Source organism: Vibrio sp. CB1-5, from assembly GCF_059412285.1.
The window spans coordinates 1-210,253 of the sequence record NZ_JBJHPB010000006.1 but is presented as its reverse complement, the minus strand read 5'-3'; the positions used below and the strand labels follow the sequence as shown (position 1 = coordinate 210,253).

184 protein-coding genes, 1 tRNA gene and 5 pseudogenes are annotated in these 210,253 nt (G+C 45.6%); 109 read left to right on the top strand and 81 right to left on the bottom strand.

Annotation, left to right across the window (positions count from 1 at the left end; all coding sequences use genetic code 11):
• Positions 1-1,008, top strand: a 1,008-nt coding sequence (locus tag ACJB0T_RS06985; RefSeq protein WP_495292916.1) for an MFS transporter, incomplete at its 5' end; no start/stop codon positions are given.
• 94 nt (positions 1,009-1,102) lie between these two features.
• On the opposite strand, the gene ACJB0T_RS06980 is transcribed toward ACJB0T_RS06985, so the two are convergent.
• The 3 genes from ACJB0T_RS06980 to ACJB0T_RS06970 all read right to left on the bottom strand — a co-directional run bounded on the left by ACJB0T_RS06980 (position 1,103) and on the right by ACJB0T_RS06970 (position 3,247).
• Positions 1,103-1,828 (bottom strand): sulfite exporter TauE/SafE family protein, encoded by a 726-nt coding sequence (locus tag ACJB0T_RS06980; protein ID WP_479294282.1) that lies wholly within the window; start codon positions 1,826-1,828, stop codon positions 1,103-1,105.
• Positions 1,829-2,078: 250 nt separating this feature from the next.
• Positions 2,079-2,219, bottom strand: coding sequence for a hypothetical protein (locus ACJB0T_RS06975; RefSeq protein ID WP_479294280.1), 141 nt, complete (start codon positions 2,217-2,219; stop codon positions 2,079-2,081).
• Between the two features lie 308 nt (positions 2,220-2,527).
• Entirely contained in the window at positions 2,528-3,247 is a 720-nt protein-coding gene (locus ACJB0T_RS06970; protein ID WP_112459942.1) for an SDR family oxidoreductase, read from the bottom strand.
• Positions 3,248-3,550: 303 nt separating this feature from the next.
• Between ACJB0T_RS06970 and ACJB0T_RS06965 the strand changes: the two genes are divergently transcribed.
• Complete coding sequence (locus tag ACJB0T_RS06965) at positions 3,551-4,027, top strand: L,D-transpeptidase family protein (protein ID WP_479294589.1); 477 nt, start codon at positions 3,551-3,553, stop codon at positions 4,025-4,027.
• Positions 4,028-4,091: 64 nt separating this feature from the next.
• Here the strand turns inward: ACJB0T_RS06965 and ACJB0T_RS06960 are convergent, their stop codons facing one another.
• Together ACJB0T_RS06960 and ACJB0T_RS06955 are read right to left on the bottom strand one after the other, a co-directional pair.
• Positions 4,092-4,742 (bottom strand): hypothetical protein, encoded by a 651-nt coding sequence (locus tag ACJB0T_RS06960; protein ID WP_479294277.1) that lies wholly within the window; start codon positions 4,740-4,742, stop codon positions 4,092-4,094.
• Between the two features lie 115 nt (positions 4,743-4,857).
• A complete protein-coding gene (locus ACJB0T_RS06955; protein ID WP_479294275.1) occupies positions 4,858-5,757 on the bottom strand; it encodes a DMT family transporter in 900 nt (299 codons plus the stop codon).
• A 131-nt stretch (positions 5,758-5,888) separates the two neighbouring features.
• Here ACJB0T_RS06955 and ACJB0T_RS06950 point away from each other — a divergent pair, with 131 nt between their 5' ends.
• Complete coding sequence (locus ACJB0T_RS06950) at positions 5,889-6,371, top strand: GNAT family N-acetyltransferase (protein WP_479294274.1); 483 nt, start codon at positions 5,889-5,891, stop codon at positions 6,369-6,371.
• Between the two features lie 29 nt (positions 6,372-6,400).
• Here ACJB0T_RS06950 and ACJB0T_RS06945 read toward each other — a convergent pair whose 3' ends face one another.
• Positions 6,401-6,523: a hypothetical protein gene (locus ACJB0T_RS06945; RefSeq protein WP_479294272.1), complete on the bottom strand. Its 123-nt coding sequence runs from the start codon at positions 6,521-6,523 to the stop codon at positions 6,401-6,403.
• A gap of 175 nt (positions 6,524-6,698) precedes the next feature.
• Between ACJB0T_RS06945 and ACJB0T_RS06940 the strand changes: the two genes are divergently transcribed.
• Entirely contained in the window at positions 6,699-6,899 is a 201-nt protein-coding gene (locus tag ACJB0T_RS06940) for a hypothetical protein (RefSeq protein ID WP_479294271.1), read from the top strand.
• A 43-nt stretch (positions 6,900-6,942) separates the two neighbouring features.
• Here ACJB0T_RS06940 and ACJB0T_RS06935 read toward each other — a convergent pair whose 3' ends face one another.
• Positions 6,943-8,388: a sucrose-specific PTS transporter subunit IIBC gene (locus ACJB0T_RS06935; RefSeq protein WP_479294269.1), complete on the bottom strand. Its 1,446-nt coding sequence runs from the start codon at positions 8,386-8,388 to the stop codon at positions 6,943-6,945.
• Positions 8,389-8,697: 309 nt separating this feature from the next.
• On the opposite strand from ACJB0T_RS06935, the gene ACJB0T_RS06930 reads away from it, so the two are divergent.
• The 4 genes from ACJB0T_RS06930 (at position 8,698) to glmS (ending at position 14,440) form a co-directional block, all read left to right on the top strand.
• Positions 8,698-9,687, top strand: a complete 990-nt coding sequence (locus tag ACJB0T_RS06930) for a LacI family DNA-binding transcriptional regulator (protein WP_479294267.1) — start codon at positions 8,698-8,700, stop codon at positions 9,685-9,687.
• A 193-nt stretch (positions 9,688-9,880) separates the two neighbouring features.
• Positions 9,881-11,518: a glycoside hydrolase family 32 protein gene (locus ACJB0T_RS06925; RefSeq protein ID WP_479294265.1), complete on the top strand. Its 1,638-nt coding sequence runs from the start codon at positions 9,881-9,883 to the stop codon at positions 11,516-11,518.
• 249 nt (positions 11,519-11,767) lie between these two features.
• Entirely contained in the window at positions 11,768-12,535 is a 768-nt protein-coding gene (locus ACJB0T_RS06920) for a DeoR/GlpR family DNA-binding transcription regulator (RefSeq protein ID WP_479294263.1), read from the top strand.
• 72 nt (positions 12,536-12,607) lie between these two features.
• The gene (glmS, locus tag ACJB0T_RS06915) at positions 12,608-14,440 is read left to right on the top strand and encodes a glutamine--fructose-6-phosphate transaminase (isomerizing) (protein ID WP_479294261.1); all 1,833 of its coding nucleotides are present in this window, start codon (positions 12,608-12,610) and stop codon (positions 14,438-14,440) included.
• Between the two features lie 101 nt (positions 14,441-14,541).
• Here the strand turns inward: glmS and ACJB0T_RS06910 are convergent, their stop codons facing one another.
• Positions 14,542-15,081: a DUF3299 domain-containing protein gene (locus tag ACJB0T_RS06910; protein WP_495292915.1), complete on the bottom strand. Its 540-nt coding sequence runs from the start codon at positions 15,079-15,081 to the stop codon at positions 14,542-14,544.
• 242 nt (positions 15,082-15,323) lie between these two features.
• Between ACJB0T_RS06910 and ACJB0T_RS06905 the strand changes: the two genes are divergently transcribed.
• The 9 genes from ACJB0T_RS06905 (at position 15,324) to ACJB0T_RS06865 (ending at position 26,481) form a co-directional block, all read left to right on the top strand.
• A complete protein-coding gene (locus ACJB0T_RS06905) occupies positions 15,324-16,064 on the top strand; it encodes a hypothetical protein (RefSeq protein WP_479294257.1) in 741 nt (246 codons plus the stop codon).
• 237 nt (positions 16,065-16,301) lie between these two features.
• Positions 16,302-17,867 carry an amidohydrolase family protein gene (locus ACJB0T_RS06900; RefSeq protein WP_479294255.1) on the top strand — a complete coding sequence of 522 codons (1,566 nt, stop codon included), beginning with the start codon at positions 16,302-16,304 and terminating at the stop codon, positions 17,865-17,867.
• A 181-nt stretch (positions 17,868-18,048) separates the two neighbouring features.
• Positions 18,049-18,696 carry a trimeric intracellular cation channel family protein gene (locus ACJB0T_RS06895; protein WP_479294253.1) on the top strand — a complete coding sequence of 216 codons (648 nt, stop codon included), beginning with the start codon at positions 18,049-18,051 and terminating at the stop codon, positions 18,694-18,696.
• 81 nt (positions 18,697-18,777) lie between these two features.
• Positions 18,778-19,968, top strand: a complete 1,191-nt coding sequence (locus ACJB0T_RS06890) for a BamA/TamA family outer membrane protein (RefSeq protein ID WP_479294251.1) — start codon at positions 18,778-18,780, stop codon at positions 19,966-19,968.
• Between the two features lie 174 nt (positions 19,969-20,142).
• Positions 20,143-22,131, top strand: coding sequence for a carboxylesterase family protein (locus ACJB0T_RS06885; protein ID WP_479294249.1), 1,989 nt, complete (start codon positions 20,143-20,145; stop codon positions 22,129-22,131).
• A 266-nt stretch (positions 22,132-22,397) separates the two neighbouring features.
• Positions 22,398-22,601 (top strand): DUF1656 domain-containing protein, encoded by a 204-nt coding sequence (locus ACJB0T_RS06880; RefSeq protein ID WP_479294247.1) that lies wholly within the window; start codon positions 22,398-22,400, stop codon positions 22,599-22,601.
• A 9-nt stretch (positions 22,602-22,610) separates the two neighbouring features.
• Positions 22,611-23,471 (top strand): HlyD family secretion protein, encoded by an 861-nt coding sequence (locus tag ACJB0T_RS06875; RefSeq protein ID WP_479294587.1) that lies wholly within the window; start codon positions 22,611-22,613, stop codon positions 23,469-23,471.
• A gap of 25 nt (positions 23,472-23,496) precedes the next feature.
• Positions 23,497-24,831 carry an FUSC family protein gene (locus ACJB0T_RS06870; protein ID WP_479294244.1) on the top strand — a complete coding sequence of 445 codons (1,335 nt, stop codon included), beginning with the start codon at positions 23,497-23,499 and terminating at the stop codon, positions 24,829-24,831.
• Between the two features lie 204 nt (positions 24,832-25,035).
• Positions 25,036-26,481, top strand: coding sequence for an amidohydrolase (locus tag ACJB0T_RS06865; protein ID WP_353499871.1), 1,446 nt, complete (start codon positions 25,036-25,038; stop codon positions 26,479-26,481).
• Between the two features lie 105 nt (positions 26,482-26,586).
• Here ACJB0T_RS06865 and ACJB0T_RS06860 read toward each other — a convergent pair whose 3' ends face one another.
• Positions 26,587-27,501, bottom strand: coding sequence for a LysR family transcriptional regulator (locus tag ACJB0T_RS06860; RefSeq protein ID WP_353499870.1), 915 nt, complete (start codon positions 27,499-27,501; stop codon positions 26,587-26,589).
• 397 nt (positions 27,502-27,898) lie between these two features.
• On the opposite strand from ACJB0T_RS06860, the gene ACJB0T_RS06855 reads away from it, so the two are divergent.
• Together ACJB0T_RS06855 and ACJB0T_RS06850 are read left to right on the top strand one after the other, a co-directional pair.
• Positions 27,899-28,855 carry a linear amide C-N hydrolase gene (locus tag ACJB0T_RS06855; RefSeq protein WP_479294242.1) on the top strand — a complete coding sequence of 319 codons (957 nt, stop codon included), beginning with the start codon at positions 27,899-27,901 and terminating at the stop codon, positions 28,853-28,855.
• A 140-nt stretch (positions 28,856-28,995) separates the two neighbouring features.
• On the top strand, positions 28,996-29,448 hold the full coding sequence (locus ACJB0T_RS06850; protein ID WP_479294240.1) for a nucleoside/nucleotide kinase family protein: 453 nt from the start codon (positions 28,996-28,998) through the stop codon (positions 29,446-29,448).
• 280 nt (positions 29,449-29,728) lie between these two features.
• Here the strand turns inward: ACJB0T_RS06850 and ACJB0T_RS06845 are convergent, their stop codons facing one another.
• Complete coding sequence (locus ACJB0T_RS06845) at positions 29,729-30,016, bottom strand: hypothetical protein (RefSeq protein WP_479294238.1); 288 nt, start codon at positions 30,014-30,016, stop codon at positions 29,729-29,731.
• Positions 30,017-30,382: 366 nt separating this feature from the next.
• Between ACJB0T_RS06845 and ACJB0T_RS06840 the strand changes: the two genes are divergently transcribed.
• The 6 genes from ACJB0T_RS06840 (at position 30,383) to ACJB0T_RS06815 (ending at position 38,814) form a co-directional block, all read left to right on the top strand.
• Complete coding sequence (locus ACJB0T_RS06840; RefSeq protein WP_479294237.1) at positions 30,383-32,023, top strand: hypothetical protein; 1,641 nt, start codon at positions 30,383-30,385, stop codon at positions 32,021-32,023.
• Positions 32,024-32,076: 53 nt separating this feature from the next.
• Entirely contained in the window at positions 32,077-33,246 is a 1,170-nt protein-coding gene (locus tag ACJB0T_RS06835; RefSeq protein WP_479294235.1) for a patatin-like phospholipase family protein, read from the top strand.
• Positions 33,247-33,741: 495 nt separating this feature from the next.
• Positions 33,742-34,923, top strand: coding sequence for a C45 family autoproteolytic acyltransferase/hydrolase (locus ACJB0T_RS06830; RefSeq protein WP_479294233.1), 1,182 nt, complete (start codon positions 33,742-33,744; stop codon positions 34,921-34,923).
• Positions 34,924-35,061: 138 nt separating this feature from the next.
• Positions 35,062-36,519, top strand: a complete 1,458-nt coding sequence (locus ACJB0T_RS06825; RefSeq protein WP_479294231.1) for a phospholipase D family protein — start codon at positions 35,062-35,064, stop codon at positions 36,517-36,519.
• A gap of 26 nt (positions 36,520-36,545) precedes the next feature.
• A complete protein-coding gene (locus ACJB0T_RS06820; protein ID WP_479294229.1) occupies positions 36,546-36,686 on the top strand; it encodes a hypothetical protein in 141 nt (46 codons plus the stop codon).
• A gap of 238 nt (positions 36,687-36,924) precedes the next feature.
• Positions 36,925-38,814 carry a beta-N-acetylhexosaminidase gene (locus ACJB0T_RS06815; RefSeq protein ID WP_479294228.1) on the top strand — a complete coding sequence of 630 codons (1,890 nt, stop codon included), beginning with the start codon at positions 36,925-36,927 and terminating at the stop codon, positions 38,812-38,814.
• 66 nt (positions 38,815-38,880) lie between these two features.
• Here ACJB0T_RS06815 and ACJB0T_RS06810 read toward each other — a convergent pair whose 3' ends face one another.
• The 3 genes from ACJB0T_RS06810 to ACJB0T_RS06800 form a co-directional block, all read right to left on the bottom strand.
• Complete coding sequence (locus tag ACJB0T_RS06810) at positions 38,881-39,033, bottom strand: hypothetical protein (RefSeq protein WP_479294227.1); 153 nt, start codon at positions 39,031-39,033, stop codon at positions 38,881-38,883.
• Between the two features lie 94 nt (positions 39,034-39,127).
• Positions 39,128-39,271 carry a type B 50S ribosomal protein L36 gene (gene ykgO / locus ACJB0T_RS06805; RefSeq protein ID WP_479294225.1) on the bottom strand — a complete coding sequence of 48 codons (144 nt, stop codon included), beginning with the start codon at positions 39,269-39,271 and terminating at the stop codon, positions 39,128-39,130.
• An 11-nt stretch (positions 39,272-39,282) separates the two neighbouring features.
• The gene (locus ACJB0T_RS06800) at positions 39,283-39,540 is read right to left on the bottom strand and encodes a type B 50S ribosomal protein L31 (protein ID WP_479294223.1); all 258 of its coding nucleotides are present in this window, start codon (positions 39,538-39,540) and stop codon (positions 39,283-39,285) included.
• A 175-nt stretch (positions 39,541-39,715) separates the two neighbouring features.
• On the opposite strand from ACJB0T_RS06800, the gene ACJB0T_RS06795 reads away from it, so the two are divergent.
• The 3 genes and pseudogenes from ACJB0T_RS06795 (at position 39,716) to ACJB0T_RS06785 (ending at position 41,449) form a co-directional block, all read left to right on the top strand.
• Positions 39,716-40,162 (top strand): DUF2753 family protein, encoded by a 447-nt coding sequence (locus ACJB0T_RS06795; protein ID WP_479294221.1) that lies wholly within the window; start codon positions 39,716-39,718, stop codon positions 40,160-40,162.
• A 28-nt stretch (positions 40,163-40,190) separates the two neighbouring features.
• Positions 40,191-40,295: pseudogene (locus ACJB0T_RS06790) on the top strand (VOC family protein); the annotation flags it as partial.
• Positions 40,296-40,729: 434 nt separating this feature from the next.
• Complete coding sequence (locus tag ACJB0T_RS06785; RefSeq protein WP_479294219.1) at positions 40,730-41,449, top strand: FadR/GntR family transcriptional regulator; 720 nt, start codon at positions 40,730-40,732, stop codon at positions 41,447-41,449.
• Positions 41,450-41,491: 42 nt separating this feature from the next.
• Here ACJB0T_RS06785 and ACJB0T_RS06780 read toward each other — a convergent pair whose 3' ends face one another.
• Together ACJB0T_RS06780 and ACJB0T_RS06775 are read right to left on the bottom strand one after the other, a co-directional pair.
• Complete coding sequence (locus ACJB0T_RS06780; RefSeq protein WP_479294216.1) at positions 41,492-42,061, bottom strand: hypothetical protein; 570 nt, start codon at positions 42,059-42,061, stop codon at positions 41,492-41,494.
• Between the two features lie 94 nt (positions 42,062-42,155).
• Positions 42,156-43,754 carry an isocitrate lyase gene (locus ACJB0T_RS06775; RefSeq protein ID WP_479294215.1) on the bottom strand — a complete coding sequence of 533 codons (1,599 nt, stop codon included), beginning with the start codon at positions 43,752-43,754 and terminating at the stop codon, positions 42,156-42,158.
• A 133-nt stretch (positions 43,755-43,887) separates the two neighbouring features.
• Here ACJB0T_RS06775 and ACJB0T_RS06770 point away from each other — a divergent pair, with 133 nt between their 5' ends.
• From ACJB0T_RS06770 to ACJB0T_RS06740, 7 genes and pseudogenes are all read left to right on the top strand, one after another.
• Positions 43,888-44,841, top strand: coding sequence for a LysR family transcriptional regulator (locus ACJB0T_RS06770; protein WP_479294213.1), 954 nt, complete (start codon positions 43,888-43,890; stop codon positions 44,839-44,841).
• 127 nt (positions 44,842-44,968) lie between these two features.
• Positions 44,969-47,155 (top strand): malate synthase G, encoded by a 2,187-nt coding sequence (locus ACJB0T_RS06765; protein WP_479294211.1) that lies wholly within the window; start codon positions 44,969-44,971, stop codon positions 47,153-47,155.
• A gap of 489 nt (positions 47,156-47,644) precedes the next feature.
• Positions 47,645-47,751: pseudogene (locus ACJB0T_RS06760) on the top strand (IS5/IS1182 family transposase); the annotation flags it as partial.
• Between the two features lie 163 nt (positions 47,752-47,914).
• Entirely contained in the window at positions 47,915-49,300 is a 1,386-nt protein-coding gene (locus tag ACJB0T_RS06755) for a putative bifunctional diguanylate cyclase/phosphodiesterase (RefSeq protein WP_479294209.1), read from the top strand.
• Positions 49,301-49,308: 8 nt separating this feature from the next.
• A complete protein-coding gene (locus ACJB0T_RS06750; RefSeq protein WP_479294207.1) occupies positions 49,309-49,752 on the top strand; it encodes a BLUF domain-containing protein in 444 nt (147 codons plus the stop codon).
• A 414-nt stretch (positions 49,753-50,166) separates the two neighbouring features.
• Positions 50,167-51,090, top strand: a complete 924-nt coding sequence (locus ACJB0T_RS06745; RefSeq protein WP_479294205.1) for a DMT family transporter — start codon at positions 50,167-50,169, stop codon at positions 51,088-51,090.
• 11 nt (positions 51,091-51,101) lie between these two features.
• Positions 51,102-51,626 (top strand): MerR family transcriptional regulator, encoded by a 525-nt coding sequence (locus ACJB0T_RS06740; RefSeq protein ID WP_479294585.1) that lies wholly within the window; start codon positions 51,102-51,104, stop codon positions 51,624-51,626.
• Between the two features lie 408 nt (positions 51,627-52,034).
• On the opposite strand, the gene recQ is transcribed toward ACJB0T_RS06740, so the two are convergent.
• The 3 genes from recQ to ohr all read right to left on the bottom strand — a co-directional run bounded on the left by recQ (position 52,035) and on the right by ohr (position 56,077).
• Positions 52,035-54,185: a DNA helicase RecQ gene (gene recQ / locus ACJB0T_RS06735; RefSeq protein ID WP_479294204.1), complete on the bottom strand. Its 2,151-nt coding sequence runs from the start codon at positions 54,183-54,185 to the stop codon at positions 52,035-52,037.
• Between the two features lie 380 nt (positions 54,186-54,565).
• Positions 54,566-55,366 carry a glucosamine-6-phosphate deaminase gene (nagB, locus tag ACJB0T_RS06730; protein ID WP_479294201.1) on the bottom strand — a complete coding sequence of 267 codons (801 nt, stop codon included), beginning with the start codon at positions 55,364-55,366 and terminating at the stop codon, positions 54,566-54,568.
• A gap of 288 nt (positions 55,367-55,654) precedes the next feature.
• The gene (ohr, locus tag ACJB0T_RS06725) at positions 55,655-56,077 is read right to left on the bottom strand and encodes an organic hydroperoxide reductase Ohr (RefSeq protein WP_479294200.1); all 423 of its coding nucleotides are present in this window, start codon (positions 56,075-56,077) and stop codon (positions 55,655-55,657) included.
• 117 nt (positions 56,078-56,194) lie between these two features.
• Between ohr and ohrR the strand changes: the two genes are divergently transcribed.
• The 3 genes from ohrR to ACJB0T_RS06710 all read left to right on the top strand — a co-directional run bounded on the left by ohrR (position 56,195) and on the right by ACJB0T_RS06710 (position 58,729).
• Positions 56,195-56,635 (top strand): transcriptional regulator OhrR, encoded by a 441-nt coding sequence (gene ohrR, locus ACJB0T_RS06720; RefSeq protein WP_479294199.1) that lies wholly within the window; start codon positions 56,195-56,197, stop codon positions 56,633-56,635.
• A 5-nt stretch (positions 56,636-56,640) separates the two neighbouring features.
• The gene (locus tag ACJB0T_RS06715; protein WP_479294198.1) at positions 56,641-57,558 is read left to right on the top strand and encodes a LysR family transcriptional regulator; all 918 of its coding nucleotides are present in this window, start codon (positions 56,641-56,643) and stop codon (positions 57,556-57,558) included.
• 253 nt (positions 57,559-57,811) lie between these two features.
• Positions 57,812-58,729 (top strand): DMT family transporter, encoded by a 918-nt coding sequence (locus tag ACJB0T_RS06710; protein WP_479294196.1) that lies wholly within the window; start codon positions 57,812-57,814, stop codon positions 58,727-58,729.
• A 57-nt stretch (positions 58,730-58,786) separates the two neighbouring features.
• Here ACJB0T_RS06710 and ACJB0T_RS06705 read toward each other — a convergent pair whose 3' ends face one another.
• Positions 58,787-59,845: a BamA/TamA family outer membrane protein gene (locus ACJB0T_RS06705; protein ID WP_479294195.1), complete on the bottom strand. Its 1,059-nt coding sequence runs from the start codon at positions 59,843-59,845 to the stop codon at positions 58,787-58,789.
• Between the two features lie 407 nt (positions 59,846-60,252).
• On the opposite strand from ACJB0T_RS06705, the gene rarD reads away from it, so the two are divergent.
• A complete protein-coding gene (gene rarD / locus ACJB0T_RS06700; protein WP_479294193.1) occupies positions 60,253-61,176 on the top strand; it encodes an EamA family transporter RarD in 924 nt (307 codons plus the stop codon).
• Positions 61,177-61,197: 21 nt separating this feature from the next.
• On the opposite strand, the gene ACJB0T_RS06695 is transcribed toward rarD, so the two are convergent.
• The 4 genes from ACJB0T_RS06695 to ACJB0T_RS06680 form a co-directional block, all read right to left on the bottom strand.
• Entirely contained in the window at positions 61,198-61,506 is a 309-nt protein-coding gene (locus ACJB0T_RS06695; RefSeq protein ID WP_479294191.1) for a DUF6482 family protein, read from the bottom strand.
• A 192-nt stretch (positions 61,507-61,698) separates the two neighbouring features.
• Positions 61,699-62,847 (bottom strand): iron-containing alcohol dehydrogenase, encoded by a 1,149-nt coding sequence (locus tag ACJB0T_RS06690; RefSeq protein WP_479294190.1) that lies wholly within the window; start codon positions 62,845-62,847, stop codon positions 61,699-61,701.
• A 218-nt stretch (positions 62,848-63,065) separates the two neighbouring features.
• Positions 63,066-63,404 (bottom strand): hypothetical protein, encoded by a 339-nt coding sequence (locus ACJB0T_RS06685; RefSeq protein ID WP_479294188.1) that lies wholly within the window; start codon positions 63,402-63,404, stop codon positions 63,066-63,068.
• Between the two features lie 152 nt (positions 63,405-63,556).
• Positions 63,557-64,093 carry an NUDIX domain-containing protein gene (locus tag ACJB0T_RS06680; protein WP_479294186.1) on the bottom strand — a complete coding sequence of 179 codons (537 nt, stop codon included), beginning with the start codon at positions 64,091-64,093 and terminating at the stop codon, positions 63,557-63,559.
• A 258-nt stretch (positions 64,094-64,351) separates the two neighbouring features.
• Here ACJB0T_RS06680 and ACJB0T_RS06675 point away from each other — a divergent pair, with 258 nt between their 5' ends.
• A complete protein-coding gene (locus tag ACJB0T_RS06675; RefSeq protein WP_479294184.1) occupies positions 64,352-65,209 on the top strand; it encodes an SMP-30/gluconolactonase/LRE family protein in 858 nt (285 codons plus the stop codon).
• A 46-nt stretch (positions 65,210-65,255) separates the two neighbouring features.
• On the opposite strand, the gene ACJB0T_RS06670 is transcribed toward ACJB0T_RS06675, so the two are convergent.
• The gene (locus tag ACJB0T_RS06670; RefSeq protein WP_042494984.1) at positions 65,256-65,501 is read right to left on the bottom strand and encodes a hypothetical protein; all 246 of its coding nucleotides are present in this window, start codon (positions 65,499-65,501) and stop codon (positions 65,256-65,258) included.
• A 700-nt stretch (positions 65,502-66,201) separates the two neighbouring features.
• Here ACJB0T_RS06670 and ACJB0T_RS06665 point away from each other — a divergent pair.
• From ACJB0T_RS06665 to fhuB, 3 genes and pseudogenes are all read left to right on the top strand, one after another.
• Positions 66,202-66,570 (top strand): annotated as a pseudogene (locus ACJB0T_RS06665) (ATP-binding cassette domain-containing protein); the annotation flags it as partial.
• Positions 66,566-66,874, top strand: coding sequence for a TroA family protein (locus ACJB0T_RS06660; protein WP_479294181.1), 309 nt, complete (start codon positions 66,566-66,568; stop codon positions 66,872-66,874). The pseudogene ACJB0T_RS06665 and the gene ACJB0T_RS06660, both read left to right, overlap by 5 nt.
• A 7-nt stretch (positions 66,875-66,881) precedes the next feature.
• Positions 66,882-68,883 (top strand): annotated as a pseudogene (fhuB, locus tag ACJB0T_RS06655) (Fe(3+)-hydroxamate ABC transporter permease FhuB).
• 144 nt (positions 68,884-69,027) lie between these two features.
• Here fhuB and ACJB0T_RS06650 read toward each other — a convergent pair.
• Complete coding sequence (locus ACJB0T_RS06650) at positions 69,028-69,273, bottom strand: hypothetical protein (RefSeq protein ID WP_042494996.1); 246 nt, start codon at positions 69,271-69,273, stop codon at positions 69,028-69,030.
• 83 nt (positions 69,274-69,356) lie between these two features.
• Between ACJB0T_RS06650 and pcp the strand changes: the two genes are divergently transcribed.
• A complete protein-coding gene (gene pcp, locus ACJB0T_RS06645) occupies positions 69,357-69,995 on the top strand; it encodes a pyroglutamyl-peptidase I (RefSeq protein WP_479294180.1) in 639 nt (212 codons plus the stop codon).
• Positions 69,996-70,349: 354 nt separating this feature from the next.
• Here the strand turns inward: pcp and ACJB0T_RS06640 are convergent, their stop codons facing one another.
• On the bottom strand, positions 70,350-70,847 hold the full coding sequence (locus tag ACJB0T_RS06640) for a GNAT family N-acetyltransferase (protein ID WP_479294178.1): 498 nt from the start codon (positions 70,845-70,847) through the stop codon (positions 70,350-70,352).
• Positions 70,848-70,965: 118 nt separating this feature from the next.
• On the bottom strand, positions 70,966-71,871 hold the full coding sequence (locus tag ACJB0T_RS06635; protein ID WP_479294176.1) for an endonuclease/exonuclease/phosphatase family protein: 906 nt from the start codon (positions 71,869-71,871) through the stop codon (positions 70,966-70,968).
• A 166-nt stretch (positions 71,872-72,037) separates the two neighbouring features.
• Here ACJB0T_RS06635 and ACJB0T_RS06630 point away from each other — a divergent pair, with 166 nt between their 5' ends.
• Complete coding sequence (locus ACJB0T_RS06630) at positions 72,038-73,225, top strand: MFS transporter (RefSeq protein ID WP_479294174.1); 1,188 nt, start codon at positions 72,038-72,040, stop codon at positions 73,223-73,225.
• Positions 73,226-73,419: 194 nt separating this feature from the next.
• Here the strand turns inward: ACJB0T_RS06630 and ACJB0T_RS06625 are convergent.
• From ACJB0T_RS06625 to ACJB0T_RS06615, 3 genes and pseudogenes are all read right to left on the bottom strand, one after another.
• A pseudogene (locus ACJB0T_RS06625) lies at positions 73,420-73,773 on the bottom strand (hypothetical protein); the annotation flags it as partial.
• 431 nt (positions 73,774-74,204) lie between these two features.
• Entirely contained in the window at positions 74,205-75,680 is a 1,476-nt protein-coding gene (locus tag ACJB0T_RS06620; RefSeq protein ID WP_479294172.1) for a Na+/H+ antiporter NhaC family protein, read from the bottom strand.
• A 16-nt stretch (positions 75,681-75,696) separates the two neighbouring features.
• Positions 75,697-77,043: a glutamine synthetase family protein gene (locus ACJB0T_RS06615; RefSeq protein WP_479294171.1), complete on the bottom strand. Its 1,347-nt coding sequence runs from the start codon at positions 77,041-77,043 to the stop codon at positions 75,697-75,699.
• A 346-nt stretch (positions 77,044-77,389) separates the two neighbouring features.
• On the opposite strand from ACJB0T_RS06615, the gene ACJB0T_RS06610 reads away from it, so the two are divergent.
• From ACJB0T_RS06610 to ACJB0T_RS06565, 10 genes are all read left to right on the top strand, one after another.
• Positions 77,390-78,136, top strand: coding sequence for a gamma-glutamyl-gamma-aminobutyrate hydrolase family protein (locus ACJB0T_RS06610; protein ID WP_479294169.1), 747 nt, complete (start codon positions 77,390-77,392; stop codon positions 78,134-78,136).
• 16 nt (positions 78,137-78,152) lie between these two features.
• Complete coding sequence (gene puuR / locus ACJB0T_RS06605) at positions 78,153-78,710, top strand: HTH-type transcriptional regulator PuuR (protein WP_479294167.1); 558 nt, start codon at positions 78,153-78,155, stop codon at positions 78,708-78,710.
• A 26-nt stretch (positions 78,711-78,736) separates the two neighbouring features.
• Positions 78,737-80,221 (top strand): aldehyde dehydrogenase, encoded by a 1,485-nt coding sequence (locus ACJB0T_RS06600; protein WP_479294166.1) that lies wholly within the window; start codon positions 78,737-78,739, stop codon positions 80,219-80,221.
• Positions 80,222-80,252: 31 nt separating this feature from the next.
• Positions 80,253-81,530, top strand: coding sequence for an NAD(P)/FAD-dependent oxidoreductase (locus ACJB0T_RS06595; protein WP_479294584.1), 1,278 nt, complete (start codon positions 80,253-80,255; stop codon positions 81,528-81,530).
• Positions 81,531-81,627: 97 nt separating this feature from the next.
• On the top strand, positions 81,628-82,494 hold the full coding sequence (aguB, locus tag ACJB0T_RS06590) for an N-carbamoylputrescine amidase (RefSeq protein WP_479294164.1): 867 nt from the start codon (positions 81,628-81,630) through the stop codon (positions 82,492-82,494).
• A gap of 11 nt (positions 82,495-82,505) precedes the next feature.
• A complete protein-coding gene (aguA, locus tag ACJB0T_RS06585) occupies positions 82,506-83,588 on the top strand; it encodes an agmatine deiminase (protein ID WP_479294163.1) in 1,083 nt (360 codons plus the stop codon).
• 73 nt (positions 83,589-83,661) lie between these two features.
• On the top strand, positions 83,662-85,089 hold the full coding sequence (locus ACJB0T_RS06580) for an NAD-dependent succinate-semialdehyde dehydrogenase (RefSeq protein ID WP_479294161.1): 1,428 nt from the start codon (positions 83,662-83,664) through the stop codon (positions 85,087-85,089).
• A gap of 28 nt (positions 85,090-85,117) precedes the next feature.
• The gene (gene gabT / locus ACJB0T_RS06575) at positions 85,118-86,392 is read left to right on the top strand and encodes a 4-aminobutyrate--2-oxoglutarate transaminase (RefSeq protein ID WP_479294160.1); all 1,275 of its coding nucleotides are present in this window, start codon (positions 85,118-85,120) and stop codon (positions 86,390-86,392) included.
• 284 nt (positions 86,393-86,676) lie between these two features.
• Entirely contained in the window at positions 86,677-87,867 is a 1,191-nt protein-coding gene (gene manA, locus ACJB0T_RS06570; protein WP_479294158.1) for a mannose-6-phosphate isomerase, class I, read from the top strand.
• Between the two features lie 173 nt (positions 87,868-88,040).
• Positions 88,041-88,580: a GNAT family N-acetyltransferase gene (locus tag ACJB0T_RS06565; protein WP_479294156.1), complete on the top strand. Its 540-nt coding sequence runs from the start codon at positions 88,041-88,043 to the stop codon at positions 88,578-88,580.
• A 55-nt stretch (positions 88,581-88,635) separates the two neighbouring features.
• Here the strand turns inward: ACJB0T_RS06565 and ACJB0T_RS06560 are convergent, their stop codons facing one another.
• Complete coding sequence (locus ACJB0T_RS06560) at positions 88,636-90,432, bottom strand: choice-of-anchor I family protein (protein ID WP_479294154.1); 1,797 nt, start codon at positions 90,430-90,432, stop codon at positions 88,636-88,638.
• A 150-nt stretch (positions 90,433-90,582) separates the two neighbouring features.
• Entirely contained in the window at positions 90,583-92,394 is a 1,812-nt protein-coding gene (locus ACJB0T_RS06555) for a PLP-dependent transferase (protein WP_479294152.1), read from the bottom strand.
• Between the two features lie 132 nt (positions 92,395-92,526).
• Here ACJB0T_RS06555 and ACJB0T_RS06550 point away from each other — a divergent pair, with 132 nt between their 5' ends.
• The gene (locus ACJB0T_RS06550; RefSeq protein ID WP_479294150.1) at positions 92,527-92,982 is read left to right on the top strand and encodes an Lrp/AsnC family transcriptional regulator; all 456 of its coding nucleotides are present in this window, start codon (positions 92,527-92,529) and stop codon (positions 92,980-92,982) included.
• A 466-nt stretch (positions 92,983-93,448) separates the two neighbouring features.
• Positions 93,449-94,354, top strand: a complete 906-nt coding sequence (locus ACJB0T_RS06545) for a sensor domain-containing diguanylate cyclase (RefSeq protein ID WP_479294148.1) — start codon at positions 93,449-93,451, stop codon at positions 94,352-94,354.
• A 202-nt stretch (positions 94,355-94,556) separates the two neighbouring features.
• Here ACJB0T_RS06545 and manA (ACJB0T_RS06540) read toward each other — a convergent pair whose 3' ends face one another.
• The 3 genes from manA (ACJB0T_RS06540) to mngA form a co-directional block, all read right to left on the bottom strand.
• Complete coding sequence (gene manA, locus ACJB0T_RS06540) at positions 94,557-95,744, bottom strand: mannose-6-phosphate isomerase, class I (RefSeq protein WP_479294147.1); 1,188 nt, start codon at positions 95,742-95,744, stop codon at positions 94,557-94,559.
• A 57-nt stretch (positions 95,745-95,801) separates the two neighbouring features.
• Positions 95,802-98,441 carry a mannosylglycerate hydrolase gene (gene mngB, locus ACJB0T_RS06535; RefSeq protein ID WP_479294145.1) on the bottom strand — a complete coding sequence of 880 codons (2,640 nt, stop codon included), beginning with the start codon at positions 98,439-98,441 and terminating at the stop codon, positions 95,802-95,804.
• A 127-nt stretch (positions 98,442-98,568) separates the two neighbouring features.
• Positions 98,569-100,503: a PTS 2-O-a-mannosyl-D-glycerate transporter subunit IIABC gene (gene mngA / locus ACJB0T_RS06530; protein ID WP_479294143.1), complete on the bottom strand. Its 1,935-nt coding sequence runs from the start codon at positions 100,501-100,503 to the stop codon at positions 98,569-98,571.
• Positions 100,504-100,756: 253 nt separating this feature from the next.
• On the opposite strand from mngA, the gene ACJB0T_RS06525 reads away from it, so the two are divergent.
• Both ACJB0T_RS06525 and ACJB0T_RS06520 read left to right on the top strand, forming a co-directional pair.
• Entirely contained in the window at positions 100,757-101,470 is a 714-nt protein-coding gene (locus tag ACJB0T_RS06525; protein ID WP_042495029.1) for a GntR family transcriptional regulator, read from the top strand.
• Between the two features lie 205 nt (positions 101,471-101,675).
• Positions 101,676-102,245 (top strand): DUF2959 domain-containing protein, encoded by a 570-nt coding sequence (locus ACJB0T_RS06520; protein WP_418643028.1) that lies wholly within the window; start codon positions 101,676-101,678, stop codon positions 102,243-102,245.
• A 43-nt stretch (positions 102,246-102,288) separates the two neighbouring features.
• Here ACJB0T_RS06520 and ACJB0T_RS06515 read toward each other — a convergent pair whose 3' ends face one another.
• Both ACJB0T_RS06515 and ACJB0T_RS06510 read right to left on the bottom strand, forming a co-directional pair.
• The gene (locus ACJB0T_RS06515; protein ID WP_479294141.1) at positions 102,289-102,717 is read right to left on the bottom strand and encodes a MarR family winged helix-turn-helix transcriptional regulator; all 429 of its coding nucleotides are present in this window, start codon (positions 102,715-102,717) and stop codon (positions 102,289-102,291) included.
• A 45-nt stretch (positions 102,718-102,762) separates the two neighbouring features.
• Positions 102,763-103,392 (bottom strand): cytochrome b/b6 domain-containing protein, encoded by a 630-nt coding sequence (locus ACJB0T_RS06510; RefSeq protein ID WP_479294581.1) that lies wholly within the window; start codon positions 103,390-103,392, stop codon positions 102,763-102,765.
• A gap of 125 nt (positions 103,393-103,517) precedes the next feature.
• Between ACJB0T_RS06510 and ACJB0T_RS06505 the strand changes: the two genes are divergently transcribed.
• From ACJB0T_RS06505 to ACJB0T_RS06490, 4 genes are all read left to right on the top strand, one after another.
• Positions 103,518-103,982 (top strand): c-type cytochrome, encoded by a 465-nt coding sequence (locus ACJB0T_RS06505; RefSeq protein WP_479294139.1) that lies wholly within the window; start codon positions 103,518-103,520, stop codon positions 103,980-103,982.
• A 119-nt stretch (positions 103,983-104,101) separates the two neighbouring features.
• The gene (locus ACJB0T_RS06500; protein WP_479294137.1) at positions 104,102-105,436 is read left to right on the top strand and encodes an aspartate aminotransferase family protein; all 1,335 of its coding nucleotides are present in this window, start codon (positions 104,102-104,104) and stop codon (positions 105,434-105,436) included.
• Position 105,437: 1 nt separating this feature from the next.
• Entirely contained in the window at positions 105,438-106,280 is an 843-nt protein-coding gene (locus ACJB0T_RS06495) for a beta-keto acid cleavage family enzyme (protein WP_479294135.1), read from the top strand.
• A gap of 62 nt (positions 106,281-106,342) precedes the next feature.
• A complete protein-coding gene (locus ACJB0T_RS06490; RefSeq protein ID WP_479294579.1) occupies positions 106,343-107,299 on the top strand; it encodes a TAXI family TRAP transporter solute-binding subunit in 957 nt (318 codons plus the stop codon).
• 242 nt (positions 107,300-107,541) lie between these two features.
• Here the strand turns inward: ACJB0T_RS06490 and ACJB0T_RS06485 are convergent, their stop codons facing one another.
• Entirely contained in the window at positions 107,542-108,009 is a 468-nt protein-coding gene (locus ACJB0T_RS06485; protein ID WP_479294133.1) for a DM13 domain-containing protein, read from the bottom strand.
• A 175-nt stretch (positions 108,010-108,184) separates the two neighbouring features.
• Between ACJB0T_RS06485 and ACJB0T_RS06480 the strand changes: the two genes are divergently transcribed.
• A complete protein-coding gene (locus ACJB0T_RS06480) occupies positions 108,185-110,239 on the top strand; it encodes a hypothetical protein (RefSeq protein ID WP_479294131.1) in 2,055 nt (684 codons plus the stop codon).
• Positions 110,240-110,522: 283 nt separating this feature from the next.
• Here the strand turns inward: ACJB0T_RS06480 and ACJB0T_RS06475 are convergent, their stop codons facing one another.
• Entirely contained in the window at positions 110,523-111,368 is an 846-nt protein-coding gene (locus tag ACJB0T_RS06475; RefSeq protein WP_479294129.1) for a LysR family transcriptional regulator, read from the bottom strand.
• A gap of 160 nt (positions 111,369-111,528) precedes the next feature.
• On the opposite strand from ACJB0T_RS06475, the gene ACJB0T_RS06470 reads away from it, so the two are divergent.
• Positions 111,529-112,413 (top strand): DMT family transporter, encoded by an 885-nt coding sequence (locus ACJB0T_RS06470; protein WP_479294127.1) that lies wholly within the window; start codon positions 111,529-111,531, stop codon positions 112,411-112,413.
• A gap of 57 nt (positions 112,414-112,470) precedes the next feature.
• Here ACJB0T_RS06470 and ACJB0T_RS06465 read toward each other — a convergent pair whose 3' ends face one another.
• Positions 112,471-115,530 (bottom strand): efflux RND transporter permease subunit, encoded by a 3,060-nt coding sequence (locus ACJB0T_RS06465; protein ID WP_479294125.1) that lies wholly within the window; start codon positions 115,528-115,530, stop codon positions 112,471-112,473.
• Positions 115,531-115,782: 252 nt separating this feature from the next.
• Between ACJB0T_RS06465 and ACJB0T_RS06460 the strand changes: the two genes are divergently transcribed.
• Positions 115,783-116,100, top strand: a complete 318-nt coding sequence (locus ACJB0T_RS06460) for a YMGG-like glycine zipper-containing protein (protein WP_479294123.1) — start codon at positions 115,783-115,785, stop codon at positions 116,098-116,100.
• 184 nt (positions 116,101-116,284) lie between these two features.
• A complete protein-coding gene (locus ACJB0T_RS06455) occupies positions 116,285-117,103 on the top strand; it encodes a hypothetical protein (RefSeq protein WP_479294121.1) in 819 nt (272 codons plus the stop codon).
• A gap of 103 nt (positions 117,104-117,206) precedes the next feature.
• Here ACJB0T_RS06455 and ACJB0T_RS06450 read toward each other — a convergent pair whose 3' ends face one another.
• From ACJB0T_RS06450 to ACJB0T_RS06440, 3 genes are all read right to left on the bottom strand, one after another.
• Positions 117,207-117,887: a hypothetical protein gene (locus ACJB0T_RS06450; RefSeq protein WP_479294119.1), complete on the bottom strand. Its 681-nt coding sequence runs from the start codon at positions 117,885-117,887 to the stop codon at positions 117,207-117,209.
• Positions 117,888-118,108: 221 nt separating this feature from the next.
• On the bottom strand, positions 118,109-119,140 hold the full coding sequence (locus ACJB0T_RS06445; RefSeq protein ID WP_479294117.1) for an HlyD family secretion protein: 1,032 nt from the start codon (positions 119,138-119,140) through the stop codon (positions 118,109-118,111).
• Positions 119,140-119,598 carry a magnesium transporter gene (locus ACJB0T_RS06440; RefSeq protein WP_479294115.1) on the bottom strand — a complete coding sequence of 153 codons (459 nt, stop codon included), beginning with the start codon at positions 119,596-119,598 and terminating at the stop codon, positions 119,140-119,142. Before ACJB0T_RS06440 ends, ACJB0T_RS06445 begins: the two co-directional genes overlap by 1 nt.
• A gap of 405 nt (positions 119,599-120,003) precedes the next feature.
• Here ACJB0T_RS06440 and ACJB0T_RS06435 point away from each other — a divergent pair.
• Positions 120,004-120,087 (top strand) — tRNA-Leu (locus tag ACJB0T_RS06435).
• A 63-nt stretch (positions 120,088-120,150) separates the two neighbouring features.
• On the top strand, positions 120,151-120,750 hold the full coding sequence (locus ACJB0T_RS06430) for a DUF2913 family protein (protein WP_479294113.1): 600 nt from the start codon (positions 120,151-120,153) through the stop codon (positions 120,748-120,750).
• Positions 120,751-120,805: 55 nt separating this feature from the next.
• On the opposite strand, the gene ACJB0T_RS06425 is transcribed toward ACJB0T_RS06430, so the two are convergent.
• Positions 120,806-121,231 (bottom strand): universal stress protein, encoded by a 426-nt coding sequence (locus tag ACJB0T_RS06425; protein ID WP_479294112.1) that lies wholly within the window; start codon positions 121,229-121,231, stop codon positions 120,806-120,808.
• Between the two features lie 311 nt (positions 121,232-121,542).
• Here ACJB0T_RS06425 and ACJB0T_RS06420 point away from each other — a divergent pair, with 311 nt between their 5' ends.
• Positions 121,543-122,202, top strand: coding sequence for a nitroreductase family protein (locus ACJB0T_RS06420; RefSeq protein ID WP_479294110.1), 660 nt, complete (start codon positions 121,543-121,545; stop codon positions 122,200-122,202).
• A gap of 45 nt (positions 122,203-122,247) precedes the next feature.
• Here ACJB0T_RS06420 and ACJB0T_RS06415 read toward each other — a convergent pair whose 3' ends face one another.
• Both ACJB0T_RS06415 and yghU read right to left on the bottom strand, forming a co-directional pair.
• The gene (locus tag ACJB0T_RS06415) at positions 122,248-122,838 is read right to left on the bottom strand and encodes a LysE family translocator (RefSeq protein ID WP_479294108.1); all 591 of its coding nucleotides are present in this window, start codon (positions 122,836-122,838) and stop codon (positions 122,248-122,250) included.
• Positions 122,839-122,975: 137 nt separating this feature from the next.
• Positions 122,976-123,836, bottom strand: a complete 861-nt coding sequence (gene yghU, locus ACJB0T_RS06410; RefSeq protein WP_479294105.1) for a glutathione-dependent disulfide-bond oxidoreductase — start codon at positions 123,834-123,836, stop codon at positions 122,976-122,978.
• A gap of 514 nt (positions 123,837-124,350) precedes the next feature.
• Between yghU and ACJB0T_RS06405 the strand changes: the two genes are divergently transcribed.
• The gene (locus ACJB0T_RS06405; RefSeq protein WP_479294103.1) at positions 124,351-124,818 is read left to right on the top strand and encodes a winged helix DNA-binding protein; all 468 of its coding nucleotides are present in this window, start codon (positions 124,351-124,353) and stop codon (positions 124,816-124,818) included.
• Between the two features lie 111 nt (positions 124,819-124,929).
• On the opposite strand, the gene glgC is transcribed toward ACJB0T_RS06405, so the two are convergent.
• Complete coding sequence (gene glgC, locus ACJB0T_RS06400) at positions 124,930-126,237, bottom strand: glucose-1-phosphate adenylyltransferase (protein WP_479294101.1); 1,308 nt, start codon at positions 126,235-126,237, stop codon at positions 124,930-124,932.
• 587 nt (positions 126,238-126,824) lie between these two features.
• Here glgC and ACJB0T_RS06395 point away from each other — a divergent pair.
• Positions 126,825-127,745, top strand: coding sequence for a DnaJ C-terminal domain-containing protein (locus ACJB0T_RS06395; RefSeq protein ID WP_479294099.1), 921 nt, complete (start codon positions 126,825-126,827; stop codon positions 127,743-127,745).
• A 406-nt stretch (positions 127,746-128,151) separates the two neighbouring features.
• Here the strand turns inward: ACJB0T_RS06395 and ACJB0T_RS06390 are convergent, their stop codons facing one another.
• Positions 128,152-129,282 (bottom strand): HlyD family secretion protein, encoded by a 1,131-nt coding sequence (locus ACJB0T_RS06390; RefSeq protein WP_479294096.1) that lies wholly within the window; start codon positions 129,280-129,282, stop codon positions 128,152-128,154.
• Between the two features lie 3 nt (positions 129,283-129,285).
• Complete coding sequence (locus ACJB0T_RS06385; RefSeq protein ID WP_479294094.1) at positions 129,286-129,669, bottom strand: DUF3302 domain-containing protein; 384 nt, start codon at positions 129,667-129,669, stop codon at positions 129,286-129,288.
• 110 nt (positions 129,670-129,779) lie between these two features.
• Between ACJB0T_RS06385 and ACJB0T_RS06380 the strand changes: the two genes are divergently transcribed.
• Positions 129,780-130,670, top strand: coding sequence for a DMT family transporter (locus ACJB0T_RS06380; RefSeq protein WP_479294091.1), 891 nt, complete (start codon positions 129,780-129,782; stop codon positions 130,668-130,670).
• Positions 130,671-130,691: 21 nt separating this feature from the next.
• Here the strand turns inward: ACJB0T_RS06380 and ACJB0T_RS06375 are convergent, their stop codons facing one another.
• On the bottom strand, positions 130,692-132,179 hold the full coding sequence (locus ACJB0T_RS06375; protein WP_479294088.1) for a transposase: 1,488 nt from the start codon (positions 132,177-132,179) through the stop codon (positions 130,692-130,694).
• 150 nt (positions 132,180-132,329) lie between these two features.
• The gene (gene deoD, locus ACJB0T_RS06370; protein ID WP_042495091.1) at positions 132,330-133,040 is read right to left on the bottom strand and encodes a purine-nucleoside phosphorylase; all 711 of its coding nucleotides are present in this window, start codon (positions 133,038-133,040) and stop codon (positions 132,330-132,332) included.
• Positions 133,041-133,388: 348 nt separating this feature from the next.
• Between deoD and ACJB0T_RS06365 the strand changes: the two genes are divergently transcribed.
• From ACJB0T_RS06365 to ACJB0T_RS06350, 4 genes are read left to right on the top strand one after another with little or no spacing between them, the layout of a single operon-like run.
• Positions 133,389-134,339 (top strand): YbgA family protein, encoded by a 951-nt coding sequence (locus ACJB0T_RS06365; protein WP_479294084.1) that lies wholly within the window; start codon positions 133,389-133,391, stop codon positions 134,337-134,339.
• Positions 134,329-135,135 carry a MerR family transcriptional regulator gene (locus ACJB0T_RS06360; protein WP_479294081.1) on the top strand — a complete coding sequence of 269 codons (807 nt, stop codon included), beginning with the start codon at positions 134,329-134,331 and terminating at the stop codon, positions 135,133-135,135. The genes ACJB0T_RS06365 and ACJB0T_RS06360 overlap by 11 nt, the downstream gene beginning before the upstream one ends.
• On the top strand, positions 135,132-136,538 hold the full coding sequence (gene phrB, locus ACJB0T_RS06355) for a deoxyribodipyrimidine photo-lyase (protein ID WP_479294079.1): 1,407 nt from the start codon (positions 135,132-135,134) through the stop codon (positions 136,536-136,538). Before ACJB0T_RS06360 ends, phrB begins: the two co-directional genes overlap by 4 nt.
• Positions 136,538-137,449, top strand: a complete 912-nt coding sequence (locus ACJB0T_RS06350) for a L,D-transpeptidase family protein (RefSeq protein ID WP_479294077.1) — start codon at positions 136,538-136,540, stop codon at positions 137,447-137,449. The genes phrB and ACJB0T_RS06350 overlap by 1 nt, the downstream gene beginning before the upstream one ends.
• Before the next feature lie 98 nt (positions 137,450-137,547).
• Here the strand turns inward: ACJB0T_RS06350 and ACJB0T_RS06345 are convergent, their stop codons facing one another.
• Positions 137,548-137,796 carry an Lpp/OprI family alanine-zipper lipoprotein gene (locus ACJB0T_RS06345; protein ID WP_042495096.1) on the bottom strand — a complete coding sequence of 83 codons (249 nt, stop codon included), beginning with the start codon at positions 137,794-137,796 and terminating at the stop codon, positions 137,548-137,550.
• Positions 137,797-138,207: 411 nt separating this feature from the next.
• On the opposite strand from ACJB0T_RS06345, the gene ACJB0T_RS06340 reads away from it, so the two are divergent.
• The 5 genes from ACJB0T_RS06340 to pstB all read left to right on the top strand — a co-directional run bounded on the left by ACJB0T_RS06340 (position 138,208) and on the right by pstB (position 143,401).
• Positions 138,208-139,536, top strand: a complete 1,329-nt coding sequence (locus tag ACJB0T_RS06340; RefSeq protein ID WP_479294075.1) for a DEAD/DEAH box helicase — start codon at positions 138,208-138,210, stop codon at positions 139,534-139,536.
• A gap of 298 nt (positions 139,537-139,834) precedes the next feature.
• Positions 139,835-140,656, top strand: coding sequence for a phosphate ABC transporter substrate-binding protein (locus tag ACJB0T_RS06335; RefSeq protein ID WP_446646404.1), 822 nt, complete (start codon positions 139,835-139,837; stop codon positions 140,654-140,656).
• Between the two features lie 94 nt (positions 140,657-140,750).
• On the top strand, positions 140,751-141,683 hold the full coding sequence (gene pstC, locus ACJB0T_RS06330) for a phosphate ABC transporter permease subunit PstC (protein WP_479294074.1): 933 nt from the start codon (positions 140,751-140,753) through the stop codon (positions 141,681-141,683).
• 5 nt (positions 141,684-141,688) lie between these two features.
• Complete coding sequence (pstA, locus tag ACJB0T_RS06325) at positions 141,689-142,552, top strand: phosphate ABC transporter permease PstA (protein WP_479294072.1); 864 nt, start codon at positions 141,689-141,691, stop codon at positions 142,550-142,552.
• Positions 142,553-142,651: 99 nt separating this feature from the next.
• Positions 142,652-143,401, top strand: a complete 750-nt coding sequence (pstB, locus tag ACJB0T_RS06320; RefSeq protein ID WP_479294070.1) for a phosphate ABC transporter ATP-binding protein PstB — start codon at positions 142,652-142,654, stop codon at positions 143,399-143,401.
• Between the two features lie 263 nt (positions 143,402-143,664).
• Here the strand turns inward: pstB and ACJB0T_RS06315 are convergent, their stop codons facing one another.
• The 3 genes from ACJB0T_RS06315 to ACJB0T_RS06305 form a co-directional block, all read right to left on the bottom strand.
• Positions 143,665-143,961 (bottom strand): hypothetical protein, encoded by a 297-nt coding sequence (locus tag ACJB0T_RS06315; RefSeq protein WP_479294068.1) that lies wholly within the window; start codon positions 143,959-143,961, stop codon positions 143,665-143,667.
• Between the two features lie 171 nt (positions 143,962-144,132).
• The gene (locus ACJB0T_RS06310; RefSeq protein WP_479294066.1) at positions 144,133-145,359 is read right to left on the bottom strand and encodes an MFS transporter; all 1,227 of its coding nucleotides are present in this window, start codon (positions 145,357-145,359) and stop codon (positions 144,133-144,135) included.
• Between the two features lie 12 nt (positions 145,360-145,371).
• A complete protein-coding gene (locus tag ACJB0T_RS06305) occupies positions 145,372-145,554 on the bottom strand; it encodes a hypothetical protein (protein ID WP_353499724.1) in 183 nt (60 codons plus the stop codon).
• 201 nt (positions 145,555-145,755) lie between these two features.
• Between ACJB0T_RS06305 and yjjG the strand changes: the two genes are divergently transcribed.
• From yjjG to ACJB0T_RS06275, 6 genes are all read left to right on the top strand, one after another.
• Positions 145,756-146,430 carry a pyrimidine 5'-nucleotidase gene (yjjG, locus tag ACJB0T_RS06300; protein WP_479294064.1) on the top strand — a complete coding sequence of 225 codons (675 nt, stop codon included), beginning with the start codon at positions 145,756-145,758 and terminating at the stop codon, positions 146,428-146,430.
• 216 nt (positions 146,431-146,646) lie between these two features.
• A complete protein-coding gene (locus tag ACJB0T_RS06295) occupies positions 146,647-148,686 on the top strand; it encodes a sensor domain-containing protein (RefSeq protein ID WP_479294062.1) in 2,040 nt (679 codons plus the stop codon).
• Between the two features lie 303 nt (positions 148,687-148,989).
• Positions 148,990-149,334 carry a c-type cytochrome gene (locus ACJB0T_RS06290; RefSeq protein ID WP_112460112.1) on the top strand — a complete coding sequence of 115 codons (345 nt, stop codon included), beginning with the start codon at positions 148,990-148,992 and terminating at the stop codon, positions 149,332-149,334.
• Positions 149,335-149,344: 10 nt separating this feature from the next.
• Complete coding sequence (gene ccoN, locus ACJB0T_RS06285; RefSeq protein ID WP_479294060.1) at positions 149,345-150,766, top strand: cytochrome-c oxidase, cbb3-type subunit I; 1,422 nt, start codon at positions 149,345-149,347, stop codon at positions 150,764-150,766.
• Positions 150,763-151,374 carry a cbb3-type cytochrome c oxidase subunit II gene (locus ACJB0T_RS06280; RefSeq protein ID WP_353499720.1) on the top strand — a complete coding sequence of 204 codons (612 nt, stop codon included), beginning with the start codon at positions 150,763-150,765 and terminating at the stop codon, positions 151,372-151,374. Before ccoN ends, ACJB0T_RS06280 begins: the two co-directional genes overlap by 4 nt.
• On the top strand, positions 151,371-153,527 hold the full coding sequence (locus tag ACJB0T_RS06275; protein WP_353499719.1) for a c-type cytochrome: 2,157 nt from the start codon (positions 151,371-151,373) through the stop codon (positions 153,525-153,527). Before ACJB0T_RS06280 ends, ACJB0T_RS06275 begins: the two co-directional genes overlap by 4 nt.
• 71 nt (positions 153,528-153,598) lie before the next feature.
• On the opposite strand, the gene ACJB0T_RS06270 is transcribed toward ACJB0T_RS06275, so the two are convergent.
• The 5 genes from ACJB0T_RS06270 to ACJB0T_RS06250 all read right to left on the bottom strand — a co-directional run bounded on the left by ACJB0T_RS06270 (position 153,599) and on the right by ACJB0T_RS06250 (position 161,320).
• Positions 153,599-155,083 (bottom strand): peptide MFS transporter, encoded by a 1,485-nt coding sequence (locus tag ACJB0T_RS06270; protein WP_479294054.1) that lies wholly within the window; start codon positions 155,081-155,083, stop codon positions 153,599-153,601.
• A 371-nt stretch (positions 155,084-155,454) separates the two neighbouring features.
• A complete protein-coding gene (locus ACJB0T_RS06265; RefSeq protein ID WP_479294052.1) occupies positions 155,455-158,502 on the bottom strand; it encodes an efflux RND transporter permease subunit in 3,048 nt (1,015 codons plus the stop codon).
• Between the two features lie 8 nt (positions 158,503-158,510).
• Positions 158,511-159,593 (bottom strand): efflux RND transporter periplasmic adaptor subunit, encoded by a 1,083-nt coding sequence (locus tag ACJB0T_RS06260; protein ID WP_479294050.1) that lies wholly within the window; start codon positions 159,591-159,593, stop codon positions 158,511-158,513.
• Positions 159,594-159,750: 157 nt separating this feature from the next.
• Entirely contained in the window at positions 159,751-160,680 is a 930-nt protein-coding gene (locus tag ACJB0T_RS06255; RefSeq protein ID WP_479294048.1) for a LysR family transcriptional regulator, read from the bottom strand.
• Positions 160,681-160,801: 121 nt separating this feature from the next.
• A complete protein-coding gene (locus ACJB0T_RS06250; protein WP_479294046.1) occupies positions 160,802-161,320 on the bottom strand; it encodes a porin family protein in 519 nt (172 codons plus the stop codon).
• 290 nt (positions 161,321-161,610) lie between these two features.
• On the opposite strand from ACJB0T_RS06250, the gene ACJB0T_RS06245 reads away from it, so the two are divergent.
• Positions 161,611-162,642 (top strand): alpha/beta hydrolase, encoded by a 1,032-nt coding sequence (locus ACJB0T_RS06245; RefSeq protein ID WP_479294045.1) that lies wholly within the window; start codon positions 161,611-161,613, stop codon positions 162,640-162,642.
• Between the two features lie 86 nt (positions 162,643-162,728).
• Here ACJB0T_RS06245 and ACJB0T_RS06240 read toward each other — a convergent pair whose 3' ends face one another.
• The gene (locus ACJB0T_RS06240; RefSeq protein WP_479294043.1) at positions 162,729-163,523 is read right to left on the bottom strand and encodes a sulfite exporter TauE/SafE family protein; all 795 of its coding nucleotides are present in this window, start codon (positions 163,521-163,523) and stop codon (positions 162,729-162,731) included.
• Positions 163,524-163,600: 77 nt separating this feature from the next.
• Positions 163,601-165,493 carry a DUF3604 domain-containing protein gene (locus ACJB0T_RS06235; RefSeq protein ID WP_479294041.1) on the bottom strand — a complete coding sequence of 631 codons (1,893 nt, stop codon included), beginning with the start codon at positions 165,491-165,493 and terminating at the stop codon, positions 163,601-163,603.
• 456 nt (positions 165,494-165,949) lie between these two features.
• On the opposite strand from ACJB0T_RS06235, the gene ACJB0T_RS06230 reads away from it, so the two are divergent.
• Both ACJB0T_RS06230 and ACJB0T_RS06225 read left to right on the top strand, forming a co-directional pair.
• On the top strand, positions 165,950-167,383 hold the full coding sequence (locus tag ACJB0T_RS06230; RefSeq protein ID WP_479294039.1) for a PTS transporter subunit EIIC: 1,434 nt from the start codon (positions 165,950-165,952) through the stop codon (positions 167,381-167,383).
• A 196-nt stretch (positions 167,384-167,579) separates the two neighbouring features.
• Positions 167,580-168,203 carry a Crp/Fnr family transcriptional regulator gene (locus ACJB0T_RS06225; protein WP_479294038.1) on the top strand — a complete coding sequence of 208 codons (624 nt, stop codon included), beginning with the start codon at positions 167,580-167,582 and terminating at the stop codon, positions 168,201-168,203.
• A 236-nt stretch (positions 168,204-168,439) separates the two neighbouring features.
• Here ACJB0T_RS06225 and phnX read toward each other — a convergent pair whose 3' ends face one another.
• Genes phnX through phnW form a run of 3 tightly spaced genes read right to left on the bottom strand, consistent with a single transcriptional unit; the run spans position 168,440 to position 171,747 of the window.
• Positions 168,440-169,258, bottom strand: a complete 819-nt coding sequence (phnX, locus tag ACJB0T_RS06220; protein ID WP_479294036.1) for a phosphonoacetaldehyde hydrolase — start codon at positions 169,256-169,258, stop codon at positions 168,440-168,442.
• Positions 169,259-169,276: 18 nt separating this feature from the next.
• Positions 169,277-170,644, bottom strand: a complete 1,368-nt coding sequence (locus tag ACJB0T_RS06215; protein ID WP_479294034.1) for an aspartate aminotransferase family protein — start codon at positions 170,642-170,644, stop codon at positions 169,277-169,279.
• On the bottom strand, positions 170,644-171,747 hold the full coding sequence (gene phnW, locus ACJB0T_RS06210) for a 2-aminoethylphosphonate--pyruvate transaminase (protein WP_479294032.1): 1,104 nt from the start codon (positions 171,745-171,747) through the stop codon (positions 170,644-170,646). The genes ACJB0T_RS06215 and phnW overlap by 1 nt, the downstream gene beginning before the upstream one ends.
• 242 nt (positions 171,748-171,989) lie before the next feature.
• Between phnW and ACJB0T_RS06205 the strand changes: the two genes are divergently transcribed.
• The 5 genes from ACJB0T_RS06205 (at position 171,990) to ACJB0T_RS06185 (ending at position 177,773) form a co-directional block, all read left to right on the top strand.
• A complete protein-coding gene (locus ACJB0T_RS06205) occupies positions 171,990-172,997 on the top strand; it encodes a putative 2-aminoethylphosphonate ABC transporter substrate-binding protein (protein WP_479294030.1) in 1,008 nt (335 codons plus the stop codon).
• A 172-nt stretch (positions 172,998-173,169) separates the two neighbouring features.
• Positions 173,170-174,276, top strand: a complete 1,107-nt coding sequence (locus tag ACJB0T_RS06200; protein ID WP_479294027.1) for a putative 2-aminoethylphosphonate ABC transporter ATP-binding protein — start codon at positions 173,170-173,172, stop codon at positions 174,274-174,276.
• A gap of 45 nt (positions 174,277-174,321) precedes the next feature.
• Positions 174,322-176,025 (top strand): putative 2-aminoethylphosphonate ABC transporter permease subunit, encoded by a 1,704-nt coding sequence (locus ACJB0T_RS06195; protein WP_479294577.1) that lies wholly within the window; start codon positions 174,322-174,324, stop codon positions 176,023-176,025.
• Between the two features lie 49 nt (positions 176,026-176,074).
• On the top strand, positions 176,075-176,782 hold the full coding sequence (gene phnR / locus ACJB0T_RS06190; protein ID WP_479294026.1) for a phosphonate utilization transcriptional regulator PhnR: 708 nt from the start codon (positions 176,075-176,077) through the stop codon (positions 176,780-176,782).
• Between the two features lie 88 nt (positions 176,783-176,870).
• Positions 176,871-177,773 (top strand): EamA family transporter, encoded by a 903-nt coding sequence (locus ACJB0T_RS06185; protein ID WP_479294575.1) that lies wholly within the window; start codon positions 176,871-176,873, stop codon positions 177,771-177,773.
• A 307-nt stretch (positions 177,774-178,080) separates the two neighbouring features.
• Here the strand turns inward: ACJB0T_RS06185 and ACJB0T_RS06180 are convergent, their stop codons facing one another.
• The 7 genes from ACJB0T_RS06180 to ACJB0T_RS06150 all read right to left on the bottom strand — a co-directional run bounded on the left by ACJB0T_RS06180 (position 178,081) and on the right by ACJB0T_RS06150 (position 182,866).
• Positions 178,081-178,530 carry a PTS sugar transporter subunit IIA gene (locus ACJB0T_RS06180; RefSeq protein ID WP_479294024.1) on the bottom strand — a complete coding sequence of 150 codons (450 nt, stop codon included), beginning with the start codon at positions 178,528-178,530 and terminating at the stop codon, positions 178,081-178,083.
• A complete protein-coding gene (gene ulaA, locus ACJB0T_RS06175; protein ID WP_479294022.1) occupies positions 178,527-179,783 on the bottom strand; it encodes a PTS ascorbate transporter subunit IIC in 1,257 nt (418 codons plus the stop codon). The genes ACJB0T_RS06180 and ulaA overlap by 4 nt, the downstream gene beginning before the upstream one ends.
• 12 nt (positions 179,784-179,795) lie before the next feature.
• Entirely contained in the window at positions 179,796-180,065 is a 270-nt protein-coding gene (locus ACJB0T_RS06170; RefSeq protein ID WP_128648995.1) for a PTS sugar transporter subunit IIB, read from the bottom strand.
• A 291-nt stretch (positions 180,066-180,356) separates the two neighbouring features.
• Entirely contained in the window at positions 180,357-180,827 is a 471-nt protein-coding gene (locus tag ACJB0T_RS06165; protein WP_479294573.1) for a hypothetical protein, read from the bottom strand.
• Between the two features lie 135 nt (positions 180,828-180,962).
• On the bottom strand, positions 180,963-181,091 hold the full coding sequence (locus tag ACJB0T_RS06160) for an AraC family transcriptional regulator (RefSeq protein WP_479294571.1): 129 nt from the start codon (positions 181,089-181,091) through the stop codon (positions 180,963-180,965).
• Positions 181,092-181,155: 64 nt separating this feature from the next.
• Positions 181,156-182,103: a LysR family transcriptional regulator gene (locus ACJB0T_RS06155; RefSeq protein WP_479294020.1), complete on the bottom strand. Its 948-nt coding sequence runs from the start codon at positions 182,101-182,103 to the stop codon at positions 181,156-181,158.
• A 226-nt stretch (positions 182,104-182,329) separates the two neighbouring features.
• Positions 182,330-182,866 (bottom strand): dihydrofolate reductase family protein, encoded by a 537-nt coding sequence (locus ACJB0T_RS06150; protein WP_479294017.1) that lies wholly within the window; start codon positions 182,864-182,866, stop codon positions 182,330-182,332.
• A gap of 231 nt (positions 182,867-183,097) precedes the next feature.
• Here ACJB0T_RS06150 and lhgO point away from each other — a divergent pair, with 231 nt between their 5' ends.
• From lhgO to ACJB0T_RS06110, 8 genes are all read left to right on the top strand, one after another.
• A complete protein-coding gene (gene lhgO, locus ACJB0T_RS06145) occupies positions 183,098-184,330 on the top strand; it encodes an L-2-hydroxyglutarate oxidase (protein ID WP_479294015.1) in 1,233 nt (410 codons plus the stop codon).
• 94 nt (positions 184,331-184,424) lie between these two features.
• The gene (locus ACJB0T_RS06140; RefSeq protein WP_479294014.1) at positions 184,425-184,847 is read left to right on the top strand and encodes an N-acetyltransferase; all 423 of its coding nucleotides are present in this window, start codon (positions 184,425-184,427) and stop codon (positions 184,845-184,847) included.
• An 83-nt stretch (positions 184,848-184,930) separates the two neighbouring features.
• On the top strand, positions 184,931-185,155 hold the full coding sequence (locus ACJB0T_RS06135) for a hypothetical protein (RefSeq protein ID WP_479294012.1): 225 nt from the start codon (positions 184,931-184,933) through the stop codon (positions 185,153-185,155).
• Between the two features lie 5 nt (positions 185,156-185,160).
• Positions 185,161-186,096: a MalY/PatB family protein gene (locus ACJB0T_RS06130; protein ID WP_479294010.1), complete on the top strand. Its 936-nt coding sequence runs from the start codon at positions 185,161-185,163 to the stop codon at positions 186,094-186,096.
• Positions 186,097-186,117: 21 nt separating this feature from the next.
• The gene (locus ACJB0T_RS06125; RefSeq protein WP_479294007.1) at positions 186,118-186,801 is read left to right on the top strand and encodes a DNA alkylation repair protein; all 684 of its coding nucleotides are present in this window, start codon (positions 186,118-186,120) and stop codon (positions 186,799-186,801) included.
• A gap of 95 nt (positions 186,802-186,896) precedes the next feature.
• Positions 186,897-189,830, top strand: a complete 2,934-nt coding sequence (locus tag ACJB0T_RS06120) for a bifunctional diguanylate cyclase/phosphodiesterase (RefSeq protein ID WP_479294005.1) — start codon at positions 186,897-186,899, stop codon at positions 189,828-189,830.
• 114 nt (positions 189,831-189,944) lie between these two features.
• A complete protein-coding gene (locus ACJB0T_RS06115; RefSeq protein ID WP_479294001.1) occupies positions 189,945-190,985 on the top strand; it encodes a metal-dependent hydrolase in 1,041 nt (346 codons plus the stop codon).
• Positions 190,986-191,176: 191 nt separating this feature from the next.
• Entirely contained in the window at positions 191,177-192,148 is a 972-nt protein-coding gene (locus ACJB0T_RS06110) for a calcium/sodium antiporter (RefSeq protein WP_479293998.1), read from the top strand.
• Positions 192,149-192,228: 80 nt separating this feature from the next.
• Here ACJB0T_RS06110 and ACJB0T_RS06105 read toward each other — a convergent pair whose 3' ends face one another.
• From ACJB0T_RS06105 to ACJB0T_RS06090, 4 genes are all read right to left on the bottom strand, one after another.
• On the bottom strand, positions 192,229-192,492 hold the full coding sequence (locus ACJB0T_RS06105) for a hypothetical protein (protein WP_479293997.1): 264 nt from the start codon (positions 192,490-192,492) through the stop codon (positions 192,229-192,231).
• Positions 192,493-192,925: 433 nt separating this feature from the next.
• Positions 192,926-194,257 (bottom strand): LssY C-terminal domain-containing protein, encoded by a 1,332-nt coding sequence (locus ACJB0T_RS06100; RefSeq protein WP_479293995.1) that lies wholly within the window; start codon positions 194,255-194,257, stop codon positions 192,926-192,928.
• Positions 194,258-194,366: 109 nt separating this feature from the next.
• Positions 194,367-195,095: a glycosyltransferase family 2 protein gene (locus ACJB0T_RS06095; protein ID WP_479294569.1), complete on the bottom strand. Its 729-nt coding sequence runs from the start codon at positions 195,093-195,095 to the stop codon at positions 194,367-194,369.
• Positions 195,096-195,303: 208 nt separating this feature from the next.
• Positions 195,304-197,328 (bottom strand): acetoacetate--CoA ligase, encoded by a 2,025-nt coding sequence (locus ACJB0T_RS06090; protein ID WP_479293993.1) that lies wholly within the window; start codon positions 197,326-197,328, stop codon positions 195,304-195,306.
• Between the two features lie 224 nt (positions 197,329-197,552).
• Here ACJB0T_RS06090 and phhA point away from each other — a divergent pair, with 224 nt between their 5' ends.
• From phhA to ACJB0T_RS06070, 4 genes are all read left to right on the top strand, one after another.
• Complete coding sequence (gene phhA / locus ACJB0T_RS06085; RefSeq protein ID WP_479293991.1) at positions 197,553-198,344, top strand: phenylalanine 4-monooxygenase; 792 nt, start codon at positions 197,553-197,555, stop codon at positions 198,342-198,344.
• Positions 198,337-198,672, top strand: coding sequence for a 4a-hydroxytetrahydrobiopterin dehydratase (locus tag ACJB0T_RS06080; RefSeq protein WP_112460162.1), 336 nt, complete (start codon positions 198,337-198,339; stop codon positions 198,670-198,672). Before phhA ends, ACJB0T_RS06080 begins: the two co-directional genes overlap by 8 nt.
• Before the next feature lie 256 nt (positions 198,673-198,928).
• Entirely contained in the window at positions 198,929-200,098 is a 1,170-nt protein-coding gene (locus ACJB0T_RS06075; protein WP_479294568.1) for an efflux RND transporter periplasmic adaptor subunit, read from the top strand.
• Positions 200,091-203,216 (top strand): efflux RND transporter permease subunit, encoded by a 3,126-nt coding sequence (locus ACJB0T_RS06070; RefSeq protein ID WP_479293989.1) that lies wholly within the window; start codon positions 200,091-200,093, stop codon positions 203,214-203,216. The genes ACJB0T_RS06075 and ACJB0T_RS06070 overlap by 8 nt, the downstream gene beginning before the upstream one ends.
• Positions 203,217-203,565: 349 nt before the next feature.
• Here the strand turns inward: ACJB0T_RS06070 and ACJB0T_RS06065 are convergent, their stop codons facing one another.
• The 5 genes from ACJB0T_RS06065 to ACJB0T_RS06045 all read right to left on the bottom strand — a co-directional run bounded on the left by ACJB0T_RS06065 (position 203,566) and on the right by ACJB0T_RS06045 (position 208,866).
• Entirely contained in the window at positions 203,566-204,426 is an 861-nt protein-coding gene (locus tag ACJB0T_RS06065) for a helix-turn-helix domain-containing protein (RefSeq protein WP_479293987.1), read from the bottom strand.
• 169 nt (positions 204,427-204,595) lie between these two features.
• A complete protein-coding gene (gene yiaY, locus ACJB0T_RS06060) occupies positions 204,596-205,744 on the bottom strand; it encodes an L-threonine dehydrogenase (protein WP_479293985.1) in 1,149 nt (382 codons plus the stop codon).
• A gap of 241 nt (positions 205,745-205,985) precedes the next feature.
• Positions 205,986-207,305: a BamA/TamA family outer membrane protein gene (locus ACJB0T_RS06055; protein WP_479293982.1), complete on the bottom strand. Its 1,320-nt coding sequence runs from the start codon at positions 207,303-207,305 to the stop codon at positions 205,986-205,988.
• Between the two features lie 185 nt (positions 207,306-207,490).
• On the bottom strand, positions 207,491-208,411 hold the full coding sequence (locus ACJB0T_RS06050) for a M14 family metallopeptidase (protein ID WP_479294566.1): 921 nt from the start codon (positions 208,409-208,411) through the stop codon (positions 207,491-207,493).
• Positions 208,412-208,527: 116 nt separating this feature from the next.
• Positions 208,528-208,866 (bottom strand): cytosolic protein, encoded by a 339-nt coding sequence (locus ACJB0T_RS06045; protein ID WP_479293980.1) that lies wholly within the window; start codon positions 208,864-208,866, stop codon positions 208,528-208,530.
• Positions 208,867-209,493: 627 nt separating this feature from the next.
• On the opposite strand from ACJB0T_RS06045, the gene ACJB0T_RS06040 reads away from it, so the two are divergent.
• Positions 209,494-210,171, top strand: a complete 678-nt coding sequence (locus tag ACJB0T_RS06040; protein ID WP_479293977.1) for a hypothetical protein — start codon at positions 209,494-209,496, stop codon at positions 210,169-210,171.
• Positions 210,172-210,253: the final 82 nt, after the last annotated feature.

Below are 210,253 nucleotides of genomic sequence, written 5' to 3'. Positions count from 1 at the left end.
GCGTATATCGTTGCCGGCTTCTGCTACATCGCTGCGGGTACTGATTTCAACATGATGGCAATTGGCTCGGTATTCTTTGGTTTAGGTTCGGCGACACTGCTAATGCTTAACCCAGTGTTTATTGCGTTTGCAGGTTATGACAATAAGACGGAAGCATTAAAGCTAGGACGCATGGCGCAAGCTGCAATCATTGGTACGCTATTGGGTGGCGGCGCATTGGCTGCTCTAACTGATGGTGGCTTTGGTTACGAGACGAGCTTCTACACTATGATGGCTACCGTTGCGGTGCTGTCAGTGATTACTTTCCTAACCAACAAAGAAGCGGGTCAGCGCGTACTGGATACGGCAGAAGCGCGTGAAAAGGCTGCGGCAGAAGAAGCGCAAGAGAAGGTGAACCTAATCAAAGTGATTTTCTCTAAGTTTGGTCTGTTTCTGTTTGCGGTAGCGGCATTGTGTGCGGGTCAAGGTGCATTCCAAGCCCAGTTCCCTAACCTAATGAAAAATGCATTTACGGTTTCAGAAGCCTTGTCGGCAACTAGCCTGTCAATCTCAGCGGTACTCGGTCTGATTATTGTTGTTGCAGCAGAGCGTTTCTCTGCGAAGTTTGGCCCAACAGCACTGTTCAAGCTATGTACTGTCGCATCAATTGTGGTTATCGCGGCACTATACTTTATCGCAGAGCTTCAGTTTATCCCTACAGTGATTCTGCCAGTGGCTTTGGTCATTATTTACTTGCAAGGTATTACGGTTACAGACATGTGTTCCCCAGCGGTTGCATCACGTTTGACGCGTGTTGGTGCAGGTTATACACAAGGTCTAATGATGTTCTTCATCTCAATCGGTTTTGCTACAGGTAGCGCAATCAGCGGCTTTACCGTTGAAGAGTTTAGCTGGAGCGCACTACCGGTCGCGATTGGTGTACTAACAGCGGTAGCGTTTGTTGCCATTTGGATTGTAACGCGTGAGAAGCAATCATCAGATCACTCTGCTGATGCAAAACATGCTTAATCTCGCTTGATTTAAGCAATGAAAAAGGAGCGGATTCGCTCCTTTTTTTGTGCTTGTTGATAAGGTAAGCACGAATAAAAGTAGCTAGGCGGAACTAAAAGCTCTGCCAAATTGCGGTGATACCACTTAATGAACATAGTACTAGTGCCGCAAGGCGAATCTTTTCTTTCGGCAATGAGCCTGTGGTGAGCTTAGCTAGCTGGTAGCCGAGCCATGCAGCTGGGATAAGTGGAACCGTAATGAACAAGTGGTGTGTGGTTAGAAAGCCTATGGGTGCTTGCATCACGAGTGAAATAAACGAGCTAAACACAAAAAACGCAGAGAGGTTACCGCGTAGCTGATTGGCCTCTTGGTGTTGAAGCAACAAAGCCATTGGTGGACCACCAATGCCGCTGCTGGTACCAAAAAAGCCAGAGAAGAAACCAGCGATCCCCATTCTTACCGGGGTCGGCTCAATGCGAACTGGAAGTAGGCTGACGACAACCGCAAAGACAACCAGTAATCCTAGCCAAAGTGACAATACTTGCGTTGATACATAAAGCAGAAGCGCAGCGCCAGCGATTGAACCTGGGATACGGCCAATGATGGCCATTTTAAGCCCACCAATCGCAATGCTGCTTCGATGTTTCATTGCGTTGAGGACCGAAATAAAGAGTGCAACGAGACAGATTGGCGCAGGCACGTAGTCAGGCGATACTTGAAACAGTAAAGGTGCGGCGACAATGGCGAGTCCGAAACCGATGGCGGTTTGTACGTAGGAACCAACAAAAATGAGCAACATCGCAATAAGCGATGTTTGGCTAAACCAATCAGCGAACATGGATTGTCCCTTTCAACAACAAGGCGAAGAATTGACTATTGTACCCGCAACTTAGCCTAAGCAGCATACTGAAGTGAAGATAAATCTTGCGTTGTGAGAAGAGACTGGACAGGGATATAGGGTGTCTATGTGTTCTAATCGTTATCAGCGTGAAAGTGATATAAAAAAGGGAGCAAAAGCTCCCAAATAAAATATAAAGCAACGAAAAGGTTAAATAGAGGTTTGTCGCGATATATTCCCTACAAACCGCTTATTCAGAGTTTTCCATCCCTGTGTAAAGTAACTCTGCTGCTACCACACCGGTACTGAATGTGATACCCGCCATTAAGAGTACGATAGCGTACTTACTTGCAATGATGCATAACCCTAAGGTGTTGATAATTTTATCCATTTCACTTCTCCTTCATTCAGGGATCGTTATTGACTAACGCTATTTTACGTTAGCGAAGAGAAGGGATTTGCGATATGACGCTACTAATAATAAAGCTTTCGCAACTACATGCTGAAAAATCAAACAGCGTCATAGAATTACAACTGATCACAAAGTAAACGTTTTGCAATACTTATATTCAAAGTGTTTCGATTCATTTATTTGCTGCTTTTCAGACGTGATTTTTTATATTGGGTTGGCTTTAATGGCTAAAAAGTGATCATAAAAAAGGCGATGCTACTGAGCATCGCCGATGTTAAAAAAAGCGCTTATGGCTGCTGACGAGTTGGCGCTAGAACGATTTCTCGAACACATACATTTTGAGGCTGCGCGTAAGCGAACTCAACTGCTCTCGCCACATCATCAGCCGCTAGTACGCCGCCCATAACTTCTTTCCACTCATCGTAGCCATCTTTGATCTCTTGAGATGTTGTATGTGACAGTAGCTCGGTCTCAACCGCACCTGGAGCGATAGTGACAACGCGTACATCAGATTCAGCCACTTCTTCACGCACATTTTCAGAGATAGCATGCACGGCAAATTTAGTACCGCAATATGCTGCGTGATTGCCAAAGGTTTTACGTCCAGCAATAGAACTAATGTTGATAATAGTACCTGAATTGCGCGCTTTCATTGGTGCTAACACCGCTTGCATACCGTTCAGAAGACCAAGTACGTTGACGTCAAACATGGTTTTCCACTCAGACGCGTCTTGAGTGTCGATTTGACCAAGTAGCATAACACCAGCGTTGTTGATTAACGCATCTGCAGGACCAAATGCCTGCTCCGCTTTTTGAATCGCTGCTTCGAAAGTCGCTTTGTCTGTAATGTCGACTTTTTCACACATAGTGTTTGGTAACTCTAGTGCTTCAAGTTTTTCGACGCGACGAGCAAGCAGCAGCAGAGGATGGCCAGCGTCACTTAGACGACGAGCAATAGCTTCACCAATACCAGAGCTGGCACCTGTAATAACAACGAGCTTTTTCATGTGTTCACCTTAACGATTGTTTGGACTTCTTTGTGAAGTTGCTAAGTAGTTTAGTCAATTTATTATTGTTGATATATGGGGATTTAATAAAAACAGTGTTGTTATATGACAACAAAAATTAAGGCAAATCTATTCCTATAATGTATTCAGTCGCTTGCATCAAATAGCGTTGAGAGCTCAACCCATAACGAGGACTTTTCATTGGAACCTAGAGTGGGAACGGGTAGAATCGGCCTCCCAAGGCCTGAATCGCTTGGGGTACGAGAGGAAAGACTGATGTATAAGTGGTTATTAGTTTTGGCTATGGTGATCGCGTTGCCTTTTCAAGCTCAAGGCTTTGAGCTTGAAAAGCAGGCAGTGGTTGATCGCGTGGAAGTTAAAAAGTCTGTCAGGCGAATGTATTTGATGGACGGTGACGTTTTGGTTCGAGAGTATCGTATTGCTTTGGGGAGGAGTCCAAGAGGTCATAAGATCCAAGAAGGGGATAACCGAACCCCAGAAGGTAAGTATTACTTAGACTTCGTTATGGATGATTCCGCCTTTTATCGCTCTATGCACATCAGCTACCCTAACCTCAGGGACAAGAATCGTGCTGAGACTTTGGGTGTCAGCCCCGGAGGAAATATTAAGATCCATGGTCTAAAAAATGGTGATCGCCGAGCCCCGCAATTTGTTCAGAGTTTTGATTGGACAAATGGGTGTATTGCTATCACCAATGAAGAGATGGACGAACTGGTTTCTTTGGTCAAGATTGGTACGCCCATCTATATTCGTTGGTAGGTAACTCTCTTTATACTCTTTAGTATCGGTAAGTTAGGCCGAGACTCACCTCTTGGGGATGGCCTCAGCTGCGCGATGTTTGGTCTGCTGGTTGAGTTGAATAAGACCCTGACACATGTAGGTGTTGTGTGATGACCTTTTGGTTTTCGGTCGTTGTTTCAAGAGATTCGGCAGTTTTGTGAATTGCCGTTGCCATCTTGGACACATTCCGAGTCGCGTGCAAAATCGTACCTTGCATTGGACGCAGCAATAGCCAGTACGCTGCTACCAGTGCCAACACGATGGATAACACGAGCAGAGCGAGTAGCAGCAAAACATTAAAACGAACATCGTAAGCAAATTTTTCCGTGCTGTTTGCAATGGAATCTTGAGATTGTTCCAGTGCCCCTGGTAGCGCTGCCAAAGAGGACTTAGACATCTCGGTCAGCTCGTTAATGTTATCCATGGTATCTACCAACACTTGGCGTTGCTCTTCGTTTAGACTTTCATTTTTTGAAAGCAGGGTCAGCGATGTTGCTAGGTTATCAATAGCCACACTGGAGCGGTTTATCGACTGCTCGATACCGTCAAGATCGAGCATCATGTTGATGTTAACTAGAGGCTGTTCAATTTCATCATCGGAGGGCTGAGCGGTAGCAGCAGTATCCTCGGTAGCCGCGAATGTGGTGGTGATCGGAAGCAAGGTGGCTAGTGTAAGTAGAAATAGAGTTCTCATCGGCATCTCAATAAACAATTCGGATTCGTTAATCTGCCTATAAGTTAGTGCAGAATGCGGTCAGATACCAATTAAGGTTTTGTATCTTATCTGGATTTCGATTGAGCATCTGTTGTTATTTCTCGATTTTGACCGATAAGCGTGACTTCGCCCATGTCGCTAGGGCGATGCCAGTCAAAATCAAGATTGTGGCAAGTAAGGAAAGGAGAGAGGGTGTTTCTGCAAGCAGGCCCCACCCAAGAAACATGGCAATCGCAGGAACACTGAGTTGCATTAGTGATGCTTGCAACACGTCGATGTTTGGCAGCAAACGGTACCACAGATAATAGCCCAGCCCAGAAGCGATAATGCCGGAGAGCAGGGCATATACGATACCGGATGAAGTCAATATGCTCGGTAAATCGAACAGTGCTTGGCTAAGTATCACAAAGGCCAAAACCATCACACTGGCAACGATGAACCCTTGCTTGGTGGCTAGGATAGGTGAACTCACTTGTTTACCCAATAATGTAAAACCGCTCCAACAAAGCCCAGATGCCATCATCAAGCCCGCCCCAATCAAGGATGGCTGAGCCGCTCCCGGCGTTAAGAGTAGTATAAAGCCTCCTACTGCAACCGTCATACCGAGCACCTCGAGTGAAGTGAGCCTGTTTCCTGCCAGGCGATGATGAATGACAAGCGCAAATTGAACGGTACCAAATAAGATCAGAGCACCTGTTCCGGTATCGAGGCTTATATAAGCAAGAGAAAACAGTAGAGCATACCCAAACAAGGTCGCACCAAGCGTAATGGACTGTTTTAATGGGACGGATGCGTGAAGCGTTTGAGAGCGAGTGACTTTCCGGCGAGCGATTAAGGTGCTGAGCACGATAAGTGTCGCGGCGCCGCTCACAAGACGAATCGAGGTAAAGCTCACTGGGTCAATAGCACCACTGCCAAGCGCTAGGCGACAAAGCAGTGAGTTGAATGCAAAAGCCGTCATGGCGGAAAAGGAGAGGGCAAGCGTGCTATTCATGTTTTTACCTATCAAAATCAATAGTAAATCCTAACTCGATACCCACATTAGCTAAACAGAGAATAGTTCATAAGATATATTACTCGTATGAGTGTCGTCGCTCCCCCCTCTCAATCACAATGGAAATTGCAATGGATGTACAAGTAGTAAAAGTAGCAGCAGAACATGATCACGCGCTATGTGACGTAATCAAAACGGTGGGTGCAGAATATGGAGCGATTGGTGATGGTTTTGGTCCATCTGATCCTGAAGTGTTGGCGATGAGTGAGCACTATCATGAAGAAGCGGGAAGCCTCTATTTGGTTGCTTTAGTGGATGGCGAAGTGGTCGGTGGCGGTGGTATTGCTCCGTTTGGTGAGCACGATGAGGTTTGTGAGTTGAAGAAGTTATTTTTGCTGCCGAAAAGTCGCGGGCTTGGATTGGGTAAAAAGCTCACTGAGCAATGTTTGGCATTTGCCAAACAGCAGGGCTATCAAAGCTGCTACCTTGACACACTGAGCTCAATGGCGGCGGCTATCAAGCTTTATGAGCTTGCTGGCTTTGAGCATCTTTCAAAACCTTATCCGGGCACACTGCATAATGGCTGCGATGTGTGGATGCTGAAAACGTTGTAAATACTTAACCCAACTCGTATCAGCTCTAACTAGCCTTTCTTTTGAGCCGCCAGCGTTTCCAACCAATACTGGTGGTAGGCATCGACTTGCTTTTTAACAAACAAACCGGTAAGCCAGCGAAGGCCGCCACGCAATACGTTCAAATGGCTCATATTCAACAACCGTGCATTCAAAATGCATGGTCTTAGTCACCCAGTTAAATACCGTCCCTTTGTGCAGCTCATTGCTATCACCTTTGACAATCTGCACTTGTGTCTTACGATGCTGCCAGTTCGGCCAACACGGCGCGCGAACAATCCAAGACCCTTGGATGTACAGGGTAGAGTGATGCTACCAATCCACAACACGACGTTTGACCCCTCTTATCATGTTTGGAATGAACCACTGCTTAGAGCAGAGCATGAAGCAGTGCGCTTAGGAGTCGAATTCCTTTGTCCAAAGATTGGCGAAAAGGTGTTAATCAGTGAACTAAATGTGAACGGTCAAGATCGCTGGTGGGATGAAAATGAAAAGGCTCACAAATTGTGAGCCTTAAGATTAGTAGGGGGTATATCAGGGCAAAAAGGGATGACTAAGCAGAAGCTTCGGCTTGATTGCCAGCGGCTTGCTTGTTACGCATACCCAGAACAATCGTTAAACCAAACGCGATGGCGAATGAAATAGCCATACCTGCAACGTAGTAGCCGATGTTCTCTGGACGAATCGAGATAATGCCTGGTAGGCCGGCTGCGCCTAGTGCTTGTGCTTTCACGTTAAACATAGTGATGAAAGCACTTGAGATTGCCGCACCGATGATAGCTGCGATGAACGGGTAGCGCAGTTTTAGGTTAACACCAAACATTGCTGGCTCTGTGATACCCAGTAGGGCAGTCACACCAGAAGGCATTGCAATCCCTTTAAGCTTGATATCTTTAGTGGTTAGGCCAACCGCAAGTGCTGCACCACCTTGAGCGATGTTAGACATTGCTGCAATTGGGAAGATGAACGTGCCGCCTGTAATCGCAATGTCAGTCAGAAGCTGAGTCTCGATAGCGATGAAGCTGTGGTGCATTCCGGTAATAACAAACGGAGCATAGATAAAGCCAAATAGTGCGCCACCAACAAAACCAGCTGAGTCGTATAGCCAGTTAAGTCCATCACCAAGTAGGAAGCCAATATCACGAGTGAATGGGCCGACAACCGTAAAGGTTAGGAAACCTGTGATAAAGATGGCTAGCATTGGTGTTAGCAAGTTATCCAAAACAGATGGGATAAACTTGCGCAGGCCATTTTCTACTTTAGCTAGGATGAACGCGGACACGAGTACAGGTAACACAGAGCCTTGGTAACCGACTTTTTGGATTTCAAAGCCCAAGATGTTCCAAGTTGGGATCGTGCCCGATACCGCTGCGCCGCCAAAGCCCCAGCCATTAAGTAGATCTGGGTGAACCATGAGCATACCAAGGGCTGCGCCAAGGAAAGGGTTACCGCCAAACTTCTTCGAAGCCGAGAACGCGAGCAGAACAGGCAAGTAAACAAATGGTGCGTTCGCAAAGGTGTTAATCATGCTGGCCAGATCGGCAAGACCTGGATTCGCATCAATCAGCGATTGTCCTTCAATAAACAGACCTGGTGCGGTCAGCAAGTTGAAGATACCCATCAATAGACCACCGGCAACAATCGCAGGGATGATAGGTACAAAAATGTCCGACAAGCCTTTTACTGCACGTTGCAGCCAGTTTTGCTTTTGGGCACCCGCGGAGGCTACGTCTTTGGTCGACATTTCAGACATGCCCGTCAGCTTAGCGAGTTCAGCATAAACTTGGTTAACGATCCCTGAACCAAAAATGATCTGATACTGACCTGCGACTTTGAATTGTCCTTTCACGCCTTCTAGATCGTCGATTGCTTTTTCTTGGATCTGCGATTCATCTTTTACAGCGAGGCGTAAGCGAGTAGCGCAATGTGCCAAGGCAGAGAGGTTGTCCTTTCCCCCAAGCAGCGCGAGTAGTTGTTTGGCTATGACTGGATAGTTCATAACGAGCTCCGGTTACATTTTGTGCGTTATTATCTAATGTTGTTCTCAATAAAGTGTGTTGAATACATTTTGGGAACGTTTGCAAGATCGAATCATAAGCATGTGCGAATTAGTGTCAAAAGATAAAGTGCCACAATGTGATTGCGATCATCTCTTGTGGCATAAGGCTCGAAAAGAGTGTGCGCTCTGTAAGAATTTTGGCCGAAATGGAGCAATAAGCAAGTCGATGCTAAGCTGATTGGCTTATCTAAGGGCCCGTTTTTATGATATTCTTTGCAAACATTCCCATAAATATCGGACATTTATCCCATGGCAAGCTTACATGATGTCGCTAAACTCGCTGGCGTTTCCAAATCCACTGTTTCTCGAGTTGTGAATAACGAGTATGGGGTAAAACAAGCGACAAAAGATAAGGTTCAAAAGGCCATTGATGAACTGGGATACCAAACAAATCTAGTGGCGAAGGAACTTAAGTCGCAAAAGACCAATTTGATTGGGGTGATTGTCCCAAGGGTCGCGTCAAGCGCTACCTCGCAAGGGGTCGACGGTTTAAGTCGTGTGTTTGATAGTGCAGGTAAGCAGGTATTGCTTGCCAGTACGCAGCAATCTTTTCAAAAAGAAATTGAGTTCATCCGTCTTTTTAACCAAAAGCGTGTCGAGGGTATCATCTTGTATGCAACCCATTTAGACGAAGAGTTGGTTGAGGTCATTTTGCAATCTGCTGCACCTGTTGTGCTGGTGGGCCAGGATGGCTCACTGTTTAACATTCCAAGTATTGTTCATGATGATTTTCGAGTCGGATTTGAGGCTGGAAATCGTTTAATATCATCGGGTTGTAGTGATATTGGCTTTATTGGAGTAGCCAGCTCAGATATTGCGGTCGATAAGCTTCGTTATCAGGGCCTTGAGCAGGCACTGCAATTTAAACGCAAAGGTGAACCACTATTTCATAGTCGCGGCGAATTTACGATTGAGTCGGGCTATCAGCAAGCGAAACAGCTATTGGCTGAGCATGCTAATTTGGATGGCTTGTTTTGTGCAACCGACCGAATTGCGATTGGTGCAGTAAAGGCGATTCAAGAGCGCGGTTTGACTGCTGGGTCGGACATCAAAGTGCTAGGGGTCGGTAATGATGAGCTTGGTTCTGTGTCGTCACCAAGTATTTCTACTTTTAACTATCCCTTTGATAAAGCGGGTGAAAGTGCGGCTAAGCTACTGATGGATTTGCTGAGTGGCGAGCCAGCGAGCATGAGTAAGATTGTCCTTACCTTCCAAACTATTGACCGCGAAACCTGCTAGTTTCGTCTCTTCACCAACCGTTCTAACCGCCTCTAAGCTCTGAGATTTGCATTAATACTCGGCGGAGGCGAGACGTGTTTCAAGTCACAAAACGAGTCACTCACCTTGAATGCGCTTGTATCAGTCCTGTTTTATAACTAGTATTGCAAACGTTCCCAAAAAAGAATTCTCAGTATTAAGGTGATAAGCCAACATGTTCTCAGTTAGCGATCTTGTAACAATGCTCGGTGGTCAAGCCAACATCACGCGTGTGTTATACCCCTATAAACAGTTGGTGATTGAAGTTAATGACCTAGCACTTATTCATGACTCTTTGCCACCCTATAGCTTAGAGGACGTGCTGGGTAAGCCACAGCTCACTTTTTCTATGCCTGAACATTTTGATGAGGCAAGCTTGCTAGAATTTGGCTGTGTGATTGCGGACCAGCAAAAGCGACTCACTGTTGAAGCAAGTCAGCCAGCAGCTTGTGAACATCGTCCTACTTGGCACGTTTCCCCTCCTAGAGGGCTGTTGAATGATCCGAACGGCTTTATCTATCATCAAGGGTTATATCATCTTTTCTACCAGTGGTATCCACATGGCTGTGTTCATAAAGATAAATACTGGGCGCACCTAACGAGCCATGATTTAGTCAATTGGGATTGGCAACCACTGGCACTAACGCCGTCTGATTGGTTCGATAGTCACGGGGTATTCTCGGGGCATGCGCTGAGTCAGGGTGAACAGTTGATGCTGTTCTATACAGGTAACACCCGAATTGGTAACCAACGAGATCGCCATACTACTCAGTGCTTAGCAGTCTCTGATGACGGCATCCATTTCAAAAAATTAGGCCCGGTTATTCCTGAGCTGCCTGAAGGTGTCACACCACACATCCGCGATCCAAAAATTGTTCGACATGGCGATCATTGGCTGATGTTACTCGGCGCGCAAACCACAGATCTAAAAGGTCGATTAGCCGTTTATCGCTCACAGGATCTCCATAACTGGGAGTTTGTGGCTTTGTGTGGTGATGAGATGGGGGACTTTGGCTATATGTGGGAGTGTCCAGATCTGTTTGAACTCGGTGGCGAACATTTTGCTGTTGTAGGGCCGCAGGGCATTGAATCGGAGAGTGTGCTTCATTCCATTCCTCATCACAATGGCTATGCGAAAGCTCAGTTAGATAGTGATGGCAAAATTACCTTGTCGGAGTTTGGCAATCTCGATAAAGGTTTTGACTTTTACGCTCCGCAAACCTTGTTAACTGCAGATGGTCGACGCGTTCTGTCTGGCTGGATGGGGCTTCCAGATGAAATCAACCATCCTTCGACGGATAATGGTTGGGTGCACCAATTAACAGCGCTACGTGAACTGAGCAATAAAGCTGGACGATTGATTCAAACGCCGATCGCGGAAATAGAGACCTTGTATCAAGACAAGCAGTGTTTCACCCTAGATGGCAGCAGCTATCAGCAACTTAGCAACAAAGCGTTTGATTTGAGTGTTGAGTTAGACTGGGGGAGTGAGCTGAGACTACACGCTAAAGATGGGCAGTACGTTTCGATTCGATTGGATGAAGCAACTCGTACATTGCTTCTCGATAGAACTTATACCTTGATCCGAGAAGGGGATACACAGCGTGAAGTGGCTTTAACCAGTGACAAAGTAGCATTACGCATTTTATCGGATGAGTCTTCGCTTGAGATCTTTGTTAATGGTGGTGAGCAAGTTCTGACGAGCAGAGTGTTTACCGATAAAGATGCGACAGCCATTGAGCTAATAGGTGGCTTGGCAGACTTTGAGCTTTTCCCACTTAACTCGGCAAGTGCACCATTCGTAGTGAGCTAGTTATTGCCGCACTCTATTAAAAAGCCCTGAACTGTCGGTGATAGTTCAGGGCTTCTTTGTATCTCCTTTCTTGTCTTTCGTGTCGACTTTCATTTTTATTCCTCTCTATTAGGTTTCGAATCGAAACTTTATTGTTTAAATAAACGTCAATCAAACCGTGTCTTACAAATAATACAGTCAAAATATTGCGGTATAACTTACGTTGTGAAATAATTTTCGCATTAATTAAGTTTTGAAGCGAAAGTTGAAGTGAGAAAACGTAATACTCAGGTTAGACGCCATTCCATTGCCCAGCTTGTACAAGAGCGTGGTGAAGTCAGTGTTGAAGAGTTGTCTGCTCTGTTTGATACCTCTGAGGTGACGATTCGAAAAGATCTTACTTCGCTTGAAAAAAACGGTCAGCTACTGCGTCGCTATGGCGGTGCGGTTTCGCTTCCACAAGAGGCGGTCGACGAAGTACTCAATGAATCGGTCGCTACCTCAGAAACGAAAGATAACATCGCTGAAGCCGCTGTCGCTTTGATTAACGATCACTACCGCATTGTGATCGACTGTGGTAGCACAACAGGCGCCTTGGTTTCTCGCTTGGGGAATAAGAAAGGTTTGGTCGTGATGACCAACTCACTTTCTCTTGCTAATGCGATTAATGAATTGGAAAACGAACCTACGCTGCTGATGACAGGCGGTACTTGGGATGCGCATTCCGAGTCTTTTCAAGGCAAGGTTGCTGAATCCGTTCTGCGTTCTTACGATTTTGACCAGTTGTTTATCGGTGCAGATGGCGTCGACTTAGCTCGTGGTACAACGACGTTTAACGAGTTAATTGGCCTAAGTAATGTGATGGCCGAAGTCGCTCGCGAAGTGATCGTCATGATTGAATCCGAGAAAATTGGCCGAAAGATTCCTAATCTAGAATTAGCATGGGATGCAATCGATGTACTTGTCACTGACCAAGGCTTAACAGCAGAGCAGAAAGCTCAAATTGAATCTAATAGCGTAAAGGTGATTTGCGCTTAAACAAATTATCCCTCTTCTATTGGCTTGCTTGCGTTCATAGAGGGAAACAGAAACTAAAAATGGAGAATTGATATGTGTGGAATCGTAGGTGCGGTAGCACAACGTGACGTAGCGGAAATTTTGGTAGAGGGTCTACGCCGTCTGGAGTACCGTGGATATGATTCAGCGGGCGTTGCCGTTGTTGATGCTAACTTAGAGCTTAAGCGTGTTCGTCGTCTGGGTAAGGTACAAGAGCTCGCTGGTGCCGTTGGTTCACAAGATGTGACTGGCGGAACAGGTATTGCACACACACGCTGGGCAACGCACGGTGAACCATCTGAAGCGAACGCTCACCCGCACGTATCTGGTGATATCGCGGTTGTACACAATGGCATCATCGAGAACCACGAAGAATTGCGCGCCATGCTTCAAGAGCGCGGTTACGTGTTCCAATCTCAAACGGATACTGAAGTTATCGCTCACCTAGTTGAGTGGGAACGTCGCACATCAGAAACTCTGGTTGAAGCTCTACAAAAAACAGCAGCTCAGCTAGATGGTGCGTACGGTACGGTTGTGGTTGATCGTAAAGACCCAAGCCGCATCGTTGCTGCTCGCTCTGGTAGCCCAATCGTTATTGGTTTTGGTGTGGGTGAAAACTTCCTAGCTTCTGATCAACTTGCGCTGCTTAGTGTGACTCGCCGCTTCATGTACCTGGAAGAAGGTGATGTGGCAGAGATCACTCGCCGCGAAGTTAAGGTTCTTGATGTTGAAGGCAATCCAGTAGAGCGTGAAATCACGGAATCTAACGCAGAACATGACGCTGGTGACAAGGGCCAATACCGTCACTTTATGCAAAAAGAGATCTATGAACAGCCACGCGCACTGATCAACACAATGGAAGGTCGTATTACTGATAAAGCGGTAGTGACCGAAGCGATTGGTGTTAATGCAGTAGATATCTTGAAGAAGGTAGAGCACGTACAAATCATCGCTTGTGGTACATCGTACAACTCAGGTATGGCAGCTCGATACTGGTTTGAATCTATGGCTGGTGTGAGCTGCGACGTAGAAATCGCTTCTGAATTCCGCTACCGCGACTTTGTTGTACGTCCAAACAGCCTACTAGTGACGCTTTCACAGTCTGGTGAAACGGCTGATACGCTTGCAGCGCTTCGCCTTGCTAAAGAGAAAGGCTACATGTCTGCGATGACTATCTGTAACGTAGCGGGCTCTTCTTTGGTTCGTGAATCAGACTTTGCATTCATGACTCGCGCAGGGACAGAAATCGGTGTTGCTTCAACAAAAGCTTTCACGACTCAGCTAGCGGCGATGCTAATGATGGTTGTGTCTATTGCTCGTCTTCAAGGTCGTATGACGGAAGAGCGTGAAGCAGAGATCGTGAAATCACTGCACGAGCTTCCAGCTAACATCGAGAAGGCGCTAGCGTTCGATAAAGAAATCGAAGCACTGGCAACAGACTTTGCTGATAAGCACCACACACTATTCCTAGGTCGTGGCGAGTACTACCCAATCGCGATGGAAGCGTCTCTAAAACTAAAAGAGATCTCTTACATCCACGCTGAAGCGTATGCAGCGGGCGAGCTTAAGCACGGTCCACTGGCACTCATCGATGCAGACATGCCAGTTGTTGTTGTTGCACCAACCAATGACTTGCTAGAGAAGCTTAAGTCAAACATTGAAGAAGTACGTGCACGTGGCGGCCTACTCTATGTATTCGCGGACGAGAAAGCTGGCTTTGAAGGCGACGAAAACATGAAGATCATCCAAATGCCTCATGTCGATGACATCATTGCGCCAATCTACTACACAGTGCCGATGCAGCTACTGTCTTACCATGTAGCACTAATCAAAGGTACAGACGTCGATCAGCCTCGTAACCTAGCGAAAGCGGTAACGGTTGAGTAAGGTCACGATGCTTAATGAACCTGTTGTCGGAAGACAATAAGGTTTGCTATTGAGTTACTAAACCCGGTTGGACTGGTTAACAGTCTACCGGGTTTTTTAGCTCATTGATCCTCATACTGCTCAACTTTAATATCTTGTAGAACATATCCTGAATCCGCTATGTCTGTAGATTTATCTTCAATAGATAAAGTACCAGTCACGTACACCACATCCCACAGTCCTTGGTTAGCAGTCCCCTCTGGTACATCAACGAAGATAATTTGATTTGTCGGTGGTGGTGGGACGTGAATACAGGCTCCGTAATATGGAACGAGCAAGAATTGGGTGGTTTTCTCATTGTCGCCTTCTAAAGGGATAACAAAACCGGGAATACGAACGGTTTTGCCTGCGAGGTCTGTTTGAAAGCTACCTATTTTATTTTGTTCTGGTGCCTCTCCACTATGGTCGGATACAAATTGTACTGAAGCTTGCTGAATCATTTCTTGCTGATCTTCAGGAACGAGATCTTTCCAGGTTAACGTTAACACTTCAGACGCGTTACCTGCCGTAGTCGCGAGTGCTGCGAAGCATAAAAGTAGAGATTTGTAGACAGTTTTCATCATTGAACCTTCTAGGTTTGAGTGAGTTACCGCTCTCATCATAGGTATAGCTCTGCGTCACTCACAATCGCTTATGACGAATGACATCCTCACCAACCCCTCTTTCCCGTGTTTAGTCAGCTTACAAAGCGCACTCAAGTCGATCTTTGATGTGTTTCGTCCGTCATAGGCGAGTTTAGAGTTGTAGGGTTTATGGCGAAAATAGCGACCGATGGGCTGGATGCCGCCACTACTTTCGTTGAAGGAATAGCCACCATTAACTTAAAACCTTACAGGTAGCAAAAATGAATAAATTGACTCAATTGGCGCTGTCAGTTGCCGCGCTCGGAATGATCTCACCAGTAATGGCGGATGATGCTCCTAATCCTTCAGATTTAACGGAGACGAGTACCTCAGCGTATTTTGGTCTTAGTAACCAAGGGAGTTTAAAGGGCTCTATTTCCGGTGATTTCCACTTCGACAATGGTCAGACGGGTATGTTGACCGTAGAGGGAACCATGGATAATGAGGGTCATTACTCCGACAGTCGCATGCAGTATTTTCATGTTTTTACCACGAGCAATAATGTTGTACCTCGTGCTGCGCTTAGTGTGGATATTATCGACAACTCAATGTTTACGTCAGCTTCAGTTGGTGGTGTGGCAGCGATTAATGCGGGAGTCAAAGGGTTGCAACTTTTTCCAAGGCTAGGCGTTCTCGCGGGTGAATACTCAAGTAATTCAACGTCTGCGATGGGCGTAACAGAGAAAGAGGCTTTTGGTGCATCGGCGGCATTTTATGCCATGTATACATTGGGTGATGATGGTACTTATATTGGTGCTTGGCCGGAGTACAATTATCTAAATGGTGAGATAGAAACATCGCTGCTCAAATCAACAGTTATGATCGCAACGCCATTTTCTAAAGACAAGACGCGATGGGGTCAGTTAAGAGTGGATAACACCTCAGGGTATATGAGGTCGGCGAGTCAATCGATCGACATTTCAGATACGGTGGTTTGGGCAAATTATAAATTCTACTTTTAGACTCACCTACTTAGAAAAGCAGCTTGTTCACAATTTTGTGAACGGCTGCTTTTACCTTTGACAGCCTGATATTTAGATACTTGTTTCTTCCTCTTCTCGACTTTGATAGTGGCCTTTTGATGTATTCGATCCTTCATATGAGAGTTACTGGTTGCATGAAAGTCGTCAATAATAGCGAGTAGAGAAAGCAGTTAATTTTACAACTTATTGATTTTAAATTGATGAAGGAAAGAAGATATGAAGAAAGTTGCCCCTACTAACACATTGAAGAAAACCGCTTTGGCATTAATGGTAGCCTTGTCGCCGAGTGCTTTTGCTTACGACCTCGTCATTATGAATGGTCGTGTGATGGACCCTGAAACTGGTATGGATAAAGTGGCGAACGTAGCAGTCGAGAACGGTCAAATTGCCGAGATCACTGACAAAGCGATCACGGGTGATAAAGTCATTGATGCGAGTGGCTTGGTTGTTGCCCCCGGTTTTATCGATACGCACTCTCACGTTGTTGCTATTCCTGTTATGCAAAAATTGCAATTACGTAATGGTGTGACGACACCACTTGCGTTAGAAGTTGGTGCCTATCCGGTAAGTAACTGGTACGCACGCCTAGAAGGTCGTTCGCAAACTAACTTTGGAGCTAGCGTGTCAGCGACAGGTATACGTACAAAGGTGCTTAACAAGAACTATCAGTCTCGTACTGGCACCGTTATTAACGACTTGTTTGATGCTGAAGAAATAAAAGCGTCTAAGATCAACACCGCAGCATTGACCGATATTGCGAGCCCAGAGCAGATTGAGCAGATCACTGAGTTAGTCGATCAGGAGTTGAGCGCTGGTGGTCTTGGTATTGGCGTTCCGGTTGGTTACATGTCAAAAGCAACAACAATGACAGAAACGAAAGAGTGGCAACGCCTGGCTGGTGAATACGGTGTGTCCACGTATCTTCACGGTCGTTTCTCAAGTCAACTGCCACCAACCTCTGGTTTGTTGAGTGTGCAAGAAATGCTGTCAAACGTAGGCGTATATGGCGGTGGTTTGCTGGTTCAGCATATGCATCAGCAAACACTTAATGAAACGCCGGAAGCGCTAAAAATGCTCGATGATGCTAGACAAAAAGGGTATCGCGTAATGGCGGAAATCTATCCTTATAATTTTGGCGCCACCATTGCTGCCGCAGACTATCTAGATCCTGAAAACTATCAGCGTAATATGGGACGTGATTATTCTGACATCATTGAAACAGAGACGATGAAACCGCTGACCAAAGAGCGTTATGAGCAGTTACTGAAAGAGAATCCAGGTGCGAGTGTGATGTTCTATGGTGCAACGAACGAAGACTTGAAAAATGCGTTGTCTCATGAGTCCACAATCATTGGTAGTGACTCATTTCCGTTGATGACATCCAATGGCATGATGGCTTACAGCTGGAATACGCCATATGAAGGTTTGCAAGGACACCCAAGAGCAGCGGGAACTCAGGCACGTGTATTGAAAATGGTACGTGAAGAGAGTTTGATGCCACTCATGACCGCTATCTCAAAAATGTCTTACATGCCAGCTAAATTCCTAGAGGAAAATGGTGTTGATCAAATGAGTAAAAAAGGTCGTCTTCAAGTGGGTGCTGACGCAGACATCACCATGTTTGACCCTGCGACAGTACAAGATAACTCAACTCTGAAGGAGCCAGGCTTGCCAGCGACAGGTATCCCTTATGTTGTCGTTAACGGAACTGTCGTTGTCGAAGACTCAAAAGTATTGAAGGGAGTCTACCCAGGTAAAGCCATTCGCAATAGCGTGAAGTAGATGTAAAGGCCAGTAATAAAAGTACTAGTGAGAGCGTCAGAAATGACGCTCTTTTTTTTTGGCTCAAATATCGCCTATTTCAAAAAGGGTTGATGATGTCCTGCATATGCGAGTTAGAGAGAAAGTGACACCGCGATAAAATCATTCCATCAACTTCCCCTGTATTTTTGGAGCAACTTATATGTCTACTGGTGAATTCATCATCGAATCGATAACCATACTTGGTACGGCCGCTTTTGCCCTTTCAGCGGTATTAGCCGCCCTAGACAAAAAGGTCGATATTTTTACGGTCATTGTTCTCGGTATTATCACTGCGGTTGGTGGTGGAACAATACGAGACTGCATCTTAGATGCACCGGTTTTTTGGTCTATCGATATCTCGTATATCACGATTGCGTGTGCGGCGAGTGTATTTGGTTTTTTCTTTTTTCCTTTAATGCAATTGAAAAGCATCAATAAGGTGTATCTCTATATCGACACACTCGCGATTGCGATGTTTGCTGTGCAAGGTACTTATAAAGCATGGTCAATGGGGTTTGGGTTGCCAGTGGCTCCAGTCATTCTTGGAACTATCACCGCGGTAGGTGGGGGGATCGTAAGAGATGTTCTGCTTCAGCGCCCATCTTTATTACTCACTAAAGAGTTATACGCCATCCCGGTTGCGTTGGGATGCTTGGCTTACAGCTTGGTTCTGTCTTTCGCCCCGCAATATTCTCAGATTGGTGCGCTTCTTTCAGCTGGCTTGATTGTTTATATCCGCCACCTATCGATTCAAAAGCAAATGGTGGTTCCTCGTTGGGCGATCATCAACCACGGTAAGTCATTTTAATCCGCCCTAGCTTAGGGTCACTGATTCGAGCATGGATGCTTTTTATTAGAAATCACTCTGACATGAATAAAAGGCAATATGATGCGAAATATAACTTCTTTATCGGCGCTAGCAATGAGCTGCGCAGTACTATCTGCTCCAAGCTTTGGTTCGTTTTTTGATGACGTCGATGGTCAATTTGATATGGGGCATCATATCGCAGAAAACGCAGTGGGCTTTCTTCCTGTGCCCATTGTGATTACAGAGCCGGCCGTCGGTTATGGCGGTGGTTTGGTTGGCGTCTTTATGCATGAAACCGAAGAGCAAAAGCAGCAGCGAAAACAGGCTGCACTGACCTCGTTGGATGGTGGTGCACAGCTGATGCCTGCGGCGATAACCGCTGTAGGGGCTGCAGGTACTCAAAATGGTTCTTGGTTCGCATTTGCAGGCCATCGACATACATGGCATGACGATACTATCCGCTACATTGGTGGAGTAGGTGGCGGTCAGATGAACCTTAATATTTATCAAGATATTGATTTTCCTGGTTTTGGGCCTGTATTACCTCCTATTCAGGATACCTTTAGTTTTAATACACAAACTTCTGGTGTCGCAATGCTCCAGCAGCTGCAATTTCGCATTGCTAAAACGCCCTTGATGTTGGGGGTGAAGCAGTTGGCCTCTTACACCACGGTTGAGTCTGACAATAAAGTGGTTGGTAAACTGCTGGATATGACAATAGGCAATAAAGAGGTGACTTCGGGTTTAGGGTTACTGGCTGAATACGATACTCGCAATAATCTGTTTTATCCTACCGATGGCTACAAGGTGAGCAGTGAATACATGGTGTATGACTCAAAACTGGGCAGTGACTCCAATTACACCAAGTGGAATGTGGCTGGCGAGGGGTATGTCCCGCTCAATGATAAATGGACATTGGGGTTTGCAGGTAATTACGACAAGTTCGACACTAAGGATGAGTTTGTTGCGCCAACGACAAAGCCCTACATTAAACTGCGTGGTGTCTCATCTTTTCGTTATCAAGGTGACCAAGTAGCGACCGCACAAACACAGGTGACCTATGACATTGACCATCGCTGGAAAGTCTCGGCGTTCTATGGCGCAGGCGTCGCTAAAATGGATAGCCAATATTCTGATAATCAGAGCGTTGGTGCCTATGGCGCAGGCTTTCGATACCAGATAGCGCGTCGCTATGGCCTTCATATGGGCGTCGACATCGCACGCAGTAATGATGAAGGCGCTTTCTATATCACATTAGGCAGTGGCTTCTAAGTAAATGGATTAGGGTGGACAGTATCCGTCAAACGCGATTACTGCGTTATCGAGTCATTCTTTATAATTCATCACAAGTCAGCACAAACAGTCACAAGAAGTGGGTTAGCAAAAGGAAAGGCTTGCTTGAGCTAAATAACAGAATTTAGATATTAATTATAAGTGAGCAACTACATGTCTATACAGCCTAAACTTATCGCTGCGTCCATCGCCCTGCTACTGTCTGCTTGTAGCAATGAGAGCTCTGATGAACTGACAGGTCCGGTAGAGCCAACGCCGCTCAAGCCTGAGCCTGCTCAACCCGTGATGGTTGACCTTGGTTACGCCAATGTTCATGCCATGCAAGAGTCAGTAGTGATTAGAACATTGTCTGGTGAAGAGAAGCTGGAAAGTATTGACGTGATTAAGGGGATTACTTTTGCTTCCGCTGAACGTTTTGAACACAGTCAGGTTCAGTCACTAGAAGGTGACGTCGATGCGACTCAGTTTGGCGCCGCGTGCCCACAGCTGAAAAAAACCACTCAACCACAAAATGAAGACTGTCTAAACCTCAATGTGTGGCGACCAGCAGAGACTCAATCGGGAGACAGTCTCCCTGTTTATGTCTTTTTACACGGCGGTGATTTTGAGTATGGTGCAGGCTCTGAACCTTTGATTCATGGTGACACTGTGGTGGCCCAAGGTATCGACGATAATACGCCATTTATCATGGTAACGCTCAACTACCGCTTAGGCGCTTTGGGCAGCCATTGGGTGAAAGGTGAAGGTGTCGATGGCAACTATGGCCTTGGCGATCAAGCTCGAGCGTTAGAGTGGGTACAAGAGTATATCGGTGACTTTGGTGGTGACTCAAACAACGTGACGATTATGGGGCAGGGCGCGGGCGCGATGTCGATTGGTTTGCTTCAGCAACAAATGTTGAACGGTGAGCTACCAAACCACTATTTCCAGCGCGCGATCATGCAAAGTAACCCTTACGGTTTTGAGTATCGCAGTTATAAAAGTGCGAAGAGTCAGGACAATGGCTTAGATTTAAAAGACGCGTCAACGGAAGAAGTCCTTGCCGCACAAAAAGAAGTCCTCAACCCTGTGAATCGCCTGACGGGCTGGCTGACTCAAAGTATTGACCCATTAGGCACGAGTGCTGAGCGTACACCGATGGCCCAATTTATGCCATTTTCACCTTACATGGCTTGCGAGAATCTGGGTTTTGTCTCTTGTAGTGAATACGCTGCTCAGCCATTTTCTGAGGACTTTGCGGTGCCGACGGTCATTGGGGTGAATGATGATGACGCCAATACGATGACGATGTTACCGAGACTGACGTTTCTGATCCCTAAAATCTTAGAGTTGGTGCAAGAGTCGCAACCTGAGTCTTTGGAAATGATGACGCCTGTTGAGCTGACAGACACACTGCAAACTTGGTTACAAGATGAAGCAAACGTAACGGCTTTAACTCAGATGCTACAGCAAGAAGAAGATCGTCCTCAGTCAGCGATTGAGCTACCAAGCTTACCTGCTACGGCTTATGAGGCGGTTAATCACTTGTTCTTTGGGCTGGGAAATAGTGAACAGACGTCTCAAATTATGGCTTTCAATGACTTTGCCCCACATCGCGAAAATGACTTACTACTCGCGGTGAAGAACATGGCTCAGTTTAACACGCTGATGAATGACATGATGTTTATGGGGCCCGCTCGTCAAAAGGCGCAGGAGTCTCAACAGCCAGTGAGCCTCTACCACTTTGATTACAAGCCAAGTTTTAACGTATGGGCGTATAACACCAATGGTCAAGAAGGGGAAATGAGCCTAGGTGATTTGCTGAAAACGATCAGCTGTGTGAGCGGCTCATGTCATGGCTCTGAGCTACCATTTGTGTTCAATAAGCCTCTTCGATTGGACAGTACGCAAGTATCTCCATCGAAAAAAGATTTGGTACTGATGAACTCACTGTCACGCCTATGGTTCAGTGACAGCTTATTCGAAGACTACCAATATGAGCCGTCGACAGACAGTGTTATGGTCATCGACCAGCAGGGTGAAGTGGCGCTGGAGCTGGATTGGGACCAATACAATCAAGCGGGCGATGATCCGACTCTCAGTCATGGTCGTCTTAATGGGCTTCAAGCTTCTGGTTTACTTAGCTATTACCTAGTCGATTAATATAGGCGCTGAAACAAAACCACCTTTTAGTCAACGATGAAAGCCTCCTGAGTGCAAACTCAGGAGGTTTTTTTTTGTATATCACATGGTTTTGGTTGTTAGTTCTACCGCTCCCTAAACACGTGTGCAGAGAACAGTGAATCGTAGGGTTTGATCCATCATAAGGCAGTTAGTGAAGGGAGAAAAGGTGGGTAAAATCATTCGTATGTTCTCGAGAGACAAAGACTAACGCTCTCGACATGCTTTTTTAAAATATCGGAGCGGCTATGCCACATGAATTTACCTTGGGGGAGGTGTACTTACCCCCATTATTGTTTATCGCTTTTATCGCCTACCTCATTACTAATGGTTTGGTGATTGCGACAGCGAAACTCGGTGGGAATCGATGGATTGCTATCCCAGCCATTTTTGAACTGAGCCTATTTGTACTCGTTAGTGCATTTCTTGGCTTATTTATCCCATTTGTTTAAGAGTTAGAGATTATGAAACGTTATTTGATTACAGCAATACTGACGGTAGCGGCCTGCACCGCTGGCTATGCTTCCTATTCCCACTATGAACAAAACCCTTGGACGCGCGATGGTCAGGTTCGTGCCGATATTATTGAAATCACTCCACGTGTGACGGGCACTATAGTCGACATAGCCGTAAAGGATAATCAGCGTGTTGCGCGTGGTGATTTACTGTTTGTCGTCGACCCGCAACCGTACCAAGTTGCATTATTGCAAGCACAAGCCGCACAAGAACAGGCACTAGCGCTGCTCAACAAAGCAGAGAATGAGCTCAGTCGAGCTACGGGGTTGGAAGCTCGCTCGCACGGTGCGGTATCAACGTTAACGTTAGACAACTTTAAGACAGCCGTAGAATCTGCCGCGGCGAATGTTTCGCTAGCGCATGCCCAAGTTGAACAAGCAGAGCTCAACCTAAGCTACACCCGAGTGGTTGCTTCAACGGACGGTTATATTACCAATCTACGTCATCATATTGGCGCTCAAGTCATTGCGAATAGCCCAGTAGTGGCATTAATTGATGAAAACAGTTTTTGGGTAGAAGGCTTTTTTAAAGAGACCGATATTGCAGACTTAGATGTTGAACAACCTGCGCGAGTGGTGCTGTTATCGGATCAAAATGTCACATTAGAAGGCGAAGTAGAGAGCATAGGTTATGGCATATCCAAGACCGACGGTAGTACGGGTAATGCACTGCTTCCTAATGTAAACCCAAACTTTCAGTGGATTAGACTGGCTCAAAGAATCCCAGTCAAAGTGAAACTCAACGCTGTACCAGAAGATGTTCAGTTAAGAGTCGGGGCAACGGCCTCTGTTCAAGTCCATAAATAATCCATTTGCTTACAGAGGTTAACCCATGCTGAAACATACCACGAAACAAGCAATAAAAACGGGGCTTGCACTGTCACTTTCGCTGCTCACAGTCCATTGGCTGGGGTGGCAGAAATCCTCTTGGGTCATGTTGACGGTTTTTGTTTTGTCGTTGACGGATAGTTATGGTTATTCGGCGCTAAAATCACAAAACCGTGCCATGGGTACTCTGCTAGGTGCTGTGACGGCATTTATCATTTTAGGATTGTTTTCGCAGCAGAGAATGGCCTTTTTGGCGTCTATCGTCGCCTTTTTGATGTTTTGCGTCTTTATGAACTTTGATAAGCGAAGAGGCTATCTTTACAACATTGCTATTACCGTGTGTCTGGTTATTTCCAGCGCAGGCATCGACAGTGGTGCTGCTGGCCTATCAACCGCCATACTGCGCTTTCAGGACACGGTGCTTGGGGTGGTGATTTTCTCGCTGGTCTATCGACTCGTATGGCCCACAACCAGTGAGAGTGAGTTTCATCGCTTGGCGGTCGCTACCCTTGATAGTTTGGAGCAAGAACTTAATGGTGAAACGCCGCTAGTGAGTCCAGAGGAAAGGAAGAAACACATTCTTCTTATCAGCGATATACTGACACTGCCAGAGATTGATAAAACCGTCTTGGCAGAGCGTAAAGCACAGTTAAAGTGCTTGGTCAATGGCTTGGTGTATGTAAACCGAAAACTGGCGGCTGAAAATAATCAGGTAAGCCGTCAACAAGACCTGACAGGGTTAATAACAGAAATGCGAGCACTACTTTCAGGGAGCTCGAACACCACTCAAGCCTTGATGTCGATCCCGGTGCAAACCATGAATACTCGCGAGAATGACCTTCGTACTAAGCAACTCAGAGGGATGTTAACTGCGTTGGGTTTATCGCTGTCTGTTATTGCGATGTGGATATTGATGCCAATTCCTGGTGGAGCCTCGTTTCCCGTATTTGGCTTGATCGTGGCTGCTAACGTTGCCACGGCTCCAGCAAAATTGGCAGCGCCAGTAATGCTGATTTACATGACATTCGCAGCGTTGGTATTAGCGCAGTACGTATTCTTGTTTCCAATGCTGACCGCATCATGGCAGTTGGTTCTAGTATTTTTTCTCAATATTGTTGTGGGGTACTCGCTACTAGAGAAGTGGCACCTTATGTCGGTGAGGTTGCTGTTAGGAAATGCATTGATAAATATGGTGGGCAGTGCGACAGAGCTGGTACCAAGCTACAACGTCCTTTCCCCTCTGACGACGTTAGTGTTTTTATTTATCGTAATGGCGACATTTCAGTTTAATGCGTTGCTCTTTGAACGGGTTAGCTGGCCCCGTAAACTTACCGTTTAGTGATAATGAATAGACATATTTAAAGCGCCGAAAGGCGCTTTCTTATTAGTGGAAAGCGGGTTTTTGTAGGGTTTGATCCGTCATATTGAAGTTATTGGAAGGCTTGGTGATGGATATAATCATCTCCAAGTTCTCAGGGCAATTAGGCAAACGCTTTTCGTGCTGAGAAAGTAAATCTTCAATTTATTCAATAGGATTCAAACAATGACTAATTACACAAAACTAGACAAAGAAGTAAAAAACCTAGAACAGGTGATTTGGAACATGGCTTCTAATGTGTGGGACTTTGCCGAGTTAAGCTACGAAGAGTTTAAAAGCTCAGCACTAGAAAGCGCCGTTTTGGAACAGCATGGCTTTACAATTGAAAAACGAAATATAGCGGATCTTGCCACCTCTTGGGTAGCGAGCTGGGGGCAAGGTAAACCAGTGGTGGGGTATCTGGTTGAATTTGATGCGCTGCCAGACCTAGGGAATGATACTGTACCTTATAAACAGCCTGCAAAAAGTGGCAACACTAATGGCCATGGCTGTGGTCATAATTTGATTGGTTCATCATCCATTGGTGCCGCTATCGCACTGAAGAACCACATGGAAAAAGAGAACATTCCTGGCACGATAAAAGTGTATGGTTGCCCGGCAGAAGAAGCTTTGAATGGCAAAAACTACATGGCGGCGACAGGACTATTTAATGAGCTTGATGTTTGCCTCCATAATCACCCTGCAATGGTTAACACGGCGATAAATTTCCACTCGGCAGCATCCATTGATCTTGTTTTTGAGTGGCATGGTGTGACCGCTCACGCTGGGGCTGCACCATGGGAAGGTCGCAGTGCGTTGCACGCCGCTGAAGTGTTCATTGTGGCAGCCAATATGATGCGTGAACAATTAGAGCCTACCAGCCGCCTTCACTATCAGATCCTTAATGGTGGCTCGGCAGTGAACGTGGTTCCGGATTACGCCAAAGTGCTAGTTCGTTATCGTGGTAAGAGTGCCGATAATGTGCGTGAGCACAAAGATTGGTTGGAAGACATTGCTAAAGGTGCGGCAATGGCGACACAAACTCGCTCGGAAATGACTAACTTAGGGGGCATTTATGATTGCCTACCTAACGATGTGTTAGCAACGAGTATTACGCAACACCTCAATCGTTATTTCCCAATCGACTGGACAGAAGAAGAGCAACAATTTGCTAAATCGATCCAAAAAGAAATGGGTAAGCCAGAATTAGGCTTAGCAACAGACGTGATGGAGCCGCAGAAAGGTTTAGAAGTCGGTGGTTCGTCGGATGTGGGCGACATTAGTTGGAATGTACCAACGATGGGGGTGATTTTTGCTTCATGGCCAAAAGGCATTCCACCGCACCAATGGGGTTGTACCGCATGTAATGGTATGAGCATCGGTCAAAAATCCGGTTTACAAGCCGCGCATGTACTTGCTGCCCAGGGTCTTGAATTAATGACGGACAAAGAACTATTGCGTAAAACAAAGGAAGAATTTGTGGCTAAGAAACAAGGTAGAGAGTACGTCTCACTTAATGATACTGAGACTAATCCTCGCGGGATCTTAAATGATGAACAGCTGTCAAATTACGAATGCTGTTTACATACCGCGATGGAGCAGTTTTCTGATTGTGGACATCATCACGGCTAGTAATATCCGTGTGTTGTATTAACAAAAAAAGCCGTTACTTCAACGAAGTGACGGCTTTCTTTTATATTGAAACTCAACCAGTGTTACTGGGTAGTGTTAAGGCTACTACGAAGGATTTTGTAGGTGGAAAAAGTGTTTGATGTAGCGATCGATTGCCTTAGTGATGGACTTCTTAATCACCAATATCTGCTTTGAGTGTGGGTTCCAGAGTGAAATAGAGAATCTAAGCCCGTGCTTCAGCTCATCAAGTTTAATGGCTTCAAGATTTTCGGTAACGTATTCGGATTCAGAGAGTACTTTGGGAAGCCATGCCCAACCTAGATCAGATTGAACTAACTTGATCACAAGCGCCAATTGGTCGATCTCTTCATTATTTGGAGAAACCACCACTTTCTCTTTTAACCCCTCATCGACGAATGCTCGAAGAACAAACTGTCGTGATGTACGCAGGCCGCTAAGGGCTTGGCTCTCAGACAGTTGCGATAATGCCCCGCCTTTCTTAACAAACGGCAGAAATTCGATATGGCCAAGAAAAGTGGCGTCTTTGCCATACATCCCTTTGCCTTTATCAACATTCACGAGGCCGAAATGAATGTCGCCGTTGTTAAGCCCTTCTTCAATTTGTTCTTTTGTCTTAACCAAGAAATTGACGCGCATATTGGGAAAATCCTCAGCCAATTGTTCTCTAATAGCCGCTAATGCTCCGTGAGGAATGATACTGGAATAAGCGAAGTTAATTCCTTCTAACCCTCCATAGGATAAGCTGAGCGCGATTTTGTCGAAGATATTCGATTGATCCACGGTTGATTTGGCGTAATGGTAGAGTAAGTGCCCTTCTTCGGTCGGTTCGACGGTTCTACCTATACGTTCAAATAGTTCAACGGCCAACACATCTTCTAAGTTGGCGATAACCTGCCCGGTAGTGGTTCGGTGCTTGTTAAGTTTGGCGGCGGCTTTACTAAAAGAGCGCTCCTCGTAAACCGTAACAAATGCTAATAACTGTTCAATACTAAAACTCATAAAATACCACTCTGATTTTGGTCGAAACCACTGTGATATAAAATCAACTGGTTTCCGAAGATAATGTGATAGGTTGATAAATAAATATGGACGAATGGCGGATCAAATGCGACAAAAATCGCTAATTTAGTGTTCTCCATCACGTTAAGGGTAGGGCAGTTTTGGATGTAATCACTAAGGTTTTCACTTTAATTCTCTGTATTTTAATAGGTTATGTGGGGTTTAGAACATGAATTAAACGAAATTTCTAATAGTTGAATGACGGATAATATCCGTCGTATGCGATTGGTTGATGGTCGTTAATTGGCGTAAATTTGATACCAAGTTCAGAGCGAACTCACTGTTCAAATTTCAATTTACTATTTAACTTTTGGAGCAACTCATTATGTGTACTCGCATGATTTATCAAACTCAGTCTGACAAATTCATCACTGGCCGTGGTATGGACTGGAATGACCCAACATCAACCTTCTCTGTTATTGCGCTACCACGTGGTCTAAAGCAGACTGGTGGCAACTATGATAATGCGCTAACTTGGACGTCCAAGTACGGTTCAGTCTTTACGACTATGTATGACGCTGGGTCGACAGATGGCCTTAATGAAGTAGGTCTTGCGGCTAATACCCTTTACTTCGCGGAAGCCGATTATGGTGATTACACTCAATCAGAGAAACCTGTGATTTCAATTGGTGCGTGGGCGCAGTATTTCCTTGATAATTTTGCCACTGTTAAAGAAGCGGTTGATGCCATGCGTGAGCCTGAGTTCATCATCTGTGCCCCTATTCTTCCTAATGGTCGTGCTGCATCGACTCACCTTTCCTTGAGTGATGAGCAAGGTGACTCTGCGATTCTAGAATACATTGATGGTGAGCTGGTAATTCACCACGGCAAAGAGTACACAGTGATGACCAACTCGCCAACGTTTGATGAGCAATTGGCGATCAACAAGTACTGGAAACTTGTGGGTGGTAACCGAATGTTGCCAGGCACAATTAATGCCGCAGACCGTTTCGTACGTGTTGATTACCTGCTAGAGAGCACACCTAAATTTGAGGATGGCGCACCAGCAGTCGCTGCGGCGATGTCAATTATGCGTTCAATTGGTGTTCCTCTAGGAATGGAAGATCCAGATCACCCAAATATCTCAGCAACGCTATGGCGCTCATTGGCAGATCATAGCAACAAAACGTATTACCTAGAGTCATCACGCCAGCCTGGCCTATTTTGGGTAGACATCAATAAACTGGATCTGAATGAAGGTGCACCTATTGTTGGTACTGTTGTGGACGGCCCAAATGCATTTGGTGATGTGAGTGAAAAACTGACACCAAGAGAGATGATTTCTTGGATGTAATGTTCCACCCTATATAGACAGCGATAGAAAATACCTGTTTTAGGCGTGTATTTTCTCACGAATATTTCAAACGCAAGGCATATAAGGAGGTATGCCTGCCAACAGTTTGTTCAAGTACGAACAATAATGGGTGTCATAAAATGCTAAAATATGTCCTTCCCCTCTGTGTAGTCATGTCTGCATCTGTGATGGCAGGTGATTTTCAACCTGCAACGATCGCAAACCAAGATACTCAAGCTCAGAATCAGCTTAGTATGGACTCTGCGATGAATTCACTACAAGAAGAAACCATCCGTGTTAATGAGTTCGATTATGTCATTATTAATGATGATAGCGTTGCCGCACAATTCAATACGTATTTGAAATCTATCTATCGACAAACCTACATTACAAGAGAAGACGCACAGCTCATGGGCCTTAAACCGGGCTTTTCTTTTCATGTCTATGATTTCAATTCGGTAGAAGATCTAGAGAAGAAAATAGCAGAGCGAATTAATGAAGATAAGCCGATTTACTTTACCGTTGATTACTATCAACACCCACTAAATCAGTCTGAACGCATAGAATATACTGCAAAAGTAACCTTGTATTAATTTATAATTACTAATCCCTGACATTGAATCAATGTTAGGGATTTCTTATATTTGGCTATTATCGTTCATAATATTTTCGTTCGCCATAAGGTTTTGTTACGAAGTTCGAATGAAAGGTATTACCCGCCTAGAACTTCTGTATAATATACAGCGCACTGCGTGTCAGGCATAGCTAGTTTCGCAGGCTATCCTTGGAACTTCAAACACTATCAATATTGCCCCATGGGTTCATAGGGAGTGAATCGAGCGATCCTTTTACGAGTTCTAGTGAAAATACTTCTTAATGAGTATCCTTCCACAGTCTAGGTATGTTTAGGGACGGATTTTTAACTTTCTTTGGTTCAAGGAATTCTCCAATCGCTTCCTGTTGGCATTCATCTTCTTTTCGCTGAACAACATAAAAAGAAATATCGTTATATACATAGTTACAGTAACGCAATTCCCCCTCTACAAAATTGTTCTCCAGTACTCCAAGCACCGATTTCGCGTTTATATTTTCAGCAAAGGAGTGGCAGGAAAGCCCCATCAGTAATAGACATCCAAGTAAACCGGTATTTCGCAATCTCATTGTTGACTCTTATTTCCCCTAGTAATCAGCAAATCATATAAGCCCTATCGAAGCTGAAATAATCACATTTGATGGATTAAGTCCTCCATAAAGAGCTGCTGTTACGACATCTCGATTGGTAAAACTGAGCCTATTTAAAATAAAGCCCCTATATGGTCAGTGGAGTATGGGGGATGAGGTTAGTGAGGGTTGTATCCGTCATATGAGATTAAATGGTTTTAAAAAAGCATCTTAAAATTTGCTCATCTTAACGAAACGACCAAAGGGTCGGATTGAATGTCGAAGGTGAAGCGGAGGCTTCATTTAATCTAAATAGTTGAAATCATGGGGTTATGAAATCAACTATGACGAATGGTTTCTCTACTTATGAAAACACTTTACACAAAAAGCAAACGTACACTGTTATCAGCAATTCTTGTGGCCTCTTTCTCAACAAGCGCTTACGCGATTGAAGCAGAGGGAAACGAGCTGGTGACTTATACAGGTAAACAGGTTTTTGCTCATTACAACGTAGATGACAATTTACCAAAGTTAGCGATGAGCTCTTTGCTGCAAGGTGAACATTTAGTCGAGTACGCAACTCGCACAGTGAAAGTGGGTGATGAGGTGCGAGAGTCTCAGGTCTACCTCGTTAAAGATACGGATACGAAAGGCAATATTGATCTTCGCATCAAGTACCGCAAAGACCAGCTCGATGAGCAAGAAGATGTGATTAGTGAGATCGAGGCTTTTACGCGCACGGAGTATCGCTTAAGAAACTACGTAGACAGCTACGATGTAAACTCTGTCAAAGCGGTTGAAAAAGATAATGGTGAAGTGACGATCAGTTTTGACTATTCAAAATATGGCTTGCCACAAGATATTGCCTACTTTCGTTTTCTAAGTGTGGAGCTAAAGCTCATCGACAACCAACCAGTATCGATGACTATCTACAATAGAAAGCCATTTGATTATGACAAATATAAAGTCACAAGCTACGAGCAAGTGATCCACTTTAATACACTACCGTCGGGTAAAGTGATTATCGCAGATAAGAAGACAACGATTAACGGTAACCACAAGAAAAAGCCAGTAACAATCATAAACTCTATTTCACCTGTCGCCATCTATGAAGACAAAACAGGGGTTAACATTATGGATCATGAACGTCTAGAGCAGGTGTCAGATCCAAGAATGATTGAGCAAAGTGTTGATTTGGACCGTATCTTTCCATTAATGGGAGATATGGTGAGACGCCAAGGGATCGACGTACCACTGCCATTTGGTATTTCGGCCTCGTATCGCAGCCAAGATATGAACATTCCATTCAATGACTTTGTGATTCAAGACGTCAGACTGAACGACATTTTTGATCCGCTTGGCTCTATTGGCTTTGTCAATGCAGAGAGCTTCACATTACGTGGTGATGTTAACATTCTGCCTTTTTGGAACGTATTCGGAATGGTGGGAAAAATAAATGTTGATGCTAACGTAGACGCAGAATACACGGGTGAAGTGGGAGAGACTATCCGCGATAAGCTGAATAATAAACTTCCTCATCTAGGTGATGCGTTTTGTCGAGAAATAACCGTTTTGTGTGACACTGGGCGACTAAATGTACCGCTGCACCTAGAGTACGACATGGCGGGCGTGGGCACGACGTTATCTGTTGGGTATAAAGAATTCTTTGCGTCAGTCACTGGTACTTATACCAAAACTCGCCTAAAAGGGAGTGGTCGTTGGGGTGATGGTATTGTGACTCTTCAACCGATGCTTGGTTACCAGTTAGTGGACTACCGCGCACAAATCTTTGTGGGTGCGGAGTATCAAGGGTTAGACAGCCGTATGGACGGACACGTGGTAGCCGGTGATATCGAGTTTGATTATGACGTTGGTGTCAAACTAAATAACTGGGCGTACTTGGTCGGATTTAATAAGCAGATTGGTAAGAACTATAACTTGAGTGTTCTTTATAACAAAGGTGAGACGAGAAATTCGATGACGTTGAACTTTGGCTACCGTTTCTAATGGAGTTTAAGTCAGTAAAGCTTGATTAAATAATATATAGATGAGTTAAGATCATGAAATTAAATACGAAGCGACTAATAATGGCTTTAGTACCCATATTGATGGTAAGCGCCTGTTCTACGACACATTCATTGGAAAATCGAGTCTCGATGGAAAATTATTATGATGCTCAGGTTGTCATAGATACAGAAGAGACACCAAGTGAACCGATTCGAGTGTTTTCTGGCGAGGATACACGTCTATTTTATGATGCGAAGACGAATCAGACACCAATACGTTCGAATACAGACTCACTCAACGTATTAGTTCTATCTGGCGGAGGCGCGAATGGTGCCTATGGAGCAGGGGTGTTAAATGGCCTCTATGATGCCGGAGAACTTGAAGACTACAGTGTCGTCACGGGGATCAGCGCTGGAGCACTGATAGCTCCCTTCGCTTTTGTTGGCAAGGAGATGGTGCCAGAGATGACCAATGTCATGCTGAATATCAGTGATAAGGACATTCTTGGTAAGCGACATTTTTTGCAGACATTAACCAAAGATGCACTCTCAAATGGGGACGGTCTACAAACGTTTATTGCCAATACATATTCATCAGAACTGATTGAAGATATAGCGGCGCAGCATCGTGCCGGGAAGCGTCTACTGATAGGTACGACGCAATTTGATTCGGCTGAACTTGTGGTTTGGAACTTAGGCGCTATTGCCAACAGTTCATCAGAAAACAAGGTTAGACTGATATACCAGATACTGGCTGCAAGCGCCTCAATTCCGGGGGTGTTTCCACCACAATTTATCCAGGTTGATGAAAATGGAAAGTCGCGCGAAGAACTGCATGTGGACGGTGGTCTTGCGAATCAAATGTTCTTATTTGCTGAGCATATTGATTATCAGAAGATAAGCCTGGCGATGGGGATGACAAAACCGCCACAAGTTCATGTTATTCGCAATGGCCTGCTTGAGATGCCGTATCAACAAACCAAAGATAAGGGCATTGAATTGATCACTAGAACAGTGAAAGATCTGACGGTTCAGCAGAGTAAAGGGGATCTGTATCAAATTCTGTATTTTTCGCAGGTGCAGGGCCTAGATGTGCGTTTTACGGCGATGGGGCGTGATTTCCCTCAGGAGCGCGCCAGTAAAGCGATGTTTGATGCAGACTATATGCAGTCTCTATATCAATATGGCTATCAGAAAGTGATAGAGGGTCATGCGTGGGAGTAAATAGATCCTGATTCACAACATAAGCATGTTCTGTGCAAAATCTCCTGTCAATTTAGGGCGAATGGCTGATATCTAACGATATACAGCTATTCGCCTTACTCATTTCTCAAACTATCATTTCTCACTCTTCTCACCCGCCGCAGGTGTACCCACGTTTATCCTTATTCAAAGCGCTACAGCTTTAATTTCCCACAAGCTTGAAGAACAAGAACGAAACATCAACGGTTTGTATGAGTTGATTGTTAGTTAAATAACGTTTTTGGGGCTCTGTCTCTCTTACGTAATTATTTATCAACACTTTTAGGCACACTATCAACAGATGCTGCCTAGCGTATTGGTGTCTATCTCGCTGTTTTTGCATGCTTTTAACCGTCGTAAGTGGAGGTTTGTTTGAATTGCGATGGGTTTGGTCCGTCATATGGAATTGTTGAGATAAGAAAATTCACCCTAAAATGGCCTCAATTCGAAACATAATCACATTTAATAGAGGCAATTATGACTACTCAAAATCTTATTAAAAAAGCGCAATTTGAAAACGGCACAATGTTTGAAACTGATCAAGACATGCTGTATGTACTTCAACTAAACGGCAGCTGGTTTGAAATGGGCAAACAGTATGGCCAGCTTTCTAAAGAACATATGGAAGCAATGTATCAACGTATTGTTCAGCCGGAGTTTGATAAAGGGTTAATTAGTCAAAAAGAAGCGTTTGAGCTGTTCGGTGCGCGCGTGTTCTCTACTTTGTCACTGCGCCGTAAACAGTATTTCATGGGGGTTGCAGAGGGTCTGAACTGGCCACTCGAAAAAGTCATTGTGCTAGACCAAAGTGGTCCAATGGCAATCTACCTTGGTAAGCTACACTCATTCTCTGGCTGCTCTTCAATGGCGTCTTGGGGCGATAACACGGTTGATGGTCACACGATTGTTGGTCGTAACATGGACTGGAATGAGCTGTTCTTGGATTTCCCAATTTACACCACAGTATACAACCCAACCGATGGCTCAAATGGTTTTGTTAACGTGAGTTGGCCTGGATGGCAGTGGATGGTAACAGGCTTTAATGACAAAGGCGTTTATACCGACCTGCACGATGGTACTTCAATGGGTGGCAACATTGTATCAATTGAAAAACCATCATTCTTGAACTCAGTGGTCGATTACATGACAGAGTCGGATACGGCTACAGCACTGAGCTCGCGTTTCCAAGCCGCTCGTACAGACATCGCTTCAATTTGGATGTTAGCAGACGAACAAGGCGAAGCATGTGCATACGAAAACACCATGCAGGAAAACCGCCTACGCGTATCAGACAAGGGTGCTCAATCGTTTGTTACGGTAAACACGTTCCTGAATCCAGACTGGGGTTTGGGTATGCGCGAAACACAAAGTTTCTCGCTAAAACGTTTAGAGAATCTAAATGCTCGCCACAAAGAGCAAGCCGGCACAATCGATGCTCAAGCGATGCGTGACATCTTCGATTTACCTCTTTATGACGAGGAAGGTAACTTCAAAGAGAACGGCGGTGTGACAAAGCCTACCAACCAAGATGTTGATTTAACCAACTACCAAGTCGTTACTGACCTTAACGAGTTGCAATTGTGGGTAAAACTGCCAGCACTCGGCAGTGATACAGATTGGGCACACATTGATGTACGTGCACTGTTCAGCAACAAGTAATTGAATGAGTCATTAGACGGGCATGGAAGCCTCTAATGTACTTTTCGTTGAAGCAATTTGAGCTTTCTTTGTGTCGGCTAAGTGCATCCATTAAAGGGCCTTAGTCTGCGACCTTTTCAAATAAATATAGGTAACCTCATGTTTTTCCAACCATTCAGACTATTGTTTCTGATGGTTGTCGTGTCTTTGGCTGCAGGATGTGCCACTTCATTTCCCGAAGTTGAGAGTGATTTTGAACAGAACTGGCAACCTAGCGAATATCAAGCGGAAGTGTATTTGATCCCGTCGGCCTCTGAAGCACTAGCAAGAAGAATCGACATGGTACGCAGCGCCAAGGTCTCAATCGATATGACCTACTTCTCTTGGGATAAAGACATCGTGGGACTGATGCTGCTTGAGGAAGTCAAAATTGCGGCTGAGCGCGGTGTTAAGGTTAGGCTGGTATTGGATGATTTGCTGGTATTTGATGAAAAGTGGTTAGCTGAAGTGTCGCAACACCCAAACATGGAGGTGAGATTATTTAATCCATTCGATTCTCGTAAAGCAGGGTGGCTTGGTAGGGTAGGTGACTTTGTAAGTCACAAACAAACGCTTGATCACCGTTTACATGAAAAATATTTCAATGTTGATCATGAGCATATGATTTTAGGTGGACGAAATATTGGTTCAGCTTACTTTGGCTACAGTGATTCGGCGAATTTCTTCGATACCGACGTGTTATTTCACGGCGAGGTCATTGAGGCGTTTGCACACAATTATGACCAGCTTTGGGGGAGTGAGCATCTGGTAGCGATTGCAGATTTGATCCAGCCTGTTAAACCTGAGCAGACGATTGAATTTGAAAAAGCAAAACATAAAGAGTTTATGCAGCGTCAAGACGTGCTTGAGGCCGTTGATGCATCAATAGAGGCGCTAAGAGAGGTGGAGACTCTATCTGTGGTCGTAACCCCGGTGTTTGACTCGGCAAAGAAGATCAATGACAGCAAGCCTTATTTTAGAGCGAGAGCAGAGCAGTTAGTGCAAGCACCTCTTGAGAAAGCGAAGACGGTCACTATTTCTACACCCTATGTGATAGCGCACAATGGTGAGTTTACATTCATTGATCAATTGATTGAAAACAACATCGATGTGACTTTGGTGACCAATTCGTCCAGCTCGAACGACTCGGCATTTATCCCGGCCTACTATGAACAATATCGCGAGCAGCTGTTGGATAAAGGGGTAAATATCTACGAATACAAAGACAGTGCAGTGAATGAGGACAACTTCTATCAGGGTGACACTTATTATCACAATAAGACCGTCATCATAGACGATAAACTGACCTATATAGGCTCTTCGAATTTTGATCCGAGATCAGATTATCTAAATATGGAGTTTGGTCTATTTATCAAAAGTAAGACGTTTGCAAAGCAAGTAAAGCGTCATCTTTTGCAGAAAAAAGAGGAGTTGTACTGGCAGGTTTCACGAGATCCCGAGGGTAAGACTCAATGGGTATCAGGCGAGCAAGTAGAAACATCTTCGCCAAACTACGGCGCTGTACATAAAGTACCTGATTGGTTGTTTAGAAAGCTGAATGTTGAATTGGAATTGTAACTAGAAAGGCGGAGTCACTGCAAATCATGAGTTATATGGTGAAGGACAATCATTTGGACAAATCGCTGTTCGAGCTGTTTTTAACGTCAGGTGTGTATTTACGATTTGCGAAAGAGTACATGCTGGACGAGCAACTTGATGAGGTTGATATTACGCGACTGATTTAGGTTGTTTCTTAGAGCTTTGAACATGAGAGTTCGATTCAACGAGTATCTTAGCATCTACGTGAAAGAGTTTGGATTAGCAATAGCTATCTTATTCTTCAAGCCAATAATCTAGGGTGCGCCGCATTCTTGGATTTCTGCATCGAGAGTGTCATCACAGGGTTTTGAGCAATTGATATGCTAGGTGGTTACACTCCCCGCAATCAACGCTCGTTTGCGTATAAAGTAAGAAGGATTTGTCGTGAGTAAACCTAAATTACACTTTGATGTGCTTAACAGTGCAGATGGCTCGCTCAAGCTCAATATTGTCCTAGAAAATAGCACTGACACGGAACTTAAAGATTTTGTGCTGTGCTTTGATATGCCTCGCTATATCGATAAACAAACCGTAGTCAATGGACATGTCACCTCGCAAGTTGGGTCACACATTGAGATGGCACCTCCGGCAAATACTACGATAGGAAAAGGTGAGCGTTGGCAGACCACCATTGAAAGTCAAACGTGTGGTTTGTTTAATCTTTCTGAGCGCCCAAATCATCCCTATTTACGACTTGGAGAAGCGATAGTCGATGTTGAAATGGGGACACATAAGATGAGTCAACCTGAAGACTTAGATCTTCGAGTGTTGACGCTTCCCGCAGCGAGCTCAGGTGTTATTCCTCAGCCGCAGTCTATTGAGCCTGCCGAGGGTGAATTTCGACTAGCCAATCAAGTAACTTTCAACGCTGAGTGGCCAGAAACTCGTAACGCCATTGATTGGTTTTCAAATCAGTTTCCTGAGGTGACCTTTGCCAAAGCAGAAGGTGATGCGACGCTGTCGCTATTGAAGGTAAGTGCAGAGCACATCAAACCTGAAGGCTATGAGTTGACGATTGGCGGTGAGTCTATACAGATCAAAGCGGCGACATCGGCAGGGTTCTTTTATGGCGTGGTAACGTTGGCGCAGCTGTTGGTTACAGGTCAAGGTGTCGTCGCCTCGGCTACCATTATCGACGCGCCTCAATACCATCACCGTGGGCAGTTTTTAGATTGTGCACGCTCATTTCATGGCATCGATACTGTGAAATCAGTCATAGACCAAATGGCGTGGCTTAAGCTCAATACGTTCCATTGGCATCTCACCGATGACGAAGCATGGCGCATAGAAATCGACGCTTTCCCTGAACTTACGGATCTGGGTGCTTGGCGCGGCGAGGGAGAGCTACAGCCATCTCAATTTGGCTCCGGACCAAAGCGATACGGCGGCTTTTTTACAAAGCAGCAGATAAAAGAGGTGGTTGAGTACGCCAAAGCGCGAGAGATCGCGGTGATTCCAGAAATTGATATTCCAGGTCATGCTCGTGCCCTGATTATGGCGTTACCGCATTTGCTGCGCGAAGCTGACGACAAGTCTGAGTATGTTTCCATTCAGCAATACCAAGATAATGTGCTCAATCCAGGGTTGCCCGGTACTTATCAAGTACTCGAAACCATACTCGATGAAGTGTGTGAGTTATTTCCATCTAAGGTGATTCACCTAGGGGGCGATGAGGTACCTAAACATGTCTGGGAGAAATCTCCTGCGTGTATTGCCAAAGCCGAGGCGATGGGGCTCGATGATGTGCGTTTGCTTGAGGGGTATTTGATTTCCCACTTAGAGCAATATCTCGCTCAAAAAGGTCGAACGATTGCCGTGTGGGAGGAAGCCAGTCATGGCAACAAGATAACAAACAAGGCTACAGTCTGCGCATGGTCGAATGGCGCTGAAGGACAAAAAGCTGCGGAAGCCGGTTATCCGGTGATTATGTGTCCGGCTCAAGCGACATACTTGGATATGGCTTGGAATAAGGACATCAATGAAACGGGTGTACTTTGGGCTGGGGCAATTGATCTAAAGACTGCTTATGACTTTGAGCCGGGTAGCATTGAAAACAGCGAACAAGTGATTGGAACTCAAGCTCTGGTTTGGACGGAGTTTGTTAAAGACAGGGCAACGCTTGAGTTTTTATTATATCCAAGGCTGTTTGCTGTCGCTGAGGTGGCATGGACGGCGACGGAAAACAAATCTTGGCAGAGCTTTTTACCAAGGGTTGTTGGTCAGTTGGAGTACCTTGATAAGCGCAAGATTAATTACAGGCGAATGTCATCTTAATATCGAAGTAGAAGCTATAGTAAAACCGCCCTAGAAAGGGCGGTTTTACTTGAATCAAAGTGTCGACTATAGCTCGAGACCTTGGCACTTCTCACACACTTGCTCGACTTGAGCTTCATCCTTGTGCTGCTTATTATCTACTTCGAACGCGTCGTGTTGCGTCACTGAGTTACAACGTGGGCAGTAATCATTAACTAGGTAAAATTGCAAATCATCCATAATGCCTCCTTGCATGAGCTTTCAAGAAGAGCCTAACACCATACTGATGCAGCACTCAAGCTTGAGTTAACAAATTATTTACAATTGTCACAATTTATCGCTTATTTCTTGCCTTGCCCTGAACGGCTTTGAATCTAGGATTCGATTTGCAAATAACGTAGATACGACCACGACGTTTGACGATTTGGCAGTCAGGATGACGCTTTTTGGCACTTTTTAGTGAGCTAAGAACTTTCATAGCATCCGCCTTTATGACTGAGTTTTAATGCCGCCAAAGCGACGGTTGAAGTTAGCTACACGACCTTCTTTGCTAATGACGCGTTGTTTACCGGTGTAGAACGGGTGAGACTCAGATGAAACCTCAATGGTCATATATGGGTAGGTCTTTCCATCCTTCCACTCAATTGTGCGGTCAGTTTGTAGCGTGGAGCCCACGATAAAATATTCGTCTACAGTGGTGTCATGGAAAACGACTTTTCTGTAATCAGGGTGGATATTTGGCTTCATTACAAGTCCTTGTTGTTATATTATAACGTATTGAAAATGATAATTGTTCTCGATTGAGAGGTCCAGTGTTTTTTGAATAATGTTGATCAGCAGGCAACCCTAAGAATAATGTGGTTGAAATATAAATGATAATCAATATCATCTGATGTCTGTAGGCAGATATGGAGTAGGTGTTATGGACACTGTGAAATGGGAGAGACACACTTTATTGGCTGATGAGGCAGTTAAGCGCGGAGAGTTAATGTCAGCAGTCGCGCATTATCAAGTCGCATTGGCAGAATCTCAGTATATGGAGATCAATACTGAGGGAGACATGGAGGAACTCGAAGATCTATTGGCCATCAAGGTGATGTCTTGTCATAACTTAGCCGACTTTTGGCGTGCTCAAGGTGACAGTGATTATGAATTAAAGTATTTACAGCTCGCTTCTGAAGAAGTGATGACGCTGTTGCCACAGTGTCCTCGAACGAGCTGTAGCCGTTTTGTCTCATCCTTAGGCTGTTGTAAATCAGCACTAGTTGAGTTCTTGAAGCGTCATCCAAACCCGAAAGTGGCGAAACATGTACAGCAGATTCAGTCGGTCAACGATTGCGAGTTGATCGTTAAGTTTCAAATTCATTAAAAAGTACGTTTAGTGATTTACCGAAGATATGGTTGGTGACATGGACAAAGCGGTAGAGTTTTATACTTAAGCGCTTGGTCTAAAAATCGTTATGAACAAAACAAAAGTCATCGAAGAGCGTGAATCAGCGATAGAGATACCAAGCGCAGATAAAATATTGACGGTGTTAACCCCCCAGCTAGCAACACACACTGACCGTTACAGCAGCTCATACAAGCGTTTCTAAAATCCAAACTCTCATCATTACCTCAATGCCTACAGTAACAACGGTGTGCCGCTGTTAGTGATGTCTCTACCAAGGTGGTCAACGATCCCTGTGTACTAGTTAACAGATATTAAATAATACAATATTATTTTGTTTGGTTGGTGAGATAGGTTGAAGTGTCACAAAATACAAAGTTAGATTGATTATTGTGAGTGAGAGGGAGTGAATGATTTGAGCGGCAAATGCTGTACAGAGCTAAGGGCTTATCATCAATAGATGCAGGGGGTCACATTTACTCGGCCTCTATTAATGATACGATATCTACTAAAATAATACATATTTAATTCAAAATCGGTAGCATTATGTCAGGTAAGTTCAATGTAATCACGAGCTCCAAGCGCAGTATCCATGTACAGGTAGCGAGAGACATCGCCAGAGGCATCCTCTCTGGTGAATTGGCTGAGGGCTCCATCATCCCGGGTGAAATGGCTTTGTGTGAACAGTTCGGTATCAGCCGTACCGCTCTTCGCGAAGCGGTGAAACTGTTAACCTCAAAGGGGCTACTGGAGTCACGTCCAAAGATTGGTACTCGAGTCGTTGATCGAGCGTATTGGAATTTTCTCGACCCGCAGCTCATTGAGTGGATGGACGGCTTAAACGATGTTGAGCAATTCTGTGGCCAGTTTCTTGGCTTGCGACGAGCCGTAGAGCCGGAAGCTTGTGCGTTAGCGGCTAGGTTTGCAACAGCAGAGCAGCGGATTGAGCTTTCTGCGACTTTCCAGGAGATGGTAGAAGTTTCAAAGGAACAACCTTTTGATCGAACAAAATGGCTTGATGTAGATACTCGTTTTCATTCTCTTATTTTTAATGCGACGGGCAATGACTTCTTTCTGCCGTTTGGCAATATCTTAACTACCATGTTCGTTAACTTTATTCGATTCTCTTCCGATGGCGGCTCTACATGTATTAATGAGCACCGCCGCATCTATGAGGCAATTATGGCTGGTGATTCAAATAAAGCGAGAGACGCTTCAGTAGACCATCTTAGTGAAGAAAATCCCCCTCTTCTTGTGGAAAACTAGAATCAAACAGTGAAAAGGCAGCCTTTTAGCTGCTTTTTTAGTTCACTCCGTGATGGGCTCTAGCAGTTCTTCGATGCATCTTCGGCTAATGTCGTCATCGATGTAAGCCATACCCAGAATATTCAAGAAATCCATGCGGTCGGCATTGCGAAGGTCAATCTCAGGAACCGCGAGATGGTTGTCTTGATAGAGCTTAGCGATGTGCGCCATGAATGCCTCGCCATCACGCATCATTAATAGACTCATTGCACCTACGTCAGGTTTTACTCGACTTTGCTGGTCTGCATTGAGGTTAACCTGCACTACAACTGGCTCTTCACTTCCTCCGAATCTTACGCCACGTTCACGAACTGTTTGCTGCGCCCAGTAGTATGCGAGCTCTTTGCTTTGGGTGAGAAATACAGGCTCTGTGACGTCTTGGAAGTGGTTTCCTATGGTTGCCATGGTGGCTTTAGCGACGTCATTGAGAGCTTGGTCGCCTGAGCGTTTTAAGCCATTTGCTTGGATAGAGGCGACGAGTGCTGAAGAGGTTCCGTGGTACCAGGTGTTGCTGGTGGTGAAGCCGTTTTGTGTTAGTAGGGTTTGAGCGTCTTTTAGGTGTAGTGGGGTCATGGGCGGCCTCTTGTGTTTTTGGAGCAGGGTGGGGAGAGCGAAAAGCACCCCTTCTAGCTCCCCTTACAAGGGAGGCTAGAAGAGGTAAAGCTCTTTAGTCAAACTGATTCGAAGTATTCAACTCACCAGCCGCTTTCAGCGCGTTCTCACCCGCAAAGTACTCTTTATGGTCATCACCAATATCTGAACCAGACATGTTTTGGTGTTTAACACATGCAATACCTTGACGGATTTCTTGGCGCTGAACGTTCTTAACGTAGCCAAGCATGCCTTCATCACCGAAGTACTCTTTCGCTAGGTTATCTGTTGATAGCGCAGCGGTGTGGTACGTTGGTAGTGTGATTAGGTGGTGGAAGATACCTGCTTCACGTGATGCGTCTGCTTGGAACGTGCGGATTTTGTCGTCAGCGCGTTTCGATAGCTCGGTTTCGTCATATTCCGCGCTCATTAGGTTTGCGCGGTCGTATGCTGATACGTCTTCACCTGCTTCTACCATTACGTCGTACGCTTGTTGGCGGAAGTTTAGCGTCCAGTTGAATGAAGGCGAGTTGTTGTAAACTAGCTTCGCGTTAGGGTGTACTGCACGTACGCCGTCCATCATCTCTTTGATTTGACCGATGTGTGGTTTCTCAGTTTCAATCCAAAGTAGGTCAGCACCTGCGTTGATAGCTTCGATACAGTCAAATACACAGCGGTCTTCACCCGTACCTGAGCGGAACTGATATAGGCCAGAAGGTAGACGCTTAGGACGCACTAGCTTGCCATCGCGGTTAAAGCAAACGTCGCCTTGCTTCATGTCTGCAACATCGATTTCTTCAACGTCGAGGTAAGAGTTGTAGATGTCGCCTTGGTCACCCGGCTCTTTCACTACCGCAATCTCTTTGGTTAGGCCTGCGCCTTGTGAGTCAGTACGTGCAACGATGATGCCGTTGTCGATGCCAAGCTCTAGGAATGCATAACGTAGCGCGCGTAGCTTCGCGTGGAAGTCAGCGTGAGGTACGGTTACTTTACCGTCTTGGTGACCACACTGCTTCTCATCGGCTACTTGGTTTTCAATCTGTAGACAACAAGCACCCGCTTCAATCATCTTCTTAGCCAGTAGGTAAGTTGCTTCTGCGTTACCAAAACCTGCATCGATATCCGCAACGATTGGCACAACGTGAGTTTGGTGGTTGTCGATCTTGTCTTGAATTTGGTCTTGAAGTGCTACGTCGCCCGCTTCACGTGCTGCGTCTAGCTCACGGAATAGACCGCCTAGTTCGCGTGCATCCGCTTGACGAAGGAAAGTGTATAGCTCTTCGATAAGTGCCGGAACAGAAGTCTTCTCGTGCATTGACTGGTCTGGAAGTGGACCGAAGTCAGAGCGAAGTGCTGCAACCATCCAACCTGATAGGTATAGGTAGCGTTTATCAGTCTTGCCACCAAAATGCTTCTTAATAGAAATCATTTTTTGTTGGCCAATGAAACCGTGCCAGCAACCTAAAGACTGAGTGTACTGAGACTTGTCTGCGTCGTACGCTTCCATGTCTGCACGCATAATATCCGCCGTGTATTGCGCGATATCTAGGCCAGTTTTGAATTTGTTTTGAGCACGCATGCGAGCTGCAGACTCAGCATCGATTGCATCCCATGGCGTACCTGCAGCGCGTTTTGCAACTTGGATCATTTCGATATCTTGATTAATTTGCGACATAACTATTCCTTAGTTTCACGTTGGATATAGGGTGGCCAGTGGCCTGTAGTATTAACTTGTTGTTATGGACAAATCCTAGCTGCTTGTGTGATAATTTTGTTAATTTATAGTTGTTATACTCGGTATTTTTGTTATGAATATTGCTCGTATTGACCTTAATTTGCTTGTGTATTTAGACATGCTGCTGCGAGAACGAAACGTGACCCGCGCGGCGAATCAGTTGGGCATCACTCAGCCTGCGATGAGTAATGGATTGCGTCGCCTGCGCGATCTGTTTGAGGATCCGCTTTTGGTGCGAACCAGTGAAGGGATGATCCCAACCGAGCGTGCTCAAAAACTTCAGCCGCAGATTCGAAATATTCTTGCTAATGTAGAAAAGACGGTGCAAACCACGACTGAGTTCAATGCTGAGGATAGCGAGCGGGTGTTTCGTATCATGGCGAGTGATTACGCCGAGTCCACTATTATTCAACCGTTATTGGAAAAGCTCAGCGAAATTGCCCCTAAGATACGTTTGGACATCATGACCCCAAGTGATGTGAGCTATCAGGATGTAGAGCAGGGCACGGTCGATATTGTCATCAACCGCTTTGATGATATTCCACAGTCCTTCCACCAAATGAGTCTGTGGCACGATGGCTTTTCTTGTCTATTCAGTAGCGAGAACCCGATCGCCGATAACTTTGATTTGTTCTCTTATCTAAAGGCACAGCATATCTGGGTAAGTAAAACCGGCATGGGAACCGGACACGGCGTCAATCCGAGTCAAGCGCAGAAACTGGGCTGGATTGATGAGGCGTTAGTGAAGATAGGCAAAACCCGAAACATTACCGTATTCACCCGTCACTACCTATCCGCCATCCTTTTTGCTCAGCAGAAGAATCTGATTTTGACGATTCCGAGCATGGCTGCCCAATCGCAGCGCAACAATCCTAAACTGCTTATCAAACCTGCGCCATTTGCGATAGAGCCGTTTGAAGTCAAGATGGCATGGAGTCCACTGTTGCAAAGTAATCCTGATCACCAATGGATGCGCCGCCTAATAAAAAGCGTCGCTAATGAGCTAGAAAGTGGCGTAACGGAGTAGCTGAGAAGGTCAATAATAGTGGTATTTTTTCTGTGAATGTTAACTATAAGTGGCATAAATTAGTCAAATTCTCCTCAGTTACGTAGATTTTTAAGCAGTGGTCATCGACTAATTCGAGATAAATTTTATGAGCAATCGTATTCAACAGGGAAGCTTGAACATTGATAGCACCCTCTACAATTTGGTTAATGAGCAAATCATTCCCGGCACTGGTATTGAAGCCGACGCATTTTGGCAATCGTTCGAGTCGATTTTATTTGACCTAGCGCCTAAAAATCGCGCACTGCTCGTCAAGCGTGACGATCTGCAACATCAAATCGATGTTTGGCATCAAGAGCGCGCAGGTCGAGCGATTGATCCAGTCGAATACAAAACCTTTCTTCAGCAAATTGGTTACTTGGTTCCTGAAGTTGATGATTTTGAAATCTCCACAGAAAACGTAGAACCAGAAATTGCGACTCAAGCAGGACCACAGCTGGTGGTACCTATTATGAATGCCCGTTTTGCACTTAACGCAGCGAATGCGCGTTGGGGGAGCTTGTATGATGCGCTTTACGGCACGGATGTGATCGGCGAAGAGGATGGCGCGGAACGTGGTGGTAGCTTTAACCCAGTGCGTGGTGAAAAAGTGGTTGCCTATGCTCGTGAGTTTCTTGACTCAGCAGCGCCTTTAAACGGCGTATCACATCGTGAAGTCACCCAATACAGCATCAGCAATGTTAGTGTAGGTAACACACTTACTGCTACCCTTACCAATGGTGAGGAAGTGACCTTGATGGATAGCACGCAGTTTATCGGCTATCAGGGAGAGGCGAGTTCACCGTCATGTATTCTTCTTAAACACAATAACCTTCATATCGAAATTCAAATCGACCCGAACACACCGATTGGCCGTGTCGATGCAGCGGGCATCAAAGATGTGGTTGTTGAAGCGGCGCTAACTACCATTATGGATTGTGAAGATTCGGTAGCGGCGGTAGACGGCGAGGACAAAGCGCTGGCTTATCGTAACTGGTTAGGTCTGATGAAAGGCGATCTGCAAGAGAGCCTAGAAAAGAATGGTAAAACGATTGTCAGAAGCTTAAATCCAGATCGTCAATACACCAGCGTGACCGGCGGCGAGATCCACCTCAAAGGCCGCAGTATGCTGTTTATTCGCAACGTTGGCCACCTAATGACGAACCCTGCGATCCTTGATAGTGCAGGTCGTGAAGTGCCTGAAGGTATTATGGATGCGATGATCACTTCGCTGATAGCTATCCATGATCTCAAAGGCAATAGCCAGTATCAAAACTCGACATCAGGCAGCATCAATATTGTTAAACCTAAGATGCACGGCCCTGAAGAAGTGGCGTTTACTAACGAACTCTTCACGCGAGTGGAAGACGCATTGGGTCTTGAACGAAACACCATCAAAGTTGGCATTATGGATGAGGAGCGTCGAACCTCGGTTAACCTCAAAGCGTGCATTCATGCTGCGAAAGAGCGTGTCGTATTCATCAATACAGGCTTCTTAGATAGAACGGGTGATGAAATTCACACCAGTATGGAAGCGGGCGCAATTGCCCCGAAAGGGCAACTAAAAACCATGACTTGGATTGGCGCTTACGAAGATCAAAACGTGGATCTCGGTTTGGCGTGCGGTCTACAAGGTAAGGCACAAATTGGTAAAGGTATGTGGCCGGAGCCAGATAACATGGCAAAAATGATGGATGCTAAGATTGGTCACCCACAATCAGGTGCCAACACGGCATGGGTACCGTCACCGACCGCAGCGACATTACATGCGCTTCACTACCACCAAGTGAGCGTACCAAGCCGTCAAAAAGAGCTTCGTGAGCGTGTGATTGCGAGTGTGGATGACATCTTAACAATTCCACTATTAGGCTCACAAAAGCTGACAGCAGAACAAATTCAAAGCGAGTTAGACAACAACGCACAAGGTATTCTTGGCTACGTAGTGCGCTGGATTGACCAAGGTGTTGGCTGTTCCAAAGTACCAGATATCAATGATGTCGGTTTAATGGAAGATCGCGCCACACTACGCATCTCAAGTCAGCACATTGCCAACTGGTTACGTCATGGCATTTGCACTGAATCTCAAGTGATGAAAACCATGCAGCGTATGGCACAAGTCGTTGACCAACAAAATGCCGATGACCCAAATTACAACAATATGGCCCCCAATTTTGACAGCAGCATTGCGTACTCTGCAGCATGTCAGTTGGTGTTCGAAGGCTGCGCACAGCCCAATGGCTATACCGAGCCCGTATTGCACGCAATGCGACTCAAATTAAAATCACAACAACGATAAAACACTGTCATTACCAAGCCCAAGGTAACACCGCGCTTTCGAGCGCGGTTTTTTTTGCTTTGAAGTGACCAACGAAGTTTTACCTCAAAGCTGATATTGCCGCCATTCCGGCGCAGGCAGGAATCTAATTACCGCAAGCGATAGACTCGGAGTCAAACTTGCTTTTGCCCCGAAACGAGTTTAGATAAAGCTACTCAAAATGTGATCACCAAGTGATTCTGTCGTACCTTAATTACCAAGCGACTTTGTCATTGCGTTAACTACCGAGGTGCGTAGGTCGAAGAATTGTTTGGTGTAACTTTCTTTCGTCGCTAAGCTGCTTGCAACCACATGAATTTTAATAACGAAATTTCAAAAGGTTAACTGTATAAATTCTCTCGATCAATCTCGCGAAATCACGTTGGTACACAAAGTAGGTACACAACATGCGATATCTTCGTCCCAATTCTAATGGCATCTGGACTTTTCGTTTTCGCATCCCAGAGCGATCTAAGCCTGAGAAACTACAATGATCAGGTTGGCGAAACCTACGCTATGATTAAAGCGATGAACAAGCTTAAGGGCTTGGTATTCCTGAAGCTCAGTATGTTGTTTAAGAATTGCTCAATCTTGGGCAGTTTGGTTTTTTGTCTGTATTACGTCACCAAGCCGCATTGAAATGGAAAGCGAGCCAGCTTAGGTGAATGTAAATGGATTTAAACCTGTCACTTTAAGGCTGAGTCACATAATTGTGAGTTAACCGTACTCTTCTGATTTTGTATGCTATCTTTAAAATATTCACTTTTTTCATACAACATAGGTATAGTTATAAACGAATTACTTTCTTTTACTGATGGAATAGAGACAGATAAATTAACGGGATTTTTAACTAGGCTCAGTGCCTATAAATTACTGGAAAGTCTCTACAAACAGCTCAATAGTAAGAATATTACCGCAATTTCTTTTGAATTATCGCGTTTTGGCGGTATTGTCGATTGCATTGGTGGTTTGAGTGGTGATGATGTCCTGAGATTAGTTAGTAAACGCCTTCGTAAAATATTCCCTCAAGCTCTCGCAATAGCAAGAATGCATGGCGACCATTTTATAGTGTTTTTTTATAATCTTGATGTTCCAACAGAGCAGGTTGAAAAGCTACTTGACTTTGCTCAACGTCCGTTAGTTTTAAAAGGCGGTCACATTACAGTTTTAAGTCTCCGTGTTGGTGTGGTTCATCAATGTTCCTTCATTAAAAATGGAGAAGAACTGATTCGTGCCGCCGAAATTGCATTACACCGTGCAGGTAATGATTTAATAAAAGTAGTGTATTTTGATTCATCAATGGTGGAAGAGGCGAAGGCATCACATCAAATAGAAAATGATCTTCGTGTGTCCTTAGCCACTAATGCTGCTGAACTGCATCATGCCATTTCTAATAACGAATTTTGTTTACATTACCAGCCTATTGTCAATATAACTCAAGGTTATATTCATGGATATGAGGCTCTAATCCGTTGGTACCATCCCACAAGAGGGTTGGTTTCACCAGCAGATTTTATTCCTTTAGCCGAGAAAATATCGGTTATGGATATACTTGGAGATTGGATTATTCGAAAAGCTTGTACTGATGCCGTTAATTTTCCAATTACTGAATCAGGGCATATACCTACAGTGAGCATAAACATCAGTCCGACTCAATTTATTGAGGGTGAACTACTGATCAAGTCAATTGAAACAGCATTAAAAGAAACACAAATAGATCCCGAGCGAATAAGCTTTGAAATTACAGAGTCGTCGTTAATAAGTGATGATATGCATAAATATTTACATAAAATCAGGGCTCTTGGTTGTTCAATATCATTAGATGACTTTGGTACTGGATACTCCTCTTTGTCACAAGTTAATTCTCTACCACTTAATTATGTAAAAATTGATCGTTCATTTATTAAAGATTTATGTAGGTCTGACAGTATCCGCTCGACTCGCGCGACGAATTTATGTAGATCCATTTTGGCTATCAGCGATGTTTTATCTTTGACGTCGATAGTTGAAGGTGTTGAAACGGAAGAACAGCTTAGCTTAGTAAAGGAAATGGGAGCGGAACTAATTCAAGGATTTATTTTCTCTAAACCCTTAGATTTTGAAAATATAAACAATTTTTCACTATAGGAGATTTTATGGATAACTTATATTATTTAGCCTACATCAGCAAAAGTAACATTCAAGGGGATAACGAAGCAGTAAAAATCGAGGTGGAAAAAATATTAAACGTAGCACAATCTAATAACCCAAGCATTGAAGTTACTGGCGCCCTACTTTATTCTGGCGGCTATTTCTGCCAAGTGATTGAAGGCCCTGAAGATGCTTTGGCAGATTTATTTGAAAACATACAATTGGATCCTCGTCACAATAAAATCACGGTGCTACAATTTGAACCATGTGTTAGTAGAAGCTTTTCCAATTGGTCTATGGCATTTGCTGGAATAGAAGATAAAATGCGATTTGATATTGATGGTGTTCTTGAATCTAAAGATCAAATCGAAATGAAAAAAACCGGCGAAGATCTTGTGAATGTGCTAGACAAAATGATTAATCAACATCAATCTATCACTACCTCATAGACTGTAATGTTCCAGTTTTATTGGAGACTTTCTAAGCCACATTTGCTTTTTCTGGTACACCTCATATGGTGCCAGTAGTCTATTGTACTGTGACGTCATTTGTAATTGTGTAGTGGTTGAATGAACTTGGCCACTACACTAGAGGCATTTGTAATACCTCGGCTAATCCGTTAACTGCTAATTTATTGAAACCTGTAGCTCATTTTTATCCAGAGCATTGCTGATACAGATGGTTCACACATTAAGCGGTGAACAGCGCTTCATACGACTTCACGTCGCACGCCCCGAAACGAGTTAGTCGCTAACAAACCTATTTGTTTACTGATATTGAAATCTCGACTAGGTTGACCTGTCTACAAGTATCGAGCTTAGAATGCGCCTCTTGATCAAAACTTGACTAAGAGGCTTCACTCGATGTATCAGTTTCTTGTGAAAAGTACCGTACAAGACCCTAGAATCTTACGGCTATTTGAAGCTTTACCCCCAACATCTAAAGGTGTGACGTTAGCACTAATTTCAACCGCACTATTTACCATAGTCGGTGTGTTTGTCCGTAAGTTGAGCGCAGACTACGATACATTTCAGATCCTATTTTTTAGACAGCTCATTTTTATGATGATGCTTATCCCTGCGATAACGAATAACATTCAGATATTACTTAACCCAAAGAAGCTACCGCTCCACATATTGAGAATATTGGGCGCATTTACAGCGTTGTATTTTGGATTTATTACCGTAAGCAATATTGCTTTTGCAGACGCAACCGCTCTTGGGTTCTTACAGGTGCTTTTTGTAGCCATCATTGCTCGCCTTGTTCTGAGTGAAGAGATGACAGGCTCTCGAATCTTCACCATAGCAGTTGGGTTTATAGGGGTGATAACAGTTGTTCGTCCTACCTTTGAAGATAGCCAGGCCATTTATATCTTATCTGGCGTGGTTGCTTCGATAGGTGCTGCTGTGGCTGTGATATGTGTAAGAAAAGTGGCTCAAAGTGAACCAAAAATCACTTTAATGGCATATCAAGCGTTTGCAATCGGCTTTATTGCTTTGATGCCAACCTTATTTCTATGGCGAACACCTACAATAGAAGACTTCGCTTTACTTCTTTTGGTTGGCATTATTTCTTCAATCGCTCAATACGTTGGTATCTCTGCTTATAAATGGACACAAGCAAACATCATCGCTAATGTTGAGTTTGTGAAAATTATCTACTCTATTCTCATCGGTATGATAATTTTTTCTGAAATACCAGATTCATGGTCGATGATTGGTGCTTCGGTTATTCTTACCAGTGCATTAATCCCAATGGCGTGGTCTCAATATGGTCAAAAGAAGTAGAGGAATGTATGGTGCTAAGTATTAAACAGTTTTGTGAGCAACTAGACGTCTCTCGCACCACTGTCCTGTACTACGAAAGACAGGACTTCATTGCTCCAGCAAGCCGCACTTCAAGTGGCTATCGACTGTATGGCAATAGTGAGGTTGAAACGTTTCAGGCAATTCTTGCGTATCGCTCTTATGGTATCTCTGTCAGTGAGATAAAAGAATTGATGCAACAATCTCAAGGAAAGAATCGAGATGAGGTTTTACGCCAACAGTTTGCCGCTCTCGATATCGAGATCAAAAAGCTCCGCCAACAGCAAAGCTCGATAATGGCTCTACTGCAAGAACCTGAGTTATTAAATCAAGGGCAGTTAACGAAAGAACGATGGACTGAGATACTTAGAGAGTCAGGCATGGATGATCAAGATATGCTTAACTGGCACAAACAGTTTGAAAAGATGGAGCCACTAGGCCACCTTAAATTCTTGCAGTCTCTAAATATTGATGATGACGAAATTGAGCAAATAAGAATGGTTTCTCGGAAGTCGTAGCTCAGTATAATTTTTAGTTATTGAAGCTTCCATCTAACACGACATTAGTTCTCGCTAACACGGAAATATCCAAATATGAGTTTTTGAGTGCGCTTTGACTAGATTCCATATCAAGAATGGAACTACGGAAAGGGAATAGACATGTTCGAAAGCTGGTCGCACAGTGACTAGGTATGTTTGCTCTTTAGCAGCATATTCCAAATAAAAAAACGCCAAGACAAGCGGTCTTGGCGTCAAAGATAGTAATCGTAAACTCGGGAAGGCTGAGTCTCCCATGCTCTACAATCTCAAATATCCCTTTAGCTACTTTCCTGTAGCAATGCTGTGATCATATATTCATCACCCCGATGGCAATACTAGCCAAAAGGGGTAAACACATCGTCAATGATGCAATCTGACATTCCATTTTTATTGACTTTCTGCGGCCATTTTAGCAAGTACACATTTTAGCGTGCCGTAATCGTATTGCTGTTCAAAATGCTCGAATAGCGGCTTGATGGCCTGCTGTACTAGTGAATCAAGCGCTATTGCTTGCTGTGTAATTGCTTGGATCTCCTCTTCGCTTAAAGAGACCACGCTGTTTAACTCGCAGGCGTTTAATTCTATGGCTTGAGCTAGATGAGACATGATCGTTGTCGCCTTTAATCCACGCTCATTGGCGATATCTTCAACGGACAACCCTTTGTTAAGAAGCCCCAGAGACTCAAATTCGGTATCCGAGAGCTGCTTTTCGGCTTCGGATTTAGGCTCAATAGCGGTGATAAAGGCATCGCCGTATTTCTCGATCTTAACTTCACCAAAACCTGAGATAGTCGAAAGTTCATCAAGGGTTTGTGGGCGTACGCTAGCGAGTGATTCCAGTGTCGCATCATGACAAATCATGTAAGACGGCACCGATTGCTGCTTAGCTAGTTCTGCACGAACTTCGCGAAGCTTTTCAAATTGCGGCATATCGGCTGCAGACAATGTGCCAGAGCTTTTCTTCTTCGTGCCTTTTGCCGATTTTTTCGAGACTCGCAGTTTGCGAAGTTCGATGGGTTGCTCGCCTTTCAGGTAGGGTCGGCACAACTCGGTAAGCTGCAAGCTGCCGTGTTCACCGTGCACCTCGAGAAGATTCATAGCGAGCAGTTGACGAAATACTCCTTGCCACTCTTTCGCAGAAAGGTCGCCACCAATACCAAATGTAGAAAGGGTATCGTGCTGGTTTTGGGTAATTCGACTGTCGGCTTTGCCCAAGAGAATATTGACTAAGTAGCTCACACCAAACCGCTGACCTGTTCTATACACAGTAGAAAGAGCCTTCTGAGTCGCTTGTAAGCCATCCCAAGTTTCGGGTGGGGTGAGGCAGTTATCACAGTTACCACAAGGCTTAGATAGCGTTTCGCCAAAGTAGGCAAGTAGAGATTGGCGGCGGCAAGTCGCTAAATCACAATAGCCGAGCAGTCGATTGAGCTTTTGAATGGATACGCGCTTATATTGCTCCGCGCCTTCGGAGTTTTGCACCATTTGTCGTTGCAGTACCATGTCTTGCATGCCAAAGCTCATCCAAGCATTCGCCGGCATACCATCACGCCCTGCACGCCCAGTTTCCTGATAGTAAGCCTCAATGCTTTTTGGCAGGCTTAAATGTGCCACAAAACGAACATCGGGTTTATCAATCCCCATCCCAAATGCGATGGTTGCGACGACGATGATGCCGTCTTCACTTAAAAAGCGGCGTTGGTGATTGGCGCGTTGCTCGCTAGAAAGGCCAGCATGGTAAGGTAATGCCGTTTTGCCCATGTCACACAGCCACTGCGCTGTCTCTTCTACTTTTTTACGTGATAGGCAATAGACAATACCGGCATCATCTTGATGATGTGTATCGATAAAGCGCCACAACTCTTGTTTGGCATTGCCAAGGTCGGAGACGTAGTAAGTGATGTTAGGGCGATCAAAGCTGTGAATGTAAACATCGGCTTGCTCAAGTGCTAACTGAGCGATGATCTCCTCTCGTGTTTTTAGATCAGCGGTTGCGGTGAGCGCGATTCTTGGCACGGTAGGAAAACGCTGTTTGAGCACGCTGAGCTGCTGATACTCGGGGCGAAAGTCGTGACCCCATTGGCTTACACAGTGCGCTTCATCAATAGCAAATAGTGATAGGCTTGATTGCTCCAGCAAACGAAGCGTCTTCTCCATTAATAGTCGTTCAGGTGCGACATACAGGATTTGGATATCACCGGTGAGCACTTGCTCCTCCACGACTTGCTGATCGTAAGGGCTCAATGTTGAGTTGAGGTAAGCAGCACGAATGCCAACTTGGTGTAGCGCGTCGACTTGATCTTGCATCAGTGCGATAAGTGGAGACACCACTACGCCAACTCCCTGCCTCAGAATAGCCGGTATTTGATAACAAATAGATTTACCGCCGCCGGTTGGCATTAATGTCAGTACATCATTCCCCGACATCAACGAGTCGATAATATCTGCTTGTTGATGACGAAAATTATCGTAACCAAACAGAGATTTCAGCAGTTCATTGGGAGTGATGGGATTCGCGGTCGGAGTATTTGGCATCATAGGAGCTTCGGGGTTTCACAAAGTGGGAAGATAGCGTGAGAGTGTGTCAGGAGCAGAGTGGGTTTTCAAGCATTCATCGAGATAATGCGCAGTCATACTCAATGTGGCTGTGGAACGATGTCGTGAGAGTTGTACGACTTGAGGTTAGTCTTGTTATGACAAGGCTTTTTCTAGGAGCGGTGAGTGATTAGGAATGGGGGAAGTAGCGAGAGAAAGTCGGGCTTAGCTTGGCATATAAGCCCGACCTATACGGAGCTTTGGAATACTGTGCGTTTCCATCGCTTTCGTTGCCTTTTGCTAAACGTGCAAAGAGGTAACAATTTGTTAGACACAAGGCAGAAGAAAAGTTCCGCTACCGTGTATCTGAAGCTTATAAAAGCTTATAGACCTTTGATGTTCTCAACTTCAAGTTCGTTGAAGTAGCGAACTGTCTTCACTTTTAGCTCTTGTTGAGCAGCATCGTCAGCAACGATGATAGCTTTAGGGTGCATTTGTAGTGCAGTCACTGTCCACATGTGGTTTACAGAGCCTTCTACAGCCATTTGTAGAGCTTGAGCTTTGTTGTGACCCATAGTTAGGATCATCACTTCTTCTGCGTCTAGTAGAGTTGCAACACCGATAGTTAGTGCGTATTTAGGTACTTGGTTGATGTCGTTGTCGAAGAAACGAGAGTTTGCAATGCGTGTGTCTTCTGTCAGTGTCTTGATACGAGTACGAGAGTTTAGCGATGAACCTGGCTCGTTAAATGCGATATGGCCGTCGATACCGATGCCACCCATGAATAGGTTGATTTTGCCGTATGAACGGATTTTCGCTTCGTAAGCCGCACACTCTGCGTCAACATCTTGCGCTAGACCATCAAGAAGATTGATATTTTCTTCTTGAATGTCGATGTGGTTGAAGAAGTTGTTGTACATGAAAGAGCGGTAAGATTCAGGGTGATCTGGGGCGATGCCCACGTACTCATCCATGTTGAATGTTACAACGTGCTTGAAACTTACTTTGCCTGCTTTGTGCAGAGCGATAAGTGTTTTGTACGTTGAAAGAGGCGTTCCACCAGTTGGCAGACCCAAAACAAATGGTTTTTCTGCTGTCGGTTTGAAAGCGTTGATACGCTCAACGATGTGGCGAGCAGCCCATTTACCTACTTGTTCTGCGTTCTGTAATGGAATAAGTCTCATGTTGATCCCCTAGTAAAAGAATTTAATGTGTCCTGAAACATTAATTCGCATTATAAAAAAAGTTTTTCGACACGGCTATTACTTTTCTGTGAATTTTCTTTTTTTTCTTGATCGGGATCGCCTTTTGCCATTGGTGTTGAAGGTTTGTTAACAGAGAGTATTTTTTTAACAAGAAAAATTTTCAGAAGAAAATAAAGTGCGGTTTTGGGGATTTTTAGAGAGAGAAACTTGAAGGGACAGACTAGAGGAGGCTAGGTAATTGGGCAGGGAGCCTGCCCAAACCATTGTCTAGATCGCTTGACCGTTAGCAGTAACCGCAACGTCGACGTTGTCACGCAGTGCGTTCGAATATGGGCAAACTTGGTGCGCGACACGAACCAGTTCTAGCGCTGCGGTATCATCCATATCTAAAGTCACATTGAGAGCGACATCAAGAACAAACCCACCATGTTCATTGGCCTTTAGTGCGACCGTTGCTTTTGTCGGTGCTTGTTTTACGGCTAGCTTCTGCTGCTGAGCGACATGAAGAATGGCATTAGAAAAACATGCTGAGTAACCTGCCGCAAAGAGTTGCTCTGGGTTCGTAGCAGTGCCAGTTCCACCTAGCTCTTTTGGATAAGAAAGCGCAAGATCGAGCAAGCCATCATCTGTTGATACTTGTCCATTGCGGCCGGCGATTGCAGTTGCTGAAGTAGAGTAAAGTGCTGACATAGGTTCATCCTTTTATTGATTTAATTGTGTGAAATTAGATTGCGCACTAACTATATTGTTAAAGTTGGATGATTGCAAGTATATTGTGCACAACCTAATTTACTCGAATGGCCAATTATGAAGTTAGATAGCCCTGAAGCCTTAGATTTAGACAAGCAAGTTTGTTTCGCACTGTACAGTGCGAGCAATGCACTGACTCGTGCTTATCGGCCAATTCTTGAGCAAGTCGATCTCACTTATCTGCAATACATGACGATGTTGGTACTTTGGAAACAAGCGCCTATGAATGTCAAAGATATCGGGGCAGAATTGAAGCTCGATTCGGGTACGTTAACGCCGCTACTCAAGCGTTTAGAGCAAAAAGGCTTAGTGGAGCGCAGGCGCAGTGAGTCAGATGAGCGAGCTAGAATGATCTTTGTGACAGAGCAGGGGCTTGAACTTCGCAAGCAGGCCATGTCGATTCCTGGAGCGATTGCTTGTAAAGCCAAACTCGACCCAGAAGAGGCGATGGTACTCAAACGGACTTGCGAGCGCCTAACAGACAATTTGATGGATTAGCAGAGATGGATATTGAAGGACTCAATCGAGTCGGTTTTAAACATTTATTGGCGCTGCATGTGATGCTAGATACGTGCAACGTGACCAAAACGGCAGAGCTACTGTCTGTAACCCCTTCTAGTGTAAGTAAAACTATTACTCAGTTACGCGATATTCTTGATGATGAGCTGTTTTTTAGAGATGGCACTTCGTTAACTCCAACGCTTTACGCTGTTGAGATCGCACCGCTCGTGCATTCAATGTTGGCGAGTATGAATGGCTTGCTTAACCAAGCTCGTTTTGAACCGCATGTATTTGAAGGCCGTTTTAGCCTATCAATGCGTGAAAGTACATTGGAGTTGTTCGCCAAACCCTTGGCAAAACTGACGACTGAGCTCACACCTAAGGCCAAGCTGAACATCATGACGAAAGCAAAATTCGGTTTTGGTGCGCTTCACAGTGGGCAAGTCGATTTTATTGTTTTGCCGCATGATGTAAGCCAACCGCCAACCAATACTAAGGAGTTGGTATGGGAAGTGGTGCTCGAAGATGAGTTGGTGTGTTTGATGTCACCGGACCATCCATTGGCAGAGGTTGAGCTGACAATAGACCACTACCTCAATAGTCAACATATTGGGATTGCGGAATCAGAGCTAAGTCGCCCTTACTTTGAACAGACGCTGAGACAGCAGCATGGTCTTCGTGATGTGAAAATGATTGTGCCGGATTTTGGCGCAGCAGCAGTCATGTGCCACCAGTCGGAGTTACTGTTTACCTGTTCAAAACAGTGGGCAGACGTCGCCAGCCAAGCGAAGGGATTGACGGTAAAATCTTTACCGTTTGAATATGGCAAGGTGGCTTACAGCGTTGTCTGGAATCGAGCGGCGATCAACGATCCTGCTATTCAGTGGCTTTGTTGTTATTTGCGTGATTTACGCGTCTAGTTGAATCAATACCGAGCTGATTTAACTACCTAAAGGATTGGAGTGTCGAATAAGTCGTTAGTTGCATATCAGGTCAGCTTCTTGTAGCCTGAAATTTCATCAAAAAGGTTATTTATGCATCATACAGTTTCTTACCTCTGGCTCACACTCACTATGCCTGTAGCTCGGTAGGATCCCCTGTGCCTGGCTACGAGTTGATTGTAGCCAGAATCGCACCTTCATTCTCGTAGCCCAAAGTTAAAAAGGAACGAGAATGAACTCAAGGACACACATCGCTCATCACGACAAAAAGCAGCAAGTTCAGGGATTAATATACGCGTTAGTCGGTACCGCACTTTTTTCAATTAAACCGATTTTCATCAAAATAGCTTATCAATATGGTGGCGATGCGACGGCCATTATGTCGCTTCGTGCACTGAGTTCTTTACCCTTTTACCTCATCGTGTTGTGTTTGCTGTGCCGGGATGGGCAAAAGCGTTCACTGGTGCGTCACCATGGTTGGCAAGCGGCATTCGTTGGCATCCTCGGCTACTACGTCGCGAGCTTTTTGGACATTGCTGCACTGGCCTACATTAGTGCTCAACTAGAGAGGTTACTGATTTTCTTGTTCCCAAGTTTTGTCGTGTTGCTGAGTTGGCTGTGTCTTGGTCAGCGACCCACGCGTAATGTCGTACACGCGGTTGCTCTGGGATATCTAGGAATAGCGGCCATCTTGTTTCATGATGTGCAATCGCTTGGTAGTGAGATTTGGAAGGGGAGCGGCTTGGCTATCGCATCCGCGTTTATTTTTGCCATCTATCTGATGCTGAGTAAAAGTATCATTGGCAAGATGGGCAGCGAGCTATTTACCAGTATTGGTATGGGCAGTGCTGGTGTCACCATTCTTATCCAACTTGCTTTCTCTTCTGTATCGATGAGCAACTGGTCATTTGAACTTGTCGTGCTTGGTGTTTTACTGGGGATTTTCTGTACTGTGTTGCCGTCTTATTTTGTTGCAGCGGGCATGGCACGCTTAACCGCGACAGAGCTGAGTATTACCTCGAACATTGGCCCTGGTGTTACGGCTATTATGGCGGTACTGGTGCTATCCGAGGCGTTCACTGTGTATCATTTTGTTGGATTATGCTTGGTGACTTTGTCGGTATATTGGATGAAAAAACCAACAAAGTAGCCCTGAGTAGGAAGATGATGCCGCAACTGTCAGCGGCATCATCATGTCATTGCTGGGCTATTTCCAAGCGCTACCGAACTGGATATACGTTGTCCATTCTTCAGGGCCTTTCGCTACATCCACACCCACACGCAAACCTAATTGACGAGCAATGAGGTATCGGAAACCTCCCCCACGGGTGTAGTGGATCTGACTTTTGGCAATGCTTTCATCGTGGTTAAAGGCCGTTGCTGCGCCCACGAAACCAAGTACTGTCCAACGTTCGTCAATATCGTAGCTTAGCTCTATCTCACCTAATGCGGTATTGTCCGCTTGATAACGCATGGCGGCAATCCCCCGCATTTCGATATAAGGTCTGGCGTAGATGGATGCAGGGAAGTCGACATTATCTGAAATCGACTTTACATCACCTCGTACGCCGAGTCCCCAGTTTTGAGATAGGCGAGTATGATGCTGCGCATAGGCGTTGTATTTTTGATAATTGAATTGTCCACCAAACGCTTTGCGGTGGTAATCGACTTTTAGACCCGCTTTGGTGCCTTGTTGGGGTGAAAATTGGTTGTTACGTGTGTCATACATAACTCTCCAGCCGAGGCGTCCATCTTTTGAGTTTAAAAGTGGATCGCTTATCCCATCCAATGTTGGCTTCGACGACATATAGCTGTATGCACCGCCAATAAAGAAATCTGAATCACCGATACGAACGTCCATTTCTTGGAAGAAGTAGATGCCTTCTAGGCTAAGATCAACCGATCCTAAAGATGCCATTGGATAGTATTTGAGGTTGAACTTGGCACCAAATAATCCGCCTAAATATCGGATACGATCGTTCATCCAATTGCCATAGTGGAAGCCACCATAAAGTTGGCTGCCGTTATTGGTACCCAGAGCCATCAATCCGGATGTGCTGGCTGGAATGTCTTTTACTTCTTCACCAGCAAGGCGCCTTTGTTTGCGCTCTTCTGACTCGTGAAAGAAGAGTAGTGCTGCACCGCCTCCGACGCCAACGGCAGGGTCGGTAACGGTTAATGGCATGGGTAGAAAACCGACAGCATTATCGAGAATAAACTGACTGCCATCCAGTCGTCCATCTTTTGGATCAATGAAGTTATCCATCACGCCTGCCTTCAGGCAGGTGCTGCTCAAAAGAGCGCCAGCAAGGAGAAATAGAGAAGATGATCTATTCTTATTTTCCATACATGTAACAATTCAATAGTAGTTCGGTAAAAATGCTCCCTGCGATTTTTCCAATTATATCGGTATATTAACTTCATATTTGTCATTTTTCGAACATGTAAGTACTCAAAACAGGACTTCTAAGGTGTTTATCTAATTAAAAATCGAATGGTTTGTATTTGCTTATTAGGTTCTTTGCTCTAACTAAGCAGGGTAAATGGATTGGGGTGGTGATCTTCGATGATGAGTTCAGTTGTGTTCATTCACGTTTTACATGAAAAAACAGTATTCCAGAGAACAAAATTGCGATAATGTGCGCACATTTCGTATTAGGGGTGATGGTAACAATGCTGTACCGATTTCATGATCTTTCTCAGACCTCAAAAGGGGTTGTTGCCTCAATTTTAGCCTCTTGCCTTTTTGGCTTGTTGCCACTTTATGTGCAGTTTCAACCGGATCTTGGTGCGTTCAAGGTGAGTGGTGGTGAAGGGCACTGGGTAGCGGCACAGCGAGTCACCTGGAGTGCAGGACTCATGATGGTCATCCTTGTCATAACGGGTCGTATTCGTCAGTTTTGGCAAGCATTCAAGCTAACACGGTTATGGCATCGCTATTTAGTATCGGCGCTGCTCGTTGCACCCCAATACTGGGTATTTGTTTGGGCGCCTTTGTACGGAGAGACACTGTCTGTCGCACTAGGGTATTTCACCTTACCTCTGGTGTTGGTAGTTGTAGGTAAATTTGTTTATGGAGATTCGTTGTCACGACTACAACTGCTTGCTTGTGTCTTAGCGGCCATTGGCGTCGGCTATGCCTATGTCATGGCTGAAGGTCTATCGTGGATTGTACTGCTGATTGCTTTGGGGTACCCGATCTACTTTGTTCATCGCAAAACATTAGATGTTTCTAGTGACGTTGGCTTTACCCTCGACAATGTGTTTTTGTTGCCGCTTACATTTTTTGCGATGTTCTATCTATTACCTGTAGAGACGATTCAAGCCATACCTCCAATAAGTTGGTTGTACTACCTTGGTCTCGCGGTTGCCGGCGCAGTACCTATGCTGCTATTTCTGTATGCGTCTCAGTCTCTGCCTATGTCCTTATTCGGCCTGCTAGGCTATGTCGAGCCTGTCTTGGTGTTTGCAGTTGGACTACTGCTTGGCGAGCGTGTGGATACTGCGGATATGCCAACTTACGTACTGGTGATGATGGCACTGTCCGTTCTCGCACTGGATGGTGTGAAACGAGCGAGAACGCACGGCGCTGTGTAAAAAGGTTTAGTAGCTTAATCTCTACATAACGGAGTCGAGACGCCCAAGAGGTACTTCTAGGGTGTTTTGACCGTGCTTAATCGGACTGCCTACCATTTCATCATAAGCGCTGTCTTGCCTTAGAACGACTTCCTTAGCAGAGAGGTTTTGACAAAGGCGGCGCATGTCCACCACGTTGTGCGCGCGAAGCAGCGATCCATTATCGTGGGTGACGTAATGCTCCTCGCCGTCAAGTACCACTGAAGCTTGGTAAAGTGACATCTCCAACGAGTGAATGACTAATTTGTCAAATTGGGCGTAGTGTTCCAATGTACTTATCTTGGTATTCATCGCGCGTCTCCATCATTGCCCCGATTGGGTTTGTTTAAAAGGAATCAATGACAAACTTGTACGGTAGGGGTTAGATAAACGGTTAAATATCGTTCAAGAAAGATGCGGATTTCAGAGAGTCGTTTGGTAAGTTTACAATGTAAAAGTCAGGTAGGCTGCTGCTACCTGACTTGGTATTAGTGAGAGAAGAGATTACATTGCAGCTTCAAAGATTGCTTCAATTTCCTCTTGGCTTGCTTGACGAGGGTTCGTCATACAGCACACGTCTTCTAATGCACTTTCGGCAAGTTTGGCAATGTCTTCCGCTTTTACACCCAGTTCTTTTAGGGTGGTGGGAATGCCTACTTTGCTTGATAGCTCTTCCATAGCTTCAATCGCAAGTTGCGCTGCTTGTTCTGTACTCAAACCTGACGTGTCTTTACCCATCGCTTTGGCAATATCGGCAAACTTCGCTGGGTTGGCACTCGCATTGAAACGTTGCACGTGTGGCAGCAATACGGCATTACAAACTCCGTGTGGCAGGTGATACGTGGCACCAAGTTGGTGTGCCATTGCATGAACATAGCCAAGCAGAGCATTGTTGAATGCCATACCCGCCATAAACTGAGCGTACGCCATTTGCTCACGAGCTTCGATGTTTTCACCGTCAGTAACACAGGTTGGTAGGTGCGCAGTGATCATCTCAATCGCTTTGATCGCCACCGTATCTGTAATTGGGTTTGCCGCAATTGAAACATAAGCCTCGATCGCGTGAGTCAGTGCATCCATACCGGTTGCTGCAGTGAGTGAGCTTGGCATCGCGAGCATTAGGTTAGGATCGTTCACTGAAATCAATGGCGTGACTTTTTGATCCACTATCGCCATCTTGATCTGTCTTTCTTCATCAGTGATCACACTGAACATCGTCATTTCAGACGCTGTACCTGCCGTAGTGTTGATAGACATGAGTGGAAATGGAGCAAGCGTTGCTTTGTTAATGCCTTCGTAGTCCGTGATTTTGCCGCCATTGGTTGCGACAAGCGCTATGCCTTTCGCACAGTCGTGTGGTGAGCCACCACCAACCGATAAAATTAAATCACAGCCTTCATCCGTTAGGACTTCGAGGCCAGCTTCGACATTTTGAATAGTAGGGTTGGGTTGGGTTCCATCATAGACAGCGGATGCGATCTGACGATCGTCGAGTTTTTTTGTAATTTGAGCGACAAGGCCAATTTGATTCAAAACAGCATCCGTTACAATAAGTGCTTTTGTGAATCCCTGTTGCTGGATAATATCCAGTGCTTTGTCTAGACACTCTTTTCCTAACAAGTTGGTCGATGGAAGGATAATAGTACTGCTCATTTGAATGCTCCTTGCTATTCGTCATGATGAATATAATGGCGGTAAGCTAACATGAGCATTTAATGAGAAGTATGATGCAAATCAATAGGCAATATAGCGTTTAAGAATTAGACGATATCAATATTAATGTTTTAAAACATAGTGTTAGGTATGTTGAATGCGTTTTAATATTGCTTTTTTAGCTAGTTGGTTGCTCTAAGTATTGGTTTGTCGAATGGTTAATAAGCGTTCATTTCACCAAGCGTAATCTTTGATAGCTGAATGTTTACCCGCAAAGACTCGTTAATGATTAACCTAGGGTCATCAAGGCCGATACCCTGCTCAATCGAGTGATGCGCCTTGTCGGAGAGTGATTTTAGCAATTCAATAGACAGCGAAATGTCGCTTTCCGAGCCTTTATAACTGCTGAGCGATTGGAGGCTAAACAGTTGTTCGGTGAGTTTATTGACGGCGGATTCGAGATCGTAGGCCTCTTCACTGAGTCTGAAATTCGGTTTAAGTCGTTCCAGTTGCCGTATGGTGGATATAAGGGTTTCTTGAAGAGTGAGTGGATCCATGCTGCTTCCTTGTGCATAAAGTTTCATCTGCGTATCGATTAATAATGGAATAGTATGCTGTAAAGTCGAGCTTGTTTTTAAAAACTGAGACATGGATCATTAATTGGATACAAGACCTTTGGATTGCAGCCGTATTCGAAGCGTTCAGTCCTTTAAACCATCCCTTTGAGCTTTGCCAATCCCCACGCTGCTGTTGTCACTACATCTTGGATCTCTCCCTTAATGAGCATGCGTTCAAACTCAACAACAGTAAATTCACCCGCGATGAGATCTTCTTCTTCACTGTCGTGGCTCGGCTCACCGTGGGTTAAGTCGGTTGCGATATAGATATGACAGGTTTGGTTAAGGAATCCATAGGCGATGAGCTGCTTTCCAACATAGGACATAGAGCCGGCGATGAGACCGGTTTCTTCTTGTAGTTCGCCTTTTGCGAGAGATAAATGACTCGCATCCGGATTAGACTCCCATGCCCCTTGCGGCAGCTCCCAAAAGGTTTCGCTGACGGCGTATCGATATTGTTGAACCAGATGAATATTACCGTTATCGATAGCAATGATGACAGCGCAGTCGGGTTTGTCGACAACACCGTAGATCCCTTGGTTGCCACTTTCACGTTCGATTTTGTCTTCACGAACAGACATCCAAGGGTTTTGATAGACGACGGTTGAATCTAAGGTCTTTATGGTCATAGCTGACTGAATAGTTGGCAAAACATACGGGCAGCTTACCTCAGTTTTTCAATCTATCCTATGCTGACGAGTATGGTGGTGAGTTTGCGTTCCCTTCAACTCTTACCTTTAGCAAAGGTTTATCGGGTTAAAACACAAATCAGTGCTAGCACCTAAGCACTGATTTTGTTACAACAGTGGCCATAAATTCCAAGCTAGATGTTAGCAGATCTAGCTGGGCACCTAACCAATAGCAACATGTATAAAAAGGACATCAACGTGGCACAGTCTCTACAGTTTGAGAAGTTCGTCGATCTAGAATTTGATTTAGCAGAATGCCCACGCTGGGATTGGCGCACAGAGTCGTGGATGTGGGTGAACATCTGTGACGGAGAACTTTGGCGTCACAAAGATGGCGTGAGTGAAAAGCGTGAGTTTGGTGACAAGCTGGGCTGTTTTGCACCGCATGGTGAGCAAGGCTTTGTCGTTGCGCTTAAATCCGGCATGTACTACATCCAAGATTGGGATGCAGATATGACCTCGTTGGTACCACTGGTTTCAGAATTTCCTCGCATGCGCTATAACGATGGCCGTGGTGCACCGGGTGGACGCTTTATCGCGGGTACTCGTAATGGTGCAAAAGAGGGTGATCAAGGTCAGTTCCATCAGCTACACCTAGATGGCACTATCGAATCACTGCCTATGTTCGCGTGGACATGTAACGGCCTAGCGTTTTCTCCAGATGGCCAATGGCTATATTGGGCAGACACTGGCTCAAGCAAAGTTTTCAAGCACAGCTATGATGCGAGCACAGGTCATTATGGTGAGCAGCAACTGCATTGTGATCTAACTGACTACAACGGCCGCCCAGATGGTGCAAGTGTCGATGTGGATGGCAACTATTGGGTTGCGATGTACGCAGGTCAATCTATCGTCAAAATTGCTCCAAACGGTGAGGTACTGGAGGTGATTGATGTCCCTTCAGAAAACCCAACTATGGTTGGCTTTGGCGGTGAAGAAATGCGTGACCTAATTGTGACATCAGCAGAAGGTAGCAATGAGAAAGGCAAACTTTTGATTGCTAAAGATGTAGCGCAAGGCTTGAAAGAAGAGCTCGTTAAAGTGGTGATTAGTTAATCACTCACTTTTTAATAGTGATGAAAGCGGGGCCCATGGCTCCGCTTTAACATGTCATCGAAAGCGTGTAGTGTGACGCGCGATTCATATCGCTTAGCTCGTCTTCGGTAATGTATTTTTTGGCAACCACATTACCCGCCACAACAAGGTGGGAAATATAATCACGACACGACGTGGTTGGCATATTACCCCACATAAAATCGGCTTTGGTCGCATCGGAAAATTCGATATTCAGCACGATGGATTGCTCCTCGCACCTCAAGTCATACACGTTGATCTCGTACTGCTGCATACTACTTCCCCCAAATTTCACTAACCGTTACTCAAAGGCTAACCGTACAACTTTATGTAGGGAATGCAGTTGAATAGCATGTTATTTAATTTCTCATCATTGCAACATGTTCTTTGTTTTGTTTAACGGTTAAGCTACATGGTCTTCGTACGGTAAACTTTGAAGCACTTCAAATAGTGAATTTTTGCCAAGATTCAAAATGCATTTATGGAAGGTTAGTCTCACAAATTATCGGCAAATCATCCTTCTGTGTGAAGAAATGTGAATAAAGATCGCAAGGTGTGCTCACTCGGAGAGGGTCCATCCCCGTCACCATACCCCCACTGCGCCGAATATGCCGGAGCTGTCATTGAGATCAAAGTGCCGATAGCCCATGTAAGTTTGATTGCTGTTTTCATAATTATTCTTAGTTTACTGACGTTTGCGGAAGCTTCCGCTTCCGAAGTCTAGATTAGGGCAAAAACGATAGCATCAATCAATTGCATAATTAGTTTGCGATTTTCCTCGAAAAGCACTCAGTCCGATTTCATTAGTTCACCCTTTCAGCGGTAGCGGTATCACATTCAAAAAGCGGTAAATATCGGCTTTGTGAAGCCGGTAATGACATATCACAACAAAATGAATGTAATGCGTATACAAATATTTCTCATTTGCAGTTGCATTTGTAGCGGTCTGTATCAATCATAGATGTTGATTAATTATGTTTTCACTTACACAAGCGAGCTATCGAATTGGGTCGCTTGAGATTCTATCGCCATTTGACTTGCAGTTTATCCCCGGAGAAGTCACCTCACTGCTTGGACACAACGGTAGCGGTAAATCCAGTCTCATCAAGCTTCTTAGTCGTCAAAATCCAGTCGCTTCAGGGAGCGTAATGCTTGATGGAAAACCGCTTGCGGAATACTCCGCAAAAGAGTACGCGAAAAAAGTGGCTTATCTACCTCAACACCCTCCGATTACTGATGGTGTCACAGTTCGTGAATTGGTTATGTTCGGCCGCTACCCATGGAAAGGTGTGCTTTATCGGAGACAAGCATATTCGCGTCCACAGTACAGGCTCGCTGATGAATGACACTATCTCCGCTATGTCACTAGATAATAGCTGGCAAGGGCCAACCAACAGCTGGGGCTTTTCGTCAGCAAGTGTGGAGCAGCTCGCCCAGTATCAAGACAGTAATGTACTTATCTTCGGCCCGCTATCGGATGCCGAGCAAGCACAGTTAAATGGTTCGCCGCTGTGGGCGGCCATGGCGTTTTCTCGAGAAAACAGAGTGAAGATCGTACCGAAGGTGTGGACGTTTGGTAGCTTGGTTGCGATGCAGCGATTAAGTGACGAAGTAGTCACACAGGTTTCAACATTGGGTAAGCAGTAGGTTTGTAATGCAATTAACAGCCCACAGAGAAACAGCGCCATTTGGTAAAATGGCGCTGTTTGTTTTTGTCAGCGCGTTCGCACTTATTTGGCTTTTCCAAAATGCGGTGCCTTATCGTTTATCTTTTAGTGAGTGGCAAACGTATTTGTTTAGTCGTGATGACAGCGATTATCGTCAGCTCATTTTACACTTCACCTTTTTTCAACGTCTCAGTATGGCACTGCTGTGTGGTGCAGCGCTGGCGATTGCGGGCTGCTTGATGCAGCATTTGTTGCAAAACCCACTTGCCTCACCAACAACGCTAGGCGTGGCGGCGGGTGCAGAACTGGGTATGACCACAAGTTTACTTACGGGTGTGGTTGGCGGCAGTGTCATTCAATATGCTTACGCATTTGGTGGAGGCATGATTGCAGCAAGTCTCGTGTTCTTGCTTACTGCCAAAAGGGGATTTGCGCCTCTGCAGATGGTCTTAGCGGGTATGGTTGTCACCTTGTTTCTGGGGGCAACCAACATGATGCTAGTGATGCTAAACGAGCAGCAGCTCACCAGTTTGTTTGTTTGGGGTGCGGGTGCACTTGCCCAGCAAGGCTGGGATAACCCTGTTTTGTTGCTTTGGGTATTAGCTGCTGTGCTTGCTTTAGTTCTTTTGATGCTAAGACCTCTGTCGGCACTAGAGCTAGGCAGTGAGGTTGCAGAATCGGCAGGGGTCAATGTGGCCAGAATTCGAGTTTTTGGACTCGGACTTTCTGTTGTTATTACATCTATCGTAGTGGCGACTGTTGGCGTTATTGGCTTTGTCGGTCTAGTGGCTCCAACCATAGCCAAAATGCTGGGCGCGAGAAAATTTGTTCAGCGTGTGCTAATCAGTGGCGTGGTGGGTGCACTATTACTGCTCACTGCTCACTGCTGATTTGATCATCCAACCATTTTCAGGCGTGTCTAGTGAACTACTACCAACCGGAGCGATGACCGCTCTGTTCGGTGCACCTTGTCTGTTGTGGTTGTTAACCAAACAAAAGTTTGCTTCTAGCTTTAAAGCAGAAGAAGTGACAAACAAGGTCTACAACCCTAAACCTTTTGCTTCGGTGGTTTTGTGTTTGACTCTGTTGTTGGCCATTGTGACAACCTTGGCTCTGCTGTTAGGTCGAACTCAAGTCGGTTGGGGTTTTAGCACAGAACTGAGCATTTTAGATCTGCGCACGCCTCGCGTTCTCGGCGCTATTTTTGCCGGTTGTGGACTCGCACTCGCTGGCACTATGGTACAGCGAATCACAGTTAACCCGATGGCAAGCCCAGAAGTGATGGGGATTAGCTCGGGCGCTGCACTTGCTCTTGTCTTTTGTGCGTGGTTTGGCTTCACTCCAACGCGCATCGAACAGATCCTTTATGGCGGTGTAGGCGCGGCCTTGGTCATGATTGTGATTTTACAGTTTAGCAAGCGGTCTAGTTACGCGCCCTCACAGTTACTTCTAACTGGTATTGCGGTAAGTGCAGGCCTTGATGCCATTCTTCGGGTCGCACTATCGTCAGGTCAAGATAATGTGCAAGCGTTGCTAACTTGGTTGTCGGGATCGACTTATCTAGCAAGTTATAACGATGTCCTCGCTCTAGGGCTTGGTATTGCGGTATTTGGCGGTGCGACTTACGCAGCGAGCCGTTGGTTGGACATATTGAATCTGGGGCAAGTCTGTGCGGTATCGGTTGGCATCAATACGAAACAAACTCGTTTGTTCCTGCTCGTCATGGCATCTTTACTCACGGCACTTTCTACACTGGTTATTGGGCCACTCAGCTTTGTCGGATTGTTGGCACCCCATATCGCAAGAGCGCTTGGGCAATACAACGCGAAAAATCAGCTGGTGGTCGCGTGCTTAGTAGGCTCAATCTTAATGGTGAGTGCAGACTGGCTAGGGCGGACGATTTGGTTTCCGTGGCAGTTTCCGGCCGGACTGATGGCCTCTGTTATTGGTGGCGCATACTTCCTTTTGTTATTGAGAAAAGGAAACTAAAAATGCCTCCGCAATGTTTCATTGCGGTACTACGTTTATACCTACTCTGTGTAAATAGTGGTGTGTTTCAATCAACTATTAAGTTCACTATTAAATTTCAATAAAAAAGGTCTAGTTGAAACTAGACCTTTTTAAGCATTGTTATTAGTTGCGACGTGGACCGTTTCGCACCATGTCTTTGCCATTTTCATAGACATCTTGAGATACCCAGCGACCAAGTAACAGTTCGTGTTTGTCACTCAGCACAGCAACAAATGGACGACCGTCAGAGTTTGAGGTCGCCAGTGCGATACCTGCCACGCCTTGCAAACCCAACGCGCCGCTTTCAACTAAGATCAGGAATTGCTCAAGTTGTTCTAATGTTTCAATTACTTCGTTGTCAATGTTCATCGTTTTCTATCGCTTGACTGATATCATTGGTGGCGTACTCTACCTAAGTTAAACAGAGAAACCAACAATAGGCATAAAAACCGATGAAAAAAGTACTGGTTACGGGCTTCGAACCTTTTGGAGGTGATGAGGTTAATCCGTCACTAGAAATCATCAAAAGGCTCTCAGGTGTGATGATTGAAGGCGGGGAGATTGTCACTTGCCAAGTACCAGTGACTCGCTACGAGTCGATCGATTGCGTGTTAAGTGCTATTGCAGAGCATCAGCCGAGTGTGGTGATCAACCTCGGGCTAGGGGCAGGGCGAACTGCCATTACCCCTGAACGTGTTGCGATCAATGTCGATGATTTTCGTATTGCCGATAACGCGGGTAACCAACCTATTGACGAACCTATTGTAGCAAACGGCTCTAACGCATTTTTCTCAACCTTGCCCATCAAAGCCATTACTCAAGCATTGAATAAAAACGGGATTGCTTGCGAGGTGTCTAATAGTGCTGGCACATTTGTTTGCAATCACTTGTTCTACGGGCTGCAACATCATTTAACGGGGCAGCCGATTGCTCAAGGCTTCATCCATGTTCCTTTGATGAAACAAGAGAATGACCAAACTGCTTCTCCTTCGATGCGACTTGAGGACATGGTCAGCGGGATTGTGCTTGCTGCAGAGGTCTGTTTGCAGGTGGAACAGGATATTAAATATGAGTCGGGTCAGATTTGCTAAACCCATCGATCTGATTGGGGTATAGAACAGATGTCAGACGTTTTATTAACTTGTTCTCACTGTCAATTAACAATTCGTATCCACAGTTGCTGCAGATATAATGTTCTTTAATTCCTAGAAGCTTCATTACTCGAGTTCGTCTTTGACGTTGTAGCCGGGCGCCATGTTCACACATGCTGTTACTCCATTTTATCATTTTAGTGTGATGTAGGTTCCAAAGATAATGATTGAATGGAGTGTAATCAATACTGTCCAAAACGAGTATTTTGCTCTGTGATATCAAGTTAATAGTAATTTACAAATTAGTACCGTGTCTATTTTGGGACTCGTTAAATCTCACTTTGATATTAGCGTCTACTGCTGATCTTTTAGCCTTGCCATATAGTAGGTGGAGATATATTCACCATCCCGAAATGCGGAACACAGAGCTTCCCCTTCGATATCAAACCCATACTTTGAATAAAGAGCGATAGCGGCTTTGTTATCAGTATTTACTTCAATATGTAGCCTGAGTAGGTTGAGCCAGTTATCCGCGAGATCTAATACTGTCTCGATCAACTGACTGCCTACTCCCATGCCGTGGTAGTCATCATGAACGGCAAGACCAAAGGTAGCGCTGTGCATCAGTCTTGGGCGCTGTGATTGAGTCAATGCGATATTGCCGACAATTTTGCCATCCAATTCTGCGACGTACGAATAGACTCCAACCGGGATATTATTGAGTCGCTCTTGCCACATCGCGAGGGTTGTGTGGGGTAAGTGCAGTGTTTCTCGCATGGCTTTTGGCTGCAAAAACAGGTCTCGCAAACCTTCAGCATCTTTTGGCTCAGTAGGTCGAATAGATACGTTCATCGACGGCTCCGCTATTGTCTATATATGTGGTGTCTGGGTATCGATGTTGTTGGATACTCACGTATATAACTAATTGAATTATCAGATTGTAGCAAGCGATTTTTCGACGCAGGGTGGGTTAGTGTCGCGATTCGAAAGTAATGGATATTAAGGCATGATCTGAGCCCACATCATCGACACCGAACGTCGGGTTAACAATGTGCTTATCGGTAAGCTGATACTCGATGAGTTCGTACATTGAGTGTTCGTATTCAGGGACGAATTCACTAGAGACCAATATGTGGTCAATGCGCTGCCCTGATTCACCATAGTAGTGGCTGCGAGGTGGCTTGATAGCATCTTGAGTTCGAATAGGTGTGCCGTGGGGGATTAGCTCCCAGCTGTCGTGGAAGTGATAGGGAGTGATGGCAGTGCGGGAATCCTGTCTGCGATGGCGCTGCTGCGCGCGAAACGGAGCAAATTCCTCCGCAGTAAGCACATTGTTAAAGTCACCAAGTAAAATAAACGGGCGTTTTGCTTCGCGCTTATGGCCGACGATTTGAGCATGCAGCGATAGGGCTTCTTGCTGACGAAGCTGAGTTGAGAGTGTAGAGCCTGCCAGCTCCTTTAACCACTCGGTGACGTTGTCACTGGAATCTTCGCCATCTATGGTCGCTCGCTTAGATTTTAAGTGGACGTTGAAAAGATCAAAGTCACCAAGTCCTTGAATCGATAGCGAGACATGCAGAGGCGGTCGACTGAATTCGCCCCTAAATGGCTCACATAGAGAGAGATTGGCCTGCTTACTTAATGGGAAGCGAGAGGCAACCGCCAATGAAGGCTTGGAATAGATGTAGTCGGCTTCAATCGCAGGGAGTTGGTTATATTCAAAGAATTCGTAGCCGAGCTCTGCCGTGAGCGCGCGCAGCGCTTCAATGGAAAACACTTCTTGAAAAGCAATGATGTCACTGTTTAGTTCGCGCAATGTGTTCTTCAACCAATGGGTTTTCTGTTGCCACTGCTTTTCGGAGTAAATGTTTTCCATCTCATAGAAAGCGAAGGGCGGTTCAACAAAATTACATAAGTTGCAGGTGGTGACTTTCAATGTATTTATTTGTGTCAAAGTATTAGACTCCATGACAGCTTATGCTTGCCACATTGTTTCAGGTCGTCAGTGAGCATATAAGAATAACGCTTTCAAAGGAATCACCATGTCTCAAGTGAAAACCGAACCTGCTTGGCGAACGCCGCAGAACTTTCTCATTATTATATCCATTATAGTGCCCATCGCTTTTTCCAGTTGGATGGCACTGCTTAATAACTTTGTTATTGAGAAAGCTAACTTTGACGGCTCAGATATCGGACTGCTGCAGAGTGTACGTGAAATTCCCGGTTTTCTGGCGTTTACGACGGTCTTTGTTCTACTGTTTATTCGTGAGCAGAAATTCATGATCATATCGCTCTTGCTGCTGACGGCGGGTACCGCGATAACAGGCTTGTTCCCATCGGTGGCAGGTTTGCTCATTACGACACTTATCATGTCTACTGGCTTTCACTACTTCGAGACTCTTAAACAATCGCTTTCCTTGCAATGGCTCAGCAAAGAAGAGGCGCCTGAGGTGCTCGGTAAATTAATCTCCGTGGGCGCATTGGCCTCGCTTTTGACCTACGCAGGTCTTTGGGTAATGGTTGAGGTTTTCAAGCTCGACTACGTATGGGTTTACGGTATTTCTGGCGGTGTTGGTTTTGTTTTGGTGCTGTTTATTGCTTTTGCATTCCCTCAATTTAAAACAGATACCCCTCAAACCAAAAAGCTTGTGCTCAAGAAGCGTTACTGGCTTTATTATGCGCTGACCTTTATGAGTGGCGCGCGACGTCAGATCTTCACAGTATTCGCGGGCTTTTTGATGGTCGAGAAGTTCGGTTACAGCGTGTCTGACATCACCTTGCTGTTCTTGATTAACTATCTGTTTAACTTTTTATTCGCGAAAAAGATTGGCCGATTCATTGGTATTGTTGGTGAGCGTAAGGCGCTGATGGTGGAGTATGTTGGACTGATTTTCGTGTTCGTAGGCTATGGCTTAGTGCAAACCGCTGAATGGGCGGCGGCGCTGTATGTGATTGATCACCTGTTCTTTGCATTGGCACTGGCTATCAAAACTTACTTCCAAAAGATTGCTGATCCGGCCGATATAGCTTCTACCGCTGGTGTGTCGTTCACGATCAATCACATTGCTGCGGTTGTGATTCCAGTGTCGTTTGGGTTTATTTGGCTGATTTCACCGTCGAGCGTGTTTTACATTGGTGCTGCGATGGCGGCTGTGTCATTGGTGTTGTCGTTGAATATTCCTAAGAAACCTGAAGAGGGGAATGAGGTTCGGGTGTTGAAATGGAGTTAGTTCAAGCATAAAACAATCTGAAGCGAGCCAGTTGGCTCGCTTTATTCTATACCGCATTATTAGACATCAAACCGATCCGCGTTCATCACCTTAAGTCACAAACAAACTTCTCATTGGCATCATCACACGCATATACTTCAGCAAGGGCGCGAAGCTGCGAATTAGAGCCAAACACAAGATCGGCACGTTTCGCTTTCCATACCCCAGTATACGTCTTCTTCTGGTTCCCAAATATCTTCACGGCCGCCCCCGCGACCATCAGCGGTACGGTAGGTACCGGCAGCGTGCCACGCCATACGAATCATAAACGGACCTCAGTGACCGTAGTCGGCCGGCCACCAACCTTGAGAGTCAGTCAGGATATGTTCAATGTCTTGTTTCACTTGCTTGAGGTCGAGCTTTTTGAATGCTTCTGCGTAATTGAAGCTTTCGTGATGAGGATTTCCTTTACGGTCGTTTTGATGAAGGATTTTCACATTGAGTTGGTTTGGCCACCAATCCACATTTTGAGTACCACGACCGCCGGTGCGTGTATTACCACCGTACATGAATGGGCATTTGCCTTAAGGAGCATTGTTATCGCTTTGCATTTTCATCTCCAGTTTTTAAAAACTGTGAACTAACGAAAGACCTCAGAATTCCTTTTGGTTCAATGGGCTATTCTGATGGACGCGTGAATCAATTTGATTCTATGTAACAGCAGCAGAAATAGCCTCGTTTAAACTCACAATAAGTGTAAATTCGCGTAACTAATATCTGCCACAGACGTTTGTTGAAAACTATTCGCTTAAAACTATCGGCTTAAAGCTATCGGTTTAAAGCTAACTGCTACATTCATTATGAGATGCAATGGGCGGTTTGAGAAATTGACATTTTCTATCCTTTCGATAGGAAAATCCTATCAAAAGTAAGGATATAAAAAAGGGATGCCTGCTGAGTGGCATCCCTTTGGGTTTCTTATTGATGTGGTAAACGAGCTTTATGCCACGACAATGAAGAATAGGGTTGTGGTAACAATACCGATTAGTGCATAAGGGAACTGTGTCTTAGCGTGCTGCATCGCAGTACAGCCAGACCCTTGCGCAGAGAGTACCGTTGAATCACTGAAGAAACATGAGTGACTGCCCGCCGCTGAAGCTGATAGCATTGCAGCGATGGTTAGGTGTAATGGCACGCCCAACTGGTCTGCAAGTGGCAGAATAATAGGCATGGCAACAGCAAACGTACCCCAAGAAGAAGAGGACGCAAATACTAGACCACCAGTGATGATGAAAATCAGTGCAGGAAAGTATTGTGCAGAGAGGTAAGGTGCAACTGATTCTATTACAAACTCTGTAAGTCCTAGGGAGTCATTTACGCTTTTCAGCATAAAGCCACCTACCACTGTAGCGAGGGGAATAAGCATGACTTTTACACCATCAAAGACGGAATCAAATAGTTCGTTCATTGAGACGAGTCTTTGGAAGCCATATAGACATAGTGTAAAGACAATCGCAACAGCGACGCCAGCAAGTAGGTCGATACCATAAAACCATGTAGCACCAACTAGCACAACCATCGGCATGATGAAGTTGATCAGGCCCATTACTGGTGATGTAGTCTGTGGCGCCTCTCCAGAGAACTCAATATCTTGAGCACCATCTGGTTTTACTTGACCATTTTGAGCACGCTCTTCAGCTTGCTTCATTGCACCAAGGTTAGGGATTTTATCTAGTGCAACTAAAATAACGATAGCAAGTGTAATCCAGCCATAAGCCATGTAAGGAATCGCAGAAATATACGCTTCAATACCCGACCCTTCATCAGTTGCACCATTAGCTTCTAGCAGAGAGCTAAAGAAAATAGCCCATGTTGAAATTGGTACCAGAATACAGATTGGAGCTGCAGTTGAGTCAACAAGATAGGCTAGCTTTTCACGAGAAATCTTATACCCGTCGGTAACTTTTTTCATTGATGAGGAGATCGCAATGGCGTTCAAGTAGTCATCAATAAAGATGATTAGGCCAAGAACGAAGGTCATAAGCATCGACTGTTTGCGGCTCTTTACCTTACTAACTAACATGTTACTAAAGCTAAGAATACTGCCGCCTTTCTCGAGCATGGCAATGAGTCCACCCATTAATGCACAGACCAAAATGATCCATGCAATGGTCCCGTCCATCATCACATCCATTGAGATGCCGATAAACTTTTCTACAACTTGGGTTGGGTCAAGTAGTAAAACCCCTGCAATGGTCCCTGCTACAAGCGCCTCTACTGTCCTATGGGTTGTTAAGGCAAACACGAGCACAAGTGTCGTCGGCAATAGGCTAAGCCACCCGTACGCGTCACCTTCTACGTGACTAAGACCTAAAGCGGTAAACCCAATTAACACGCTAGCTACAAGCGCGGTTACAAATAAGTGCTTATTCCCCGATTTCTTTGGTGGGGTTAGTACACCAGATTTCGTTGTCATAATTTCCTTCCTTTGGCTAAGCTGAGTGAAGCATCCAGTCGATTTCAAGCGGGGTAATAATGCGCTCAAATTCAGCTAGCTCACTTCGTTTGCAAGCGAGATACATATCAATAAAGTCCTGGGAGAAATACGTGCCTAACTCACTGTTATCCAGTTGCGTTAGGGCATCGGACATGCGTGTTGGCAGGTCGATGGCATTTTCACTTAGGGCTGGTGGGCACTGTTCTTGGGTATAGTTATCACTCGCTAATACTGCGGAAAGTACTACTGCAGCGAGAATGTAAGGGTTAACATCCGCACCAGCGATGCGGTGTTCAATACGACGGTTTTTACCATCGCTAATCGGTACGCGAAGTGCGACTCCTCGGTGGTTCTCTCCCCAATCTGCACGTGTTGGTACATAAGCACCGGGTACAAATCGACGGTAAGAGTTCACGTTCGGGCAAAGTAGCGCCATTGCGTCCGGGATTTGGGATAACATCGCCGCCATTGCCTGGAAGAACAATGGACTTGCTGAGTCATCCTCATTATTAGTAAACAAGTTATCGCCTTGATCGTTGATGAGGCTGATGTGCATGTGTTGACCATTTCCTGCTTCTTCGAGGAACGGCTTCGCCATAAAGGTGGCGTCAAAACCATGCTTGTGAGCGATTTGTTTGATTAGGCGTTTTGAGAAGACGATTTCGTCACAAACACGGAGTACGTCTTTCGAGTGGTTGAAGTTGATTTCGAACTGACCAGGAGCGGATTCAGAAAGTGCACCTGCTGTGTTTAAACCTTGATCGGCAGCCGCTGCGTTTAGCTCGGATAAAAAGTCTGCATAGTCATCAAGACCATCTACGTCATAAACTTCTGTGTCACGTTCTCTTTTATTCTTAGTTGGATTGATGGCGGTTTGCAGTTCACCATTCTCGCCGCGCACTTTATCGATAAGATAGAATTCAAGCTCAAGCGCCACGACAGGGAATTGATTTCTAGTGTGTAAGTTATCCACCATACGTTCAACAATATTGCGGATAAATAGACGATGTGGCGTTTTACCGTCATCTTCCATCATAGAAAGCAATACCTGACCTGTCCCGTCTTTCGCTGTCGGTAGCAGTGTTCCAGAAACAGGGAAACAAAGGTTATCAGGTTCGCCAAGGTCTTCGCCCAATCCAGCCGATTCAACAACAGCACCTTTGGTATCTAAAGTAATAGTAGAGAGGGGGAGGGCGACACCTTTAGCGAGCTTTTCAAGCGCGTCTACTGGGATGCGTTTACCGCGAGGCGTGGCGTTAAGATCGGTAAATATGACGTCTACATACTCAATCTCTGGCCAGTTTTGTCGAAAATTTTTAACTTCCTGTAAATAGGTATCCATCTTTACTACTCCTAGTTACCCTGTCTGACTGACGCTAATTGATGCAGTGTTTAACAAATTGAACACAATAACCATTAGCTAAATAGGGTTTTTCGCTGAATTTAAATTTAAGTTTCTGTTTTTATTGTGTTTTGTTTAATTCGTTGATTATTTCAACTGTGTTAAACGTTAACTAATTTGTAACAGTTGATCGGCTCTTGCTCAATATATCGAGCGAAATTAGTGTCTTTTTTGACCGAAATGGAGATCGAAGTCACGCTTTGGAATCTATTTCGAACACTTCTGTTGATAATTATGTACGTGGGTTGTACGGTTTTTGTTAAATAAATCGAACGTGAGTGTGACAATGTCTGAAATAAGAAAACCAATAATAGGACTCGTAAGCTGTAAGAAAGAGCTCGCTGGCTATCAAATACAGGCATTGAATGAGTTCTACCTTCAAGCGGTGAAAGATTTCGGTGGCACGCCCATCATTCTTCCATCGGCAATAGAAGCGGATGAATTAGATAGAGTATTGGCTGTCTGTGACGGGCTATTGTTTCCGGGAAGCCACTCAAACGTAGCGCCACATCGATACAATGGTAGTCATGAAGAGAAAAAGAAAGACGAAGCGCGTGATGAACTATCTATTCAGCTGATTCGCCGTGCGATAGACATGAACATCCCATGTCTGGGTATTTGTCGCGGCTTCCAAGAGATGAACGTGGCACTGGGTGGTAGCTTGGATCCAGCGGTACATGACTCTGGCTATCAAGATCATCGTGAAAATGAATCAAAAGACTTTACAGAGAAATACGCGCCAGCTCATCCGGTGTTTGTTGAAGGTGACGGCGTATTTAAACAGTGGTTGGTAAACGCTAAATGGGAAGATACCAGCAAGTTTGATGTCAATACGCTTCACAACCAAGGGGTTAAACAGCTTGGTTCCGTACTAAAAGTGGAAGCAAAAGCTCCGGATGGTCTTATAGAAGCGTTTAGCTTACCGGGACAAAAATACTTTGTTGGCGTGCAGTGGCACCCAGAATGGGAAGCTAAACACAATCATTTCTCACAAATTTTGTTTAAAGAATTTATTATGTCAGCTTCCCAGTAATTTAGAGGCTGAATGCATGGATAACCACCAGATTGGTAAAAATATCGCTCAACTAAGAAAAGAGCGCGGACTTTCACAGCGAGAACTGGCTGAGCGAGCGGGCATTACACATAGTGCTATCTCATCTATTGAAAATGCCAAAGTGAGTCCTTCGGTGAGTTCTCTGCAAAAAATAGTGAACGTTTTTGCCTTGTCGCTTTCGGAATTTTTTACTCTCGAGAAGCAAGAAAACAAAGAAGTAAAGGTTGTGATTAAGCCAGAAGACTTGATTGAAATCGGCAGTGAAACGGTATCAATGAAACTCGTCAATAATGGCAGCAACAAACAAGAAATTGGATTTTTAATTGAGGAATACGCTCCGAACAGCACCACTGGAGCATCCAATATTAAGCATGACGGAGAGGAAGTCGGCACCGTATTGAACGGTGAAGTCGAACTAGAGTACAACGGTGAAACCTATCTGATTAAAGAAGGCGAATCCTATGTCATCGACACGACTATCCCACACAAATTTACTAATTACTCCGATAAGGCTTGCAGAATGATAAGTGCTCATACACCAAAAGCATTCTAGCGCCTTGAGGTAACCAAGGAGAGCGTATGAAAACGCAACAACAATGGATTGAACAACGAGAAGCGCAGGTGATTGAACAGCGCGCTTTTCTTAACGGTGAATACACAGCCGCTGTCGATGCAACGACACTTGAAGTGGTCAACCCAGCCACTGATGAGATCATCGCGAACATCGCTCGCTGTAAGTCTGCCGACGTCGATCTTGCCGTTGAATACGCGAAAAGAGCTTTTAAACAAGGCGACTGGAGCCAAAGCTCCCCAGCACACAGAAAATCTATACTGACCAAGTTTGCTGATCTTATCGACGAGAACGTTGAAGCGTTGGCGCTACTTGAGACTCTTGATACGGGTAAACCTATTTCTCACAGTGTTTCCACAGACATTCCAGGCGCTGCTAAATCCATTCGTTGGTACGCAGAGGCTATCGACAAGGTATATGGTGAAGTTGCTCCAACGGAAAAAGACGTTCACGCGTTCGTATCTCACCAAGCAATCGGTGTGGTAGCGGCTGTGGTTCCTTGGAACTTCCCACTTTGGATTGGCTGTTGGAAACTCGGTCCTGCGCTAGCTGCAGGCAATAGCGTGATTCTTAAACCATCTGAAAAGTCTTCTTTGACGGCCATTTTCCTCGGCAGACTCGCTAATGAAGCGGGGATCCCTGCTGGTGTATTCCAAGTGATTACTGGCTTCGGTCATGAAGCTGGCGAAGCGCTAGCTCGTCACGAAGGGGTTGACTGCATTGCGTTTACAGGGTCAACACGTGTTGCTGGTCATCTCATGATTGCATCTGGTGAAACTAACCTAAAACGCGTATGGGCAGAAGCGGGTGGTAAGAATGCCAATATCGTCTTTGAAGATTATGCCGACCTTGATGGCGCTGCTGCTGAAACGGCTGCAGGTTGTTTCTACAACCAAGGTGAAGTGTGTGTGGCGGCTACTCGACTGCTTGTACATGAAAGCATCAAAGATGCCTTTATCGATAAAGTGATCAGCGCAGCACAACGTTTCATGCCTAAAGATCCAATGGATCCAACCTCTTCAATGGGCGCGTTGATTGACCGCGAGCACAAAGCCAAAGTATTGGATTACGTCAAACTTGGCGAGCAAGCCGGTGCGGTTGTACGCTGCGGCGGCGATGTTGAAGGAAAAGGCGCGTTCGTTGAGCCTATCATCCTAGACAATGTTAATAACCAAATGCGCGTTGCTCAAGAAGAGATTTTTGGCCCAGTACTTTGCGTTATTCCTTTCAAAACTGAACAAGAAGCCATTGCGATCGCCAACGACTCTCAATACGGTCTGGGCGCTGCGCTATGGAGTGACAACATTAATCGCGTACACCGAGTCGCCAAGCAATTAGAGGCAGGGTCTGTGTGGGTGAACAACTACAACGAGGGCGATATGACCGTCCCATTCGGTGGATTCAAAATGAGTGGTAACGGACGAGATAAGTCCATCCATGCTATTGAAAAATTTACCGAAACCAAAACAACCTGGATTCGTCTCCACCGTTAAGCCCGAAGCTGTTATTACAAGGAATAGAATGATGAATAAACATACAGATTCATACTACGCTCACTCGATCCCAAATGTAAGTGAGTACCCACAACTGCAAGATAATATTGAATGTGATGTTTGCGTGGTTGGTGCCGGTTTCTCGGGCTTGTCGTCAGCGCTGCATCTTGCTGAGAAAGGCTTTAAAGTTGTCGTACTTGAGAATGCCAAAGTAGGTTTTGGTGCTACTGGTCGTAACGGTGGTCAGATTGTGAATAGCTACAGCCGCGATGTAGATGTCATTGAAAGCCGCTATGGCGAAAAGCAAGCGAAAGCTTTGTGCGATATGATCTTTGAGGGTGGTGACATCATTCGCGGCCTTATCGACAAGCACAACATCGACTGTGACTTCAAGCAGGGCGGCATGTTCACAGCACTGAACAGCAAGCAGATGAAAGGGCTTGAAGAGCACAAAAAGCACTGGGAACGCTACGGTAACGACAAACTAAGCCTACTCGACGCCAACGAAGTTGAAGCGACAGTTGGCACAAAAGCTTACAAAGGCGCGCTACTGGATATGAGTGGTGGCCACATCCATCCACTAAAATTAGCGCTTGGAGAAGCTGCTGCCATTACAGCTCTCGGTGGTCAAATCTTTGAGCAATCCGGCGTAACTCGCGTGGAGAAAGGCGTAAACCCTGTTGCTCATACAGAAAAAGGCAGCGTAAAAGCCAAGTACATTGTCCTAGCAGGAAATGCATACCTAGGCGGCTTGGCACCAAATATCAGTAATAAAGCGATCCCTTGTGGTACTCAGGTTGTGGCTACTGAGCCGCTATCAGAAGCGATGTTGAAAGATATCCTGCCATCAGATTACTGTGTTGAAGACTGTAACTATCTACTGGATTACTTCCGCCTAAGTGCCGACAAACGCCTGCTATTTGGTGGTGGCGTAGTATACGGCGCACGTGACCCAGAGAACATTGAAGCCTTGATTCGTCCGAAGATGGAGAAGATCTTCCCGCAACTCAAAGGCATCGGTATTGATTACAAGTGGACAGGTAACTTCCTACTTACATACTCGCGTATGCCGCAGTTTGGCTCGTTTGCCGACAATATTTATTACCTTCAGGGTTACAGCGGCCACGGTGTGACGTGTACGCACCTTGCAGGAAAACTGCTTGCTGAAGCTCTATCAGGGCATGCTGAACGCTTTGATGCTTTTGCAGACCTTACCCACGTCACCTTCCCTGGCGGTCGTCATTTTGCGATTCCGTTTACGGCAATGGGTGCGGCGTACTACAACTTACGCGACAAACTCGCAATCTAATCCCAAGAAGATACAGAAACACCACTAGACAAAAAGAAGTGCCTGCAAAGACGGGCACTCAGTCAGCCCTTAGTTAAAAGAGATAAAGGAAGATCCTATGAGTAAAGTAGTTAAATTTGCTGCCCTTCAGTTGACCAAAACTTGGGACCTAGATGCAAACCTAGAAAAGATTAAAGGCGCGATTCGTGAAGCAGCAGCGAACGGTGCAAATGTAGTTGTGCCACAGGAGCTCATGGCTGCCCCTTATTTCTGTAAAAAACAAGAATCGAAGTACTTTGAGCTTGCTGAAGAAACGGATAACTGTCGTCTGATTAATGAGCTTAGCGCACTGGCAAAAGAGCTAAATGTGGTGATTCCAGTAAGCTATTTCGAAAAAGCGGGTAACACCTTTTTCAACTCTCTTGTGATGATAGATGCCGATGGCACGGTACTTGAGAACTACCGTAAGTCACACATTCCAGATGGCCCGGGTTACAGCGAAAAGTACTATTTCAGCCCTGGTGATACCGGATTCAAAGTGTGGAAAACGCAATTTGGTACCTTCGGTGCTGGCATTTGCTGGGATCAATGGTTCCCAGAGCTTGCTCGCAGCTTAGTGCTAAGTGGTGCAGAAGCCATTTTCTATCCAACAGCAATTGGTTCAGAGCCTCAAGACCTATCACTGGATTCTCGAGATCACTGGCAGCGCACAATGCAAGGTCATTCTGCGGCCAACTTAGTGCCTGTTATTGCTTCTAACCGTGTGGGTGTTGAAGTGGATGATGGTATTGAGACGACCTTCTATGGTTCATCATTCATCACGGATCAAACTGGTGGGAAACTGGCAGAAGCGCCTCGTGAAGGCGAAGCGATCATCTATGCGGAGATCGATCTTCAAGAAACTGCGAAAGCACGCCACGCTTGGGGTCTGTTCCGTGACCGTCGTCCAGACCTTTACCAAGACATTTTAAGCCTAGCGAAGTAATGAGGTGACCGATGAAACTCACCACAACACCAAAACAAGATGGTTTCTTTTTTCCGGCTGAGTTTGAGCCGGTAAGAGAAGTTTGGTTAGCTTGGCCTGAGCGCTGCGACAATTGGCGAAACAAGGCAAAGCCAGCCCAGAGAACCTTCGCGAAGGTAGCCAATGCGATTTCTGATGTCGTTCCTGTCTCCGTCGCAGTGAGCAGCGCTCAGTATGAAACCGCTAGATCGATGCTTGACCGTTCAGTGAAGCTGGTAGAAATGGCATTTAATGACTCTTGGATGCGAGATATTGGTCCTACAGTCGTTGTGAACGAGAAGGGTGAAAGGCGCGGTGTAAGTTGGCTGTTCAATGCTTGGGGTGGTGAGTTTAACGGTCTTTATGATGATTGGAGTGACGACGATAACGTTGCAGCAGCAGTGTGTGATGTCATGGGCATTGACCATTACCGCGCACCATTTGTCCTAGAGGGCGGTGCTATCCACACCGACGGTGAAGGTACACTTTATACCACCGAGGAATGCTTATTGAGCCCGGGGCGTAATCCCTCACTTTCTAAGGCTGAGATTGAAACCAAATTGGGCGAATATCTTGGTATAGAAAAAGTCGTATGGTTACCAAAAGGTCTTTTCAACGACGAAACTGATGGTCACGTCGATAATCTTATTCATGTGGTTGCGCCAGCCAAAGTGGTATTGAGTTGGACCGACGATCCGTTCGATCCGCAATACGCGTTATCGAGAGAGGCATTGGCTGCGCTTAGCGCTCAAACTGATGCTAAGGGGCGCACGATTGAAGTGATTAAAGTGCCTTTGCCCGGTCCTTTGTTCTACTCCGATGAAGAAGCATCGGGAGTTGAAGCGAGCGATGGCATGAACCGACAAGCTGGCGAGCGACTTAGCGCGTCTTACGCTAACTTTCTAATGGTAAATGGGCATATTTTTCTGCCTTTGCTTGATAGCGAGTTCGACAATATAGCGATTGAAATATTGGTTAAAGCGCTGCCCGACTATGACATCGTTGGCATCCCTACACGAGAAGTGTTACTGGGTGGTGGCAACATACACTGTATTACACAGCAGATCCCAGCCTAGACTCTGCTTACTAACTAAAAACGAAAGTGGCTGCTCAGCACAGCACTGAGCCATTGAAACAAAAGGATTCACCATGCAGAAAATTGACAACAAAAGCCTATTGGCGTTTATGGTGACGGCAGCTGATAACGCTGTTGAAGTAACCAACCCTGCAACCGAAGAGACAGTGGGTTTTGCACCACGTTCAACGGATGAGGAAGTAATGGACGCCATTGAGCGTGCACATGTGGCCCAAAAAAAGTGGGCGAAAGTACCTGCCAAAACACGTGCTGGTATGCTTAACCGCTGGTTCCAGCTGATCCTTGAAAATAAGGACGATCTTGCGCGAATCATGACGATGGAGCAGGGCAAGCCCCTTGCAGAAGCCGCAGGTGAAGTGCTTTATGGCGCAAGCTTTATTGAGTGGTTCGCGGAAGAAGCGAAACGTACTTATGGCGATACGATCCCGGGCCCAACGGCCGATAAGCGAGTTGTGACGATCAAGCAGCCCATTGGTGTTGCAGTCGCTATCACCCCTTGGAACTTCCCTATCGCAATGATCACGCGTAAAGCAGGACCGGCTCTTGCGGCAGGCTGTAGCTTTGTGGTGAAACCGTCAGATTCAACACCACTGTCTGCGTTCGCTATTGTGGAACTGGCGTACCAAGCAGGTATCCCAAAAGATGCGCTGCAAGTGGTACTCGGCGAAAGCTCTCGCAAGATTGGAGCGATCTTTACCTCGCATCCATTGATCAGAAAGCTCTCTTTCACAGGGTCAACTCAAGTGGGCAGCGTTTTGATGGCGCAGTCTGCTAAAGACATCAAGCGCACGTCGATGGAGCTAGGTGGTAACGCCCCGTTTATTGTTTTTGACGATGCAGATATTGATGCAGCGGTTCAAGGCGCAATGGCGTCTAAGTTCCGAAATGCAGGCCAAACGTGCGTTTGTGCTAACCGCTTCTATGTTCATAGCAAAGTTTATGACGAGTTTGTTGCCAAGTTCGATGCAGCTGTTCAGCAGCTTAAGATAGGTAATGGTCTAGATGAAGGCGTTAGCATTGGCCCTGTGATTAATGAAGGTGCAAAACAGGGTATCCAAGCTCTGATTGATCGTGCGGTTGAGCAAGGCGCAACACCTGTCACACCACTTAAATCCCTTGAAGGCAACTTTATGCAGCCAGTGGTGCTAAAAGATGTCTCTCACAACATGGATATCGTCCAAGAAGAGATCTTTGGGCCGGTTGCTCCTGTGATTCTCTTTGAAACGGATGAAGAGCTGATCGAGATGGCTAATGACACCATCTATGGTCTAGCAAGCTACTTCTACAGCCAAAATATCCATCGTGTATGGAAAGTGGCGGAAGCACTGGAATATGGCATGGTCGGCATTAACGAAGGCATTATTTCTACTGAGGTTGCGCCATTTGGTGGTGTGAAACAATCGGGTATTGGCCGTGAAGGCGCGAAGCAAGGTATCGACGAGTATATGGACGTCAAATACTTGTGCTTTGGTGGCAATTAATAAGCGATAACGAATAAAGGACTGAACAATGAAAAATCAACAACTGCACGAAAGAAGAAACAAAGTTATCGCTCAAGGCATGGGCGCACTTTACCCACTGTATGTTAAGAAGGCAGAAAATGCCCATGTATGGGATGTCGATGGCAACAAATACATCGATTTCGCAGCAGGTATTGCGGTAACCAATACTGGTCACTCTCATCCACGCATTACAGAAGCGGTGAAAGCGCAGATTGAAAACTTCTCTCATACCTGTGCCATGGTCACGCCTTACGAGTCATTCGTTGAGCTAGCAGAAAAGCTCACTGAGCTAGCTCCGGGTGATACTGAGAAGAAGGCAATCTTCTTAACCACTGGTGCGGAAGCGGTAGAGAATGCGGTAAAAGTAGCGCGAGCGCACACGGGACGTAGCGGTGTTATCGCATTTAAAGGTGGCTTCCACGGTCGTACCAACATGACAATGGGTCTAACGGGCAAAATTGCACCTTACAAAGCAGGTTTTGGACCGTTCCCAAATGAGATCTTCCATGCACCGTATCCGAATGCGTTCCATGGCATTAGCACTCAAGACAGTTTGCAGGCACTTGAAGATCTGTTTGCTTGTGACATCGAGCCTAGCCGTGTTGCGGCGATCATTTTCGAGCCAGTTCAAGGCGAGGGTGGTTTCTATCAAGCACCTCAAGACTTTGCCGAAGCGGTACGTGCACTGTGTGACAAGCACGGAATCTTGTTGATTGCGGATGAGATCCAGACAGGTTTTGCCCGTACTGGCAAAATGTTCGCAACAGAGCACATTGGCATTGAACCTGACTTGATGACGATGGCGAAAGGGATTGCGGGTGGTTTCCCCATCTCTGCAGTAGTTGGTAAAGCGCATGTCATGGACTCTGCACTTCCTGGTGGCCTTGGTGGGACTTACGCGGGCTCTCCATTGGGTTGTATCGCGGGCCTAGAAGTTCTCAAGATCATCGAAGAGGAGCAACTGTGTGCCAAAGCTCAAGGTATCGGTGAAGTCGTTAACGCCCGAATGACAGCGCTGCAAAAGCAAGTTCCAGCAATTGGTGAAATCCGTACTATCGGCGCAATGATGGCGATTGAGTTTACAGACCCACAGACACAGCAGCCATTGCAAGATGTGACTAAAGCGGTGATCGCTAAGGCTCAAGAGAACGGTCTTATCTTGTTGTCGTGTGGCGTGAAAGCGAATGTGATTCGCCTATTGCCACCGCTAACCATAGAGTCAGAAGTGTTAGCAGAAGGCTTAGATAAGCTAGAAGCTATCATTTTAGACGTGGCGAAGTAATCCCCCTAGCTTCCCACAGATTTTTATCGCTCCGATAAAGTCTCTCCCTAAAAAAGCCCCCTCGATTCGAGCCCGAGGGGGCTTTTCTTTTTTCTGATCTTTTTGTCAATTTTTGATCTCGCCAGAAGTATTGATCATTTATCAATTTAAAACTATATAGTTTTAAATTGAGTTCTGTTAGCTTATTTGAGTAGTTGGTACTCCGTCAGCAGATCTGGATCCTGATAGCGCTCTTTTGAAAAAGTCCGCTATCAAGATCCGTTTGATAATTGGTTGGATTTTTCATGACGCAACAACATTTTTTACCTATGAGTAATGTTATCCAAGATTACTCATGGGGCAGTGAGACCTCGATTTCGACGCTATTTGGAATCGAAAACCCAGAGCATAAACCGCAAGCTGAGCTTTGGATGGGGGCACATCCTAGCGGTTGCTCACAGGTATTCATTGACAATCATTTGGTTCGCCTAGACCAATGGGTAGCTGGTGACCCTGAGTCAATTCTCAGTCCTTTTGTAAAGCAGCAGTTTGGTGAGTTGCCATTCTTGTTCAAAGTCCTAGCAGCAGAAAATGCACTATCGATTCAAGTGCACCCGAGTAAAGAACAAGCTGAGAGAGGTTATTTGCTAGAACAGCAACATGGCTTGGCTTCAAACGCGGACTGTCGAAACTACAAAGATCCTAATCACAAACCAGAATTGGTTTATGCCTTAACTCGCTATCAAGCAATGAATGGCTTTAGGCCTCATGAAGAGATCCTGAAGTTCTTTAATACATTGGATATTTTGGAGTTGTCTGAGCTCGTCGCAAAATACAATTCAGAGCCGAATCCGGCAGGATTAGAGCGGTTCTTTGTCGGGTTGCTGAAGTTGGAGGGGGAAATCAAATGCCGAGTCATTGACGCCCTATTAAATTATGCGAGCAGTCAGCAAGGCGATGAGACATATGAACTCATTACTTGGTTAGCAGAGCGATACCCAGGTGACATTGGTCTATTCGCACCGCTTATCTTGCATGTTCTTACCTTAGAGCCAGGCCAGGCAATGTATCTAGATGCGTGTACTCCTCATGCCTATTGCAAGGGGACAGGTCTTGAAATTATGGCTAACTCTGACAACGTACTTCGTGCTGGCCTGACGCCAAAACATATTGATGTTGCTGAGCTAGCAGCCTGTACGGTGTTTGAACCAAAACGTCGTGAAGCTTTGCTTTCCACTCCCTATCGCGAGAACGGCGCAGAGCACTTTTTGGTGCCAGTAAAAGATTTTAAGTTCAGCGTGTATGCGAATCAGCACCAGCGTGAGCTTTCGGTGGAAACGCCAGAGATCTTGTTTGCACTTGATGAGCCAGTGCATTTAATGCATGAAAATGGTGAGCTCGCTGTGTTGGAGCGCGGGCATTCGATGTTCATTCCGGCTTTTGCTAAGCACTATTCCGTTAGTTGCCAAGGTAAGTTTGCTCGAGCCTACTGTTAGGTTTGAGAACAAAAAATGATGCAATATCGACCAGCTGCTAGGGAGATCGCGAGAGATCTCCCTTTTTTTGTCCAATTTGTACAGAATGCAATCAGCATGGATTGCAATTTAGTTACAGATAACTAGTATGTAATTTAAAGAAATGTAAAAACTAAAGCACTAGGTACTGTAAAATGGAATTTAGAGTAGCAGAATATGCTGACTTTCAAAATGTGGCTCAATTGCATGCATCGAGCTGGCAACATGCTTACAAGGGAATCATGCGTCAATCGTATCTTGATGATTCGGTTTTAGAAGATAAACAACTGATTTGGCAAACAAGGTTGCTCAATCCGCCTTTCAGTCAACATGTCCTTGTCGCGGAAGATAATGGTGCGCTGGTGGGCTTTATTTGTCTTTTTGGCAATCATAATGTCGATTTCGGTACTATCATCGATAACCTCCATGTCACACCTCAAGCACAGCGTCGCGGTGTTGCTAAGCAGCTTATCGTTCGTGCTGTTGAATGGGCGGAAAAGTTCTACCCGGATAATGGTATTTTTCTCGAGGTCCTTGCCGACAATACCAATGCCATTCACTTCTATGAGTCGCTCGGCGGCAATCAAGTCCTCAAGCAACGCACAGAATCCCCTTGTGGTAAGTTTCTCGATGAATATCTCTACACTTGGAAACGTCCCGCGGACTTAGCTGAAGGGTGTGGCGTTCTAGCTTAACCTAATAACAAGGGCACCTCATAAAGAGGTGCCCTTTACTTATTGAGTTTCGCCGTTAGAAATTGAGTTTAAATACAGACGTCGTTCCGCTCACTTCGTTGCCTACCGCGATGAAGTGCTGACCCTGCCTTGTAAAATACTTAATCGACTCAGGCCCAAGATCTCCGGCTTTAGGGTTGTACGTATCGTTCGCACAATCACCATCATCTACTTGAGTGCAAACCGGTTGGCTAAAGTCACGATTGTTCACATAGGTGATAAATAGTGCTTGCTCAGGAGCGGTGATATCATAAACCATAATACCGCCTTGTCGTTCTAGCCCAATAAAGGCGTAATGACGGCCATTGATAGAGGCAACTTCAATGGCTTCTGGCTCAACGCCTTTGTCATCACTGCGATCATCGGCTGATGTGTTGTTGTCGTTAGTGCTGTTGAAGTTGGCTTTGTCGCTCATTAGTACAATGTTTGCGAACTCATCACCGCTGTCGTAAACGGCCTCACCTTGGTCATTCCAAATCGTGAAAGAACGAGCGCCGAAGGCTTGTACCTTTTCGTCAGCCTGGAGCGGACTATTTGCTTTGATGACTTTGAGACGCGCAAGTTGCTTGTTGTCTTTAAGCGCTTCGGCAAGCGGGTGGTCATCAGCAACCTTGAGCTTTTTGCCGCGCACTTCATCTACATAGGCAATACAAAAATCCTGGTTGGCCGCGTAGTCCGCTGCTGACTGGTCTTCGTTGCCATCCCATTTATAGCCAAGTTGGTCACACTGCTCCTGAGTGGTATCAAACCCATATTCACGGCCGTCGCCTTCGTTTGCTGTCACTATGTAGGTTTTACCGTCCACTTGGTAACTAGTGATACTGTCAGGCATATAAAGCCCTTCTAGCATTGGGTAGCTTTGTAAGTTGCCAACAATCTTGTCTTTGTTTGATGCATCCAGCTGAGCGGTTTCCCAGGACTTGCCGCCAAGTCCGTAAATGCCAACTACGCGTTTTTGTTCAACGTCGATGACCCCCAACGCATTGTTCTCTTGAAGTGCGACATACACTTGACCGTTGTCTGCAAAGGTTAAGTATTCAGGCTCCAGATCTTGCGCGACGCTCGCTGTCGGGTGTGAGATTCGAACCTTGTCACTCAGCTCAGCATGTCTGGACTCTCCTTGATTGAAGTCTCTAAAGTCGATTTGCGTCACCTCGGCATTGATTGGGCCTTTGCCTAAATCGACAAGCGTTACTGAGCCTTCTGGATCGATAGAGTAATCTGAGTTTGGTTCACCCTCGTTGGCCGATGCGATGTATCGCCCATCTTTGGAAAAGCTCACCATATCGGGCAGAGCGCCTGCTGGGTAAGTAGTAACGAGCTCTAAAGTATCTGAACGGTACAATGCGATAAGACCCGCTTGTTGCTTATTCGCGTTTTCAATGGCAACTGCGACCAATCCTTGATGCACAGAAACGCTGTTTGCCGCACCAATGGCAATACCTGACAGCGCTGCTGCCGAGTTAAGATCAATTTGTCCGGACAGAGTTGGTGCACTCGCTTGGTCAAGTGACATGACGTCAACAGTTTTGCCTTGAGCATTGACGACATACAGCTTGTCGGTGCAGCTATCGTAACTGACGATTTCAGCGGCAGAGCTAGCAAATGGCGCATTAGCTATAGAAGTTCCTACAAGAGTAAGACCACTGACCGTCATCTCACTAGGTTGCGGCGCTGTTTGAGCCAGACATTGGATATTAAATTTTGTCTCAGCCGAGAATGGCTGACTTGTGGATGTTGGTGTGCTTGAAGCGCAGCCCAGTAAACTGGCAGAAGCAATAGCTAGGGCAGATAGAGCGAGTGTGTGTTTCATGTTTCCTCCTTGAAAGTAGACTCGCCGACTTTAGAGAAGTGGTATGACGTTTTTATGTCGATAATGTAACCATCTGATTAAATGATATATTTGACAATAAAACAAAGCGAGAGCCAATGCTCTCGCCTATCTTGTCTCTGATAGTCGGAACTATCGCCTTAGTGTATTGAAGCTAGGTTGATTGCGAACGACTTTTTCATGAACCTGCGTGTAAGTTTGCAGGTAGATGTCGTCAATCTGCTCAGCACTTGGGAAACTTTGTGAAAACTCGAGATGCTTATTATCAATAGATAAGCTTGCTGCTTCGATGATGTGGGCAATAAACATACGGGGATCTTCTAGGCCAATAGAGAGCCTCATGGTGGTGGGTTTTATCCCTGCCTCGGATAGCGCCGAATCACTAAGTTCTGAATGTGTGGTGAGCGCAGGGCATAGAGCAACGGTGTTGGTTTGCCCAAGGCTGACCTGCATGCCAATCGCAGGCTCTAGCATGTCAAAGAACTGTTTGAATACTTCTCGGTTGATAGGTGCTCGATTGCCATTTCCTTCTATGTCGATAGTAAATAGCGCTGCCGGTAACCCCAAGTACATATTGTTCTGGCAGTGAAGGTAGTTATCGCTATCAGGGAGAGCAGGGCAAGAGACATTGATATCTGGATGCGCATCGAAGATCTTCGCTAGCGTTAGCGTGTTAATGGTTTTTTGAACCACACGCATCTCATAGGTTTTCATGCCGTTGAGTACTTCAAACGCTTTGTCCGCATCGAGGAACGCGCCCTTAATATAGTAAACGTTCCAAAACAGCGAGTTATTCCACTCAATGGTCACTTCATCGCCATTAGGTTTAGTGAATGGAACACTCTCACCTTTAGGGATAAACATGGTTTCGTTTCGACCGATTACTACACCCGCGGTCGTTGTCCCGGAGCCAGCAAGCTCCTTGGTATACGAGTGAATGACGTAGTCGGGGCGCTCCATAACATCGTCACGTTTAAGAACAGGGTGTAGCATCGGCGTACCAACGGTTGAGTCGACAATCACATCCCAGCCGCGCGTGTGTGAGGCATGGCTAATGGCTGCGACGTCCAGCACGTAGCCGTGTGGGTTGCAAGGAGACTCAAGGTAAACATAGATGCGTTTGCCGTTTGCTATTCGGTCTGCGTATTTATCAGTCACTTCATCTAAGCGTTTTGCGAAGTCGTCACCAGAATAACCATCGACCCACTCAACTGCGACATTAAGATTCGACGGCTTAGCGAACCAATCTTCAAGCAATTGATACGAGCCGCCATAGATGTTTCGTGATGCCAGAACAATATCTTCATAGCCCAGCAAATGACTAAGTAAACCATCAATCGCTGCCATCCCGGAGTTGAAGTTCCAAGCAAGGTATTGGTTTGCTCGTTCACCCGCTTCCAAGTCGACCATATGATTCGCAAGAGCAATCGACGTTGGGTTGAGCAGCCTTGAGTAGATATCGTGCAACGGCTCTTTGCCGTTAAATGCATCTTCAATCCACTCTGTACACGCGAAAAGATAGGTCGCGGTGCGAGTGATAACTGGGCTCGCAGAGAAGATCGCAGCCACATTGTCAAAAATAGGGTATGCCCCTTTAGATGCGAAGTTGCCATTGTTGGTGGCGATTGATTGATAAGTCGCGCGCATCGGGTTTTGCAAGTTATCTAGGATCTTCGCGATCTGGAATGACAAAAATCGTTTGGCATTAAACCAAGCAATGCGATCGCTTTTGTCGAGATCAGATAAGCCTTCGACGGTGATTGCCCAAAGATCATGGGTCTTATTGTTCGCTTTATATAAGGTCGTTGCAAGCTCGACCAGCGACATTCCGTATTCACTGTTCGGATCGATTCCAAAGTGCTGGGCTTGCTCTATTGCCAATGCCTCTGCTTGTTCGTGTTTGGTTGTTTTTCTTAGAGGGCTGAGTTGAGTCGAGGTATTCATATTTCCATCCTTTATTTTACCTCCTAAAAGTTTAGTGTTATAAAAATGTTAATGATTGCGATATGCCAACTAATTACCGGTTAACGCGCAATAAAGTTGCGTAAAATTGGTCAATCATGAAGGAATCTGTTAATGGATGAGATTGATAAGAAAATATTGAAAGAGCTTCAAAGCAACGCTCGACTAAGTAATCAAGAGCTTGCCGATCGTATCGCTCTTTCACCGTCTCCCTGCCTTCGGAGAGTGCGGGCGTTAGAGAAAAAAGGCATTATTCGTGGCTATCACGCGAGTGTCGATCAAGAGGCATGTGGCTTGCCAGTTAACGTCTTTGTGCTGGTTAAGCTAGAAAAGCCTACTGAGGATAATATGCGAGACTTTGAGCAGCACATTGAATCAATGGACGAGGTTCTAGAATGCTTTTTGATGACAGGCAATCATGACTATTTACTGCATGTGGTGAGTGGGTCACTGAAAACCTATGAGCAGTTTATTCGTCGCCAGCTTACCCCGCTTACTAACATTGCTTCTATTGAGTCAAGCTTTGCATTCGGCCAAGTGAAGCGGAAGACCAAGCTTCCTATAAACTAGATGTCCAAGCATGGAACCGTCGAATCGTTGAATGCGGTATTGATGGTCGCTGTTGCATTACATCTCTGACGCGATCAAACAGCAAGCTATTGATAAAGATGGCACATTGGCAAGTATGTTTGGTCGATAGTTATCATGTCAGCACGTAACAATTCTGTGGGATAACTTTTCTCGCCAAATAAGAAAGGGCTTTGAACTCAGATTCAAAGCCCTGTTTTTATGTCGCTGTACTATGTTGGTTATAAGTCAATCAAGCTCCTCACTCGACTCTTTTCTGCGGAGTGGTTTTCGCTTCTTGTTTGACGATAATCTTTAATGCTTATCTTTTAAAATCATAAGCTTACTGTCGCATTTGTCAGTGGCGTTGATGTGGTGCTAGGATATCTTTTTGTGACACTATTGTTGTTTTAGTTATTAAAAGAGAGAGGCATGCAGGATGCATGTCGGCTGCTCTCATTGAGTGATAATGAAAAAAGCAGAAACCCTTCAAAGTATTTCAAATAATCAAAGTCATGCACTGCTTAGTGCCCTTCCTTACAATGCATTTGTGTTTACCGAGCAAGGCGATTGTATTGAAACGTTTGTTGGCAATGAAGCCACCGTCGCGAGCTTTGATTTCAAATCGCTGGTTGGATTAAGTCTAAAGCAGATATTGTCTCCTAAGCTCGCTAAGCGACTTCAAAATCACATCAATAAGGCAATCAAATCTGATCTGACTGAAACAATCGTCCATCCTGTAAGCGCTGCAGATTTAGCGCCGGAGTTTCAGACCTTAACGGGGCCGAGTGAGACGCTCTGGTTTGAAGGAAAAGCGACCCGAATCTCAAGTTGGGAAGGAGAGGGCAGTGCAGTGATGTGGTTGAGTCGTGATATCACATTGGCCATTAGCCGAGAGCAAAAAATTAAAGCGTTGATTGAAATGGACGCGCTAACCGGTACTCGCAGTCGTCGTTCGCTACTTAAAGATTTGCGTCGCGCGTTTAAGCAAAAAGATTCTGTGTCGTTGACGTATTCTTTGTTGTATGTGGAAGTTCGTGATTACCCTATATACAAAAGGGACTACGGACTGGTACACAGTGAAAACTTACTCAAACAGTTGAGTGAGTTTTTTCAGCAGCACCTATGCCCACCAAACAAACTTTACCGTTTTGAAGGCAGTGACTTTGTCGCAATATTGCCCAACACAGGATACGAAGATGCGTGTAGCATGGCAAAAAAAATCACGGAGAAGTTGATTACGACTGAGATGGAAATTGGTCAAAACGCTTTGGTTATTCCGATTGATATAGGGGTTTCTCAAAGTCGCGCGGATATTGATACACGGCCGCTTGATGTGCTGTATCGTGCCAGCTCCAACATAGGGAAACGTTAGTTAGGAAGGTGTTCGTTTTTGATGCGTTGCAATGTAATGATTCGCTCTTCAAAGCACAAGAAAAGACCCCGCCTAGTAGCGGGGTTGGTCAAAGCGGTTGTTACGATTTACGTAAAAAGACCATAAGTTACCAATAGTGAGCCTGTGAAGTCTCAATTAAACAGGCTCTAGGTGTTTTGAATGCGTTAACGGTAACCGGGGGTTAGTTAAACGCACGAGCAAGAACACCATTCCCTTGATATTGGTAATGAGCAGAATCGTTACTGACAAACACCGATTCGCCAGGTTTTAGTGCAACTTGGTTGTCTGATGACGATACGGTCACTTTACCTTCTACACAGAACAGTATCTCTGCACTGCGCAAGTATTGACGTTGGATTTCTTGGTTAGACTGAATAATGTCAAACCCAAAATCGTCCACTGGAATAGGGTAGCTAAGCCTGCCTGACTTGTTCACAGGATTAAGTCTGATATCTTCCGGCTTGATAGGCTGGAACTTAACGTTGTCGATAAGCTCCGGTACGTCGATGTACTTCGGCGTTAAGCCTGCGCGCAGAACATTGTCTGAACTCGCCATTATTTCTAGACCGGTTCCCTCTACATAAGCATGAGGTGTTTCGGCATGCAAAAACATCGCTTCACCGGGTGCGAGCTCAACGGTGTTGAGCATCAGCGGTGCAAACAAACCAATATCATCGGCATAGTGTTGATAGAAACTCTTGCTATAAGACAAAGCCTCCCTAACTATGACGCTTTTCGCGGGCCTCTTGTAGGCAGCGTAAAGCTCTTGTAGCGCTTGCTGTTTAATGTCCCCACTAAGAGACATGATCTCGGTAAAAAAGCATTTAAGACCATCACTCGTTTGGTTGTTCGCCAGAGCGGTCACTTGAGGCTCTAGTGCGTCAATGCCAACGGTTTCAAATAAGCTAACGATGTCTTCGATTGGTCGAAAGCCATTCATCGCCTTATAGAAAGTAAGCGCATAAACCAGTTCAGGCTTGTGGTTCGGATCCTTGTAATTGCGGTTGGCGGCATCAAGTGGGATACCTTGGGCATTCTCTCGTTCGAACCCTAGTTCAGACTTGTGCTTGTTAGGGTGCACCTGAATCGATAATGGCGTTTCTGCAGCAAGTACCTTAAACAAGTACGGTAGCTCCCCAAATCGATTGGTTGTGTAGTCACCAAGGGCTCTTTGTTTGTCACTGGCAATATAGTCTGCGAGTGAAGAGCCAGAGTCTTCAAGTGCTGAACTACCATTGGCATGGGCGCCCATCCAGATTTCGGCCTGTGGTTCATTGTTTGGGTTTTCAATGCCAAACAGCTCAGTGATGGAGGTTTTGCTTCCCCACGCATAGTGCTTGATGTCATTGTTAAGTTTTACTAGAGACATGTGTTTATCTACCAATCAGCGATGGGTAGCTCCCCCAAGTGAGGGAGCTGGTGGATGTTAGAACTTGATTTGGAAGCTTCGAGCTTGGCAAGGCTTCAGCTCACCGAACGATTGCATTGCTACATTCGTTTCGCGCACACGTTCATCTAGGCTAACCTCTCGCCATGAAGTCACTGGCTGAGCGAAGTCAATGTGGTCTTCGATACTGCCCGTCTCTGCTGGGTTGTAGACACGTAGAATCAGTGCATTGTCATCTTCCGCTTTCTTCAGGACACTCAGAACCGCGCCTTTCTTGCCCTTGTTGAGTAGCGAGTAGGTCAGCGGCTTATCTTGCTCGCCTACGTTGAGCTTCATCGCGTTATATGGGATCTTGTTGTAACACTGGATTGGCGTCACATTGTCACGAGCCTCGGCCATGAGGTTGGCGTCGATGTGATTACCCGCAAAACCAAATAGTGCGAACTCACATACAATCTTGCCGCGAGTTTGTGAGTCTGGGGTTGGGATCTTAATACCAGACGGTCGACCCGGGCGAAGCAGCAGATTTTCCTTACCAAGCACGCCCACGCCGCGGAATAAAGTAAGAGCGAAGGTGTCGCGCTCTTCATTGCCTTGGCTTGAAATCACTTCGAACTCACGCAGACCATTGGTCATAAGTGCCATGCCGCCAGTTTGGTTTTCTACCGCAGCAAAATTCATAAGCTGGTACACAGGCACTGGTGCTTCTTTCCAGCCTTCTTGCTCCCACACGTCCATTGCAGGGTCGTTAGTTGGACGAGTAATCAAACCAAATTGGTTGTCCGCTACCACAGTCTCAGAAACAAACGGAGTCGGTACCAGCACGCGAACACGGTGATCATCAGCTTGGTTGTCCATTTCCATGCGAACTTCGATGCGGCGTGAACCTTGTTTGAGCACCACTTGGCAGTTCATATCAACGAAGCCGTTTTGCCCTGAACGCGCCTCGCGCTCTTCAAGGTTTGCTGGCACGTTCATACGTGTTTTGATGGTCGCAACAGACTGGAAACCCTCGTGTTTGATGCTGGTATCAACATCAAAATCATCGGAATACAATAGCCACTCTTTACGAGATGGTGAGTAGTCGTACTCATCACCATCGTCTGAGCCGTCTTCCACACGCAGCACTTGGTCGAAAGTCATTTGCGTTTCTTTGTCCAGTACGGTTAGGGTGCCGTTGCTGTTCACTGAGATTTGGTAGAACTCATTCTCAAGGTATTCTGACGTCGACTTCACGGTTTTTTGTGTGCCGTCTTGGCTACCTTGGATGTGCAGTGTGGTAAAGCCCATTGCAGGCACTGTGTATTTGATCTGGATATCGTACTCAATGAATGGGTCGTAATTACCGTAGTGAACGATCTGACGGTCAATCTTACCTGGGTCAATCACACGCTGGTCTTGAATGAAGTATTCAACTGGGTTGCCTTCGTCATCAAACAGGTTGAATTTATCAGCGCGGATAGTGATGGTGGTATTGATCACCTCTTCACGCTCGTATGGTGATAGGTTAAAGAACGCCAGCTTGTCACAGCCTTCGCGCGCTGGCATATGGTCAACGATCTTACGTTTGTAGAAAGTGATCAGGTTGGTGGCCATATCGTCGGCAAGAATGTAGCGATTCATGATCTCTGCATGAACTTTGTCTGAGCAGCAGCAACCAATAGAATCGTGGGCATGGTTCTTCATGCTCTCTTTCCACATCTTCTCGATAAGACCGTGGTGGTACTCAAAACCAAGTGTCCAAGCGATGGCAGCGAGTGGCTCTAGGATATTAACGATCTTGTTTTCTACCTCTGCGTGGATCAGCTTGATGTCCATGCGAGTCGAAGAAATGGTGCGGTGAACACGCATGTACTTACCGTCGTTAAACTCACCTTTGATGGTATCTAGGTTGTCGCGCTCTTCGCGGATACGGTCGAAGACTTCTTCAAAGCGGCTCATGACGAACTCACGATCTGGGTAGATTTCACGTAGCTTGTCCATTACATCAAAGATGTCTTTTTGGATTGGCATCTGGTCGTGACCGTTTGGCAATAGGATGTCTTTGGTCACAGAAGGCTTTTCAAGCACAGGGAAGTATTTATCTAGACGTGCACGCAGACCTTCTTCGTCTTGTGGTAGGTATTTACCAATCGCGTAGCCAAGAGGCAGTACCTGAGCCATGACCTCAGAGCCGTCGTTTGATTGCCACAAGAATTCCGTTTTGTCGGTACCGTGACGCTCAGAGCAGCCGCGCCAGAACATAGCGGTGTCGATATCAAAACCGTTGTAGATCATTGGTAGCTGAGAGCTCATTGAGAATGAATCTGGCAGGTAGCCGATCTTCATTGGCTCACCCAGCGCAAGACAGTCGCGCATCCCGTAAAGCATGTTGCGAACAATGGATTCACCAGAGACTTGCATGGTGTCAGTTTGTGAGTACCAAGGACCAACAATCAGTTTGCCAGCCTCTACCAGTGCTTTTACTCGCTGTTTGTTCTCTGGCTTGATAGCAAAGTAATCTTCAAGAACTGCAGTCTGACCATCCAGTACGTAGTATTTGTACTCAGGGTCATTTTCCAGACGCTGCATGATTTCTTCCATATTGTTCACAAGTAGAATGCGAGATTCTTCTGTTGTGAAATACCATTCACGATCCCAGTGCATGTGAGGAGTGATATGAACGCGAGATGTAGTCATTGTGTTAACCTTTGGACTGCTTTGCAGTGAGTTTAAATTCTTTAATATCAAGGGATTGATTGTTTCTAATTGCTGATTCAGGGCACAGAAATCCCGTGCCCCTCAGCTTATTGATTAATAATATTGATTAGTTTTGCGTCGCTACCTGGGCTTCAAATTTACCCTTTTTTACGGCATGCGCTCTCCACGCAAGCAAGGTGACGGTTGAAATGGCTGTACCCACTAGAGCTGCGCCAAACCAGATGGCTGCCGCCATGAAGCTACCGATACCTGCGTCGTGCAGTAGGAAGATTGAGAAGATGCCAGCACCCGGAGTCGATAGACCAATACCCGCCGCGCCAATCATTGCACCCGTTACGATTGAACCGAGTAGGAACGAGCCGATAACGCGGATAGGGTCTTCAATCGCCATTGGAATCGCGCCCTCAGTGATACCCGCTAAGCCAAGTAACCAAGTGGATTTACCTGTTTCAATCTCAAAGTCTTTGAATAGTCGTGGAGCAAGCATGGTTGAAGCCGTGACTGTGAAGGCCGATACCATCTTCACAGAGCCGAAGATTGCGTATGGACCGTAGACACCGTTTGCCATTGCACCAAGACAGAAGGCATAAGCCGCTTTGTTTACCGGACCACCAAGGTCGAACGATACGAAGCAACCGATCACAGCACCTAGCAGAAGGGCGTTGGTTCCAGACATACCGTTTAGCCAGTCTGTTAGACCTTGGTTTAGCCATGCTACTGGCTTACCAATAACGAACAGCATCAAAGAACCAGCAACTAAGGTACCGATAACTGGGTAAAGGTAGAAAGTTAGGAAGCCGTTGAAAGCAGGGCTTAGACGAACGTTTTCTTTCACCCAGCGCATTAGGTAACCGGCGATCAAACCACCCACAACACCACCGAGGAAGCCTGAACCGATAAGGTTCGCAGCAATACCGGCAGCAAAGCCTGGACCTAATGCTGGTTTATCAGCAAGCGAGTAAGCGGTATAAGCAGCAAGTACAGGAACCATTAAGGTGCCTAGCAGGCCACCACCAAGTTTGCGGTACATCCACAGCCAAGAACCATCGGTTGCGTACAGCTCTTGCAAGTCAAAAATTTGTGCAATAAGAACGGCGACTGCTAGAACGGTACCACCAGCAACGATGAGCGGAACGGCATAAGAGATACCTGAAAGCAGCGCTTGCTTTAGCTCCGTTTTCAGCGGAAGTTTTTTCGGTTTGTCGTCAGTCGCAATGGTGCGAGCTGCGCCTGTACCATTTTTTCCAGCCTCGATGGCTTCGTTGAGAATTCGCTCAGAGTGTTTAATAGGCTCCGCAACGGGTACTTCGACACGTGGAATACCGTTAAAGCGTTCAACTTCTTTGATCGCCACCTCTGCGGCAAACACTACGGCTGTGGCGTTGTTCAATTGCTCTGCGGTCAAACGATCTTCGATACCGTTTGCACCTTGCTTCTCTACATAAACCTTATATCCAAGCTTGTGGCCTGTTTTTTCAAGGTATTCAGCTGCCATGTAAGTATGAGCAATGCCAGCAGGACAAGCAGTAACACAAACAATGGTCGGTGCATTTGTATCTAAGTTGTCTTGTTCTTGAGTGGTTTCTTCTTTTTCAGACAACAAAGTTAGAATTTGTTCTGAAGTTGTAGCATTAAGAACGGCTTGACGCACATCGTCATCAACGAGCGTTGTCGTTAGCTCGGTAAGCAGGTGCATGTGCGTTGAGCCAGCTTCTGCATTGGGAATCGCAATCAGAAAGATGAGGTTAACGTCTTCTTCTTCGTCGATACCTTGCCATTTTAGATCGCTTGATAGTGTCGCAACCGCAAAGGCTGCTTCTTTAACGGCATCCGTTTTACCATGTGGTACCGCTAAGCCTTCGCCAAGTGCTGTTGGCCCTTGCGCTTCGCGCTCAAGTACCGCTTTTAGGTATTCTTCTTTATTGTGAAGTTTGCCTTGTTGATATAGTTGTTCGGCAAGAGCTTCTATCGCTTCATCACGACTTTTAAAAGTCGTTTGTAGGTTAATCAGCGATGGGTTGGTTAGAGATGTTAGGTTCATAACTTTTGTCCCATTGTTACATTCATCTATTGTTGTCCCGTCAACAATGGCTAAATAATACCTCTTTAATACAAATGATCCATGATGGAGATCTCATTTATTAATAAATATGTATTGTTGTTGTATTTGAAGTTGATCTTTTTGTAGTAACAATTGCTTGTCATTGCTCTATCAATTCGTATCATATGACTAAATATAGTTCTTGATGGGCCTAGACGCCCCATCGAACATCGTTATGTCAGTAGAGGTTTGTATGGCGAGATTGCCGATGTATCGAAGAATCGCTGATGCGATTCGGGAAAAGATCAGTTCAGGGGAGTATAAAGTGGGCGAAGCATTGCCAACTGAAGCTCAGCTCCGTGAAGAGTTCTCGGTAAGTCGTGTTACGGTGCGACAGGCAATTAAGTTACTAGTAGAAAACCAAGAGCTTGAGAGTATTCAAGGCAGCGGTACCTATGTAAAAGAGAATCGTGTTAACTACGACATCTATCAGCAAACAAGCTTCGCAGAGAAGTGGGCACACCTTAATGGTGTTACTCACAGCGACGTGCTGGCATTTGAGATCCAAGCGGCTTCGTTGACGATGGCAGAACATCTTGAGATTCAAGAGGGTGAGCGGGTTTTCTATATTAAGCGTGTGCGCTTTCTTGATGACAACCCCATCACCGTTGAAGAGACTTGGATGCCGATCAGCATGTTCCCTGATTTGACCTATCAGGTGATGCAAGGCTCCAAGTATGAGTTTATCGAGAAACAGAAAGGACTCGTTATTGACCGCAGCGAGCAGGAAATTATTCCTGTACTGCCTCCTGAAGAAGTCGCGGGACTATTACACATAGATCCAGCTCAGCCGATCATCGAGAAACGGACTCGCGGATTATTGCGAGGGGACATCGTATTCGAATATAGCCGAAACTATTTTAAATCAAGCGAATACAAGTTTACTTTGGTGGCCAAACGACATTGATAAGAGAGTAGACTGTATCAAGGAGTGTCACTTTTTTAAGCGATTACCAACAAGTCTACTATCTAAACTTGTCACCTCTGCGACTCGCCATTTATAGTTAACCTATCAAGCATAACGAAAAGGAATAAAAACAATGCGTTGGATGTTAATTGGAGCCTTGGCAGTAGGTGGTTTAGTAGGCTGCCAATCAACTTATTACTCAGCAATGGAGCAAGTTGGTTATCACAAGCGCGATATTATGGTGACTCGGGTTGAAGATGCCAAAGAGTCTCAGCAGGAAGCGCAAGAAGAGTTTACTAGTGCGCTCGAAGCGGTATCAGCACTGAGTGGTTTTGATGGCGGTGATTTGGAGAAAGTCTACAACGACATCAACGACAAATACGAAGACAGCGAAAAGGCCGCAGAAGAGGTGCGCGATCGTATTTCGGCAGTAGAGGATGTTTCTGAAGCGTTGTTTGAAGAGTGGCAAGCTGAGCTTGAGCAATACACGAGTGCTAAGCTGCGCCGATCGAGTGAGCAGAAGCTAAAGGATACTCGAGCCTCTTATCAAACCATGTTGAAAGCAATGAAGCGAGCAGAGCAGAAGATGACACCTGTATTGAATACACTGCGTGACAACACTCTCTATCTCAAACACAACCTTAACGCTAGTGCGATTGGCTCATTACAAGGTGAGTTAATCAGCCTTGAGAACGACATTCAGGTGGCGATCAATCAGATGAATGCCGCGATTGAGGAGTCGGATAAGTTTATTGGTAAGCTTAATAACCAATAGACGGTATCAAACAGGTCGTGTTGTTTGATACCTTGGCTGGTGGCTAGATCTTACCGACTAACTTTTGTAATAGTTGAATCATGGTTGCTTGCTCTTGTTCTGTGAGAGGAGCAAGAAGCTGTTGATTCACTTCGAGAGGCAAGTGGATTACTTCTTTCTTAAGCGCACGACCTTCATCGGTTAGGTAGATTTTAAATGAACGTCGACTATCGGGGTCCGGTTGACGTTCCACAAGACCTAGGGTCTCTAACTTATCGATAGTGCGTGTCGTCGTCGAGCTTTCGACTTTGGACATCTGAGCGATCTCTCGTTGATTAATCCCTTCTTTTTCCCATAAGCACATCAACGTTGGCCACAGTGCTAGTGTTAGTCCTTTTTCCTTAAGGCGATTATCAAACTCTTTAGATGCGTGGTTGGCGACTACATTGAGCAGCCAGCCGAAACTGGATTCGCGTGCAAATTCGTTGTTCATTATATTTCCGTTCTGCAAATCTTTTATCGAAAGTCCCACAATGAACTATACCATTGATGAGGCAACTATTGCGATGGTAACTAAAATAGCAGCAATTAGCACTAAAAATGCACGGACCTGGCTTGCTAGCATTGGAGCAGCGGTAGGGTGTGCCATCCATTGTTTGCCTGTCACCATTGCTAGTAGCAGTGGTTTGCCTATGAGCTTGTATCCAACGATCGCTGCTACATGTAAAGCGATCAGCCAAGGTAGCAGTTGCGCCAATACAAGGTGAACTTGCTCTCCTGCATCATAAAGACCATCTGGGATTGGAACGCCATGTTGTTCTAGCCCGTCAAGTAGTCCGGCGAGTAACATCCCGCTTAAACACTGAAAAACAAGAAGGCTTAGCATAGCCACTACCATAAGGGCACCCAATGGATTGTGCCCCGCAGTGGCAGGTTGTTGACCTTTTAGATAGCCAAGTATCTGCTTCGGCTTTTTGACAAACTGTTTGAAGCGACTGGTTTCACTGCCAACAATGCCCCAGGCCATACGCCAAACAAGCAGGGTAAATAACACTATACCAAGTTGTAGATGTGGCCCTGTATCTTGAAGGCCAGTAGCCATTAACGCCATAAACAGTAACGCCTGTGTCCAGTGATAAATGCGAGTCGCGGCATCCCAGACTTGAATGTTTTTCATAATATTTACTCGTTATCGAAGAAGTGTGATTAATTTACACAACAATAGTTGCGTGCGCAACTATTGTTGTGTAAATTAATCTAAATTCAAGTTAACTCAAAAAATTAGGTGGATGTATGTTGTTAGTGAAAAAGGTTTGCTCTAAAGCCGCAGTAAGTGGATTGGCGTTTGTATCATTGGCTATGCTTCAAAATGCTCAAGCTATGAGCCACGCAGAGTCTATCGCTTCGCGTCAATCGGCGTTTGAGCGTATCGAGAGTCAGACTGAATGGATTGCTGAGCAAGTGAATCAGTCACAAGTAGATTGGCAGGCACTTCAAGTGGCCAGTGAACAGCTTCTAGAAGACAGTTTGCTATTGTCGGCGGCCTTCCCTGTGGGTAGCCAGCAAGGGAGTAAAGCGAAAGAGTCGGTTTGGAAAAAACCAGCGAAATTTCAGCAGTTACTAACCGACATGCAGCAAGGCTATCAACAGGTCATGGAAGGCGTTCAATCTCAATCTGTGGAGTCGGTAGAAGCTGGACTTGATGCCGCGAACTCTACTTGTCGCAGTTGTCATCGCAGTTACCGATCGCGTTGGTGATCGAGCTAAGTCTTTTGGTTGTATTGAACGAATGAACGATTTTTAAACAATGAATTTGTAAATTTCGAAAGCTGTTACAACTATTAGGGAATAGGCTGGTGTTTTTGAGGGAGCAATCAATGAGCAGTGTATTCCACCGCAGTTGTCACGGCCAACTGCCAACGGTTAGCCACGGTGAAGGTGTCTATCTTTTTGATACTCAGGGTAAAGCATACCTTGATGGCTGTGGGGGAGCGGCGGTTTCGAATTTGGGGCACAATCACCCCCAAGTGAAACAAGCTATATGCGACCAGCTTGATGCCGTTCCTTACGCGCATACTGGCTTTTTTACCACACAAAGTAGTGAGCTATTAGCACAGCGTCTTGTGGAGTTAGCGCCGGAGCCGTTAAAGCAGGTTTATTTCGTGAGTGGTGGTTCGGAGGCGGTGGAAGCGGCGCTTAAAATGGCCCGTCAGTATTTTGTTGAGAGAGGAAAACCTCAGAAAACAGAGTTCATTGCTCGGCGGCAAAGTTACCATGGCAACACGTTAGGCGCGCTGGCTGTGGGCGGGAATGAATGGCGTCGTGAGCCATTTCGTCCTTTGCTCGCAACCAGTCACCATATTGCACCTTGTTATGCATATCGCGAGCAGATGGCGTATGAATCCGAAACGGACTACAGCATGCGGGTGGCCAACGAACTGGAACATCAAATCCTGGCACTCGGTGCGGATAATGTGATGGCGTTTGTCGCAGAACCTGTTGTGGGAGCGACGGCAGGTGCAGTCCCTGCTACTAAGGACTATTTTAAGCGAATAAGAGCGATCTGTGACCAGTACGATGTCCTACTTATCTTGGACGAAGTGATGTGCGGTGTAGGAAGAACGGGGACTTTCTATGCTTTTGAACAGGAGAGTGTTGTACCCGATATGGTGACCATAGCGAAAGGGCTTGGAGCAGGCTACCAGTCGATTGGTGCAGTGATCGTGCAAGATAAGGTCTATCAGACCATCGCGAATGGTTCTGGCTTTTTCCAGCATGGGCACACATTCATGGGACATCCAATGGCATGCGCGGCAGCGCTTGCTACAGTGAATACGATTATTGACGATGGGCTCCTCTCTGCCGTCACCCGTCAGGGAATAGGATTAACCAATAAGTTACATAGCGCGCTCGGTGACTTGCCGTTTGTCGGTGATATTCGTGGGCGAGGCTTGTTTATCGGTATTGAACTCGTGGCGGATAAAGTCACGAAAGCGCCGCTGCCTTCGGCGACACAAGCGCACAAGTGGGTAAAATCCATCGCTATGGAACAAGGGTTAATGTGCTACCCAATGTCGGGCACTATCGATGGCAAACAAGGGCATCATATCTTGCTCGCACCGCCCTTCATCATCGGTGACACAGAGCTGGACGAGTTGGTCGTTAAACTCACTAATTCACTCAAACGCGCCGCTACAAAGTGGAGGGCATAGCATGACTGTCCAACCGTTTTCTGAATCGGCGATCATAGTAGCACCCAATGGGGCACGTAAAACCCGACGCGATCACCCGAATCTTCCCATGGATCTGCCAAGTATTATTGATGAGGCGATTGCGTGTCGAGATGCTGGAGCGGCGATGGTGCATTTGCATGCTCGGGATAAACAAGGTCAACACTCGCTTGAGCTGGATGATAACCTACCTCTATACCAAGGGCTCAAGGAGAGGGTAGGTGACAGTTTGTTGGTTCAACTGACCACGGAGGCGGTTGGTCAGTATCTTCCGGAGCAGCAGCAAGCGTTAATTAAAGCGATAAAACCCGAAGCGGCATCCTTTGCGCTTCGAGAGCTTATTCCTGACGAGCAGCATCTAACATCGGCGAGTCGTTTCTTTCATTGGGTCGCAGAGCAAGGCATTATTTCGCAATATATTCTCTATGACGATCAAGACTTTCAGCGCTATTTGCGATGGTTATCGCGTGGATTGTTGCCCAATTACCACCATCATTTGTTATTAGTATTAGGGCGCTATCGCGATGGGCAGTTGGCACATCCTCAGGATCTCGCTCCTATGTTGGGATCACAATTATTTGAACTGGATCACCGTTGGGCGGTGTGTGCCTTTGGTCATTTTGAACACAATTGCTTGACGGCTGCTATGCTTATGGGGGCTGACGTACGAGTAGGGTTTGAAAATAATCATTATGACAATCAAGGTGCTATCGCGGATAGCAATGCTGTTTTAGTGACTCAACTTGTCGATACGGCGACAGCGCTCAACATCAAACCGATGACAACAGAAAGATTAAAAAACCATCTCACTTCGACCGGTTGTTAAGGAGTACACCGGTCAGGATACCTACGACAGGAAAAGGAATAATTATGACCAAAATAAAGACCATGTTAACCGTATCTGCTGTTTGTATGGCAATGGGCGGCGCTACCCTCGCGCACGCTAAAGACCAATTTGTGACAATTGGTACTGGTGGTGTAACAGGTGTCTATTATCCTACTGGAGGGGCGATTTGCCGATTGGTAAATAAAGACCGTAAAGATCACTCGATTCGCTGTTCTGTAGAAAGTACAGGCGGTTCTATCTACAACATTAACACCATTCGAGCGGGTGAGCTGGACTTAGGTATCGCGCAATCAGATTGGCAATATCATGCGTACAATGGTACTAGCAAATTTGCTGATGCCGGCCCTTACAAAGAGCTTCGCGCAGTGTTCTCTATTCACCCAGAACCGTTTACCGTTGTGGCACGTGCTGACTCAGGTATTGAGAAGTTTGAAGACCTAAAAGGCAAACGAGTGAACATCGGTAACCCAGGCTCAGGCCAACGCGGTACGATGGAAGTACTGATGGACGGCTACGGTTGGGGCATGGATGTATTCAAACTGACTTCTGAACTGAAGGCTTCTGAGCAATCTAAAGCGCTTTGTGACAATAAAATTGATGCAATGATCTATACCGTTGGTCACCCTAGTGGCGCTATCAAAGAAGCAACAACCTCTTGTGACAGCAAACTAGTAACCGTTGACGGCTCTGTGGTTGACAAGTTGGTGGCAGACAACAGTTTCTATCGCGTTGCCACAGTGCCTGGTGGCATGTACAAAGGCAACCCTGAAGACACGACAACTTTCGGTGTAGGTGCAACATTTGTCTCATCTACCGAAGTTCCAGAAGATGTGGTGTATAACATCGTTAAGTCTGTGTTTGAAAACTTTGATGACTTCAAGCGTTTACACCCAGCATTCGCTAACCTGAAGAAAGAAGAGATGATCAAAGATGGTCTATCGGCGCCACTACATCCAGGCGCAGAGAAATACTACAAAGAAGTGGGTCTACTTAAATAGTCAAATGGCCTTATAAAAATCCAAACCCAACGCAATAGCGTTGGGTTTGTTGCTTTTGGGGGGAAGCAAAAAAAGAGGCAATACAAAACGGTATTGCCCCGAGTTACACACATAACACAAGTTCTAGGTGCTTAAGGCCAAATCATAATGCGCCTAGTTGCGTTTGTTTTTGTCAGTAAACAGTGAGCGAAATGTCAGCGCCATTGGCAGTTGGAACCGCTCTCACAGTTATTTTTTCGACATCAATTTAGCTTGGCAGAGGTAATAAACTCGCCAAAACTTTCACACCACACAATGGCAGTGTTGTACTGAGTTAAGTCGGTTTGTTCAGGAAGTGTCAGCAAAAAACGATCGAAGGTTTTTACATCTCCTACTTGAAGCATCGATGCTTTGTTGGCGACAAACTCTGCCTCAGTTTCTATGAAGGTAGGAGAGAGGTACAGTTTGTAATCAGGCCCCGGAGCCAGTTCGCCGATAAACATCGCACTCTTTTTGGAAAAGCTGATTTTTCCCTCGCCCCAATGGAGAAAGTCACTGTCCGCGCGCTCTTTGCTAAACTCTCCCTGATAAACAATGGTTGAGCTTTGCGACTCAATTACCTCAATTGATGGTGAGTCTGGCTGAGTAAGAATAGGTAGAACGTAGATCCCCAACATAAAACCAGCAAACAGCGCCGCTAAGTGAGTAAAAAGTAATAAAACACGTTTCACAAAGATCCCCTTCTATTCCAAAAACGAATAACACCTAGAGATAACTCTAGTACAGCGATGAACTGATAGATAGCCATCAATGCTGTTGTTACTTAGCGGTCTCGTGTCACTTCTTCGATGGTATTTCCTGTGTTTGCTTACAAGCTCTCCTATACTTTTTGCTAGGGGGATTGTTATGAAAATCAGATTGTTAATCAGTGGTGTCGTCATAGGATTGGTCAGTTCTTTGGTTGGACATCAGGTCAAAGCTGCACCATCGATGGGTTTGGTTTTACCTGGCGGTTGGCAAGCCTGGGGAAATCGTGAAAAAGAAATCCAGCAATGGGAGGCACAGCATAGCGATATTGTATTTGGCAGCCTGGGTACGCCAGAGCTAAACAAGCAGACTACGGCTCTTGGCTACATGTATAGTCAGAAGCTAGATTGCTTTGCTGGTGAACAAGAAGCGTGGCTTCATCGACAATTGTGGCACCAAGGCATTAACCCAGAGCACCTTTATCTGCATGCAGCTCAAGAGACGCACTTAGCCTATGACAACTTATCTGAAAAAGCGCAGCAATTTCTCGATGGAAAGCCACTTCACCTGATGGTGAAAAAGGGCACGGTGCTTAAGACCGCACGACTACCGATAAATTTGTCTAAAGATGAAGAGCTTATTGTGGTCACCTCCCAGCCTTTTATTGCTATTAATATTCCCTCCATCGACACACTGTCGATTAGCCTTGCTAAGCCAGAGCAGGTTGGAGCACCGATAACTGAGTGGCAACCATTGGCGACTGATGAGTCGGATGTTAGCTCTAACTCGGATACAGGTTCTTTGTCGCAAGTTGCTATCGAAAAGCAGATGCAAGCGGTTACTCCTTGGCTTGGCGAGTATCATTTTAATACCGGACATCGCGCGCTCGATTTTGATATGCCGGTATACGTGGCACGGTTAAGTTGGTCAACGCCACAGGATATAGATGCGTTGTCTGTTGACTATGGTTTGCATCAGGAAGCGAAACACGTGGTGATACCGGGTTGGGATTGGCGTAATGATGTCAACGGCGATGGGTATTTAGATGATAACGAGTATCGGCAAAGAGTGAATTTACAAGCACACGCGCGTTATGCCTCACAAGCGCGCCTTATTCCGATCGGCAATATGTGGCCTGGAACCTGCTGGCAACGCACTAACTTTTCTCATCCATCGGCCAATCAAGCTCATATGGATTGGTATAAGTTTGATTGGCAGCGGCAAGGGCTAAGCGGAGCCTACAATGATGATATGGCAAAGCTGCTTGGTGGTAATCAGTATCAAGTGGTCAAAGGAGGCGCTATCGCTGAGTTGCCAGGCACGTTAGGCACAGATGAGGCTGCCTTGAATTATGCAGGGCAAATGGCGAGCTTTCTCTCTCAGCTCAAAGATTACCTACCCAATACGAAGCTGGCAGCTAATATCTCAGAGCTCAATCTGTGGCGCTATCCACAATGGACGCCCGAACTCAGAGGTGTTTTTGATGTTTGGCTAAGAGAGCACTACCTGTATGCGGCAATGGGAACGGATGCGCTCCGTGAGCGCTGGGAGCATTTTGCTCTCACGGCTATGGGAGGTGAGAGTCTTGTTATGACGACGACCCGCTTTGGCCGTAGCGAGCTAAATACCAATAATGTACAGGCATGGCAGCAAGACATTGCAACCGGACTAGCTCTCTATTACCTGTTCCATATACCCAAACAAACCCACTATCACAGTTGGAATCAAACTTTTTACTACAGCAGCAATCCAACTGATAACAATAACTGGTACCAAAGTGGCGCGGTTAAAAATCAGGTTTATCGTCCGAGCGAAATGCTCAGCCACGATTTAGGTGAGCCTATTAACGAGACCGATTCCTCATTTGACTGGTTAACGCAAGATAGAGTTGAAGCTAAGCAAATTGAGCAGCTTCTTGAATCGAACCGTTCTGGGTGGTTTTGGCTTGATAGAGATGAAAGTTGGTTTTGGCCGAAAAATTACCAAGCCATTGGCCGTCAATTTGAACAAGGCCTAGTGGTCTACTTCGCAGGTAAGTCTCGCGCAGACAGTGATATGTGGCGTGATGAGGCGAAGTGGAATAAGGAGATCCAAACCATTCTGTTGCCCTCTCAATATCATCGAGTGAACTGGGATGGAAGCTTAGCACCCAAGAGCAATCAAGTTGCACTTCGTCCTTATGAGGGAGCGGTGTTGATATTAGCAGGTGAGTGACTACACCGTCTTGAGATATAGGATTAGAAGAAGGGTAGCTAGGCATTGGAGCAACGCTACCCTTTCTATTTTTGTGGCTAGCTTTAATTCTATAATGTTTTTTTTCGCGTAGCGAGATAGCGAATATGAATCAAATCAGCCGGTGTGATGTCAGCGAGATGGCAGATCATCGAGGGTGTCATGCCGTACGCGACAAGATTCTCCCAGCTAACGTCGAGTCGTTTTTCCTCACCATGACCCCACTGTTTAGGCTTACTTTTAGTCAAAGTAACGGTGTTAATGCCTATTGATATTGGTTGTTCTGAATCACCGATTTCAGGATTTCTCGTGTCGCCTTATGGTCTTCATCATTTACAAAACGTCGGTGGTAGATCATGCGATGCTGCACGTTGCGTATTTCTAGTGGGATAGGGAATATTTTCAGATTTAGCATTGGAGCTAAATGCTTGGCGAGCGACAGCGTGGATGCACCCAGCAGATTCGTTGTGGCGGCGAGAGCAAGCATGCTCGAAACCGATCCTGTTTCTGCTTTGATGACTCTTGGTGGGCTGGGCTTTTGCGATAAATAATCCATCATATTGGCGTTATTACGACGAATTTTAAGGGCGATATGTTGGGCTCGATAGTAGTCTTCGTAAGAGAGCGTATCACCGATATCTGGATGATCTTTTCTGCACACACAAACTGCTGGCTCTTCAATAATGTCTTCCACAACGTGTGCTTGGCTAGTACTCGTGGCAAAATCGATAGCGAGGTGAACCTTTTGTGAATCTATGTCGGCGAGCAATTGCTTTTCACTAAGCGGCGCCTCAACAAAAGAGAGCCCAGGTAAATCACAGACCAGATGCATTAGGCTCTCGCTACAGTAGACTCGAGTGATCTCTTGTCGCTTTTCTATCGTCTCGAGTACCGCGAGCGGCATTTCGATCTTATCGGACAGTGCCACGGCTGCGCCAGTTGGTGCGATCCCTCTTCCTGAACGAACGAACAACGTCTTTCCCACCACACCTTCTAATCGTTTCAAGGCTGCACTTACCGCCGGCTGAGTAAGGTTAAGTTCTTCTGCAGCTAAAGTGATAGAGCGGTGTCGATACACTGCGCTGAAAGTAGATAGAAGGTTTAAGTCCATAACAAACTGATCTGATCAATGATAGCTCTATCGTAGCAGAGGGTTAGTATGCGAACCAGTCACTATCGGAACTCCAATTGATATAAGACCTAAGTGGGGGTTGTGATTTCAATATCCATGGCGCACAGTAGGGAAAAATTATTGGTACAAAGATAAACAGATGGATTTAGCGAGTTTTCTAAGGTTGATTCTTCTTGCCTCAATATGGGGCGGCTCCTTTTTATTTATGCGCATAGCGGCCAACGTAATGGGGCCAGCGCTACTGATTGAAGCGAGAGTATTTTTTGCGGCCATTGCTCTGTTGGTCGTTAGTATTTATCTAAAGAAGAAACTAGAGTTCAGCAAGCATACTCGACACTTTTTTATCATTGGACTGTTCAATACTGCGCTGCCATTTCTATTGTTTGCTTATGCCGCGCAAACGTTGAATGCCTCCACATTGTCGATTCTCAATTCAACCGCTGCCATTTGGGGGGCGGTGATAGGTGTTTTCTGGACCAAAACACCGCTAACAAAGCGTGGGGCGCTTGGATTATTGATAGGTATTATTGGTGTTGCTGTGTTAGTTGGTTGGGATGCGGTACGGATAGGTGAAGAGGCGACGTTACCGATTATTGCAGGGGTGATGGCTGCGTGTTGTTATGGCATTGCGACCAATTACGCAAAGAATGCGCCTTCCGTACCGGCATTTAATAATGCGCATGGCAGCATGTGGGCAGCCTGTTTGATCGTGTTGCCGTTGATACCTTTTGTACCGATGAGAGAGTCGCCGACTCAAGAGGTCTGGCTAGCGGTAGTATTGCTGGGCGTTGTCTGTACTGGGGCGGCATATTTGCTCTATTTTCGTTTGGTTACCGATATTGGGCCGTCTTCCGCGTTGTCGGTCACCTTTCTAATTCCGATGTTTGGAATACTATGGGGCAATTTGTTTTTGGGAGAACCTATCGGCATAAACACTGTAGTCGGAACGATATTGGTTATTAGTGGCACGATGCTTGTGACGGGATTCTCTTTATCATCATTTAGGAAAGTCCGAGCCCGGTAAGGTTGGAATGAGGTCGACTTGCCACCTAATTTAGACAGTGGCAAGTCTTTGGGGTGTTTATACTTGGGCTGTGGTAGCAGGTTTGAACAGTTCTCGAGTTTGTTGAATTACCACAAAAAATACACTTGCCATAATACACCCAATAAAAGTAGCGGTGACTATGCCACCAAATGACGCCCAACCAAGAGCTTGTTGGCCGCCAGAGCCGACAGCGTTCGCCAGCATCAAGGGTATCAATCCAACCCCGAACGAGAACGCGGTCATAAACACTGCGCGAGCACGTAAGCGGAGTGCTTGAACCGCCGCTTGCTTAATCGTTAGTTCACCTTCATCGCGCAGCGTTTTAGCGAACTCGACAATCAGAATCGCGTTTCGAACCGTCATACCTATCAGCAAGATGGCAGATAGCTGGGTAAGAATGTTGATGTTGCCACCAATATGAATCACGCCCTCAACGATGCCGATAACCGCTGTCGGAACGGTCAACATAATCGCGAGAGGGATCAGCCAAGACTCATACTGCGCGACTAACACTAAGAAGGTGACTAGCAGAGCAAGCCCCATAACAAGAGCAACCGTATTGCCTGCATTGACCTCTTCTTTTGCTGCGCCGGTGAACTCAACGCGATAACCAAACTCTTCAGCAAGCTCTTGTATGGCCTGAATAGCATGCCCCGTAGCGACGGTTGGAATGACGTCGATGAATACCCCTTGTTCAGCGTTATAACGAGAAATGAAGTTCGGGACTTTGATTTGTTCTACATCGAAGAGCTTGTCGTAGGTGATACGTTTGCCATTTGATTTAGACAACCCTGTTTGTTTCAGTGCTTTCGGGTCCAATCGATAATTGGGGTCATTTTGCACCATCACCTTGTAGTTTCGTCCACCCATATTGAATGTGTTGATATACATACCACCAAAGTGGGTTTGCATGCCTTCGAGCACATCTGCGAACGTAACACCATATTTTAGCAAGTCGTCACGCTTGATATTGAGTTTCATGGAAGGTTTTGTCACTTCGAACTGAGCCATCGCTAGGCCAATTCGCTCATCTTCCATTAAGCGTGTATTGAAGTCCGTTGTGAGCTTGTAAAGTTCATTGGGTGTTAATTCCGGTGCAAGCAAAACGAAGTTTACGCCATCGACCATACCTAGTTCAGGAATGACAGGTGGTTTAAAAGCAAAGGCTTGGATCTCGGTATTTTCAGCTAAAACGGCATTCACTTGGTCTGTGATAGCGACGTCTGTAGCCGTTCGGCTTTGCATATCATCAAGCGACACTAACATCATGAAACTGCTCATTTCTGCTGTTCCAGTTAACAGATTAAATCCGGATGCCTCAACACTGGTGGAAACGCCAGGTAGCGCATTGAGCTGCTGGGTCAGACTGGCTAGGTATTGGTCGGTTTGTGTCAACGCTGTGCCTTGTGGGAAGCTTCCAACCACAAAAATAGCGCTAGTATCTTCTTCTGGTAGGAGACCCGTTGGCAAGCTCGCTCCTCGCTCTACCGATAGATAGAGGCCACCAACTAGCAGCGCGATAGTAAGTATTGGTAAGCGTGTTGCTGTCCATGCTAGACCGGTAAAAGCTCGGATTTTTTGTGTAATAACCCATTCAACGGACTTTGCGATGGCAGTTTTCTTTGGCGGCTTCATAAACAGCGCGCACAGTGCGGGAGTCAACGTGAGCGCCACTAAGGTTGAAACTACTACAGAAGCACATAGGACGATGCCAAATTCAGAATAGATAGTGCCGGCCATGCCTGGAATAAAGAGTGAAGGGGTAAAAACGGCAAGCAACACTAGCATAGAAGCGACAATCGGAGAGAAGGTGATATCTAAAGCTTTAGATATTGCCTGTTTAACTGTCATCTCGGGATGTTCGTCTAGTTGATGTTCAGCGTTTTCAATAACGATAATTGCGGCATCAACAACAATACCAATTGCCATCACCAGACCAAACATGGAAATGATGTTGATTTGAATACCAAGTCCGCTCATGACCGCAAAGGTGCCAATGAGAGAAACGGGAATTGCCGTTACCGTAATCAAGGTCAATCGAAAATTTTGCATAAAAAGGAGAGTGACCAAGGAAACAATGGCAACAGCTAGGACCAAGGTTTCTACAACGCTGTAAATGGCGCCATCGATAAAGGTGGTTGCATCGTAGACGGTCTTGATTTGGTAATCGCTTGGCTGTTGTAAAAGGGATTTAATGCCGGAGGCTACATCCATTGCGTTGGCTTCTGGAGTTTTGTAGATGAACAGTACGGCACCGTTAGCGTTTTCACCGTAAGCATTGGCGGTATAGATTTCGCTACCTAGCTCGATTTCTGCGATGTCTCTTAAGAAGATGGTTTTTCCCAGCTCGTCTGAGCGAACGACGATGTTGCCAAACTCTTCAGGGGAAGATAAACCACCCTCAACGGTAATTGGGAATTCAAACTTATCGTTGACCACGCTACCGGCGGAAGCAATCTTATTTTGGGTGGCGATAGCATGATTGATTTCATCGACATTGATCGAGTAATGCTTCATTTTGTTCGGGTTGAGCCAAACACGAATTGAGTATTTCTTTTCACCAAGTACATCGACTTTTGACACGCCGTTGATACGTTGAATTCTCTCTTTTAGCGGACCGCCTGCAAACGCGCTGATCTCAATAGCCGATGCTTCGCCAGATGGATCGGTAATTGAGATGCCTAGCATTAAGCCATTAGAGAGTTTCTCCACTTTAACACCATTTCGCATCACGTCGCCGGGTAGCTCCGGAAGGGCGAGATTGACGCGATTTTGTACCAAGTTAACGGCTTTGTTTGAATCAGTACCACTTTCAAAAACGACTTCGAGAGTATAGGTACCATCTGCACCGCTGGTGGACTTCATATACTCCATTCCAGCGACCCCATTGACCTGTTTTTCGATTTCAGGAGCGACAGATTTCGCCATAACATCCGCACTGGCACCGTCCATGAACGTGGTGACTTCTACGGTCACTGGCGCAACGTCGGGGTACCTTCCTATTGGGGAGTTGGCGGCAGCGATTGCTCCAATAAGTGAGATTAAAAGCGCAATAACAATTGCAAACTTAGGCCGTTCTATGAACATTTTAAACATGTTAGCTACCCATTGATGAATAATTGTCCTCAGTTTACGCCTGGGTATTTTTAATCACAATTGAGTCGCTGACTGTTCTATCAGCAAACGAAATAGCAAATATTTGAGGTTCGAATAGCAAGGTTTGACATCGTGCCTGAGGAGCTAATTTCGTGACTATGTATTTGTTGATGGAATAGGAGCTATTTTTCCAGTGAGTTTTAATGTCGCTACAGTGGCACTCCCTTCAAAAATCAATTGGATGAAACTCGAATGAAAAAACTGTTAGTAACGACCATGATGCTTGTCGGCGTGACTCCTGCATTTGCTTATCACCCATGTGAGCCTGGCAATGCTGTTACCGATGCGGTGGAAGGTGCTGTTGTTGGTGGCGTGGTTGGTGCGATAGCTGGTGATGCTAAAACAGGAGCGATGATTGGCGGTGCAGCTGGCGTCGTTGATGGCGCATACGACGAAGCAGAATGTGATGCGTTGGTGGGTGAGGCGATTGTTGAAGAGGCGATCGTTGCGGATTATGAAGACCGAGTCGTCGACGAAGTCATCATTGACAGCGCACTAGACGAAGGCTAGTAGTGATCAGGTCGAGGTTTTCGTCAATTCTTTTGTGGGCACTACTGACCATAACTCTCTGAACTATATTGATAATATAAAGGTCAATAAAGCTAGTGTAATAAATGCTATAACCTTGGGTTAATTGTTCTAGACCCTCTCGCCCCTTAGTCTGCTCGCGTCATTTACTTCTAGGATTAGTTTCATGCGCGCGAGCATTACCCTTTTAAGCGCAGCTGTGGCTGCGTGTTTCTCTTTTTCTTCTTATGCTGCTAACGACTCAGATACTCAGGTTCAGGACATGTCAGACCCTCTGGCAGTTTACACACAAGCTGGTGCTGGTGCTTCTGATAAAGGTCTGAACTTTAAAGTAGGCCGTACCTACGATACAGGCAACCCAGAGACCATGGCGATGAATATCATCGAGGTAAAAGGCGTTGTTGGTGAGTACCTAGGCTGGTCAGGTTCAAGCCATCGCGATAACTCCATTGATAGTGTTCGTTTTCGTAACTTCAGTGTAAACACGACGAATGGCCGAGGATCTCAGGTTGATTTGAACTACAACGTGGAGCAGGAGAGCTTAAACGCCTCTTATAGCTTTATTCAGGCACTACCAAAACTGGGTAACCTTAATCTTTACCCACTGGCAGGTCTGGGCGTGAATTTGAGAAATGGCGAGTTTCAGGGCTGTGAAAATATGCCAAACGTAGACTGTCCAATTGAACAGCAAAACATTGGCTACACCATTCCAGGTACGTATGCCGTTGTGGGGGCGTATACCAAGTATGCCATTACTGACAAGTTGTGGCTCAACTACAATCCTATGTGGTTGACGACAATCTCAGGCTCAAAAGCTTATGTAGAGAACGCTTACGGACCTGGTATGGACTCTATCTTTACCAACGAGTTCGCGGTGTCTTATCAATTCACACCTCGCTTCAACGTTCGTTATTTTGCTAACTGGACGCAGGAGCAGAACTATTTTGATGGTGACCAAAGAGTGGAGTTTAACTATCAGTTTTAATTGAATGGTTTGGGAGGTTTAGTGAGCAGGGATGCTCTTAAAGTGGGTAAGTGAAGATATTCATTCCTTCGAATATCTTTGATCTATTTAAAATGAGTCAAGCTTAGAATGGGAATACTACGCCTACTTTACCGTAAGTATTGCGATCGTTTGTACCGTGTGAGCCTTCGTTACCAATCTCAACGTATGGGATCATGTTGTCGATTGCATTAAACGTTGCACGAAGTTCAAGGTTGTAGATCATGTCTTTGCTTTGGTCGCCAGCAATCACTTTCTTCTCGTGTTGCTTCTGGCCTACCACTTTAGCGTTTAGATACATGCGTTCTGTTAGTTGCTTTCCAGCAGCTAGGTCAAAACGGGTGATGTCGCCACGAGGTGTAGCGTTGTTTAAGTTGAGGTCGATGTCCTTACGTAGACGAAATGATGTATCAAACATATCAGCAACGTTACCGCCAACCGTTACACCAAACTTGTTTTGGTCATTCGCCGGTTGTTGGCGACTTTTCTTATCGACAAACTCATATTCACCTTTTAGCCAGAAGCTTTCGAAATCGTGCTTGTAGTTAACGTTGTACTCGTTCTCAAAGTTTGCTTTGCGTTTAGCTGAAAGACCAAATCCTTCGTAACCAACGAATGCTTTGATGCCAGAGCCGTTACTTGTTGTGTATTCTTTTTCGCCGTCAACAAATTTAGCATCAAGTTCAATACCACCAGAGAAACCGTTTGCGAAAGCACTTACAGAAAGTGCAGATGAGATTGCGAGAAGGATTGCTGTTTTTTTCATTTCTTTATTACCTATATTATTGTTTTTGCCCCCGTAATTGGAGCGGCACAAAGGTACCTAAAAAATGAAATGTGACTAAATTAGGAAGTATTCGGTATTTTGATTGGTGCAAAAAAAAACACCTCAACAATGTTGAGGTGCGATAGACCCAATTTTCCATTCCAAGTTCCAATCAGAGTTCCAATAACGTTCGGGTCTTAAAGGGTTAATACCAAACTCTGTTATAGCGCGTTCAAGTAGGCCTTTAGTGCCTTTAATCGAACAGTAGCACCACCGATGATGTCCATAAAACCGAGCTTAGGTGACGGCTTATTGGCAGATATCCAACCAGAGCCAGTCGCACCAAGTGGTACGTTGTAGCCTTCAGGTTCGTTAAACTCGATGATGACTGTACGGCCATGGCTGCTCGTGTTATTGCCAACGTGCTGTCTTACATGCTGTGTGGAACCTTGTGCGGAGACGGTGGCTTCACCAGTATTGCTTGTGATGCTATGTACTCGGCCTCGGAACACTTCACCAGGGTGAGAGTTAACAAAGAACTCTGCAAATTGCCCTTGCTCAATATAACGATAGGTTTGATCGCTAACGCGCATTTCAACAAACTTTCGGTTGGTATCGAACAGATGCAAGTTGCCCGTTCTTGAGCCTTCTGCAATGTTTATTACGCCTACAATTCCGTCGAAGGGTGCTCGAACTTGATTTCGATCGTTCAGCCACTGCTTTTGATTGATTTGTGCGTTGATGCCATCGACATCCGATTTGGCGGCCATGAGATCCGCCTGACCTTGCTGAATACGGGTATACAGTTCATCGCGCTCTTGCTCAGAGCTAAACTCATCCAGATTGATCAAGCGGCGATGGTTTTTTTCATCGATAGCAATCTGCTCTTCAATGCTAGTAATACGATGCTCTGCTGCTACCAAGCTTGATTGCAAACTTTTTAGTTCATGATCGGTATCTTCCGATTCCAAGGTGTATAGCAAATCGCCTTTTTTCACTTCTTGGTTGTGGGTGACGTAGATCTTTTTCACCTGTTGGCCAAATAGTGGGCTCAACACCGCATGAGGTGCTTTAACTGTGGTGCTGTCGGTCAAATCTGCCGGGGACCAAAAGCGGTGTGCAGTAAACAGCATGAATGCGAGGAATGCACCAAACCCGACGCTGATAACTGCATTGCGTAGTGTCCATTTAATAACGCCAAGTTTGACTAACAGCCAAATAATCAGCACATAAGGAAGCATGATTTCTTTCATTACGCGTCCTCCGACTTTTTATTGCCATGGATGCCACTGTGAATCACTTTACTCACAGCGCTTGCGACTGCATCCCAGTTGGTAAAGGCAATAATAATGGCCAGTACCCACCAAAGTTTGTCGATGAACAGGCCACATAAAGACAGAGCAAACACTAGATTCGCTTGTGCGCTTTGCATGTATTGACTGCGGTGTACGGCAACTTCGTGCAACTGCCACAGTAGGTAGAGCACATAGGTAATGATGGACAGGGTGATAACAAAAATCACGCCCATAAAAAATTCAGAATTCAACAATCCAAGAATGCTAGGCAAGTCTTGTGAGAAATAGTCGGCAGGCAGTGCTTTACCATGAACCTTAGAAAGCTGAGCAAACATATAACTCAGAGAGAGAAAACCGCCGATTATGACAGCGGACTTGGTACTAAAATGTAACGCTCTTTTTATTAGTCTGCACATGTTTGTTCCCTGATTCAGGCTATCCGTAGCGATTTGTGTGATTGTGATTTGGATAAGGAGAGTGTAACCAAGGGTTACCTTTGGATACATAACGCAAAATTGGGTTTAAATATAAATATTAGTTATGTGTTAGCCTGTAGCAACGTCATTGATTGGCTTTGGGCGAAACTGCACTATGTTTATAGAAAAATGTGTTTATAGAAAAATGTGCTTATAGGAAAAAATGTTGAAGGGAATAGACCAGTGGATGTCAAATATTCAAACTGATGAATTATTCACCGAACAAACTGATTTTGCTGCATTTATCCAAGCAAATGCTATACAAGCCGAAAATCGTCAGTTAGTATTTCAATATCCACTAATTAAGTGGACGTCAATGGATACGGTAAGCAACGTATCATCGATGCCGAGATGGTGAAATTGGTAGACACGCTAGCATGAGGTGCTAGTGCCTTTGGTGTGAGGGTTCGAGTCCCTCTCTCGGCACCATTACTCCTTTCCTTATATTACCTACAGACTACGATGCAGAACAAAGGATCCAGTTCAAAGCAAATGAGTACGTCTAACTCGGAATCAATCCAGCTTTTGACCGAGGTGTCTCTGCACGCCCTGTTATATCTTGAGTTTCACAAGCTTGAACGCAAATCTCAGGTCTTTGATCGTGAGAAAAAGAATGAACTCTTGGTTCGCTGGTTAAAACCTAAACTTAAAAGCAATAAGTACAAATCGATACGTAAGCAACTGAAAACAATGAGCTTACAAGCAAAGAAATCTCAAGTCGATTTAGAAGACGTACTGCTAACCGGTATAGAAGCCAAACCAGAAGCTTTGCAACCTCACCTTGATAGCTACTTGCTACTCATTCGGGAAATTGAGAAGAAGCTAGGCACCACTGCACTTCTTTCTACGCCTGAGAGTGTGGATCTCAGTCACGATGAGAATGGTTGCTTGCTTTGTGTATTGTCTAATGATCTCAATGCTCACTTTGGCACAAAGAATCAGCTTGTGGCGAATATCTCCATTTTGTTCCGAGGCACTGTACGTGAAAAGCACGTATTCTTAGGGACGATCTATGCCAATGAAGTCTTTGGCTATCAGATCCAATACGAAGACGAGAACTTTGTCCGCATCTCATTGACGCTCAATAAGTAGTGTCACAAAAAAGCCCAGCGTGATGCTGAGCTTTTATCTGGCTTTAATCGCGCCATTAATCCTCAATGGGAACCACAAGAACGTCCACCGGTGAGCTATTGATAACTTGTCTGGAAGCGGACACAATTTTGCTCCAGAAATCATGATGGTGGCCACAAATTAGTAAGTCAAAGTTATTCTGTGCAATCGCAACTTTCAATTTGTCACCAAGGTCGCCTGTGCCAATAATAAAGTGATTTAGCTCGCAGTCGATATACTCCGCAAAGCCATGTAAGCGCTCCATCGCTTCGATGTTTAGCGGCCGCTGCTCTGGATCGTCTTTCAAGTCAACTAGGTCTGGATATATTTCACCGTGTGAGCCATCAATATGGATAAATGAAACATCGGCATTCAATAGTTTTGCTAGAAAAATAGCCCTATCAATCAATATGTTACTTTCAGGAGAAAGCTCCAGTGCCACTAGGATATGTTTGTATTTCATAACCATGTCCTCTTGCCGTTTAGCCTATTTAAATCATAGCCTGTTATTAAGAAGATTTGTGTCTAACAGATCGCGTATCGGTGATTAAGTAGACTAAAATTGCTCTGAAGATGCACGGTGCGTGTATTGTGGAAGTTTTTACCCATAATGTCTGGAGATTTTTGCTCTTTTTCTTCTAGGTTTTAAGCTCTAATCTACGCCTCGCTGACACGAGTTGGCCAAGGGTTAAAAAGCGGTTTGCGACGCTGTAAATCACCGAAACATTCGCTGAAGCCCCAATTTTGTAGTGAATATATAGTGGAGAGAGCACAGTGACTCATCAAATCATCAAAGATCTAAACAACCGTTACACAGCTAAAAAATACGATGCGACTAAGCGTATTTCTGCTGAAGACATGGACGTGATTAAAGAGGCTATTCGTCTATCTGCGTCTTCAATTAACTCGCAGCCGTGGAAGTTTATTGTGATAGAAAGCGATGAAGCGAAGCAGCGCTTTCACGACACTTTTGCAAATATGCACCAGTTCAACCAACCACATGCGAAAGAAGCGTCTCACACGATTCTGTTTGCACATAACCCGCATTTTACTAAAGACGACTACAAAAAAGTGGTTGATGTTGAGGTGACATCAGGTCACTTGCCAGCGGATATGTACGATCAAATGTTAAATGGTGCTTTTGGCTTTGCAGAGTTGAATACAGATGAAACTGGCTTCAACGGTCAGTGGACAAAAGCACAAACTTACATTGCGCTTGGCAACGTACTTCACACACTTGCTCGTTTGGGGATCGCATCGACTCCAATGGAAGGTGTGGATCCAGAGATGATTGGTGAGATCTTTAAAGGTGAACTAGGTGGCTATGTGTGCGATTTTGCGCTTGCACTGGGTTACCACAAAGACGGTGAAGATTATAACTATGGCCTACCTAAGTCTCGTCTAGCTCAAGAAGACATCATTACGGTCCTATAATCGACAGCAATGTAATTGAAAACGGCCACAAAGTTGGCCGTTTTTTTATGTTTGTATCAGCAGCCCGCTTAACCCAAGAGCAATAAATAATAGTCCGGTTAGTCGATTTATTGTCACAACATATTGCTTAAGAAACCGAGCTACCTTCTCCGTTGCGAGCGACAGCAACAGGTGTATTGAAAGTGTAATCACCACGAGTTCTAGAGTTAACAGTGCGGCTTGCAGCGCAAAGTACTGCTCACTGTTCACGAATAGTGGAAACAGCGCACCAAAGAAAACAATGGTTTTTGGATTTAGCAACGAGATCAACACGCCACTCTTATACCCGTAAGACCTTGACTCAATCAGCGCTTGGCTTGTTGAATAGTAAATCGCACGGCAGCCTAGGTAGATAATGTAGCTGCTACACAATCCGGTCATGATTTGGTAGGCGAGGGCGTTCGTATGAACTAAGGTTAACAGCCAAGAGTTCGAGAGTATCGATGCAAGCAATAGCCCGGTAGAAATACCGAGTATGACCGGAATTGTCCGTTGCATATTCTGATTTAAACTGTTGCTCAATACCGCCAGCATCCCCGGCCCAGGAGAAGCGGCTGAAGCTATGCAAATAGTGATAAATGCTAGCTGACTTTCCATTATTTAAGTAACTGTCCTTTGAAGCAAAATAGCGGTGTCCCTTTATTCAACACCGCTATTTCTGTCTAGCCTATTACACAAAATGGCACCTTTTTTTGGTTGGCTTTTGTGCACCTTGTTGCAATGTCAGTATTACTTTATTTAGGCTGTTTGGCGAGGACTTCGTCAATATCGGATGCACTGTGGCGCTCAGCCAAGGTTTCCCACTCCTCTCCCCATACACGGTTTACGATACGGCCGCGTTTCACGGCTGGACGCTCGGCTATGTCTTTTGCCCAGCGAATTAGATTAGGGTAGCTTTCGACATCTAAGAATTCAGCAGCGTCATACTGATTATTGATAACTAGGTTGCCATACCATGGCCAGGTCGCTATATCTGCAATTGTGTACTCGTCGCCAGCAAGGAACTGATTTTCAGCGAGGCGCGCATCAAGAAGGTGAAGTTGGCGCTTCGTTTCCATTGTGAAACGATTAATTGGGTACTCGAATTTTTCTGGAGCATAAGCGTAGAAATGACCAAAACCACCTCCCAAATAAGGCGCTGAACCTTGCAGCCAGAATAACCAGTTCATTGCTTCAACACGCTTGTCCGCCTTTTTAGGCAATAGCGCATCAAACTTTTCTGCGAGATAAAGCAGAATATTACCCGACTCAAAGACGCGAACTGGCTCGTCGCCGGAGCGATCAAGCAAAGCAGGAATTTTTGAGTTTGGATTCACCGCGACAAAGCCAGAGCCAAATTGGTCGCCATCACCGATTTTAATGGTGTAGGCGTCGTATTCTGCCTCAGTCTTACCAAGCGCAAGTAGCTCTTCGAGCATGATAGTGACTTTTTGGCCGTTAGGTGTTGCTAACGAATAGAGCTGTAGCGCATGTTTGCCAGAAGGAAGCGGCTGCTCGTGTCTTGCTCCTGAATCAGGTCGGTTGATACTGGCCCACTGACCGCCACTTTCGCTATCGTGCGTCCAAACTTTAGGTGGAACATATTGATTCGTCATGCCTTTGCTCTCCATCATATTATTGCAAAACACGCCTTCGTGCTGATTCAAAATCGTAGCTGGATTAGTGCAAGTCTTCAATATTATTGAGTAAAACTTAAATTATATCTTATGACTATGTGACATTTGAGGGTGCTGAAAGGCGGTGTGAGAAAGCGCAAAAAAAGCGGGCATTGTTGCCCGCCAAAAACGTTATTCAATAAATCAAATTCCGTAATACAATCCGAAGAGGCACATCCTCTTCAAAGGGTTAATCGCATCAAGAGAGAGAACACCTGGCTCGACTGTGACGGCCATCGCCAAGCTATACTATCGACGCGGTAAGTCTATTATGACGATGTGAGCGTAATTTTCTATAACTGAAAAAATCAGTCATTTGTAGTACGTAAATGGCAAATAGTGTCAAAAAGATGGCAAAATCACACTATTGGTGTAACAAAATATTATTGCTTATCTAAACACTTACCGGCTGCTATATTGGGCGCACTATTTACTTCTCTGGAGCTGACACATTATGAGCCCGCTACCCAGTGATGGATATATTTGCTATTTGGTGACGGAACACCTCAAGAAGATCCTCTCGGAATCGACCAACATTAAGCTTTCTCTGTTCAATTTTTTCGTTCTTCAGTATGTAGACAAATGCGCGCAGCAAGATGTGTCAGAGTGTACTCAGTACATGATTAGCCAGGCCTTCCTCGCTGACACCTCAAAAGTCAATAAAGCAGTGCGCGAACTCGAGTCTGCAGACTTACTATCAGCGACTAAGATCAAGCAGAGTGGTCGTGTTAAGAAGATATTGGCTGTTACTGAACCGGGTAAGAAGCTGATTGAGATACATAGAACGAAAACCGATGCGATTGCTGAGCAATACCTGACTGCAGTTCGTGGACGTGTCAGTGCGGATGAGCTGTTTGACGCTCATAACACCACTATGGCAGCGTTTTATGATGCGCTAAAACTCTATAAGAGCGCCAGTTGATAAAAAAGAGGCAAGTACCATTCATTGTACTTGCCTCTGTCTAGATGACTCTTGTATTTGAGTTAGCCCCGCTCACTTATTGAATGTACGAGTGATGGTTGCCCACTGTTATTAAGTAGCGACCGATTCAGCGGTCTTTTCCGAATAAGTGGTATCCTTAGTTTCAAACATCTCAGAGCAAACCAATACTACGCCACTCTTGGTTACAGTGTAACGATTTTTGTCTTCTTCAGCATCAAAGCCAATGATAGTGCCATCCGGGACGACGCAGCCTTCAGCAACAATGACCTTCTTTAATTTACAACTTGCACCAACCACTGCGCGTGGTAACAAAATGCTGTCTTTTACCTCAGCGAAATCTTCAACACGAACGTCTGAAGAAACTAAGCTATGTTCAACTTGACCACCAGAGATGATAGCGCCTGCGCAAAGTACGGAGTCAACTGCGTAACCACGACGCTGTGGGTCATTGAATAGAAATTTCACCCCTGGTCGCTGAACTTGGTTGGTCATGATAGGCCAGCTTGTATCGTAGAGGTCGAGCTCTGGCGTTGGTGCAAGCAAATCCATCGTAGCATCGTAGTATTCGTCTACATGACCTACGTCGCGCCAGTAGCCATTCGCTCCCGGATGGCCGCGTTCTGTAAATACGTAGCCTTTAATCTTCTTGCGGCCAATTAGGCTTGGGATGATGTTGTGTCCAAAATCATGTTTGTAGTTTGGATCATTGAGCGCTTGTCTTAGCTCCGCATCTAGCACATCGACGTTGAAGATGTAGATACCCATTGAGATGAGGGCTTTATCTTCATTGTTTGGCATTGGAGTAGGGTTGCTTGGTTTTTCCACGAAATTGATAATGTCGCCGTCTTCGTTGAGTCCCATAACTCCGAACTCAGAAGCTTGCTCGATCGGTTTCTGGATACATGCAACGGTAACGTCTGCACCGCTCTCAACGTGGAAGTTGATCATTCGCGAGTAGTCCATTTTGTATATGTGGTCACCGCCCAATATCAACACTCGTTCTGTGTGGTCTTCACGTTTGATGAGGTCAAGGTTTTGATACAGAGCATCCGCGGTACCACGATACCAGTTTTCACCGACACGCTGCTGAGCAGGGATGATATAGACTCCTTCTCCAAGCGCTGAGTATGACGATTGCCAACCCGATTGGATATGGCTGATAAGATCGTGCGCCATGTACTGGGTAAGAACACCAACTCGACGAATGCCAGAATTGATACAGTTGGAGAGTGTAAAGTCGATGATTTTGAACTTACCACCAAAGGATACCGCAGGTTTTGCGATATTTGAGGTGAGTTCTTTTAGTCTAGTGCCTTTCCCACCCGCTAGAATCATTGCGGTGGTATTACGCAAACGCGCATTACTAGAAATGTGGGAATATTGGTTTTCCTTCGGCATTGTATAACTCCTTATATAACAAGCACAAAAGACGTTTTGGGGGAGTGTGATGTGTGGCTAACCTTCTATGGATAAGCTCTCTATGACCAATACACTCAAAGACGTCGTTAAATCATTTTCTATCAGAACAGAACTTGGCTATGCAATCTAGTCCATAAAACCTAAAGTTTTATCAAAAGAGATAATCTTGATGCTCAATCAGACTCCACTGGGGATGAGATGTAATTGAGTACTAAGTTATCTAGATGATGGAGCAAGATTCAAACGGCAGTTCCGCGCCACATTGAACAAGCTAACTAGTAAAACTAAACACATTGTGTGACACCACAGTGACAGACACAGTCATGATATGGTGCTGTTTGAAACAGTGCTGCGCATCATAGTGGCTTATGCATGATCATGCATCTCGATTTATTGCTGGCTGAGAATCTTGGCAGTTTGTAGGGGAGTTGGCTTTACAGTGGGTGCGAGATTTAAGAAAAAGTTGAGTTATGGGTATAAATACATAAACTTATCGGAATTCAGGGCGTCGCGGAAACTCGAACGCCCTTTCTATGTTTGAGTAAGAGAGTGAGTGAGGTTTTAGCATGTCGAAAAGAGATTATTACAGCGTGCTAGGTGTCTCGAAAGGAGCCTCAGAAAAGGACATCAAAAAGGCCTATAAGCGCCTAGCGATGAAATACCATCCTGATAAAAATCCCGGAGATACCGCAGCAGAAGCAAGCTTTAAAGAAGTAAAAGAAGCTTACGAGGTGCTAACGGACACTAACAAACGTCGTCAGTATGACCAGTTTGGCCATGCAGCGTTTGAAGGTGGCGGTTTTGGTGGTCACGGCGGTCATGGCGGTGGCGGCTTTGATGATATTTTCGGCGACGCATTTAGACAGCGCGGCGGTGGTTTCGGCGGTGGCGGTTTTGGCGGCGGTGGCTTTGGTGGTTTTGAGGACATTTTCTCTCAAGCTCGCGGCGGACGTGGACGCCCGAGAGCGGAAAAGGGTCAAGATCAGGAATACACATTAACCGTAGATTTCGTTGATGCGATTCAAGGTGCCGAGAAGGTAGTTGAACTGCCTATCAATGGTGAGAGCAAAAAGATCAATGTAAAAGTTCCTGCTGGCATTAAAGATGGTGAGAAAATTCGCTTTTCTGGTAAAGGCCGCCCGGGTGTCAATGGTGGCCCAGCTGGTGACTTGCTATTGACCATCGCGACTCGTTCTCATGCTTTTCTTGAGCGTGATGGCAATGATCTTATCTGTCTGACCAAAGTTTCGATGGTCACGGCTGCCCTGGGTGGTGAAGCGGAAGTCAACGTGTTGGACAGTCGCTTTAAACTCAAAATTCCTGCGGGAACGCAATCGGGCCGCAAATTCAAAATGACTGGCCGTGGCGTGACGAGCCGTAAAGGTGAAACGGGTGATTTATTGGTAAAAATTCAGGTGGAAACGCCGATGAATCTTACTGATAAACAGCGCGAGCTTCTTGAGCAATTTAAAGCAACGCTTGCATAACGAACTAGTTTTACAGAATCCAAAACAGCCACATTACTGTGGCTGTTTTGCTATCCATGTGACAATACCTAGTCTACGACCAGGTACCAAATAAGCTTCCAAATAGCGCCCTTTTGGAGTTTGAACTATTCTTAATTTTACCCGTAAGAAAATGTTCGCAATAAGGAGGTGGCAATGAGCATGGTTTTTAAAGCACTTATACTCGGACTGTTATTTGGCCTTTTCGCCAAGGAAACACTGGCGAGCAGTTGCCCAAGCCTCCTTGACTCTACACAGCGAAAACTTAATTCGGCCGATACGGTGAGCCTGTGCGACGAATATCAAGGCTTCAGTGTCGTATATCTATGATGACCAAGAAAATGCAAAAACGGCAACCGATGTGGTTGCCGTTTTTGATGGAGCTAATTTAGTGATCTAAGTAGAGGTAGTTTTGCCAACTCTTCATTCGGATCAGCACCTTACGCATGATTGAAACATGGGTGAATCTATCAGAATACACCGCAACTTCTACGTTAGAGCCTGTTGGTAGTACGTATTCACTCATATCATCGTCAATCACTAGCTTAACCATAGCTCGGCCAGAGGTATTGAATGTTTGAGTGGTTCTTAACGTACCACTTGCTTGGATTTGGCCTTCAGGGATGGTAGGCAGAACCTCGACAACTTTACCTTTGAAGACTTTTCCCGGCAGTGCTCTAAACAGAAACTCTGCTTCAAAACCTGATTTAAGACGTTGCAGTGAGTTTTGCCTGAAAGCACCCACATAAAAGTCTTGCTCGGTATGAACAAAGGTCATAAGTGGTGCCAGTGGCAGCGGTACCGCCATCATACCAGGTCTCAGTGCTAGTTGAGTTACGTAGCCATCGGTCGGAGCAACAACCGTGGTTTCTCGCAGATTAAACTCGGCTTGAATCAGTTGGGCTTTCAACTGAGCAACCATGGTGTTCTCACCGAAAATTTGCGATTCAAACGCAAGTCGAGCGCTTTCTTCTTGTGCTTGTGCTGCTTCAAGTGCAGCTTGGTTCGCTTTGAAGGTTTGCAGACGGGTATCGACTTGTTGCTCAGTGAATGCGCCTTTTTTAAAGCCTTGTTGGTATCGATTGTACTCTCTTTCGGCTTTATCACGTTCGGCGAGCGCTTTAATGGTGTCCGATTGAGAGGCTTTATAGTTACTTTCTAATTGCAGTACATCCTGCTCGGCATCGGCGAGGGCGGCCTTAGCTCGAATCACTTCTGCTTCAAAAGGAATAGGGTCGATACGAAACAGGACGTCGCCTTTATTAAGCTGCTGGTTAGCTTCGACGTCAACCGAGACGACTTTACCGCGAACGCTAGAAACAATCGGCGTAGTTGTGTAGAACTGGCCGCCAATTTGGCTGAACGGGTGGTTGTAGTTCATTAATAAAATCAATGTCCCAACCAGTACTACGCCTCCTAACACGGCAGTCGGTACCGTCCACTTATTGAGAGGGATCTTAAATATCTTAAAGATAGCAATACACAGTGCGGCATAGGTTAATATCAATAATAGATCCATAGGTTACTTCTCCTCTGCCTGCACTTGGGTAGTCGCCGCTTTCTCTTGAGCCTGCTTACCTTTGAGGTAGCTCACCTCATGCTTGAGTTCATCAACTTGGTCAATGAGCTTTTCGAGACGGTGATGCAAATCATGCTGCTCTTCCTCAAGTTTATGGAAGCCCCAGCCACGCTCATTGCGCCATAGTGTTGCCCAGATCCATAAAAATGGCCAAATGGCGTGTAGCGTAAATAAGCTTACCCATCCTGCAACATGTATGGCATCCTGATGAGGATGATCTCGCTCTTTAGCGATCTCATAGGGGATGTCGTGAATGACGATGATTCCGTAAAACAGAACCAGGGCAACGAATACCAGTAGTCCTAAAGCAAAATAATCCAAAAACATAATGCATCCTTGGTGAAGAGTATTGAATCGCGTAATCAATTTACGTTGGTTAAGTATTTGTTGTAATTATGTATTATGCAATAGCAAACTGATAAATATTAGAGGGTAGATTGCAATTTCTTGGTGAATTTGCAGCCATTGGTGCTGCGATTGTGTGGGCAGTTGCCACATGGATATACAGTCAGTTTAGTCATCATTTTTCTGCGATGCAGCTAAATATCATTAAAGGTATTTTGGCATCAGTAATGATGCTACTGGTGATGCCATTTGTTCCTATGCCGGATGTGCAATTAGAAGCACGCTTTGTTTGGATACTCGGCGTTTCTGGCATCATAGGCATCGCGATTGGTGACAGCGCCTACTTTGCCTCACTGAAACGTATTGGTGCCAGTAAAACACTATTGCTGGAATCATTAGCACCGCCGCTATCAGGTGTTCTCGCATTGGTGGCGCTTGGCACGGCGTTGGGGTTTCAGAGTTGGTTAGGAGTGATTATCACCACCATTGCGGTGACCGCGGTCGTGTTTCAACCTGCCGATGAGCATAATCAAAAAGCGAGTTTGTCAGGGATTGGATTTGGATTGCTGGCCAGTGTGTGCCAAGCAAGTGGTGTTGTCATTTCCCATTTTGCATTGGTGCAAGGAGACTTACCACCGTTACTGGGCGCATTGATTCGTCTCACTATTGGTGTTGCAGCAGTGGCACTATTGATTGGTTTTGTTGAGAAAAAACCGTACCAAAAGATGGTTGAGCAGAGCAAAGGCATGAGTCAGAAAAACTGGTGTTGGTTGCTGGCGGCGATTTTTGTAGGGACGTTTCTTGCTCTCTGGCTACAACAGGTTGCGCTTAAACATGCTAATCCTGCTATCGCGCAAACCTTGATTGCCACCAGTCCTTTGTTCATTCTGATTATCTATGCCATCCGCGGTGAGCCAATCTCACGTCGCAGTGTCGTCGGTACTCTATTTGCGCTTGCTGGAATTTCGCTGTTCTTTTTGTAGTGCTTGGTTGTAACAAATGAGCTACTCAAGTAGGCAGCGTAAGGTCATCGGTGCATCGGTGACCCCCAATCTCTGAGCGGCTGTCTGACCTTGCTTGTCTTGATAACATAGATTGTGCCAAGCACGGAAAATATCCAGCAGCGGGTGTATCCCCGCAGGTCTTAGTTTTCGTCTTGGTTCGTTCACGAAGCTTTCAAACAGCAAGTGGAAACGGTCTTGATAAAAGGTAACTTGCTTGGTTGAGGCGGTTTGCAGCCAATAAGAGACATTCGGGTTATTGCCCGCTAGGTAACAAACTCCTTTGCTTGCCCCTGAAGATTGATGAGTGACCGCCCAGCGATCGCGCCACCATCCCATCAGTACCACGTCAATAAGCTCGGATGACTGTGCATCTTGCCAATGTTCATCTTGTTCTACGTACATTAGCTCCACGTTACCGTGTTGGATTTCACCCAGAAAAACAGTAAGCGCAGCAGAGCGCAACACGGGATCTTGGGGCATGTATACCGTTACGCGCTTGTTGTTTTCTCCAGATTTGCTACTTAGCGACTCTAGAATCGATAAATAGTGAGCATAAGACGTGTAGGGTGCTCTAATTAACGAGCCTACAGCAGGATAATGAAACTTGGCAAAGTTACCCAGAGGATCTTCGACGTTACTGCGCGCAAGGATGTTTTGATAGGTAATATCAATTTTTCCTTTTAAATCGGTCGCGGTGGTGTTGATCTCATGATTGGTCTCCGCACTGTAGTTTTTCGGGAGTACTTGAGTACCCGATGCGTACGCATCGTGATCTTCTAACGTATTTTCTGTATCCGCTGAGCTGTAGTTGGTATGTTGGCACAACACATAACCGGAATCGGCATCGCAGGTTGCAAACCAAAATACGCCGTTGTGGCTTTGTGGCTGTAATGGTCGATAGTGTGAGGCTAAATGAAATGTATCAGTGTGCTTTATCCAACGGCCATCAATATCCGCTAACTTACGACGGCAGCGACTGGCAATCTGATCGATATGATCGTAGAAGGTTTTTGGATTGATTTTCAGCTTTCGACAGATCTCACGCACAGAGTATCCGGTAAACAAAAGTCCAAGTAACGACTCTTGGAAGCTCAGTTTCTTATTACTGCCCGACCATTTATCAACAAAGGTGCCTTGGCAAGATTTACAGCGATAACGTTGACGATCGCCACTAAACCCAAAAGAGTGATAACGCTCTTTGTGAGTATGAACCGACAGGCCAAAGTGTTCGCATTGAGGATCTTTACACGACGGGAGCCCTTCGTGATGATGCTGCTTCAATCGAGTCAGTTCATTGAGCACTTCTCGATTGTTAAGTAGGGGGGGAAACGCGCCACACTCGCGGCATACCATCGCTGGCCGTTTGGGGTTACGGTGCTGCAGGATATAGAGGTTTGCATCACTTTGTCCAAAATTGTCACACGCCAATGTTTTACAAAAATTGAGCTGTAACCCGTCCGCGGCCATCGGCAGTTTGCCTTCTGACACGTTCACCCCCTATGGTTTGGTGACATCAAGCCATGAATATTGTTATACATGAATATTGCTATACACCAATATTGTTATAGGGCTCGATGAAGTGTTTAAATCAGTTAGAAAAAAGCCAGCTCACTTCAGGCTTGAGCTGGCTTTCTTCTTTTATAGGTTGATTGCAGTTTCTAGTGCAACGACCATCATATCGTTGAACGATTTTTGGCGATCTTCTGAGCTTAGCTTCTCACCACGGATGATGTGGTCAGATACAGTCAGTACCGTTAGAGCTTTCGCGCCAAGGTCTGCAGCAACGCCGTAGATACCCGCCGCTTCCATATCGACACCTAGAATACCAAGGTGCTTCATTTTGTCGAAGATATCGGCTTCTGGAGTGTAGAACAGGTCTGCCGAGAAGATGTTACCTACTTTAACCGGTACTTCTTTAATGCGTGCTTGCTTCACGGCTTCTTCTAGAAGACCGAAATCAGCAATCGCAGCAAAATCGTGGTCATTGAATCGAATGCGGTTCACTTTAGAGTCTGTTGACGCACCCATACCGATCACAACATCCATTAGGTTTACGTCGTCGCGTACCGCACCACAGCTACCTACGCGAATCACGTTTTTTACGCCGTAATCTTTGATAAGTTCGTGAACGTAGATACAGCAAGAAGGGATACCCATACCGTGACCCATCACTGACACTCGCTTGCCTTTATAGGTACCTGTGTAGCCAAACATGTTGCGAACGTCACACACTTTCTCTACGTCTTCTAAGAAAGTTTCTGCGATGTATTGTGCGCGAAGTGGATCGCCTGGCATTAGTACTGTCTCTGCGAAATCACCTGGTTTTGCATTGATATGAGGGGTTGCCATGGGGGTCGCTCCTAAAGTTTTAACTAATTATGTTGAACGCTATGTTCGTTGTTGATGAGGATTTTAACGCGCCCAGCAAGGGCTCTATGAGAGTTTAGTCACAAATTTGTCGGTAACGAACAGAATCTCGCTTAATGATAACTAATTTTGTTGAAAGTGGCTGGGCAATCGATTTTATCGATGATTGAAAGGCGAGGGAAATATTTGTCTTGGGAGTGAACCATTTGTCTGTGCCAATCATATAATTGTACAAAAGAAAATTTTGTATCACTTCAGAAAGTGATCTAAAACTTATACATAACCGTATTTTGTACAATGTTAGTGACAGCAAGGTGTGAGGAAAGGACGATGAGCGAGAAAATTACCGTTGGGATCAGCTCCTGCCTATTAGGCGAAAAAGTGCGTTTCGACTCTGGTCATAAGCAAAGCACGTACGTCAATAAAGAACTAAGAGACTACTTTGACTTTGTTTCCGTTTGCCCAGAAGTAGGTATGGGCTTACCTGTGCCAAGACCAACGATTCGATTGATGAGCAACGAAGAACGCATCGCACTTGTGGATACCAAAGATGAATCAAATGACCACACAGATGGCATGATACGTTTTACTCGAGAAAAAGTCGCCGAGTTGAAAGACACAGAAATGTGTGGCTACATCGTTTGTGCCAAATCTCCAAGTTGCGGAATGGAGCGTGTGAAGGTTTACACTCGTGGCCACGCTCGGACTGATGGTGTTGGGCTATATACTGAGCACCTAATGAAAAAAATGCCTTGGTTGCCGGTTGAGGAAGATGGACGACTTAACGACCCTGTATTGAAAGAGAACTTCGTAGCGCGAGTCTACAGCTTAAAGGATTTCTATGCGTCAATGGGTGGAGAGCCAACGCCAGGCAAAATCGTCGCTTTCCATTCTCGCTACAAATTGACGCTAATGGCACACGATCCGCAATCTTATAAGAGCCTTGGACGTCTAGTCGCAAATCAAGCTGACTATCAGCCGGACGAGTTTTATCAAGCCTACCGCCTAGGGTTGATGGAAGGATTGAAAAATCGCGCAAGTCGAAAAAATGTGACCAACGTGCTCATGCACATTCAAGGTTATTTCAAGCGCTCGCTCAATAAAGACGAGAAAGCGGAATTAGCCCACGTTATCGATGACTACCGCACTGGACTGTTACCGATTTTGGCGCCTTTGACGCTGCTTAAACATTACCTCAATGCTCACCCAGATGACTACTTGGCACATCAGCAATTTTTACAGCCCCATCCAGAGGAGTTGCGTTTAAGATATGGCTTATAGTAATACCATGTACGCGATCCGTGAGGTGGCGGATATTACCGGCGTTAAGCCTGTTACGCTTCGGGCTTGGCAACGACGGTACAATTTGATTCAACCACAGCGAACTGACAAAGGGCATCGTCTCTACACCGAGAAAGATGTTGAGCGTATTAACACTATTCAGAGCTGGCTCAGTAAAGGGGTCTCCATAGGTAAGGTTAAGGCGCTCATTGATTCTGACACCCTGTCTCAAACTGACATCGAAACCGAGCAGTTGGAAGAAGTGACGACGTTACTGGATGCCCTTGGTGCTTTGAGCAGTAAAAAAGTCGACATCATTATTGATACGGTGTTGAAAGAGTATCCTTTAGATGTAGTGGAGATGAAGTTTGTTGTCCCAGTTCTAAACGCAACGGACTACTTGAAACTAAGCCCTAAAGCGATACAGCAATCTCTGTTTAAAACAGCGATGATTCAAAAGCTTGCCATCATGACTAATGTAGAGCGCAAACGAAAACGCTCAACATCCTCTTTGCTGGTGAGTATGGATGTGACCGGCAATCTATTTGCCTGGCTGAATTATGCAAGGTTGTCAGAACAGGGCGTCAGCGTCACCTTCATTGATGGGGTCGAAGATGTGTCGGCGCTTCAGATGGATTTAGTGAATTTCGACTCGGTACATCTTTTCGCGGAGAAATCCTTATCTGAAAAACAGCTTGATGCAATTCGAGTACGGCGCGAGCAGAATAAAAAGGCTTGGATACTGTCTCCTGTCATTGAGCACTTAATTAGTAATAATACGGGTAAGCTGCCATGAAACTAATGCTGTTTAATCGTGATCTTAGAACCATTGATAACACAGCGCTCATCGCTGCTATTGATGGTACCACACCTGTGGTTGCCTGTTTTATTGTTACGCCGCAGCAATGGGCTGAGCATGACCTTGCTCCTATCCAAGCTGATCTGATATTTAGACGTTTGAAGGAGCTCGAGAATGAGCTGAGTGCGCTCAACATACCTCTGTTAGTTATTTGCTCAGATAATTTTGATGGGGCCAATCAGTGGCTTGTAGATCTCTGCACCAAACATAATATCGTTGATATCTACTTAAACCGAGATTACGAGTTCAATGAACGTCAGCGAGTAGAGCAACTAGAGTTGCTGGCGGCTAGAAATGGCATAAATGTGAATGCCTTTGATGATAAATGCATGTTGTTGCCAGGTAGCGTTCTCAACAAACAAGGCGGTTACTTTAAAGTTTTCACGCCATTTCGAAAGGCATGGCAAAATCAGTTTTCAAAGGCTGAAGTTGTTAAGCCATCAGCATCTGCACCATGCATTTCCGACTTCCAAGGTTTACATTCTTTAGAGGAATGTTTTACTTATCCAAGGCAAGATAGCAGTCAATACCACGTATCGACAGATTCAATATTGACCCGTTTAAGGCAGTTTTCTGACGAATCAGTACGCAATTATCACAATGAACGTGATATACCGGCGATTGATGGTACGAGTCAATTAAGCCCCTATTTAGCGATTGGCGCCCTGTCCGTTCGTCAATGCATAGCTCGCCTTTACTATGATGCTGAAGGTGAGCCTTTGTCTGAAGGGGCGCAAGTATGGCTTAGTGAGCTTATTTGGCGAGAGTTCTACCAGCATCTCATCCACTTTGAACCGAAGCTCTCGAAGCACAAAGGCTATCTAGAGTGGGAGAAGGGGCTGCGCTGGCCTGGAGAGGATGTGTGGTTTGAGCGTTGGTGTGAAGGAAAAACAGGCTATCCGATTGTAGATGCGGCGATGCAGCAGCTTAACCAGACAGGTTGGATGCACAACAGACTGCGAATGATTGTTGCGAGCTTCTTGACCAAAGACCTTAACATCGATTGGCGTCGAGGTGAGCGTTACTTTATGAGCAAACTGGTGGATGGCGACTTCGCAGCGAATAACGGTGGATGGCAGTGGTGTGCGTCGACAGGGTGCGATGGACAGCCCTATTTTCGGATTTTTAATCCCATCACCCAAGGTGAGCGATTCGATGCCCAAGGGGAATTTATTCGCACTTGGCTGCCTGAGCTTCGCGATGTGCCTAACAAATTTATCCATAAGCCATGGACGTGGCCGTACTTCGATGGTGTGGCATATCCGGCACCAATAGTTGATCACAAGACGCAAAGAGAGATAACCTTAGCTCTATACAAAGAAGCTAAGGATCAATATTGATGTTACGTAAGACCTTACTGGCAGCTTGCTTAGGATTTTCTCAGTGGTTAAGCGCAGCGACTTTTGAGCTTCCAACCGATGGTAGTAATATGGTTGGCACGCTCCAGTACCACAGCGTTGAGGCGGGAGAGACCATGTCTGACATCGCTAAGCGTTACGATGTGGGCTTTTTGTCACTAATGGCCGCCAACAAAGGCGTCGACCCATTTTTGCCATCCGAAGGCTACGTATTGACGATACCATCTCAAGCTATTCTGCCTGAGGTTGATTACGAAGGTATCGTGATCAACTTGGCTGAATTACGTCTGTATTACTTTGAGCCGGACAAAAATTTGGTGCATATTTTCCCTGTGGGTATTGGACGTATTGGTCAAGACACCCCTGAAATGACCACGACGATCAGTCAATTACGTGAAAACCCAACCTGGACACCACCGAACTCTATCCGTAAAGACTACCTAGCAAAAGGGATTGAACTCCCGGATGTTGTACCAGCAGGTCCTGAGAATCCGCTCGGTGATTACGCGATGCGCCTTGCTTACGGTACAGGTAGTTATTTGATTCACGGTACCAACAAAGACTTCGGTATTGGGCTTCGCGTGAGTGCTGGTTGTATTCGAATGGATCCTAAAGATATCGATTGGTTGTTCTATCAAGTGAAGCTTGGCACTAAAGTTCGAGTGATTGATGAACCAATCAAAATAGCATTAGAGCCGGATAGAAGCGTGTTTATTGAGGCCCATGAGCCTCTTACCCGTAGCGACGGTACCAAAAAAGCGATGGAACTCCCTCAAGAGCTAACATGGTGGCTAGAAGAGTACGGGATCCGAGACCAAATTGCTCGTGCGGCGGTATTGGCTCAAAACGGTGTGCCTATTGAGGTGGTGCCAGCGATGGATGGCCTAGAGTAACTGCATATAGAGCGATATAACTCGGTTGCTCTCTGTAAAGCAGACATAAAAAAACGCCCACGATATCGTGGGCGTTTTTCATTGTCTTAACTAGAGTCTTACTTAGTGTAAGATTGAGCGATGTTGTCGATACGCTCGTTTGCACGTTCAGCTTCTTCTTGAGCTGCCATTGCATTCTTGTTGCCTGCTTGTACTTCGTTTTTAAGCGCTTGAACGTCTGCACTTAGCTGGCTAACTTGGTTGCTTAGGTCATCCATTTTTGCTGTTGTTGCTTCATCTGGACCAGACGCACAACCTGCAAGTAGTAAAACTGACGATGCTGCAGCTGCAATTAAAACTTTCTTCATTATAAGCTCCTTCAGGATTAGTATTTAGAACAGCCCTGCAACGTGAATGTTCGCATAAAGGCTATTTCTGAGTTTAGTGCCTAATTTTAAGAACGCAAATTATTTAAAAGTCAGAAAAACCAAAAAATTACGCCATTTTGGGGTTAATCTTCCTTTGTCTTAATTATGAGATTAACCTCAGTAGAATTAATGTGATCTGTGTCACGTGGTTGGAAGTGTCCCATGATAAGTCCCTGTAACAGCTGATTTTATTTATTTAAGGTCAAGAAATGAGCAAATTGGATTCAGACTTCTCCTACAATGTGTTTATAGCACCTGTTTTTCACCTCGATTGTTCGCTGGTGGCAAGGAGAATTATCGGGTATCATGCGCGCTCATTTTTAGCCTGCAACCGTCTGAGGAGAACTTGCATTGCAATTTAAAGAACTTGGCCTAGATAACCGACTATTGAAGAACTTAAGTCACTATGACTTTAAAAAAGCGACCGACATCCAGAAGCAAGCTATTCCGGTAGCGATTGCTGGTAAGGATTTGCTGGCGTCTTCAAAAACGGGTTCTGGCAAGACTTTGGCATTTGTATTGCCGATGCTGCATAAATCTCTTAAGAACAAAGCATTTTCTGCAAAAGACCCACGTGGTGTGATTCTGGCACCAACGCGTGAATTGGCGAAGCAGGTATATGGTGAGCTTAAATCTATGTTGGGTGGCCTGTCTTATGAGGCAGCGCTCATTCTAGGTGGTGAAAACTTTAACGACCAAGTGAAAGCGCTGCGCCGCTATCCGAAGTTTATTGTAGCGACTCCAGGACGCCTAGCAGATCACTTAGAGCATCGCTCAACATTTCTCGACGGTTTGGAAACTTTGGTTCTTGATGAAGCTGACCGTATGTTGGATCTCGGTTTTGCTCCAGAGCTTCGCCGTATCCACAATGCAGCGAAACACCGTCGCCGTCAAACGCTGATGTTTTCTGCGACGCTTGATCACGCTGAGGTTAATGATATCGCGGCTGAAATGTTAGACGCGCCGAAACGTATCTCTATTGGTGTCTCGAATGAAGAACATAAAGACATCACCCAGAAGTTCTATCTTTGTGATCACCTAGATCATAAAGAAGCTTTGCTTGAGCGTATTCTAGAAGAAGCCGAGTACAAACAGGTGATCATCTTTACTGCAACGCGTGTAGATACCGATCGTTTGACTAAATGGCTGAATGAGAAGCAGCTTAAGGCTATCGCGCTAAGCGGTAATCTAAACCAGACTCAGCGCAACACCATTATGAGTCAGTTTGAACGTCATGTATTTAAGATTCTAGTGACCACAGATGTGGCTTCACGAGGTCTAGACATTGCAACAGTGACTCACGTAATTAACTTCGATATGCCAAAACACACAGAAGAATACGTACACCGCGTAGGTCGTACTGGCCGTGCAGGTAACAAAGGTGATGCAATCTCTTTGGTTGGTCCAAAAGATTGGGATAGCTTTAAACGTGTTGAGGCTTTCCTTCAGCAAGATATTAGCTTCTCGGTATTAGAAGGTCTGAAAGGTAAGTTTAAAGGCTTCCGTCCTAAGAAACCGGCCTTTAAGAAGAAAGCACAAGCGGCCAAAGGCAAAGCAGAACAGAAGAAGGCAGCGCCTAAGAAGCCAGCGAATCGCGATAAAACCTTCTATAAAAATGTGGCTGTGGGTGACTCTGTGTTCATTCCGAAGAAAAAAACCAAGCAACAAGATAGCGAATAATCGCAAAAAGGCCTCATTGAGGCCTTTTTTGATCATCAATAGCGCTCGAAATTTCGCCAAACAAACCACTTTATGACAAATATGACAGTAGAAATTTTGCCTGTCATATTTGTGTTTGTGCTCAACCCTTCATGGTAACTCACTGATTTTAAGTGATCTTATCCCATAAGCCGCCATCTTCAAAATTCTCATTTGTCATAGACCTTTCAAGGAACTGAAACACAACTGTCATATTCGCCCACTAATCTTGTCAGCGTTCAAACGAAACAAGGCAATCAAGCCATTAAAGGAAATTGTGATGAAAAAGACAGTTATCGGTGCAATCGCTCTACTAGGCGCACTAACAGTGACATCAGCTTCAGCAAAAGAAACTATCTCTGTAGTAGGTTCTAATAGTGCTTCTCCACTGGTTGAGGTTTTTGCAGAAACTTACATGAACAAAGGCGAACCGGTGTTTATCGAAATTCAAGCACCAGGTTCTTCAGCAGGTATTCGTGCAGCGAAGGATGGCAGCGCAGACCTAGGTATCTCTTCTCGTGACCTTAAAGCGGAAGAGAAATCAGCAGACCTTAAAGAGCTAGTTATCGCTCGTGACGGTATCGCAGTTGTTGTTAACCCAAACAACAGTGTTAAAGAGCTAACGTCAGAGCAAATCACAAGCATCTACAAAGGCGAAATTACTAACTGGAGCCAAGTTGGCGGTGAAAACAAGCCAATCGTTGCAATCACTCGTGATACGGCTTCAGGTACTCGTGGTGCATTCGAAGACATCATGAAACTAAAAATGAAGATCAGCGGTAAGAAAGTATCGGCTATCTCTCAACGTGCTCAAGTTGCTAACGGTAACGGTGCACTGAAGGTATCTGTAGCAAGCAACCCATACGCTATCGGCTATATTTCTCTAGGTACAGTAGACAATACAGTTCAGCCTCTAAAAATTGACGGCGCTGCAGCTACAGTGGACAACGTGAAGAACGGTTCTTACAAAGTTGCTCGTCCATTCCTTGTTCTTTACAAAGATGGCGCACCTTCAGCTGAAACTCAACAATTCCTAGACTGGATGGTTGCTGATGAAGCTCAAGCACTATCAGCTAAGAAAGGTTACATCACTGTAAACTAATCGAATCAGTAAATTATTTAAGTTGCTCAGCCCGCCTTTTAGGGTTGAGCCTTTTGCGCGTCTATTGAAGTAGTACAAACATAGAAGCAGAATTATGACCATCGCAACAAATAGTGAGAAGCTTATGAACAATGAAGCGACTCAGTCTGTCACTCGCGGCCTAAAAGCACAAAAACGAGTGGATTGGAAAGAAAGAATTTTCCACGGACTTTTCCTAACCAGTGCAGTAGTCGGCATCCTTTCCCTTGCTGTTATTGCTTACTTCATCGTTAAAGAGAGTATTCCTGCATTCCAAGAAGTGGGTGTTTCTGGAATCGTATTGGGCCAGCACTGGCTACCGCCTGCGCTTTATGGTGTTGCCACCATGATTGTCGCATCGGTCGTGTCAACGCTGGGTGCGGTAGTGGTTGGTGTACCCATTGGTGTTCTAACGGCTATCTTCATCGCAGAGATTGCACCAAAACGTCTCGCTGACATTATCCGTCCAGCGGTTGAGCTACTTGCGGGTATCCCATCGGTAGTTTACGGCTTCTTCGGTCTGATTATTATCGTACCGCTTATTCAGCAAATCTTTAATGTTCCTGCAGGTAACACGATTCTTGCCGGTATCATTGTACTGGGTGTGATGATCCTACCGACGGTAATTACGGTATCTGAAACGTCGATTCGCGCGGTACCTCGCACGTATAAAGAGGGCTCATTGGCTCTTGGCGCATCAAAAATTTACACCATTTTCAAACTTCTCGTTCCGGCGGCTCGTTCAGGCATTATGACTGGCGTCATTCTGGGTATCGGTCGTGCGCTAGGTGAAACCATGGCCATCATTATGGTAATGGGTAACGCACCAGCGATGCCAGGTAGCATTTTGGAATCAGCACGTACGCTTACCGCGAACATCGCGATCGAAATGTCATACGCAAGTGGTGTTCACGCAAACGCGCTTTACGCGACTGGTGTTGTGCTTCTGGTGTTTATCATGATGCTCAACTCAGCTCTACTTTACTTGAACCGTGAGAAAGCGAAGTAACTATTATGGATACAGTAAAACTAAAGAAAGCGCGTGACCAAAAAGACGCGATTCTAAACGGCTTTGTATGGGCAGCAGCGGCGCTGACCGTTGGCTTCTTGTTCTGGATTATTTGGTACATCCTTTCTAACGGTCTTCAGCACGTTGATTGGAACTTTATTACTGACAACTATACGGCAACAGGCAAAGAGAAGGGCATTTTCCCAATGATCATCTCGACCATTTATATGGTTTTCGCGTCTATTGCAGTAGCGGCGCCATTGGGCATTATGACGGCTATTTACCTGACCGAATATGCAAAAGTAGGCAGCAAGTTGGTTAAGGTTATCCGTTTCTGTACTGAGTCATTGGCAGGTATTCCGTCAATCATCTTCGGTCTGTTCGGTATGACGTTCTTCGTGGTTATCTTGGGCTTTGGCTTCTCGATTCTATCGGGTGCGCTAACGCTGAGTATCCTGATTCTGCCGGTTATCATTCGTACCACAGAAGAAGCATTGATGGCGGTACCGCAAACTTACCGTGAAGGTTCTTATGGTTTGGGTGCATCGAAAATCTACACCATTTGGCGTCTTATACTGCCAAGTGCAACTCCAGGTATTCTTACTTCGGTCATTCTAAGTATTGGTCGTGTAATCGGTGAATCTGCACCGGTATTCCTAACAGCAGGTATGGTGGCACGTATTCCAGATTCACTGTTAGATTCAGGTCGTACCCTAACGGTTCACCTGTACAAACTCACAACGGAACTGTTTACGATTGACGAGTGGAACCAAGCATACGGCACAGCGACTGTACTGATTGTGGTTGTTCTACTTATCAACACGCTAACGAAGTTTATCGCTAGCCGCTTTAACACAGCAACGTACTAATTGAGAACAATTCGGTGGATGGTGAGGCCAGAACATAAAGAGCTAAGCCATCAATTAATCCTCCGAATTTACACGACAAAGAATTTAGAGAATAGAGACATGAACAAGTTTAACATTGAAAACCTAGACCTTTTCTACGGCGAAAACCAAGCACTGAAATCGATCAACCTACCGATCCCGACTCGCCAAGTAACGGCGCTAATTGGCCCGTCAGGCTGTGGTAAGTCAACACTGCTTCGCTGTTTGAACCGCATGAACGACCTTATTGAAGGCGTTAAGATCACAGGCCTTTTAGAAATGGATGGCACTGACATCTACGGCAACATCGACGTTGCTGACCTACGTATCAAAGTAGGCATGGTATTTCAAAAGCCAAACCCATTCCCAATGAGCATCTACGAGAACGTGGCTTATGGTTTGCGTGCACAAGGCATCAAAGACAAAAAGCACATTGACGAAGTGGTAGAAAGCTCGCTTCGCGGCGCTGCTCTTTGGGACGAAGTAAAAGACCGCCTTAAGTCACATGCGTTTGGTTTGTCTGGTGGTCAGCAGCAGCGTCTATGTATCGCTCGTACGATTGCCATGCAACCTGACGTTATCCTAATGGATGAACCAACGTCTGCACTTGACCCAATCGCGACGCATAAAATTGAAGAGTTGATGGAAGAGCTTAAAAAAGACTACACCATCGTTATCGTTACTCACTCAATGCAGCAAGCGCGTCGTATTTCAGACCGCACTGCGTTCTTCCTAATGGGTGAGTTGGTTGAGCACAATGAAACTCAGGTTATTTTCTCTAACCCAAGTGATGATCGCACTCAAGGTTACGTAAACGGTGACTTTGGTTAATGGCACGTAACGCTTGAAATCGTTTGAACACTATTTCCATTTATCGCCCGATTCGTTTTGAATCACAGCATTAGCGTATGACAGAATTTACTGGCATATCACTATAACTATAAGCGATGGTACTATTGCCCTTCCTTGTGAAGGGCTTTTTTTCGTCTGTACAAAGTGAGTTTGCTGATAGCTTCGCTGCTGAAAACACAAACAAAAACGTCAAACCTCGCGTAAGGTTTGACGTTAGTCGAAGACTTGTTTGCAGTCGCGAATTAGTTTTGGAATAGAAACACGCAACTGGTGAGGTAATCCAACATCTCTTGATGAGATACCGTCTGATCGGCGCGGTAGCCAGTAATCAATCCGTAGACAATGGCGTAGTTTTTGTCGTTGTGTGCGACATGCTCTTGGGCAAAGAAGTCAGAAATCACCTTACTTAGCTCAAAGATATCACTGCGGTCTAGCGCCTCTGCGCCTGCATTTGCTAAGGGGGAAAGGTCACCGAGTTTATTCGTTAGCCATTTGACGAGTTGCGAGTCTTCTACGGGACTTTGTTGATCAATTTCCACAATGTAATTCCAAGTATGAGTGAATGCTCTAATCCTAGGAAACTTTTCACTCTCTTGCCATAGGAGAAAAGTCGCAACTATCGAAGTTAGCGATTGAAGTCACACTGACCTTTTAAAAATAGAAGAAAGCCAACGAATAAACGTTGGCTTAGTGAAATTGTGTTTCGTTAACTAGGCAGTTGCAGTTGCAGTTGCAGTTGCAATTGGGCGTAGCGGCTTATCATTGATTGGCAAATGAATCAGCGCAGCCGCTAAAGCAAGAACAACCGTTGACCACCAGATAGGCTCGTAAGAGCCGTAGTAATCGTAGATCCTACCGCCAGCCCACGCGCCAAGGAAACTGCCTACTTGGTGAGTGAAGAACACCAAGCCGTACAAGGTTGATAGGTAACGCGCGCCGAAGATCTGACGAACGAGCCCAGAGGTCAGTGGTACTGTACCCAACCAACAAAAACCGATGGCACCACCAAATAGCGCCGCAGTGTGTTCAGTTACTGGCATCGTCACAAACGCAGCAATCACAACCGTTCTAAATAAGTACAGCATCGACATCACATGGCGTTTACTGAACTTATCGCCCATCAAACCCCAGAAGTACGAACCAAAAATATTGAAAATACCCACATAGGCAAGCGCCAGTGCGGCACTACTAGCAGGAAGATCTTTATCAGCTAAGTAGCTTGGTAGGTGCGTCGCGATGAACATTACGTGGAAGCCACATACGAAAAAACCTGCATGGATAAGCCAGTAACCTTTATGGTTGAAGGCCTCTTTGAGCGCTTGCTTTAGTGTTAGCTCGTTTTGCTCAGCGGCACCATTAGCACTATTTGCTGGACGGGCTGACTTCATAAACAGGGAGAAAGCGATCATCATGGTACAAAGCACAGCAAAGCCTTGTAGTGCACCTTGCCAGCCCATGTCTTCTAACATCAACTGGGCACCAGGAATCATCGCGAACATACCAAATGAACCGGCCGCAGTAGTCAGGCCAAATGCTTTGGCAGCATGTTCAGCTGGTACCACTTTTGCTACCGCACCTAAAATGATGACATAGCTAGTGGCACTTAGGCCTAAGCCAACTAATGCACCTAGTGAGAAGTAAAGCACTGAAGCTTCTGTAGTAACAGAGGTCAAATACAAGCCCACGGCATAGGCGATAGAGCCCATCAAAATGATGCGTTTTGAGCCCCATTTATCCGCAGCCATACCGACAAAGGGTTGAAACATACCAAACAGTAAGTTTTGTAGCGCAATGGCGAAGCTAAAGAACTCACGGCCTGTCTGGAAATGATCGGAAATTGGCATCATGAAAATGCCAAATGACTGGCGAATGCCTAAGCTGACGATAAGGATGCCAATACCAAGCCAAACTAGGGCTGGAAAGCGGAAAATACTCATTGTAATAACACTCTAGTGATGATGGTGGTGTGAGTGATCCATAGGATCAGATGGGTTTTGTTGGTGACACCCACTGTTAATGGCTTGCTTGGCCAAAAGGTCGAGTAAGGTCGGTGAGTGGTGCACCGCCATCAATGCCACGGCAAGAAGCAGCAACATTCGTATTAGCTGAGCAAAAATGGATTGTGAGAACATAAACTCAATTCGCGTTGATGCGCAAAAGTGGCGTTAAAAAAGAGCGCGCAGTGTAATGATCTACCGAGTATGACTCAAATGACATTTAGTGAAGTTATGTATGCATAAAGTGCATAGTTAAAAATCAACGTTCTCACTGAGTACCTATTCGCTATTTGAAGGGTTATAATTCCGCGGTTCATCACTAGGGATACAACAATAATGAAGTACGATTGGGTTCTGTTTGACGCGGACGAGACGCTGTTCCACTTTGATTCATTTGGTGGCATGAAGCTGATGTTTGAGCGTTTTGGTGTTAATTTCACGCGTGACGACTATGACGCGTATCAATTGGTCAATAAGCCGTTATGGGTGGACTACCAAGATGGTAAAATTACTGCTGATGAGCTTAAAACCATCCGTTTTGAAGGTTGGGCTGCGAAACTTGGAATCACACCTTTTGAGCTAAATTCTGCATTCCTAGAGGCAATGGCGGATATTTGTACTCTGTTGCCAGGGGCAAGAGAGCTGCTTGATGCACTTTCAGGTAAGGCAAAACTAGGCATCATTACCAATGGTTTTACTGAGCTGCAAGCGATTCGTCTTGAGCGCACAGGGCTTAGCAACTACTTTGAACATGTGGTTATCTCTGAGGAAGTGGGCGTAGCAAAACCGGATCTCGGGATTTTTGACCATGCTCATCAATTGATGGGGCTACCATGTAAAACTAAAATTTTGATGGTAGGCGATAATCCTCATTCTGATGTACTCGGCGGTATCAACTTTGGTATTGAGACGTGCTGGCTGAATACACAAGGTGCCGAGGCACCTGTGGGTATTCGTCCACACTATGAAGTGAAGTCTCTCGAACATTTAAGAATGACGTTGTTTGCATAGGCATCAGATGTGTCAGGCTGAAGTGTATTTGGGGGCGAAATGTGAGAAATTGTAAACTCAGCTTTGCACTTTGCCTCTTTAGAGGTACAGACAATCTTCACATTCGAACACTTGTTCGGTATAAATCCTCATCTGCATTTAGTACGATATGTTGAAACTTCGGCCGAGGGATCTTTGGCCTAGCCGAACGAATGAGTAGTTCTGAGTTTCCGTATCATGTCTTTAAAAAATCTTCCTACGCTGCAGCAATTTATTGATGCACTTGATGACCATATTTGGGTCAAGAATGCTGACGGTCAATATGTTGCTGTCAACGAAGCCAGCGAAACCGCTTGGCGCCATTCTCGTGAATATATCTTTGGTAAGACCGACGAACAGTTATTTAGCAAGGAGCGTGCTGAGTACTTTAAACATATTGATGAGAAAGTGATCGCGAATGGTGGTCAGCGAACGGTTGAAGAGTGCGCTGCGCTAGATAAAGAGGGTAACGAAGTTTGGCTAGAGACAGTAAAATCTCCGATAAAGGATGAGACTGGAGATCTGGTCGGTATCATTGGCATGACGCGCAATGCCACAAGAAGAAAGCAAGTAGAAGCTCGATTATCGCTTACTTCAGAGATATTCAACAATTTCCAAGAAGGCATGATGATCACCGATCACAATGCTAATATCATGGACGTTAACCGCGCATTCACCGCACTTACCGGTTACGAAGAAGCTGAAGTAATAGGGCGCAACCCGAGCTTTCTTCAATCTGGTCAGCACCATCCAGACTTTTACACTGAGCTTTGGCAACAGTTAAGGGAGTATGGTCAGTGGAAAGGGGAGTTTATCAACCGCAAAAAGAACGGCAGTATTTACCCTCAGTTGGCGACTATCAGTGCTATTACCGATGAAAGCGATGAGATCCTGCACTATATTTGCGTATTTGAGGACATTTCACTACGTAAAGCGCACGAAGAAAAGCTGCGCCGGATGGCCTTCTTTGATCCGTTAACCAATTTGCCCAACCGTGTTCACCTTACTCACTTATTGGAACAAAGCATTGCTTTGGGCGAAAAGAGTGATACTCCATTTGCGACTTTGTTTCTCGATCTTGATCATTTTAAACACATCAACGACAGCAAAGGGCACTTGTTTGGTGACCGGCTTTTAGCGCAAGTTGCTGAGCGTTTGCAAGCGATGCAAGCAGGGAATGCAATAATCGGCCGAATTGGTGGTGATGAGTTCGTTATTATCCTTACCGATTATGATTGTGAAGCGACGCTGCTCGATATTATCGATCAGACCTTAGGGGTATTTAATACATCGTTTGTGTTTGAGCACAATGAACATCTTCGTGTATCGGGCAGTATTGGCGTCGCACGATATCCGAATGATGGCTATGATAGTGAAACTTTGCTCAAAAATGCCGATACGGCCATGTATCTGGCTAAAAAAAATGGCCGCAGTGGCTACGCTTTCTACTCCCCAGATTTAACCGATCGATCGGTGCAGCATGTTCGCATTCAATCTGCCCTTCATGATGCCGTTGATAAAGAACAGCTTTCGCTCGCATACCAGCCACAATATCGCCTCGAGGATAACGCTTTAGTAGGCGTAGAGGTGCTGCTTCGCTGGGAACATCCTGAACTGGGCTTTATCCCACCAAGTCTTTTTATCCCAATTGCAGAGAAGACAGGACTGATACAACACATTGGACAGTGGGTGCTAAAAGCCGCTTGTCAGCAAGGAAGAACGTGGTTCGAGCAGGGGCTTTCCTTTGGAAAACTGGCGGTTAACGTGTCAGCCTTACAACTGCAAAGGGCGGAATTTGTAAAACAGTTGGCCGATATTACTGAGCAAACGAAGTTTCCCTTAGAGCAACTGGAGATTGAAATTACCGAGAGCTTTCTTCTTCATAATCAGCAGCATGCGTTCAATACATTGAATGAGCTTCGGGAGCTTGGGGTTGATGTTTCGCTGGATGATTTTGGTACCGGCTACTCATCTCTCTCTTATTTGAAAGGTCTGCCGATCAACAAGCTCAAGATTGATCGCTCGTTTGTCAATGATGTACCAGAGGAAAGTGATAGCAACGCGCTCGTACTTGCGATTATCGCCATGGGCAACGCGTTAGATTTGCGAGTGGTAGCAGAGGGGATTGAAACCGAACAGCAAATCGATTTTCTTACTCAGCATGGTTGTCAGTTTGGCCAAGGTTATGCCTTTGCTAAGCCACTGACAGAAAAAGACTTTGTTTCTCTAATCTCTTGATGATTTTTGGCAAACCTTATCATTCTATTCTGTAAGGTTTGCTAAGTATATCCTTAAAGAAATTGCGCCTTTGTTTGCACTATTGTTGTCGCTAACCCGTAGCAATGGTCGTTAGGGCTTAGCGATGTTAGAACATGGGCATATCACCCCTCACTAAAGAAAACACGTATTAATCGCCTGTGATTTTTGACTGACCGCGCATCCCGTTACTATGCTTTCTAATCAAGTTAGCTTTAACGAGAACGGTAAACGTTACGTCAGTAAGTATGCAGTCCTGACTTTCGTCAAACAAGGAAGCGCATCATGGGTAAATTTACCTCCAGGGTGATTCTGGCTCTTTTTACTGGAACACTCTTGTTTTCATTTCAGACGCTCGCAGATGAGCGATTCAAAGTGGGTATGGAGAAAGCCAAAACCTGCGCCACCTGTCACGGTGACGAGGGAATCTCCAGCATTGAGTCCTACCCCAACTTACAAGGTCAAAAGATGGGATATCTGATGACCGCTCTTCGAAGTTATCAAACCAGAGAACGCAGTGGCGGTCTTGCGGTGCTGATGCAACAACAAGCAGACGCATTGAGTGATCAAGATATCGCTGACATCGCGTACTACTATTCCAAATTAGGCTCTGACGCCAACAAGCAGTGAAGGAGCCTTTATGGACATCACGGCGAATCACTACGACACAAAAGTCGTACGTTACTTTATCCTAGCGTCACTCATCTGGTCAGTTGCCGGCATGGTCATCGGCGTTATTTTGGCTGCTCAGCTCTACTGGCCAGTGCTCAACTTTGACTCCGAGTACTTTCAATTCGGCCGACTCAGACCACTCCACACGTCTGGCGTGATATACGGATTTGTCGTCAACATATTGATGGGGACTTCTTTGTATATTGTTCAGCGTACGTGCCAATGTGCACTATTCAACAAAAGCTTGTCTTGGATGGTCTTTTGGGGCTGGCAGTTGGTGCTTCTTCTTGCTCTCATTTCGTTGCCGCTGGGTTACACAACATCAAAAGAATACGCTGAGCTCGAGTGGCCAATCGATCTACTGATCGTGTTGGTTTGGGTGCTTTATGGTGTGCTGTTTTTCGGCACGATAGCGAAGCGAAAAGTCGAACACATTTTTGTGGCTAACTGGTTTTTTGCGGCGTTTATCATCGTAATTGCGATGATATTTGTCGTTAATAACCTGGCTATGCCAGCTTCGTTGATGAAGTCATACTCCGTGTATGCCGGAGCGCAGGATGCTATTGTCCAGTGGTGGTGGGGGCATAACGCTGTCGGTTTCCTACTCACAGCTGGGGTCATAGGTATGAACTACTACTTCATACCGAAAGTCGCAGACAGGCCAATCTACTCTTACCGTCTTTCGATTATTCACTTCTGGGGTTTGGTGGGCTTTTATACCTGGGCAGGTACCCATCACCTCATCTACAGCTCCGTGCCACTTTGGGTGCAGAATATTGGTATCGTGATGTCATTAATACTTTGGCTCCCATCTTGGGCAGGGGCGTTTAACAGTGCGATGACCTTACTTCAGAACAAACAGAAGCTGAAAACCGACTATATCATGCTGTTTTTCTTCTCTGCCATTCTCTACTACTGTCTTGCCACGTTTGAAGGGCCGCTGCTTGCGATTCGTTGGTTCAATATGATTGCGCACAACAGTGAGTGGGTGATAGGACATGTCCATTCCGGCGCCTTAGGTTGGGTTGGTATGTCAGGGATTGCCGTATTCTATTACTTTATCCCTAAGTTATGGGGTAAAAACGAGCTCTGGTCACCAAGGTTGCTCAAGTGGCACTTTTGGCTTGCTCATGCTGGTGTTGCTTTATATGCCATTGCGCTTTGGGTAGCGGGTATCGGAGAAGGGGTGATGTGGCTTGCACAAGGCGATAATGGCGAGTTGCAATACAGTTTTGTTGAAGCGATGAATTTCAAAGCACCGTGGTTGTTCTTACGCTTCTTTGGCGGAGCGCTGTTTGTTCTTGGCTTATTCCTGATGGTCTTGAACCTCTACAACACGGTGCGCATGCCGCTTACTCGTCGGGTGAGTAGTGAAGGAGGCGTATCATGAATGCTGATTTTACTAAGTCTTTGGTGATATTGATCGTATCGACCGCTGTGGTGGCGTCTTTCTCCATTTTAGTATGGGTGCTTCCAAATTTATTACGTACCCCAGAGCTCGTTCAGCAAAGCCAAGCGAAGCCGCTCACGGCGATAGAGGTGGCCGGGCGAGATATTTATATCAGTGAGGGGTGCCATGTGTGCCACACGCAAATGGTTCGTCCACTTGAACCTGAGATAAAACGCAATGGCCGCGCCAATCAAGAGTCTGATGATATTTATGAGTTTCCGAATCTATGGGGCTCGAAGCGCACAGGACCTGATCTCACCAATCTAGGCAGAAAGTATTCAGATCAGTGGCATGCCATTCACCTGATTGATCCACGCCGCGTTGTCCCAACGTCCATCATGCCTGCCTATCCTTGGTTGTTCGAACAAGTTCTGTCTGGCGATACCATAACCGGAAAGATGCAAACTTTGAAAGCACTAGGTGTGCCTTACTCTGAGGATGAAATTGCCAACGCAAGGTTAGAAGTTAGAGGAAAAACCAAGGGTGAAGCGCTGATCCGCTACTTGCAAAGTCTTGGTGTCGATACGGCTGAGGAGAGTGTGCAATGAGTAGTTTCTGGACTCTATGGGCTGCCGTGGGCACCCTTGTATTCTTCGTTCTAATGGTCGCTGTGATTGTTAAGTATTGGCGCAATAATCATCAAGCGGACAAAGACAAAGTGCTCGACACGTTCGATGGCATTGAAGAAAAAGATGCGCCGCCGCCAAAGATATTGTTTGTTTCCTATTTTGCTGCGTTCGTTATCTCATTTGGCTATCTAATCTTATATCCGGGGATCAGCGGTTGGTCAGGGTTGCTTAATTACGATCAGGCCGACGATAAGCTCAGCGCGCCGACGACAAGCCTTGATGCTCAGTTTTCCCTGGTACAAGACCAGTCTCTCATCTCGTTGGCGGACAACACTGAGATAGTCTCTTCAGGGCAAATGTTATTCCAAACCCATTGTGCTGCTTGCCATCGCGACAACGCACAGGGAGCGAAGCATTTCCCAAACCTTATCGACAATGAATGGATGTACGGTGGATCCGATGAGGCTATCATCCATTCCATCGAACTCGGTAGAAATGGTGCGATGCCCGGGTGGGTAGATGTGCTTAGGCCAGATGAAATCGCCAAGATTTCCTATTACCTCGCATCACTCAACCAACGCCATACTGATGTGCCAGAGGTTAAGGTGGAGCTTGGTAAAGACTTGTTCGTGAAAACGTGCTCTTCTTGCCATGGCGACGGTCGCTTAGTGAATATGGAAACGGGCGTACCTGATCTATCCGACAACATTTGGCTTCATGGAGGCAGCATAGAAGAGATCCAACACACCATACGTGCAGGGTTAAATAATGTGATGCCTGCCTTTGGTGAGCAGCTCTCTCAAAATGAAATCCTCGCGATTGGTGCTTATATCACCCACGCTCGCTTGCAAAACGATAACCGACTTGCGTCACTGGATGCAGAGGCGGTTGAACGCGGCGAGTATCTGGCTCATGCAGGAGACTGTGTGGCTTGTCATAGCGCCGAGGGGGGAGAGCCGTTTGCTGGTGGCCTGCCGTTTGTCACGCCATTTGGCACCATTTACTCAACTAACATAACGCCTCATGTCACAGAAGGTATTGGTAGTTATGACTACGAGGACTTTAGAGCCGCTCTCGTTGATGGTAAAGGGAGACATGGGTATCTATATCCGGCAATGCCGTTTACTTCCTACCAACATGTTACTGAGCAAGATTTGCGCGATATGTGGGAATACATGCAATCTATTGGTGCTGTATCAAGACGAAATGACGCCAATCAAATGATGTTCCCGTCGAACATTCGCTTAGGTCTCCTTGCCTGGGACATTGTTTTTGCCGATCGCAAACCAATGGAATACGAAGTGCCTGCCGAACTACAGAATAAAGTGGAGGATGTAGAAAAGTGGCAGCGCGGTAAATACTGGGTTGCTGGATTGGGTCACTGCTCGGAATGCCATACGCCAAGAAATATCGCTCAAGCGCTCGATAATGATCGTATATTCCAAGGCAATTTAATCGACGGATGGCATGCGCCGGACATCACGGCAGAAGAGCTGTTTATCGATGGTTGGGATCTGACTTCTTTAACTGATTTCCTCCATACAGGTCACTCTGATAAGGGCAGTGCGTTTGCTGGTATGGCCGATGTAATCAAGAACAGCTTGAGTTTGATGACCAGAGAAGATATTGAATCCATGTCTTATTACCTATTGGCGGGTGACTCCAATAATATGATCAGTGATGCCGCGGTACGATTAGAGCCCAAAGGGTTTGATGAAGTCTCGTATGCAGAAGATATCTATGCCACCTACAACCAAACTTGTGGCGCATGTCATGGGCCAGACGGTAAAGGACGAGATCCCATTGCGCCAACTTTGCTAGATAATGGCATTATCATGCACAGTGATCCGTTCAATACGATCGCTGTAACTATTCGCGGGCTCCAGCCTACGTATTTAGACAAAGAGCGAAATTTTATGCCGATGGCGAGCTTTGAAGATGTGTTGTCGGATAAAAAGCTGGCAGAGCTGATCACCTTCGTTCGACTCCATTTGGGGGCACGTGAAGTGCCAGTCACGGAAGAGGATGTGAAACAAGTGAGGGAAATGTTGGAAAAAGCAGGCTACTCAGGAGGTTTACACGTTACGCCTGAAATGTATGACCAGCGTGATGGCAACATTAACGTCAACTAAGCCTGTTTTGATCTGGGTTTAATGGGAAGAAAAAGGCTCGCTAAATTTAAAATAGCGAGCCTTTTCTATGGTTAACTTTCCGCTTCCGTCAGTTCCACTTGCTCTTTCGGTTGATGAGCATCCGCTGCGGCAAGCATCTTGCGAATTGCAATGGATGAGAGCAGAGCAACGAGCACCATTACAACGGCTAACATCGTTAATAAACCAAAGTAGTCACCATAAACGGTTTGCACGAACTCTTGAGTGATTTCTTGGCCTTTCTCTGCTGCGATTGAAGTAGAGAACACAGCGCCGACAATACCAGACAAAGCGATTGCCACTGAAAATAGGCTTACCGAGAAGTTCTCAATGTGTTTCGGTGCCACCGATAGAATGAAGGCGACAACTAATGAACCAACAATGACTTCAGCAAACGCTTGGAAGAAGTGAATCACGAGGAACACCTCAGGGCGGATAATCACATCTTCGCCAACATTCTTCACTGCAAACGCCAAAATACCAAACGCAATCGCTGTCATGATGAATGAAAAGCCAATCTTGGTGGCGGTCGTAAAGTGGATGTTGCGTTTTTCTAGTCCAGAGAAAGTCGCTGCAATCACAGGTCCTGCAACAATACACCAAAGTGGGTTCATCGACATTGACGCTTCAGGTGCGATTGGAATGATGCCAAACAAATCACCACGCATGGTGTTGATGGTCACCATAGTCATTGATGTCATCATTTGTCCGTAATAGACAAAAAACGCTGTCGTAAGAACGGTAACAATAATGATGGTTCCCATGCGAAGTGCATCGGCTTTTTCGGCTTTGAACATCAGTGAGATGAAATAACCAATAGCTGCCAAACCAATGGCGTAAACGATGTTTTTACCGATGTCCATGTTCGAGAACATAAAGAACACCATGCCGATCATGGCCACTGAAGTAATCGCAAACTTGATCCAGTTAGCGCTAGAGACTGGCGCTTTATCAATATCTGCACCGATACCTTGCAGCTGTTTTCTGAATGTGAACAGCATAAACAAAGCCGTAAACGCCAAAATTCCTGACAGTGCAAAGCTGCCATAGAAGCCAATCACCAACACAAACATTGGGAACAAGTACTGACCAAGTAGGGCGCCAATGTTATTCACGGAATAGTTAACAGGATAACCATTTTCAAAGTCTTCTTGGCTTTTGAACGTGCGCTTATAAAGGCTTGGGTAAGAGGGGGACATTAAGCCACGTGCGTAACTTGCCAGTGCGATACCAGCGAGACTCATTGGAATGTTAACGGTAGATGCGCCCAAGACCAGCAGAGCGTAACCACAACTGAAACCAAAGTAGGCTATGGTTAAAGAGCGATAGGCGCCTAGAAATTTGTCGGCGATAAAGCCCCCAGCGATGGCGAACAGCGGGCCGATAGATGAGAAAGCACCGACGACCATCATAGTATCCGCTTCGCTGTAATTGAGGTTCTCAAGGAAGAACCGAGTCAGTATGACCATGACGCCATAAAATGACAGTCCAAATATCATCTGGCAGAACATCATGGATTTGTTTAGTTTATTCCACATTACTTTATCCTTAATAACTTACATTGAGTGGTTTAAATGTCCGTGCATATGATAACAGACAAGATTTGTTACATGTTTTGTCGCTGGATGAGAATGTGGGGCGCGAGCACGAGTTTTTCTAATCAACAAGGTGAGTATTACTAATGTGGCGGCTTTATTCAGACCGGACCTTTTTTATCGATAAAGCTATGCTATTCGGGCTAAGTGCATATAAGTTCCCTCAGTAAGCGGAGTTAGGTCCTGAGTGGCAGGTGAATCTGGTCTTGGCATTTATGTTTGCAGAAGATCGCTAGGAGTAGATAACTGGTAGCAGACGCCTCTCATGAGACGTTTGCTGTTGACTTAATCGCAGAATCGACCGAAATGTCTTTTTACTTCACCATCAAGCGATACATCACAGGAACAAAATAGAACGATAATAGCGTTGTCAGCACTGTACCGCCGGCAATGGCGACTGCAAAAGGTGGCCAAAAACCACCACCTGCGATGATGAGAGGCATGAAACCACCCACTGTGGTAATGGTGGTGGAGGTGATGTGACGAGTACACGACATCACCGCATCAACCGAGGCCTCGATATCACCACTGGCGGCTTTTTCATCCATTCTCAGCTCGGCTAGTATGACGATCGCGGCATTAATCGCGAGGCCCATAATACCCAACATGGCAATGATTACGGTAAAGCCAAACGGATAGTTAAAGATCCACACAGACAGTAGACCCAAACCGCCGGCCAAGCCAGCCACCATGAAAATGATTGAGCTTAGTCTAAATGAGTTGAACGACATCACCACAACTAAGACCATCAAAACCACCACGACAGAGATATTGGAGATGAGCAATGCCACCGAGCGATCGCGCTCAGCAGATTCACCACCAAAATCGATGTGGTAGCCAGCGGGCAAAGTATAAGATTCCAGTCTTTGTTGAAACTCGTTTAACACGGTTTGTGGTAATACGCCTGCTTGAATATAGCCTTCGATAGTATTAACTCGTTCACCGTTGCGGCGTGTGATAGCACCGCGACTGGTCGTTAGCTCAAGTTCGGCCAATGTCGAAACGTTGACGCCTGTGGTGTAAACCTCAGAAGCAATAGGCAATCTTACGTTACCAAGGTGCGATAGATTTTCACGCTCTTCATTGGCGACTCGAACACGTATTGGGATCGACTCACTGCCTTCCGTCACCGATCCTGTTTCTCGTCCTACCAAGGTAGCCTGCAACATGTTGGCAAATTGATTGAGTGAGATGCCATTAAGCTTTGCGGTGTCTTCGTCGACTTTAAGCCAAACTTTGGGCGTGCCAGGTTGAAGCGTTTCCCGCGTATGCGTAACGTGCGGTGTGTTGGCCAAAATAAGGCGAATATCTTCACCTATCGCTTTGAGTGTATTGAGGTTTTCACCGTACACTCGAAGCTCAATAGGAGCTCGGAACGGAGGGCCTTGTTCGAGCTTTCTCACTAAGATCTGAGCACCAGGAAGCTCGCGATTTAGCCGAGCTTGAAGCTTAGGAATGAGCGCATTGGCCTGCTGGAAGTTTTCCATTTTCACCATGGCTTGTGAAAAATACGGCGCATTGTTTTGTGTTGCTTGTAAGTTGTAATAGAAGGAAGGGAAGTTAGCACCCACTAGCCAATCCACGCGTTCAACGCCCTGATAGTCGCGAATAATGGTATCAACATCCTCAGTCGTCGCTTTGGTCGCATACAAGCTAGCTTGTGGAGGCAGATAGACTTGAACCTCGAACATATCTCGGTCCGAGGGTGGGAAAAATTGCTCGGTTAGTTGAGACATACTCCAATAGCCAGTCACAGGAACGGCGAGAACCAGGATAAGTGAAATAGCGGGATGTTTGATGGCGAGTCTTACGGATTGGCTAAATCCACGAGTTAACGCTGGAATACGAAGGCCGCTGTTATACCAATGATTGCCGGAGGCATGGCTTGGCAGCAGCATAGTCGCAAAGCCTGCGATTACGGTATGCGACAAAATATAAGAGCCAACCAGTGAGAACGAAACAGTAATCGCAATCGCACCAACAAACTCTCCCGTTGCACCCGGCATTAAGAAGATAGGCGCAAATGCCAAAATGGTGGTCAGTGTTGAGCCAAGGAGCGGCACCCATAAGTGGGAGATAGCATTAATGGTCGCTTCCAGTCTAGCTTGACCTTTGAGTCGATAACTCTGAATCGTATCAACCATGACCACGGCGTTATCGACCATGATCCCCAGCGCGACAATGAGTCCGGTGACTGACATTTGGTTAATAGGAATGCCCGTCATTTTCATCAATGACAAGGTGATCATACAGGTTAACGGCAAAGCAATCGCAACGAGTATCGCTGCGCGTACACCAAGGGTGACAAAAAGTACGATGAGGATAAGAGAAAAGCCAATCAGTAGGCTTTTACCCAAATCGACCAAACGCGTTGTGGTGTAACCTTGTTGATCAAATAACAGAGTGACTTTAATGTTGCTTGGAAGGTCACGTTCGAACTGATTGATGACCGTTTTTGCTCGTGCTGTCCATTGATCAACTCGAAGTTCCGGCTCCATGCGAGCGGCAATAATCACTCCAGGATAGCCATCGATGATAGCTACTTCACTTTCTGGTGTTTTTTGGCTACGAGTGACGGTTGCAATGTCTTCCACGCGGATGATATGTCCGTTCTTAGCGACAAGAAGAGGCACCTGTTTGATACGCTCAATTGAATCGAGTTCAGACTCAATTTCCAAGCCGAATCGCGAGAACTGGCTTACTAGTTGCCCTGCTGAGTTCTTTGCATCAGCGCCACGCAGGCTATCACCGATTTGAATGCTCGATGCCCCAAACGCGGCAGTATCTGCGGTTCGCAAGTTTACTTGGATCTCTTCTTTCGGCATGCCATATTCGTCAACAAACTCGGTGCCAGATAAAGTGCGTAGCCTCTTCGCCAACTCCTTACCATAACGACCGAGTGTCAAAATATCCGGCTCGCCCGCACCCTCCCAAGTCAGTGAAGAGATGACAGTAAATGCGTAGGTATGATCGCTATCGAGATCGGGTGGTGCTGTTCCAACTGGAAGTAACGGTTCAATATCGGAAAGTTTATCTCTGGCTTTTGACCAGATAGGCTCTGGCTCTGTCACTTCGTCTTTGAGCTCAATAGTGACGATAGAGACTCCAGGACGCGAACTGGATGTGAGCAACTTAACTTCACTTAGCTCGCGCAATTTGTTTTCTACGACTTCAGTGACCAGTGTTTCCACGCGATCGGCGCTCGCACCAGGAAAGCTGGTGGTGACGTTGGCAAAGCGATTACTAATGATGGGATCTTCTGCTCGTGGCAATGAAGTAAACGCGGCCAGACCGCTGACGATCAATAGTGCGGTAACCAGTAGCAATAGACGAGTATTAGTGATTGCATCAATAAGCTTCATAATGATCCTTATTGCTGCGCAATTTGAACAGGTTGCCCGGGTACTACACGATGTAAGCCGCTGGCGATAATGGCTTCGCCATCTTCAATAGCCCCGGATACAAAGGCGCGCTGACCATCGGCATAAAACACATTGACGCTGCGTCTTTCAACTTTATTGTCCTCTCCGACCACGTACACGTTCCAGACGCCACGGAGTCCATCGATAAGCGCAGTAAGGGGAACCCAGTAACCGCTGTCTTGCACTGTTTCATCAAAGGAAAGGTAGGCCAGTTGACCTTCTAGTAGGTCTGGGTTTTCCGGGAGTTGATATCTAAGCCCAACGCTTCGAGATTGGGTGTCGACCATCGCACCCGGATTGAGCAGTGTAGCGGCATAGTCGTTATCATCGACTCGAATGATAGGAGAAGTGAGAGCGGTAACGCGTTTTAGCTGCTTAGCAGGGATGCCAATAAATGCCTCTTTCCCTTCTGTTGCAAGCAGTACAAACGTCGGGGTACCCACATTGACAACGTCACCTAATGAGACGTAACGCTCTGAGATACGCCCCGCGTACGGAGCCAGAATGGTCGACTTCTCGATGCGCAGTCTATTAGCGCGAATTGCCGCTTCCAAACGGACGAGATTCGCTTGTAGGACGCCTTTTTCGCTGGTGAGTGCATCGATTTCTGCATCCGCACTAAACCCTTTGGACTTTAGTGATTGTTGGCGTTTGAGGTTGGCATTGACGAGTTTTAATTGCGCACGCACCTCTTTGTCTTGAGCGTTAAGTTGACCAAGTTCTGTTTTCAGAAGGTCGGTATTGAGTTGAATTAACGCTGTGCCTTTTTCGACGCTGTCACCAACATCGACCAAAATGGCCTCGACTTTCCCTGCCAGTTCAAAGCCAAGCTTGGCTTGTTGGCCAGCTTTGACCGTGCCCACGTATTCGCGTTTCACTTGATACGATGGGCTCAGTTCGACATGGGTCGTGGAGACCGTTAATGGCTCAACAGCGCTGATGTCCGTTTCGTTTTGCTCACTACAGCCCAAAACTAGAGCTATAGCACTTAGCACTGATGCTTTAATTAGTATTTTCGAAGTGCGCATCATTGATTCCTATACAACTAACTGCATTGTATAGGTTAATCAATGATTTTCGCTGCTGTCTACCTTGGTTATGTTAATGAAAGGTAAAACACAAAGAAGATGGCCGGGGTGTGATGTTGATCGAAAAATGAGCAGGTGTTTGAATTAATGCGGCTCAATTTTAATGCTTTTTACTTCGCTCAAAAATATGAGTTAAAGATTGGATAAACCAGTTCATCATTTCACTGTTGGCGTGTCGGGAATGGAAGTAACCATTTGCAAAATAGTGAATTTCGGGCACATGTACTTCAGGGTCAAGCATCACTAAGTCGGGGTAGTTTTGGATGGGAAAACTGTCGTTTATTCCCATAAACATATCAGAGTGACGCAGCACATCTAATAATACGACTGGAAACTCAGAAGCAAAGCCTACTTCAAGTTCAAACCCCAAACGCTTAAAGGTTTCAACGGTAGGACTATTTAGTTTGCTGTAGTCACTGACTAGAAGTCTTGCTAGGGGGTAGGAGGCGAGATGTTCGGCAGTAATAGGTTGGTTTGCTATAGGGTGGTCTCGTCTTAACAGTATTTTAGCAGTGAGCTTGGCTAACTCCTGCTCAACTAAGAACGGTAAGCGCTCTGTAATCGGTGCGTTTATGCCCAGTAAGATGTCACCCTTTTCTATCCCAGAAATCGTGTGGTCGTTCCATGAGGTGATGTGCACTTTTAAGTTTGGAGCATGCTTTTTAAAGTGACGATAGATTTCTGAAGAAACCGAAAAAACGAACTGAGACGACAACGCAATCGTAATTTCTTCGTCAAGCTCTGCCGGATCAAACGGACTGCTAGCGTTGACCACACTTTCAAGCTGATAAATCAGTGGTAATAGATTACGGGCAAGTTGCTCGGAAAACGTGGTTGGCTCAAGTCCGGTTTTCACTTTGACGAACAATAAGTCATCAAAATGATGTCGGAGCTTCTGCAAAGATTGGCTCACGGCGGGTTGCGATACAAACAACCGCTCAGCGGCTTTGCGCATGTTTTTCTCTTCAAGCAGAACTTTAAACACTCGAAGTAAATTGAGGTCGAGATTGTTGAATCGATTTTTAGCCAAGGTGCTCACTCATTTTTGTGACATTGTCGCGAACCATAGCAATAGTGCATTTAAGGAATGTCATAGAGCCAACAGATTGACGGTTGGCTTTGAAAGAAAATAGTAACCAACTATGAACGTGCTAGAAGCGGTAGCCTACGGTAAATGACACTGAATCGGTATCAACATTATCGTAACCGCTTATGTCATAACGAAAGTCTGCATATATACCCATTTGAGTTTGCGCTCTCACGCCCATGCCAATCATTAAGCTGGTATCGCCGGCAGACAAGCTATCGTGGCGATCGGAAATTTTCTCATTGGCAAAAGTTAGGCCGATTGCACCATAGGGCTTCAACCAAAGCTGTCCAAGGTCGAACGCATAGCCAATATCAGTATCGACTTTGAATGTATTAAAATCGTAGTCGAGATCAAGTACGTTTTTGCTGTTCATACTATAAGAAGCGTTAACACCGAAAATGTGGTTGATGTCGTAACCGTATTCGAACTTAAAGCCTGAATCGAGTTTTAAGTCGACCCCGCCTTCGCTTAGTGTCACGCCAGAAATACCTGCGCCTACTCGATGGCCTTGAAAATCCGTATTGGCGACAGCGCCAAATGAAAGCGCAGAAATAGCGGCGATGATGAGTGTCTTTTTCATGTTAATGTGCTCTTGTTGTGTATAAATCACGGCGTCCTAGCCGTATTAATCACTCCTTGTCGAATGAGCGGCATTGTAGAAACTTGCTTCTTTTCTGACTAATCACCTTGGTTTACTAGTCTCATTAGCTCTACTTATCACTAAGCTAGCCGTTATTATTCATGCTCAACTAGTGAGGGGTATCCTGAAAAATCCTCACTGTTATCTACGGAGTCTGGTTGGTAACTTGGAGAAACGGACACCAAAGGAGCGGGGATTAAAATGCTATTTACTAAAATATTGGAGCCATCATGACAAGTTTTCTGATGATAATTGTTTTGAGCGTATTCGCTTTGTGCCTGTTTAACTTTTGGGGGACTCGTCTTCGTGACTCTGGTATGAAACCAATAGATTCAAACTTATTGGAAGATAGTCAACAAAAGATAGCCATCACAAGAGATGGACGGAGCGTAGCTTATTGTGTTTACGGCAGTCTAGACCCTGCGGCACCTGTGGTAATTAATATGCATGGCTCTGGACTTGAAGCGGGTTTCGAGCGCAAAACCTATCAGAACATATGTTCGTCTTTGGGTTGTAGAGGTATCGCCATTAGCTTACCTGGCTGTGGGTTTTCTGATGAAAAGCCGGGTAGAAGAGTGGTGGACTGGCCAAAGGAAGATTTGGAGGCGGTGTTAAATGCTGAAGGAGTAAAGGTGTTCCACATTACTGGGCATTCTCAGGGTACTCCTCACGCTATGGCGGCTGCGCTCCATTTTGGAGATCGCTGTATTGGCTTAGGGCTAAATGCACCGCTGCTACCAACGGCTTTATGCGAGGAGCTCGGTACTGGCTCAACCATTGGTACCGGAGGGACACCAACCTCAAAACAGTTAAAGCAGTTTTACATGGGTTGGTATTTTGCCTTGTTTCGCTTGGTATTTGGTGTGTTACCACCGAGCTTGGCGAGTACTCCAATCAGAAAAGGTTTCCCAAAGGTCAAAGCAGACAAGGAATTAGTGTCGCGGTTTGAAAAGGCCATGCGGCGCTCTGTTGTACGTGGTACGTCTGGCGCAGCTTGGGAATCTGCACAAGATACGTGTTTTGATTGGGGCTTTGATGTAAAGCACTTAGCTAACTCCAATGCTCATGTTTGGCATTCTGATGATGATTCTGCCATACCTGCAGAGCAAGGGAAATGGTTAGCCGAGCACTTAAAAGCGAACTACAAGCATGAACCTGAAGGCTATGGGCACATGACTTATTGTGTAGGAAAGTACCAAGAGCCCAAGAATTCAATGATAGCGGCACTACTGAGTGGTGTTACTAAAGGGAGTCAATCGTAATCGATTCACCCGCTTTAATAAGACAACCCGGAGAATGAAAAATCACCGGGTTTTACCACCGCTTTTCTTACCCCAAACCTTACCCTTCAAAGAATAACGGTGGTTATTAAACTGGCTAAAATTGCGAACAAGGATAGATTGATTAAGGCTCTATCGGATGTTTTTTCTAGTACTTTAATGCCAATCTTCACGCCTACGAAAGAGCTTAATACAACGAGCAGCCCGATAGCAATGTTACTTTGGCTACTGCTGCTATAACGAATGGCCGTTACCCCAGAGAGTATGACGGCGATGACGATTGAGCTCCCCACAGCTTGCCTGACTGTAGAACCGAGAATGTTTTTTAGTGCTGGCAGCAGTATGACGCCCCCCCCAATTCCCGTCGTACCAAGTACTGATCCGCTTAACGCCCCGACGCTGAGAGCAGCGGACGTATTTGTTTGTTTACTCGAGGATGTCAGTTCTGTTTTGCGCCCTAAATAGAGAGAAACGAATGCGCCGGCCATAGTGATGACAACGCAGCCTTGCACAAAACGTTCAGTGAAGGGCTGAAGTGTTGGGTTAGCTGCTGATCTTACGATAATTTCTGTGGCGATGATTAGCGTAGGAATGGCGCTGATAAGAATGACCTTTACATGATGCCAGTTCACGTTTTTGCAACGAATATGATTCAATGCTGCGTTTATTTTAATTAAGGTCGCAATGATACTCGCAGTGCCAACAGCTGTGACTATTGGCATGGAAAAGCTGAGTTGTAGCGCGGGAATAATAACGACTCCACCACCAACACCCGTCATGGTCATAAGCGCACCCACAGTGATACCAATGAATATTGCGTACGTGATTTGATGGAGTGGGAGGGTGAGAATGTCAGCTAACATGATGAACTCCAGAGAGCGATTTTCTTTTTAGCTCCCTCTACTGGCAATGACCAATTAAGGGAGCTAAGGGGGGGAAGTTACTTAATCCAAATCGGACTTGTCCAACCGATATTGCGATCTTTTTGGAAAACACGAAGGTACACGTAGGTTGCTCCTTCCTCTAATGAGAACTCATCCAAAGTGATATCAAACTTGTGCCCACCGACTGACCATTTCTCGAAAACCTCACCGTTAACAACAAGCTCGACCTTGGTCATGGGATTAGGGGTAATGGCCTCGATGTGTAGTTGATAACTATCTGATTCGCTAGCATCGTTGCCGATTTTTACGCTGTCCAATTGAAGGTCTAGGAACATACGTGGATGGGTGGTGGCAATAGTACGACGTGCCTTCATGGCATCGAAGATATCTGCACGGGTTTGGGAGTCGGCTATAACTCCAGTAATACCGCCATAGCCTGGGTTTCCATCATGACCGTCACTATTAGAAACGAAGCCAAATTTTTTGCCACGATTTAGGAAGTCGACGACCGTATTGTCTTTGACGTTATTACGAGCTTTATGAACCATAGGGTTTTTGGCATATTCAAATCTTCCCCATTGAGCGGAATAGACTTCAATCATGGTTTCATCGTTACTACTAGGTTCCCAGTTGGCGAGATCAAACCCTTTCTCGAATTTAGCGTCTTGATTGTCGACATGCTTAGGGTTGCGGCCATTACAGAATCTATGAAGGTGAGGGATGGTAATGAACTCACGCCCTTTGTAGATGTCCCAAATATCATGGATGATGCTGACCTCACGATCTGGATACTTTTCTTCTAGTAGTGAATTTTTGAATAGCACCACCGTATCACCACGTCGGCCATGGAGTTCAAAGCCACAGAATGTGACGAATGCGCCTTCCTGATTGAATTTGTCGCACTGTTCGCCAATTTCCTGCCATGTGGCTTTGTCGATGTTGAGGCTTCGGTCTTCATTAAAAGTAAATGTTTGTTCCGATAGCGCTACAAAGTCGAGACGAGCAACATCTTTTGCGTAAGTGTATGCATTGCGAGGGTATGCACCACAGTCATTGTCACGTATGTTGGCGGTTAAATTTGAGTGCGTGTGTGTATCACCCCAATAGATCTTTTGCTCTACAGTTTCCTCAACCTTGATGGCGGCTGGGGCAATGTGTAGTTCGGTATTTTCTGCCGTTGCAAGATAACGACCAGTAGGGAGTCGTGCTTCGACATCTCCATATGGGACATTCTGAAATTGGAGTCGCTCACCGCTATCAAGATTAGTGAAGACAACCGTTAACGGGTCACATTGATAATCTTTGACAGGATTCTCAAACCTATCCATTGCAAGCATCGTGAGTTTGAATGGCTTATCTTGTTCAACCAATGTAGGGGCAACCAGTGAGAGTTCTGTTGCAGCTCCCGGCTTAAGCGTTATCTCTGGAAATACAGGTAAGCGTCGAGTGACATCATGGCCACCTAAGGTGATATCAAATGTTTTTTCAATGCGACAAACATCCTCGTTAAATGCACGAATACCCACTCGGGTTGGCGCCGCGTCACCTTTTAGAAATAGTCGGTCTACGCCGCCAAATTGAACATGAAACGATTGTCCGGTTTGAAACTCGTCAATTAGAGTAATGTGCGCTTGTCTAGAAGAGTCCTTCCAACGGTTGATATGACTAAAGTTTGTGTCGACTTTCTTGATGGCGACATCAATTTCTAGACTTTCTTCATCAGCTAATGCGTAAATGTAGCTTGGTTTCCAGTAGTCGTAGCATTGTAAATACTCTTCAGACAGTTGATGCTGATATGGTTGAACGGTAATGACAAACTTGGTGCCTGATGGCAATGTGCATTTTGGCTCAACTTCTAGCCGCCATTCGTACTCACCATTTACTTCTATTTCTGCTTGCTGTGTTACACGAAAAGCCGCAACGTCATCTAAATAAGTATATACATTCATAATCTCTAATTCTCTACGTCTGTTTCCGAATAAAACTTATTCTTCGTAATGTGTGTGGCTAGTTTAATATTGGCGCGTATGCTTCATTCTGTTTGGATTATTTAATGTTACATAATGCCTAGGTTGATTAATAAACTAGCGTATATCTAAATAAAATAGGTGCACATCAATGTGGGGGATATGAGCACCCTGGTAAGTCGTTGTTTTTAATATATAGGTGTATTGAGAAGATACAGTATGACTGTCGTCATACTGGTTTATGGATTTTTAGTGTTTGTTGGAAAAATAAGCCGTAGTTCACACATTGATAAAGTTGTCATCGTGCTATGATCATCATCATATCTGCGTAATACAAAACCTATTAACGTTTAATTACGAAAGGATGCATAGCTCAGGGCTATGAATTGGGTTGTTATTATAAATAGTATAATTTAAGCAGAATGCTTGGAGGCACGTGTGAAACAATTACTGTCATCAATATTAAATCAACTACAGAGGGTAGGCGGTGCTTTAATGCTACCTATCGCTGTATTACCTGTGGCGGCCTTGCTACTTCGTTTTGGGTCTGCAGACTTGCTTGATTTACCATTTGTGAAAGCATCTGGGGGAGCGATATTTGGCGGGCTACCTTTACTGTTTGCTGTCGGTATCGCCGTCGGATTGGCCAAAGACCACAATGGTACTGCTGGCGTTGCTGGCGTTATCGCACATCTGATCATTCTCGAAGGTGCAAAAACCATCACACCTGACCTTAAGATGGGTGTCTTATCTGGCATTATCGCCGGTATTATGGCGGGCTATCTCTACAACAACTTCAAAGACACTAAGTTGCCAGATTGGCTTGGGTTCTTTGGAGGGAAGCGTTTTGTTCCTGTCGTGACGGCACTGTGCTCCATCTTCATGGCCTTCATTGTTGGGCATGGATTCCCTGCTATTGGTGCTGCAATCAACGACATTGGTATGTGGATGATCCAAAGTGGCGAACCCGGTCTATTTGTTTATGGTGCAATGAACCGTCTTCTTATTCCATTTGGCTTACATCACATTCTGAACAGTATTGTCCGCTTCATGTTTGGTTCATACACAGATGAAAGTGGTGCAGAGATCATTGGCGACCAGCTACGTTTCTTTGCCGGTGACCCTGAAGCGGGTGCATTTATGACGGGTTGTTATGTCGTGATGATGTTTGGTCTACCAGCGGTCTGCTTAGCGTTCTATGTAACAGCTAAAAAAGAACGTCGTCCAGCTTTAGTGGGGATGTTGGTCTCTATAGCGCTTACAAGCTTCCTGACGGGGATCACAGAACCTGTTGAGTTCTTGTTCATGTTCACCGCGCCAATTCTGTTCGCTCTGCATGCAATCTTTATGGGGGCATCATACGTAATTAGCGATTGGTTAAATATTAAACATGGCTTTGGTTTCTCAGGAGGCTTCATTGATTACGTGTTGAACTGGGGACTTGCGACGAACCCGATTCGAATCATCCCACTAGGTCTTGCGTATTTTGCTATGTACTTTGTTACCTTCACTGCTGCAATTAAGTACTTCAACCTTAAGACTCCTGGGCGCGATGATGAGGAAGAAGAAGTCGTCTCAACGACAGATGCAAGTGAGTTAGCCGCTGCTTACTATGATGCTGTTGGAGGGTACGACAATATCACCAATATTAACTGTTGTATGACGCGTCTTCGCCTGACCGTTACTGATAGCTCAACGATTGAGGATTCGGTTTGTAAGAAGTTGGGAGCCGCAGGTGTAATTCGACCAACTCCGACAACGATTCAGATTATTGTTGGTACTTCTGCTGAAGCCATCGCCGGAGATATGAATGCTATCCACAAAGAGAAAGCGTTACAGGAACAAAAGCAGTTTGAAAGCGTTAAAGCTTAGCTGCGAAATGTGAGTCTTTTAGCCGAACTTAGTCGATGCTAAGTTCGGCTTTTTCTTGTTTTTTGCTACTAGAGAATGTGGTGTCGGTTCATATAATTGATATTATCCTTCGTAGTTAGATATCCAGCCTAGCAAGCCCAACCTTTATGCTGGTATCGTCGGTGGATATGAGGTTGCGAAGCATTCCGGAGGGAAAATGGAACACTACCGATTAGCGGCATGCGACATAAAAACGGTTGTTTTGCCAAAGGGAAAGTTTCTCTATGATCAACATGACGAACCAGACTGTTTCTATTTTATCGTCTCTGGTTTGGTATCGTTGCAACGCTTATTGCTGAATGGAAAAGAGGTGATGAGTCGCATTTACAAAACCAATCAATATTTTGGCTATCGAACGCTTCTTTCTGGACAGAATTATCACGTAGGAGCAAAAGCTTTAACTGATCTCACGCTTGAACGTGTCGTGGTGCGCGATTTAGATCAGTTCTTTCAAGAGAACCCAAAATTCGTTCGTTATCTATTCTCTGAAATGGCAACAGAGCTTCGCCACGCTGAGATCCGTTTGTCCAAAATGTCCACGCACAGCGTCGAGTTAAGGGTAATTGATAGCGTGATTGATTTAGTTACCGCTGATGCAGGTTATAAGTGGACATATCGGGAAATTGCAGCTTATTCGGGATGTTCAACAGAAACGGTGATTCGTGTTAGTAAAAAGCTCAAGAACAGTGCGTTAATGCATGGAGAAAATACCAACAAATCTTTTGAACTAGAGAAATTGCAGCAAGTGAGAACACAACTAGCGTTAGGAGAAAAGCTGTAAGAATGATCCAAATCTATTCGGAAGCTTATGTGCTGCGAATTCTAGACTTATCGAGCTTACCTACAAGGTAGTGTTGTCCGATCAGATGTGTCAGTGCAGGTTGATTGGGTAAGCCGAAACATTGACTGCCTTAGTGATATGGGACTCTAAACTGGGTTTCGTTAATGCTTGTAAGGGCGTTTTGAAAAAGCTCACGTACCTGTCGTGAGCTTTTGTCTTTAAGAGCGAGCTTGAAACTACGGACGTTCACCCGCTAAAACACGCTTCTCAATATCGACAACCACACTAGGAAGGTCGGCAATCGTATCAACTAGATAGTGAGGTGAAGCTTTACCAAGCTTGATGCGTGCACGTTCGCGAGCTTCTGATAGAGTTGCTTCATCAGCGGCTTGGTATTGCTCAAATGTAAGACCAGCCTCGTTGCCAGAAAGCAGTAGACCTACAGTCCACATGCCCGCATTGTGACCTTCTTCGATGCCTGGTGCTGCGTCATCTACTTTTACGCAAGCGCCGACGCTAGTCGCGCCCAGTTCGATCGCGTTTTTTAGTGCCATAAATGCAGCTGGACGGCCGCCTTGTGGTAGGTCATCCGTTGCGACGACATAGTCTGGCTTATAACCGTAATCTGCAGCCACTGGGATCAGTACATCCATCACTTGACGTGGGTAGCCAGAACAAGAGCCGATCTTGATACCTTTGTGTTTAAGGTCGTTCACAACTTCCACTGCGTTTAGGATTGGCTCAGCGTGATCCGCGACTTTCGCTTTTTGTAGAGGCATGAAGGCTGCGTAGATAGCATCAACATCGCTGTCTTGCATTTCTTGGCCAAATTGGGCCGTCCAACGTGCTTTTACGGTTGGAATTTGGCCTACGGCTTTGATGTGATCCCATTTACCAATGCCCATTGGTTCGCGAGCTTCGTCTAGAGAAATCTCGAAATCAAAGCCTTGTTTAAATGCTTCGACAAATATGCTGGTCGGGGCGAACGAACCAAAGTCAACAACTGTGCCAGCCCAGTCGAAGATAACGGCTTGAATCGGTGATGAGTGAGACATGATGTCATTCCTTTAAAGTTAGTTTTTTACGTTTGATACGTGAGCAATAGCTTGCTCAAAGATGTCGAGTGCTTTGGTTAGCTCGTCACGGGTAATAATCAGCGGAGGGCTAAGCTGAATGACGTTGCCTTGCGACACCTTAAAGCTCAGACCTTGGTTTAAACATTGATAGAGAACTTGCTCGGCTTCGTCGTAGGCTCTGTCTTTGGTGATGTGATTTTTCACAAGTTCCACTCCCCACAAAAGACCAATGCCACGCACATCGCCAATAATTGGGTATTGCTGCTTCATTTGAAGTAGGCGCGCTTTAACAAATTCACTGTCTCTGCGTGTTTTCTCTAGAAGCTGCTCTTGCTCAATCGCTTCCATGGTGGCAAGTGCCGCCGCGCATCCAAGGGCGCTTTTCTCATGCGTGTAGTGACCTAGAGAGATTTCTGCAGCCGTGTTGTATTTGTCTTTAGTCACCATCGCAGCGATAGGAACCAAACCGCCGCCAAAGCCTTTACCGATACAAAGAATGTCCGGTTCAATGTCGAACGCTTGGTAGGTAAACCATTCGCCGCTGCGTCCCATGCCATTTGGAATATCGTCAATAATGAGCAGCACATTGTGTTTGTCGCAAATTTCGCGGATACGTTTCCAATACGCCTTGCTTGGTACCTGAACATCGGTGTTACGAACGCCTTCTGCGATAAACGCGCCGATGCCGCCTTCTTTTTCAATCACGTATTCGAGATAGTCGGCGTAGTGAACATCGCTTCCGTCTTGTGAAGGGAAGGCGCCTCGATATGACACTGCTGGTGGAATGCGTTCGACACCGGCCATGAGTGGTCCCATGCCCTCACGAAAACATGCTTCACCACCGACTGAAATCGCATCAAGTGATGCACCATGAAACGAGTCCCACAAAGATACGACTTTGTAGTTGCCAGTAATATAGCGAGCCAGTTTGAGGGCCATTCCAACCACAGAGGTACCACCGGGTGCAAACAGCACTCGGTTGAGATCGCCGCCGCAGATGTCGGTAAGCTTTTCCGCACACTTGACCGCTGTTTCGTTGGTAAAACGGCGCGGTGAGAAGGGCAGCGAATGCATCTGCTCCGTAACACGTTTGATGACATGTGGGTGGGCATAACCAAGTTGGTGGACATTGTTGCCATGAAAGTCCATGTAGCGCTTTCCACGTGTATCTTGGATATAAAGCCCTTCCGCCGTTTCTAGTGAGTTTAGGCAGGGCGTTGACATGGATTGATGCAAGAAGACATCAGCATCGCGTTTCAGCAGTGCTTGTGTCGCTTCGTCTTGTATTTGTTGATTCCACTCTTCACGTGCCGGGGTATTGTTCACATCCCCCTCGCTGCGCAGGTGCGTCGCTTGATCTGCCATTACGCGAGCTCCCAGTACATTGCGTTTTTGACGGCGCCGATTAAGCGCTCAATATCAGCTGGACGCACGTCACCAATGTTGCCAATGCGGAAGCAATCAGCATTAGACACTTTGCCTGGGTAGATAACAAAACCTTGCTCTTTCAAGCGTTCATAAAACGCCTTGAACTGGTAGTCACTGTGCTCTGGTGAGAAAAACGAGGTGATGATCGGAGAATGAAGATCATCGTTTAGCAGCGTACGGAAGCCCAATGAACGCATACCTTCGACCAGTGTCTTTTGGTTGGTATGATAGCGATTGAAACGCGCTTCAATACCGCCCTCTTGCTCAAGTTCTAAAAGAGCTTGATAGAAAGCGCGCACAGTATGGGTAGGAGAGGTGAAGCGCCATTTGCCGTGATTCACTTCCATGCAGTGCCATTGGTCATAGAGATCAAGGCTGAGCGAGCGTGCTTGGCCTTGGCATTTTTCTAGTTCCGATTGCTTGGCAACCACAAACCCAAAGCCCGGAACACCCTGAATACATTTGTTGGCAGAGCTGATCATAAAGTCGATACCGAGCTCACCAATATCCATTGGGATTCCCCCAAAGCTCGACATCGCATCAAGGATCACTGTTTTGTCATGTTGCTTTGCTAGTTTGATGACCGCTTCAATAGGGTTAAGCATGCCGGTTGTGGTTTCGCAGTGAACAATCGCAACGTGCGTGATAGCACTATCTTGCTCAAGAGTGCTGGCAATCTCGTCTAGGTTCGGTCTGCTGACTTCGCCTGGTGCAATGACACGGGTTTCGATATTTAGGTAGTCAGCGATCTGCGCAATACGAGCGCCGTAGGCACCATTGTCGACAACAAGCAATTTGTCCTTTGCAGTGACAGTGCTACCAATTGTCGCCTCGACAGACGCTGTGCCGCTGCCTTGCATTAGTACACTGGTGTAGCCCGCTTGCTTCGTGGCAAGTTGAGTCAGTTTACCGCGAATGACCTCGACAATATCTTTGTTGTAGTCGTCATCCCATGTACACCAGTCTTTTAACATCGCTTCGCGCACGGTTTCAGTCGTCGATAGCGGCCCCGGAGTTAATAGCAAGTATTCGTTTTTCATCTTGATTCTCAATTTGGACTATACCAGTAGGTTGTATTTACTCTAGCAACCGAAAATACGCGTCGTAAAGCGTCAAAACCAATGTTCATAAAAGTTTCATACGCCGTCAAAGGCATCTCCTTCGATCGTCAAATCGAAGTGTATTTAGTAAAACTGCCACTTTTTGTTCATTTAATCGTCATAAACCGAAACTAAGGTGGCATACATCAACTGGTACAGACCAAATCTAACTGGAGACGACAATGAAAAACCGTTTGATGAAGGGAACACTGGCTACACTGGTTTCTCTATTAGCCACTAATGCATTAGCAGCAACAGAAGTCACTGTGTACACCGCTTTCGAAACGGACATTCTTGCGAAATATAAGAATGCATTCGAGAAAGAGAACCCAGACGTGAAAATCAAATGGGTTCGCGACTCAACGGGTATCATGACAGCGAAGCTTTTGGCGGAGAAAAACAACCCGCGTGCTGAAGTGGTTTGGGGTTTGGCTGGCTCTTCCATGGCATTGCTAAAAGAAGAGGGTGTGCTTAAGCCATACTCGCCGAAGGGACTAGAAGACCTGAAGCCGAACTTGAACGATCCTCAGTCAAATCAAGCATGGTTTGGTAATGATGCTTTCTTTAACGCTATCTGTTTTAACGAAGCCGTGGCGAAGCAGCTTAACCTTCCAAAGCCGCAATCGTGGGAAGATTTAACCAAGCCAGAGTATCAAGGCCACATTGCGATGCCAAACCCAGCGTCTTCAGGTACAGGTTACATGCAGGTCTCTGCTTGGCTCCAAAACATGGGTGAAGACCAAGCTTGGAACTACATGAAAAATTTAGATAGAAACATCGCACATTACACTCACTCAGGCTCTAAGCCATGTGTCCAAGCGGGAATGGGTGAAGTCGCTATTGGTATTTCTATGGCGGTTCGTGGTGCTAAGCTGATTAACCAAGGCGCGCCTCTTGCAGTGATCACGCCAAAAGGGATTGGCTGGGAGTCAGAAGCTGTTGGTTTGGTGAAAGAATCGGATGCTGCTAAGCGCGTCGTAGATTGGTCTGTGTCTAAGTCGGCTAATGAACTGTATGTTGAATCTTACCCAGTGGTAGCGCATAAAGCGATAACGGGTAACGTCCACAACTACCCAGAAGTTCAAGGTGCAATGGCCGAGATGGACTTTAGTAAGATGGGCGCGGAACGAGCAGAGGTTCTAAAAACTTGGTCTCAGAAATTTGATGCTAAGTCCGAACCGAAATCCTAATAGACTTGGGAGAATATTAATGGGGCGATCTTAGGATCGCCCCATTGTCGTTTTAACGACAGCTAGTAAACCAGTTCAAAAAATCCTGCACTGCAATCTACCTGCTACAAAACTGTCATGTCGATGAAACAAACCAGATTTAAATTTGGTATATACCATTGGAGAGACGACGATGACAGTATCCAACCCTTATCTAAATATCAAAAATGTGGTGAAACAGTTCGGTCAGTTCACGGCATTAAAGCAAATTTCACTCGCCATCAATAAAGGCGAGTTTGTCTGTTTCCTTGGCCCATCGGGTTGCGGAAAAACCACCTTGTTGCGTGCTATCGCCGGATTGGATCTTCCCACCTCTGGTGAAATCCACCAAGCGGATCAAGAGACCACTTTTCTGCCACCGGAAAAGCGTGACTTCGGTATTGTGTTTCAATCTTACGCGCTATTTCCAAATCTGACGGTGCAGGAAAACATCGCGGTTGGACTCAAAAATCAGGGCATGACCAACAAAGAAGCGCTAGAAAGAGTCGAACACTGGTTAGAGATGATTGGCTTGCCAACGTCTGGTAACAAGTACCCAAATCAACTCTCAGGCGGGCAGCAGCAGCGAGTTGCATTGGCACGCGCACTGGCGTTGTCTCCAGGTTTGTTATTGTTGGATGAACCTCTTTCTGCACTTGATGCGAAAGTGCGTACTCACCTTCGTGAAGAAATTTGTCAGATGCAGCGCAGGCTCGGCATTACCACAATCATGGTGACTCACGATCAAGAAGAAGCGTTATCAATGGCGGATCGCATTGTGGTAATGAACCACGGCGTTATTGAACAAGTAGGCACCCCGCAAGAGGTGTATGAAAAGCCCGCGACTCGCTTCGTGGCGGATTTTGTTGGCAGCATGAACTTCATTGAAGCGTCGGTTGCATCGACCACCAGTTTGCGTATCGCGGAAAGCATGTTGCCTCTGCCAACATTGGACAATATGACACTTAAGCAAGGCGATATTTTTGACCTCGCCGTACGACCAGAAGGGTTGCGCTTTGTTGAGCGAGCATCTAATGCCATTCCGGTAAAAGTGCTGGCGAAAGAGTTTCAAGGGGCATTTTATCGCGTCGAAGTTCAGATGCAGCATACTCCGACCTCAGCGCCTATCTATATTGACGTGCCTATTAAACGTGTGAACGAACTTGATTTACGCCGCAATGATATTCGTTATATCGAATTTGCAGAAGACGGCCTGCTTGGTTACGCCAGCAGCAAATCATCACTAGGCGCTGCAGCGTAGAGGCCGATGATGCAGATAACTTCAACATTAAATGCGAGTCAAACTATGAAACAGCGAGCGGCAACATTCACTGCACAGCATGTGACGGCGAAACTGAGCAAAGACAACATGGTGCTTTTCACTCTGTTAACTGTGCTGTTTGTTGGAATGGCGCTGTTCATTCTGATGCCACTGTGGGCGATGGTGAAAAAGAGCGTGCAAAACAGTGATGGAGAGTTCGTTGGACTCGCTAACTTTGCCAACTACTTTGCCACCGACAGCCTGTGGTTCTCGCTCAGCAACACTATGACCTTAGGTTTTATTGTGACGGTGGTAGTGGGCGTGCTGGCATTTGGCTATGCGTTTGCTTTGACTCGATCCTGTATGCCATTTAAAGGCTTATTTCATTTGATGGGCACCGCACCAATCCTTGCGCCTTCGTTGCTGCCTGCTATTAGCTTGATCTTTTTGTTTGGTAATCAGGGCATCGCGAAGGAGTTGCTTCAAGGACACTCTGTGTATGGATTGATTGGTGTTTCTCTTGGTTTGATCTTCTGGACGTTTCCCCATGCATTGATGATTTTAACCACCTCATTGCGTACCTCTGATGCCCGTTTGTATGAAGCGGCGAGGGCACTAAAAACCTCACCAATCAAAACCTTCTTTATGGTTACGTTACCTGCTGCGAAGTACGGTGTTATTAGCACGCTCATCGTGGTGTTTACTTTGGTGGTGTGTGACTTTGGTGTGCCGAAAGTGATAGGTGGCAGCTACAGTGTGTTGGCGACAGATATCTTTAAGCAGGTCGTCGGACAGCAAAATTTCTCCATGGGTGCGGTAACGAGTATTTTGCTGCTGTTGCCGGCGGTACTTGCATTTGCCGTAGACCGTTGGGTTCAGAAAAAGCAGAAGAGCATGCTCGATACGCGCTCGGTGCCTTATCAACCGTCGCCGAACAAGCTCCGTGATTCGCTATGCTTTGTTTACTGCTTGCTGGTGTCAATTGCGGTGTTGGCAGTATTGGGGATGGCTGTGTATGGCTCGTTAGTGACTTTCTGGCCGTGGAACAAAGCCCTAACACTAAACAACTATAACTTTGCTGAAATGAGCACCTATGGTTGGAGCCCTTACTTTAACTCGTTGAAACTGGCGATATGGACAGCGATTATCGGCTCAGTGGTGATTTTTGTCGGTGCTTACTGTATTGAAAAAGGCCGCGCGTTCGCGCCAATTCGCCAAGCGATGCAGATGATGAGTGTGATCCCTATGGCGGTACCGGGATTGGTATTGGGCTTGGGTTACATTTTTTACTTCAATGATGCCAACAACCCATTGGGTGTGCTTTATGGCACCATGGCATTTTTGGTGATTAATACCGTGGTGCATTATTACACTGTGGGACATATGACGGCGCTAACTGCACTTAAGCAGCTACCGTCTGAGATTGAGGCCACCGCCGCATCGGTCAAACTGCCCCAGTACAAGCTGTTTTTCAAAGTGTCACTGCCGTGCTGTTTACCAGCAGTATTGGACATTGCCATATATCTATTTATCAACGCTTTAACAACGACGTCGGCAGTAGTATTCTTGTATTCAACCAATACAATTCCAGCGTCAGTGGCAGTGCTGAACATGGACGATGCTGGCCAAACGGGAAGCGCAGCAGCGATGGCGGTGATGATCATGCTTTCTGCGGCTATTGCGAAACTGCTGCACATGCTTGTTGGAAAGTTGTTTGAAGCAAAGACTCAAGCTTGGCGTAAACGCTAATATTGAAATGTAGGATCGTGAGTAATGACGATTGATATAAGGATGCCAAGTGCAATACGTAAAAATTAAAGACGCTATCGTTGAGCAAGTTGAGTCAGGAATGCTGTCTCCAAGACAAAAATTACCCGCAGAGCGAAAGCTTGCGGAGTCATTTGACACCACCCGGGTCACCTTGCGAGAAGCTCTTTCATTGCTCGAAGCGGAAGGGCGTATTTATCGCGAAGATCGTCGAGGCTGGTTTATCTCGCCAGAGCCACTGCGCTACGACCCAACGCAAACACTCAACTTTACCAATATGGCAGTTGCTCAGAATAGGCAGCCGCGTACCGAGCTTTTGTCGGCAAAAGGGATCCTAACCACCAAACAAGCGGCGCAGCTGCTTGAACTGCCGCCATTCTCTGATATTTATCGAGTTGATAGAGTGCGTTATCTTGAGGAACGTCCAGTCGTTTTTGTCACCAATTTCATCAGGCCGGATAAGTTTCCAGATTTACTCAACCTTGATTTAGCTGGCGCGTCATTAACCGATATCTATCGTGAAAAATACGGCGTAGTTTATGCCAAGGTGAAGTATCGCGTGACGACGACTTCACTGCTAGGCGAAGTGGCTCAAGCATTGAGAGCAACATCGGGCACCCCAGCCATGATGGTGGAGCGAATCAATTACAATCAACACGGTGAGCTGATTGATTGTGATATCGAGTATTGGCGCCATGATGCCATCAGCATAGAGTCTATTGCTCAGCTCGAACGCTAGATCTTTTCTTTAGTCTCAGTTGGGACGGCATCTCTACACCAAGCAGCATTGAGTGAATGCTGCTTGGCTTTTCTATATGGATTTTGTTTTGACTCTTTACGCTGCACTTCTCGTCACTTTCTCCGCACTCCTTCACGCAGGCTGGAATATTCTTGGTAAATCAAACAGCGGCTCTGGCTACTCTTTTACTTTAGGCGCAGCGCTTTCTCAATGCTTACTGCTTGCCCCGTTTATGGTGTGGTGTTTTGTTCAAATAGGGCTCAGCAATATTTCTGCTCATTTTTGGGGACTGCTTGCTTTGAGTGCTATTGGGCAGGTGATTTATTTGGTGGGGCTACTTAAAGCTTATAAGCATGGTGACATTGGTGTTATTTATCCAATTGCGCGTGCGCTGCCTGTGTTGATGGTTGGCGTTGGTTCCTGGTTCATTGGTCAATCGCTTGGGGTTAGCGCTTGGATAGGATTTGTGATTCTCACTTTAGGTTGTCTAATGGTACCTATTAAGACCTTCAGGCAAATGACGGCGAGTGCTTATGCCAATCTTGGCGTGTTATGGGCGTTTGTGGCAGCCATTGGCACCACCATATACTCGATTGTCGATAAAGAGGGGATTAACTGGCTGATGGTCGAGACCTCTGAACTGACTCCACACCACATCGCTATCCTCTACCTAGGATTACAAACGGCCGGCATCTCTGTGTTACTCGTGCTGTGGCTTCTCGTCACCAGACAGTTCGAACAGCTATCGTTAACATGGAAATACAAGCGTCAGTCATCTATCGCTGGTGTCATGATGGGACTAACTTATGGCATTGTCTTGTTTGCAATGACGATGGTAGAGAACGTCAGCTATGTGGTCGCGCTTCGCCAAGTCAGTATCATCTTTGGTGTGTTTATGGGGATGTGGTTTCTCAAAGAGCCGTGGCTTAATACGCGTATTTTTGGGGTGGTTTTAGTGAGTGCCGGTCTTGTAGTTGCGCTTGCGTTCTAATAATGCAGCGAGAATGACATTGATCCAATCCATGTAACCGATGGTCAGTTGCCCTTTTTGGATGTTGTGTATCAATCGGCGCCTGACGCAGTATGTCAAAGGCTAGCGTCGGTGGGTTTTAAAGGGCGACCTCAAGTAACTAGTGGCATCTTGTTCAACGGATTTGTCATCTTTAACGCGGAAATGTTCGATAAAGATCGCGCGTTGCATTTGGCCGCTGAAGAAATCAAATAGACAATTCGACTTCGTAAAAAAGCCCTTGTATCTGCATACAAGGGCTTTTTATTTCAAACGCATCTTATTGAGGTTAGTACTTTTTCAGAATCTCAATAATCTCAGCTTCGCTTTGTGCAGCGATGATAGCGTCAACGTCATCTTCGTTTTGGAACAGCTCAGCCAGCGCCATAATGGTTTGGATGTGGCTATCTGAATCCATCGCCGCTAGTGTGATTGAGAAGTAAACGTCACCGTTATCTTCTGACTCTAAGTCCACACCGTTCTTGAACACAGTCACTTGAAGCGCCGCTTCGTTTACACCGTCTTCTGGGCGAGCGTGAGGCATTGCAATCTTTGGAGCCAGTACATAGTAAGCACCGATTTCTTTGTGCTTCTCTTTGATAGCTTCAAGGTAGCTCGCTTCAACCTTGCCTTGCTCTAGTAGCTTTGAACAAGTGATGTCCAGTGCTGCGTCAACCGATAGATTTTCTTCGTTGCAGATAACGATGCCGTTATCGCCAATTAGATTAAAGATACTCATTGAACCAACCAACCTAGAATTAGACCAACAACACCGAAGTCAAAGTCAGCAAACGTTGTTGCTTCTAGACCAAGACCACCTAGAACCGGTAGCAGTAGCATTGGTAGGAACGAGATACATAGACCTTGTGTGAATGCACCAAGAACCGCACCGCGTAGACCACCCATCGCGTTACCGTAAACACCAGCTGCACCGCCTACGAAGAAGTGAGGAACAACACCTGCTACGATAATCGTCCAGTCAAATGCACCTTGGATACCCATTGCGATTAGACCAGCAGAGAACGATGATAGGAAACCAATCAATACTGCATTAGGCGCAACTGGGAATACCATTGGACAGTCTAGTGCTGGTTTTGCACCTGGTACTAGCTTGTCAGAGATACCTTTAAATGCTGGAACGATTTCCGCAATCAACATTTTCACACCCTGAAGAACAATGTACACACCGCCGGCAAACGTTAGTGATTGCATAAAGGTGAACACAACCCAGTTTTGGCCGCCAGACACGCTTTCTACAAATTCGCCACCTGCAAAGATAGAAGCAAACATGAAGAAGATAGCCATAGTCGTTGCAACCGCAACAGGCGTATCACGCAAGAACATTAGGCTCTTTGGTACGTTGATATCTTCTGTTGATTTAGATACATCACCGAACTTGCTGCCAACGAAACCCGCAATAAGGTATGAGAACGTTGAGAAGTGACCCATAGCTAGCTGGTCAGTGCCCATGACTTTTACAGTATATTTCTGTGCTAGAGCAGGCATGATAACCATCAGCGAACCAACGATAATAGAGCCCATTGCCACTAGCATCGCACCTTGAATTTCCGCTGTAGACAGGATTACCGCAACCAGCATAGACATAAACATGGTGTGGTGACCTGTTAGGAAAATATACTTTAGCGGAGTGAAACGCGCTAAAAGAATATTCACAAGGAATGCGAAGAACATAATTAGTGCCATTTCATAACCGAACGCTTCCTGTGCTAGAGCAACAATTGCTTCGTTATTCGGAATAACACCACTTACGCCAAAGGCTTCTGTAAATACAGTAGAGAAATTATTTAGTGCGCCAACAAGTGCGCCAGCACCGAAACCTAAAATTAGGAAACCCATTACGGTTTTAATCGTGCCTTTAAGGATGGTTGAAACATCAGCTTTTTGTGCGACCAAACCCACAAAAGCAATTAAACCGACCATGATGGCGGGCTCTTTTAATAAGCCCAGCATAAACTCGAAGAAGTTTTGCATTACAACGATTCCTTACATGAACTTTTTCAATTGTTCTTCGATAGAAGCTTTATCAAAAATATTCGCAAGGCTTACAATGTTTTCTTTACCAGCGTCCGCTAGTTGGTTAGCAACGTCTGTTGCCGCTACCCAAATATCAGCAGTGCTTGACGCTGCAGATGATAGATCTTCATGATCAACTTCGGCATCCAGACCAATTTTACCTACTACTTCTTTAACTGCCATTTCCATCATCAGTGAAGTACCAAGACCATTTCCGCATACAACCATAATCTTTTTCATATCATCATTCTCTTTTGAGTTTATAGGAGAGGAAGGCTTTTCCTCGCTATTGGATGGTACAAATCATATCCAAATTGACCCAAACAACAATAGACCTGTGTCACAAAACCAAATTGACCTTGTGACCTAGATCGCATTAAATTGAGTTAAAGTCCAAAATAAGAAGTCTTTAACTCTTAAGTGTTATGGTTCATTGAGAAGTATAGGAAAGGGTGGTGTTGTTTGTAGTGTGAATGGGTGGCTTTTAAATTATATAATGCGTTATGAATGCAATGGAAGTGCAGAGAGTTATTATTTACCGTAGTCAGTAAGCATTTTCTTAAGCATTTTATTCACATCTTTAGTTTTCTTATTTCTTTTGGTGAGTGCACTCAAAGAAGTTGGAAGTTGCGGCTGTTCTTTTTTTAAATCAGCTTCATTGCTACTCTCGCGGAGTTTTTGTACCGCTGGACGAAGCATGCGAATTTCTTCGCCTTCTTCAGTCTCTAAAAGAATAACATTCTCAGACTCAACCTGGGTGATGGTGAGTAATCCATATTTTGGGGATAATACTGTTTCTCCAACCATCGAAGATTGAATTGGAGCTGCTCGGTCAGTAATTTGACCTGCACGAAGTTTGGAGGCAGTGATAGAGCGAATATTCCCTGTATTCTCAAATGCAACAATCACGGTATGTGTGTTGTAATATTCTACAACCGTAACATAACCATGAGATTTAGTTTCGAATCTAGCGCCTATTTGCATATCGTGTGGCGCATCCATTTTCTTTATTTGCATTTACAATCCAGAGTACAACTTCGCAAGTTCAACACTTTAAGTATACACACTCAAGAATTTTAAAGAAATATTCAAAAACCATATTATTACCAAACACTGTTACTTTTGGTAAGACAGCCCCTAGATCTGGCGAAGTGCGATGCGTGATGGTGCTAGCCCGGTAATGCGCTTGAAAGATCGCGAAAACTGGGTGATGCTCGCAAAGCCCATGTTGACGGCTACCCTTGAAACCGCTTCGCCTCTTTGCAATTGCTCCAATGATATGCACTTATAACTGATATACCCTAAGTAGATATCATGGTTCAATGTAAATTTAAGTGGTTGAAATCCTATCAGATAGCGAATCTACGACAAGTTGCTTAAACCAGCGATGAGCAGGGCTACTTTCTGTTTTTCGGTGTTCGATTAGATACAAGCTCACGTAATAATCGTTGCGGTTAAATGCCTTGATCATTTGCAGATCTTGGTGGTTTAACAAATCGTTGGCTAATGCATGACTTGAGATCATTAATCGATCTGTACCAGTAAGTGAGTCCAAAAGCGTGGAGAGCTGCCCGGATTTTAGGGCGATGGTTCTGCTCAAGCCTTGTTTTGCCAGCTCTATATCGATCGGGTTTAGGTAATTGTGATTGGATCGTACATCCAGAGAGAGGTCGACAAATTGGTAATTAAGGCAATCCTCAACGGTAATCTCTGTTTGCTGTGCGAGTGGATGGCTTCGAGAACCATAGATAACTGGGTAGGTACTCCCGATTTTTTGAAACTGGTACTCATCACTTTGTGGTGGTTCTTCAACGTGGATTGAGAAGTCAACTTGACCATCTTTTAGTAACTGAATAGGTTCACGAGATGAAGGATACTCTTCCAGTGTAACCTTAGGAGCAACACCTTGTAGAGCTTTCGCTAAAGGCGCAGTTAACAAACGGCTCATCAATGGTGGAACAGATATCCGAAATGCGCGTTCGCAATCAATCGGTGAAAAATTCAGTCCGTTCAACAAGGTGTCTATAGAGAGCAGAATATGATCCAATGATGCTTCGAGTTCTAACGTTTTGGTAGTAGGTTGCAAGCCATTGGACTCGCGGTAAAAAAGCGGATCATCGAAAAGATCCCTCAGTCTGGCGAGGGTTCGACTCATTGCTGGTTGAGATAAATAGAGTTTTTCCGCAGCACGCGATACGTTGCGCTCTTTAATTAACACACTTAGCGACACCAGCAGATTCAGGTCGATTCGAGACAGTTCTTGTTCGAGAGTCTTCATCCATTCATTCCGTTAAAAAACCTATTACCTCAAAGCATATCACCTTGTTGATAATGTGCATGGTATTAATAAACAAGCCAGTGTTTGCTTGGGGTGTGCATCACGGTGATCGAAAAACGACGGAATTGAGTAACTTAAATCAGTCAACGCACTTATTTAAGGTATCGACACCTATGCCAAGCCTCACACCAAACCAGAGATTTTTGGTTAGCTAGGATGTCATTGTTTATAGGCTCGCTCTCACAAACCGATTCTTCACAATGCAGTCTGCATACCTTTCAGCTGACTCGTGCTTAAACTTCAGCGGTTTATCTAACTCGCCAAACAGAGAAATCCCTCCGCCGAGTAGAACTGGAATCGTGCTAATGATCAGTTCATCGATTAGATCTTCGTTGAGGAAGCTCTGAATGGTTTTACCGCCATCAATATACAGGTCGTTGTAACCTTGAGACGCTAGGTCGGCAACGATGTTTTTAAGTTCGCCTTTGACTAAGAAGACTTTGCCTTCAAGACCTTCCGGAACTTCTGTCATCGTGTTGCTCAACACAAATACTGGCTTTGAGTATGGCCAGTCACAATCAAAACTCAACACGATCTCTAGCGTATTACGTCCCATCACAAGTGCATCAATTCTGTCCATAAACTCAGCGAAGCCGAAGTCGGAACCTTCTGGGTTTGGAATATCATGTAACCAATCCACGCCGTTATTTTTGTCGGCGATATAACCATCAAGGCTGGTGGCGATGTATACGATGTTGGCCATTTATGGCTCCTGAAATGTAGTTTGGATATTTGTATATTGAGATCAAAGTATATTACTGCCTCAAAACTATGGAAAGTTTAGTGGCGTTCGCTGTGGCTTCAATTCACTGTTAATGAGTTTCCAGTTTTGCTTATCTCTAGATTTAAATTGTGAAGCAGTGACGCCAGCACTTTCTCTGTAGGTACGTACGAGGTATGGTGAGAACAATCGAGTAGATCACAAGGAAAAGTGATGTCAAAAGTCTATGATTTTATAGTGATTGGTGGCGGTATTGTTGGGGTGTCAACGGCATGGCAGCTACAGCAAAAATACCCTCAAGCATCAATAGTGCTAGTCGAGAAAGAATCGAGCTTTGCCAAGCATCAAACTGGCCATAATAGCGGTGTGATTCACGCGGGTGTCTACTATCAACCGGGAAGTCTCAAAGCGGATTTTTGTAAGCGTGGCGCACAGGCTACGAAACGTTTTTGCGCACAGCACAACATTGCGGTAGAGAACTGCGGAAAGCTTTTAGTCGCGACAAACACAGTAGAAAAGCAGCGAATGGATGTTCTCTATGAACGCTGTATCGAAAACGGTATCGATGTTTCGCTGCTGAGCCAAACAGAACTGGAACAAATCGAGCCCAAAATTACTGGGTTGGGGGCGATAAAAGTAGAAGCAACCAGCATTGTTGATTATCAATTGGTCACACAAACCATGGCGGAGCAGTTTCAGTTGCTTGGAGGTGAAGTGCTGCTGTCGACGGCAGTCACTGCGCTAAATGAAAAACAAGATTGTGTCGAAATCAATGGCATAACCAATGGTGCTTCCACCTCTCTGCAAGCTCGTCAATTAGTCGTGTGCGGTGGCCTGATGGCGGATAGATTGGCGTCGATGATAGGCATCGATGTCGACTTTCAAATTATTCCCTACCGCGGCGAGTATTATCAGCTACCAGACAAGCATCGTGATATCATTAGTCATCTCATCTATCCCATCCCCGACCCAGAGCTGCCGTTTTTGGGTGTTCACTTAACCCGAATGATTGATGGCTCGGTGACTGTGGGGCCGAATGCGGTGCAAGGGTTTAAACGAGAAGGCTATGGACGCATCAACTTTAGCCTTGAAGACACCATTGATATGTTCAAATTCTCGGGCTTTTGGCGCGTGTCATGGACGCATTGGAAATCTGGTTTGAGAGAGTTTAGGAATTCTATTTGGCGCCCAGGTTATCTGCAGTTGGTTCAGAAATACTGCCCTTCCATCAAGGTGAGTGAACTCCAACCTTATCCAGCAGGTATTAGAGCTCAGGCAGTGATGTCTGATGGCAGTTTGGTCCATGACTTCTTATTTGCGGAAACCACTCGTAGCCTACATGTTTGCAATGCACCATCCCCAGCTGCTACCTCGGCTATTCCTATTGGTGGATACATTTGCAGTAAAGTTGAGGCCAAACTTAAAACTTTAGAAAATATCGACTGATTTCCCTTTATGAGTACAATTTCCAGCTACTATTGAAGTCGTGTCTCGGTACTGAGCACAATACTTTGAGCAAGCTAGGAAATGGAACACCCTCATGATCAGAGAATACAACGAAGCAGATATCGATAGCGTTTTGAAAGTTTGGTTGACCGCATCTGTCGAGTCTCACGACTTTGTTGAGCCAAGGTTTTGGCATGACAAACTCGATGATATGCGCAACGTCTACCTTCCAAACTCAGAGGTTTATGTTTACGAGCATTCAGGCCGGGTTGTTGGCTTTTACGCGTTAGCAGATGATCAGCTAGCGGCGCTGTTTGTTGAGCCGCAAGCGCAAGGTGGCGGTATTGGTATGCGTTTGATTATGGATGCCCGTAAGAAACGCGACTCACTTTCTTTCTCGGTTTATAAAGATAACTGTCGTGCGATTGGCTTTTATCGACGCTGTGGGTTTACGGTTGTTGATGAGTCAACAGACCCCCATACCGGACACTTACAATTAACTATGTCTAGCCACTAGCTCTATTGAAATCAACCGTTTAAACTGGCTCTATTGTTTCGAAAATGCGCTATTGCATTAGCGTGGTGAGATAGGGATAGAGCATGTTTGACTTTGATGAGATTGTAGAGCGTAGAGGAACTCATTCGGCAAAATGGGATGAGATGGAAGCGAGCTTCGGCGTTTCTACCGATGATGGCCTTCCGATGTGGGTCGCGGGTATGGACTTTAAAGCGCCGAAGGCCGTCAACCAAGCGCTTATTGAAGCCGCTGAAAATGGTGTCAATGGCTATTACGGTGATGACTCGCGCTATAAGCGTCAGTTGTGAACTGGATGGGTAAGAGGCATGACTGGCAAGTCTCCCCTGATTGGATTGTCACTTGTGCAGGTCTCGTTCAAGGGACAGCTCTTTGTGTCCAAGCTTACACTGAGCCCGGTGATGGCGTTATTCTGTTCACGCCCGTATACCACGCATTCTCAAAAGTCATTAAAGCAAATCAACGTGTTGTCGTAGAAAGCCCATTGGTTCAAAAACACGGTCGCTATGAAATGGATCTTGCCGCGCTTGAGGCAAGTCTCAATGGCACAGAGAAGCTCGTGATCATGTGTTCACCGCACAATCCGGGTGGACGTGTCTGGACAAAGCAAGAGATCCAAGACCTCGCTAACTTTTGTGCGCGTCATAATCTGGTACTTGTCGTCGATGAGATTCACCACGATCTGGTTTTCCCACCTAACAAACATACAATCGCGACACTCGCTGCGCCCGAGCATGAGCAAAACATGGTGATTTTGGCGGCGACAACGAAGACCTTCAACATTGCTTCTGCACTAACTGGTGCTGCTATCATCCCAAACCCTGAACTCAGAGATAAGTTTAAGTTTGTTCTCAACGCTGCGGGCATAGGGCCAAACCGAATGGGAATGTTAATGGCAACAGCGGCCTATGAACATGGTGAAGCGTGGTTAGAGGCTTTGGTGGAATATCTAGATGAGAACCGTCGCTTATTTGATGAAGGCATCAACTCAATCAAAGGACTGAGATCGATGCCACTGGAAGCGACCTACCTGTCTTGGGTTGACTTTTCAGAAACAGGTTTGTCACCCAAAGACGTAATAGAGAAGGTACAAAGTGAAGCCAAAATCGCAGCCAACCATGGTTCGACGTTTGGTTTGGGGGGCGAGCAGTTCCTTCGGTTTAATTTGGCGACACCACGTTCTAGGGTCATAGAAGCCATCGCTAGATTGCAGCGAGTGTTTGCTAGCTAGTCAATGAATAGAGGATCCGACATGCACTCATGGAACATTGAGGTCAAAGCAGCGTTAGCACTGCTCGCCAACGAAGGCAATGCTACCTTTATGAAAGCATATATGCGCGATCAATATGAGTTCTATGGGATTCAATCAGGGCCAAGACGTGACGCATTGAAGACGTTGTTCTCGAAACAACATCTGCCCAGCGTAGATGAACTGGCTGGTATTGTTGATGAACTCTGGGCTTTGCCTCAAAGAGAATATCAACTCGTTGCTGTCGATTTACTTATCAAGCAAAAGAAAGTGTTATCAGAATCTTTCCTTCAGCACGTTGAGCGTTGGATCACCACTAAGTCATGGTGGGACACGGTAGATATGTTAGCGACTCACATTGTGGCTAGCTTGTTTCAGCTATACCCAAAGGAAACAGCTAAGGTGATAAGCGAGTGGCGTGCGAGCGACAATATTTGGTTAAGACGTACTGCAATCCTCTATCAGTTGAAGTTCAAGCAAAATACCGATCAAGATATGCTGTTTATTATCATTGCTGAAAACCAAGAAGACAAAGAGTTCTTTATTCAAAAAGCAATTGGTTGGAGCTTGAGGGAGTACTCAAAGACTCACGCCGCAGCAGTGATTGGCTTTATCGAGACTCAACAAATTAAAGGGCTAGCCAAGCGAGAAGGACTGAAATGGCTTCAGTCACAAGGTATCGCGTAATCTAATAAATAATACCAATACTACCGATCTTTACTACACTTGCTCATACACTTCCCAATTTCGACTTTTTTGTCAATTAGTCGTGGAGAAGAGCATTGCATAATAAAGATAAACTGATATCCCCAGAGTCCATTGACAAGCAGGGTCGCCATAAATTGGTTTTTGGTCTTCGTTATATCAGTGTGTTTGTACTCTACATATCTTCGGCATTTCTTTTTTCTTCTTTGAGTCCTCAAAGTCAAGTTGTACCACTGTGGCCACCGGCAGGTATTGCTCTCGCTGGTTGTATTTTGTGGAAAGTTCATTTTGTACCAGCGGTTCTTATAGGTTCAATAATCTTCAATGTTGGGGTGCAAGCAATTAATGGTGTTGATATCGGGCTAGTGGCCATTTTGACGTCGTGCAGTATCGCGGCAGGCTCGGCTGTTCAAGCTTGGGTCAACTATCGCAGTTTAGCTTACTTTTCTGTCAATATTATCTCTTCAACAAGCGTACGAAAAGTCACTTTGTTTGTAGTACTCGCTCTTATTTGCTGTCTTATTGCGAGCGCCTGGGGTTCCTTCCTCATTGAATTGCCACAAACTGAGGACCCAAGTCGGCATTATTGGAGCAATATGCTCATTTGGTGGTTGGGTGACTTTCTAGGCGTTATTGTGATTACACCTCTTGCTTTAGTCTTCCTGAAACATACTGGTAAGCTGACAAAAAGGTTAACTCACTATCGAGCTCTGATTTCTTCACTGGTTTTAGTTTTAGTCGTCCTGGTTTGTAGTCAAAAATACAGTAACCAGTCTTTAGAGGTGAAGAGTCACAACGAATTCCAAATTCGTTCACAGTTGATTGAAAAAAACCTTAACCACCAGGTGGAGAAGTATCTTAACTCATTGTCACTATTAGCTTTGAAGCTCTCGGGGAACAGTGATGTTACACAGGATGAATTTAAACGACTAACGTTGCCACTCATAGAGCAAACTCCAGGTGTACGTGGTTTCTCATGGAACCCAGTTATAGAGCAACATGAATTAGAAGAGTTTGAAAAGAGCACGGATAAGCAGAGTGATTCAAGTTTTAAGGTAAGAGGTACACCGTTGAAGTTGGGTGATCCTTTGGTTGTCGTTAAATGGATAGAACCTTTTGCTCCAAACAAACGTGCATTTGGTTTTAACGTTTTCTCGAATGGCAAACGACGAGAAGCGATGATTAAAGCGCAGAATATTAGTCGTCCAGTCGCGACAGAGACCATTCAACTTATTCAACTAGAAGCGAAAGAGCCTGGGTTTCTCATTTTTTCCCCCATTAATCAAGGGCCATCGCTTGGTACATCTATTCTTACTCGATCTTTTAATTTAACAGGCTTTGTCGTCGGAGTTTTTGTTGTTGGAGATATTGTTACTGAGAGCCTTGAGAATAGTGATGCTTCTTACATGAGTGTGAAGATCCTCGATTCTAGTGCCAATGATGAAGTGATTTATCAATATGAACCCACAAGAGTCAGTTCACTTGGTGAGTCGGTAGAGTTCACCTTTGTTCAACAAGTTGCTGAGCGGGAGTGGACTGTTGTTGTATCCGTGTCTCAGGATGTTATCTCATTAATAAAAGCCGAAAGCTCAGTAAAGTTTCTAATTTACGAATCCGTTTTTGGGGCGCTAAGCGTTTTACTTATCATTACTCTTTTTAATTCTCATGCAAACTTATTAACTCAGGTGAGGAGGCGAACCCAAGAACTAGAAGCATCAAGAGATACACTCAAACATTTTGCTTTCAATGACGCTCTAACAGGTTTGCCTAATCGTAGGATGTTTATAAAGCAGACGAGTCATGCATTGAACTTAGCGACTCGAAACGGCTCGATGGTAGCCATCCTCTTTTTGGATCTCGATAGGTTCAAACATGTTAATGACAGTTTAGGGCATGATTTTGGAGACAAACTACTGATTGAAGTCGCGACTAGGTTGACCAACAGCTTGAGAAGTAGCGATGTTCTTGCTCGCTTTGGTGGTGATGAGTTTACGATCATGATCGAAAACCTTACTAATGTGGAACAAGCAGTAGTATTGTCAAGAAAGCTCATTGAGAGTTTACGCCAGCCAATATTGATTGATGATGAATCGATTGCAATTTCAACCAGCATTGGCGTTGCCACCTTTCCCAAAGATGGAAATCATGTGGATGATTTGATGCGAGCAGCCGACGCTGCGATGTATAAGGCGAAGGAATTATCATCCGGCTGTGTCTGCTATACCAATACTTTAAGAAAGCAGGCAAGAGAAAAATTGTTTATCGAATCAGAGCTGCCTCAAGCGTTAGCGAACAACCAGCTCGAACTCTATTTTCAGCCCATTATTGACTTGCGCTCTGGTGAACATGTTGGTTGCGAAGGGTTATTGCGCTGGAATCATCCTAAGTATGGCGTAATTCCACCGGATTCATTTATTCCAATCGCAGAGCTTTCAAAAGAGATCATCCCTATCGGGGCTTGGGTGCTCCGACAAGCTTGCAAACAGATCAAGTATTGGGAAAGCATGGGGATTGAGCATCAAAAAGTGTCGGTGAATGTTTCGGTTGTACAACTTATGTCAGGTTGCCTGTTAAGCGATGTGAAAGCAGCATTGGAACAGTATGAGGTGAATCCTAATATCCTCGAGCTAGAGATAACAGAAAGTGTACTTGTGCAGAATATGGCACAAGCAACGATATACCTAACGGATCTTAAAAAACTAGGCGTAAGAATAGCTATTGATGATTATGGTACAGGCTATTCTTCACTTGGCTATTTAAAACAGCTTCCCGTTGATAGTTTGAAAATCGATAAGATTTTCATTGCTCAACTTAGACAAAATGATAGAACCATCGTCAGTTCAACAATACAGATGGCGACCGAATTAGGCTTTGAAGTCATTGCGGAAGGAATTCAAACATCTGATCAAATGAATATCCTAGTAAAACACGGCTGTCGCTGGGGGCAGGGGTTCCTATTCAGTAAACCGCTGTCGATCGCTCGCTACACAGAGTTTTGCCGAAAACGATGATGAGTCTGGGTGACAAGGAATATTGCTTGGCCTATATCAGGATGCTCCTTTTCTATATACTCAACGTATGATTGAACAGATACTTAGCCTATCGAGAGAGTGTAATTAGACCAAATGGATTCCCTTACTCAGGCGGCCCTAGGGGCAACCGTTGCTGGTGCGATAGCGGGCAAACAATGTAATGCAAAGGTACTTTTTACAGGTGCTGCGCTCGGTACTTTACCAGATTTAGATGTAGTACTCGATTATGGTGATGCCGTGAGTAACACCATAAAGCATCGCGGGTTTACCCACTCGTTACTGCTTATTCCTGTGTTCTCTCTTATTGTCAGCTGGTTGTATTGCCGCCTTAAACCCGATGTGTTTTGGTCTTTCAATCGTGTCTTTTTCTTAGTCCTCAGCGTTCTCGTGACTCATGTTGCCATTGATGCGATGACGACCTATGGCACCCAGTTGTTGTGGCCAATTCCCGGATACTTTGAAGTAGGGAACATCTTTATCATCGATCCACTTTATACCCTGCCACTTCTGCTCGGTATTGGTGTTGCACTGCTTTCGCGCCAAAGAGGCGGATGGTGGTGTCAATCGGTTGTTGTTGTGTCGAGTTTATATCTAGTTTGGGGTTATGCTGCGCAGCAAATGATTGCCGATAGAGTAGAGAAGAATTTAGCGGCACAAAACATCAATAATAAACAGGTGTTGATTACCCCTTCTCCATTTAATACGTTGTTATGGAGAGTGGTGGTGGTTGAAGGTGACCAGTACTTTGAAGGGTTGGCATCGTTGCTTGACTCTGATAATCAGATTGACTTCATTCAACGCTCGCGTGGTGAGTGGCCGTTTGAGCAAAAGCCAAACACTCTTGAAGGTTTAGAAGCCTTCTCCCATGGATTCTTGGGGTATCGCCAAGACCAAGGTAGGCTCATTGTGTCTGACTTGAGACTTGGTATGGCAGACAGCTTAGCGTTTGAGTTCGTTTTTGCTAAAGAAACCCCTGATGCAGGTTGGGAGCTGTTAGAAGCGCCAACTCGATATCCCAGCGAGCGTAGCTTGGACCAAATCTCAGTACTCTGGGAGCGCATGTTGGGCAACCAAGAGATTGACGCCAATTTGCAGTATGTGGCATTAAACAAAGCCAGCGATAAGCAAGACTAATGCGTAGCGTTAGCCCTTGTGTAGCATGCGATAAAGACGAGCCATTTTAGGCTCGTTTTTTATCGTGACGATAAAAATCATTATTTGACGAAGCAGTTCATGTAAGTTCACTATTCCCGTCCTAAAATTGTCACTGGAGACAGTGACTTGCTCGTCAAAAACACTCATCTTTCCCTATTGAGGACTCGGATATGACACTTGCCGCTCTGGCGATTCTAGTTGGTTTTATCTTATTGGTTTGGAGTGCAGACCGATTTGTTGATGGTGCAGCGGCTACCGCGAGTCACGCAGGCATGCCGCCTTTGCTGATCGGTATGGTAATTGTTGGTTTCGGTACCTCAGCGCCGGAAATGGTGGTGTCTGCAATGGCCGCAGCAGAGGGTAACCCTGAGTTAGCTTTAGGGAATGCACTTGGTTCGAACATTGTTAACACCGGACTTATATTAGGTGTCACCGCAATCATTGCGCCAATCATGGTGCAATCTGTCATTGTGAAAAAAGAGTTGCCGCTACTGTTCGCTATTAGCTTATTGCTAGGGGCACTCCTTTGGAATGGTGTGTTAGGGCGCGGTGAAGCTGCGATACTACTGGTGGGTTTTTTCAGTCTTATTAGTTGGAGTATCTACTCGGGAATCAAGGGTAAAGGTGACCCGCTAGAGTCCGATACGCAGCAAGAACTTGAAGAGAAAACTATGTCATTAGGCAAAGCCATTTTCTGGCTTGTACTAGGCCTTGTTTTGCTGGTGGTGAGTTCACGTATTCTTGTTTGGGGCGCAGTAACTATCGCTCAATCTCTTGGTATTAGCGACTTGGTGATTGGTTTGACGATTGTTGCATTAGGTACGTCTTTGCCAGAACTGGCGGCTTCTATCGCAGCTGCGCGTAAAGGTGAGCATGATATCGCGATTGGTAACGTCGTCGGATCAAACATGTTTAATATTCTGGCTGTCGTGGGTATTGCGGGTATGATTTCGCCAATTGCGAATGTGCCAGAGGCAGTCCTGTCTCGAGACTGGCTAGTGATGATGGCGATGACGGTAGCTCTGTTCTTTATGGCTTACGGTTTTGGTCGTCAAGGGCGCATCAATCGATTTGAAGGGGCATTGCTGCTCACAGGCTACGCTGCTTACAACATCTGGCTTGTCGTCTCTGTTACGGCCTAACTGCGTAACTTTTTTTAAATGAGTTCGTGACTCAATCACTGTATTGAGTCACGGGCTTTTTAGCATCGAATGGCTTACAATTACAATTTGTCTTTTCGTTTGCTCTGCTGGCGGATGTAATCGCCAAACTCATACTTTCTTTCTTGATGTCCTACCTGATAAAGCTCGCTTTCCGTGCGCTGCTGCGAGTAATTAGACGCCTTCATAGAGCCTTTTCCGACTCTCAACATGTTATCGACAACGCGTTTAAAGAATGAATCGATACGTCGTCCGTACATTTGAAGAACGCCTAGCATGCTGCAAAAGCTCATCACTAAAGCGACAGTCCAGTGTATTTCAATCATGCTAATCCTCCACGAAGTGAAGAAAGTGTTGTTAAAGTGCGGGTGGGAAAGGGTTGGCGAGCAAGTAAAAGAGCAGGCTCTTTCATAGAGATTCGGGAAGACAGAGCAGCTTGAATAGGTGGCGCTGCAGGTTGTGGGCGCGTTGAGCTGCGCAGTTGGTTTGAATCGCTTGAAGATGCGAAACGGGCCAAAGTGGTCATTGAATTTTATACCTTTATTATTTGAGCTGACTTAGCAAAACTTGAGCATGTCTTTGCTAAACGTGAATATAAGGTATGCGGCTTTGTAACATCAATGTGGCTGAAATTAGTTGATACAATCCGTCACACTGCTAAATGCTAATTAACGAGCCGTCGATGTTTGACACGGCTGATTAATCTCTTTTGTGCCTGTATACAAATCTGCGAGTGACAGGATTGGGTCAAAGATATTTCTAAGCTTGGGGAACGTAGTTTATCGAGATAAAATCAATACCCTCAGTGGGTTGTGGATTGTTTACATACAATGCATGTTCGGATACGACCAATACTTGTCCATCGGTAAAGTAGTCATGCTGTCGGTTTTTGGTGGTAACACTCGCCAGTGGAATGTTTTCGGCGTTCCAGCGGTCATTGAGTCGAAACACATCGGTTTTTAGCTGATCACGCTCAATGTCCACATTCGGGGAGACAGAATGAAGGAGCGTTAGAATACCACCATACGGCGTCAATTTAAGGCCATCATCATAGCTTAGTGCACCGACCCAAACGGTTTGTTGGGTTTGTGAATCGATCCCTGCCTGCCACCAACGGAGGTGTGAACGATGAGTAAGGGTTCCGGGTAGTTGAAATGCCAAATGCTGTGGTTGACCATTCCAAAGTAAATCCGAAACGGGTGGTGTACTTTGCTGTAGCAACTGCACATAATCACGGAGCTCGATATCACTTCGCGAGAAGGTCTTGTTTTCAATCCAGCCTAACTCACCCATTAGATCTGCCGGGGTTTCACCCAAGTAAACCACATTGACGGCTTGCGCTGAGTAGACGGTGGATTGACCAGCGTACACGCGATAATCAAGATCTGATAAAGTGACTTCCGTTGGCACTGTGTGCGCCAAAGGGACTACCTCGTTGTCACTCCACCAAAAAAAGTGTGAGTAATTGAGAGCAAGCATGCCACCAAGAAACAAGCTAGACGCTTTCAGCCAAGAATAGCGCCACTGCTTTTTGATGCCGAAATAGAGAAGCGCCAGCGATACCAGTGACAGACCTAAAGAGTACTTGTGCTCAGAAACAAACGTTGCGGCTTCATTCAGCATGGGCACATTGTCTACGCCTGCAGCAAGCAAATACCCCCAAGTTACAAACTGGCCTACACCGAGTACCAATCCGACTAAAGCGTAGGCGGAGAACTTTTTCCAGCGAATGTGATTTACACCTGCCATAAAAGGCACAACCCAAGCGATGGGACCAAGTAGGCGAGCAAACGCGATAACCCAAAAGGCATGTCGGTTGATGAGAAGACGACAGCGTGCTAAAGGACGGCGAATCTTAGGCTGCCAACGGAGCAAGGATTTTTTAGCATTGATGCCGTAACGACGCCCAATAAGGAAGCTAAGCTGGTCGCCAATTAGGCCTCCAAATAATACCGCAGCGACAGCCATGTATGTGCCCGAATAGAGCTGATACCCAGCCGCAATCATAAATGGTTCACCTGGTACCACTAAGTTTGGCCCAATCAATGCGTCGAGGAGCGCACCGACAAACAGTCCCAATGTTTCAAACATACCCAATCCCTACCTACTTTATATCCAGCGACCTGTTGTGCTGTATTTACCTTATTCGCTGTTTTAGCTTTACTGTTTTTGGCTACTGATTCTGCCTTACTGTTTTTGACTACTGTTTCTGATAATGGCCAAACTGGTATTCCATTTCGTTGTTGCGCATTTCACCAAATAGGAAACGTCGAACATTGGCTTTTAGGTAGGTAAAGCCCATTTTGAAGAAACCATCTTGCTCGAGGCGGCGTGGATCGAATTGAAAGTTGATCGGCAGAAATCTGAAACGCCAGGTTCTAGACGCTTTTTTGACGTAGTGGCAGTCTTCACAAAGCACGATCTCTTCGTCGAACCCACCGATCTCTTGGTGAACACGCTTGGTTGAAAAAATGCATGCGCCAACGGCGGTTGGGAAGAAGAATTGCGTGGCGAACAATCCGGCATTGAACAGGCCATAGCCAGCTTTATAAGCCGGTGCTAAATTGCGGGAACCCATATAGACACCAGCGACTTCAAGCTTTTCTTGCTCAAGTTTGTCGATGGCCTTTTGGAGGAAATCTTTGTCGAGACGAACATCTGCGTCCAAAAACAGCAAGCGTTCATGTTTCGCTAGCTTAGCGCCGGTGTTGCGGCCAAGGCTCACACCGCGCTGAGACATTTGATGTACGGTAAGACTTGGTAGCGAAGTTTGATACTTACTGGCTACTTCACAAGTCAGGTCATCGCTATTTGAATCGACAACGATGACTTCGAAATCTTGATAAGTTTGGCAGCTAAGATCGCTCAGCAAGCGAGCGATACGTTTTTCTTCATTGAGGGTGATAACGACTACGCTAAGTGATTTCATCATTCTGTTCCTTTTGTTCAATGGTTCCATCGATAAAGGCCGCTTGGTTAGCTTGGTTAGATGGCGCGGCCAGTTGATGAAGCCAGTATCAAGGAGTGGCACTGAATGAAGAATGAGTGGAGAGTTCAGAATCAGTTCATGTAGATGAACAAGACGCTTTACCCGCGTTGAATATCGGTAAAGCGTCTTTTAATCAGGGAGTTGCCAGCTATACAGTGAGAGCGAACTTCGCGACCTCATCAAGGACGTGCGGGTTGGCGATCGCCCCTTTGTTCTTTATTTCTTGGCCGTGCAACACCTGTTTTACTGCTAGTTCTACCAGTTTTCCTGACTTGGTTTTTGGGATCTCACTGATGGCATAGATTTCTGAGGGGACATGGCGAGGTGAGCAATGCGTTTTCAGTTGCTGTTTGATAGCACGTTGCAAATTATCATCCAGCGCAGTAGATGGGGAAAGCTGCACGAATAGGACAATCTTTTCATCATTGAGATGCGTTCTGCCAACAGCAATGGAGTCGATAATACCATCAAGCTGATTAACCTGCTGATAGATCTCAGCGGTACCAATGCGTACACCGCCCGGATTGAGTATTGTGTCACTGCGCCCAAAAAAGTGCATACCACCGTGTGAAGTCATCAAGACATCATCGCCATGACTCCAGCAGCGCGCGAAGTCTGCCCAGTAAGCGTTGTGGTAACGTTCACCATCGTCATTCCAAAAGCCAATAGGCTGGTTTGGGAAACTGTTAAGGCAAACCAGCTCACCACGCTGCTCTATGACAGATTCGCCATTGGTATTAAAGACTTGCACATCCAAGCCTAAACCAGCGGCTTGGCATTCACCGCGATAAACAGGGGATATAGGATTGCCAAGCACAAAGCAGCCGCAAATATCGGTTCCACCTGAAATAGAGGCTAAATGAAGATCCGATTTGATGGCTTGATAAACATAATCAAATTGCTCTGGATACAAAACAGAGCCTGTAGAGCAAAGGGTTCTAAGGTGGGTAAGTGCAAACTTCTCACTAGGGATAAAGCCGTTTTTTTCTATCGCTTCCAGATACTTAGCGGCAGTACCAAACAAGGTTACTGACGTGCGATTGGCCAGTTCCCATAGTACGTTTTCCGTGGGGTAAACAGGATTGCCATCATAAATAACCAAGCTCGCTCCGCTTGCCAGTACCGATACGTGCCAGTTCCACATCATCCAACCACAAGTGGTGTAATAGAACACTCGATCGTCAGGTCGAACATCACAATGTAGCTGATGTTCTTTAAGATGATTTAAGGTGATGCCGCCAACAGAGTGAACAATGCACTTAGGCTTTCCCGTTGTTCCGGACGAATAGAGGATGAACAGAGGAGAGTTAAACGCAACGCGATGAAAGTGAACAGGTGCACTTTGAAAGTCACCAATGATGGACTCCCATTCGACGTTGATAGCGTTGCCGGAATTGATTTGAGAAGAAGTTGGCATTGATGGCTCGTTCTGACCGAGGTGCTGGTATCCCACAGTGCAAACGTGGCTAACAGGTTCAATTGCATTTGAGATGGCGCTGTTCTTATCTGTCATGGAGAACGATTTACCGCCAAATTGGTACCCATCCACGCAAAACAGCACCTTGGGTTTCACTTGTCCAAATCGCTCAATAACGCTTTCCGCGCCAAAATCCGGCGAGGTCGATGTCCAAATAGCACCTAGACTGGTCGCTGCGAGCATAGCAATCACGGCATAGGGAGAGTGGGGGAGATAGCCAGCCACGACATCGCCTTCTGCTACGTTGATGCTTTGAAGCCACTGCTGCATGATGGACACGTGCTCAAGGAGCAGCTTCCAAGTGTATTGCTCAACATGGCCTTGCTCGTTTTGAAATAAAATAGCGACCTTTTCAGGGTTTTTACTCCCATAATCGAGTAGGTTTTCTGCATAATTCAGCTTCGCCTCAGGAAACCAGACAGTGTCTCTCGCGGGTACGACATCACTCCATACCGCCTCCCCAAGCTGGGTCGTTTGACCTTGTTTCGAGCCCACAACGCCGCAAAAATCCCATACTCGTTGCCAAAAATGCTCTGGATTATCCAGTGTCCATTGATGTAACTGTTGATAGTCAGAAATGTTTAAGGCGGGTTTGTCTGCAACGAGTTGATTGATGAATCGCTGGATATGACTTTGAGCAGCGCGGGTCGCGTTAGGTGTCCATAGAGATTGAGAAGAAGTAGGCTTTGTTAACATTATTGATACACTCGTCCTTGATATTATTACGAGTTTAATTTTTGTTGCTTTTGGTGGGCTAGTCAAACTTGTCGGCCAAATTCAATTGATTGAATTTAAAGTTAAAAATACACGCATGTAAAATTTATGTTACGCTCGAGGTGCGAGCGTCATTTAGAAGAGTTATTGTCAGCTTAAAACCAAACACATAGGCTTAATGTAAAGAGTTTGTTAAAGGAAATGGCATGACTCAGTATGTATCTAACCCTGTGAATGAGCAGGGATTAATTGATTGGAGCGAAGAAGAAAACCGCATTTGGCATGATCTTGTTGAACGCCAACTGGATTTAGTTAAAGACAGAGCGTGCAAAGAGTATTTACGCGGCCTTGAATTGCTTGATTTGCCACTAGATAGAGCCCCACAGCTGACTGAAATTAACAGCGTGTTGCAGCGTGAGACTGGCTGGCAAGTTGAGCCTGTTCCAGCGCTGATCGATTTTGATCGCTTTTTCGAGCTGTTAGCATCACGCAAATTCCCTGTGGCGACGTTTTTACGTTCTCGAGAAGAGTTTGATTACCTTCAGGAGCCTGACTTCTTCCATGAGATCTTCGGGCACTGCGCCATGCTGACCGACCCAGATTTTGCCGAGTTTACCCAGCACTATGGAAAGCTTGGCTATCAAGCGAGCAGCAAGCAGAGGGTCTATCTGGCGAGATTGTATTGGTTTACCGTCGAGTTCGGTCTTGTTGAGCAGAATGGCGACTTAAAGATTTACGGAGGCGGTATTTTGTCATCTCCGGGTGAGACTCTGTACGCACTTGATGATGAAAGGCCGCTGCGTCAAGCGTTCAATGTCGACAACGTGTTAAGAACGCCTTACCGAATCGACATTATGCAGCCGACTTACTTTGTGCTGGACGACATTCGCCAGCTGTATGAACTAAAACAACAGGACTTGAGCCAAGATGTCGCACGAGCGATGGAATCGGGCTTACTCCCTCCACTTTTTGAACCAAAGGACATGACACATGCTTAATGAACTACGCTGCGAAGCCTGCAGCAGTGATGCAATTGCACTGGGTAAGGATGAACAACAACAGTTACTAACAGAGCTTAATGATTGGCAAATTATAGAGCGTGATGGTATCCCGCAACTTGAGAAGCATTATAAGTTTAAGAACTTTAAGCTCGCTTGGGCGTTTTCAAACCAAGTGGCGGAGCTGGCCGAAGAAGAGTTCCATCACCCAACAATCACGCTGGAGTGGGGCAAAGTGACCGTGACCTGGTGGAGTCACTCTATCAAAGGGTTACATCAAAATGATTTTATCTGCGCGGCCAAATGTGACGGTTTTATCGCTCAGTAAACTCCATACTTTCAATACAAGATCCTCGCTCAACGCGGGGATTTTCTGTTTTTTGGGGAATGGGGGCACTTTGTTTAGAGTCAGAAAGGAAATGTCACACTTTGCATGTCAATTATTGTATTGGTAAGAAGTCGATGTGAGTCAAAAAAGATGATGAAACCTTACAGTTTATATCAATTAATATGCGTACAATGGTTATAAACGCTCAAGCGTACAGTTATTGAGGTACGTTGACTAAAGAACACTAATAAGGGACATTATGTTCAAGCGCAGTATTAAATGGATACTCCCCTTCGCAATCTTAGGCGTGGCAGGTGGCGGTTACTTGTTAGTTCAAAAGACTGCACCAGAAGTCGAGGTAGAGAAAACACTCGACACCACACCTCGTGTCAAAACCCAAATTTTGCAAGCGCAGACTCATCAAGTGCAGATTTCGAGTTTTGGCGAAGTTGTACCTTTAGAGCGTACAGCGCTGTCTACTCAAGTTTCTGGCGAAGTGACGAGTTGGCACCCCAATTTTGTCTCTGGTGGGGTGGTTAAACGCGGTGAAGTTCTGTTCACTATCGAGAAAGATGACTATCAAGCCGCGGTACTGCAAGCTCAAGCAGAACTTGCACAAGCTCAAGCGACCCTTATCGAAGAGCGCGCAAAAGCGAAAGTTGCTGAGCGCCAAGCTAAGAAAATTAAAGATACCCAAGTATCGGATCTTTATCTTCGTATCCCACAAGTATTAAGTGCAGAAGCCCGTGTGAAATCAGCGCAAGCAGGGCTGCGCCGTGCCAATCGCGACCTTGAAAATACCGAAGTGGAAGCGCCATACGATGCGTTAGTGGTGTCTCGCAACATCGGTGTTGGTCAATACATTACCGCAGGCTCTCAAGTCGCGGAAATCAATAACATCGAACACGCAGAAGTTATGGTGCCGATCGCTGGATTCGACGCGCCTTTCTTACCGAAGGACATCACCGGTGTTAGCGCGGAAATCATTGCTAAAGGTCGCATTGAAGTCATTCGAGAAGGTGAAATCGTTCGTGACTTAGGCGTCGTAGACAGTGCAACGCGCATGGTGAACATGGTGATTCGTATTGACGATCCCTACGGCCTTAAATCTAATTTAACTCCTCTACCGTTTGGCTCTTATGTTGAAGTCCAATTCAATGGCCGAACCGTGGATAACTTATTTCAAGTGCCACAAGAGCTTGTTATTGATGAGCGAGTTTGGGTCGTGGATCCAGAAGACAAACTGATTCCAAAGCCGGTACATGTGCTTCGTGAGGAGCAGGCCAACTTCTTTATTGATTCAGGCATTGAGAATGGTGACGAGTTGGTACTGACGGTACCAGAATTTCCGCAGATTGGTATGACGGTAATTCGGGTCAACGACGAGTCTGATGTGTTGGCGCAGCAAGGAGAGGCCAGTGAGTAAGTCTACCCAGCGCGGCATTATTGCTCTGTTCGCCAACAATTCGGTGGCGGCCAACTTGCTGATGGCGTTTGTACTCATTATGGGTACGGTCAGTTATTTTCTGATCCAGCGTCAAATGTTTCCCAACTTTGAAATTAACTACATTCGTGTGACCGCGTCTTACCCGGGTGTGTCGGCGCAAGAGATCGAAGAAACCATCCTTATTAAAGTGGAAGAGTCACTCAAGGATGTCACCGAAATCAAAAAAGCAGTCACGGATGCGTATCGCGGTGGTGGACAAGTCACACTAGAAATCGATACTAAAGCCGATCTCCCGGAGGTACTCGACCGAGTCAAACAAAGGGTTGATGCTATTGCCAGTTTTCCAAGGGCAATGGAGCCAATTAAAGTCACGCAAATCGAGTTCAAGCAAGATGTCATTGGTATGGTGCTGTCGGGCAACACCTCGCTGACTGAGCTTAAAACCATCTCTAAACAGGTAGAGAAAGAGCTATTGCAACTGAGTGATGTGTCGCTGGTCGAAGTTAGCTCACCCCCGGATGAAATTGGCATTGAGATTCACCCCGACGAGCTGCGTACGTATGATCTTACGTTGGACGATGTGGTGTCGGCGATTCAAAGATACTCCGCCAATTTCTCAGCAGGGCAAGTGCGAACCAACACTGGCTTGGTTTCTATTCGTATTGAAAATCAGTATTACGATGGCTACGAATTTCGCCAAATCCCCGTCAAACTCGGTGCCAATGGCTCGAAAGTGTTGCTCGGTGATATTGCTACCATTAAAGATGAGTTTACCGAAGGACAGCACTACTTTAAATTTTCGAGTGAGAATGGCATTTATCTCACGGTAAAAGCCACTAAAACTCAGAACATGGTGCCAGTAGCCGAAACGGTGAAGCGCTACATAGAAGCCCGTAACCAAACCTTGCCGCATGGGGTGCAAATCCACACCTTGATGGACATGACCTATTACCTCAACGCGCGCCTTGACATGATGCTCAAGAATTTGATGCAAGGGGCAGTTTTGGTCGCGGTATTGCTCACTATATTCTTGCGTTTTCGCTTAGCAATGTGGGTGATGATCGGGTTGCCGGTTTGTTTCCTTGGGGCGGTGATGTTGATGCCACTGTTTGGCGTTAGTATCAATATTATTACTCTGTTCGCCTTTATCATGGTGCTCGGTATTGTGGTCGACGATGCCATCGTGATAGGGGAGAGTGTGTATACCGAGGTAGAGAAAAGTGGTGGTGGGGTCACTAACGTGGTACGCGGCGCTCAGCGAGTAGCGACACCTGCTACCTTTGGAGTGTTAACCACCATCGCGGTGTTCGTTCCATTTCTATTCTCAACTGGCCCCGAGAAAGCGTTTTTTTATGGCTTGTCGATAGTCGTTATCTTCTGTCTCATCTTTAGCTTGATTGAATCTAAGCTAATTCTGCCTGCCCACTTGGCACACACTAAATTCACACCGGTTAAAGAGAACAGTTACCGAGCTCGGTTTAACCGCGCATTCTTTAAGTTCGTTCACGGCCCTTACAAGCGTACAGTGAGTCAATGTGTGGAATGGCGCTGGTCTGTTATGGCCGGCTTCATTGCAATTTTGGTCGTGAGCGCAGCTATGGTGACGTCAGGGCATGTGAGAATGATCCCAAGCCCGAAAGTACCGTCTGATTTCCCTTTGATCAAAATTGAAATGAACAGTAACGCCTCTGATGAGCAAACCATTGATGCCTTGCTGACGTTGGAGAAGGTAGTTAAAGCGGTTGATAACGACATCCAAGATGAATTTGGTATGCCTGTTATTCGCGACATGATGACCATTAATACCAGCCGTACTGAAGGTATGCTCATTTTACCGCTAGTGGATGAGGACATGCGTCCAGTTGATGCGTTTGAGCTCTCTCGCCGTTGGCGTGAAAAGCTGCCGACCATCGTTGGTCTCAAGTCCATTGTGATCAATGATAATGTAGCTGGTGGTGATGACGGTGATGAGTTTGGTTATCTGCTTTATGGACCCGATATGGAGGTGCTCAATGAAGCCGGAAGAGAACTTATTTCCAAGTTGCAACTGCAAACTGGGCTGTTTGATATTAGCTCATCAATGGATACTGGAAGCCGAGAAGTACAGCTCTCTTTAAAACCGGTGGCCTACGATCTTGGGTTGGATTTAGCCAGTGTTGCGGCGCAAGTCGGGGGAAGCTTTTATGGTGGTGAGGCACAGCGTGTGTTGAGAAACACCGAAGAAGTTCGAGTCATGGTTCGTTATCCGAAGCTAACTCGTGAAGCCTTTTCGTCTCTGCGCTACGCGCTGATTAATACTCCGTCGGGTAAGAAAGTGATGCTCGGTGACGTGGTGGAAATTGAGAGCAAACCGGGCATCAACCAAATTCGACGCGAAAATGGCTTTAGAACGGTTTATATCTACGGATCTATTGATGAGACCATTATCGAGCCAGATAAAGCGGTGAAGAATATCGAGGACAATGTCCTGCCAGAGCTCAAGGCCATGTTCCCAGAAGTGACCACCGAGCTTGGCGGTACGATTGAAGAACAGCAAAAGCAATCGGCAGAACAAATCGTGTTCTTTGTTGCGGGTATGATTACTGTGTATATCCTTCTCGCGGTGCCGCTTAAAAGCTATGCTCAGCCGCTGATCATTATGTCGGTGATTCCATTTAGCCTGACTGGGGCGATTTGGGGGCACTATCTCTACGGATTGGATATGTCGATGATGTCGACGTTCGGCCTTATCGCGGCGGCGGGGGTGGTGATCAACGACTCGTTGGTGATGACCGATTACGTCAATCAAATCAAAGCTCGTTGCGACTGTGCTAAAACTGCAGTCGTCGAGGCTGGATGTGCGAGGTTTAGGGCGATCACCCTTACTTCAATTACGACTTTCTTTGGTGTTCTACCAATTATGTTTGAAACCAGTTTACAAGCTGCGTTCGTCAAACCTATGGCTGTCGCTCTGGGGTTTGCGGTTATGTATGCCACTGTTGTGACCTTGATTGCTGTGCCTTGCTTGTATGTGATTTTGGAAGATGTTAGTGGCCTCTTCCGTAAGCTGAAAAGGCTTTATTTTCCTCTAAAACAACCGGCCGCTGAGCGGAGCTAGTTGTTGTCTTGATAGGCTCGGCGAGTGCAGACTCCCGAGCTGATACATAATAATTTCCAGATACGACCTATCAAATTTCCTTGTCCATGTTGTGAATATACGACAGGTTGGCTACAAGCTAACTACTACTTCTAATGAGGTGAGTTCGTGGAAGACACACTACAAATCGCTTTAATGTGTGTCATGGATGATCGCAGTTTTATTATGGCTTTTTTGATCGGAGCGGCATCGATGGCGCTCTGGTTTGAATTTCGTCGACTTTGGTCAAAGGCAGCATAGCCAATCACAGTCTAAGGAAGTCGTTAGTAATAAGAACGGTTCACTAGAGAGCCGTTCTCTTTTCAGTAGATCAATTTAGCCGAGTCACCATCGTACGCTGAAATTGCTTAGGTGTCTGCCCAAACTCGTTTTTGAACAAACGAATAAAGTGCGAGATATTGTCGTAACCCGTTTCATAGGCAGCATCGGTGACAGACATCGATTTTAAGTGTCGTTTTGCTGCCGTCAGTCGCAGTTGCGTTAGATACACCTTCGGATTTTGATCCGTCATCAGCTTGAACTTCTGGGAGAAGCTCGATAACGAAAGTCCCACTTCCTCTGCAACCTGAGATAACGACAGTTGCATACCTTCTTGAGAGTTCATCAACCGAATAGCGCGCTTGATAGGGTGTGACTGATTTCCATTAATGATGTTATGGCAGGCGTTCTTTCTAAGAAGTTCAAACACGAGCTCTTGACCCGTCAATTCAATCAAAAAGTCCATTCCTGTGTCTTGCTCTTTGAGTATCTCTTGCATTCTCTCATGCAGCGAATTGACCCGCTTTTCAATGGGGTTAACCACAAAACCTTGTGCATCGAATGATTGCGAAGTGTCGAACTCCAAATAGTCCGAAACTCGCTGTGCGACCTTCTCGATTAGCGGCTCAGTGAACTCGTACACCAATGCCTTGGTGTATTCCGGCATCTTCATATGAATATTGGCATTCGGTGGCAACAACACGAATTCGTCGCTCTGATATTTAAATGCTTCTGATTGGTTCACTTTTACTGATTTTGTACCCTCAAGGATGGTGCAAAGGCGGGGGGCTTCGTATGAACGGTACTCGTCGTGAAAATCTTTTGGCAGATCGTAATAGAGTAAATTTATTTGGCCTGCGTTTAATGCATACTCTCGTTCTGCAATGCGACTAAAGTTGCTTATTGTGTGCATGAATGGCGTCATACTCCTATTACGGTGGTGAATCCCATAATAGACAGGAGAAAATCGCACAACATTGATCTGTGTTAGTTAATCCCGAGCCATTTATAAAACAAAACTGCAGGCAAACGTTTTACCTGCAGTTATGCGATATGGCTCTAAATTAGAGTTCTAGTTTGTCTTATAGAGCGGCGGCTAGAATGCCAACAATTTCATCATGGGTTGCTTGTTTCGGGTTAGTGAAACCACATGCATCCTTAAGTGCGTTTTCAGCAAGAACATCGAAGTCGTCGTGTTTAACACCAAGCTCTTCTAGACCAGCTGGAATGCTAACGTCTTTAGATAGTTGACGAATCGCGTCCAAGCCAGCGTTCGCTGCCTGTTCATCGCTCATACCCGTTGTATCAACGCCCATCGCGCGAGCCACGTCCGCTAGGCGTGCTGGTGCAACTTGTGCGTTGTACTGCTGAACATGTGGAAGCAGTACTGCATTACAAACACCGTGTGGTAGGTCGTAGAACCCACCCAATTGGTGTGCGATAGCGTGAACATAACCAAGTGAGGCATTGTTAAACGCCATGCCAGCCATAAACTGTGCGTACGCCATGTTGTCACGCGCTTCTAGGTTGTCGCCGTTTGCCACCGCTTCACGAAGGTTTGCTTGAATCATTTCAATCGCTTTGATCGCTGACGCATCAGTAACCGGTGTTGCTGCGATAGACACATACGCTTCGATCGCGTGTGTGAGTGCGTCCATGCCCGTTGCAGCTGTAAGTGAAGCTGGCTTCGCTAGCATTAGCTCAGGATCGTTCACAGAGATGATTGGCGTGACGTTTTTGTCCACGATAGCCATCTTAATGTGGCGAGCTTCATCAGTGATGATGCAAAAGCGAGTCATCTCTGATGCTGTGCCTGCCGTAGTATTAATAGCAATAAGAGGAAGTTGAGGCTTTTTAGAAACGTCCACGCCTTCGTAGTCTTTGATTTCGCCGCCGTTTGTCGCAAGTAGCGCAATGCCTTTCGCACAGTCGTGCGGTGAACCACCGCCAAATGAGATAACACAATCACAGCCGTGTTCTTTAAGAAGAGCTAGACCATCGTTCACGTTCTCGATGGTTGGGTTTGGTTTAGTTTCGTCATAAACCACAGCAGCAACCTGTGCTTCGTCAAGTAGCGTTGTCAGCTTGTTGACGGCACCAATTTTGTTTAGAACGTTGTCTGTCACGATTAGCGCTTTTTGAAAACCGTGACTTTCAATTGTTTTTACTGCATCAGCTAGGCAGCCAGCGCCCATTAGGTTCAAAGATGGAATATAGAATGCGTTAGACATGTTCTACCTCGTTTAACTTTCAAAAATTGTCAATTTCAAACCTTTGAGTAGGTTTTACTTTATCTTCTGAACTCAGGTTAGCAGTGGTAGCAATGTACAAACTAGCGCTGGTTTTATAGAAATAGTCGGTTTTTTACTAGTTAGTGATGATGTGAGGTTCGTCGATTTGAATGGCCTAGAACAAATAGAAAAAGACCTCTGTATGTGAGGTCTTTAAGCAATTCTAGGAAGAGAGTATGCCTTAAAAAGGATGATCAACCATGATCCAAAAGTTGGTACTTTCGGGGGATTTTGCCAAATCTGCACGAACGACTAGACCTGCCATCAAAGCTCGCACTGAGCCGCCTGCATCGTATTTTAAGTCAGTGAGTAGTTCGTTCGCAGTGTAGGCAGCGCCCACTCGGCCAACCTCGACAAAACCGACAAGTTGGATCCAGTCGACACGCAAGAAATCGAGCCATGAGATCTCTTTAAGAGGGTTGTATGCGAGAGTATAGCGATATTCCGCTGCACCATATATTACCGCTTTATCGTGGAATCGATTGTTGTCATAGCCCCGCAATCGGGTGAAGCCTCCCAATGTGGCACCCTCATTGTATGGTGGATTACCGTTAACAACTCGATTTCCTTGTTGATCGCTGTTGACTTCCCACGTCGGAGAAAGTCCGGTCCAGAAGTTAAGTGCAATGACACGCTGTGACGCCCAATCTGATTTACCCAGCGAAAAATACTTGCTCATATCGAGCTCGTGAAATGACCACTGCTGCTTAGACTCAAACCAGCCCCAGTCATGAGAGGTCGCTACGTACTGGCGGCTACCGTATGAGGGGTTTGGCGCAAAGTCCGTGTTGTCATAGAGGAGGCCAAACTCCATAGCGTGAATGGTGCCATCGAGCTTGCCTTGGTTAAATTCAAACGACTGGTAGCGATTGAACTGGCGAGCGACAAAGATGGTGGAACCACTTTCCATTGGATTCCACTCTTTGCCTCCAGAGGGCTCAGATATCAGCAAACCGTTACGTATTTTGTAGTCTACTCGGCCATCATTTCGAGTTGAGCCTATCGGTAGTACATACTCCATTTTGATATCAAACCAATTGGAAGCGCCGTCAGCTTGAAAAAATTGATCTTTTGACGAGCCGTTGCTTCCCGGAAGAGGTGAGCCTGGCGGGTAGGATTCGGTGCCCGTTGTATAAGCCCTCTGCTGAGGGTAATAGCCAAACATGCCATAGGCACTTAAAAATACTCGCTCCGTGCCGGGAATCATATAGTTCCAGACGCCGCCAGCGATGGCGTGGCTCGTATCACCACCAAACACGGTACCACCAATGGTCATTTGGTCTTGGTGAATACCTTTAATCATTCCGCCGACACCCACGTTCAAACCCATGGTTTCTGTACTAAAGAGATATGGTAAGACCATAGACTCACGAACTCCATCGGGAGTCTCTTGACGGTCAATACGCGATTTTACGCTCGTTGGCACGGCTGCTTGCGCTAGAGTGGCATTGAGAGAGCATGTCAGCGCCGTAACGAGTCCTAATAGGCGACGATAAGTCATAGATGAGCGACTTCCTTGCAATTATGATTGTTCTTTGTCGTTACATAGCCTAGCGTGATTTGTTACGCGAGAGAATAAATAACCGAGACTTTGATGATTTTTTGCAGCAGGTTTTACAAATGTGGCTTTTTGGATGCGCGCATTTAGAAAACCCAAGCATTAAGCTTGGGTTTTGAAGTGTTGTGTTACATCGATGTTTGTAGGAAATCGAGTGCCCCCACGACCGCAGCGACTTGAGCGTCATTACACTCTTGTTCAGTCACCTTAGGGCTATCTGGATACACTTCCGTAGTGGTTGAGTACTCACAATCTGTCATGCCAGTGCAAAGGCTCAGCTTTTTCAATGGGTAATTGATTACGCCATGCTGCACCACGTCAGAGCCAATAATTTTGCCGTTGTCATCCTGCGGCGCAATATGAGTTACTTTTTCAACAAAGCCAATCACATGCTTTTGAAACGCCTCAGCTGGCTTTTCGGTGTTACCTACAAGATAAAAGCCGTCTGGTACATTGTCTTCAATGTATTCAAGGCCATCACGTGCAGCAAGAGCAGGGCGGAATTCACTTTCATCCGTATCCGTGGTTTCATGTAGATCGATGTGAGCCCAAATATCTGTGCCTAGTGACGCCACAAACGCCATAAGATTGGCCGATTCTTCCGCTGGAGAATCTTGATAGAACGAACGGTTTGGATCTACTGCGTTAGGATTCCAGCGGTTGATAGTTTCATAACCCCAAGGGCTCACACAAGGTGCGATAACGATATTGAATGCATCTTGGTAGTCGTGAACTTCGTTCTTAGCAAACTGAAGCGCGCCGTGAACACCGGACGTCTCATAACCATGTACACCCCCCGTAACTAGGATTGTTGGCTTTGTAGCATCCCAAGCGCGTGTTTTTAATGCAAACAGCGGGAAGCGAGCTTCGTCGTAAGAAAGCGCTCCGTATTGCACCACATCTAAGCTCTCACGCAGTGCGTCGATTTTAGGAAGGACATCTTCGCAATAAAGACGTTTTACCGACGTGCTTTCACGCCACTGTTGAACTTCGCTATCTGTCCATTTTTTCCCGGGGGTACCGATAGGGTATTGAAAGCTATTTTGCATGGTTTCCATTCTCAACATCTAATGTGCGAGAAAGCATAGCGGTGAAGAAGCGCAGTGGCAATCGAAGAGAAGTGAAGATTGTGACAAAACTGACTTGCAGACCGAATGACCGCTTTTCAATCCAAACGAGTAATAAAGGTCTTTTCATCATCCACAAACGCCACAAAGCCGCCATGATAGATAAACACTCGGCCACGCCCTTCAACCAAACAGGCAAGCTGTGGGTTCAAATCTTCTTTATTGTTTGGTCTCTGCAAGGTGCCAGTATCCGTCACTATGCCGTCGAGTGAGGGCAGGTACCCATAAGTGCGCTTCGCTTGATCAATCAGGCTCAATTCGCTGGTCGTAGAGAAGCAAGAGGGGATAGCACCCGCATCTTCAATAAACATGGTTTTGAATTCTTCAAAAGCGGTGATTACCAGCCAGTCGATACCGTTAACATGATGGATAAACATAGAGAGTCTCTGTAATTCTGATGGGGGAATGTTATCACTATTTGAAGGCAACGTCGTTGGAGTTTGGGTGCTTGAAGAGGGAATTGTACGCACCTTTTGAACACTTTATAGACTAGCTTGAAAAAGGTTTTTGAGTAGAAGCTCTGTTGGTTGCTCAATCTAATTCGAAATAGTTCATAACTTTATTAAATCGGATAGCGACTTTGTAGCGGAGTTCAATTGAACTAAGCGACGATCATTTATAAATCATCGTTGTTTAAGTCTAAATTTAATGACAAAAACAACTAACAGAGCAACAAAGCCGCCTTCATGTTGTTTATTTAACTATTGAGTCTAGTAACAAAAAAGAAAAAGAAGGCTAAGTAACTTGCGAATATCATACAGGCAGGCAAATGTTTCATGTTCAATCCTCATATTAGAGATTTGATTGTAAGTAGTGTCGTGAAGATGAAATAGGAATTAGAGAAATTCATAATTGGGTAGGAGTTGCGAACAAATTTGAATTTCTCTAATTCCTCGTAAATCGTCATCGAAAAACATACAGTAGTGTTATTCTAGCGACATAAAGATTTGGATTTAATACTGTTTCATGGATGAATGAAATATTGATTAATATAGAGAGTCTCAATGAAAAAAGTAGTCACTATCGCAGCAATTTTAACCACTCTATCTTCTACTTCAGTTTTAGCGAATAAAAATATCGACTTCTCAAATCCTTATGCGTCGTATAATGGTCTTTCTGTCGGTTATGGTAGTAAGGATTTTGACGTCAACGCTCAATTTACCAGTCAAGTTAACAACAGCTGGAATCTATTAGGTACCTATCATAGTGATGATAATTTTGGAAATCACGATTTAAGACTTAATGTCATTCATCACACTGGGGTAGGCTATTTTTTAGGGTATAACTATGATTCAAACTTTGATAATAGAAACATCCGATCGAACACAGGCGAGCTTGGTGTGCACGTAAACGTGCCGCTTAATAAAGATATTCGTCTGGTTCCAGAGCTAGCTTTAGGTTCGTTTGAACATCAATCAATGTCGAACACCGCTTACTATACTCAGTTATCGCTAAATATGGTCTACAATACAAGTAATAATATTTGGTTGAGTGTTACACCTGAATACACATTTAGCTTCAATGATCTACAGGAAGAAAATGGTCGTCGATCAAGTTTTAGAAGTTGGGATTTGATTGCGGATGTAGGCTATACAATCAATAACAATCAGAGTTTGGTTTATACGTATCAATATGACAGAGGGGATCATCTTTCTACCATGTCATACCGAATTGGTTTCTAACATACTTTCAGCCCGCTTAATGCGGCCTCAGACTGCTGACAAAGGTCTAGCTTTCAAGCTAGACCTTTGATCTAATAGGAGT

Coding starts and splice junctions, on each gene's coding strand:
- ACJB0T_RS06980 (WP_479294282.1), bottom strand. CDS start 1,828: ATGTTCGCTGATTGGTTTAGCCAAACATCGCTTATTGCGATGTTGCTC.
- ACJB0T_RS06975 (WP_479294280.1), bottom strand. CDS start 2,219: ATGGATAAAATTATCAACACCTTAGGGTTATGCATCATTGCAAGTAAG.
- ACJB0T_RS06970 (WP_112459942.1), bottom strand. CDS start 3,247: ATGAAAAAGCTCGTTGTTATTACAGGTGCCAGCTCTGGTATTGGTGAA.
- ACJB0T_RS06965 (WP_479294589.1), top strand. CDS start 3,551: ATGGTGATCGCGTTGCCTTTTCAAGCTCAAGGCTTTGAGCTTGAAAAG.
- ACJB0T_RS06960 (WP_479294277.1), bottom strand. CDS start 4,742: ATGAGAACTCTATTTCTACTTACACTAGCCACCTTGCTTCCGATCACC.
- ACJB0T_RS06955 (WP_479294275.1), bottom strand. CDS start 5,757: ATGAATAGCACGCTTGCCCTCTCCTTTTCCGCCATGACGGCTTTTGCA.
- ACJB0T_RS06950 (WP_479294274.1), top strand. CDS start 5,889: ATGGATGTACAAGTAGTAAAAGTAGCAGCAGAACATGATCACGCGCTA.
- ACJB0T_RS06945 (WP_479294272.1), bottom strand. CDS start 6,523: ATGAGCCATTTGAACGTATTGCGTGGCGGCCTTCGCTGGCTTACCGGT.
- ACJB0T_RS06940 (WP_479294271.1), top strand. CDS start 6,699: ATGCTACCAATCCACAACACGACGTTTGACCCCTCTTATCATGTTTGG.
- ACJB0T_RS06935 (WP_479294269.1), bottom strand. CDS start 8,388: ATGAACTATCCAGTCATAGCCAAACAACTACTCGCGCTGCTTGGGGGA.
- ACJB0T_RS06930 (WP_479294267.1), top strand. CDS start 8,698: ATGGCAAGCTTACATGATGTCGCTAAACTCGCTGGCGTTTCCAAATCC.
- ACJB0T_RS06925 (WP_479294265.1), top strand. CDS start 9,881: ATGTTCTCAGTTAGCGATCTTGTAACAATGCTCGGTGGTCAAGCCAAC.
- glmS (WP_479294261.1), top strand. CDS start 12,608: ATGTGTGGAATCGTAGGTGCGGTAGCACAACGTGACGTAGCGGAAATT.
- ACJB0T_RS06910 (WP_495292915.1), bottom strand. CDS start 15,081: ATGATGAGAGCGGTAACTCACTCAAACCTAGAAGGTTCAATGATGAAA.
- ACJB0T_RS06905 (WP_479294257.1), top strand. CDS start 15,324: ATGAATAAATTGACTCAATTGGCGCTGTCAGTTGCCGCGCTCGGAATG.
- ACJB0T_RS06900 (WP_479294255.1), top strand. CDS start 16,302: ATGAAGAAAGTTGCCCCTACTAACACATTGAAGAAAACCGCTTTGGCA.
- ACJB0T_RS06895 (WP_479294253.1), top strand. CDS start 18,049: ATGTCTACTGGTGAATTCATCATCGAATCGATAACCATACTTGGTACG.
- ACJB0T_RS06890 (WP_479294251.1), top strand. CDS start 18,778: ATGCGAAATATAACTTCTTTATCGGCGCTAGCAATGAGCTGCGCAGTA.
- ACJB0T_RS06885 (WP_479294249.1), top strand. CDS start 20,143: ATGTCTATACAGCCTAAACTTATCGCTGCGTCCATCGCCCTGCTACTG.
- ACJB0T_RS06880 (WP_479294247.1), top strand. CDS start 22,398: ATGCCACATGAATTTACCTTGGGGGAGGTGTACTTACCCCCATTATTG.
- ACJB0T_RS06870 (WP_479294244.1), top strand. CDS start 23,497: ATGCTGAAACATACCACGAAACAAGCAATAAAAACGGGGCTTGCACTG.
- ACJB0T_RS06865 (WP_353499871.1), top strand. CDS start 25,036: ATGACTAATTACACAAAACTAGACAAAGAAGTAAAAAACCTAGAACAG.
- ACJB0T_RS06860 (WP_353499870.1), bottom strand. CDS start 27,501: ATGAGTTTTAGTATTGAACAGTTATTAGCATTTGTTACGGTTTACGAG.
- ACJB0T_RS06855 (WP_479294242.1), top strand. CDS start 27,899: ATGATTTATCAAACTCAGTCTGACAAATTCATCACTGGCCGTGGTATG.
- ACJB0T_RS06850 (WP_479294240.1), top strand. CDS start 28,996: ATGCTAAAATATGTCCTTCCCCTCTGTGTAGTCATGTCTGCATCTGTG.
- ACJB0T_RS06845 (WP_479294238.1), bottom strand. CDS start 30,016: ATGAGATTGCGAAATACCGGTTTACTTGGATGTCTATTACTGATGGGG.
- ACJB0T_RS06840 (WP_479294237.1), top strand. CDS start 30,383: ATGAAAACACTTTACACAAAAAGCAAACGTACACTGTTATCAGCAATT.
- ACJB0T_RS06835 (WP_479294235.1), top strand. CDS start 32,077: ATGAAATTAAATACGAAGCGACTAATAATGGCTTTAGTACCCATATTG.
- ACJB0T_RS06830 (WP_479294233.1), top strand. CDS start 33,742: ATGACTACTCAAAATCTTATTAAAAAAGCGCAATTTGAAAACGGCACA.
- ACJB0T_RS06825 (WP_479294231.1), top strand. CDS start 35,062: ATGTTTTTCCAACCATTCAGACTATTGTTTCTGATGGTTGTCGTGTCT.
- ACJB0T_RS06820 (WP_479294229.1), top strand. CDS start 36,546: ATGAGTTATATGGTGAAGGACAATCATTTGGACAAATCGCTGTTCGAG.
- ACJB0T_RS06810 (WP_479294227.1), bottom strand. CDS start 39,033: ATGGATGATTTGCAATTTTACCTAGTTAATGATTACTGCCCACGTTGT.
- ykgO (WP_479294225.1), bottom strand. CDS start 39,271: ATGAAAGTTCTTAGCTCACTAAAAAGTGCCAAAAAGCGTCATCCTGAC.
- ACJB0T_RS06800 (WP_479294223.1), bottom strand. CDS start 39,540: ATGAAGCCAAATATCCACCCTGATTACAGAAAAGTCGTTTTCCATGAC.
- ACJB0T_RS06795 (WP_479294221.1), top strand. CDS start 39,716: ATGGACACTGTGAAATGGGAGAGACACACTTTATTGGCTGATGAGGCA.
- ACJB0T_RS06785 (WP_479294219.1), top strand. CDS start 40,730: ATGTCAGGTAAGTTCAATGTAATCACGAGCTCCAAGCGCAGTATCCAT.
- ACJB0T_RS06780 (WP_479294216.1), bottom strand. CDS start 42,061: ATGACCCCACTACACCTAAAAGACGCTCAAACCCTACTAACACAAAAC.
- ACJB0T_RS06775 (WP_479294215.1), bottom strand. CDS start 43,754: ATGTCGCAAATTAATCAAGATATCGAAATGATCCAAGTTGCAAAACGC.
- ACJB0T_RS06770 (WP_479294213.1), top strand. CDS start 43,888: ATGAATATTGCTCGTATTGACCTTAATTTGCTTGTGTATTTAGACATG.
- ACJB0T_RS06765 (WP_479294211.1), top strand. CDS start 44,969: ATGAGCAATCGTATTCAACAGGGAAGCTTGAACATTGATAGCACCCTC.
- ACJB0T_RS06755 (WP_479294209.1), top strand. CDS start 47,915: ATGCTATCTTTAAAATATTCACTTTTTTCATACAACATAGGTATAGTT.
- ACJB0T_RS06750 (WP_479294207.1), top strand. CDS start 49,309: ATGGATAACTTATATTATTTAGCCTACATCAGCAAAAGTAACATTCAA.
- ACJB0T_RS06745 (WP_479294205.1), top strand. CDS start 50,167: ATGTATCAGTTTCTTGTGAAAAGTACCGTACAAGACCCTAGAATCTTA.
- recQ (WP_479294204.1), bottom strand. CDS start 54,185: ATGATGCCAAATACTCCGACCGCGAATCCCATCACTCCCAATGAACTG.
- nagB (WP_479294201.1), bottom strand. CDS start 55,366: ATGAGACTTATTCCATTACAGAACGCAGAACAAGTAGGTAAATGGGCT.
- ohr (WP_479294200.1), bottom strand. CDS start 56,077: ATGTCAGCACTTTACTCTACTTCAGCAACTGCAATCGCCGGCCGCAAT.
- ohrR (WP_479294199.1), top strand. CDS start 56,195: ATGAAGTTAGATAGCCCTGAAGCCTTAGATTTAGACAAGCAAGTTTGT.
- ACJB0T_RS06715 (WP_479294198.1), top strand. CDS start 56,641: ATGGATATTGAAGGACTCAATCGAGTCGGTTTTAAACATTTATTGGCG.
- ACJB0T_RS06710 (WP_479294196.1), top strand. CDS start 57,812: ATGAACTCAAGGACACACATCGCTCATCACGACAAAAAGCAGCAAGTT.
- ACJB0T_RS06705 (WP_479294195.1), bottom strand. CDS start 59,845: ATGGATAACTTCATTGATCCAAAAGATGGACGACTGGATGGCAGTCAG.
- rarD (WP_479294193.1), top strand. CDS start 60,253: ATGCTGTACCGATTTCATGATCTTTCTCAGACCTCAAAAGGGGTTGTT.
- ACJB0T_RS06695 (WP_479294191.1), bottom strand. CDS start 61,506: ATGAATACCAAGATAAGTACATTGGAACACTACGCCCAATTTGACAAA.
- ACJB0T_RS06690 (WP_479294190.1), bottom strand. CDS start 62,847: ATGAGCAGTACTATTATCCTTCCATCGACCAACTTGTTAGGAAAAGAG.
- ACJB0T_RS06685 (WP_479294188.1), bottom strand. CDS start 63,404: ATGGATCCACTCACTCTTCAAGAAACCCTTATATCCACCATACGGCAA.
- ACJB0T_RS06680 (WP_479294186.1), bottom strand. CDS start 64,093: ATGACCATAAAGACCTTAGATTCAACCGTCGTCTATCAAAACCCTTGG.
- ACJB0T_RS06670 (WP_042494984.1), bottom strand. CDS start 65,501: ATGCAGCAGTACGAGATCAACGTGTATGACTTGAGGTGCGAGGAGCAA.
- ACJB0T_RS06660 (WP_479294181.1), top strand. CDS start 66,566: ATGAATGACACTATCTCCGCTATGTCACTAGATAATAGCTGGCAAGGG.
- ACJB0T_RS06650 (WP_042494996.1), bottom strand. CDS start 69,273: ATGAACATTGACAACGAAGTAATTGAAACATTAGAACAACTTGAGCAA.
- pcp (WP_479294180.1), top strand. CDS start 69,357: ATGAAAAAAGTACTGGTTACGGGCTTCGAACCTTTTGGAGGTGATGAG.
- ACJB0T_RS06640 (WP_479294178.1), bottom strand. CDS start 70,847: ATGAACGTATCTATTCGACCTACTGAGCCAAAAGATGCTGAAGGTTTG.
- ACJB0T_RS06635 (WP_479294176.1), bottom strand. CDS start 71,871: ATGGAAAACATTTACTCCGAAAAGCAGTGGCAACAGAAAACCCATTGG.
- ACJB0T_RS06630 (WP_479294174.1), top strand. CDS start 72,038: ATGTCTCAAGTGAAAACCGAACCTGCTTGGCGAACGCCGCAGAACTTT.
- ACJB0T_RS06620 (WP_479294172.1), bottom strand. CDS start 75,680: ATGACAACGAAATCTGGTGTACTAACCCCACCAAAGAAATCGGGGAAT.
- ACJB0T_RS06615 (WP_479294171.1), bottom strand. CDS start 77,043: ATGGATACCTATTTACAGGAAGTTAAAAATTTTCGACAAAACTGGCCA.
- ACJB0T_RS06610 (WP_479294169.1), top strand. CDS start 77,390: ATGTCTGAAATAAGAAAACCAATAATAGGACTCGTAAGCTGTAAGAAA.
- puuR (WP_479294167.1), top strand. CDS start 78,153: ATGGATAACCACCAGATTGGTAAAAATATCGCTCAACTAAGAAAAGAG.
- ACJB0T_RS06600 (WP_479294166.1), top strand. CDS start 78,737: ATGAAAACGCAACAACAATGGATTGAACAACGAGAAGCGCAGGTGATT.
- ACJB0T_RS06595 (WP_479294584.1), top strand. CDS start 80,253: ATGAATAAACATACAGATTCATACTACGCTCACTCGATCCCAAATGTA.
- aguB (WP_479294164.1), top strand. CDS start 81,628: ATGAGTAAAGTAGTTAAATTTGCTGCCCTTCAGTTGACCAAAACTTGG.
- aguA (WP_479294163.1), top strand. CDS start 82,506: ATGAAACTCACCACAACACCAAAACAAGATGGTTTCTTTTTTCCGGCT.
- ACJB0T_RS06580 (WP_479294161.1), top strand. CDS start 83,662: ATGCAGAAAATTGACAACAAAAGCCTATTGGCGTTTATGGTGACGGCA.
- gabT (WP_479294160.1), top strand. CDS start 85,118: ATGAAAAATCAACAACTGCACGAAAGAAGAAACAAAGTTATCGCTCAA.
- manA (WP_479294158.1), top strand. CDS start 86,677: ATGACGCAACAACATTTTTTACCTATGAGTAATGTTATCCAAGATTAC.
- ACJB0T_RS06565 (WP_479294156.1), top strand. CDS start 88,041: ATGGAATTTAGAGTAGCAGAATATGCTGACTTTCAAAATGTGGCTCAA.
- ACJB0T_RS06560 (WP_479294154.1), bottom strand. CDS start 90,432: ATGAAACACACACTCGCTCTATCTGCCCTAGCTATTGCTTCTGCCAGT.
- ACJB0T_RS06555 (WP_479294152.1), bottom strand. CDS start 92,394: ATGAATACCTCGACTCAACTCAGCCCTCTAAGAAAAACAACCAAACAC.
- ACJB0T_RS06550 (WP_479294150.1), top strand. CDS start 92,527: ATGGATGAGATTGATAAGAAAATATTGAAAGAGCTTCAAAGCAACGCT.
- ACJB0T_RS06545 (WP_479294148.1), top strand. CDS start 93,449: ATGAAAAAAGCAGAAACCCTTCAAAGTATTTCAAATAATCAAAGTCAT.
- manA (WP_479294147.1), bottom strand. CDS start 95,744: ATGTCTCTAGTAAAACTTAACAATGACATCAAGCACTATGCGTGGGGA.
- mngB (WP_479294145.1), bottom strand. CDS start 98,441: ATGACTACATCTCGCGTTCATATCACTCCTCACATGCACTGGGATCGT.
- mngA (WP_479294143.1), bottom strand. CDS start 100,503: ATGAACCTAACATCTCTAACCAACCCATCGCTGATTAACCTACAAACG.
- ACJB0T_RS06525 (WP_042495029.1), top strand. CDS start 100,757: ATGGCGAGATTGCCGATGTATCGAAGAATCGCTGATGCGATTCGGGAA.
- ACJB0T_RS06520 (WP_418643028.1), top strand. CDS start 101,676: ATGGAGCAAGTTGGTTATCACAAGCGCGATATTATGGTGACTCGGGTT.
- ACJB0T_RS06515 (WP_479294141.1), bottom strand. CDS start 102,717: ATGAACAACGAATTTGCACGCGAATCCAGTTTCGGCTGGCTGCTCAAT.
- ACJB0T_RS06505 (WP_479294139.1), top strand. CDS start 103,518: ATGTTGTTAGTGAAAAAGGTTTGCTCTAAAGCCGCAGTAAGTGGATTG.
- ACJB0T_RS06500 (WP_479294137.1), top strand. CDS start 104,102: ATGAGCAGTGTATTCCACCGCAGTTGTCACGGCCAACTGCCAACGGTT.
- ACJB0T_RS06495 (WP_479294135.1), top strand. CDS start 105,438: ATGACTGTCCAACCGTTTTCTGAATCGGCGATCATAGTAGCACCCAAT.
- ACJB0T_RS06490 (WP_479294579.1), top strand. CDS start 106,343: ATGTTAACCGTATCTGCTGTTTGTATGGCAATGGGCGGCGCTACCCTC.
- ACJB0T_RS06480 (WP_479294131.1), top strand. CDS start 108,185: ATGAAAATCAGATTGTTAATCAGTGGTGTCGTCATAGGATTGGTCAGT.
- ACJB0T_RS06475 (WP_479294129.1), bottom strand. CDS start 111,368: ATGGACTTAAACCTTCTATCTACTTTCAGCGCAGTGTATCGACACCGC.
- ACJB0T_RS06470 (WP_479294127.1), top strand. CDS start 111,529: ATGGATTTAGCGAGTTTTCTAAGGTTGATTCTTCTTGCCTCAATATGG.
- ACJB0T_RS06465 (WP_479294125.1), bottom strand. CDS start 115,530: ATGTTTAAAATGTTCATAGAACGGCCTAAGTTTGCAATTGTTATTGCG.
- ACJB0T_RS06460 (WP_479294123.1), top strand. CDS start 115,783: ATGAAAAAACTGTTAGTAACGACCATGATGCTTGTCGGCGTGACTCCT.
- ACJB0T_RS06455 (WP_479294121.1), top strand. CDS start 116,285: ATGCGCGCGAGCATTACCCTTTTAAGCGCAGCTGTGGCTGCGTGTTTC.
- ACJB0T_RS06450 (WP_479294119.1), bottom strand. CDS start 117,887: ATGAAAAAAACAGCAATCCTTCTCGCAATCTCATCTGCACTTTCTGTA.
- ACJB0T_RS06445 (WP_479294117.1), bottom strand. CDS start 119,140: ATGAAAGAAATCATGCTTCCTTATGTGCTGATTATTTGGCTGTTAGTC.
- ACJB0T_RS06440 (WP_479294115.1), bottom strand. CDS start 119,598: ATGTGCAGACTAATAAAAAGAGCGTTACATTTTAGTACCAAGTCCGCT.
- ACJB0T_RS06430 (WP_479294113.1), top strand. CDS start 120,151: ATGAGTACGTCTAACTCGGAATCAATCCAGCTTTTGACCGAGGTGTCT.
- ACJB0T_RS06425 (WP_479294112.1), bottom strand. CDS start 121,231: ATGAAATACAAACATATCCTAGTGGCACTGGAGCTTTCTCCTGAAAGT.
- ACJB0T_RS06415 (WP_479294108.1), bottom strand. CDS start 122,838: ATGGAAAGTCAGCTAGCATTTATCACTATTTGCATAGCTTCAGCCGCT.
- yghU (WP_479294105.1), bottom strand. CDS start 123,836: ATGACGAATCAATATGTTCCACCTAAAGTTTGGACGCACGATAGCGAA.
- ACJB0T_RS06405 (WP_479294103.1), top strand. CDS start 124,351: ATGAGCCCGCTACCCAGTGATGGATATATTTGCTATTTGGTGACGGAA.
- glgC (WP_479294101.1), bottom strand. CDS start 126,237: ATGCCGAAGGAAAACCAATATTCCCACATTTCTAGTAATGCGCGTTTG.
- ACJB0T_RS06395 (WP_479294099.1), top strand. CDS start 126,825: ATGTCGAAAAGAGATTATTACAGCGTGCTAGGTGTCTCGAAAGGAGCC.
- ACJB0T_RS06390 (WP_479294096.1), bottom strand. CDS start 129,282: ATGGATCTATTATTGATATTAACCTATGCCGCACTGTGTATTGCTATC.
- ACJB0T_RS06385 (WP_479294094.1), bottom strand. CDS start 129,669: ATGTTTTTGGATTATTTTGCTTTAGGACTACTGGTATTCGTTGCCCTG.
- deoD (WP_042495091.1), bottom strand. CDS start 133,040: ATGGCAACCCCTCATATCAATGCAAAACCAGGTGATTTCGCAGAGACA.
- ACJB0T_RS06365 (WP_479294084.1), top strand. CDS start 133,389: ATGAGCGAGAAAATTACCGTTGGGATCAGCTCCTGCCTATTAGGCGAA.
- ACJB0T_RS06360 (WP_479294081.1), top strand. CDS start 134,329: ATGGCTTATAGTAATACCATGTACGCGATCCGTGAGGTGGCGGATATT.
- phrB (WP_479294079.1), top strand. CDS start 135,132: ATGAAACTAATGCTGTTTAATCGTGATCTTAGAACCATTGATAACACA.
- ACJB0T_RS06350 (WP_479294077.1), top strand. CDS start 136,538: ATGTTACGTAAGACCTTACTGGCAGCTTGCTTAGGATTTTCTCAGTGG.
- ACJB0T_RS06345 (WP_042495096.1), bottom strand. CDS start 137,796: ATGAAGAAAGTTTTAATTGCAGCTGCAGCATCGTCAGTTTTACTACTT.
- ACJB0T_RS06335 (WP_446646404.1), top strand. CDS start 139,835: ATGAAAAAGACAGTTATCGGTGCAATCGCTCTACTAGGCGCACTAACA.
- pstC (WP_479294074.1), top strand. CDS start 140,751: ATGACCATCGCAACAAATAGTGAGAAGCTTATGAACAATGAAGCGACT.
- pstA (WP_479294072.1), top strand. CDS start 141,689: ATGGATACAGTAAAACTAAAGAAAGCGCGTGACCAAAAAGACGCGATT.
- pstB (WP_479294070.1), top strand. CDS start 142,652: ATGAACAAGTTTAACATTGAAAACCTAGACCTTTTCTACGGCGAAAAC.
- ACJB0T_RS06310 (WP_479294066.1), bottom strand. CDS start 145,359: ATGAGTATTTTCCGCTTTCCAGCCCTAGTTTGGCTTGGTATTGGCATC.
- ACJB0T_RS06305 (WP_353499724.1), bottom strand. CDS start 145,554: ATGTTCTCACAATCCATTTTTGCTCAGCTAATACGAATGTTGCTGCTT.
- yjjG (WP_479294064.1), top strand. CDS start 145,756: ATGAAGTACGATTGGGTTCTGTTTGACGCGGACGAGACGCTGTTCCAC.
- ACJB0T_RS06295 (WP_479294062.1), top strand. CDS start 146,647: ATGTCTTTAAAAAATCTTCCTACGCTGCAGCAATTTATTGATGCACTT.
- ACJB0T_RS06290 (WP_112460112.1), top strand. CDS start 148,990: ATGGGTAAATTTACCTCCAGGGTGATTCTGGCTCTTTTTACTGGAACA.
- ccoN (WP_479294060.1), top strand. CDS start 149,345: ATGGACATCACGGCGAATCACTACGACACAAAAGTCGTACGTTACTTT.
- ACJB0T_RS06280 (WP_353499720.1), top strand. CDS start 150,763: ATGAATGCTGATTTTACTAAGTCTTTGGTGATATTGATCGTATCGACC.
- ACJB0T_RS06275 (WP_353499719.1), top strand. CDS start 151,371: ATGAGTAGTTTCTGGACTCTATGGGCTGCCGTGGGCACCCTTGTATTC.
- ACJB0T_RS06270 (WP_479294054.1), bottom strand. CDS start 155,083: ATGTGGAATAAACTAAACAAATCCATGATGTTCTGCCAGATGATATTT.
- ACJB0T_RS06265 (WP_479294052.1), bottom strand. CDS start 158,502: ATGAAGCTTATTGATGCAATCACTAATACTCGTCTATTGCTACTGGTT.
- ACJB0T_RS06260 (WP_479294050.1), bottom strand. CDS start 159,593: ATGATGCGCACTTCGAAAATACTAATTAAAGCATCAGTGCTAAGTGCT.
- ACJB0T_RS06250 (WP_479294046.1), bottom strand. CDS start 161,320: ATGAAAAAGACACTCATCATCGCCGCTATTTCTGCGCTTTCATTTGGC.
- ACJB0T_RS06245 (WP_479294045.1), top strand. CDS start 161,611: ATGACAAGTTTTCTGATGATAATTGTTTTGAGCGTATTCGCTTTGTGC.
- ACJB0T_RS06240 (WP_479294043.1), bottom strand. CDS start 163,523: ATGTTAGCTGACATTCTCACCCTCCCACTCCATCAAATCACGTACGCA.
- ACJB0T_RS06235 (WP_479294041.1), bottom strand. CDS start 165,493: ATGAATGTATATACTTATTTAGATGACGTTGCGGCTTTTCGTGTAACA.
- ACJB0T_RS06225 (WP_479294038.1), top strand. CDS start 167,580: ATGGAACACTACCGATTAGCGGCATGCGACATAAAAACGGTTGTTTTG.
- phnX (WP_479294036.1), bottom strand. CDS start 169,258: ATGTCTCACTCATCACCGATTCAAGCCGTTATCTTCGACTGGGCTGGC.
- ACJB0T_RS06215 (WP_479294034.1), bottom strand. CDS start 170,644: ATGGCAGATCAAGCGACGCACCTGCGCAGCGAGGGGGATGTGAACAAT.
- phnW (WP_479294032.1), bottom strand. CDS start 171,747: ATGAAAAACGAATACTTGCTATTAACTCCGGGGCCGCTATCGACGACT.
- ACJB0T_RS06205 (WP_479294030.1), top strand. CDS start 171,990: ATGAAAAACCGTTTGATGAAGGGAACACTGGCTACACTGGTTTCTCTA.
- ACJB0T_RS06200 (WP_479294027.1), top strand. CDS start 173,170: ATGACAGTATCCAACCCTTATCTAAATATCAAAAATGTGGTGAAACAG.
- ACJB0T_RS06195 (WP_479294577.1), top strand. CDS start 174,322: ATGAAACAGCGAGCGGCAACATTCACTGCACAGCATGTGACGGCGAAA.
- ACJB0T_RS06180 (WP_479294024.1), bottom strand. CDS start 178,530: ATGAGTATCTTTAATCTAATTGGCGATAACGGCATCGTTATCTGCAAC.
- ulaA (WP_479294022.1), bottom strand. CDS start 179,783: ATGCAAAACTTCTTCGAGTTTATGCTGGGCTTATTAAAAGAGCCCGCC.
- ACJB0T_RS06170 (WP_128648995.1), bottom strand. CDS start 180,065: ATGAAAAAGATTATGGTTGTATGCGGAAATGGTCTTGGTACTTCACTG.
- ACJB0T_RS06165 (WP_479294573.1), bottom strand. CDS start 180,827: ATGGATGCGCCACACGATATGCAAATAGGCGCTAGATTCGAAACTAAA.
- ACJB0T_RS06155 (WP_479294020.1), bottom strand. CDS start 182,103: ATGAAGACTCTCGAACAAGAACTGTCTCGAATCGACCTGAATCTGCTG.
- ACJB0T_RS06150 (WP_479294017.1), bottom strand. CDS start 182,866: ATGGCCAACATCGTATACATCGCCACCAGCCTTGATGGTTATATCGCC.
- lhgO (WP_479294015.1), top strand. CDS start 183,098: ATGTCAAAAGTCTATGATTTTATAGTGATTGGTGGCGGTATTGTTGGG.
- ACJB0T_RS06140 (WP_479294014.1), top strand. CDS start 184,425: ATGATCAGAGAATACAACGAAGCAGATATCGATAGCGTTTTGAAAGTT.
- ACJB0T_RS06135 (WP_479294012.1), top strand. CDS start 184,931: ATGTTTGACTTTGATGAGATTGTAGAGCGTAGAGGAACTCATTCGGCA.
- ACJB0T_RS06130 (WP_479294010.1), top strand. CDS start 185,161: ATGGGTAAGAGGCATGACTGGCAAGTCTCCCCTGATTGGATTGTCACT.
- ACJB0T_RS06125 (WP_479294007.1), top strand. CDS start 186,118: ATGCACTCATGGAACATTGAGGTCAAAGCAGCGTTAGCACTGCTCGCC.
- ACJB0T_RS06115 (WP_479294001.1), top strand. CDS start 189,945: ATGGATTCCCTTACTCAGGCGGCCCTAGGGGCAACCGTTGCTGGTGCG.
- ACJB0T_RS06110 (WP_479293998.1), top strand. CDS start 191,177: ATGACACTTGCCGCTCTGGCGATTCTAGTTGGTTTTATCTTATTGGTT.
- ACJB0T_RS06105 (WP_479293997.1), bottom strand. CDS start 192,492: ATGATTGAAATACACTGGACTGTCGCTTTAGTGATGAGCTTTTGCAGC.
- ACJB0T_RS06100 (WP_479293995.1), bottom strand. CDS start 194,257: ATGTTTGAAACATTGGGACTGTTTGTCGGTGCGCTCCTCGACGCATTG.
- ACJB0T_RS06095 (WP_479294569.1), bottom strand. CDS start 195,095: ATGAAATCACTTAGCGTAGTCGTTATCACCCTCAATGAAGAAAAACGT.
- ACJB0T_RS06090 (WP_479293993.1), bottom strand. CDS start 197,328: ATGTTAACAAAGCCTACTTCTTCTCAATCTCTATGGACACCTAACGCG.
- phhA (WP_479293991.1), top strand. CDS start 197,553: ATGACTCAGTATGTATCTAACCCTGTGAATGAGCAGGGATTAATTGAT.
- ACJB0T_RS06080 (WP_112460162.1), top strand. CDS start 198,337: ATGCTTAATGAACTACGCTGCGAAGCCTGCAGCAGTGATGCAATTGCA.
- ACJB0T_RS06065 (WP_479293987.1), bottom strand. CDS start 204,426: ATGCACACAATAAGCAACTTTAGTCGCATTGCAGAACGAGAGTATGCA.
- yiaY (WP_479293985.1), bottom strand. CDS start 205,744: ATGTCTAACGCATTCTATATTCCATCTTTGAACCTAATGGGCGCTGGC.
- ACJB0T_RS06055 (WP_479293982.1), bottom strand. CDS start 207,305: ATGACTTATCGTCGCCTATTAGGACTCGTTACGGCGCTGACATGCTCT.
- ACJB0T_RS06050 (WP_479294566.1), bottom strand. CDS start 208,411: ATGCAAAATAGCTTTCAATACCCTATCGGTACCCCCGGGAAAAAATGG.
- ACJB0T_RS06045 (WP_479293980.1), bottom strand. CDS start 208,866: ATGTTTATCCATCATGTTAACGGTATCGACTGGCTGGTAATCACCGCT.
- ACJB0T_RS06040 (WP_479293977.1), top strand. CDS start 209,494: ATGAAAAAAGTAGTCACTATCGCAGCAATTTTAACCACTCTATCTTCT.